At 61.5% G+C, this 227,003-nt stretch carries 208 protein-coding genes, 6 tRNA genes and 7 pseudogenes (2 of these 221 only partly in view); 139 read left to right on the top strand and 82 right to left on the bottom strand.

The annotated features are described in order from the left end of the window. Both AB7M33_RS18690 and AB7M33_RS18685 read right to left on the bottom strand, forming a co-directional pair. On the bottom strand, positions 1-333 hold the 5' portion of the coding sequence (locus tag AB7M33_RS18690) for a GTP pyrophosphokinase (protein ID WP_027596108.1). It extends 93 nt beyond the left edge of the window; 333 of the gene's 426 nt are visible here — the first part of the coding sequence; it begins with the start codon at positions 331-333; its stop codon lies beyond the left edge, outside the window. A gap of 177 nt (positions 334-510) precedes the next feature. Continuing rightward, positions 511-1,080 (bottom strand): SPOR domain-containing protein, encoded by a 570-nt coding sequence (locus AB7M33_RS18685; protein WP_027596107.1) that lies wholly within the window; start codon positions 1,078-1,080, stop codon positions 511-513. 341 nt (positions 1,081-1,421) lie between these two features. Here AB7M33_RS18685 and AB7M33_RS18680 point away from each other — a divergent pair, with 341 nt between their 5' ends. From AB7M33_RS18680 to AB7M33_RS18660, 5 genes are all read left to right on the top strand, one after another. Next, positions 1,422-1,940 carry a TRAP transporter small permease gene (locus tag AB7M33_RS18680; RefSeq protein ID WP_027596106.1) on the top strand — a complete coding sequence of 173 codons (519 nt, stop codon included), beginning with the start codon at positions 1,422-1,424 and terminating at the stop codon, positions 1,938-1,940. Continuing rightward, positions 1,940-3,223: a TRAP transporter large permease subunit gene (locus AB7M33_RS18675; protein ID WP_027596105.1), complete on the top strand. Its 1,284-nt coding sequence runs from the start codon at positions 1,940-1,942 to the stop codon at positions 3,221-3,223. Before AB7M33_RS18680 ends, AB7M33_RS18675 begins: the two co-directional genes overlap by 1 nt. 27 nt (positions 3,224-3,250) lie before the next feature. Further along, complete coding sequence (locus AB7M33_RS18670; RefSeq protein ID WP_454243269.1) at positions 3,251-4,246, top strand: TRAP transporter substrate-binding protein; 996 nt, start codon at positions 3,251-3,253, stop codon at positions 4,244-4,246. A 50-nt stretch (positions 4,247-4,296) separates the two neighbouring features. Next, positions 4,297-5,100 carry a carbon-nitrogen hydrolase family protein gene (locus AB7M33_RS18665; protein ID WP_099428864.1) on the top strand — a complete coding sequence of 268 codons (804 nt, stop codon included), beginning with the start codon at positions 4,297-4,299 and terminating at the stop codon, positions 5,098-5,100. A 64-nt stretch (positions 5,101-5,164) separates the two neighbouring features. Further along, a complete protein-coding gene (locus AB7M33_RS18660) occupies positions 5,165-5,926 on the top strand; it encodes an HpcH/HpaI aldolase family protein (RefSeq protein WP_454243268.1) in 762 nt (253 codons plus the stop codon). A 248-nt stretch (positions 5,927-6,174) separates the two neighbouring features. On the opposite strand, the gene AB7M33_RS18655 is transcribed toward AB7M33_RS18660, so the two are convergent. Further along, a complete protein-coding gene (locus tag AB7M33_RS18655) occupies positions 6,175-7,074 on the bottom strand; it encodes a LysR family transcriptional regulator (protein WP_252824981.1) in 900 nt (299 codons plus the stop codon). Between the two features lie 112 nt (positions 7,075-7,186). On the opposite strand from AB7M33_RS18655, the gene AB7M33_RS18650 reads away from it, so the two are divergent. Genes AB7M33_RS18650 through AB7M33_RS18635 form a run of 4 tightly spaced genes read left to right on the top strand, consistent with a single transcriptional unit; the run spans position 7,187 to position 10,876 of the window. Further along, the gene (locus AB7M33_RS18650) at positions 7,187-7,855 is read left to right on the top strand and encodes an RraA family protein (RefSeq protein ID WP_027596100.1); all 669 of its coding nucleotides are present in this window, start codon (positions 7,187-7,189) and stop codon (positions 7,853-7,855) included. A 47-nt stretch (positions 7,856-7,902) separates the two neighbouring features. Beyond that, positions 7,903-8,970: a TRAP transporter substrate-binding protein gene (locus tag AB7M33_RS18645; protein WP_454243267.1), complete on the top strand. Its 1,068-nt coding sequence runs from the start codon at positions 7,903-7,905 to the stop codon at positions 8,968-8,970. Next, positions 8,967-9,602, top strand: coding sequence for a TRAP transporter small permease subunit (locus AB7M33_RS18640; RefSeq protein WP_454243266.1), 636 nt, complete (start codon positions 8,967-8,969; stop codon positions 9,600-9,602). Before AB7M33_RS18645 ends, AB7M33_RS18640 begins: the two co-directional genes overlap by 4 nt. Next, complete coding sequence (locus AB7M33_RS18635; protein WP_027596097.1) at positions 9,596-10,876, top strand: TRAP transporter large permease; 1,281 nt, start codon at positions 9,596-9,598, stop codon at positions 10,874-10,876. The genes AB7M33_RS18640 and AB7M33_RS18635 overlap by 7 nt, the downstream gene beginning before the upstream one ends. Before the next feature lie 46 nt (positions 10,877-10,922). Here AB7M33_RS18635 and AB7M33_RS18630 read toward each other — a convergent pair. Further along, positions 10,923-10,999 (bottom strand) — tRNA-Val (locus tag AB7M33_RS18630). Between the two features lie 248 nt (positions 11,000-11,247). Next, positions 11,248-11,324: transfer RNA gene (locus AB7M33_RS18625), tRNA-Val, on the bottom strand. 201 nt (positions 11,325-11,525) lie between these two features. Between AB7M33_RS18625 and AB7M33_RS18620 the strand changes: the two genes are divergently transcribed. After that, a complete protein-coding gene (locus AB7M33_RS18620; protein ID WP_027592660.1) occupies positions 11,526-12,809 on the top strand; it encodes an NAD(P)/FAD-dependent oxidoreductase in 1,284 nt (427 codons plus the stop codon). Positions 12,810-12,871: 62 nt separating this feature from the next. On the opposite strand, the gene AB7M33_RS18615 is transcribed toward AB7M33_RS18620, so the two are convergent. Continuing rightward, on the bottom strand, positions 12,872-13,615 hold the full coding sequence (locus AB7M33_RS18615; protein WP_454243265.1) for a peptidase C39 family protein: 744 nt from the start codon (positions 13,613-13,615) through the stop codon (positions 12,872-12,874). Positions 13,616-13,781: 166 nt separating this feature from the next. On the opposite strand from AB7M33_RS18615, the gene AB7M33_RS18610 reads away from it, so the two are divergent. Beyond that, positions 13,782-13,958, top strand: a complete 177-nt coding sequence (locus AB7M33_RS18610) for a hypothetical protein (protein ID WP_238217316.1) — start codon at positions 13,782-13,784, stop codon at positions 13,956-13,958. Positions 13,959-14,086: 128 nt separating this feature from the next. Here the strand turns inward: AB7M33_RS18610 and AB7M33_RS18605 are convergent, their stop codons facing one another. Further along, the gene (locus AB7M33_RS18605) at positions 14,087-14,839 is read right to left on the bottom strand and encodes a TerC family protein (RefSeq protein WP_027592662.1); all 753 of its coding nucleotides are present in this window, start codon (positions 14,837-14,839) and stop codon (positions 14,087-14,089) included. Between the two features lie 28 nt (positions 14,840-14,867). Continuing rightward, positions 14,868-15,107 carry a hypothetical protein gene (locus AB7M33_RS18600; protein WP_027592663.1) on the bottom strand — a complete coding sequence of 80 codons (240 nt, stop codon included), beginning with the start codon at positions 15,105-15,107 and terminating at the stop codon, positions 14,868-14,870. Between the two features lie 134 nt (positions 15,108-15,241). Here AB7M33_RS18600 and nhaR point away from each other — a divergent pair, with 134 nt between their 5' ends. The 3 genes from nhaR to AB7M33_RS18585 all read left to right on the top strand — a co-directional run bounded on the left by nhaR (position 15,242) and on the right by AB7M33_RS18585 (position 18,211). Then, the gene (gene nhaR / locus AB7M33_RS18595) at positions 15,242-16,135 is read left to right on the top strand and encodes a transcriptional activator NhaR (protein ID WP_085273080.1); all 894 of its coding nucleotides are present in this window, start codon (positions 15,242-15,244) and stop codon (positions 16,133-16,135) included. Positions 16,136-16,217: 82 nt separating this feature from the next. After that, the gene (gene sstT, locus AB7M33_RS18590; RefSeq protein WP_099428857.1) at positions 16,218-17,429 is read left to right on the top strand and encodes a serine/threonine transporter SstT; all 1,212 of its coding nucleotides are present in this window, start codon (positions 16,218-16,220) and stop codon (positions 17,427-17,429) included. A 134-nt stretch (positions 17,430-17,563) separates the two neighbouring features. Continuing rightward, the gene (locus tag AB7M33_RS18585) at positions 17,564-18,211 is read left to right on the top strand and encodes a YceH family protein (protein WP_099428856.1); all 648 of its coding nucleotides are present in this window, start codon (positions 17,564-17,566) and stop codon (positions 18,209-18,211) included. A gap of 5 nt (positions 18,212-18,216) precedes the next feature. Here the strand turns inward: AB7M33_RS18585 and AB7M33_RS18580 are convergent, their stop codons facing one another. The 9 genes from AB7M33_RS18580 to AB7M33_RS18540 all read right to left on the bottom strand — a co-directional run bounded on the left by AB7M33_RS18580 (position 18,217) and on the right by AB7M33_RS18540 (position 26,894). Further along, a complete protein-coding gene (locus AB7M33_RS18580; protein WP_027592667.1) occupies positions 18,217-18,405 on the bottom strand; it encodes a hypothetical protein in 189 nt (62 codons plus the stop codon). 59 nt (positions 18,406-18,464) lie between these two features. Next, a complete protein-coding gene (gene ahpF / locus AB7M33_RS18575) occupies positions 18,465-20,027 on the bottom strand; it encodes an alkyl hydroperoxide reductase subunit F (protein ID WP_454243264.1) in 1,563 nt (520 codons plus the stop codon). Positions 20,028-20,151: 124 nt separating this feature from the next. Next, complete coding sequence (gene ahpC / locus AB7M33_RS18570) at positions 20,152-20,715, bottom strand: alkyl hydroperoxide reductase subunit C (protein ID WP_027592669.1); 564 nt, start codon at positions 20,713-20,715, stop codon at positions 20,152-20,154. Between the two features lie 284 nt (positions 20,716-20,999). After that, positions 21,000-22,355, bottom strand: coding sequence for a glutathione-disulfide reductase (gene gorA, locus AB7M33_RS18565; RefSeq protein WP_265967877.1), 1,356 nt, complete (start codon positions 22,353-22,355; stop codon positions 21,000-21,002). 97 nt (positions 22,356-22,452) lie between these two features. Beyond that, positions 22,453-23,292 carry a UTP--glucose-1-phosphate uridylyltransferase GalU gene (gene galU / locus AB7M33_RS18560; protein WP_027592671.1) on the bottom strand — a complete coding sequence of 280 codons (840 nt, stop codon included), beginning with the start codon at positions 23,290-23,292 and terminating at the stop codon, positions 22,453-22,455. A 47-nt stretch (positions 23,293-23,339) separates the two neighbouring features. Continuing rightward, entirely contained in the window at positions 23,340-24,701 is a 1,362-nt protein-coding gene (locus AB7M33_RS18555) for a UDP-glucose dehydrogenase family protein (RefSeq protein ID WP_454243263.1), read from the bottom strand. Positions 24,702-24,827: 126 nt separating this feature from the next. Next, positions 24,828-25,742 carry a c-type cytochrome gene (locus AB7M33_RS18550; protein WP_454243262.1) on the bottom strand — a complete coding sequence of 305 codons (915 nt, stop codon included), beginning with the start codon at positions 25,740-25,742 and terminating at the stop codon, positions 24,828-24,830. Beyond that, positions 25,739-26,389 carry a c-type cytochrome gene (locus AB7M33_RS18545; protein WP_186681141.1) on the bottom strand — a complete coding sequence of 217 codons (651 nt, stop codon included), beginning with the start codon at positions 26,387-26,389 and terminating at the stop codon, positions 25,739-25,741. Before AB7M33_RS18545 ends, AB7M33_RS18550 begins: the two co-directional genes overlap by 4 nt. A gap of 145 nt (positions 26,390-26,534) precedes the next feature. Next, positions 26,535-26,894 (bottom strand): hypothetical protein, encoded by a 360-nt coding sequence (locus AB7M33_RS18540; protein ID WP_027592675.1) that lies wholly within the window; start codon positions 26,892-26,894, stop codon positions 26,535-26,537. Positions 26,895-27,054: 160 nt separating this feature from the next. On the opposite strand from AB7M33_RS18540, the gene AB7M33_RS18535 reads away from it, so the two are divergent. From AB7M33_RS18535 to csrA, 8 genes are all read left to right on the top strand, one after another. After that, the gene (locus tag AB7M33_RS18535) at positions 27,055-27,357 is read left to right on the top strand and encodes a DUF1883 domain-containing protein (RefSeq protein WP_027592676.1); all 303 of its coding nucleotides are present in this window, start codon (positions 27,055-27,057) and stop codon (positions 27,355-27,357) included. A 7-nt stretch (positions 27,358-27,364) separates the two neighbouring features. Then, complete coding sequence (locus AB7M33_RS18530) at positions 27,365-27,535, top strand: hypothetical protein (RefSeq protein WP_265967880.1); 171 nt, start codon at positions 27,365-27,367, stop codon at positions 27,533-27,535. 51 nt (positions 27,536-27,586) lie between these two features. Beyond that, positions 27,587-28,663 (top strand): NAD(P)H-dependent flavin oxidoreductase, encoded by a 1,077-nt coding sequence (locus AB7M33_RS18525; protein WP_454243261.1) that lies wholly within the window; start codon positions 27,587-27,589, stop codon positions 28,661-28,663. 106 nt (positions 28,664-28,769) lie between these two features. Next, positions 28,770-29,528, top strand: coding sequence for a molybdate ABC transporter substrate-binding protein (gene modA, locus AB7M33_RS18520; protein ID WP_099428849.1), 759 nt, complete (start codon positions 28,770-28,772; stop codon positions 29,526-29,528). Further along, a complete protein-coding gene (gene modB / locus AB7M33_RS18515; protein ID WP_027592679.1) occupies positions 29,528-30,208 on the top strand; it encodes a molybdate ABC transporter permease subunit in 681 nt (226 codons plus the stop codon). The genes modA and modB overlap by 1 nt, the downstream gene beginning before the upstream one ends. 1 nt (position 30,209) lies before the next feature. Beyond that, positions 30,210-31,301 (top strand): molybdenum ABC transporter ATP-binding protein, encoded by a 1,092-nt coding sequence (gene modC / locus AB7M33_RS18510; protein WP_454243260.1) that lies wholly within the window; start codon positions 30,210-30,212, stop codon positions 31,299-31,301. A 57-nt stretch (positions 31,302-31,358) separates the two neighbouring features. Continuing rightward, on the top strand, positions 31,359-32,381 hold the full coding sequence (locus AB7M33_RS18505; RefSeq protein ID WP_027592681.1) for a DNA topoisomerase IB: 1,023 nt from the start codon (positions 31,359-31,361) through the stop codon (positions 32,379-32,381). A gap of 253 nt (positions 32,382-32,634) precedes the next feature. After that, positions 32,635-32,832: a carbon storage regulator CsrA gene (gene csrA / locus AB7M33_RS18500; RefSeq protein ID WP_023381281.1), complete on the top strand. Its 198-nt coding sequence runs from the start codon at positions 32,635-32,637 to the stop codon at positions 32,830-32,832. A gap of 46 nt (positions 32,833-32,878) precedes the next feature. Here csrA and AB7M33_RS18495 read toward each other — a convergent pair whose 3' ends face one another. From AB7M33_RS18495 to AB7M33_RS18485, 3 genes are read right to left on the bottom strand one after another with little or no spacing between them, the layout of a single operon-like run. Next, positions 32,879-33,232, bottom strand: a complete 354-nt coding sequence (locus AB7M33_RS18495) for a response regulator (RefSeq protein WP_027592682.1) — start codon at positions 33,230-33,232, stop codon at positions 32,879-32,881. A gap of 11 nt (positions 33,233-33,243) precedes the next feature. Beyond that, the gene (locus AB7M33_RS18490; RefSeq protein ID WP_454243259.1) at positions 33,244-34,689 is read right to left on the bottom strand and encodes an ATPase domain-containing protein; all 1,446 of its coding nucleotides are present in this window, start codon (positions 34,687-34,689) and stop codon (positions 33,244-33,246) included. A gap of 28 nt (positions 34,690-34,717) precedes the next feature. Then, the gene (locus tag AB7M33_RS18485; RefSeq protein ID WP_454243258.1) at positions 34,718-35,854 is read right to left on the bottom strand and encodes a two-component system sensor histidine kinase NtrB; all 1,137 of its coding nucleotides are present in this window, start codon (positions 35,852-35,854) and stop codon (positions 34,718-34,720) included. Positions 35,855-36,117: 263 nt separating this feature from the next. Between AB7M33_RS18485 and AB7M33_RS18480 the strand changes: the two genes are divergently transcribed. After that, positions 36,118-36,202, top strand: a tRNA-Leu gene (locus AB7M33_RS18480). 104 nt (positions 36,203-36,306) lie between these two features. Continuing rightward, the gene (locus AB7M33_RS18475; protein WP_085273069.1) at positions 36,307-36,720 is read left to right on the top strand and encodes a DoxX family protein; all 414 of its coding nucleotides are present in this window, start codon (positions 36,307-36,309) and stop codon (positions 36,718-36,720) included. A 1-nt stretch (position 36,721) separates the two neighbouring features. Here the strand turns inward: AB7M33_RS18475 and AB7M33_RS18470 are convergent, their stop codons facing one another. Then, positions 36,722-36,919, bottom strand: a complete 198-nt coding sequence (locus AB7M33_RS18470; protein ID WP_085273068.1) for a hypothetical protein — start codon at positions 36,917-36,919, stop codon at positions 36,722-36,724. A 765-nt stretch (positions 36,920-37,684) separates the two neighbouring features. On the opposite strand from AB7M33_RS18470, the gene AB7M33_RS18465 reads away from it, so the two are divergent. Further along, positions 37,685-37,936, top strand: coding sequence for a hypothetical protein (locus AB7M33_RS18465; protein ID WP_454243257.1), 252 nt, complete (start codon positions 37,685-37,687; stop codon positions 37,934-37,936). 45 nt (positions 37,937-37,981) lie between these two features. On the opposite strand, the gene AB7M33_RS18460 is transcribed toward AB7M33_RS18465, so the two are convergent. The 4 genes from AB7M33_RS18460 to sohB form a co-directional block, all read right to left on the bottom strand. Beyond that, entirely contained in the window at positions 37,982-38,161 is a 180-nt protein-coding gene (locus tag AB7M33_RS18460; protein WP_369124820.1) for a hypothetical protein, read from the bottom strand. Positions 38,162-38,272: 111 nt separating this feature from the next. Further along, positions 38,273-38,497, bottom strand: coding sequence for a hypothetical protein (locus AB7M33_RS18455; RefSeq protein WP_027592688.1), 225 nt, complete (start codon positions 38,495-38,497; stop codon positions 38,273-38,275). A gap of 445 nt (positions 38,498-38,942) precedes the next feature. After that, positions 38,943-39,016, bottom strand: a tRNA-Cys gene (locus tag AB7M33_RS18450). A gap of 153 nt (positions 39,017-39,169) precedes the next feature. Beyond that, a complete protein-coding gene (gene sohB, locus AB7M33_RS18445; protein ID WP_085273210.1) occupies positions 39,170-40,189 on the bottom strand; it encodes a protease SohB in 1,020 nt (339 codons plus the stop codon). A 198-nt stretch (positions 40,190-40,387) separates the two neighbouring features. Here sohB and AB7M33_RS18440 point away from each other — a divergent pair, with 198 nt between their 5' ends. The 4 genes from AB7M33_RS18440 to AB7M33_RS18425 all read left to right on the top strand — a co-directional run bounded on the left by AB7M33_RS18440 (position 40,388) and on the right by AB7M33_RS18425 (position 43,520). Further along, entirely contained in the window at positions 40,388-41,101 is a 714-nt protein-coding gene (locus AB7M33_RS18440) for a histidine phosphatase family protein (protein ID WP_265967888.1), read from the top strand. A 54-nt stretch (positions 41,102-41,155) separates the two neighbouring features. After that, on the top strand, positions 41,156-41,473 hold the full coding sequence (locus AB7M33_RS18435; RefSeq protein WP_085273065.1) for an SCP2 sterol-binding domain-containing protein: 318 nt from the start codon (positions 41,156-41,158) through the stop codon (positions 41,471-41,473). A 188-nt stretch (positions 41,474-41,661) separates the two neighbouring features. Then, positions 41,662-42,729, top strand: a complete 1,068-nt coding sequence (locus tag AB7M33_RS18430; RefSeq protein WP_454243256.1) for a phosphotransferase family protein — start codon at positions 41,662-41,664, stop codon at positions 42,727-42,729. A gap of 23 nt (positions 42,730-42,752) precedes the next feature. Continuing rightward, entirely contained in the window at positions 42,753-43,520 is a 768-nt protein-coding gene (locus tag AB7M33_RS18425; protein WP_454243255.1) for an SDR family oxidoreductase, read from the top strand. On the opposite strand, the gene AB7M33_RS18420 is transcribed toward AB7M33_RS18425, so the two are convergent. After that, the gene (locus AB7M33_RS18420) at positions 43,521-44,342 is read right to left on the bottom strand and encodes a class I SAM-dependent methyltransferase (RefSeq protein ID WP_238217283.1); all 822 of its coding nucleotides are present in this window, start codon (positions 44,340-44,342) and stop codon (positions 43,521-43,523) included. 32 nt (positions 44,343-44,374) lie between these two features. Further along, positions 44,375-44,725, bottom strand: coding sequence for a hypothetical protein (locus AB7M33_RS18415; RefSeq protein WP_027592695.1), 351 nt, complete (start codon positions 44,723-44,725; stop codon positions 44,375-44,377). 113 nt (positions 44,726-44,838) lie between these two features. On the opposite strand from AB7M33_RS18415, the gene AB7M33_RS18410 reads away from it, so the two are divergent. Further along, positions 44,839-45,141 (top strand): RcnB family protein, encoded by a 303-nt coding sequence (locus AB7M33_RS18410; RefSeq protein WP_265967890.1) that lies wholly within the window; start codon positions 44,839-44,841, stop codon positions 45,139-45,141. A gap of 1 nt (position 45,142) precedes the next feature. Here AB7M33_RS18410 and AB7M33_RS18405 read toward each other — a convergent pair whose 3' ends face one another. Continuing rightward, the gene (locus AB7M33_RS18405; protein ID WP_454243254.1) at positions 45,143-46,303 is read right to left on the bottom strand and encodes a GGDEF domain-containing protein; all 1,161 of its coding nucleotides are present in this window, start codon (positions 46,301-46,303) and stop codon (positions 45,143-45,145) included. A gap of 224 nt (positions 46,304-46,527) precedes the next feature. Here AB7M33_RS18405 and AB7M33_RS18400 point away from each other — a divergent pair, with 224 nt between their 5' ends. The 4 genes from AB7M33_RS18400 to AB7M33_RS18385 all read left to right on the top strand — a co-directional run bounded on the left by AB7M33_RS18400 (position 46,528) and on the right by AB7M33_RS18385 (position 50,706). Continuing rightward, positions 46,528-46,713: a hypothetical protein gene (locus AB7M33_RS18400; RefSeq protein WP_027592698.1), complete on the top strand. Its 186-nt coding sequence runs from the start codon at positions 46,528-46,530 to the stop codon at positions 46,711-46,713. Between the two features lie 74 nt (positions 46,714-46,787). Then, on the top strand, positions 46,788-47,174 hold the full coding sequence (locus tag AB7M33_RS18395; RefSeq protein WP_027592699.1) for a glycine zipper domain-containing protein: 387 nt from the start codon (positions 46,788-46,790) through the stop codon (positions 47,172-47,174). Positions 47,175-47,313: 139 nt separating this feature from the next. After that, on the top strand, positions 47,314-49,143 hold the full coding sequence (locus tag AB7M33_RS18390; RefSeq protein ID WP_454243253.1) for an SLC13 family permease: 1,830 nt from the start codon (positions 47,314-47,316) through the stop codon (positions 49,141-49,143). A 138-nt stretch (positions 49,144-49,281) separates the two neighbouring features. Then, positions 49,282-50,706: a GGDEF domain-containing protein gene (locus tag AB7M33_RS18385; protein ID WP_265967892.1), complete on the top strand. Its 1,425-nt coding sequence runs from the start codon at positions 49,282-49,284 to the stop codon at positions 50,704-50,706. A gap of 1 nt (position 50,707) precedes the next feature. On the opposite strand, the gene AB7M33_RS18380 is transcribed toward AB7M33_RS18385, so the two are convergent. After that, positions 50,708-51,469, bottom strand: a complete 762-nt coding sequence (locus AB7M33_RS18380) for a sulfite exporter TauE/SafE family protein (RefSeq protein ID WP_454243252.1) — start codon at positions 51,467-51,469, stop codon at positions 50,708-50,710. Positions 51,470-51,567: 98 nt separating this feature from the next. Here AB7M33_RS18380 and AB7M33_RS18375 point away from each other — a divergent pair, with 98 nt between their 5' ends. Further along, positions 51,568-52,473, top strand: a complete 906-nt coding sequence (locus AB7M33_RS18375; protein WP_265967893.1) for a LysR family transcriptional regulator — start codon at positions 51,568-51,570, stop codon at positions 52,471-52,473. A 132-nt stretch (positions 52,474-52,605) separates the two neighbouring features. Here AB7M33_RS18375 and AB7M33_RS18370 read toward each other — a convergent pair whose 3' ends face one another. Together AB7M33_RS18370 and AB7M33_RS18365 are read right to left on the bottom strand one after the other, a co-directional pair. Next, positions 52,606-52,800: a hypothetical protein gene (locus tag AB7M33_RS18370; protein WP_027592704.1), complete on the bottom strand. Its 195-nt coding sequence runs from the start codon at positions 52,798-52,800 to the stop codon at positions 52,606-52,608. Positions 52,801-53,217: 417 nt separating this feature from the next. Beyond that, complete coding sequence (locus AB7M33_RS18365; protein WP_085273059.1) at positions 53,218-53,571, bottom strand: SH3 domain-containing protein; 354 nt, start codon at positions 53,569-53,571, stop codon at positions 53,218-53,220. A 210-nt stretch (positions 53,572-53,781) separates the two neighbouring features. On the opposite strand from AB7M33_RS18365, the gene AB7M33_RS18360 reads away from it, so the two are divergent. The 13 genes from AB7M33_RS18360 (at position 53,782) to AB7M33_RS18300 (ending at position 61,191) form a co-directional block, all read left to right on the top strand. Beyond that, on the top strand, positions 53,782-54,828 hold the full coding sequence (locus tag AB7M33_RS18360) for an alpha/beta fold hydrolase (protein ID WP_454243251.1): 1,047 nt from the start codon (positions 53,782-53,784) through the stop codon (positions 54,826-54,828). Positions 54,829-55,163: 335 nt separating this feature from the next. Then, on the top strand, positions 55,164-55,349 hold the full coding sequence (locus tag AB7M33_RS18355; protein ID WP_252825025.1) for a hypothetical protein: 186 nt from the start codon (positions 55,164-55,166) through the stop codon (positions 55,347-55,349). Between the two features lie 90 nt (positions 55,350-55,439). Beyond that, a complete protein-coding gene (locus AB7M33_RS18350; protein WP_027592708.1) occupies positions 55,440-55,646 on the top strand; it encodes a DUF6434 domain-containing protein in 207 nt (68 codons plus the stop codon). A 168-nt stretch (positions 55,647-55,814) separates the two neighbouring features. Next, on the top strand, positions 55,815-56,423 hold the full coding sequence (locus AB7M33_RS18345; protein WP_454243250.1) for a class I SAM-dependent methyltransferase: 609 nt from the start codon (positions 55,815-55,817) through the stop codon (positions 56,421-56,423). A 54-nt stretch (positions 56,424-56,477) separates the two neighbouring features. Further along, positions 56,478-56,651: a hypothetical protein gene (locus tag AB7M33_RS18340; RefSeq protein ID WP_172960347.1), complete on the top strand. Its 174-nt coding sequence runs from the start codon at positions 56,478-56,480 to the stop codon at positions 56,649-56,651. A gap of 194 nt (positions 56,652-56,845) precedes the next feature. Further along, on the top strand, positions 56,846-57,202 hold the full coding sequence (tnpB, locus tag AB7M33_RS18335) for an IS66 family insertion sequence element accessory protein TnpB (RefSeq protein ID WP_454243249.1): 357 nt from the start codon (positions 56,846-56,848) through the stop codon (positions 57,200-57,202). 81 nt (positions 57,203-57,283) lie between these two features. Next, positions 57,284-58,753, top strand: coding sequence for an IS66 family transposase (gene tnpC / locus AB7M33_RS18330; RefSeq protein ID WP_454243248.1), 1,470 nt, complete (start codon positions 57,284-57,286; stop codon positions 58,751-58,753). 58 nt (positions 58,754-58,811) lie between these two features. Continuing rightward, on the top strand, positions 58,812-59,072 hold the full coding sequence (locus AB7M33_RS18325; protein ID WP_454243247.1) for a DUF6429 family protein: 261 nt from the start codon (positions 58,812-58,814) through the stop codon (positions 59,070-59,072). 241 nt (positions 59,073-59,313) lie between these two features. Further along, complete coding sequence (locus AB7M33_RS18320) at positions 59,314-59,499, top strand: phage virion morphogenesis protein (RefSeq protein WP_454243246.1); 186 nt, start codon at positions 59,314-59,316, stop codon at positions 59,497-59,499. 28 nt (positions 59,500-59,527) lie between these two features. After that, complete coding sequence (locus AB7M33_RS18315; protein WP_454243245.1) at positions 59,528-59,713, top strand: hypothetical protein; 186 nt, start codon at positions 59,528-59,530, stop codon at positions 59,711-59,713. 170 nt (positions 59,714-59,883) lie between these two features. Beyond that, positions 59,884-60,099 (top strand): hypothetical protein, encoded by a 216-nt coding sequence (locus tag AB7M33_RS18310; protein ID WP_454243244.1) that lies wholly within the window; start codon positions 59,884-59,886, stop codon positions 60,097-60,099. 8 nt (positions 60,100-60,107) lie between these two features. Continuing rightward, on the top strand, positions 60,108-60,965 hold the full coding sequence (locus AB7M33_RS18305) for a hypothetical protein (RefSeq protein ID WP_454243243.1): 858 nt from the start codon (positions 60,108-60,110) through the stop codon (positions 60,963-60,965). Between the two features lie 61 nt (positions 60,966-61,026). Then, the gene (locus AB7M33_RS18300; RefSeq protein ID WP_454243242.1) at positions 61,027-61,191 is read left to right on the top strand and encodes a hypothetical protein; all 165 of its coding nucleotides are present in this window, start codon (positions 61,027-61,029) and stop codon (positions 61,189-61,191) included. Between the two features lie 923 nt (positions 61,192-62,114). Here the strand turns inward: AB7M33_RS18300 and AB7M33_RS18295 are convergent. Next, positions 62,115-62,202: transfer RNA gene (locus AB7M33_RS18295), tRNA-Ser, on the bottom strand. 133 nt (positions 62,203-62,335) lie between these two features. Between AB7M33_RS18295 and AB7M33_RS18290 the strand changes: the two genes are divergently transcribed. The 8 genes from AB7M33_RS18290 to AB7M33_RS18255 all read left to right on the top strand — a co-directional run bounded on the left by AB7M33_RS18290 (position 62,336) and on the right by AB7M33_RS18255 (position 68,121). Next, positions 62,336-63,007, top strand: coding sequence for a Bax inhibitor-1/YccA family protein (locus AB7M33_RS18290; protein WP_003251184.1), 672 nt, complete (start codon positions 62,336-62,338; stop codon positions 63,005-63,007). Between the two features lie 179 nt (positions 63,008-63,186). Beyond that, a complete protein-coding gene (locus AB7M33_RS18285) occupies positions 63,187-64,566 on the top strand; it encodes a nucleobase:cation symporter-2 family protein (RefSeq protein ID WP_085273009.1) in 1,380 nt (459 codons plus the stop codon). A 118-nt stretch (positions 64,567-64,684) separates the two neighbouring features. Next, positions 64,685-65,077, top strand: coding sequence for a sulfurtransferase complex subunit TusD (tusD, locus tag AB7M33_RS18280; RefSeq protein WP_454243241.1), 393 nt, complete (start codon positions 64,685-64,687; stop codon positions 65,075-65,077). Position 65,078: 1 nt separating this feature from the next. Beyond that, positions 65,079-65,438, top strand: a complete 360-nt coding sequence (tusC, locus tag AB7M33_RS18275; RefSeq protein ID WP_027592722.1) for a sulfurtransferase complex subunit TusC — start codon at positions 65,079-65,081, stop codon at positions 65,436-65,438. Beyond that, positions 65,438-65,734 carry a sulfurtransferase complex subunit TusB gene (gene tusB, locus AB7M33_RS18270; protein WP_265967904.1) on the top strand — a complete coding sequence of 99 codons (297 nt, stop codon included), beginning with the start codon at positions 65,438-65,440 and terminating at the stop codon, positions 65,732-65,734. Before tusC ends, tusB begins: the two co-directional genes overlap by 1 nt. Continuing rightward, positions 65,731-66,066: a TusE/DsrC/DsvC family sulfur relay protein gene (locus AB7M33_RS18265; RefSeq protein ID WP_027592724.1), complete on the top strand. Its 336-nt coding sequence runs from the start codon at positions 65,731-65,733 to the stop codon at positions 66,064-66,066. The genes tusB and AB7M33_RS18265 overlap by 4 nt, the downstream gene beginning before the upstream one ends. Further along, on the top strand, positions 66,063-67,064 hold the full coding sequence (locus AB7M33_RS18260) for a glycosyl transferase family protein (RefSeq protein WP_454243240.1): 1,002 nt from the start codon (positions 66,063-66,065) through the stop codon (positions 67,062-67,064). The genes AB7M33_RS18265 and AB7M33_RS18260 overlap by 4 nt, the downstream gene beginning before the upstream one ends. A 94-nt stretch (positions 67,065-67,158) precedes the next feature. After that, entirely contained in the window at positions 67,159-68,121 is a 963-nt protein-coding gene (locus AB7M33_RS18255) for a glutathione S-transferase family protein (protein ID WP_454243239.1), read from the top strand. Positions 68,122-68,238: 117 nt separating this feature from the next. Here the strand turns inward: AB7M33_RS18255 and cysG are convergent, their stop codons facing one another. From cysG to AB7M33_RS18225, 6 genes are all read right to left on the bottom strand, one after another. Continuing rightward, on the bottom strand, positions 68,239-69,630 hold the full coding sequence (gene cysG, locus AB7M33_RS18250; protein ID WP_027592727.1) for a siroheme synthase CysG: 1,392 nt from the start codon (positions 69,628-69,630) through the stop codon (positions 68,239-68,241). Further along, positions 69,631-70,911 carry a serine--tRNA ligase gene (gene serS, locus AB7M33_RS18245; RefSeq protein WP_085273003.1) on the bottom strand — a complete coding sequence of 427 codons (1,281 nt, stop codon included), beginning with the start codon at positions 70,909-70,911 and terminating at the stop codon, positions 69,631-69,633. It lies immediately after the preceding gene. A 30-nt stretch (positions 70,912-70,941) separates the two neighbouring features. Next, complete coding sequence (crcB, locus tag AB7M33_RS18240; RefSeq protein ID WP_027592729.1) at positions 70,942-71,316, bottom strand: fluoride efflux transporter CrcB; 375 nt, start codon at positions 71,314-71,316, stop codon at positions 70,942-70,944. Next, positions 71,313-72,638, bottom strand: coding sequence for a replication-associated recombination protein A (locus tag AB7M33_RS18235; RefSeq protein ID WP_085273001.1), 1,326 nt, complete (start codon positions 72,636-72,638; stop codon positions 71,313-71,315). Before AB7M33_RS18235 ends, crcB begins: the two co-directional genes overlap by 4 nt. Positions 72,639-72,650: 12 nt before the next feature. Then, positions 72,651-73,274, bottom strand: coding sequence for an outer membrane lipoprotein chaperone LolA (lolA, locus tag AB7M33_RS18230; protein WP_027592731.1), 624 nt, complete (start codon positions 73,272-73,274; stop codon positions 72,651-72,653). A 61-nt stretch (positions 73,275-73,335) separates the two neighbouring features. Then, on the bottom strand, positions 73,336-75,747 hold the full coding sequence (locus AB7M33_RS18225) for a DNA translocase FtsK (RefSeq protein WP_177323873.1): 2,412 nt from the start codon (positions 75,745-75,747) through the stop codon (positions 73,336-73,338). 403 nt (positions 75,748-76,150) lie between these two features. On the opposite strand from AB7M33_RS18225, the gene aat reads away from it, so the two are divergent. The 3 genes from aat (at position 76,151) to infA (ending at position 77,916) form a co-directional block, all read left to right on the top strand. After that, positions 76,151-76,831: a leucyl/phenylalanyl-tRNA--protein transferase gene (aat, locus tag AB7M33_RS18220; protein ID WP_085272999.1), complete on the top strand. Its 681-nt coding sequence runs from the start codon at positions 76,151-76,153 to the stop codon at positions 76,829-76,831. A gap of 56 nt (positions 76,832-76,887) precedes the next feature. Then, complete coding sequence (locus AB7M33_RS18215; protein WP_027592734.1) at positions 76,888-77,595, top strand: arginyltransferase; 708 nt, start codon at positions 76,888-76,890, stop codon at positions 77,593-77,595. A gap of 102 nt (positions 77,596-77,697) precedes the next feature. Beyond that, a complete protein-coding gene (gene infA / locus AB7M33_RS18210) occupies positions 77,698-77,916 on the top strand; it encodes a translation initiation factor IF-1 (RefSeq protein WP_002553999.1) in 219 nt (72 codons plus the stop codon). 169 nt (positions 77,917-78,085) lie between these two features. Here infA and clpA read toward each other — a convergent pair whose 3' ends face one another. Next, the gene (gene clpA, locus AB7M33_RS18205; protein WP_027592735.1) at positions 78,086-80,356 is read right to left on the bottom strand and encodes an ATP-dependent Clp protease ATP-binding subunit ClpA; all 2,271 of its coding nucleotides are present in this window, start codon (positions 80,354-80,356) and stop codon (positions 78,086-78,088) included. 30 nt (positions 80,357-80,386) lie between these two features. Continuing rightward, on the bottom strand, positions 80,387-80,749 hold the full coding sequence (gene clpS / locus AB7M33_RS18200) for an ATP-dependent Clp protease adapter ClpS (protein WP_003251220.1): 363 nt from the start codon (positions 80,747-80,749) through the stop codon (positions 80,387-80,389). A 230-nt stretch (positions 80,750-80,979) separates the two neighbouring features. Here clpS and cspD point away from each other — a divergent pair. After that, positions 80,980-81,238 (top strand): annotated as a pseudogene (cspD, locus tag AB7M33_RS18195) (cold shock domain-containing protein CspD); the annotation flags it as partial. Positions 81,239-81,309: 71 nt separating this feature from the next. Here cspD and icd read toward each other — a convergent pair. After that, entirely contained in the window at positions 81,310-82,566 is a 1,257-nt protein-coding gene (gene icd / locus AB7M33_RS18190) for an NADP-dependent isocitrate dehydrogenase (RefSeq protein ID WP_027592737.1), read from the bottom strand. Positions 82,567-82,980: 414 nt separating this feature from the next. Between icd and AB7M33_RS18185 the strand changes: the two genes are divergently transcribed. From AB7M33_RS18185 to AB7M33_RS18120, 14 genes and pseudogenes are all read left to right on the top strand, one after another. Next, positions 82,981-85,206, top strand: coding sequence for an NADP-dependent isocitrate dehydrogenase (locus AB7M33_RS18185; RefSeq protein ID WP_454243238.1), 2,226 nt, complete (start codon positions 82,981-82,983; stop codon positions 85,204-85,206). Between the two features lie 220 nt (positions 85,207-85,426). Further along, positions 85,427-85,867: an NUDIX hydrolase gene (locus AB7M33_RS18180; RefSeq protein ID WP_027592739.1), complete on the top strand. Its 441-nt coding sequence runs from the start codon at positions 85,427-85,429 to the stop codon at positions 85,865-85,867. Positions 85,868-85,926: 59 nt separating this feature from the next. Continuing rightward, on the top strand, positions 85,927-87,051 hold the full coding sequence (gene mnmA, locus AB7M33_RS18175) for a tRNA 2-thiouridine(34) synthase MnmA (RefSeq protein WP_454243237.1): 1,125 nt from the start codon (positions 85,927-85,929) through the stop codon (positions 87,049-87,051). Continuing rightward, positions 87,048-87,674 (top strand): high frequency lysogenization protein HflD, encoded by a 627-nt coding sequence (hflD, locus tag AB7M33_RS18170; RefSeq protein WP_027592741.1) that lies wholly within the window; start codon positions 87,048-87,050, stop codon positions 87,672-87,674. Before mnmA ends, hflD begins: the two co-directional genes overlap by 4 nt. Before the next feature lie 236 nt (positions 87,675-87,910). Next, complete coding sequence (gene purB / locus AB7M33_RS18165; protein ID WP_027592742.1) at positions 87,911-89,281, top strand: adenylosuccinate lyase; 1,371 nt, start codon at positions 87,911-87,913, stop codon at positions 89,279-89,281. Between the two features lie 81 nt (positions 89,282-89,362). Next, positions 89,363-90,529, top strand: a complete 1,167-nt coding sequence (locus AB7M33_RS18160) for a ribosomal protein uL16 3-hydroxylase (protein ID WP_027592743.1) — start codon at positions 89,363-89,365, stop codon at positions 90,527-90,529. Further along, on the top strand, positions 90,522-90,950 hold the full coding sequence (locus AB7M33_RS18155) for a GNAT family N-acetyltransferase (RefSeq protein ID WP_027592744.1): 429 nt from the start codon (positions 90,522-90,524) through the stop codon (positions 90,948-90,950). Before AB7M33_RS18160 ends, AB7M33_RS18155 begins: the two co-directional genes overlap by 8 nt. Positions 90,951-91,185: 235 nt before the next feature. Then, positions 91,186-93,144, top strand: coding sequence for a DNA topoisomerase III (locus AB7M33_RS18150; protein ID WP_454244234.1), 1,959 nt, complete (start codon positions 91,186-91,188; stop codon positions 93,142-93,144). Positions 93,145-93,306: 162 nt separating this feature from the next. Then, the gene (locus AB7M33_RS18145; protein WP_454243236.1) at positions 93,307-94,596 is read left to right on the top strand and encodes an NAD(P)/FAD-dependent oxidoreductase; all 1,290 of its coding nucleotides are present in this window, start codon (positions 93,307-93,309) and stop codon (positions 94,594-94,596) included. Further along, on the top strand, positions 94,589-95,140 hold the full coding sequence (locus AB7M33_RS18140; RefSeq protein ID WP_099428809.1) for a helix-turn-helix domain-containing protein: 552 nt from the start codon (positions 94,589-94,591) through the stop codon (positions 95,138-95,140). The genes AB7M33_RS18145 and AB7M33_RS18140 overlap by 8 nt, the downstream gene beginning before the upstream one ends. Before the next feature lie 15 nt (positions 95,141-95,155). After that, positions 95,156-96,502: a glutamine synthetase family protein gene (locus AB7M33_RS18135; RefSeq protein WP_454244233.1), complete on the top strand. Its 1,347-nt coding sequence runs from the start codon at positions 95,156-95,158 to the stop codon at positions 96,500-96,502. A gap of 189 nt (positions 96,503-96,691) precedes the next feature. Continuing rightward, positions 96,692-97,522, top strand: a complete 831-nt coding sequence (locus tag AB7M33_RS18130; protein WP_454243235.1) for an alpha/beta fold hydrolase — start codon at positions 96,692-96,694, stop codon at positions 97,520-97,522. A 455-nt stretch (positions 97,523-97,977) separates the two neighbouring features. Beyond that, positions 97,978-98,628, top strand: a pseudogene (locus AB7M33_RS18125) (RHS repeat-associated core domain-containing protein); the annotation flags it as partial. A gap of 164 nt (positions 98,629-98,792) precedes the next feature. Next, positions 98,793-99,572 (top strand): TSUP family transporter, encoded by a 780-nt coding sequence (locus AB7M33_RS18120; protein WP_027592751.1) that lies wholly within the window; start codon positions 98,793-98,795, stop codon positions 99,570-99,572. Here AB7M33_RS18120 and nudC read toward each other — a convergent pair. Further along, positions 99,540-100,370 carry an NAD(+) diphosphatase gene (nudC, locus tag AB7M33_RS18115; protein WP_454243234.1) on the bottom strand — a complete coding sequence of 277 codons (831 nt, stop codon included), beginning with the start codon at positions 100,368-100,370 and terminating at the stop codon, positions 99,540-99,542. The two genes, AB7M33_RS18120 and nudC, sit on opposite strands and share 33 nt — an antisense overlap. 34 nt (positions 100,371-100,404) lie before the next feature. Continuing rightward, positions 100,405-101,217 carry a crotonase/enoyl-CoA hydratase family protein gene (locus tag AB7M33_RS18110; protein ID WP_099428805.1) on the bottom strand — a complete coding sequence of 271 codons (813 nt, stop codon included), beginning with the start codon at positions 101,215-101,217 and terminating at the stop codon, positions 100,405-100,407. Positions 101,218-101,367: 150 nt separating this feature from the next. On the opposite strand from AB7M33_RS18110, the gene nhaB reads away from it, so the two are divergent. The 5 genes and pseudogenes from nhaB (at position 101,368) to AB7M33_RS18085 (ending at position 105,314) form a co-directional block, all read left to right on the top strand. Further along, positions 101,368-102,870: a sodium/proton antiporter NhaB gene (gene nhaB, locus AB7M33_RS18105; RefSeq protein WP_454243233.1), complete on the top strand. Its 1,503-nt coding sequence runs from the start codon at positions 101,368-101,370 to the stop codon at positions 102,868-102,870. Positions 102,871-102,962: 92 nt separating this feature from the next. Next, the gene (locus tag AB7M33_RS18100) at positions 102,963-103,514 is read left to right on the top strand and encodes a lipocalin family protein (protein ID WP_454243232.1); all 552 of its coding nucleotides are present in this window, start codon (positions 102,963-102,965) and stop codon (positions 103,512-103,514) included. An 82-nt stretch (positions 103,515-103,596) separates the two neighbouring features. Beyond that, positions 103,597-103,896 (top strand): annotated as a pseudogene (locus tag AB7M33_RS18095) (NIPSNAP family protein); the annotation flags it as partial. Beyond that, entirely contained in the window at positions 103,891-104,337 is a 447-nt protein-coding gene (locus AB7M33_RS18090; RefSeq protein WP_172961402.1) for an NUDIX hydrolase, read from the top strand. The pseudogene AB7M33_RS18095 and the gene AB7M33_RS18090, both read left to right, overlap by 6 nt. A 17-nt stretch (positions 104,338-104,354) precedes the next feature. After that, entirely contained in the window at positions 104,355-105,314 is a 960-nt protein-coding gene (locus AB7M33_RS18085) for an MBL fold metallo-hydrolase (protein ID WP_454243231.1), read from the top strand. A 340-nt stretch (positions 105,315-105,654) separates the two neighbouring features. Here AB7M33_RS18085 and AB7M33_RS18080 read toward each other — a convergent pair whose 3' ends face one another. Together AB7M33_RS18080 and AB7M33_RS18075 are read right to left on the bottom strand one after the other, a co-directional pair. Further along, the gene (locus AB7M33_RS18080; protein ID WP_454243230.1) at positions 105,655-106,938 is read right to left on the bottom strand and encodes a Zn-dependent hydrolase; all 1,284 of its coding nucleotides are present in this window, start codon (positions 106,936-106,938) and stop codon (positions 105,655-105,657) included. Between the two features lie 121 nt (positions 106,939-107,059). Then, positions 107,060-108,550, bottom strand: coding sequence for an NCS1 family nucleobase:cation symporter-1 (locus AB7M33_RS18075; RefSeq protein WP_099428800.1), 1,491 nt, complete (start codon positions 108,548-108,550; stop codon positions 107,060-107,062). A 625-nt stretch (positions 108,551-109,175) separates the two neighbouring features. Here AB7M33_RS18075 and hydA point away from each other — a divergent pair. The 3 genes from hydA (at position 109,176) to preA (ending at position 113,365) form a co-directional block, all read left to right on the top strand. Continuing rightward, on the top strand, positions 109,176-110,615 hold the full coding sequence (gene hydA / locus AB7M33_RS18070; RefSeq protein WP_265967913.1) for a dihydropyrimidinase: 1,440 nt from the start codon (positions 109,176-109,178) through the stop codon (positions 110,613-110,615). A 107-nt stretch (positions 110,616-110,722) separates the two neighbouring features. Next, a complete protein-coding gene (locus AB7M33_RS18065; RefSeq protein WP_085272990.1) occupies positions 110,723-112,090 on the top strand; it encodes an NAD(P)-dependent oxidoreductase in 1,368 nt (455 codons plus the stop codon). Continuing rightward, a complete protein-coding gene (gene preA / locus AB7M33_RS18060) occupies positions 112,091-113,365 on the top strand; it encodes an NAD-dependent dihydropyrimidine dehydrogenase subunit PreA (RefSeq protein WP_099454752.1) in 1,275 nt (424 codons plus the stop codon). 141 nt (positions 113,366-113,506) lie between these two features. Here preA and AB7M33_RS18055 read toward each other — a convergent pair whose 3' ends face one another. From AB7M33_RS18055 to gnd, 8 genes and pseudogenes are all read right to left on the bottom strand, one after another. Next, positions 113,507-113,902: a DUF4440 domain-containing protein gene (locus AB7M33_RS18055; RefSeq protein WP_454243229.1), complete on the bottom strand. Its 396-nt coding sequence runs from the start codon at positions 113,900-113,902 to the stop codon at positions 113,507-113,509. Positions 113,903-113,904: 2 nt separating this feature from the next. Beyond that, positions 113,905-114,525, bottom strand: a complete 621-nt coding sequence (locus tag AB7M33_RS18050) for a TetR/AcrR family transcriptional regulator (RefSeq protein WP_027592763.1) — start codon at positions 114,523-114,525, stop codon at positions 113,905-113,907. Continuing rightward, positions 114,525-114,881, bottom strand: coding sequence for a VOC family protein (locus AB7M33_RS18045; RefSeq protein ID WP_252825086.1), 357 nt, complete (start codon positions 114,879-114,881; stop codon positions 114,525-114,527). Before AB7M33_RS18045 ends, AB7M33_RS18050 begins: the two co-directional genes overlap by 1 nt. A 62-nt stretch (positions 114,882-114,943) precedes the next feature. Further along, positions 114,944-115,231 carry a HigA family addiction module antitoxin gene (locus AB7M33_RS18040; RefSeq protein ID WP_454243228.1) on the bottom strand — a complete coding sequence of 96 codons (288 nt, stop codon included), beginning with the start codon at positions 115,229-115,231 and terminating at the stop codon, positions 114,944-114,946. A gap of 15 nt (positions 115,232-115,246) precedes the next feature. Next, positions 115,247-115,333: pseudogene (locus AB7M33_RS18035) on the bottom strand (type II toxin-antitoxin system RelE/ParE family toxin); the annotation flags it as partial. Between the two features lie 138 nt (positions 115,334-115,471). Next, complete coding sequence (locus tag AB7M33_RS18030) at positions 115,472-117,268, bottom strand: glycoside hydrolase family 15 protein (RefSeq protein WP_454243227.1); 1,797 nt, start codon at positions 117,266-117,268, stop codon at positions 115,472-115,474. A gap of 147 nt (positions 117,269-117,415) precedes the next feature. After that, entirely contained in the window at positions 117,416-118,921 is a 1,506-nt protein-coding gene (gene zwf, locus AB7M33_RS18025) for a glucose-6-phosphate dehydrogenase (protein WP_027592766.1), read from the bottom strand. Next, positions 118,918-119,901 carry a phosphogluconate dehydrogenase (NAD(+)-dependent, decarboxylating) gene (gnd, locus tag AB7M33_RS18020; protein WP_099428794.1) on the bottom strand — a complete coding sequence of 328 codons (984 nt, stop codon included), beginning with the start codon at positions 119,899-119,901 and terminating at the stop codon, positions 118,918-118,920. The genes zwf and gnd overlap by 4 nt, the downstream gene beginning before the upstream one ends. A 201-nt stretch (positions 119,902-120,102) precedes the next feature. On the opposite strand from gnd, the gene AB7M33_RS18015 reads away from it, so the two are divergent. The 10 genes and pseudogenes from AB7M33_RS18015 to AB7M33_RS17970 all read left to right on the top strand — a co-directional run bounded on the left by AB7M33_RS18015 (position 120,103) and on the right by AB7M33_RS17970 (position 133,679). Then, on the top strand, positions 120,103-120,270 hold the full coding sequence (locus tag AB7M33_RS18015) for a DUF6026 family protein (protein ID WP_177323874.1): 168 nt from the start codon (positions 120,103-120,105) through the stop codon (positions 120,268-120,270). Positions 120,271-120,364: 94 nt separating this feature from the next. Further along, positions 120,365-120,838: an SgcJ/EcaC family oxidoreductase gene (locus AB7M33_RS18010; RefSeq protein ID WP_454243226.1), complete on the top strand. Its 474-nt coding sequence runs from the start codon at positions 120,365-120,367 to the stop codon at positions 120,836-120,838. Between the two features lie 510 nt (positions 120,839-121,348). Further along, complete coding sequence (glgA, locus tag AB7M33_RS18005; RefSeq protein ID WP_099428793.1) at positions 121,349-122,908, top strand: glycogen synthase GlgA; 1,560 nt, start codon at positions 121,349-121,351, stop codon at positions 122,906-122,908. Positions 122,909-122,922: 14 nt separating this feature from the next. Next, positions 122,923-124,665: a malto-oligosyltrehalose trehalohydrolase gene (gene treZ, locus AB7M33_RS18000; RefSeq protein ID WP_454243225.1), complete on the top strand. Its 1,743-nt coding sequence runs from the start codon at positions 122,923-122,925 to the stop codon at positions 124,663-124,665. Continuing rightward, positions 124,662-126,732, top strand: a pseudogene (gene malQ / locus AB7M33_RS17995) (4-alpha-glucanotransferase). The gene treZ and the pseudogene malQ overlap by 4 nt, the downstream one beginning before the upstream one ends. Continuing rightward, positions 126,729-129,503 (top strand): malto-oligosyltrehalose synthase, encoded by a 2,775-nt coding sequence (locus AB7M33_RS17990; protein ID WP_454243224.1) that lies wholly within the window; start codon positions 126,729-126,731, stop codon positions 129,501-129,503. Before malQ ends, AB7M33_RS17990 begins: the two are co-directional and overlap by 4 nt. Positions 129,504-129,517: 14 nt before the next feature. Next, positions 129,518-129,766, top strand: a complete 249-nt coding sequence (locus tag AB7M33_RS17985; protein ID WP_099428789.1) for a DUF2934 domain-containing protein — start codon at positions 129,518-129,520, stop codon at positions 129,764-129,766. A 153-nt stretch (positions 129,767-129,919) separates the two neighbouring features. Further along, positions 129,920-132,073, top strand: coding sequence for a glycogen debranching protein GlgX (glgX, locus tag AB7M33_RS17980; protein ID WP_085272612.1), 2,154 nt, complete (start codon positions 129,920-129,922; stop codon positions 132,071-132,073). A 49-nt stretch (positions 132,074-132,122) separates the two neighbouring features. Continuing rightward, positions 132,123-132,211: pseudogene (locus AB7M33_RS17975) on the top strand (endonuclease/exonuclease/phosphatase family protein); the annotation flags it as partial. A gap of 391 nt (positions 132,212-132,602) precedes the next feature. After that, on the top strand, positions 132,603-133,679 hold the full coding sequence (locus AB7M33_RS17970) for an autotransporter domain-containing protein (protein ID WP_085272610.1): 1,077 nt from the start codon (positions 132,603-132,605) through the stop codon (positions 133,677-133,679). A 128-nt stretch (positions 133,680-133,807) separates the two neighbouring features. Here AB7M33_RS17970 and glgB read toward each other — a convergent pair whose 3' ends face one another. The 3 genes from glgB to AB7M33_RS17955 all read right to left on the bottom strand — a co-directional run bounded on the left by glgB (position 133,808) and on the right by AB7M33_RS17955 (position 141,551). Continuing rightward, a complete protein-coding gene (gene glgB, locus AB7M33_RS17965) occupies positions 133,808-136,018 on the bottom strand; it encodes a 1,4-alpha-glucan branching protein GlgB (RefSeq protein ID WP_099454766.1) in 2,211 nt (736 codons plus the stop codon). Beyond that, complete coding sequence (gene treS, locus AB7M33_RS17960; protein ID WP_454243223.1) at positions 136,019-139,336, bottom strand: maltose alpha-D-glucosyltransferase; 3,318 nt, start codon at positions 139,334-139,336, stop codon at positions 136,019-136,021. It abuts the gene before it with no gap. 196 nt (positions 139,337-139,532) lie between these two features. Next, positions 139,533-141,551 carry an alpha-1,4-glucan--maltose-1-phosphate maltosyltransferase gene (locus tag AB7M33_RS17955; protein WP_454243222.1) on the bottom strand — a complete coding sequence of 673 codons (2,019 nt, stop codon included), beginning with the start codon at positions 141,549-141,551 and terminating at the stop codon, positions 139,533-139,535. Between the two features lie 141 nt (positions 141,552-141,692). Here AB7M33_RS17955 and AB7M33_RS17950 point away from each other — a divergent pair, with 141 nt between their 5' ends. The 4 genes from AB7M33_RS17950 (at position 141,693) to AB7M33_RS17935 (ending at position 150,511) form a co-directional block, all read left to right on the top strand. After that, positions 141,693-141,854: a hypothetical protein gene (locus AB7M33_RS17950; protein ID WP_003251307.1), complete on the top strand. Its 162-nt coding sequence runs from the start codon at positions 141,693-141,695 to the stop codon at positions 141,852-141,854. Positions 141,855-141,945: 91 nt separating this feature from the next. Then, entirely contained in the window at positions 141,946-142,221 is a 276-nt protein-coding gene (locus AB7M33_RS17945) for a hypothetical protein (protein ID WP_454243221.1), read from the top strand. Between the two features lie 378 nt (positions 142,222-142,599). Then, positions 142,600-150,210 carry a Tc toxin subunit A-related protein gene (locus AB7M33_RS17940; RefSeq protein WP_454243220.1) on the top strand — a complete coding sequence of 2,537 codons (7,611 nt, stop codon included), beginning with the start codon at positions 142,600-142,602 and terminating at the stop codon, positions 150,208-150,210. Positions 150,211-150,280: 70 nt separating this feature from the next. Beyond that, on the top strand, positions 150,281-150,511 hold the full coding sequence (locus AB7M33_RS17935; RefSeq protein WP_454243219.1) for a hypothetical protein: 231 nt from the start codon (positions 150,281-150,283) through the stop codon (positions 150,509-150,511). Between the two features lie 125 nt (positions 150,512-150,636). Here AB7M33_RS17935 and AB7M33_RS17930 read toward each other — a convergent pair whose 3' ends face one another. Continuing rightward, positions 150,637-152,310 carry an AMP-binding protein gene (locus AB7M33_RS17930; protein ID WP_454243218.1) on the bottom strand — a complete coding sequence of 558 codons (1,674 nt, stop codon included), beginning with the start codon at positions 152,308-152,310 and terminating at the stop codon, positions 150,637-150,639. 322 nt (positions 152,311-152,632) lie between these two features. Here AB7M33_RS17930 and AB7M33_RS17925 point away from each other — a divergent pair, with 322 nt between their 5' ends. From AB7M33_RS17925 to AB7M33_RS17910, 4 genes are read left to right on the top strand one after another with little or no spacing between them, the layout of a single operon-like run. Continuing rightward, entirely contained in the window at positions 152,633-153,796 is a 1,164-nt protein-coding gene (locus tag AB7M33_RS17925) for an isovaleryl-CoA dehydrogenase (protein WP_027592784.1), read from the top strand. A gap of 19 nt (positions 153,797-153,815) precedes the next feature. Continuing rightward, entirely contained in the window at positions 153,816-155,423 is a 1,608-nt protein-coding gene (locus AB7M33_RS17920) for a carboxyl transferase domain-containing protein (protein WP_027592785.1), read from the top strand. A 3-nt stretch (positions 155,424-155,426) separates the two neighbouring features. Further along, the gene (locus AB7M33_RS17915; protein WP_027592786.1) at positions 155,427-156,242 is read left to right on the top strand and encodes a gamma-carboxygeranoyl-CoA hydratase; all 816 of its coding nucleotides are present in this window, start codon (positions 155,427-155,429) and stop codon (positions 156,240-156,242) included. After that, positions 156,239-158,191, top strand: coding sequence for an acetyl/propionyl/methylcrotonyl-CoA carboxylase subunit alpha (locus AB7M33_RS17910; RefSeq protein ID WP_454243217.1), 1,953 nt, complete (start codon positions 156,239-156,241; stop codon positions 158,189-158,191). Before AB7M33_RS17915 ends, AB7M33_RS17910 begins: the two co-directional genes overlap by 4 nt. A gap of 191 nt (positions 158,192-158,382) precedes the next feature. On the opposite strand, the gene AB7M33_RS17905 is transcribed toward AB7M33_RS17910, so the two are convergent. Further along, positions 158,383-159,081, bottom strand: a complete 699-nt coding sequence (locus AB7M33_RS17905) for a LexA family transcriptional regulator (RefSeq protein WP_265968036.1) — start codon at positions 159,079-159,081, stop codon at positions 158,383-158,385. An 88-nt stretch (positions 159,082-159,169) separates the two neighbouring features. On the opposite strand from AB7M33_RS17905, the gene AB7M33_RS17900 reads away from it, so the two are divergent. Together AB7M33_RS17900 and AB7M33_RS17895 are read left to right on the top strand one after the other, a co-directional pair. Continuing rightward, the gene (locus AB7M33_RS17900; protein ID WP_027592789.1) at positions 159,170-159,481 is read left to right on the top strand and encodes a DUF6124 family protein; all 312 of its coding nucleotides are present in this window, start codon (positions 159,170-159,172) and stop codon (positions 159,479-159,481) included. A gap of 435 nt (positions 159,482-159,916) precedes the next feature. Further along, positions 159,917-160,432, top strand: a complete 516-nt coding sequence (locus AB7M33_RS17895; protein WP_099428776.1) for a DUF4880 domain-containing protein — start codon at positions 159,917-159,919, stop codon at positions 160,430-160,432. 38 nt (positions 160,433-160,470) lie between these two features. Here the strand turns inward: AB7M33_RS17895 and AB7M33_RS17890 are convergent, their stop codons facing one another. The 4 genes from AB7M33_RS17890 to vasI all read right to left on the bottom strand — a co-directional run bounded on the left by AB7M33_RS17890 (position 160,471) and on the right by vasI (position 167,029). Then, positions 160,471-161,325 carry a DMT family transporter gene (locus tag AB7M33_RS17890; protein WP_454244232.1) on the bottom strand — a complete coding sequence of 285 codons (855 nt, stop codon included), beginning with the start codon at positions 161,323-161,325 and terminating at the stop codon, positions 160,471-160,473. A gap of 75 nt (positions 161,326-161,400) precedes the next feature. Next, positions 161,401-165,024, bottom strand: coding sequence for a type VI secretion system membrane subunit TssM (gene tssM / locus AB7M33_RS17885; protein WP_454243216.1), 3,624 nt, complete (start codon positions 165,022-165,024; stop codon positions 161,401-161,403). An 8-nt stretch (positions 165,025-165,032) separates the two neighbouring features. Beyond that, positions 165,033-166,487, bottom strand: coding sequence for a type VI secretion system protein TssA (tssA, locus tag AB7M33_RS17880; RefSeq protein WP_454243215.1), 1,455 nt, complete (start codon positions 166,485-166,487; stop codon positions 165,033-165,035). Beyond that, on the bottom strand, positions 166,475-167,029 hold the full coding sequence (gene vasI, locus AB7M33_RS17875) for a type VI secretion system-associated protein VasI (protein ID WP_454243214.1): 555 nt from the start codon (positions 167,027-167,029) through the stop codon (positions 166,475-166,477). Before vasI ends, tssA begins: the two co-directional genes overlap by 13 nt. Positions 167,030-167,477: 448 nt before the next feature. On the opposite strand from vasI, the gene tssB reads away from it, so the two are divergent. From tssB to imm45, 13 genes and pseudogenes are all read left to right on the top strand, one after another. After that, on the top strand, positions 167,478-167,981 hold the full coding sequence (gene tssB, locus AB7M33_RS17870; protein ID WP_265968030.1) for a type VI secretion system contractile sheath small subunit: 504 nt from the start codon (positions 167,478-167,480) through the stop codon (positions 167,979-167,981). A 17-nt stretch (positions 167,982-167,998) separates the two neighbouring features. Then, complete coding sequence (gene tssC / locus AB7M33_RS17865) at positions 167,999-169,489, top strand: type VI secretion system contractile sheath large subunit (RefSeq protein WP_454243213.1); 1,491 nt, start codon at positions 167,999-168,001, stop codon at positions 169,487-169,489. Next, entirely contained in the window at positions 169,486-169,896 is a 411-nt protein-coding gene (gene tssE, locus AB7M33_RS17860) for a type VI secretion system baseplate subunit TssE (protein ID WP_265968027.1), read from the top strand. Before tssC ends, tssE begins: the two co-directional genes overlap by 4 nt. Before the next feature lie 3 nt (positions 169,897-169,899). Next, a complete protein-coding gene (gene tssF / locus AB7M33_RS17855; RefSeq protein WP_265968026.1) occupies positions 169,900-171,666 on the top strand; it encodes a type VI secretion system baseplate subunit TssF in 1,767 nt (588 codons plus the stop codon). Continuing rightward, positions 171,630-172,646: a type VI secretion system baseplate subunit TssG gene (gene tssG / locus AB7M33_RS17850; RefSeq protein ID WP_265968025.1), complete on the top strand. Its 1,017-nt coding sequence runs from the start codon at positions 171,630-171,632 to the stop codon at positions 172,644-172,646. Before tssF ends, tssG begins: the two co-directional genes overlap by 37 nt. Then, positions 172,643-173,209 carry an FHA domain-containing protein gene (locus AB7M33_RS17845; RefSeq protein ID WP_265968023.1) on the top strand — a complete coding sequence of 189 codons (567 nt, stop codon included), beginning with the start codon at positions 172,643-172,645 and terminating at the stop codon, positions 173,207-173,209. The genes tssG and AB7M33_RS17845 overlap by 4 nt, the downstream gene beginning before the upstream one ends. After that, entirely contained in the window at positions 173,206-174,000 is a 795-nt protein-coding gene (gene tssJ, locus AB7M33_RS17840) for a type VI secretion system lipoprotein TssJ (protein WP_454243212.1), read from the top strand. The genes AB7M33_RS17845 and tssJ overlap by 4 nt, the downstream gene beginning before the upstream one ends. Before the next feature lie 55 nt (positions 174,001-174,055). Further along, a complete protein-coding gene (tssK, locus tag AB7M33_RS17835) occupies positions 174,056-175,399 on the top strand; it encodes a type VI secretion system baseplate subunit TssK (RefSeq protein ID WP_454243211.1) in 1,344 nt (447 codons plus the stop codon). Continuing rightward, entirely contained in the window at positions 175,396-176,202 is an 807-nt protein-coding gene (icmH, locus tag AB7M33_RS17830; RefSeq protein WP_265968020.1) for a type IVB secretion system protein IcmH/DotU, read from the top strand. Before tssK ends, icmH begins: the two co-directional genes overlap by 4 nt. 132 nt (positions 176,203-176,334) lie before the next feature. Then, positions 176,335-176,850: an Hcp family type VI secretion system effector gene (locus AB7M33_RS17825; protein ID WP_265968019.1), complete on the top strand. Its 516-nt coding sequence runs from the start codon at positions 176,335-176,337 to the stop codon at positions 176,848-176,850. Positions 176,851-176,923: 73 nt separating this feature from the next. After that, a pseudogene (locus tag AB7M33_RS17820) lies at positions 176,924-177,997 on the top strand (type VI secretion system Vgr family protein); the annotation flags it as partial. A 4-nt stretch (positions 177,998-178,001) separates the two neighbouring features. Further along, positions 178,002-182,390 (top strand): RHS repeat-associated core domain-containing protein, encoded by a 4,389-nt coding sequence (locus tag AB7M33_RS17815; RefSeq protein WP_454243210.1) that lies wholly within the window; start codon positions 178,002-178,004, stop codon positions 182,388-182,390. Then, positions 182,391-182,711, top strand: a complete 321-nt coding sequence (imm45, locus tag AB7M33_RS17810) for an Imm45 family immunity protein (protein ID WP_454243209.1) — start codon at positions 182,391-182,393, stop codon at positions 182,709-182,711. A gap of 233 nt (positions 182,712-182,944) precedes the next feature. Here imm45 and AB7M33_RS17805 read toward each other — a convergent pair whose 3' ends face one another. The 8 genes from AB7M33_RS17805 to AB7M33_RS17770 all read right to left on the bottom strand — a co-directional run bounded on the left by AB7M33_RS17805 (position 182,945) and on the right by AB7M33_RS17770 (position 188,198). Next, positions 182,945-183,298 carry a transposase gene (locus AB7M33_RS17805; protein ID WP_454243208.1) on the bottom strand — a complete coding sequence of 118 codons (354 nt, stop codon included), beginning with the start codon at positions 183,296-183,298 and terminating at the stop codon, positions 182,945-182,947. A gap of 293 nt (positions 183,299-183,591) precedes the next feature. Continuing rightward, positions 183,592-183,667, bottom strand: a tRNA-Gly gene (locus AB7M33_RS17800). A gap of 63 nt (positions 183,668-183,730) precedes the next feature. After that, on the bottom strand, positions 183,731-184,291 hold the full coding sequence (pgsA, locus tag AB7M33_RS17795) for a CDP-diacylglycerol--glycerol-3-phosphate 3-phosphatidyltransferase (protein ID WP_027592792.1): 561 nt from the start codon (positions 184,289-184,291) through the stop codon (positions 183,731-183,733). A gap of 33 nt (positions 184,292-184,324) precedes the next feature. Next, a complete protein-coding gene (uvrC, locus tag AB7M33_RS17790; RefSeq protein ID WP_027592793.1) occupies positions 184,325-186,148 on the bottom strand; it encodes an excinuclease ABC subunit UvrC in 1,824 nt (607 codons plus the stop codon). A 5-nt stretch (positions 186,149-186,153) separates the two neighbouring features. Next, entirely contained in the window at positions 186,154-186,792 is a 639-nt protein-coding gene (gene gacA, locus AB7M33_RS17785; RefSeq protein ID WP_027592794.1) for a response regulator transcription factor GacA, read from the bottom strand. A gap of 63 nt (positions 186,793-186,855) precedes the next feature. Further along, a complete protein-coding gene (locus AB7M33_RS17780; RefSeq protein WP_454243207.1) occupies positions 186,856-187,245 on the bottom strand; it encodes a helix-turn-helix domain-containing protein in 390 nt (129 codons plus the stop codon). 121 nt (positions 187,246-187,366) lie between these two features. Beyond that, positions 187,367-187,798 carry a GNAT family N-acetyltransferase gene (locus tag AB7M33_RS17775; protein ID WP_265968012.1) on the bottom strand — a complete coding sequence of 144 codons (432 nt, stop codon included), beginning with the start codon at positions 187,796-187,798 and terminating at the stop codon, positions 187,367-187,369. Positions 187,799-187,811: 13 nt separating this feature from the next. Continuing rightward, complete coding sequence (locus AB7M33_RS17770) at positions 187,812-188,198, bottom strand: DUF488 domain-containing protein (protein WP_454243206.1); 387 nt, start codon at positions 188,196-188,198, stop codon at positions 187,812-187,814. Between the two features lie 128 nt (positions 188,199-188,326). Here AB7M33_RS17770 and AB7M33_RS17765 point away from each other — a divergent pair, with 128 nt between their 5' ends. Beyond that, positions 188,327-189,943: an inorganic phosphate transporter gene (locus AB7M33_RS17765; protein WP_252825145.1), complete on the top strand. Its 1,617-nt coding sequence runs from the start codon at positions 188,327-188,329 to the stop codon at positions 189,941-189,943. Between the two features lie 105 nt (positions 189,944-190,048). Here the strand turns inward: AB7M33_RS17765 and AB7M33_RS17760 are convergent, their stop codons facing one another. Further along, positions 190,049-190,744: a glutathione S-transferase N-terminal domain-containing protein gene (locus AB7M33_RS17760; protein WP_454243205.1), complete on the bottom strand. Its 696-nt coding sequence runs from the start codon at positions 190,742-190,744 to the stop codon at positions 190,049-190,051. A 196-nt stretch (positions 190,745-190,940) separates the two neighbouring features. On the opposite strand from AB7M33_RS17760, the gene AB7M33_RS17755 reads away from it, so the two are divergent. Beyond that, on the top strand, positions 190,941-191,402 hold the full coding sequence (locus tag AB7M33_RS17755; RefSeq protein WP_454243204.1) for a hypothetical protein: 462 nt from the start codon (positions 190,941-190,943) through the stop codon (positions 191,400-191,402). Between the two features lie 24 nt (positions 191,403-191,426). Here AB7M33_RS17755 and AB7M33_RS17750 read toward each other — a convergent pair whose 3' ends face one another. Next, complete coding sequence (locus tag AB7M33_RS17750; RefSeq protein ID WP_265968002.1) at positions 191,427-191,924, bottom strand: PaaI family thioesterase; 498 nt, start codon at positions 191,922-191,924, stop codon at positions 191,427-191,429. A 104-nt stretch (positions 191,925-192,028) separates the two neighbouring features. Further along, positions 192,029-193,411, bottom strand: coding sequence for an amino acid permease (locus AB7M33_RS17745; protein ID WP_027592801.1), 1,383 nt, complete (start codon positions 193,409-193,411; stop codon positions 192,029-192,031). 255 nt (positions 193,412-193,666) lie between these two features. Between AB7M33_RS17745 and gcvA the strand changes: the two genes are divergently transcribed. Then, a complete protein-coding gene (gene gcvA / locus AB7M33_RS17740) occupies positions 193,667-194,563 on the top strand; it encodes a transcriptional regulator GcvA (RefSeq protein ID WP_027592802.1) in 897 nt (298 codons plus the stop codon). 132 nt (positions 194,564-194,695) lie between these two features. Further along, entirely contained in the window at positions 194,696-195,940 is a 1,245-nt protein-coding gene (locus AB7M33_RS17735; RefSeq protein ID WP_027592803.1) for a 2-aminoadipate transaminase, read from the top strand. A gap of 3 nt (positions 195,941-195,943) precedes the next feature. Here the strand turns inward: AB7M33_RS17735 and AB7M33_RS17730 are convergent, their stop codons facing one another. After that, positions 195,944-196,246 carry a hypothetical protein gene (locus AB7M33_RS17730; RefSeq protein ID WP_027592804.1) on the bottom strand — a complete coding sequence of 101 codons (303 nt, stop codon included), beginning with the start codon at positions 196,244-196,246 and terminating at the stop codon, positions 195,944-195,946. 220 nt (positions 196,247-196,466) lie between these two features. On the opposite strand from AB7M33_RS17730, the gene AB7M33_RS17725 reads away from it, so the two are divergent. Further along, positions 196,467-196,892, top strand: coding sequence for a hypothetical protein (locus AB7M33_RS17725; RefSeq protein WP_265967998.1), 426 nt, complete (start codon positions 196,467-196,469; stop codon positions 196,890-196,892). A gap of 73 nt (positions 196,893-196,965) precedes the next feature. Continuing rightward, complete coding sequence (fusA, locus tag AB7M33_RS17720; protein ID WP_099428753.1) at positions 196,966-199,077, top strand: elongation factor G; 2,112 nt, start codon at positions 196,966-196,968, stop codon at positions 199,075-199,077. A gap of 204 nt (positions 199,078-199,281) precedes the next feature. Here fusA and AB7M33_RS17715 read toward each other — a convergent pair whose 3' ends face one another. Continuing rightward, positions 199,282-200,724, bottom strand: a complete 1,443-nt coding sequence (locus AB7M33_RS17715) for a SulP family inorganic anion transporter (protein ID WP_454243203.1) — start codon at positions 200,722-200,724, stop codon at positions 199,282-199,284. 176 nt (positions 200,725-200,900) lie between these two features. On the opposite strand from AB7M33_RS17715, the gene AB7M33_RS17710 reads away from it, so the two are divergent. The 15 genes from AB7M33_RS17710 (at position 200,901) to nuoN (ending at position 219,331) form a co-directional block, all read left to right on the top strand. Then, positions 200,901-201,635 carry a secretin N-terminal domain-containing protein gene (locus AB7M33_RS17710; RefSeq protein WP_454244231.1) on the top strand — a complete coding sequence of 245 codons (735 nt, stop codon included), beginning with the start codon at positions 200,901-200,903 and terminating at the stop codon, positions 201,633-201,635. Positions 201,636-202,125: 490 nt separating this feature from the next. Further along, positions 202,126-203,451, top strand: coding sequence for an isocitrate lyase (gene aceA / locus AB7M33_RS17705; protein WP_012273289.1), 1,326 nt, complete (start codon positions 202,126-202,128; stop codon positions 203,449-203,451). A gap of 907 nt (positions 203,452-204,358) precedes the next feature. Further along, positions 204,359-204,772: an NADH-quinone oxidoreductase subunit A gene (locus AB7M33_RS17700; protein WP_003251427.1), complete on the top strand. Its 414-nt coding sequence runs from the start codon at positions 204,359-204,361 to the stop codon at positions 204,770-204,772. 10 nt (positions 204,773-204,782) lie between these two features. Next, positions 204,783-205,460: a NuoB/complex I 20 kDa subunit family protein gene (locus tag AB7M33_RS17695; protein WP_012313769.1), complete on the top strand. Its 678-nt coding sequence runs from the start codon at positions 204,783-204,785 to the stop codon at positions 205,458-205,460. A gap of 79 nt (positions 205,461-205,539) precedes the next feature. Continuing rightward, the gene (gene nuoC / locus AB7M33_RS17690; RefSeq protein WP_027592809.1) at positions 205,540-207,321 is read left to right on the top strand and encodes an NADH-quinone oxidoreductase subunit C/D; all 1,782 of its coding nucleotides are present in this window, start codon (positions 205,540-205,542) and stop codon (positions 207,319-207,321) included. Between the two features lie 2 nt (positions 207,322-207,323). After that, positions 207,324-207,821 (top strand): NADH-quinone oxidoreductase subunit NuoE, encoded by a 498-nt coding sequence (gene nuoE, locus AB7M33_RS17685; protein ID WP_003251433.1) that lies wholly within the window; start codon positions 207,324-207,326, stop codon positions 207,819-207,821. Next, complete coding sequence (gene nuoF / locus AB7M33_RS17680; RefSeq protein WP_027592811.1) at positions 207,818-209,197, top strand: NADH-quinone oxidoreductase subunit NuoF; 1,380 nt, start codon at positions 207,818-207,820, stop codon at positions 209,195-209,197. The genes nuoE and nuoF overlap by 4 nt, the downstream gene beginning before the upstream one ends. Positions 209,198-209,329: 132 nt before the next feature. Then, positions 209,330-212,044, top strand: coding sequence for an NADH-quinone oxidoreductase subunit NuoG (nuoG, locus tag AB7M33_RS17675; RefSeq protein WP_412765352.1), 2,715 nt, complete (start codon positions 209,330-209,332; stop codon positions 212,042-212,044). Beyond that, positions 212,041-213,048 (top strand): NADH-quinone oxidoreductase subunit NuoH, encoded by a 1,008-nt coding sequence (nuoH, locus tag AB7M33_RS17670; RefSeq protein ID WP_027592813.1) that lies wholly within the window; start codon positions 212,041-212,043, stop codon positions 213,046-213,048. The genes nuoG and nuoH overlap by 4 nt, the downstream gene beginning before the upstream one ends. An 11-nt stretch (positions 213,049-213,059) precedes the next feature. Next, the gene (nuoI, locus tag AB7M33_RS17665) at positions 213,060-213,608 is read left to right on the top strand and encodes an NADH-quinone oxidoreductase subunit NuoI (RefSeq protein WP_027592814.1); all 549 of its coding nucleotides are present in this window, start codon (positions 213,060-213,062) and stop codon (positions 213,606-213,608) included. Between the two features lie 10 nt (positions 213,609-213,618). Next, positions 213,619-214,119 (top strand): NADH-quinone oxidoreductase subunit J, encoded by a 501-nt coding sequence (nuoJ, locus tag AB7M33_RS17660; protein WP_027592815.1) that lies wholly within the window; start codon positions 213,619-213,621, stop codon positions 214,117-214,119. Between the two features lie 3 nt (positions 214,120-214,122). Beyond that, positions 214,123-214,431 (top strand): NADH-quinone oxidoreductase subunit NuoK, encoded by a 309-nt coding sequence (nuoK, locus tag AB7M33_RS17655; RefSeq protein ID WP_008096201.1) that lies wholly within the window; start codon positions 214,123-214,125, stop codon positions 214,429-214,431. Beyond that, positions 214,428-216,281 carry an NADH-quinone oxidoreductase subunit L gene (gene nuoL, locus AB7M33_RS17650; RefSeq protein WP_027592816.1) on the top strand — a complete coding sequence of 618 codons (1,854 nt, stop codon included), beginning with the start codon at positions 214,428-214,430 and terminating at the stop codon, positions 216,279-216,281. Before nuoK ends, nuoL begins: the two co-directional genes overlap by 4 nt. A gap of 40 nt (positions 216,282-216,321) precedes the next feature. Next, positions 216,322-217,854 (top strand): NADH-quinone oxidoreductase subunit M, encoded by a 1,533-nt coding sequence (gene nuoM / locus AB7M33_RS17645; protein WP_085272594.1) that lies wholly within the window; start codon positions 216,322-216,324, stop codon positions 217,852-217,854. 7 nt (positions 217,855-217,861) lie between these two features. Further along, positions 217,862-219,331 (top strand): NADH-quinone oxidoreductase subunit NuoN, encoded by a 1,470-nt coding sequence (gene nuoN / locus AB7M33_RS17640; protein WP_085272593.1) that lies wholly within the window; start codon positions 217,862-217,864, stop codon positions 219,329-219,331. Positions 219,332-219,396: 65 nt separating this feature from the next. On the opposite strand, the gene AB7M33_RS17635 is transcribed toward nuoN, so the two are convergent. Next, positions 219,397-219,645: an ogr/Delta-like zinc finger family protein gene (locus AB7M33_RS17635; protein WP_081717454.1), complete on the bottom strand. Its 249-nt coding sequence runs from the start codon at positions 219,643-219,645 to the stop codon at positions 219,397-219,399. A 200-nt stretch (positions 219,646-219,845) separates the two neighbouring features. Between AB7M33_RS17635 and AB7M33_RS17630 the strand changes: the two genes are divergently transcribed. Then, positions 219,846-220,235: a helix-turn-helix domain-containing protein gene (locus tag AB7M33_RS17630; RefSeq protein ID WP_454243202.1), complete on the top strand. Its 390-nt coding sequence runs from the start codon at positions 219,846-219,848 to the stop codon at positions 220,233-220,235. Here AB7M33_RS17630 and AB7M33_RS17625 read toward each other — a convergent pair. Genes AB7M33_RS17625 through AB7M33_RS17615 form a run of 3 tightly spaced genes read right to left on the bottom strand, consistent with a single transcriptional unit; the run spans position 220,232 to position 221,219 of the window. Continuing rightward, positions 220,232-220,594: a hypothetical protein gene (locus AB7M33_RS17625; protein WP_454243201.1), complete on the bottom strand. Its 363-nt coding sequence runs from the start codon at positions 220,592-220,594 to the stop codon at positions 220,232-220,234. The genes AB7M33_RS17630 and AB7M33_RS17625 overlap by 4 nt on opposite strands. Then, the gene (locus tag AB7M33_RS17620; RefSeq protein ID WP_454244230.1) at positions 220,587-220,958 is read right to left on the bottom strand and encodes a head completion/stabilization protein; all 372 of its coding nucleotides are present in this window, start codon (positions 220,956-220,958) and stop codon (positions 220,587-220,589) included. The genes AB7M33_RS17625 and AB7M33_RS17620 overlap by 8 nt, the downstream gene beginning before the upstream one ends. 12 nt (positions 220,959-220,970) lie before the next feature. After that, positions 220,971-221,219 carry a helix-turn-helix domain-containing protein gene (locus tag AB7M33_RS17615; RefSeq protein ID WP_027592821.1) on the bottom strand — a complete coding sequence of 83 codons (249 nt, stop codon included), beginning with the start codon at positions 221,217-221,219 and terminating at the stop codon, positions 220,971-220,973. 219 nt (positions 221,220-221,438) lie between these two features. Between AB7M33_RS17615 and AB7M33_RS17610 the strand changes: the two genes are divergently transcribed. Next, positions 221,439-223,505, top strand: coding sequence for a TonB-dependent receptor family protein (locus tag AB7M33_RS17610; RefSeq protein WP_454243200.1), 2,067 nt, complete (start codon positions 221,439-221,441; stop codon positions 223,503-223,505). A gap of 40 nt (positions 223,506-223,545) precedes the next feature. Here AB7M33_RS17610 and chrR read toward each other — a convergent pair whose 3' ends face one another. After that, the gene (chrR, locus tag AB7M33_RS17605) at positions 223,546-224,103 is read right to left on the bottom strand and encodes a class I chromate reductase ChrR (RefSeq protein WP_454243199.1); all 558 of its coding nucleotides are present in this window, start codon (positions 224,101-224,103) and stop codon (positions 223,546-223,548) included. 157 nt (positions 224,104-224,260) lie between these two features. On the opposite strand from chrR, the gene AB7M33_RS17600 reads away from it, so the two are divergent. After that, a complete protein-coding gene (locus tag AB7M33_RS17600) occupies positions 224,261-224,479 on the top strand; it encodes a hypothetical protein (RefSeq protein WP_027592824.1) in 219 nt (72 codons plus the stop codon). Here AB7M33_RS17600 and AB7M33_RS17595 read toward each other — a convergent pair. Together AB7M33_RS17595 and dnaQ are read right to left on the bottom strand one after the other, a co-directional pair. Beyond that, complete coding sequence (locus tag AB7M33_RS17595) at positions 224,463-226,712, bottom strand: Orn/Lys/Arg family decarboxylase (RefSeq protein ID WP_265967983.1); 2,250 nt, start codon at positions 226,710-226,712, stop codon at positions 224,463-224,465. The genes AB7M33_RS17600 and AB7M33_RS17595 overlap by 17 nt on opposite strands. Positions 226,713-226,783: 71 nt before the next feature. Next, positions 226,784-227,003 carry the 3' end of a DNA polymerase III subunit epsilon gene (gene dnaQ, locus AB7M33_RS17590; RefSeq protein ID WP_454243198.1) on the bottom strand. The gene runs 536 nt beyond the window's last position, so only the last 220 of its 756 coding nucleotides appear in the window; its start codon lies off the right edge, out of view — the gene reads right to left on this strand; its stop codon occupies positions 226,784-226,786.

Raw genomic sequence — 227,003 nt, 5'->3', positions numbered from 1 at the left:
GCTGTTATCGGCCAGGTCGGCCAGTTTGACGGTGCGCGCCAACGGGTCGCCACCAAGGCGCTGGACGAAGTCTTGGTAAGATTCGCCATCACGCCGGCTCAGCGCCAGCAGCGCGGCAAGAATTTTCAGTGCAAAGCCTTCACGCGCCAAGTCGGACAGGGTCATCGGCGTGTCTTCAATTACATCATGAAGCACTGCGACGATCCGCTGCTCGGGCGTGGAAACCCGCATCATCACACGTAGCGGGTGCAGGATATAGGCCGCCCCACCCTTGTCGTATTGCCCTTCATGCGCCCTGGCAGCCACGGCAATGGCCCGCTCCAGTGTAGACATGAGGCCCTCCCCGTTCAGCTCTCCCAGTGCAAGCATAGCCCGCACGGGCATATACGCCCAGCCTTTGTAGGCGCAGCCTTGTGCTGCGAAGAGGCCGGTGCAGACGCCCTGTATTCAGGTGGCTGCACCGGCCGCTTCACAGCACAAGGCTGCGCCTACACGGTGTGGGTTGCGGGGTTAGCGCTGGGCGCCATGCTGGATGACCACCGAATCGGTGCCCAGCTTGGCCATCACCTCGGCCTTGCGCGCCTCGGCTTCTTCCTTGGTCGGGAATGGCCCCATCAGCACCACCGGCTTGCCGTTGCGGTATTCGACCGAAGACGGGATGCCCTTCTCGATCAGGCGCGCCGTCATGTCGCTCAAAGCGCCCATGTTCGCCCCCTGCACCACTTCGACATCCCAACCTTCTGGGGCCGGCTCACCGGCCAGCGCCTCGGCGCGGCGCTGCAAGTCGGCACCACCGCACAGCTCGCGGATACGCAGGTTGTTGCCGCTGTCGTCGACGATGATCTCGTATTGGCCATCACGCTTGATCGCCACGTAGCTGCGGTAGGCTTCGTACTGCCCGGCGTCGTCCTTGCCGCGGACTTGGCCGCAGATGGTGCCATGAGTGTCGATCCGCACGTTGCCGAACTTGGCAGTCTTGGGGTTGTGCAGGTGCTCGGCCACCTGTTTGTGCACGCCTTCGACTTCGTTCTCACAGCCCGCCAGGGCGAGCACTGCCATTACCACAGCCAGTTTGCGCACGCGTGTACCTCCAGATTCGAAGGGGCGGATTCTAGCATGCCGCTCCCGGGCAAGGACCGCGACCATACGTTACACCCTGCTACCGCGATGCGCCGACCACGGGCCCCTGCGCAGCCACGGCCCGGGCACTGATCGCCATTTCTTATCCCCCTGATAAAAAACTTGAGGCAGCCGAAACCGGGCGTTTCAGACAACAATCCAGGCAGTCGTACGACGACGTATGTCCAATAATAAAAAGGTGACCCCATGCCCCGCTCACACCTACAGGTGGATGTTGCTGTCCGCGCTCTCGCACCAAGCGCTTTCGGCGCTCCCTGGGCAGCTCTGCTCCAGGAGGCGCCATGAAAACACTGATCGATAGTTACTTTCTGGTTCTGAAAACGCTGGTGATCGCCTGCCTTGTGGCCATCACCTGCCTGATTTTCACCAATGTCGTGCTGCGCTATGGCTTCAACTCGGGCCTGTTCTTCAGCGAAGAGATCTCCCGCCTGGCATTCGTATGGCTGGTGTTTGCCGGCGCCCAACTGATGCTTCACGAAAACGGCCACATCGGTGTCGACATCGTCACCCGCCGGGTTTCGCCTGGTGTGGCCAGGTGCCTGTTGGCACTGACGCAACTACTCATGCTCTACGTGACCTGGCTGTTCCTTGACGGCAGCTGGAAGCAGACCGTGATCAACCTGCATGTCGGCGCCCCCTCCACCGGCATTTCCATGGCCTTGTTCCATGGGGCGGGCCTGGTCTTTTGCATCCTCAGCGGGCTACTGATCTTCACCCAACTGGTCAGAAACCTGATGGGCACCCTTCCCGCGCACACCCCGGCCGAGCCCTCGGCAGCCGAACACGGAGCAGTCGAATAATGGCCCTGTCAGTCTTCGTCGGCGTGCTGATGGCCGCCATCTTGATCGGCGCCCCCATCGCCTACGCCCTGATCCTCTGCGGCGTGGCCCTGATGTGGCTGCTGGGCCTGTTCGATGGCCAGATCATCGCGCAAAACATCATCAATTCGGCAGGCAGCTTCCCCCTGTTGGCCATTCCGTTATTCATCATCGCTGGCGAGGTCATGAACAGCGGTGGCCTGTCCAAGCGCATCATCAAGCTGGCTATCACCCTGGTCGGCCACCTGCGCGGCGGGCTCGGCTACGTCACCATCTTCGCCGGCGTGCTGCTGTCCAGCCTGTCCGGTTCGGCACTGGCCGACGCCGCCTCGTTAACCGCCCTGCTGCTGCCGATGATGGTCCTCGCCGGCTACAACCGCGACCGCTCCGGCGGCCTGATCGCCTCGGTATCGGTGCTTGGCTCAATCATCCCGCCCAGTATCGGGTTCGTCGTGCTGGGCGTCGCGTCCGGCCTGTCGATCACCAAGCTGTTCCTGGCCGGCATCGCCCCCGGGCTGATGATCGCCGCCGCGCTGGTCGTGGCATGGTGGCTGATGTCGCGGCGCAACACCGACGTCGAACTGAGCCCGAAGGCCAGCGGCAAAGAGCGCCTCAAGGCTTTGGTCGACAGCTTCTGGGCATTGATGCTGCCGGTGATCATCGTGGTCGGCCTGCGCTTTGGCGTGGTCACCCCCACCGAGGCCGGCGCGGTGGCCAGCGTCTATGCACTGCTGGTGTCGTCGTGCATCTACCGCGAACTGAGCCTCAAGTCGCTCAATGACCTGCTGCTGCGCGCCGGCAAGACCACCGCCGCCGTGATGTTCCTGGTCGCCGCCGCCTCGATACCGGCCTGGATGATCACCATCGCCGATATCCCCGGGCAGATCATCGACCTGATCCAGCCGGTGATGGACAACCCGCGCCTGCTGATCGTGGTGCTGATGCTGTTGATCCTGGTGATCTCGATGGTCATGGACCTGACCCCGACCGTGCTACTGCTCGCCCCCATCCTGGTACCGGTGGTGACCGCAGCGAACATCGACCCGATCTACTTCGGCGTGCTGTTCATGATCAATTGCTCGATTGGCCTGATCACCCCGCCCGTGGGCACAGTGCTCAACGTGGTCTGTGGCATCGGCAGGATGCGCTACGAAGCGTTGCTCAAGGGCACGTTCCCGTTCCTGATCGCCGAAGTCATCGTGCTGTTCCTGCTGGTCATCTTCCCCGAACTGGTCACCGTCCCTGCCCAGTGGTTTGGCCACTGATCCCCACAACAATAAAAGGTACACAGCATGAAGAAGCTCGCCGTCATCGCCGCCCTGTTGCTTTCCAGCAGCCTGAGCATGGCCGCCGACTACAACGCGCGCGTGATCAAATTCGCCGCCACCAGCCCCAAGGGCACGCCACCGGCCATCGGCATGGAGCTGTTCGCCAAGAAAGTGCAAGAACGCAGCAATGGCAAGATCAAGGTGCGCACCTTCCCCAATGGCGTGCTGGGTGGCGACGTGCAGGTGCTGTCGTCGCTGCAAGGTGGCGTAGTGGAAATGATGACCTGGAACGCCGGGCTGATGATCAACCACGTCACCGACTTCGGCATCCTCGATTTCCCGTTCCTGTACACCGACACCGCCAAGGTGGATGCCATGCTCGATGGCGAAGTGGGCAAGATGCTCACCGATCAGTTGCCGGAGAAAAACCTGGTAGGTCTGGCGTTCTGGGAGCTCGGCGTGCGCAACCTGACCAACAACGTGCGCCCGGTGCAGAACCTTGAAGACATCGCGGGCCTGAAGATCCGTGCCCAGCAATCGCCGTTGTTCCTCGACGTGTGGGCGGCGTTGGGCGCCAACCCCACCCCGCTGCCCTTCACCGAGGTGCACACGGCGCTGGAAACCGGCACGGTGGATGGCCAGGAAAACCCGGCGGCGTTGATCCTCGCCTCGCGCTTCAACGAGGTGCAGAAGTACCTGAGCCTGACCCGGCACAACTACAACCCGCAGATCGTGCTGATCAGCAAAACCTTCTGGGACACCCTCAACCGCGACGAGCAGCAACTGCTTACCGAGGTCGCCCAGGAAGTGCGCCTGGAGCAGCGCCGGATCTCTCGCGAGGCCGACATCAAGGCTATCGCCGACCTGCGCAGCGATGGCATGCAGGTTAACGACCTGCCGGCCGAAGAGCTCGCACGCATCCAGGCCAAGATCCGCCCTGTGGTCGACAAGTACGCCGCCCAGATCAACCCCGAATTGGTCAGCAAGGTCTACCAGGCCATGGGCTACCAGGCGCAGTGACGCTACCCGCGCCGCCCCCGCGGCGCCCTCTATTGCCAATAAGGAACAGCATGAAAATCTCCGTCGCCCAGATTCACCCGGTGGCCGGCAACCCGGCGCGCACCCTTGAAAAAGTCGCCGAACTGGCACGCCAGACCGCCGCCGAAGGTTCACGCCTGATCGCCTTCGCAGAATGCCTGATCACCGGTGGCGCCTTCGACAGCCGCGAAGACCTCGAGCGCGGCGCCATCACCCTCGACGCCCTGGCGCCATTGCTGCAGGTATCGGCACAGAGCGGCATCCTGATCGTGGTCGGGTTTTACGAACGGCATGAGGCCTCGGTCTACAACACCGCCGCGCTGATCGGCCCGCAGGGCATCGTCGGCCTGCACCGCAAGCGCCATTTGCCATTCATGATCGGTGACCGCTTCACCGACCGCCCCAGCGAGTGGACACCGCCGGTATTCGACACCGAGATCGGCCGTATCGGCTTGGCCATCTGCTATGAAATCCGCTTCCCCGAGGTAGTGCGCACGCTGGCGCTCGAAGGCGCCGACATTGTCGTGCTGCCCGCCGCGTGGCCCGAGCAGGCGCGCATGCTGCCGGACATTTTCAGCACCGTCCGCGCGGCAGAGAACATGGTCTATTTCGTCGCCCCCAACCGCAACGACATGGATGAAGGCATGCAGTTCATCGGCACCAGCCACATCATCGAACCTTCCGGCAAGACCTTGGTACGCGCAGGGCTCGAAGACGGTGTGTACAGCGTCGAGATCGACCTGGCCAAGGCCCGCAACAAATCGCTGATCCGCGACCCTGGCGTGTTCGAAGTGCACCCGTTCCGCGACCGGCTGCCCGAAACCTACCGCATCTGATACCCGCCAAAGGCAGACCTCAAGCATGAACCCAAACACCCCAAACACATCGCTGAAGGCCCGCATGGCACGCGGTACCACCTTTGGCATGAACATCTACAGCACAGCCTGCATGGCCATCGAAGTGGCCGGCAACTGGGGGCTGGACTTTGTCTTCATCGACGCCGAGCACACTGCGCTGGGTGTCGACAGCCATATGGAAAAACTCTTGCTGGCCGCCAACAGCGCCGCCATCCCCGGCCTGGTGCGGGTGCGTGGCACGCTGGAGTGGGACATTCGCAAGGCGCTGGAAATGGGCGCGGCGGGCGTGATCGTGCCGCAGGTGCATACCGCGGCGCAGATGCGCGAGATCATCCGCTACAGCAAGTTCCCCCCGCTGGGGCGCCGCGGCGGTGACAGCTCGGTGCGCTCGGCAGGCTACGCCGGGCCTGGCTTCGACTGGGCCACGTATACCCAGGCAGAGAACACCCGCAGCGTGATCGTGCCGATGGCCGAGAGCTACGAGTTCTTTGACAACATCGATGAAATACTCGATGTGGAGGGGATCGACGCCGTTCACTTCGGCCCTGCCGACTACTCCCTGTCGCGACAACTGCCGGTCGACTACCGCCTGGGCAACCCGGAAGTGCTGCAACGCTTGCAGTTGCTGATCGCGAAATGCCACGCCCGCTCGATCCAGGTGATGGTGCCGTGCTTCCCCGCAGACCAGGCCACGGCGCAACGCTTGATCGAAATGGGCAGCGACATGCTGTTGATGGGCAGTGACCTGTCCTGGCTGAACCAGGCCGGGCAACAGATAGCGGCCGTGAAACACGCATTGGCTTAAATGCCGGCCGGCCAGGGTGCATGTGCCCGGCCGGCCCTATTGCTGCCTTATAAAAGCGACTAACAAGGTTTTATACGAAAAGTATGGTCATCCATCATTGTGGGAGCGGGCTTGCCCCGCGATCTGCCGCAACGCGGCAGCAAAGCCTGAATTCGCGGCGACTTTGACGCTAGTCGATATCGGGTATGGGAGCGCTTCGCACTCCATCGCGGGGCAAGCCCGCTCCCACAAAACTTTTCGTACAGAGCCTAATCAACCAGAAAATTCTGTTTGACCAAGGTCGCGCGAATAATCGACACCAAGGTGTCGAGTTGCATATCCGGGCGTTCGGTCAAATACGACAGGCAGAACTTGGCTGGCGGAATCGGCGGATCGCACGGCAAGGTCTTCAACATATCCACGGCCAACATGTCGCGAATCAATGGCACCGGCAAAATACCAATGGCATGCCCCGCCGAGACCATCTTGGCAATAAAGGCCAGCGAATTGCTTGAATGAAAGGCATGGCTGACCGAGCCACTTTCTTTCAGCCAGCGGTCCACCACTGAATACAGTGTCGAGGGCGCACTGTGGGTCACGATCGAATATTGCCGGGCATGCTCCGCCAAAAAAGGCCCCTGGGCCACGTCCAGGTGCCGCGCGGCCACCCACTGGAATGTCATCCAGCCGAGAAACACATCGGTCACATCCTCACGCGTGGCCGGGTTGGTCAGCAGCGCGATGTCGAGTTCGTGATCGTTCAGCTTGCGGTTGAGCACGGCGCCGACGTCGATGGAAATCTCCAGGGTGATCTCCGGGAAGTGCGCCTTTATATCGCTGATTACCGCGGTCAGCCCGACCATGGCCGAGCACTCGTCCGCGCCCAGGCGCAAACGCCGGTGCTTTTTTTGCTGCGCGGCAAATTGCTCGAGTTGGGTGCTGTTGTTAAGCACCTGTTCGGCATGGCGCAAGGCGGTATGGCCGTCTGCGGTGAGGCTCATGCGCTGCTTGCTGCGGTCGAACAACTTGACGCTGAGCAGCGATTCCATTTCCTTGATCCGCGCCGACACCGCAGGTTGGGTCAGGTGAAGATGGCGGGAGGCCGCGTGAACACCCCCAAGGCGGGCGGTCCAGTAGAACGCCTCGATCTGCATCAGCGTAATACGCATGATAAAAACTGCTCCGGTAACTGCTTACGGATTTTTATTATCGACCGTTCGGCGTGCTTGTTAGGATGACCGAAACCCTTCGAAAAAGCATCCGGCATAACAAGAACTTCCTATGTATATTATCGAAGCACTGCCCGCCCCGATCAGCGCCACCGAACTTGAAGTACTGATCAACGCCGAACCGGCAACGATCGGCCACTTCATTACCCACGGTATTGCCAACCCCCACATCAAGGCCCACTTTCAGAATGTGCGGGCCGTCGGTACTGCGGTCACCGTGAGGATGCCCGGCAACGATGGCGGGATTTTGCACTACGCCATGGGCTGCGTGCGCCCAGGCGACTTCCTGGTGGTAGACCGCTGCGGCGAGCGCATAACCGCCGCACTGGGCGGCGCCATGGCGTACGCCGCCAAGCAGGCTGGCGTGGCCGGGATCATCGTCGATGGCTATGTCACCGACCTGGGCGAAATCCGCGAGCATGGCGTGCCTGTGTGGTCTCGCGGCGCCAGCGCGATCACCACCCGCGTGATCGGCCAGGAGGGCGAGTTCTGCACGGCCATCCAATGTGGGGGGGTGATTGTCCACCCCGGCGATGCGGTGGTGGCCGACGAAAACGGCATGGTGTTTCTGCGCCCGGGCCAGGTCATCGAACTGGCTCAGCGTGCCATCGACTTCCAGCGCAACGAAAAGCACACACTGGCGCGGTTGGCCAAGGGTGAGAAGTTCCCTGATATCGTCGGCTCGCGGTCGACCATCGAGGCTGCGTCCCGCCCACGCTGACTCAACATCGCCTGAAGTAGCTCCCGAACAAGAACAAGAGGACTACCGTGAAGTTCAGCCCCCTGCTCATCCCCCTGGCGCTCGGCGCGCTGCTCAGTAACTCGCCTGCGTTTGCGGACACGCCTGCGCCGCAACAAGCGCCACCTGTGATCCGCTTCAACGTGGTCGGCGGTGGCAGCCACAACTACACGTTCCGCGCGGTTGAACAGCCGTTCTGGAACCAGACGTTGCCAGCACAATCGCAAGGCAAGGTCACCGCGCAGTTGCTGGGGTTGTCGGAGAGCGGCCTGAAGGGCCCGGAGATCATTCGCCTGATGCGTTTTGGCGCAGTCGATATCGGCATGGGCGTGTTCGCCTTCGTGGCCGGCGACGATGCCACCTTCGAGGGCGTGGACCTGCCCGGCCTGGCCGATACTATCGACACTGCCCACACCATCGCCGACGCCTACAAGCCGGTGCTGGAACAACGCATGGCCGAGCGCCACGGCATCAAGCTGCTGGCCACCGTGCCGTATACCGCGCAGGTGTTCTTCTGCCGCGACGCCGTGCACGCGCTGGCCGACCTGCAGGGCCGTAAAATCCGCACACGCGGGCGCAACATGGCCGAACTGGTCAAGGCTATCGGTGCCGCGCCGGTCACTCTGCCCTTTGCCGAAGTGGTGACCGCCATGCAGACCGGCGTCATCGACTGCGCCATCACCGGTATTGGCTCTGGCAATGCCGCCAAGTGGTACGACGTTGCAGGCTACCTCTACAACCTGCCCGTCGATTGGTCGATCGGCTTTTATGGCATCGGCCTGAAGCGCTGGCAGCAACTGCCGCCCGAGGTGCAGCAATTGCTGCAGGCGCAATCGCAGGTGCTGGAGGATACCTTGTGGCGCGAGACCGCCAATGAAAACCGCTATGCCGAAGCCTGCAATGTCGGCAGCCCTGATTGCCAGATTCACCACCCCGCGCACATGACCGCCTCGGCCCCGACCGCCAGCGAAAAACAGGCGCTGCGCCAGGCTGCGCTGCACATCGCCAATGACTGGGGCAAACGCTGCGGCGGCCCTTGCGTGGCGCGCTGGAATGCCACCGTGGGCGATGCCATCGGCATGCGCCTCGCCCCATGAGCTACCTTGCCCCGGAGACTACCGACATGCACACCGCCCGCTCAGGCATGGGTGTCATCAACACCATTGCCAAAGCCAGCACCTGGGTCGGCGGCTTCGCCCTGCTCGCCTGTGCGTTGCTGATCAGCATCGACTTGATCTTGCGCAAGGCCCTGGGTGTTTCCCTGGGCGGCGCCGATGAAATGGCCGGGTACGTGCTGGCGATCACCAGCGCCTGGGCGTTTCCGGTCACCTTGCTGAAACGCGCGCACATACGCGTGGACATTCTCTACACGCGCCTAGGCCTACGGCCCAGGGTGGCACTCGACCTGTTCGCCCTCACCTGCATGGCGCTGCTGGTCAGCACCTTGGCCTACCACGCAGGGAACGTGCTGTGGGACTCCATCGAATACCGCTCGGTATCGAACACGCCCTTGCAGGTACCACAATGGATACCCCAGTCGCTGTGGTTCGCCGGCTACCTGTTCTTTGCCCTGACCCTGGCGAGCCTGGCGATCACCTGCCTGGGCCACTTGCTGAAGGGCCGCTGGCACGCTATCAGCACACTGATCGGCATCAACTCGGTGGAACAGGACATCCAGGCAGAACGTTACCCAGACAGCACCACGGGCAAGGAGCGCACGCCATGCTGAGCCTTACCCTGTTCATGCTGCTGGCGCTATTGGCGTTGAGCGTTGCCGCCGCCGTCAGTGTCGGCCTGCTGGGAATGTCGCTGTCGCAGCTGTTCTCGACGCTGCCGTTGAGTAGCGCCATGGGCGAGATCGCCTGGAACACCAGCAGCGAATTCCTGCTGGTGGCGATCCCTTTGTACATCCTGATGGGTGAGCTGCTGGTGTGTTCAGGCGTCGCCGGGCGCATGTACCAGGCCGTCGAGAAGTGGCTGTCGTGGTTGCCGGGTGGCCTGATGAATTCGAACATCGGCGCCAGCGCACTGTTCGCCACCACCAGCGGCTCCAGCGTGGCGACCGCTGCTACCATTTCGACCCTGGCCATCCCCGAACAGGAACGCAAAGGCTACAACGCGCCGCTGTTTCTAGGCTCGATTGCCGCCGGCGGCACGCTGGGCATCCTGATTCCGCCCTCGATCAACATGATCCTGTTTGCCTTGATCGCCAACGTGTCAGTGCCCAAGCTGTACCTGGCCGCGACGCTTCCCAGCATCATCCTGAGTATGCTGTTCATCGCACTGATCGTGGTGGCGTGCCTGATTCGGCCACAGTTGGGCGGCCGCAAGGAGACTACCCGCTGGGCCGAGCGCCTGGCCTGCCTGCCTGACCTGCTGCCGCCGCTGGCCATCTTCGCCCTGGTGATTGGTTCGATCTACAGCGGTTTCGCCACGGCCAGCGAATCAGCCGCGCTGGGGGTGCTGAGTGCCTTTGGCCTGGGCCTGTGGCGCCGGGCATTCACCTGGCAAAGCCTGGGCCAGGCGTTCGAGGCTACCCTGCGCACCACCGGCATGATTATTTTCATCACCCTGTCGGCGTTCTTTCTCAACTTTGTGCTGGCATCCATCGGACTGACCACCACACTGGTCAATTTTGTCACCGACCTGAACCTGTCGCCGATGGCCACACTGCTGGCGATCATCCTCTTCTACATCGTACTGGGCTGTTTCATGGACACACTGGCCATGCTGATCACCACCGCGCCACTGATCGTGCCGATTGTCGTCGCCTTGGGCTTCGATCCGCTATGGTTTGGAGTGGTGTTGATCGTGTTGTGCGAGATGGGCCAGATTACGCCGCCGTTCGGCATGAACCTGTTTGTGGTGCAGAGCATTCGTGGGCGGGGCAACTTCATGGACGTGGTGTACGGCGCGCTGCCGTTTTGCCTGGCGTTACTGGTGCTGATCGCGCTGTTGATCGCTTTCCCGCAACTGGCACTGTGGTTGCCGGCGGCTTTCTAGCAGGCAATAAAAAAGGGCGATCTGTGTAGATCGCCCTTTTTCGATTTGGTAGGCACAATTGGACTCGAACCAACGACCCCCACCATGTCAAGGTGGTGCTCTAACCAACTGAGCTATGTGCCTGTCGTGTGGTGCGCATATTAGACATCGAATGCGTACCTGTAAAGCGTTTTTTTCAGAAAAATCAAAAACTTTCAGCTTTGCTGCGCTACCGGGTTTTGTAGGAGCAGCCTTGTGCTGCGAAAGGGCCCGAGTGGTCACCGCAGATCAATGTCAGCGGGATTGGCCTCTTCGCAGCACAAGGCTGCTCCTGCAGTAAAACGCGTGCGCAATAAAAAAGGGTGATCCTTGCGGATCACCCCTTTTCGATTTGGTAGGCACAATTGGACTCGAACCAACGACCCCCACCATGTCAAGGTGGTGCTCTAACCAACTGAGCTATGTGCCTGTCGTGTGGTGCGCATTCTACGCAATCCAAAAACCCTGTCAACACTTTTTTTCGCGCTAACTCACTGAATCTTAACCTCTTTATAGAAAGGCTTCGGCGACAGCCGGGTAAAGGATTTTTAACGGACGACTAGCGGGTGTTTATTATTATTGATAGCATCGCTACATTCGTTAAAAATATAAAACACGAGGTTCCTCGAGCATGGCCAACACCCCCTACCCCCAGTCCTACTACGCCGCCTCGGCTAACCCGGTGCCGCCACGTCCGGCGCTGCAGGGTGAGGTGGAAACCGATGTGTGCATCATCGGCGCCGGCTACACCGGCCTGTCCAGCGCCCTGTTCCTGCTGGAAAACGGTTTCAAGGTCAGCATCGTCGAAGCGGCCAAGGTCGGCTTCGGCGCATCCGGCCGCAACGGTGGCCAGATCGTCAACAGCTATAGCCGTGACATCGACGTGATCGAACGCACCGTCGGCCCCAAGCAGGCACAACTGCTGGGCCAGATGGCGTTCGAAGGTGGCCGCATCATTCGTGAGCGCGTCGCCAAGTACAACATCCAGTGCGACCTTAAAGACGGTGGCGTATTCGCTGCCCTCACCTCCAAGCAGATGGGCCACCTGGAGTCGCAAAAGCGCCTGTGGGAACGTTTTGGCCACAATCAGCTGGAGCTGATGGACCAGAAGCGCATCCGTGAAGTCGTCGCCTGCGACAGCTACATCGGCGGCATGCTGGACATGAGCGGCGGCCACATCCACCCGCTGAACCTGGCCCTGGGCGAAGCTGCCGCGGTCGAATCGCTGGGCGGCATCATTTATGAGCAGACCCCGGCCGTTCGCATCGAGCGTGGCGCCAACCCGGTCGTTCATACCCCACAGGGTAAAGTGCGCGCCAAGTTCATCATCGTCGCCGGTAACGCCTACCTGGGCAACCTGGTGCCAGAACTGGCCTCCAAGTCCATGCCGTGCGGTACTCAGGTGATCACCACCGAGCCCTTGGACGCAGACCTGGCACGTACCCTGCTGCCGCAGGACTACTGTGTCGAAGACTGCAACTACCTGCTCGACTACTACCGACTGACCAGCGACAAGCGCCTGATCTTCGGTGGTGGCGTGGTCTACGGCGCACGCGACCCAGCAAACATCGAGGCGATCATCCGTCCGAAGATGCTCAAGGCCTTCCCGCAGCTGCAGAACGTGAAGATCGACTACGCCTGGACCGGCAACTTCCTGCTGACCCTGTCGCGCCTGCCTCAGGTCGGCCGCATTGGCGACAACATCTATTACTCCCAGGGCTGCTCGGGCCACGGTGTGACCTACACGCACCTGGCAGGCAAGGTGCTGGCCGAGGCGCTGCGTGGTCAGGCCGAACGTTTCGACGCGTTCGCCGGCCTGCCGCACTACCCGTTCCCGGGTGGCCAGATGCTGCGTGTACCGTTCAGCGCCATTGGTGCCTGGTACTACAGCCTGCGCGACCGCCTGGGCTTCTGATCCCTCTGTAACATCGCACCGGCCGCTTTGCGGGTAAGCCCGCGAAGCGGCCGGTGCGCGGCTTACCGCCCCAGGCTGTTCACCGCCTGTTTGGCGGCGACTTCCTGCCCTGCGCGGGCCAGCTCGTCGGCAGCCTGCAACCAGCGTTGCCGGTCAACCTGGGCGGGCAGTTGCCGCGGCGGTTGCAGCAGCACCGCCCAACTCCCCTGCTTGGCCCAGGCCGAGGCAAAGTCATCAAAGGCCATCAGTTGCCGACGGTGCATGCCTGAGCGCAACAGTACGCGTTGCTTGTAGCGGTCATAACCGATCAGCACGGCGTAGCGTGGCTCGCTCCACCAGGCCGAACCCTCCTCGTAACGCAGCAACACCGGGTTGCCCGCCGCCACTTGTGTGAGCAAGGCGTCCAGTTGTTTGTCCAGCGCATACACCACCATGCCATAGTCCCGTGCGACACGGGGGATACTGGTATCCAGCGTTTCGGCGCCTTGAGGCAGGTTCAAAGGTTTGTCCAGCAGCCCGGGCGTGATCGGCGCGCCCTGTTGCGAAAGCAGCGCCGCCAGGGCCATGGCCCCGCTGTGGTTGGCGTTACCCCGGTAGAACGGCACGCTGCTGATTTCGACCCGCTGCGGCAGGCCTTTGAGGCTGGCGGGCGGTGCGCTGGCGCAACCGGCCAGGCTGACTGCCACCAGGCCAGCCAGCAGCAACCGGCGTGGGACTGAAGCCAGCGATTTGAAGGAAACTTGCTCCATGGGCACTCGCTTGTTCCTATGCCAGGCAGGCAGCGCCCGGCTCTGGGCACCGATCATAGGGCCCACAGGTGCGCGGGTATAGTCCGACACCGGCTTGTAGCGAATCGGCCTCAGCAATAGACCTAAGGTCAATGGAACGTCACAAGGGGCAGGCTAGACTAATGAAGTGTCTGTAAGGCGAGCCCTGGCTGACAGCGCGCTGGCCCGAGAGAAGGAGGCACACATGAGCCTGACCCTGGCAATCCTCATGCTGGTAGGTATGTGGCTGAGCGTCGCAGCCGCCATGCTGTGGGGTGTACTGCGTATCGTACGGCGTCATTCCCATCATCACCTGCCACCGCAGGGTGTGGCCGAACCTCAGGCTGTGCGCCGGGCGCGGCGGCAGGTTGAGGCACATTAAACGCACGTATTTGATGTATACCTGTGGGAGCGGGCGTGACCCGCGAATGGGGCCACGCGGTGGTTGGCACCGGCTTCGCCGGTGTTCGCGGGGCAAGCCCGCTCCCACATGGCCCCGCTGTTTCTAGATCAACCCTCAGCCGCTTCGCGCTTCATCCGCGCCCGACGGGCCATGATGTTGAGGATCTCGATCAAGGTCGAGAACGCCATCGCCGCATACACATACCCTTTCGGCACGTGAGCGCCCATGCCTTCGGCAATCAGGGTCATGCCGATCATGATCAGGAAGCCCAAGGCCAGCATCACCACGGTCGGGTTGTCATTGATGAACTTGGCCAGCGGGTCGGCCGCCACCAACATCACGATCACAGCAGCGATCACGGCAATGATCATGATCGGCAGGTGTTCGGTCATGCCCACGGCGGTAATGATGCTGTCGATCGAGAAGACGATATCCAGCAACAGGATCTGGCCAATGGCCGCAGCGAAGCCCAAGGTGATGGTGGAACCGGCCTTGGATTCTTCCTTGGCGCCGTGCGGGTCGACGTTCTCGTGAATTTCCTTGGTCGCCTTCCACAGCAGGAACAGGCCACCCGCGATCAGGATCATGTCCTTCCACGAGAAACTATGGCCGAACACATCGACCACAGGCTCGGTCAGCTGGACGATCCAGGCCACGGTGCTGAGCAGCGCCAGGCGCATGACCAAGGCCATGCTGATACCAATGCGCCGCGCCTTGGAGCGGTACTCCAGGGGCAGTTTGTTGGTGAGGATGGAGATGAAGATCAGGTTGTCGATACCCAGCACGATCTCCATGGCCACCAGCGTGGCGAGGGCGACCCAGGCGGTCGGGCTTGCGGCGAGTTCCAGCAAATATTCCATTTAATCAATCCTGCATCGGGTCTTGGGGTCAGATGTCCTGGGTCTTTTCTTGCTTTTCAACGTCTTTTGGCGGCTGGCCTTCGCTGCCGATGGCATCGCTCAGGGCCTGCTGCGCCGCTTCGTTGGTCTTGTCGATGGCCTGCTTGGCCGACTGGGCGGCCTGGTCGAGCATCTGCTGGGCGGATTTCTCGGCCTGATCGCAGCCGGCCAGGGTGAACAGGGCCAGGGCCAACACCAAAGGCGTGCCAATGGATTTAAGCTGCAACATGGGTTCCTCGCTTGTCGATATTCCGGCGGCGCACGCAGCGCCTGATGGAGTCGCATTCTAAAGAGGCCAATACATCAGGAAAATTCGTATTTTCAGCGGTTATACTTCGGTTTTTACGAATCGAGAAAAACCTGATGCTCAACTACCGCCAATTGCACTACTTCTGGGCCGTGGCCAAGACCGGCAGCATTGCGCGGGCCAGTGAGCAATTGAACCTGACCCCCCAGACCATCAGCGGGCAGATCAGCCTGTTCGAGCAGACCTATGGCCTGGAGCTATTTCAACGGGTCGGGCGGCAACTGGAGTTGACCGAGACCGGCCGCCAGACGCTGGTGTATGCCGAGCAGATGTTCCAGATCGGCGGCGAGCTCGAAGCCCTGCTGCGTGCCGGCCCACAGGAACAGATCCTGTTCCGTGTGGGCGTGGCCGACGTGGTCCCCAAATCCATCGTCTATCGCCTGCTGGCGCCGACCATGGAGCTGGACGAGGTGCTGCGCATCAACTGCCGCGAAGACAAGCTCGAGCGGCTGCTGGCAGACCTGGCGATCCAGCGCCTGGACCTGGTCATCTCCGACAGCCCGATGCCCAGCCACCTAGACATCAAGGGCTACAGCCAGAAGCTGGGCGAGTGCGGCCTGAGTTTCTTCGCCACCCAGGCCTTGGCACAACGCCATGCCGGCCCCTTCCCGGCCTGCCTGCAAGATGCGCCGCTGTTGATTCCAGGCCAGGAAACCGTGGTGCGCAGCCGCTTGCTCCGTTGGCTGGGCGAGCAACAGGTGCAGCCGCGCATCGTTGGCGAGTTCGACGACAGCGCCTTGATGCAGGCATTCGGGCAATCGGGCAGCGGCATTTTCGTCGCGCCCAGCGTCATCGCCGAGGAGGTGTGCCGCCAGTATGGCGTGCAGTTGATCGGGCAGACCGAGGCGGTGCATGAGTCGTTCTATGCCATCTCAGTGGAGCGCAAGGTCAAGCACCCGGGCATCGTGGCCATTACCGAGGGGGCGCGGCGGGAGCTGTTCCACTGGTAATTTTTCCCACTTCATTGCCGGCAAGCCCTACAGCGGTCTGTGGTAAAGTCCCGCCCTTTCAAAAACCGAGACTGCGCTGCACATGACCCCTGTCTTCCGCCTCCTCAACCGCACCAGCCTGGTGACGCAGATCGTCATCGGCCTGCTCGCGGGCATCGCCCTGGCACTGCTGGCGCCCGACGTCGCCCGCAACCTGGCCTTCCTCGGCAAGGTGTTCGTCAGCGCCCTCAAGGCCGTGGCGCCGATCCTGGTGTTCATCCTGGTCATGGCCTCGATCGCCAACCACCGCCATGGCCAGGAAACCCACATCCGCCCGATCCTGTGGCTGTACCTGCTGGGTACCTTTGCCGCAGCCGTGGTGGCCGTGGTCGCCAGCATGCTGTTCCCATCGCACCTGGCACTGAGCGCCGGCGACGCCGCCCTGAGTGCGCCGGGCGGCATCACGGAAGTGCTGCAGAACCTGCTGCTGAGCGCCGTCGACAACCCGGTCAACGCCTTGCTCAACGCTAACTTCATCGGCGTGCTGACCTGGGCGATCGGCCTGGGCGTGGCGCTGCGCCATGCCGGCGAAACCACCCGCACTGTGGTCGAGGACCTGTCCAACGGCGTGACCCTGATCGTGCGCGTGGTCATCCGCTTCGCCCCGCTGGGCATCTTCGGCCTGGTCAGCGCGACCCTGGCACAGTCGGGCTTGAGCGCCCTGCTCGGCTACTTGCACCTGCTGGCCGTGCTGATTGGCTGCATGCTGTTCGTGGCCCTGGTGATGAACCCGCTGATCGTGTTCTGGAAGATTCGCCGCAACCCGTACCCACTGACGTTGTTGTGCCTGCGCGAAAGCGGTATCACGGCGTTCTTCACCCGCAGCTCGGCCGCCAACATTCCGGTCAACCTGGCACTGTCGGAGCGCCTTGGCCTGCATGAAGACACCTATTCGGTGTCGATCCCCCTGGGCGCGACCATCAATATGGCCGGCGCCGCGATCACCATCACCGTGCTGACCCTGGCGGCCGTGCACACCCTGGGTATCCCGGTCGACTTACCGACTGCGGTGTTGCTGAGTGTGGTGGCAGCGGTCTGCGCGTGCGGCGCTTCGGGCGTGGCTGGTGGTTCGCTGCTGTTGATTCCGCTGGCTTGCAGCCTGTTTGGCATCCCCAGCGAGATCGCCATGCAGGTGGTTGCCGTGGGCTTCATCATTGGCGTGCTGCAGGATTCGGCCGAGACTGCGCTGAATTCATCGACCGACGTGCTGTTCACGGCAGCGGCGTGCCAGGCAGAAGAGCGGCGCGGGGCTTAAGCGTGTTGGGGCCGCTTTGCGGCCCTTTCGACCAGCCCGGAGCCCCGGCAAGGCCGTTCAACAAGCGCTGCCAATTGCCTAATGCAGCGGCTTTACCTACGCTAGTGGCCTTTTCCTCGCAATGAGACTGGGCCATGTCAGAACACGAAACCGCAGGTGAAGGCCGTTTCAACAGCACCGAGATCCGCATTCTCGGCTCGCTGATCGAAAAACAGGCCACCAGCCCGGAAAGCTACCCACTGACCCTCAATGCCCTGGTCCTGGCCTGTAACCAGAAGACCAGCCGCGAGCCGGTGATGAACCTCACCCAAGGCCAGGTCGGCCAGGCCTTGCGCGCACTTGAAGGCCAGGGCATGACACGCTTGCAGATGGGCAGCCGCGCCGACCGCTGGGAGCAACGCGTGGACAAGGCCCTGGAGCTGGTGCCGGCGCAGCTGGTGCTGATGGGCCTGATGTTCCTGCGCGGGCCGCAAACCCTCAACGAGCTGCTCAGCCGCAGCAACCGCCTGCACGACTTCGACGACACTGAACAAATCCAGCACCAGCTGGAGCGCCTGATTTCACGGAATTTGGCTTTGCACCTGCCGCGCCAGGCAGGCCAACGCGAAGACCGCTATACCCATGCGCTGGGTGACCCGGCAGAAATTGAGGCGATTTTGGCCGCGCGCCAGCAGGAAGGGGGCGCCCGCAGCAGTGGCGGCAGTGTTTCGGAGGAGCGCATAGAGGCCTTGGAAGCCCGGATTGCAGCACTGGAGGCGCGCCTGGCCGAGCTCGAAGGCTAAGCCCTTCAGTGCTCGGGGTCGGGGAAGTTGCGGCAGCTTTTGCGCTCGGCCAGTTCTTTATCGCTGGGGCGCTGGTCGACGAACACAGTGCGGCCGTCGGCGTAGATTTCCAGATAGCCCCAGTGCAGGTCCTGCTCCTTTTGCCCGGGCTTGGGTGGCACTAGCCACCAGGGTTCGCGGCTGATCAGGGTCATGGGTGAGATTCCTGAGGGTGTCTGGGGTAATCATAGACACCCTCAGGCTTGCGCTTGGCTTACGCCGGCGCCGAGGTGCGGATCAGGTGATCGAAGGCTGCCAGCGAAGCCTTGGCGCCCTCGCCTACTGCGATGACGATCTGCTTGTACGGCACTGTGGTCACGTCACCGGCGGCAAACACGCCTGGGATGTTGGTCGCGCCCTTGGCATCGACAATGATCTCGCCACGCGGCGACAGCTCGACCGTACCTTTCAGCCAGTCAGTGTTCGGCAGCAGACCGATCTGTACGAAGATGCCCTCCAGCGCCAGGTCATGCAGCTCATCGGTGGTGCGATCCTTGTAGCGCAAACCGGACACTTTCTCACCATTGCCCAGCACTTCGGTGGTCAGCGCACTGGTGATCACCTTCACGTTCGGCAAGCTGTGCAGCTTGCGTTGCAACACGGCGTCAGCACGCAGTTGGCTGTCGAACTCGATCAGCGTCACCTGGGCGACAATGCCGGCCAGGTCGATGGCCGCTTCCACACCAGAGTTGCCGCCGCCGATCACCGCCACACGCTTGCCCTTGAACAGCGGGCCGTCACAGTGCGGGCAGTAGGCCACGCCGCGACCGCGGTATTCCTGTTCACCCGGCACGTTCATTTCGCGCCAGCGGGCACCGGTGGCCAGGATCACGGTCTTGGCCTTGAGCGAGGCACCACCGGCCAGGCGTACTTCGTGCAGGCCGCCGTCGGTGGCAGGGATCAACGCCTCGCCGCGCTGCAGGTTCATGATGTCGACGTCGTACTGCTTGACGTGTTCTTCCAGCGCGGTGGCCAGCTTCGGCCCTTCGGTTTCCTGCACTGAAACGAAGTTTTCGATGGCCAGGGTGTCGAGCACCTGCCCACCAAAGCGCTCGGCGGCAACACCGGTGCGGATGCCTTTACGCGCGGCATAGATCGCCGCCGCGGCGCCAGCAGGGCCACCACCGACTACCAATACGTCGAATGCGTCCTTGGCGTTGATCTTCTCGGCCTGGCGGGTGCCGGCACTGGTGTCGATCTTGCCCAGAATCTCTTCCAGGCCCATGCGGCCCTGGCCAAACACTTCGCCGTTCAGGTAAACGCTCGGCACCGCCATGATCTTGCGCGCTTCGACTTCGTCCTGGAACAGCGCGCCATCAATGGCCACATGGCGCACGTTGGGGTTGAGCACCGCCATCAGGTTCAGCGCCTGGACCACGTCCGGGCAGTTCTGGCACGACAGCGAGAAGTAGGTTTCGAAGGTGAATTCGCCTTGCAGCCCTTGGATCTGCTCGATCACGTCGGCGCTGGCCTTGGACGGGTGGCCGCCGACTTGCAGCAGCGCCAGCACCAGGGAGGTGAATTCGTGGCCCATGGGGATGCCGGCGAAACGCAGGCTGATGTCAGCCCCCGGGCGGTTGAGCGAGAACGAAGGACGACGGGCGTCGCTTCCGTCCGCGCGCAGGGTAATCAGGTTCGACAGGCCGGCGATTTCCACCAGCAGGTCGTGCAATTCGCGGGACTTCGCGCCGTCGTCGAGGGAGGCAACGATCTCGATCGGCTGGGTGACCCGCTCCAGGTAGGTTTTCAGTTGCGATTTAAGCGTGGCGTCCAACATACGGGCGATTCCTTTTTCAATCTTCAGATACAAAAACGCCCAGGCAGTAGCGCCCGGGCGTTTGGCGGGGCGGTAGGTACTTCAGCTTTGGCGGCTGCTTACCGCCCGCGACTGGCGCACGACCTTAGATCTTGCCAACCAGGTCCAGCGACGGTGCCAGGGTGGCTTCGCCTTCTTTCCACTTGGCCGGGCAGACTTCGCCTGGGTGAGCGGCAACGTACTGGGCAGCCTTGACCTTGCGCAGCAGCTCGCTGGCGTCACGGCCTACACCACCGTCGTTGAGTTCGACGATCTTGATTTGGCCTTCTGGGTTGATCACGAAGGTACCGCGATCGGCCAGGCCGGCTTCTTCGATCAGTACGTCGAAGTTGCGCGAGATGATGTGAGTCGGGTCACCGATCAGCGGGTATTCGATCTTGCCGATGGTGTCCGAAGTGTCGTGCCAGGCTTTGTGGGTGAAGTGGGTGTCGGTGGACACGCCGTAGATCTCGACGCCCAGCTTCTGGAACTCGGCGTAGTTGTCAGCGAGGTCACCCAGTTCGGTTGGGCAGACGAAGGTGAAGTCGGCCGGGTAGAAGAACACGACAGACCACTTGCCTTTCAGGTCGGCTTCGCTGACCTGGACGAACTCGCCTTTGTGGTAGGCAGTGGCGTTGAACGGTTTGACTTGGCTGTTGATGATAGGCATGAGAGACGCTCCTTCATGGGGTTGGAATCAGTTGATGGAGAGAATCCTAACCGTTCATCCCATTGAAGGCTCATTGGCAAAGCTGATGCTGGTGATTGGTTTTGGCTATAACCAAGGTTTATTAATAGAAGAGATTGCGCTGAACAACGCAGCTGCTGCTTGTGCAGCAGAACCCTGTGGGAGCGGGTTTACCCGCGAACACCGGCAAAGCCGGTGCCATACACCGCGTTGTATTCTTCGCGGGTAAACCCGCTCCCACAGGGTGGTGTCGTCACACGCGATTATCAGCGGGTAACGGTACGCATGGTCACGAACTCTTCGGCCGCCGTCGGGTGCACACCGATGGTCTCGTCGAACTGCTGCTTGGTCGCCCCGGCCTTCAGCGCAATCCCCAGGCCCTGGACGATCTCACCGGCATCCGGCCCAACCATGTGGCAACCCAGGACCTTGTCGGTCTCGGCATCGACCACCAGCTTCATCAGGGTCTTTTCCTGGATGTCGGTAAGGGTCAGCTTCATGGCTCGGAAACGGCTCTCGAAAATCTGCACCTTATGCCCGGCTTCCAGCGCCTGCTCTTCGGTCAGGCCGACGGTACCGATCGGCGGCTGGCTGAACACTGCGGTGGGGATGTTCTGGTAGTCCACCGGGCGGTACTGCTCGGGCTTGAACAACCGCCGTGCAACGGCCATGCCCTCGGCCAGGGCCACGGGGGTAAGCTGCACCCGGCCGATCACATCGCCGATGGCGAGGATCGATGGCGCGGTGGTCTGGTACTGGTCGTCGACGCGAATGTAGCCGCGGGCATCCAGCTCGACGCCGGTGTTTTCCAGGCCCAGGTTGTCCAGCATCGGCCGGCGACCGGTGGCGTAGAACACGCAGTCGGCAACCAGCTCGCGGCCGTCCTTGAGGGTGGCCTTGAGGCTGCCGTCATCCAGCTTGTCGATACGCTGGATGTCCGCATTGAACTGCAGATCGAGGCCGCGTTTTTCCAGCTCTTCTTTCAGGTGCGTGCGCACCGAGCCGTCGAAGCCACGCAGGAACAGGTCGCCGCGGTACAGCAAGGTGGTGGCGGCACCCAGGCCCTGGAAGATGCCGGCAAACTCGACGGCAATGTAGCCACCGCCCACCACCAACACACGGCGTGGCAGTGCCTTGAGGTAGAACGCCTCGTTGGAGGTGATGGCCAGTTCCTTGCCTGGGATGTCTGGCACCTGCGGCCAGCCACCAGTGGCGATGAGGATGTGCTCGGCCGTGTAGCGCTGGCCGTCGACGTCCACTTCGTTGGCGCCGGTGAGCCGTGCATGGCCTTGCAACAAGGTCACCCCGCTGTTGACCAGCAGGTTGCGGTAGATGCCGTTGAGGCGCTCGATTTCCCGGTTCTTGTTGGCAATCAAGGTGCCCCAGTCGAAATGCCCTTCTTCCAGGGTCCAGCCGAAGCCTGCGGCTTGTTCCAGCTCGTCAGCGACGTGCGCGCCATACACCAGCAGCTTTTTCGGCACGCAGCCGACGTTGACGCAGGTACCGCCCAGGTAGCGGCTCTCGGCCACTGCCACTTTCGCGCCAAAGCCCGCGGCAAAGCGCGCAGCGCGCACACCGCCGGACCCGGCACCAATCACGAACAGATCAAAATCGTAGGCCATTTATTCAGTCTCCTAGGCTGGCGCCCAGCATACCGCCGTTGGCCGCCGCAAACAAAAAAGCCACCCCGAAGGGTGGCTCTCAGACCTGCCAGGCTTATCAGTAAGCCTTGCCCGTCTTGTAGTAGTTCTCGAAGCAGAAGTTGGTCGCGTCGATGTAGCCTTCGGCGCCACCGCAGTCGAAACGCTTGCCCTTGAACTTGTAGGCGATCACGCAGCCATCTTTGGCCTGCTGCAGCAGGGCGTCGGTGATCTGGATTTCACCGCCTTTGCCCGGCTTGGTGTTGGCGATGATATCGAAGATATCCGGGGTCAGGATGTAGCGACCAATGATCGCCAGGTTCGATGGCGCGTCCTCAGGGGCCGGTTTTTCGACCATGTCGGTGACGCGGAAGATGTCATCGCGGATCATCTCGCCGGCGATCACACCGTACTTGTTGGTTTCCTGCGGGTCGACTTCCTGGATGGCAACGATCGAGCAGCGGTACTGCTTGTACAGTTTGACCATCTGGGTCAGAACACCGTCACCTTCCGGGTTGACGCACAGGTCGTCGGCCAGGACGACGGCGAACGGTTCGTCGCCGATCAGCGGGCGGCCGGTGAGGATCGCGTGGCCCAGGCCCTTCATTTCGGTCTGACGGGTGTAGGAGAAAGAGCACTCGTTGAGCAGACGACGGATGCCGACCAGGTATTTTTCCTTGTCGGTGCCCTTGATCTGGTTTTCCAGCTCGTAGCTGATGTCGAAGTGGTCTTCCAAGGCACGCTTGCCACGGCCAGTCACGATGGAGATCTCGTTCAGCCCGGCATCCAGCGCTTCCTCAACGCCATACTGGATCAGCGGCTTGTTGACCACCGGCAGCATTTCCTTGGGCATGGCTTTGGTAGCGGGCAGGAAGCGGGTGCCGTAGCCGGCGGCCGGGAACAAGCATTTTTTGATCATATACGTCCTTAACGAAGGCTAGGCCTGTGGAATTCGGCGCAGTCTAATCAGGCGGCAGTCACCTTACAATGCCCCACCTGAGGCCGACCGATGCCATGATAGAGATAACCCAGTGTAGATAGTTCCTGAGCATCGTAAATATTGCGACCATCGAATACCACTGGCATGCGCATAAGCCCCCGCACCCGTAGGAAATCCGGCTGCCTGAATTGCTTCCATTCGGTCACCAGTACCAGGGCGTCCGCGCCTTCGACGCAGGCGTAAGGGTCTTCGCTCAGGCGCAGTTGGCCAGTGGCCAAGGCGTGCGGGTAGCGCCCTGCCATGCCGCCCAGCGCCACCGGGTCGCAGGCCTGTACCCGCGCACCGGCCGCCAGCAAGGCGTCGATCAGTACCAGGCTGGGCGCCTCGCGCAGGTCGTCGGTACCGGGTTTGAAGGCCAACCCCCACAGCGCGACGCTACGCCCACGCATGAAGCCGCCAAAATGCTGGTGCAGCGCCTTGAACAGCAAGGTCTTCTGCGCTTCGTTACGGGCTTGCACTGCCTGCAGGATACCCGCCGGGTAGCCAAGCTGCTCGGCGGTGCGGATCAGCGCCCGGACATCCTTGGGGAAGCATGAGCCGCCATAGCCACACCCGGCATAGATGAAATGGCTGCCGATGCGCCGGTCGCTGCCAATGCCTCGTCGCACCTGCTCGATATCCACGTCCAGCTGCGCGCAAAGCCCGGCCAGCTCGTTGATGAAGGAGATCTTGGTGGCCAGAAAGGCATTGGCGGCGTATTTGCTGAATTCGGCGGCGCGCGGCGCCATCAACAGGATGCGTTCACGGTTACGCACAAACGGCGCATACAGCCTCTGCAGGCACTGGCTGGCGGCTGCGCTGTCGGTGCCGATGAGGATGCGGTCCGGGCGCATGAAGTCTTCCAGGGCGCTACCCTCCTTGAGAAACTCGGGGTTGCTCGCCACCTCGACAACAAAGGCTGCGCCACGCTCGCGCAGGCCAAGCGCAATGTGCCGGGCTACGCGTTCCGCGGTGCCTACGGGAACAGTCGACTTGTTCACCACCAGGCACGGGTGGGTCAGGTGTCGCCCCAAGCTGTCGGCCACGGCCAGCACATGCTGCAGGTCGGCTGAGCCGTCTTCCTGGCTCGGTGTGCCCACTGCGATGAACACCACCTCGGCGGCGGCCAGGGCTTGCTGCCAGTCATCGCTGAAGGCCAGCCGGCCCGCCTGCATGGCGCTGTGCAACAGCGCCTGCAGGCCTGGCTCGTGGATCGGGCAGTGGCCTTGGCGCAGTTGCATCAGGCGCTGCGGGTCGCGTTCCAGGCAGACCACGCGATTGCCCATTTCGGCAAAACAGGCCGCCGTCACCAAACCAACATACCCCGCCCCGATCACACAGAGTTCCATGGCCGCGCTCCTTGAGGATGATGGCGGCCATTGCAACCCGGCAGTGGTTGCAGGGCGGTGACGGGTAGATGACAAAAACGGTTGTTGCCTGTGCTGGCCCGCGAAGAGGCCAGCACAGCAACCCTATCAGCTACCGGTTCCCTGACCGATCAGCACCCCCTCGACCTTCTGCCCATACAGGTTCACCCCGTCATTGGCATGAAACTTCAGCCGCGTCTTCTCGATAGAGCCCTCCACCAACCGCGGGTCCTGCGGCCGCTCATGGCGGTTGATCCATGCCGCCACATCCCAGGCCTGTTCATCGCTCAGGCTGCCAGGCTTGCCCAGCGGCATGTTGTATTTGATGAAGGACGCCGCCGTGTTGATACGGTGCATCCCAGCACCCCAGTTGTAGGAATCCTTGCCCCACAACGGCGGCATTACATACTCGCCGGCCACCTGCTGCCCTTCGCCATTGTCGCCGTGGCAAATCGCACACTGGTCACGGTAGACCTGCTGGCCACGCTTGAAGTCGTAGCCACCCTTGGGCTGAGGGACATCCGGGTAGCCGCGCCCGGCGATCTCCACGCCTGTCGGCGCCTTGGTCGACAACCAGTAGGCATACACCGACAACGCCGTCATCTGCGGGCTGTCAGCCGCCGGTGGCTTGCCATTCATGCTGAACTGGAAACACCCCTGAATGCGCTCGGCGTAGGTGTTGACCTTGTCGTTTTTCTTGCGATACGCCGGGTACATCGGATACGCACCCCACATCGGCGCAGAGTGGGCCAGGCGCCCCTGATCAAGGTGGCAGTTGCTGCAGTTCATGCCGTTGCCCACGGCTTCGGGCATCAGCCGCCGGGTATCGACAAACAGCGCATGGCCCTGGCGGACCATCTTGCCAAAGGCATTGTCCGGCAACTCGCTCTCGGCTGGCGGCACGAACTGGGGCGCGGCCTGCACGCCCGGCACTTTCAACTGCGACTGGTCTTCCATGGCGATCGGGGCTGCCTGGGCACTGCCCATGGCCAACAGCAGCACGGCTGGAATCATCGGCTTCATGGCGTGACCTCCGGGTGGGCGGGACGGGCGAAGAACGCGGCAATCGCCTTGACCTCGTCATCGGTCATGGCCTTGGCCACGCCGACCATCAGTTGGTTGGGGTCATTGCTGCGGCTGCCGTCGCGCCAGGCATTCAGTTGGGCTACCAGGTAAGCCGCAGGCTGGCCTGCCAGCGGTGGGAAATGCTCACCCACGCCGCTGCCGCCTGGGCCGTGGCATTGCACACACCCCGGAATCTGCCGCCCCCAGTCGCCATACAGTGCCAGGCGCGTGGTGGGGTCATCGGCTATCTGCTGGCGGCGCAGATCGGCTGCTGGCTCAGCCGGGAGGCTGGCCAGGTAGGCACTGACGGCTTTGATTTCGTCGTCGCTCAGGGCCTTGGCAAGCGGTTCCATGACCGGCTGCTTGCGGGTGCCATTGCGCCAATCCTGCAATTGCTTGCTGAGGTAACCGGCCGGCAGGCCGGCCAAGCGAGGGAACCCGGCAGCGGCAATGCCCTTGCCGTCTGGGCCATGGCAACCTATACAGGCCATGGCGGCGGGGTTCGCCCCACCCTGGGTGAAGATCTTCTGGCCATCGGCGGCATGCGCCGTGGGCCAGGCCAGGATCAGCAGGCTGCCGATCACGACTCGACTCAACGGGGTCATCACGAATCTCCATTTCTTTTGTTATAAGCTTAGGCTTAAAAAACATAAGCAAATGGATACTAGACCCGTAGGGCAAGTCGCAACAACGCCAACACCGACCAGGTGACAGCGATTGGCCGTTTAACCGCGCATCAGTTGCGCCAGATCAATGGCCAGAAATGCATTGCGTCGCTGCGGTGCGCACATCACCCAGGCGCAACGGGAAGTTGTTCAACCGTTCATGCAATTTAATGCTGCTGCCGCTGCCACGCGAGTCGATATCGACCAGTGCCGCCGGCCCAGCCCCGGCCGTGAGCTTTTGCGGGACGATCAGGCGCAAGCCATCACCGCGTTGCTCCTCGACCAACGGATCACGGGTATCGGCCAGCTTCTGCTTGACGCAATCGGCGTATTCACGCGGTGTCTTGCCAGACATCACATCCAGCGTTTCGTGCGACTGCTCAAGCTCCGAAACGCTGACACAGCCCCCGAGCCCCAGGAACAACGCCGCCACCATCCACTTCATTTGCAGCACCTCTGCCATCAAGAATCCAGTTCGACCACAGCCAGGCCTGTTTGCTCCCTGCTTTGGCAGAATTATCTACGCCTGGCCATCGAGCGCGGCAGCTTAGCGTGACATCGTGGTATCTTTCGCCTTTGCAGATCCAAACCTTGCGGAGCATCACATGAAATTCGTACACCAGCGCGAGCACCTCAACGAGGACGATATCGTCGTCATCGAGTGCTCCCAGCGCTGCAACATCCGCCTGATGAACGACGCCAACTTCCGCAGCTTCAAAAATGGCGGTCGACACACCTACCATGGTGGTGCCTTCGACAAGTTCCCGGCCAAGATCACCGTTCCAAGTACCGGTTTCTGGAACATCACCCTCGATACCGTGACCACGCGCCCGATCTCGGTAACGCGCAAGCCGACCTTGACCCACAAGATCAAGATCATCCGTCGCTCGTCGTCGAAACTCAGATAAGACCGCCATGACCCAGACCATCAAGTACGTCATCAAATACAAAATCGACGGCGAGCGCCGTTGGGATTTCGCACTCATGAGCGATGCTTCCCAGGAGCAGGCGCTGCAAGCGCTGCGCAAGATCCACGGCGAAGACGCCGAAAAGATCAGCGACATCCAGGTCAGCAAGGCCCTGTAAACGCCCCGCAGGTACTGCCGCACCGATCACGCCGCCCGCAAGGAGACCCGCATGAGCCCTTGGCCCGACCGCCGTATTCTCGATCTGCTGGGCATTGAAGTGCCTATTCTGCAGGCCCCGATGGCAGGTGCGACGGGCTCGGCCATGGCCATTGCCGTGGGCGCTGCGGGCGGCCTTGGCGCACTGCCCTGCGCCATGTTGAGCAGTGACCAGGTACGTGATGAGATCGAAGCGTTCCGCGCCGGCTGCCCTGGGCGGCCGCTGAACCTGAACTTCTTCTGCCACCAACCACCACCGCCCGACGCGATCCGCGAGGCGCGCTGGAAGCAGGTACTCAAGCCTTACTACAGCGAGGTGGGTGCCGATTTCGACGCCCCTACGCCGGTCTCCAACCGCGCGCCGTTCGATGAGCAAAGCTGCCAGCTGGTCGAGCAGTTGCGCCCTGAAGTGGTGAGCTTTCACTTCGGCCTGCCCGAGCCCCACCTGCTGCAACGGGTCAAGGCCAGTGGCGCCAAGGTGCTGTCCAGTGCTACCACGCTGGCAGAAGCGCTGTGGCTGGAGCGCAACGGCTGTGACGCGATCATTGCCATGGGCTATGAAGCGGGCGGCCATCGCGGCATGTTCCTCAGCGAAGACATCACCAGCCAGATTGGCACCTTCGCCCTGGTGCCACAGATCGTCGACGCGGTCACGGTGCCGGTGATTGCAGCCGGGGGCATCGCCGACCACCGTGGCCTGGTCGCGGCCCTTGCGTTGGGCGCATCGGCCGTGCAGATCGGCACGGCCTACCTGTTCTGCCCCGAGGCCAAGGTGTCTGCGGCCCACCGCCGCGCGCTGGACACGGCGCCCGCCAGCGACACGGCCCTGACCAACCTGTTCACCGGCCGCCCAGCGCGGGGCATCAACAACCGCATCATGCGTGAGCTGGGGCCGATGAGCGACCTGGCACCGCGCTTCCCGCTGGCAGGTGGCGCGCTGATGCCACTGCGTGCAATCACCGACCCGCAAGGCAACAGCGACTTCAGCAACCTGTGGTCGGGCCAGGCGCTGCGCTTAGGCAGGCACATGCCGGCAGCTGAGCTGACCCAGGAAATTGCCAGCAAGGCACTGCAAACTTTATCGCGTTGAACAGCACTTGCAGGCCATTACCGCCGTCGTCGTCCAGCCCCCTTCCCGGCCAATGGCCTATCGCTATATAGTTCACGCTATAACGATAACCCAAGGAGCTGTCTTCATGCGTATCCGCCCATTCCACTTGGCCGCCACTGCACTGGCCAGCCTGATCTGCCTTAACACAGCCTGGGCCGACGAAGTCCAGGTCGCGGTCGCAGCGAACTTCACAGCCCCCATCCAGGCCATAGCCAAAGACTTTGAAAAGGACACCGGCCACACGCTGGTCGCCGCCTATGGTGCTACCGGGCAGTTCTACGCCCAGATCAAGAATGGCGCGCCGTTCGAAGTGTTCCTCGCCGCCGACGACAGCACCCCGGCCAAGCTCGAGCAGGAAAAGGAAATCGTCCCAGGCTCGCGTTTCACCTACGCCATCGGCACCCTGGCCCTGTGGTCGGCGAAAGAAGGTTACGTGGATGCCAAGGGGGACGTGCTGAAGCAGAACACGTACAAGCACCTGTCCATCGCCAACCCTAAAGCCGCCCCCTACGGCCTGGCCGCGACCCAGGTGCTCGACAAGCTGAAACTGACCGAGGCCACCAAGGGCAAGATCGTCGAAGGGCAGAACATCACCCAGGCCTTCCAGTTCGTGTCCACCGGCAATGCCGAGCTCGGCTTCGTCGCGCTGTCGCAGATCTACAAGGACGGCAAAGTCACCAGCGGCTCAGCCTGGATCGTGCCATCCAACCTGCACGACCCGATCCGCCAGGACGCTGTGATCCTCAACAAAGGCAAGGACAGTGCCGCTGCCAAGGCGCTGGTCGAGTACCTGAAAGGCCCGAAAGCCGCCGCGGTAATCAAATCCTACGGTTATGAGCTCTGATGCCACTAGACGCCAGTGACCTGGGTGCCATCTGGCTGACCATCAAACTGGCCAGCCTGACCACCTTGATCCTGCTGATCGTCGGCACGCCCATCGCCTGGTGGCTGGCGCGCACGCGCTCTTGGCTGCGCGGGCCGGTGGGCGCGGTGGTGGCCCTGCCGCTGGTGCTGCCACCGACGGTCATCGGCTTTTACCTGCTGATCGCACTCGGGCCCCATGGCTGGCTTGGCCAGGCCACCCAGGCATTGGGCCTGGGCAGCGTGGTATTCAGCTTCAGCGGCTTAGTGATCGGCTCGGTGATTTACTCCATGCCCTTTGTGGTGCAGCCCTTGCAAAACGCCTTTGGCGCGATCGGCCAACGGCCGCTGGAAGTCGCTGCCACCCTGCGCGCCAGCCCATGGGACACCTTCGTCCATGTGGTGCTGCCGCTGGCCCGCCCCGGGTTCATCACCGCCAGCATTCTGGGCTTTGCCCATACCGTCGGCGAGTTCGGCGTGGTGCTGATGATCGGTGGCAACATCCCCGACAAAACCCGCGTGGTTTCGGTGCAGATCTTCGATCACGTCGAGGCCATGGAATATGCGCAAGCCCACTGGCTGGCCGGTGCCATGCTGGTGTTCTCGTTCCTGGTGCTGCTCCTGCTGTACGCGGGGCGCCGCGGCAAAGCTGGCTGGAGCTGATATGACTGCATCGATTGTGGCGCGCCTGAAACTGGCGCGCGACGACTTTACCCTGGATGTCGACCTGCAACTGCCAGGGCGCGGGATCAGCGCGCTGTTCGGCCATTCCGGGTCTGGTAAAACCTCCTGCCTGCGCTGCCTGGCGGGGCTGGAGCACGCCGCCAGCGCCTACATCGAAGTAAACGGCGAGGTCTGGGAGGACAGCAGCCGCGGCTATTTTCAAGCGCCTCACCTGCGCCCGGTGGGCTATGTATTCCAGGAAGCCAGCCTGTTCCCGCACTTGTCGGTGCGCGGCAACCTGGAGTTTGGCTGGCGCCGGGTCGCGCCCAGCGAGCGCAAGGTCAGCCTTGAGCAGGCCTGCCAGTTGCTGGGCATCGGCCACCTGCTCGCACGTCGGCCCGCCACGTTGTCCGGCGGTGAGGCGCAGCGCGTCGGTATCGCCCGCGCGCTGCTGAGCAGCCCACGGCTGTTGTTGATGGACGAGCCGTTGGCTGCCCTCGATGGGCCGCGCAAGCGCGAAATCCTGCCGTACCTGGAGCGCCTGCATGACGAGCTGGATATTCCGCTGGTGTATGTCAGCCATGCCCAGGACGAAGTAGCGCGCCTTGCCGACCACCTGGTGCTGCTGGAGCAAGGCCAGGCCGTGGCCAGCGGCCCGATTGGCAAAACGCTTGCACGCCTGGACCTGTCGCTGGCCCAGGGCGAAGATGCCGGGGTGGTGTTCGAAGGCTTGGTAGTCGGGCATGACCCCTATTACGACCTGCTCGACCTGCGCCTGCCCGGCAGCGGCGCGCCGATACTGCGCATCGCCCACCCCGCTCACGTCATGGGCAGCACCCTGCGGGTAAAGGTGCAGGCGCGCGACGTGAGCCTGGCCCTGACGGCGGACAGCGCCTCCAGCATTCTCAACCGGCTGCCGGTGCAGGTGCGCGAAACCCGCCCGGCAGACAATCCGGCCCATGTGCTGGTGAGCCTGGATGCCGGGGGCAATGCCTTGCTGGCGCGCATCACCCGCTTCTCGGCAGACCAGCTTGGCCTACACCCAGGCCAGGCCCTGGTCGCCCAGATCAAGTCGGTGGCTTTATTGGGCTGAGCAACCCTGACGCGGCCGTTGTCCATTGATCTGAGACCTGATCGAGGCCTGCCGCCAATGCTCGACTGCCCCCTGCCCCGCACCCTGCATTACGTTGACGACAGCCAACCGGGCCTGAGCCGACGGCGCTGGCGCGACCGCTTCATCTACTTGGACACCGAGGGGCAGCGGGTTCGCGACGCCGACACCCTCGCACGCATTGCCGCACTGGTGATCCCTCCGGCCTATAGCGATGTGTGGATCTGCGCTGACCCGCAAGGCCATCTGCAAGCCACCGGCCGCGACGCCCGTGGCCGCAAGCAGTACCGCTACCATGAGCAATGGCGCGAACTGCGCGACCAGCACAAATACGGGCGCATGTTGGCATTTGCCCAGGCACTGCCGAAATTGCGCTCGCAACTGGAGACCCACCTGGCCAGACCGGGCCTGGACCGGGAAAAGGTGATGGCACTGGTCGTCAGCCTGCTGGACCACACCCTGATCCGCATCGGCAACCAGCGTTACCTGCGTGACAACCAGTCATACGGGTTGACCACGCTGCGCAACCGTCACGTCAAGGTGCAAGGCGGCACCATCCGCTTCCAGTTCCGTGGCAAGCGCGGCGTCGAGCACGATGTCACCTTGCACGACAGGCGCCTGGCCAACCTGCTCAAGCGCTGCATGGAGCTGCCGGGCCAAGCGCTGTTCCAGTACCTCGACGAAGAGGGGCAACGCCACAGCATCGGTTCCAGCGATATCAACCAGTTCTTGCAGGCGCTTACTGGCGCTGACTTTACCGCCAAAGACTACCGCACCTGGGCTGGCAGCAGCCTTGCGCTGAACCTGCTCAGGCCGCTGGCCTGGGAGCCGGAAACCGAAGCGAAACGCCAGGTCGCTGCCATCGTCAAGCAGGTCGCCACGCGCCTGGGCAATACCCCGGCGGTATGCCGGCGCTGCTACATCCACCCAGCCGTGCTGGAACACTTTGCCCTCGGCCGCCTGGCCAGCTTGCCCCGCAAACGTAATCGCAAAGGCCTGGATCCAGAAGAAGTGGCGCTGTTGTTATTTCTACAGGCGCTGGAGGAACAGGACGATCATTGACACTGTCTATTTAGGCCATGATGCAGAGAAATTTCCCATCCGGGCTGAACCCCCCTATTCTTGCCACCGAGCACCTTCGCCGGGACACCGCTTGCGGCAGTTACCGGCGCCTGCACCTGAAGATACGCAACAGAATTTGTCTGTCGGGGAATTCCTATCCGCCGAAAGCGTCTTTAATGAGAAGGAAGAGGGACTGGCTCCCACCGCCGCGGCAATTAGCCCGACGGATTTCAACATTACCAAGGAGAACTACATGCTGATACTCACCCGTAAGGTTGGCGAAAGCATCGTCATCAACGATGACATCAAAGTCACCATTCTGGGCGTCAAAGGGATGCAGGTGAGGATTGGCATCGATGCACCGAAAGATGTTCAGGTGCACCGCGAAGAGATCTTCAAGCGTATCCAGGCTGGCAACCCAGCCCCGGAAAAACACGACGACTCGCACTGAGCAGCACTGCCTCAAGCCGCACGGACGCGCTTGATCGACCTGCGCCTCAGGTGCCCAGCAGTTCGCGCACCTTGGCGATCATCCTGTCCATATCGAAGGGCTTGTCGAACACCGCGGCGAACAGCTCCGGGCATCCTTGGCTGGCCTGCGCGCCGCTCATGAGGATGACCGGCAAGTCGCTTAGCTGCAGCTCATCGCGCATCCTGCGTGCCAGCTCTTCACCATTGAGCAATGGCATCATGTAGTCGGTGATCACCAGCTCGACGCGTTTTTCCTTCAGTGCTTCCAGCGCCTTCAGGCCATTGCTCGCCTTTTCCACCAGATAACCTTCATCCTCCAGGGCAAAGCCGAGGATGTCGGCGATCAGGTATTCGTCATCGACGATCAGAATGGTGTTCATCAGCCGCCCCGTCACCCGCCGCCTTGCTGCACTGGCGTCCCCGAGAGCACGCCGCTGGCGCCCTCGAAGGCCTTGCGCAAGGTAATGCCCTGCGGGCCGAGCAACAGCTCGTGCAGCGCGGGGTCATGGTGGCTGTCACGCACCTTGAGAATCGACAGCATGCGCCGCAGCTGGGAATCCAGTTCGACGAAACGCATCAGCATCAAGTTGTCGACGATGCTCGACAGATCCGGTGCCGGGGCCATGATTTCCGACCCGAACATGTCACGCATCTCCCAGGTCAGCAGCACACTGACGTCTCGCGCCCGCAACTCGCCGGTCAAGGCGCGGAAAAACGCGTTGAGCCGAGTCGGGTCGATTGCCAGACGGCTGAAGGCGCCCAAGCTGTCGATCACCACACGCTTGCTGCCTTGTGCCTCGATATGCTCAAGCAAGCGCGCACCAACCTGGTCCAGCAAACCCTCCGTGGTGGGCTGCCAGCACAGCTGCAGCGCACCTTCGCGTTCCAGTGCGGCAAAATCGTAGCCCAGCGATGCCGCCTTGAGGCGCAGGCGTTCTGGCGTTTCGTAGAAGCCGAAATGCACACCAGGGGCTTCTTTCGTGCACGCGCTAAGGAAGGCCAGGCCCAGGGACGTCTTGCCGATACCGGAGGGCCCCATGATGAGGCTGACCGAGCCTGTGGCCAGCCCGCCGTCGAGCATTGCATCCAGGCTCGGAATACCCGAAGAAACACGGCTCAGGCTGGCGTTACCCAAGTGGCTGGGGTGGCTGAACAGCGATTCCAGACGTGGAAAAACATGCATGCCCACTTCATCGATCAAGCACTCATGGCGCCCCGACAGGGCTGCGCTACCACGCGTCTTGCGCAGTTGAATATGGCGCACGGCACGGCTGCCCACCAGTTGCTCACCCAGCTCGATCACGCCATCGACCATGGTATGCTCCGGGCTGCCCTCGTCCAGCCGGGCGCTGGTCAACAACAGCAGGGTGCAGCCGGCAAAGGCCGCGTGGCCTTGCAGTTCCGAGACGAATTTCTTGGTGTCCAGGGTCGTTTCGGCGCGCACGCGGGCATTGAGCACCCCATCAACGATCAGCAGGCTGGCCTGCTGACGGTTGATTTCCTGGCGCAGCAGCTTGACCACGGCATCGAGCCCTTCCTGCTCCAGGGTATCGAAGGCACTGACAAACTGGATCTGGTCGCCCACCAGGGTCGGATCAAAAAACGCCAGCGTCCCAAGGTATTGGAACAGCCGCTCGTGCGATTCACTGAGCAACGTCGCCACCAACACCCTGCCGCCACCCTGTACGTGGCCACAGGCCAACTGATTGGCGAGGATGGTTTTGCCCGCGCCAGGCGGGCCTTGAATGATGTAGGACGCGCCCGCGACCAGCCCGCCCTTGAGCAGGGCATCGAGCCCTTCGATCCCCGTCACCAGCCGCTTGAGTGCTTGTGCCATGGTGTGTACCTGTAGGTTGGCGATCCGCTTATGGGTCACACGCGGGCAAATAGAGACGCATGCACGTGCCTTGGCCAGGCACGCTGTCGACACTGATGGCGCCATTGCTCTGCTTGGCAAAGCCATAGACCTGGCTGAGGCCAAGGCCGGTGCCCTTGCCGAAGGCCTTGGTGGTGAAAAACGGCTCGAAGATGCGTGGCAGTACGTCGGGAGCAATCCCGCTGCCGCTGTCCTGCACCTCGAAGCACACATAACGGCCCCGCAACCCTTCCACATCCCCGGCCAGTTCAACAACATCGACCGCCAGGCCAATGCTGCCTTTACCCTCGATGGCATCACGGGCGTTGAACAGCAAATTGAGCAGCACCATCTGCAACTGCCCGGCATCCACTTCGATGGCGGGCAGACTCGCGGGCAAATGGTGTTGCAGGTCGATTTCACTTGTCAGCGAATGCTCGAGCAAGCCACGCGTGGCAGCGATCAATTCCAGGGGCGCGATGCGCGTGACATCCAGTTTGCGGTGGCGGGCAAAGCTGAGCAGTTGCTGGGTCAGCTCGGTGCCCCGCTCGCCGGCCTCGAGGATGTGATGCAACAGGCGCTGGACGCGCTCCGGGTCATGGGAGGTGAGGGCCAGCCGGGCGGAACTCAGGATGATCGTGAGCATGTTGTTGAAATCATGCGCCAGCCCACCCGTCAGCTGGCCGAGCGCTTCGAGCTTCTGCGCCTGGAACAGCTGCGCACGCACAGCGTCGAGCTGCAGTGCCGATTCGCGCCGGTCGGTAATGTCCCGGGTGACCTTGGCCAGCCCAATGATCTGCCCAAGGTCATCGCGAATCACATCCAGCGCAGCCAGCGCCCAGAATTGCGAGCCGTCCTTGCGCACGCGCCACCCCTCATCCTGCGCCACGCCTTGCTCGAGTGCCTGGCGCAGCAAGCGTTCGGGGCGCCCTTGCGCACAATCCTGGGGGGTGAAGAACAACGAGAAATGCTGGCCGATCACTTCATCGGCCCGGTAGCCCTTGATACGTTCGGCGCCAGCGTTCCACGACACCACATGCCCCGTCGGGTCGAGCATGTAGATGGCGTAGTCCACCACCGACTGAACCAGCTGTTCGTAGCGGTGCGCGGGCATGACAGGGTGTTCGAGACAGTCAGCTGAAACCATGCAAACTCCACAGGCACAGCGGGGAGGAATTGGGCGTGATCAGGAGTGTCCTCTGCAGCCGCCCTTGTGGCAACTGATTGTCAGCGTTCTCGGTCGACGAGTACAGGCATTGCGGCCACGGGTGAGGGCTGTCTTCCCTTGATCATAGGTGCTGCGGTTGACGCAACTATAACAATGGGTTATAAAGCGCGCTTGAATGCAACGCGCTTTCTACTTAGATACATCTGCTTAGAAGCCCGTCGGTCGTCAAGGCCCATTCAAGTGCGAGTGTGGTGGAATTGGTATACACAGCAGACTTAAAATCTGTCGGCGTGAGCCTTGCGGGTTCGAGTCCCGCCACTCGCACCAAATTCCTTCGAAAAGGCGCCCTGGTGGCGCCTTTTTGCTGCCCAGCGGAAATCCCCGGTGCAACTGCTAGAGTGGAGCTTGTCCCCGTCCACTGGTATGCCGCCATGCGCTACTCCCTGTTCGATGGTCAACGCGACTTCATCATCCTGGTTGCCCGCATTCTGCTGATGATTCTGTTTGTTGTGTCCGGGTGGGCCAAGTTGACCGGCTTTGAAGGCACGGTCAGCTACATGACCTCCCTCGGCGCCCCTGCCCCTACGATCGCCGCGGCCGTTGCGGTGATCATGGAGTTTTTCGTCGGCATCGTGCTGATTCTGGGGTTCTACACGCGCCCGCTGGCCTTCCTGTTTGCACTGTTCGTGCTGGGCACCGCACTGATCGGCCACCCGTTCTGGAACATGGTCGACCCCGAGCGCAGCGCCAACATGACCCAGTTCCTGAAAAACCTGAGCATCATTGGCGGCTTGCTGTTGCTGGCCGTGAGTGGCCCCGGCCGCTTCTCACTGGACCGTCGCTGACTCACGCGTCTTCGCAGTCGTCGAACCAGGCTGGATGATCACGTTCCTCGTCATCGAGGTCATCCAGCGTTTCCTCATCCTCCTCGACAGGGTCTTCCGCGCCTTGGGCGTCTGCCTCGGGGTCGATGCCGTCGTAAAGGAATTCGTGGTCGAGCAGGTGGTCATGCTCGGGCTCGTGCAGATCGTCTTCGTCGCGCATGCGGGGCGGGCTCCTGGAATGGCGGGAGGCCTGTATAGGCTGAACAGGGGGCGAGGTCAATGGGTTGCGGCTTAATGCTGAGTTAACGGAGCGGGCGCAATCTGCAGGCTCTCCCTTCAAACGTTATTTGCCCGCCTTTTCATGGCGGGCTTTTTTTGGGCGGTGATTTTTTGATAGCGGGGCGAAGGGCCTGGCTTGAGATTTTTAGCGCGTTTGAAATCGAGCGCCGCCCGCGCGGCGCTTCGCAGCACAAGGCTGCTCCTACATCTGTTTCGGGCCAGTTATTCCTGGGGCATTGGCGCGCGGCTCCTTGGCGCATGGCGCGATATCGGGTCGGGCAACCAAGGCAGATGCCATAGGCGTGACTGGCCCGAAACAGATGTAGGAGCAGCCTTGTGCTGCGAAGCGCCGCGCGGGCGGCGCTCGATCTTATAAGCGCAGAAACGCCAACGCCTTACACTTCGCAGCCCACATACGCCCCCTACCCACACCAAAACAACAGCCTCATGACCCCCGCTTCACGTATTGCCGACAATAGGGGCGGCACACTGACCTTGCTCCGTACGTTCTTTTAGCCCGCCCCTTGTAGGCGGGCTTTTCTTTTCTATTGCATCGCCCGACCGGCTGACCAACGAGCGCAACCTTCAAAACGCACTAAGCTCCACTATCCAATACTTGGGTATTCGGTTTTTTCCACACATTGCCCATCGTCGCTCTGGCGATCCACACCGACGTGCCGATTTTCGGCACAAAGAGGGTGCTCCAATGGCGACAATCGAGACAAAAGCGTTCGCTCGCGGGTTGCTCAAAGTAGAGAACTGCTGGCAGGCCTACATGCTGTCACGCCAATCCACCCAGGGGCTTGCCGGCCACGAACTCACGGCCGCGCAAGAAGCGTGCGACCGCGACTACATTCGGTTTCAGAACCAAAGCCAGCAGTTTTACGCCGAAGTGCGCAAGCGGGTAGGCGACGCTGAAAAGCTGGAAGCGGACTTGGCACGCTACCCACCTCAATAACGCTTCTTCAGCCGTCATTGGGGTCGCTGTGCGACCCCATTCGCCTTATCTGACGACTTTGGAGCTGGGCCACCTCGCCGATGGCAGCTTGGGGCCGACACGATCAGATGCACCAATGCCAGACGCCACTTCCTGGATGGCTCCGCCTTTTGAAAGGAATGCTTTGATCTGCTCGTCTAGCCGCAGGTGGGCTTTGTGCGTGGGGGACTGATGGGAGGCATTCATGACTGAACCTCGATAGAGGAGTCACTGAAATGCAGCAACTCGTTTGTCACTATACGCTGCATCGGCCACAGAATGGGCGAAATCCCCTGCCCTTGCCACCAGAGCCTACGTTTACAGGGCCTCCACTCGCCGGTCACCGGCCGGCGGCGCCGCTTTCAAGATGTGGGTAAAGCTCCCGGTCAGGCCGAACCGAAGCTCTTTGGGCATCAAGAATGTGAAGTGGATGAGCCATGACCCATCGCCGAGCAACAACGTCTCGCTTCTGTACCGAATGACTTCCGCTTCGCTAATGCCGATCGCCACAGCGACTTCCTGATTGCTTGGCTTGCGATCCATTGAGGTGACTCCCTCCGACATTGCGCCGGGAAGCCATCAATACTCCTCCAGGGTCGGAAGCGCTACTTATAAATTTGTACCCTGACATACCGCTTCATGCTGCTGTAGCCCGATCAGTATGAAACGCCATCAAAAGGCAATGAGGTAAGCAGCAACGCCCTTAGCTAAACGCCAGGGTTTCCAAAAGGAAAGGTGGTCGAACAATCGGCTGGAATGGCCCGCGACACCTGCAACAGCGAGGTAGACGAACCACTTTCGCAGCGCTCTGGAGAGTTTCTTTTTTGTGAATCGCAACAGTCGGTACACCTTGAAAATAACCCTGTCGCTAAAAACGGAAAAGCCCAAGACCATGCTGAGCTTAGGCGTCACGCCCCAAGGGGATTCTGTATTTTCCGCCCCACAAAGAAAAACCCCGCAGACGTTAATCTGCGGGGCTTTCGAATAATGGAGGCCGAGGTCGGAATCGAACCGGCGTAGACGGATTTGCAATCCGGAGCATAACCACTTTGCTACTCGGCCTCAAAGTCGGATCTAGCTGCTTGCGCTTTGCTATCTCCTTGAAACACTGAACCTTTTTCAAAGTTCGCTGCGTTTCGATGGGCGCCATTATGTCTTCAATCATCGAACCTTGCAACCCCCTGAACATAAAAAAATTTCAAGGGGTTCAAGGTGTTAGCGCAAGCGGCCGAGTTTGCTCCAAAGCCCCACCACGGTGTTCTCCACCGTGCCGCTGGCAGCCATGCCGATACGCTCCTGCAGGCTCTTGCGTTCGGCGTAATGCAGGTGGAACAGGTTGGCGTTGCGGGCGCGGTCGCTGAGGTACTCGTCGCTGGTCTGCAGCTCGTCAACCAGCTTGCGGTTGAGAGCCGCCACGCCCAGCCAGACTTCGCCGGTGGCCACTTCGTCGATGTGCAACTGCGGGCGATAGCGCGAGACAAAGTCTTTGAACAGCTGGTGGGTGATGTCCAGGTCTTCCTGGAACTTCTCCCTGCCCTTCTCGGTGTTTTCGCCGAACACGGTGAGGGTGCGCTTGTATTCGCCCGCTGTGAGCACTTCGAAATCGATGTCATGCTTCTTCAACAGGCGATTGACGTTAGGCAGTTGCGCCACCACACCAATCGAACCCAGCACGGCAAATGGCGCGCTTACGATCTTCTCGCCAATGCAGGCCATCATGTAGCCGCCGCTGGCCGCCACCTTGTCGATGCACACGGTCAACGGGATGCCCGCCTGGCGAATACGCGCCAGCTGCGAAGCCGCTAGGCCGTAGCTGTGTACCAGGCCGCCGCCACTCTCCAGGCGCAGCACCACTTCGTCCTGCGGGGTGGCGAGGGTCAGCAGCGCGGTGATTTCGTTGCGCAGGCTCTCAGTGGCCGAGGCCTTGATGTCGCCATCGAAATCGAGCACGAAAACTCGGCCCTTTTCTTCGGCCTTGCCTTTTTTCTGCTGTTTTTCCGCCTTGGCCTGCTGCTTGCGCAGGGCCTTCAGCTGGGCCTTGTCGAGCAGGCCCGACTCCAAGCGCTCACGCAGCTCTTTATAGAACTCATTGAGGCGGGTGACCTGCAATTGCCCGCCCGGTTTGCGCCGCCCTTTACCGCGCAAACCGGCGATGGCCGACAGCACTACCAGGATGGCAATCACCAAGGTGGCGGTTTTGGCGAGAAAGCTTGCGTATTCGGCAAGAAACTCCACGTTGACTCCTTCATAGACCAGCGCCAGTTCGGCGCGTAACTGCTGCAAGCATACCGGTGCGCCTGAGGCGCTGCCAGCCGGTGTAAACGCTGGCAACACAGTTCAAACAACCTTTTCAAACGCTTGTATGTTTTTTCGTTGACAGCCTGTGTGGCACATCCTAACCTCGCAGCAACCTCCAACAGGCCGGATACCTCCGTGGGCAACCTCTACCTGATCCGACATGGCCAAGCCTCCTTCGGTGCCGAGGACTACGACGTCCTCTCGACCATCGGTGTGCGTCAGAGCCAAGCCCTGGGTGAACACCTGGCACTGCTCGATGTGCAGCTGGATCGTTGCGTGGCCGGCGACCTGCGCCGCCAGCAGGATACCGCACGCCTGGCCCTGGAGGCCTTGCACGCCACAGGCTGCCCGGTTCCGGCTGTTGAGACCGATGCGGCATTCAATGAGTTCGATGCCGATGGCGTGATCCGTGCCCTGCTGCCCGGCCTGCTGGCGCAAGAACCCGATGCCCTGCACATCCTGCGCAATGGCGCGCAGCATCGCAGCGAATTCCAGCGCCTGTTCGCGCTGATGGTGCAGCGCTGGCACGCGGGCGATCATCCTGCCGACGATGGCCTGGAGACCTGGCAGGCCTTCACCGCGCGCGTCCAGCGTGGCCTGCAACGTGTGCTCGAAGGCGCGGGCAGTGGCGACAACATCGCCATCTTCACCTCAGGCGGCACCATTGCGGCCCTGCTCCATCTGGTTACCGGCATTACCCCCAGCCAAGCCTTCGCGCTGAACTGGCAGATCATCAACACGTCGCTCAGCCAACTGAAGTTTCGGGGCCGCGACGTGGCACTGGCCTCCTTCAACAGCCAAGCCCACGTGCAGCTGTTGAGGGCGCCGGAGCTTGTCACCTACCGATGAGCCCGGCTTGTTGTGTCCCTGCGGACGCGAATATAACTTAATAAGGATTACGCCATGAGCGATGTAGCTAAAGCCGTCGAAGCGATGAAAGCAAAGTTCAATCCAGCCGCTGCCGCAGGCCTGGACCTGGTGTTCGGCTTCGACATCACCGACGAAGACAAAAAGTACGCCCTAATCATCAAGGACGGTACGTGTGACATCCAAGAAGGCGAAAACCCAGACGCCAACTGCACCCTGGTGCTGGACAGCGAGACCCTCAAGGGTATCGTCAGTGGCGAGACCGACGGCATGCAGGCCTTCATGGGCGGCAAGCTGCGCGTCGAGGGCGACATGATGCTGTCGATGAAGCTCAGCGAGCTGTTCCCGTCCTGAGTGATGGGCACGCCGATTGATCAAAAAACCGAAGCCTGACCGGCTTCGGTTTTTTTTTGCCCGATCACATCAAGGCGATTGATCCATCAGCAACACCCTCACCTATATGACGGCTGGCACGCTTGTTCCAACGCCGGCAGGCCATTAGATTAGCCAATAGTTGTTGCGAACGAAAATAAGGAAAACGCATGACGCTCACCGATCAGTCCACCCAGGTCCGCCCCGGCGAAGAACTCGACGCGGCCGTCATCGACCCTTATCTCAAGGCCCATATTCCCGGCCTCGAAGGCTCGCCGAGCATCAGCCAGTTCCCTGGCGGGGCCTCCAACCTCACCTACCTGGTCACCTACCCGGGCCGAGAGTTCGTGCTGCGCCGCCCGCCATTCGGGCAGAAGGCCAAGTCGGCCCACGACATGGGCCGTGAATTTCGCATCCTTAATCAGCTCAACAGTGGCTTCCCTTACTGCCCCAAGGCGTACGTGCACTGCACCGACGAGACCCTGATCGGCGGCGAGTTCTATGTGATGGAGCGGGTCAACGGCATCATCCTGCGCTCGGACATCCCGGCTGAACTCAATCTCGACGCAGCCAGCACCGAAGCCTTGTGCAAAAGCTTCATCGACCGCCTGGTCGAGCTGCATCAGGTCGACTACCAAGCCTGCGGCCTGGCCGACCTGGGCAAGCCGGAAGGCTATGTGCAACGCCAGATCGAGGGGTGGACCAGCCGCTACGCCAAAGCCATCACCGATGATGCCCCGCGCTGGGAGCACGTGATTGCCTGGTTGCACGACAAGATGCCCGCCGACCATCCACGCCCCGGCATCGTCCACAACGACTACCGCTTCGATAACGTGATACTCGATGCCGACAACCCGATGCGCATCATCGGTGTGCTGGATTGGGAGATGGCCACCCTCGGTGACCCACTGATGGACCTGGGCAACAGCCTGGCCTACTGGATCGAGGCAGCAGACCCGGCGCCCGTGCAACTGATGCGCCGCCAACCCAGTAACGCGCCCGGTATGCTCACCCGCAGGCAGTTCGTTGACTACTACGCCGAGCGCGCCGGCATTCGCCTCGACAACTTCGATTACTACTATTGCTATGGCCTGTTCCGCCTCGCCGGCATCGTCCAGCAGATCTACTACCGCTACTACCACGGCCAAACCCAGGACAAACGCTTCGCTCAGTTCATCCACATGAACCGGCTGCTGGAGAAGATGGCCTTGCAGGTGACCCGCACCTCCACGCTCTGACGACAGATAACAAGGAAAACAGCATGTCCAAGACCCACTTGTTCGACCTTGACGGCAAGATCGCCTTCGTTTCCGGCGCCAGCCGCGGCATCGGCGAGGCCATTGCCCATCTGCTGGCGCAGCAGGGCGCCCATGTCATTGTCTCCAGCCGCAAACTGGACGGCTGCCAGCACGTTGCCGACGCGATCATCGCCGCCGGGGGCAAGGCCACCGCAGTGGCCTGCCATATCGGCGAAATGGAGCAGATCCAGCAGGTGTTCGCGGGGATACGCGAACAGTTCGGGCGCCTGGATATCCTGGTCAACAACGCGGCCACCAATCCGCAGTTCGGCAACGTGCTGGACACCGACCTGCTCGCCTTCCAGAAGACCGTCGACGTCAATATCCGCGGCTACTTTTTCATGTCGGTGGAAGCCGGCAAGCTGATGCGCGAACACGGCGGCGGCAGCATCATCAACGTGGCGTCGATCAACGGTGTTTCGCCTGGGCACTTCCAAGGCATCTATTCGGTGACCAAGGCTGCGGTGATCAACATGACCAAGGTCTTCGCCAAGGAATGCGCGCCATTCGGCATCCGCTGCAATGCCCTGCTACCCGGCCTGACCGATACCAAGTTCGCCTCGGCGCTGGTGAACAACGAGGCCATCCTCAACGCCGCCCTGCAGCAAATCCCGCTCAAGCGCGTGGCCGACCCCAAGGAAATGGCCGGCGCGGTGCTGTACCTGGCCAGCGACGCCTCCAGCTACACCACCGGCACTGCACTCAACGTCGACGGTGGTTACTTGTCCTGATCAGGCCTTGATCGCCTGCAAGGTGTAGCTCAAGGGCAGGCGTGACGGCTGGTGGCGCAAACGCCACTCGCCGTCGGCGCCCTTGTCCATCTGCCCAGGCAGCGCTTCCCAAGGGATGCTCGGGTGCTCGACCAGACCTGTCAGTTGCAGCCCGTGCGCCAGCAAGGCACTGATAACCTCGCCCAGGCCGTGGTTCCACTCATGGGTCTCGGTATGGACGAGGCGCTGGTCGGTTTCGACGTACGTCTGGTCGGTGTGCCACACCGTCGGGGTTTCGTGCTCGAAGTACGGATACTCGATCAACAGGCGGTCCTGGTGGTCTTCGTTGACGGCCATCAGCATCGGGTGGCCATCACGCAGGAACAGCCGCCCACCCGGTTTCAACAAGGCCGCCACAGCGCGCGCCCACGGCTCGATGCGGGGCAGCCAGCAGAGCGCGCCGATGCCGGTGTAGACCAGGTCGAACGTGCCCGCTGGCAGCACCTGGTCGGCGGCGTAGACATCTGACTCCACATACGCGATTGGCGCTGCGCAGCGTTCGGCCAACGCCCGCGCCTGCGCCAGCGAAGCCGCGGAAAAATCCAGACCACAAACCTGCGCGCCAAGGCGCGCGAGCGACAGGGTATCGGTGCCGATGTGGCACTGCAGGTGAACGGCGTTGAGCCCGTGGATATCGCCCAGCAGCGGCAAGTCGAAACGAACGGTTTCGGAAAGATGCGCGGGGCGTTCGACCAGCAGCTCGACCTCATAGTCTTTCGAGGCAGCATGCAAAGGTGCGCGCTCGTCCCAGCTGGTGCGGTTGAGTTGCAGCGATCGGTCCATGGTTGACGTCCTTGTCTGCTCGTACTGTTTTATTACAGGCACGTCGCCGCAGCAGCACGCCGCTGCAGCGCCACGCCGTCATTTTTTTGCGCGTAGTAATCGACCCGCGCCCCACCCGCCTGCGGATAAACGTCCACGAACGCCTCGGCCTCGCGGGTATACACGGTGAAACCACCCTGTTTGCGCGGCTCCAGGTAGCCACTGGCATCGTCCCCGAACACCGCCTCTTCCTGCCAGCTGAACTGAATGCATTGGGCAACCAGTTCTGGCGCCTTGTGCGAATCGAGCTGCGCGGTCGGCTTGCCGCCACGTGCCGTTTCCATGGTCGCGGAAGCGCAACCGACCAGCATCAGTACCGCGGCCATCGGCAGAATCGCTCGCATGTTCAATCCTCAGGGCAAAAAAGAAGGCGACTCTAGCATTGGCTGCACCGCGAGTGAATTGTCGGGCGCATGCTGCTGTCGCAGTAGGAACATGCCGTCACAAGGAAACCGCGATGAAAAAGCATCACCTGATACCCGCCTTGCTGCTCGCCGCACTGCCCTGCCTGCCATTGGCCGCTTCTGCCGCCCCGTCCGCCGAAGAAAGCATTACTGGGCCAGAAACCCACAACCGTGAACTCAAGGTAGGTGACAAGGCCCCCGACCAATACAAGCGCGATGATGAGACGGTAAAAGACTGGAAGGCCAAAGGCCTGCCCACCCCAGAAAAGGAAAGCCATTGGGTACGCATGGGCGAGCACTACGTGCTGGTGCAGATCACCAATGGGGTAGTGTTGGCGATCCACCCGGCCAGCTGAATCAAATGACCTGCACCAAGGCCGCCATGTGCACGGTGTTGCGCCCGGCGGCCTTGGCCTGATAAAGCGCTGCATCCGCCTGCGCCAGCAGGCTGGAGGTGCTGTCCCTGGGCCCCGGCACACCGCACCACAGCCCGACGCTAAAACGCAGCTCGATCTCATCACCGGCAAAACGCGCGGGGCTGTTGGCAATCGCTTCCCGCAAACCCTGCAGCGCGGCCATCGCCCCGCTTCTGTCGGTACCTGGCAACAGCAGCAGGAATTCCTCCCCGCCATAGCGCCCAAGGCTGTCCCCCTGGCGCAAACGCTGCTGCAACTGACGCACGCAATGGCACAACACCTCGTCACCCGCCAAGTGCCCATACAGGTCGTTGATCCGCTTGAAGTGATCGATATCGATCATGGCCACGGCCAGGCTGCTCTGCGCCTCGCGGGCGCGGTCCAACTCGACGCCGAAGCGTTCGAGGATCGCCCGGCGGTTGTAGGTGCCGGTCAACACATCGCGCAAGGCCAAGTGCTGTAGACGCGATTCGCTACGCTCCTTGGCCATCAACACCAAGCCGATCGAATACATCATCACCGTGACCGTGCCGATCGCCACCGAAATGCTCTGTTTGAGGTTGCTGGTGTCATAGCGCATTTCCACCGCCGTGCCATTGGCCACCGCCACGGCCCGCATGCCCAAGCCGACCAGGCTGATCAGCGCACCGATCTGCAGCAGCAGGTGCGCCCTGCCTGGCCGCTCGACGTACCGCCTGGCCCAGTACAGGATCATCGAGCACTGCAGCATCAGCACCAGCGTCGCCAGCAGCATGCGTGGTTCGAGGGTGTCGAGCAGCAGCATCAGCCCGACCAGCATGCACGCCGGGATGATGAAGATCAGCCGCCACGGGATCACTTGCTCACGCACCCGGAACAAGCTGGCCGAATAAAACGCCAGGGCCAGTGACAGCAAGCTGTTGCCCAGGCCATAGCTGAGCCACAGCGGCGCTTGCGCGTAAACGGTGTAGCAGACATACGCCAAGGCATGCACCAGCAGCCCGCAGCCGGTAAGCAGCAGGTTGTCGCGGCGGTTGCTGCGGCCGACCAGCAGCAGGCAGAAAGCCAGAATGGTCGCTACCAGGGCGACCGCGGCGAACAGCGTGGGGGTGTGGGCGATCATCGTGATTCACCGTGTGGCAGTTTGCCGTCTTGGCTGCGGCTTACCGTGCAGTCTAGGTGTCGACGGCCGGCTCGGCCATGACCCAGCGAGACAGAACAGCAGCCGGCAAGCACGCCACTCATCGCTGGCAGGACAATTTTTTGCCCGCCCAGGAAACCAAATGGATCGATCCCAGTCTCAGGAAGTGTCCCGTAAACCTTTGCGGATCAAGGACCTATATCGTGATGACCCGCCTTGCAAGCTTTTCGCTGATTGCCGCCATCCTGCTGACTGCTGGCTGCCACAGCCATCGCTACCATGACGACGACGATGGCTGGCGTGATCGCGACCGTGGCCATGGCCACCATCATCGGCATGACCGTGACGATGACGACGACCGTCAATACCGCGGTGACCGCTACTACCGCTGAAGCGTCTTTGCAACCCTGACCCGCCGCCCGCTGCGCGGCACCTTAACCTGATGATTCCTTTTGAGGTTCGTACCATGCGTCTGACTCTGCCTTCCCTTGCCCTCGGCCTGCTGCTGTGCCAGGGCGCTTTCGCCGGTGACGGTACCGCCGCCATTGGCGGTGGCCTGGGTGGTGTACTGGGTAACGTTGTCGGCCAACAGATCGGCGGCAGCACAGGCGCTGCCATCGGCGCCGGTGTCGGCGGCGCTGCCGGCAGTGCGGTAGGCGCTCGCAAGGGCAACCGCACCGAGGCTGCCATCGGCGGTGGCCTGGGTTCTGCGGGCGGTTCGCTGCTCGGTGGCAAAGTCGGCGGTTCTGCCGGCTCCACCATTGGTGCCGGCCTGGGTGGCGCGGCCGGTGGTGCCATCGGTAACCACATGGGCGACAACAACGGCAAGAAGCACCACCGTCACCGTCACTGATCCGGCGATAAACAGGGGCCGCATAGCGGCCCCTTTTGCGTCTTAAACCCTGCAACACATCAACACACCCTTCATCCCAAGCTGGCACACTGGCTGCTAATGTCTACCGTGCCCCTGTGTGAAGGAACACCCCCTCCCCATGAACCACGAGCTGCTCTGGGTCCTCGGCCTGCTGGCCATCGTCGTCGTCCTCTTCATCATCAACCGCCCGCGCATGGACGTGGTCGCCCTCATGGTGATCCTCGCCCTGCCGTTATCGGGCATCCTCACGGTGGAGCAGGCGCTGGCCGGTTTCAGCGACCCCAACGTGGTACTGATCGCTGCCCTGTTCGTGATCGGCGAAGGCCTGGTACGCACCGGCATTGCCTACCGCATCGGCGAATGGATGAGCGAACGCGCCGGCAACAGTGAGGCGCGCTTGCTGATACTGCTGATGGTGGCGGTGGCGGGCCTGGGGTCGGTGATGAGTTCTACGGGAGTGGTGGCGATCTTCATCCCGGTGGTGCTGAGCATCGCCGCACGCCTCAAGCTCTCACCCAGCCGCCTGATGATGCCGCTGAGCTTTGCTGGCCTGATCAGCGGTATGCTCAGCCTGGTGGCCACGCCGCCCAACGTGGTGGTGCACAGCGAACTGGTGCGCCATGGCGAACAGGGCTTCAACTTCTTCAGCTTTACCCCGTTCGGCCTGGTGGTGCTGGTGCTGGGCATCGGCTACATGCTGCTCACCCGCCACTGGCTCAACGGCGAAGTGCGCAAGGACGGCCGGGTGGAAACCCGCCGCACGTTGCTTGACCTGGTACTGGATTACAAGCTCAGCGGTCGCGAGCGGCGCCTGCGCATCCGCCCGCACTCACCGCTGATTGGCCACACCCTGGGCGAGTTGGAGCTGCGTACAAAGCATGGCGCCAACGTGATCGGCATCGAGCGCCAGCACAAATTCAGCACACGGGTGATCACCGCCGACTCCAATACCGTGCTGCACCAGGGCGACGTGCTGCTGCTCGACCTGTTCGCCAACCGCGACGACCTGCGCAGCCTGTGCCAGACCATGCAACTGGAGCCCCTGCATTTCAAGGCGGCCTACTTCATCGATCAGTCGCAGGAACTGGGCATGGCCGAAGTGTCGCTGCCACCCGGCTCGCAGCTGATCGGCAAGAGCATCCTCGAGCTGGCGTTCCGCACCCGTTTCGACCTCAACGTGGTCGGCTTGCGCCGCGATCAGGTGGCCATCGAAGAGCAACTGGTGGAAGAAAAGCTGCGCCTGGGCGATACCCTGCTGGTGGTCGGGCCATGGAAAGCCGTGCGTCAACTGCAGAGCAAACCGCACGATTTTCTGGTGTTGAGCTTGCCCGCCGAGATCGACCAGGTCGCCCCGGCCCGCACGCGCGCGCCGCAGGCCTTGTTGAGCCTAGCGGTGATGGTCGGGCTGATGGTCAGCGGCGCGGTGCCCAATGTGATCGCCGCGCTGATCGGCTGCCTGCTGATGGGCGCAGGCCGGTGCATCGACATGAACAGCGCCTACCGGGCAATCCATTGGCAGAGCCTGGTACTGATCGTCGGCATGCTGCCGTTCGCCCAGGCCCTGCAAAAAACCGGCGGCATCGACTTGGCCGTGACCGGGCTGGTCAGTGTGCTGGGCGGGGCCGGCCCCAGTGCCATTCTTGCCTGCCTGTTTGCCGTGACGGCGGTGATCGGCCTGTTCATTTCCAACACCGCCACTGCCGTGCTGATGGCGCCGGTGGCAATCAGCACGGCCACGCAACTGGGCATGTCGCCCTACCCCTTCGCCATGACCGTGGCCCTCGCCGCATCGGCTGCGTTCATGACGCCCGTCTCGTCACCGGTCAACACCCTGGTGCTGGGCCCGGGGCAATACCGGTTCGGTGATTTCGTCAAAGTCGGCGTGCCATTCACCTTGCTGGTGATGCTGGTGACTGTGGTGATGGTCCCGTGGTTCTTTGGCTTGTAAGGAAATCGACTGGGGATAGCGGCAATTTGGCATTATCTTGCAGGATCGCGGCAGATTGACATCAAGTACCCTGTCGAAACACACTGACACGTAATTGCCCCAGGTGCTTCAAGCCGTTGTCCTGGATTTCGTTTCCGCTTGCCGGTCGAGTTCATGGTTTTTCCAGCCCAATCGCGCTTGTTGCCCTATGTCGCGCTGCTTTGCCTCACGTTTGCCCTGACCCTCGGCGGCATCCTGGCACGTCCCATCGAGTCCCTCTCCCTGTTCTGGCCGGTGAATGCGGTATTGGTCGGCGTGCTGTTGCGCTACCCCCGCCAGGCCAACGCCCTCGGCTTCATGCTGGTGTGGCTGGCCATGGTGCTGGCAGACCTGCTGTGCGGCAGCGCCTGGAAGCCGGCGTTGTGGTTCAACCTGTGCAACCTCGGCATGGTGTTCACCGTGTGGCAGTTGTTGTCACGCGTGCCGCGCCTGCACCGACGCATGCGCAGCCCGCATGGCGTACTCAGTGTGTTTGCCGCATGCGCCGCTGGCGCGATGGTTGCCGCGAGCATGGCCTCGGTGATGGCCGCACCGTGGTTCGAGCAATCGCTGCAGGCCACCTGGCTGGCCTGGTTCAGTGAACAATTCTCGACCAGTATACTGGTGCTGCCGGTGCTGCTGACGGCGCCCTCGGTGCGGGCAATGGTGCGCAGTGGCGCCCAGGCAGTGCGTTTGCCGCCGCTGCTGGTGCTGCTTGGCTCGCTGGCCTTCAGCATCGCCTTCGGTGGGCCGGGGGCGATTGCCTTCCCGATCGCCGCCCTGCTGTGGTGTGCCTGGACCTACCCGCCGTTTCTGGTCTCGATGCTGACGCTCACCGCCGGCAGCACCCTCATCGTCGCAGTCGCGCAAAACCTCATGCACTTCAGCGTGCCGCAGAGCGAACCCGGGGTCACCACCCTGATGTCGGCGCGCTTGGGCATCGCCATGCTGGTGCTCGGGCCGCTGGTGGTGGCCTGCGTCAGCCAGGCCAATCGCAGCCTCATGGCACGCCTGGCGCACCAGGCCACCATCGACCACCTGACCGGGGTGCTGACCCGCAGCGCGTTCACCCGCCGCGCCAATGCACTGCTCGATAGCCGCCAGCAACATGCCCAAGCGCTGCCGCTGACGTTGATGATGCTGGATATCGATCACTTCAAGGCGATCAACGACGCGCATGGCCACGCAATCGGTGACCAGGTACTGCGCCAGTTCGCCCGCACCCTGCAAGACCAGTTGCACGAAGGCGAGCTGTTCGCGCGCATGGGCGGCGAGGAGTTCGTCGTGATCCTCCCAGGCCTTGCGCCAGATCGCGCCAAATTCACTGCCGAACGCCTGCGCCGGGCCGTACAGGACCTGCACGTGGTGCACGCCGACCATCGCCTGCAGATCACCGTGAGCATCGGCCTGGACGGCTGCGCCGCCGACACCCCGGCGCCGAGCCTGGACGAGCTACTGGCGCGCGCTGACCAGGCGCTGTACCGGGCCAAGGCGCATGGCCGCAACCGCGTCGAACAGGCCGAGGCACAGCGCCAGGTGGTCTGACTCAACCGGCCAGCAAATCCCAGGACAACTTGGCAATCAGTACGCACAGCAAAATCAGGAACAGCCCGCGCACGAAACCTGCGCCCTTGCGCACCGCCAGCCAGGTGCCGGTCAACGCACCGAGGATGTTGCAGGCCGCCATGGGCAAGGCGATGGCATACAGCACGTTGCCCGACGGCACGAAGAACACCAGCGCCGCCAAGTTGGTGGCGATGTTCACCACCTTGGCCGAAGCCGAGGCGTGCAGGAAGTCCAAGGCAAAAAAACGAATGAACAGAAAGATCAGGAAGCTGCCGGTCCCTGGCCCGAACAGGCCGTCGTAAAAACCGATGGCCCCGCCGATCAACACCGCCAGGCATTGCTCCTTGCGGCCGATCTGCGTGGGCTTGTGCAACGTGCCGAAGTCCTTTTTGCAGAACGTGTAGATCGCCATCAGCACGATCATCACCAGCACGGCCGGGCGCATCACGCTGGGCGGCACCAGCGATACCGTGGCGGCGCCGACAAACGACATGACAAAGGCGCCGAGCGCTGCCGGCACGATCAGCCCCCAGTCCAATGTGACCTTGCGGATGAACGAGCGGGCCGCAAAGGCAGTGCCGCACACCGAGGCCAGTTTGTTGGTGCCCAGCAAGGCCGCCGGTTGCGCGGTGGGCAGCACGTTGAACAGCGCCGGGATCTGAATAAGCCCGCCACCGCCTACGGCGGCATCGATCAAACCGGCGGCAAAGGCGAACACAGAAAGTACAGCGATATCCATCATGACGCGGCTCCAGGCAGTAAGACAGGCTGCAAGGCTAATCAAAGTGCCGCGCTTGTGTTGAAATGCCACATTGCGAAAACTGCAATGAGGAGCAGGCAATGGCCTTGGACATGCTGCGGGAGATTCAGGCGTTCGTCAGTGTCGCCCACAAGCGCAGCTTCGTCGCTGCGGCACGCGCCCTAGGGCGTTCACCCAGCGCGGTAACCCGAGCGGTGCAAACGCTGGAGGACAACGCCGGCAGTAAACTGCTCAACCGCAACGCCAACGCGGTGACCCTGACCGAAGCTGGCGAGCGCCTGCTCCCCCATGCCGAACGCTTGCTGGATGTGCAACGTGATGCCGTCGACGAGTTGGCCGCGCTAAGCGGTAGCGCCCAAGGCTGGATCCGTTTCGCCGTGCCGCAATTGCTGGGTGAGCATGTGTTGCCCCGGGTGCTCGCTGAGTTTTCCCAGCGTCATCCACAGGTGACCCTGGACGTGCAGTACAGCGATGCCGCCCTGGACCCGCTGCTGGACAAGTTTGACTTCGTGGTACGCGGTGCCTTTCCGCAATCCAGCGAACTGATCGGCTATCCGCTGTGGGGTTACCAGCGCCATCTTTATGCAAGCCCGGCTTACCTGGCCAGGGCCGGCAACCCGCAACACCCAGAAGACCTGGAACACCACGCACTGATTCTGCATACCGCCCCACGCATACTCAAAGCCTGGCATTTTTGCCGAGATGGCCTGATCACCAACATGCGCCCGACGCCACGGCTTCGGCTGGATTCCGGCGATGCGGTGTACCACAGCACACTGGCCGGGGCCGGTATCGCCCGCCTGGCGGCCTGGGTGGGCGAAACTCAGGTCAAGGCCGGGCGCCTGGTACGGGTGTGCCCGCAATACCGCCTGACCTCAAGCACCGGCCAAGACCCTCAAATGCACGCGCTGTACCCGGCCGGCGAGTTGCCCGCGCGGGTTCGTGAACTGCTGCAGGCCCTGCGCCGCGCCGGCCTGTCGGCCTAACGGCGACGGCTCAAAAGGACTGTTCAAATTCTGCTCAATTTAACAGAGCCCGCTTCCGGCTTGGCTTGCAGCATTTTATCCACAGACCTACCCACGTTTTTTGTGGACAGATTTCCCAGCGCAAAGAACGACTTATCGCACATGCAGCAACGCTGTATTGGCCAGCCTGACCAACTCGATCCACTCAAGCGTGCTGATCTCACCCGCCTGTTCCAATACGCCCGCGCTGCGCAGTGCCTCGTCGTACGCGTCCTCATCGAGCGTGCCTTCAGCGAGAAAACGGCTACGCCACTCCAGCATGGCTGAAGTGCCTTTCTTGCATTCCATGTGTGTTTCGACTCCAAGGCAAAAGACCGGCCCATCAACGTGGGCCGCAGGACGGCGGCGGGAGATTACACGAGCCATTCGCACTTGAGAATTACTTGCAGGTACCACTGATCAGTCATGGTGAATGAACGGAGTAGCCGAGGGCGCAGGCGGGTGGGCCCATCTGGCGAATCAGACGGGCCGCGAAGGGAGGAGTCGGGTGAAAGTCAGCTTGGCGGAATGGTGCCCAAAATACCTATCAGAATGGTCAGGAGCAGAAAACCACCCAGGAACAGCGTCAGCTTGCCCATCGGAACCTCTACAGTGTGATGCGGGGATGGGCCTATTGTCGGTCCATGGCTGATACGGTTACAGATGCAGGTTTGTAGAAAAAAAGCGGATCAGATGCCAGTGATCAGCACAGGGGCGCGACCCACCTCAACTCAATTGCTCCAGTTTTGCCAGCGGCAACCAACCGAACTCATCATCGTCATGGCGCCGACACCACATCCAGCCATTGAGCGAGCGCACCTTCTGCACCAGTTGCCCGGGGTCGGCATCCAGCTCATGGGCCGAGTAGTGATCAAGCGCCCTGCCTTTCTCCACACTGAACCGCTCGATCAACTGCGCCGGTACCCACCCCGGCTCCTGCCCAGGGCATGAACACAGGTACCAGTCCTGCCAGCCCGGCTCGCCTTCATAACGCGGGCCGATATCCAGCAGCGTGCCTTTGGCAAAACGAATCGGCCTTGGGTATTCGCTGCGGTGGCGCTCGATCACGACATAATGCATAGGGCCTCTCCTTGGCCTGGGGGAAATTATCGATCGTAGCAGAAGCGGTCTGACACGCTGCGACGGCACGGTTGTATCTTTATGTGTACAAACTGAGACCTGATACACAAGAACGTTTCCTACAGTTAAATCGGACATACCCTCGATACAGAGGTCCTCTTTACTGGCTTGCATCAACCCATACCTATGGCCTTGCCAAGGAGATGCCCGATGCTTGCCAACCCCTCGACACCTTCACGCCACCCAACACGCCGCATCCGCCACCTCCTCGCCTGTGCCCTTATTCCCCTTGGCCTCATGGCGACTGCCGCCTGTTCGGCTGCGTCAGCACCGGCTCAGGCAACGGCCACCCCAGCGGAGCGCTTCGGCCCACTCAAGCACGTTGAAGCTGGCGTTCTCGATGTGGCCTATGTCGAGCAAGGCCCAGCCGATGGCCCTGTGGTCATCTTGCTGCATGGGTGGCCCTACGACATTCACAGTTTCGAGGCGGTGGCACCGAAGCTCGCCGCAAAAGGCTACCGCGTGCTCGTGCCGTACGTACGGGGCTATGGGCAGACCCGCTTCCTTTCAGCGCAGACCCTACGCAATGCCCAGCCCTCGGCCCTGGCCAGCGACGTCATCGCCTTCATGGACGCCCTTCACATCCAGCACGCCGTACTCGCCGGTTTCGACTGGGGCGCCCGTACTGCCGACATCGTCTCGGCCCTGTGGCCCGAGCGGGTCAAAGCACTGGTGTCAGTCAGTGGCTACCTGATCAGCAGCCAGGAAGCCGCCAAGGCGCCGCTCCCGCCCAGTGCCGAACTGCAATGGTGGTACCAGTACTACTTCGCCACCGAGCGCGGCCAAGCCGGTTATGACAAGAACCGCCATGCGTTCGCCAAGCTGATCTGGCAAACCGCCTCACCCAAGTGGGCCTTCGATGACACCACCTTCGAGCGCAGTGCCAAGGCGCTGGACAACCCCGATCAGGTTGCTATCACCGTGCACAACTACCGCTGGCGCTTGGGGCTGGCACAAGGCGAGGCCCGCTACGCCCCGCTGGAAGCGAAACTGGCCACTTTCCCCAGCATCAGTGTGCCGACCATCACCTTGGAAGGTGATGCCAACGGAGCACCGCACCCACCGGCAGAAAGCTATGCACAACGCTTTACCGGCAAGTACGCGTACCGCCTGATCAGTGGCGGCATTGGCCACAACCTGCCCCAGGAAGCCCCCGATGCGTTCGCTCAAGCAGTGATCGACGCGGACCACCTGTAGTCACCGACGTGTTTCCCGCGTCAGCAGCCCCTACTTCAGGGGCTGTAATTGCTACATAAGGTTTCACAACGTTCGGTGACCTTGCTTTACACCGCTGCGGGCGACGGCGCGACCGAAATTGCTCAAAACCCTTGAGCCTGGGGCGTTGAGGACCTTCTGCAGCACACGATTTGAAACGGTCAGATGCGAAGTTTGTAGGATCTTTACCCGTGCATCGTAGGAGAAATCCAAGCAGTGGCATTTCCCTGTATGAAACATCAGTTTCATCGGCAAAATCGAGCTGCTACGGTCCCATTTTCCTACAACGGCACGGATGCCCACCGCATGAGAAAAGCATGGACCCGTTCGATGCCTCGGCCCTGAAACTGCAAAAGAACCTGCTCACCCTGCGCCAGTCGCGTGATCGATTTAGAAAGGAGGGCTATGACAAGGAAGCCGATGACCTTGAGAAGTCGATCGCGCGAATAGAGGCGGTGTTGAGCAAGATGGCGGGCACGGTCAAACCACCGACCTTGCAGTAGCCCCTGTTCAGCCAGCGGCCAGCGCATCAGTGATTTCTAGCGTCTGCGCGGGTAAGCTCTTTGCTCATGCCTTCGTACGGGAATAGGGAAATGAGCGTTGACTGGCACGCAGGGCCGATCACCAGAAGCACCCCGCTGGACAAACACTACCGGAGCACGCAAAAAGTTCGACGGTTCCTGACGGATGAGTGCGGAAGCGCATTCAAGTTTGATCGCGCCTTCATGGCCTGGATCAAGAGCGGCGAGCCGTTGACGATGGGCGACGTGGCTGACGGGTGGATACGTACCCATCTTTGAATTTGGCGCGCTGAGGGTGAGGGGTTAACTCAAGCTAGATGTACTCGGTAACGTGCGGTAATACACCGAACCCAGGCGGGGTGAGTTACCGAGATAATATCCATCGATGATGCAGGGCCACTCCCTCAATGGCCTGATGAACAATGGACTGGTCAGGACGCTTTATCGATGACGAGCTGGAACGCTTTCTATGCGCGCACGGACAAACGTGCCCCCTCCCCACTGCTCAGTTACGCGATTGACCACGTCAAAGATCAATACCCCCGTCACGCAGTCGACCTGGGGTGCGGCGCCGGTAATGAGGCGTGGCAGCTCATCCAGGCAGGCTGGCAGGTTCTGGCAATCGACAAAGAACCTGAAGCCATCGCCAGGACGATCCGCAAGTGCTCATTGAGCGACGCCCGCATGCTCGACGCGAAAGTCGCAGACTTTGAGCACCTCAACGAGTTGCCTGCCTCGAACTTGATCCACGCCGGCCTTTCACTGCCTTTTTGCCACCCTGGCCGATTCGATTACCTCTGGAGCCAGGTGCGCGATGCACTACTGCCAGGTGGCGTCTTCGTGGGCCATTTCTTCGGCCTGAGGCACAGCTGGGCGAGCCAAGTGCAGATGTCATTTCAAAGCGTGGAAGACGTTCAGCGGCTTTCAGAAGGGCTTGAGGTTATCCTGTTGCGTGAAACGGAATCCCCTATGATCATCGATTCTGAATCCGTGAATTGGCATCGGATCGATGTGATCGTGCGCAAGATGCACTCCGCCAAGGCTGACCAAGTCTAATGACCCGAACCGTATGCCCTTTACGCCTTTTGTCGTTCTCTGCTGGAAGCCCTAATGAATAAATTGATCCTGCCTGTCGCCATCTTCTTTAGCGTACTCATCGCTGGGAAGGCCTCCGAGCATTTCGGGCTGGAGGGCAGCTGGAAAATCGGCCTGCTTTGCGTCGTAGCGGCTGCCGTGCAGATCGCCGTGACCCGTTTCCAGCGCCGGCAACAGCAAAAAGTATAACGCTCGCCCTCTGACGGAACCGCCCTAGCCCGCCTTGGCGGGCTTTGTTTTGCCCGTTGAAATCAGAATCGATATCCCCGGTTCGCGAGAGCAAACAAAAGGGAATGTAAGCGCTCCATGAACCCCACATTCAAAGCGCTTACCTGATCCCCGATGCTGTGCTCCCGATTTCTTTCTGGAGCTCGCTGACCATTATGCGACCCGACGCCAAAGTCGAAAAAGTGTACCTCTACCCCAAGCCCGTCGACTTTCGAAAATCCATTGATGACCTGGCCGCACTGGTCGAACTCGATATCAAGGTGGCGGTGTTCGACCCGGTGCTTTTCGTCTTCCTCAACAAGCCGCGCAACCGCGTGAAGATCCTGTATTGGGAGCGCAACGGCTTCTGCCTCTGGCTCAAACGCTTGGAGTCCGAACGTTTCAAAACCTCGCCCGATGTCACCGACGAAGCCATTGTCTTGACCGTCCAGGAACTGAACTGGCTACTCGACGGCTTCGACCTCTGGCGTAACCGTCCGCATCAGGTCTTGACCCCTCGTTTCGTCGCCTGATTCGGTATAATCCGCGGCATGATTTCCATGCCCGAAAACCTCCCTGACGATCCTGTTCTGCTCTAGCAACTGCTTGAGCAGATGATCAACGAGCGCGCGTCCGACAAGGGCAAGATCGTTCATCTCGAAGAGGAGGTTGCGCTGTTGCGCCAGCGCCTGTTCGGGCGCAAGACCGAGCAGACAGGCGATGTGGCGACGCCACAATTGCCGCTCTTCGACGAAGCGGAAAGCCTGGCAGAACCCTTGGATGAAGCTGACGACGAAGAAGTCGTTGCGCCGACCAAGCGCCGTGGCAAACGCAAGTCGCTGCCGGCTGACTTGCCGCGTATCGAAGTTGTCCACGAACTGCCCGAGCATGAACTGACTTGCGCTTGCGGCTGCCGCAAACATGCCATCGATGAAGAAGTCAGCGAACAGCTTGAAATCGCCCCGATGCAGATTCGCGTCATCAAGCATGTTCGCAAGGTGTACGGTTGCCGCGACTGTGAATCAGCGCCCGTAACGGCGGACAAACCCGCCCAGATGATCGAGAAAAGCATGGCCAGCCCGAGTGTGCTGGCCATGCTGCTGACCACCAAGTACGTAGACGGCTTGCCGCTTCACCGCTTCGAAAAAGTGCTGGGGCGCCACGGTATCGATATCCCGCGCCAAACCCTGGCACGCTGGGTGATTCAGTGCAGCGAGCACTTGCAACCGCTGCTGAATCTGATGCGCGAAAGCCTGTTGAGCAGTCGGATCATCCACTGTGATGAAACCCGTGTGCAGGTGTTGAAAGAGCCTGGTCGTGAGCCCAGCAGCCAATCCTGGATGTGGGTGCAAACCGGCGGCCCACCCGATCGCCCGGTGATCCTTTTCGACTCCACCACCAGCCGAGCGCAGGAGGTACCCGTGCGCCTGCTGGATGGCTATCGCGGCTATGTCATGACCGATGACTACGCCGGTTACAACGCGCTGGCCGCACAGGACGGCGTGGAGCGATTGGGCTGCTGGGCGCATGCACGGCGCAAGTTCGTTGAAGCACAGAAAGTGCAACCCAAGGGCAAAACCGGGCGGGCAGACATAGCACTGAATTTGATCAACAAGCTCTATGGCATCGAGCGCGATCTTAAGGAAGGCAGCGATGAAGATCGCAAGCTAGCCCGCCAGGCACGCAGTCAACCGGTGCTGGCCCAGTTGAATAGCTGGATAGAGAAGACGCAGCCACAGGTCACGAGTCAGAATGCGTTGGGTAAAGCCATCGGTTATCTGGCCAGCAACTGGAGCAAGTTGGAACGCTACGTCGAGCAGGGAGATTTGCCGATCGACAATAACGCCGCCGAGCGCGCGATCCGCCCGTTTGTCATCGGCAGAAAGAACTGGTTGTTCAGTGACACGCCCAGAGGGGCGATGGCCAGTGCGCAACTTTACAGCCTGGTCGAGACGGTCAAAGCCAACGGCCAGGAGCCCTATGCGTGGCTGCGCCACGCACTGGAGCACCTGCCGCTCGCGTCCTCAGTGGAGGACTACGAAGCGCTGCTGCCGTGGAATTGCACGCCTAAAATACATAGCTGAGTGCTCTGCCCATCGCGGGTGAGCTGGAGCCTTGAAGAACAAGAGCGGAGTAACGACCATGGAATACGACGATAGGCTGATTGAAGACGCAGTGCTTGCCCTGTTGGCAGCCTATAGCTCCAACAAAGGTAACGCGTGGAAAGGATTCGACTTCGAGGTCATGAATCGACTGCATGAACAGGGTTTCATCAGTGATCCTGTTAACAGAAACAAATCCATTTGGTTGACTGCGGAGGGACTGGAGCGAGGCCGTCAGCTAGCTGACCAATTGTTCGGGTTAAGGACTCAAGCGGGGCGGGCGCCCGACTCGAATACCTGATTTCCCCGTCCGTCATGTAACGGGTGGGGTTTATGGATCGCTTACGACGAAGTGGGTTGTCGTGAAGCGCATGGACGACGGACTTTCGACGTATCTCACCCTGGTGAACCAGAGCACGAGCCCTACGAGGACCTTAGCGAAATCACCCTCTACGCTGGCGGTGAACGGCTCGCCAGCTGGCAGCCGCCGGTAGCGCCGGACGGCATGTCCCTGACCATGCCTCATCTGAAAAAACCGCAGCATGGCTGACCTGAATGCCTTGGAGGAATGGATTGACACACTCCTGCAGCACCTCAAGCCATCTGAACGGACAAAACTCACCCGGTCAGTTGGCCAGCAACTGCGCCGCAGTCAACAGCAGCGCATCATCGCCCAGCGCAACCCCAATGGCTCCCCCCGTATGATCCGGGCAAGCAACGGCTCTTAAGGGGCAAGAAGGTCGTGTACATGGCAAGGTGAGAATTTTCCTGAAACTGCGCACGGCGGTCTATCTCAAAGCGAGAAGCGACGCGTCAGCTGCAATAGTTGGTATCTCCGGCAGGATCGCCAGAATTGCGTGCACCCACCAACCGGGCCTGACTGATGAAGCCGCTCCCTGCGCACCGTCTATCACCTACAGCGTCCCGAATTGCTGGGACTGACAGAGCCAGACCTCGAAATGATCCGAAACATCCTCGCCAGCCATCTGTCTATTTAGGTGCAAGGTGTGCGGTATGCTAGTCTTCGCACCCGGTTTAGCACCGCTTCATCATTCTGCTGCTAATCTAGGGGTATGTGTTCAGGCCCTGCCTGCAACAAAGGAGTTACGACTGTGAGCGACAAAAAAATTTGGGAATCCATCCTGCAGTGGGTTTCCCCACCCTCCGAAGAGTCGATGGCCATCGCCAGACAACTCAATACGGTCGCGGAACAGGTTCAGGTCAGTGATCATGGCGCCGTTTCCATTTCGGCCTCGACCATCCTGCATGATGCTGAGTTTGCGAAAGCCTGTGAGGCTGCCAAGACAGCAATTTCGAAGTCTCACTAGGTATTGCAATGGGTTTTCTGCTCGTTTTACCAATCTTGATCTGCGGCTTCATTTACTGCAAATACAACTTCTACGACAAAACTCTCATCGCCAAGTATGAAGGACAGTCACTGTACCTTCACATAGCGATGAGGGGGCTGATTGTGACCCTGCCCTGGCTGATCGTAATTTTTCTGCTCGAATGGTTTACCGACGGATTCCTCGGACTTGCGAGCCTTATGGCAAAACGAGGACTCACCAAAGACGACGAAAAACACCTGTTCACAACGCTTGTCGTCGCCATCCTCAGCGCACCGCTATTTGCCTATGCTGCCGCTAAAGTACGCTTCAAGGTTACCCAGTACAGGCATGGGCTGAAGAACGACTACCTGACGCGCTCTTTCATCCTGAAAACTATGCTGCCCACCAGCACGCATCAAGCCCTCCTGTTGGATTCGCTGTTCAACAAACGCTTGTACATGTTCAGCATGGAAGATCGAAAGGTTTATATCGGTTGGGTAAAGAACTTTGGGAACCTCCAGGATCACGACTCTAACAACGATGAGGGCTTCTCCATCATCCCCATCTATAGCGGTTTCCGAGACAAGGACCGGCTCACGGTAGAGTTCACAACCCCTTACGAAAAGGTATACGAGGCCATCAAGGCAGAACGCGCCTCGAGCGCCGGCATCGGTGACGGTACGGAAGACCGCTGTATCGGCAAAGGAAGCCAACCGGATGAAATCGGTAGCTTGTTCAGCATCAGCCTTTTACAAAAGCATATCGTGTCAATGACATTCTTCGACGGCGAAGTCTGGCAAGAATTCAAGAAAAACGAGGTTCCAGTTCCAAAAAAGGGAAGCCACCAAGGCCTGACCTCCCTATAGGCCCACTGCCGACAATAGCAAAATGCTGAAAGTGGTCGCGTACCGCGCAACCATCAGCATCATGACTGATTACGCAACGTTTCATCGCATCCTGGAAAACCTGATTCGCTTCGGCACCATCGCCGAGATGCAGCACGAACCGCCCAGAGTCAACGTACAAACCGGCAGCATCCTGACAACCTGGTTGCCCTGGATGGCCTGGCGTGCCGGTGCAGACCAGGAATAGGACCCACCCACCCACCCACCCACCGTAGACGAGAATGCAGGCTGACCGGATCGACCAGCTGAACATTCAGCACTGGGTCCAGTCCCTGTTGATACCCAAACCGCACAACCAAACCACGTGAGAGATCGTCAGCCACCTGCGGCAGATCTTCCGGCTGTACCGCACGCGGAACCGTTCAGCTTTCGATCCCACAGATGGCATCACCATCTCACTGCCGGATGCTGATGATCCCGACCCATTCACCCGGGAAGAAATCGACGCAATCCTCACGCAGCCGACCGATCGGCAGCAAGAGATCAACCTGCCGCAGTACATGATCTGGTCCGGCCCGCGGGTAAGCGAGGCGATTGCCTTGGCCTGGAGGACGTCGACCTGGCCGCCGATACCGTGGAGATCCGCCGCGCTCGGGTCGCCGGGCAATACAAGGTGCCCAAACCAGGCAAATGCCTGCAGAACTGTTCCAGGTCGTAGAGCGTGACAACCGGATGGTTCGTGAGCAGCGTGTGCGGTTTGTCTTCCACAACACCGCCACAGGTGAACCGTATCGGTCTTCGGACGTATTGCGGCACGGGTGGTGGATCACTCACCTGGAGAAAGCCGGCGTCCCCAGCGGAGGCTGAACACCTGCAGGCATACGTTCGCCAGCCAGATGCTGAGCAGCAGGCTGGCCACGCCGGAGTGGATTGCGGATCAGATGGAGCACACCTCGACGGCCATGATTTTCAGGCACTACGCGAAGTGGATCAGCCAGGATTGGCCGGATGTGGTGGGGTTGTTGAATCAGGCGCTCAGGTTGAGCTGAACGCATATAAAAAGGGGCCAAAAAGGCCCCTTCTTTTTGCCTGCCATTCCCAATGTGTTCCCAAAACGTTCCCTTTTGAGGGGAAGCCTAAGAGAAACATCAATAAAAACAGACACTTGTATGGCGGAAGCGTAGAGATTCGAACTCTAGGATAGTTGCCCATCGACGGTTTTCAAGACCGTTGCCTTAAACCACTCGGCCACGCTTCCAGCTCGTTTTGCGGCCGCCATAATACCGTAATGAAACACGCTGTCAAACTCTCTGTGTCGCGGGTTGCAGGACGTCTGATAGACTCCTAGCATCTGAACGTCTGAAACCACAGGTTTACCAAGGAGCCTCGCCATGCGCGAACAGGATTACGCCGTACACCACGGCCAGCAGGTCGAGCAGCAGGAGATCAGCAAAGTCCTGCGCAACACGTACAGCCTGCTGGCACTCACCCTCGCCTTCAGCGGTGTCATGGCCTTCGTGGCCCAGCAGATGCGCGTCGGCTACCCGAACGTGTTCGTGGTGCTGATCGGCTTCTACGGGTTGTTCTTCCTCACCAACAAACTGCGTGATTCGGCCTGGGGCCTGGTGTCCACCTTCGCCCTCACTGGCTTCATGGGCTTCATCCTCGGCCCTATTCTCAACCGTTACCTGGGCATGGCCGGTGGCGCTGAAGTGGTCAGCTCGGCATTCGCCATGACCGCACTGGTGTTCGGTGGCCTGTCGGCCTATGTGCTGATCACCCGCAAGGACATGAGCTTCCTCAGCGGCTTCATCACGGCAGGCTTCTTCGTGCTGCTGGGTGCGGTGGTTGCCAGCTTCTTCTTCCAGATCAGCGGCCTGCAACTGGCGATCAGCGCTGGCTTCGTGCTGTTCTCGTCGGTCTGCATTCTGTTCCAGACCAGCGCGATCATCCATGGCGGCGAGCGCAACTACATCATGGCGACCATCAGCCTGTATGTATCGATCTACAACCTGTTCGTCAGCCTGCTGCAGCTGTTCGGCATCATGGGCCGCGACGACTGATACTGCGCCTCATGGAAAAGCCCGCTTCGGCGGGCTTTTTTGTGCGCCAAAGACTGACTTAAAAGTCAGCTTATTGAGCGAACAGACACCGATCATGCCGCCATCGTGCTTGCCCCTACCCCAATTGCGCTTCAGCCCGTAGAATGCGCTCCTTTTTTCTTCCGGGGCGGCTTTCTGCAATGAGCTCACACGAACACAGCCCAGGCGCATCGGCGCCTGCCAATGAACTGGTGCTGGGTCTTGAGGACAAGCCACGGCTGCTGATCGGCCTGCTGGCGGCGCTGCAGCACCTGCTGGCGATCATCGTGCCGATCGTGACACCTGGCCTGCTGATTTGTCAGGCGCTGGGTGTTTCGGCGCGGGACACCAACCTGATCGTATCCATGTCGCTGGTGATCTCCGGCATCGCCACCTTCGTTCAGTGCAAGCGCTTCGGGCCGTTTGGCGCGGGGCTGCTGATTGTTCAGGGCACCAGCTTCAACTTCGTCGGGCCGTTGATTGCTGGCGGTGCGCTGATGGTCAAGCAAGGCACGCCGGTAGAAGGCGTGATGGCCGCCATTTTTGGCGTGGTGATCGCAGGCTCGTTCGTGGAGATGGGCGTGTCGCGCATCCTGCCGTTCGTCAAACGCCTAATCACGCCACTGGTGACCGGCATCGTCGTGCTGATGATTGGCCTGACCCTGATCAAGGTCGGCCTGATCAGCATGGGCGGCGGCTTTGGCGCGATGGCCAACGGCACCTTCGCCAATGGCGAAAACCTGCTGCTGTCGGGCGTGGTGCTGGCGATCATCGTCATTCTCAACCGCATCCCGGTGGTATGGATGCGCAGCTGCGCTATCGTCATCGCATTGGCGGTGGGCTATGCGCTGGCCGGCTACCTGGGCCGCCTGGACTTCACCGGCATGCACGAGGCTGCGCTGTTCCAGGTGCCCACGCCGCTGCACTTTGGCCTTAGCTTCTCGTGGGCGCTGTTCATCCCGATGTTGGTGATCTACCTGGTGACGTCGCTGGAAGCCATTGGTGACGTCACCGCCACCAGCAAGGTCTCGCGCCAACCGGTCGAAGGCCCGGTGTGGATGCAGCGGATCAAAGGCGGCGTGCTGGTCAACGGCGCCAATTCGCTGCTGGCCGGCTTGTTCAACACCTTCCCCAGCTCGATCTTCGCCCAGAACAACGGCGTTATTCAGCTGACCGGCATCGCCAGCCGCCATATCGGCATCTGGATCGCTGTGATGCTGGTGCTGTTGGGCCTGTTCCCGACGGTCGCTGGAGTGATCCAGGCGGTACCGGAGCCGGTACTGGGTGGCGCGGCTATGGTGATGTTCGGCGCGGTAGCGGCCTCGGGTATCAACATCCTGGCCAGCACGCAGCTGGACCGTCGCGCCCTGCTGATCATTGCCGTGTCGCTGGCCTTGGGCCTGGGCGTGGCCCAGGTGCCTGAGTTCCTGGCCCACATGCCCGCGGCAATCCGCAATGTGCTGGAGTCGGGCGTCGCCACCGGCGGTATTTGCGCCCTGGTGCTGAACTGGTTCCTGCCAGAGAGCAAAGAGCGCGCCTGACCCTTCAACGCCTCGCTGAAAAGCCCCCCCCCCTCTGCACAAGGCTACGAGGTCCTTGTATGAGCGGGGTTGGGCTTTTTTGCTTTATCATGGCGGCATTCCTTTGCATGAGTTGTCCATGAAATTCGCTATCGCGGTTTTTTCCCCGGCCCATGCGCCCTCCTCGCGCCGCGCCCTGCGCTTTGCCGAGGCGGTGCTGGCCGGCGGGCATGAGATTGCCCGGTTGTTCTTCTATCAGGACGGGGTACACAGTGCCTCGGCCAACGTGGTCACGCCTCAGGATGAGCTGGATGTCGCCGCCCAATGGCGCACCTTCATCGACCAGCACCAGTTGGACGCGGTGGTGTGCATTGCCGCTGCGTTGCGCCGTGGCGTGCTCGACGAGGCCGAAGCCAGCCGCTATCAACGGCCAGCCGCGAACCTGCCCAAGCCTTGGGAGCTGTCTGGGCTCGGCCAACTGCACGAGGCGGCGCAGAGTGCCGATCGGCTGATCTGCTTCGGAGGCGATTGAAATGGCAAAGTCCTTGTTGATCATCAGCCGCCAGGCACCCTGGAACGGCCCATCGGCCCGTGAGGCCCTGGACATTGCACTGGCCGGTGGCGCTTTCGACCTGCCGCTGGGCATGCTGTTTCTGGACGATGGCGTGTTCCAGCTCGCCCCAGGCCAGCAGCCCGCAGCCCTGCAACAGAAGAACCTGGCGGCCAACCTGCAGGCCTTGCCGATGTTCGGCGTCGAAGCGCTCTTCGCCTGCAGCCATAGCCTGCGCCAGCGCGGCCTTGCCGCCGACACCCTGGCGCTACCGGTGCAGGTGTTGGACGACGCGGCACTGACCGCATTGATCGCCCGTTTTGACCAGGTGGTAACGCTGTGATGACAACCCTGCATGTAATTGCCCACTCGCCCTTCGGCGACGACCGCCTGGCCAGTTGCCTGCGCCTGCTCGGTGCCGACGATGCACTGCTGCTGTGCGGTGATGCGGTCTATGCACTGCACGCCGGCAGCGAGCCCCAGCGCCTGCTGCAAGCCGCCGCGCTCGAGCAGCGCTTGTTCGCCCTCGAAGAAGACCTGCACGCCCGCGCGGTCGCCAACGACCTGGCCAAGCCTGTGGACTATGCTGCATTCGTCGAGCTGTCGCTGCATTACGACAAGGTCAACAGCTGGCTATGAGTACGCTGAACGTTGGCGATCAAACGATTGCCCTGGACAAGGACGGCTTCCTGGTCGACCTGCACGACTGGTCCCCTGCCGTCGCCGATGCCCTCGCCACACGTGAAGGCATCCCGCTGACCGCTGACCACTGGGAAATCCTCGAGCTGCTGCGCCAGTTCTACCAGGAATTCCAGCTTTCGCCGGCCACACGCCCGCTAATCAAGTACACCGCGCTGAAGCTGGGCCCTGAAAAGGGCAACAGCCCGCACCTGAACCGCCTGTTCAACGGCACTCCTGCCAAACTTGCCGCCAAGCTGGCGGGCCTGCCCAAGCCGACCAACTGCATATGATCGAACCACGCCCGCTCACCCTGGAAACACCCGCCGAACACCCGTTCGCCGAATTCGTGCGCATCCTTGGCAAAGGCAAGCGCGGCGCGCGCGGCCTGACCCGCGAAGAAGCCCGCGCGGCCATGACCTTGCTGCTGGAAGGCAAAGTCGAGGACACCCAGCTCGGCGCCTTCCTCATGCTGCTGCGGCACAAGGAAGAAAGCGCCGATGAACTGGCCGGTTTCACCGAGGCCCTGCGCGCTCACTTGCAAGCGCCGCACATTGCCGTGGACCTGGACTGGCCCACGTACGCGGGCAAGAAGCGCCACCTGCCCTGGTACCTGCTGGCGGCTAAGTGCCTGGCCAACAACGGGGTGCGCATCCTGATGCATGGCGGCGGCGCCCACACCGCCGGGCGCATGTTCACTGAACAACTGCTCGAACAGCTGCAGATTCCGCTGTGCCGCGACTGGGCGGCTGTCAGCACCGCGCTCGACCAGCAGCGGCTGGCGTTTTTCCCGTTGCAGGACTGGGCACCCCAGTTGCAACGCATGATTGACCTGCGCAACACCTTGGGCCTGCGCTCGCCAATTCACTCCTTGGCTCGGGTACTGAACCCGCTGGGTGCGCGCTGCGGCCTGCAGAGCATCTTCCACCCTGGCTACCAGGCGGTGCACCGTGAAGCTAGCCGTCTGCTCGGCGACCATGCCGTGGTGATCAAGGGCGATGGCGGCGAGATCGAGGTCAATCCCGATGTCATCAGCCATCTCTATGGCACTACAGCGGGTGAGGCCTGGGATGAAGAGTGGCCAGCCCTGAGCGAACGCCGCCATGTCAAACCACCGAGCCTGCAACCGCAGCAACTGCTCGCCGTGTGGCAGGGCGAAGCCGAAGACAGCTACGGCGAAATGGCCGTGGTCGCCACCATGGCCCTGGCCTTGCGCGGGCTGGGGCAGCACCGTGACGACGCCTTCGCCACAGCGCATCGCTACTGGAGCGAACGCAACGCATCGATTTAATCGATTGAAGACCCCGAGTCTTTGCGCTATTTATTCGAACGATATTCCCTAGACTGGGCTCCAACGACAAACAACTTTGTTCCAGGAGCTCAACATGGGCCTTTTGATCGATGGCCGCTGGCACGACCAGTGGTATGAAACCGGCAAAGACGGGGCCTTCAAACGCGAAAACGCCCAGCGCCGCAACGCGTTGCCCGCACCCGAGGCCGGCCGTTATCACCTGTACGTGTCACTGGCTTGCCCATGGGCGCACCGCACCCTGATTTTCCGTGCCCTCAAGGACCTGTCGCCGCTCATCGATGTGTCGGTTGTGAGCTGGCTGATGCAAGAGAATGGCTGGACCTTCGACCAGCAGCAGGGCTCCACCGGCGACCACCTCGATGCACTCGAATTCCTGCACCAACGCTACACCCAGGATGACCCGCACTACACCGGGCGCGTTACCGTGCCGGTGCTGTGGGACAAAAAAGAGAAGCGTATCGTCAACAACGAATCGGCCGAGATCATCCGCATCTTCAACAGCGCCTTCGACGAGCTGACCGGCAACCGCCTGGACCTCTACCCCGAGCCCTTGCGCCCGGCGATCGAAGCGCTGAACGAACGGATCTACCCCGCGGTGAACAATGGCGTCTACCGCGCAGGCTTCGCCACCACGCAAGAGGCCTACGAGGCCGCGTTTGACGACGTGTTCAATGAGCTGGATTACCTGGAAGACGTGCTGAGCCGCAATCGCTACCTTGCTGGCGAGTACCTCACCGAGGCGGATGTACGACTGTTCACTACGTTGGTGCGCTTTGATGCGGTGTACCACGGGCACTTCAAGTGCAACCTGCGACGCCTGAGCGACTACCACAACCTGTCAAACTGGCTGCGCGAAGTGTACCAGTGGCCGGGGGTGGCGCTGACGGTGGATATGGAGCATATCCAGAAGCATTACTACATGAGCCACAAGACCATTAACCCGAATGGGATCGTGCCTAAAGGGCCATTGCAGGACTTTGGTGTGGCGCATGATCGGGAGCGGTTGGCGGGCCAGGGGATCTGGGTTAAACGGTGACACAGCGGGGGCTGCTTTGCAGCGCTTCGCAGCACAAGGCTGCTCCTACACAGGCGAGCACCAAACGTGTAGAAGCAGCCTTGTGCTGCGAAGGGCCGCAAAGCGGCCCCACCCGTTTCAGCTATGTTGCGAACCTTCAAACCACGCCAGCTTCTCACGCAACTGCACCACTTCCCCAACAATCACCAGGGTCGGCGCATGCACTTCATGCTGGGCGACAAGCGCCGGCAAATCCGCCAGGGTGCCCGTAAACACCCGTTGATTGCGCGTAGTGCCTTGCTGCACCAGCGCTGCTGGCGTACTGGCCGCACGCCCATGACGAATCAGTTCGGCGCAAATGGTCGGCAAGCCTACCAACCCCATGTAGAACACCAGGGTTTGCGCCGGTGCCACCAGGTCATCCCAAGGCAAATTGCTGGTGCCATCCTTGAGGTGCCCGGTCACGAAGCGCACCGATTGGGCGTAGTCGCGGTGGGTCAGCGGGATGCCGCCATAGGCTGAGCAACCACTGGCCGCGGTAATGCCGGGCACCACCTGGAAGGGGATGCCCTGCTCGGCCAGCTGTTCGATCTCCTCGCCACCACGGCCAAAGATGAACGGATCGCCACCCTTGAGGCGCAGCACGCGCTTGCCCTGCTTGGCCAAGTCGACCAGCAGGCGGTTGATCTGGTCCTGCGGCACGGCATGGTCAGCGCGGCGCTTGCCGACATAGATACGCTCGGCATCACGCCGGCACATGTCGATGATGGCCGGGGCCACCAGGCGGTCGTACAGCACCACATCGGCCTGCTGCATCAGGCGCAAGGCGCGGAAGGTCAACAAGTCCGGATCGCCCGGCCCTGCCCCCACCAGATACACCTCACCGCCCTGCTGCACCGGCGCGCCATCGACCATGGCCTGCAACAGGCGTTCGGCCTCGGCACCCTGCCCGGCCAGCTGACGCTCGGCAATCGGGCCCTGGAAGACATTTTCCCAAAAGCCGCGACGCTGGTTGACGTCTGGGTACAGGCGTTTGACCTGGTGCCGGAACCGCGCCGCCAGCCCGGCCAGTTCGCCGTAGGCCGAAGGGATCCACGCCTCCAGCTTGGCGCGAATCAAACGCGCCAGCACGGGCGCATCACCCCCACTGGAGACTGCCACCACCAACGGCGAGCGGTCGACAATTGCCGGGAAGATCACCGTGCACAGGGCCGGCGCGTCCACCACGTTGACCGGCAGGTTGAGCGCCTGGGCATCGGCCGACACCTGGGCGTTCAGCCCAGCGTCATCAGTGGCCGCGATCACCAGCCGGCAACCGACCAGGTCGGGCGCCTGATAGCCGCGCACCAAGACCTCACCGCCACCTTCCCGGGCCAGTGCGGCCAGTTGGCCGTCAACCTCGGGCGCCACCACGCGCAGCGCGGCGCCGGCATCCGCCAGCAGGCGCGCTTTGCGCAAGGCAATTTCACCGCCGCCGACGACCAGTACCCGGCCGCCCTGCAGCTTGTGGAACAGTGGCAGGTAATCCATTTAGCGGATGACCTCGACACCACCCATGTACGGCTTGAGCACCTCAGGCACACGGATCGAACCGTCGGCCTGTTGGTAGTTCTCCAATACCGCCACCAGGGTGCGGCCTACTGCCAGGCCAGAACCGTTGAGGGTATGCACCAGCTCTGGTTTGCCGGTTTCCGGGTTGCGCCAGCGGGCTTGCATGCGACGCGCCTGGAAATCACCGCAGTTGGAGCAGGAGCTGATCTCGCGGTACTTGTCCTGGCTCGGTACCCACACTTCCAGGTCGTAGGTTTTCACCGCACCGAAGCCCATGTCGCCGGTGCACAGCGCCAGTACCCGGTAGGGCAGTTCCAACAGCTGCAGCACGCGCTCGGCATTGCCGGTCAGGCCTTCGAGGGCTTCCATCGACTTGGATGGCTCGACCACCTGGACCATTTCGACCTTGTCGAACTGGTGCTGGCGGATCATGCCACGGGTGTCACGGCCCGATGCGCCGGCTTCACTGCGGAAGCAAGGCGTGTGGGCGACCAGCTTGAGCGGCAGTTGCTTGGCATCGAGGATTTCACCGGCAACCAGGTTGGTCAGCGAAACCTCGGCGGTTGGGATCAGGTAGAAGTCAGCCTCGCCTTCGCGGCTGATCTTGAACAGGTCTTCCTCGAACTTCGGCAGCTGGCCGGTGCCCTGCAGGGCCGGCGCTTGTACCAGGTACGGGGTGTAGTGCTCTTCGTAGCCGTGCTCACCGGTGTGCAGGTTGATCATGAACTGCGCCAGGGCGCGGTGCAGACGGGCAATCGGGCCACGCAGCACGGCAAAGCGGGCACCAGACAGCTTGGCTGCCGCTTCGAAGTCCAGACCACCACTGATTTCGCCCAGGGCGACGTGGTCTTTGATTTCAAAGTCGAAGGCCTTAGGGGTGCCCCAGCGGCGGACTTCAACGTTGTCGTCTTCGCTGGCACCAACCGGCACGCTGGCGTCCGGCAGGTTAGGAATGGTCAGCAGGATGCCATCCAGTTCAGCCTGGATGCCGTCCAGCTCGACTTTGCCTGCGGCCAACTCGTTGGCCATGCGCTCGACGTCGGCCATCAGCGGCGCGATATCTTCGCCCTTGGCCTTGGCCTGGCCGATGGACTTGGAACGGGCGTTACGCTCGGCCTGCAGTTGCTCGGTGCGCGTCTGCACGGCCTTGCGGCGCTCTTCCAGTGATTCGATGCGCGCGACATCCAGGCTGAAGCCACGGGAGGCCAGGCGATCCGCCACTTCCTGAAGTTGGCCGCGTAACAGTTTGGAATCGAGCATATCGTTCTCTCGTTATGTGTAGGTGTTGGTTCAGAATCGGGTCAAGGACAGGCCAGCCCAAGTCGCGAGCAGCCCGCCCACCACGCTGATACCGGTATAGCCCAAAGCCAGGGGCATCTGCCCGCTTTCCATGAGGCGTACGGTATCGAGCGAAAAGGAGGAAAACGTGGTTAAGCCGCCCAGGAAACCGACGATCAGGCCCGCGCGCAGCTCGACCGGGACCAGGGGCTTGTGCAAAAACAGGCCATACAGCAGGCCGATCAACAGGCAGCCGATCAAATTGACCGCCAGCGTACCGAGATAGAAGTGCCGTGGCCAGTGGGCGACCACCCAGTTGGTGGTCGCAAAGCGCAGCAAAGTACCCGCGATACCGCCTGCACTGACAGCAGCGATCAGTGCAATCATGGTTTTCTCCGTTGACGGGGGCTGCTGCGATCCAGCTCGGCCAGGTGCCGCAGCTTCTCGCCGATTTTCAGCTCCAGGCCACGGGGTACGGGCTGGTAATACTGGCGGGGCTCAAGCTGATCGGGGAAGTAATCCTCGCCGGCAGCGTAGGCATCGGGCTCGTCATGGGCATAGCGGTATTCGTCGCCGTAGCCCAATTGCTTCATCAACTTGGTCGGGGCGTTACGCAGGTGCAGCGGCACTTCCAGCGAACCATGCTCGGCCGCCTCGCGCAGGGCAGTCTTGAAGCCCATGTACACCGCATTGCTCTTTGGCGCACAGGCGATATAGGTGATGGCCTGGGCAACGGCCAGCTCACCCTCGGGGCTGCCCAGGCGCTCTTGCACGTCCCACGCCGACAGGCACAGGCTCAGGGCACGCGGGTCGGCGTTGCCGATGTCTTCGCTGGCCATGCGCACCACGCGGCGGGCGATGTACAGCGGGTCGCACCCCCCATCGAGCATACGCGCGAACCAGTACAGCGCGGCATCGGGGTTGGAGCCACGCACCGATTTGTGCAACGCCGAGATCTGGTCATAGAACGCCTCGCCGCCCTTATCGAAGCGCCGACGGCTGTCACCGAGCAGGCTTTGCAGCAGCTCGACGCCAATTTCGCTGCCATCTTCAGCCAGGTCCGAGGCGTTTTCCAGAAAGTTGAGCATGCGCCGGCCATCGCCGTCGGCGGCCGCCATGAGCATCTTGAAGGCCTCGTCGCCCACCTGCAGGTTGTGCTTGCCCAGGCCGCGCTCTTCGCTCAAGGCACGGTCGACGAGCTTGCGCAGCGCCGGCTCGTCCAAGCTCTTGAGCACGTACACCCGCGCGCGCGAAAGCAACGCATTGTTGAGCTCGAAGGACGGGTTTTCGGTGGTGGCGCCAATGAAGATCAGCGTGCCGTCTTCCACGTAGGGCAAAAAGGCGTCCTGCTGCGACTTGTTGAAGCGGTGCACTTCGTCGACGAACAGGATGGTCCGTCGGCCATACTGGGCCGCCTGCTGCTTGGCCACCTCGACCGCCTGGCGAATCTCTTTGACCCCTGCCAGTACCGCCGAGACCGTTTCGAAGTGCGCGTCACAGAACTGCGCCAGCAGCCGCGCCAGGGTGGTCTTGCCCACCCCGGGCGGCCCCCAGAAGATCATCGAGTGCAACGCCCCCTGCTCCAGCGCCTCGCGCAGCGGCTTGCCGCGCGCCAGCAGGTGCTCCTGGCCAACGTACTCGTCCAGGTTGGACGGGCGCAGGCGAGCAGCCAGGGGCTGGGCGACGGGTTCGCTTCGAAACAGGTCCATCACGGGCTCCGGTTACTCCTGGATGATATCCGCGCCTTTCGGGACATCGAACTTGAACTTGCTGTCAGGCACTGCCTGGTTGGCCTTCACCCCGCTGAACAGGATGTTGGTCCGCTGGCCGACACTGTCGATCAGCTGCATGTCATTGATCAGGCCCTTGCGGAACGACACGCGCAGGGAGTCGAACAAGGTGTCCTTGGTTTTCGGCTTCAAGGTGAAATCCATGACTTCGCCCTGCTCCTTGGACGCGATGTCGAAGCTTTGGCTGATCTTCGACACGTCACCGGACAGCAGCAGCGCCGGGGTCTGGTTCAGGCGTACATCAAGCTTCTTGATGGTGGCCTGCTCAAGGTCCGGGTCCCACAGGGTGACCATCTTGCCATCAGACACCACCACCTGCTCCTGCGGGGCATCGGTGTGCCAGTAGAACAGGCCCGGGCGCTTGACGGTCATCTGGCCCTTGGTCTCCTGCAGGCTGGTGCCATCGGCACCCAGCGTCAGCTGAGAGAAATTGGCATCGATCGTCTGCGACTTTTCCAGCAACTGGGTCAGGCGCTTCACGTCCAACTCGCCGGCATGGGCCGACACAGAGCCCATGGCCAGGGCAGAAACCAACAGCATGCGAATCGCGCGCATGGAAATCCTCGTAGGACAGTAAATGAGCCAGGCGCCCAGCAGGCGCCCGGCAAGGTGTTCATCAATCGCGCGGGCCGCCTGGGGCTATCACTTCCCGCGAGCCGTTGCTGTTCATCGGGGTGACCACGCCGGCCATCTCCATTGCCTCGATCATGCGTGCGGCACGGTTGTAGCCGATCTTCAGCTTGCGCTGCACAGCGGAAATGGAGGCACGGCGGCTCTCGAGCACGAACTGCACGGCTTCATCATACAGTGCATCGCTTTCCGAATCGTCGCCGTCACCACCACCGCCGCCACCTTCGAAGCCGCTGCCGGCCTCTTCGACGCCGTTGAGGATGTCATCGTTGTAGTCCGGCGCGCCACGCAGCTTCCAGGCTTCCACTACGCGGTGCACTTCGTCATCGGAAACGAACGCACCGTGCACGCGGATCGGCAGACTGGTGCCGGGTGGCATGTACAGCATGTCACCGTGACCGAGCAACTGCTCGGCGCCACCCTGGTCGATGATGGTGCGGGAGTCGATCTTGCTCGACACCTGGAACGCCATGCGCGTCGGGATGTTGGCCTTGATCAGGCCGGTGATCACGTCAACCGACGGGCGCTGGGTGGCGAGGATCAGGTGAATACCGGCGGCCCGCGCTTTCTGGGCGATACGGGCGATCAGTTCTTCGACCTTTTTGCCGACGATCATCATCATGTCGGCGAATTCGTCGACCACCACCACGATGGTCGGCAGGGTCTTCAGCGCGGGTGGCTCGTCGTCCATGCTCTCGCGACGGTACAGCGGGTCGTGGATGACCTCGCCGGCCTCCTGAGCGTCTTTGATCTTGCGGTTGAAGCCGCCCAGGTTACGCACGCCCATCGCGGCCATCAGCTTGTAGCGGCGCTCCATCTCGGCGACGCTCCAGCGCAGCGCGTTGGCGGCGTCCTTCATGTCGGTGACCACCGGGCACAACAGGTGCGGGATGCCTTCGTAGATCGACAGTTCGAGCATCTTCGGGTCGATCATGATCAGCCGCGCGTCTTCCGGGCCGGACTTGAACAGGATCGACAGGATCATCGCGTTCACACCCACCGACTTACCAGAACCGGTGGTACCGGCCACCAGCAGGTGCGGCATCTTGGCCAGGTCGGTGATCACCGGTTTGCCACCGATGTCATGGCCCAAGGCCAACGCAACCGGCGACTTGGACTCGTCGAACTGCGGCGACGACAGCACTTCAGAGAAGCGCACCATCTGCCGGTTTTCGTTAGGGATCTCGATACCCACGGTGGTCTTGCCCGGGATCACCTCGACCACGCGCACGCTGGTCACCGCCAGCGAGCGCGCCAGGTCCTTGGCCAGGTTGGCGATACGGCTGACCTTGACCCCTGCCGCGGGCTGGATTTCGTAGCGGGTAATGACCGGGCCTGGGTGGATGGAGTCCACCGAGACTTCCACGCCGAATTCCTTGAGCTTGATTTCCAGCAACTGGCCAACACCGGCCAGGGATTCTGGCGAGTACTCGATCTTTTTCTGCTCGGCCGGATCGAGAATGGAGATCGACGGCAACGTGCCTTCCACAGCGCTGTCGACGAACAGCGGGGTCTGTTTTTCCTTCATCACCCGCTTGCTCGGCTCCGGCGCCTTGGCCGGGGCTGGCGGGATGATCACTGGCGCCGCAGGTTGCTCGCGGGGCACCACTGTCTCGCGCGCCACCACGGGTTCGCGCGGTGGGGCAGGCCGGGCGGGCGCCTCTTCGCGCTCGACGCTACGCTCACGCAGCTGAGGCTTGACCGGCTCGCGCTTCTGCGCAGCCGCTGGCGCGGTGTTGAAACTCGGTTCATCCACCTCACGCAATTGCGCCTCCAGGCGCTTGCGCTCGTTGCGGGCTTCCCACCAGCGGTTGGCGGCGCCTTGCACCAGCTCGAACAGGTCGAGGGTGATCTTGCCGGTAAGGTCCATCACTTTGAACCAGGACAGGTCGGTGAACACCGTCAGGCCAAACAGGAACAGGGCAATGAACATCAACGTGCTGCCCTGCACGTTCAACAGGCTGCGCGCCAGTTCGCCCAGGCTTTCGCCGAGGGCACCGCCCGCGGAGAACGGAATGCTCGCCGGCGGGTGGAAATGGATATGCGCCAGGGCTGCGCCCGACAGCACCAGGAACACCAGCCCGATCAGGCGCCAGGAGAACAGCCAGCCGCTCCACTCCCAGGGTTGGTGGCGCTCGCGGAAGATCTGCCAGGTCTTGATCGCCAGCAACAGCGGGAAGATGTAGGCGAAATAGCCCAGCACCATGAACAGGATGTCGGCGAAGTAGGCCCCTGCTCGCCCGGCGGCGTTTTGCACCTGGTCAATGTTGCTGGTGTGGCTGAAGCCAGGGTCGGAAGTGTCGTACGTCAGCAGCGCCATCCACAGGTACAGGCACAGGGCGCCGACAGCGATCAACGCACCTTCCTTGAGACGATAGTGCAGCTGCTGCCGCCACATAGGCACTGGCAAGGGAGCTGGAGTTGCGGTGGATTTCTTCAAAACGCGTCTATTCCTGCGCGTGCTGCGCGTCCAATAGTGATCGGCCGGTGTCTGGCCAATGAACCACTACTTTTAACATTACTGCCCGCCAGCCGCCATGGCGGCGCGCCGCACATGGGCTTGAGGGGGCTGCTTTCACTTAGCTGCAATTTGAGCATGCATTTTCTTTTGTGACAAAGGCTTATGCTGTGTTTTTGCACAGGTGTGACAGCAAATGTCCCGGATGGTGCCTGAGGCCTCATGAATGTGTAGGAAAATGCCTAAAGGGCTGCCTGCGCTACGGCGAATGAACCGCAGTGATTGACCCTGCTTTTCAGCCACGCCATGCTGACCACTCCCCTCCCCCACCGCACGATAGACCATGCTTACCTGGCTGACCCGCGACTCGCTGACCTTTCCACCCCTGGAAAAGGCCCTGCACGAACCCAACGGCTTGCTCGCCGCCGGCGGCGACCTGAGCCCCGAGCGCCTGGTGCAGGCCTATCGCCACGGCTGCTTCCCCTGGTACCAGGACGGCCAGCCGATCCTCTGGTGGTCGCCCAACCCTCGCACCGTGCTGCTGCCAGACGAACTGCACGTCTCGCGCTCGCTGGCCAAGTTCATGCGCCAGGGCCACTACCAGGTCAGTTTCGACACCGACTTCGCCGGCGTGATCGCCGCCTGCGCCGCGCCGCGTGACTACGCCGACGGCACCTGGATCACCGACACCCTGCGCGCGGCCTACTGCGAGCTGCACCGGCTCGGCTACGCCCATTCGGTGGAGGTGCGCCAGGACGGTGAGCTGGTCGGCGGCCTGTACGGCCTGGCCATGGGCCGCCTGTTCTTCGGCGAATCGATGTTCAGCCGCGCCGACAATGCCTCCAAGGTCGGCTTCGTGACGCTGGTCGCACACCTGCGCCAGGCCGGTTTTGTGCTGATCGACTGCCAGATGCCGACCAACCACCTGCACAGCCTTGGCGCGCGCGCCATCAGCCGCGCCGACTTTGCCGACTACCTGGCACGCTACCTCGACCAGCCCAACAGCGCCACCTGGGTTCCCTAGGCGAGTTCTCAGAGCTGGCTTACACTTAAGGCAAAGTCTCACCGAAGGGGTTGATCATGACAGAGTTGGCGCGGTTGAAGTTTTATGCCACTCAACCCCACTCCTGCAGCTACCTGCCCGAGGAGCAGGCAACCACGCTGTTTCTCGACCCCAGCCAGCCAATGGACGTGAACGTGTACGCCGACCTGTCGGAGATGGGTTTTCGGCGCAGTGGCGATCACCTGTACCGCCCCCATTGCCAAAACTGCAACGCCTGTGTGCCAGCACGCATTCCGGCGGCGCGCTTCATCCCCAACCGCCAGCAACGGCGCATTCTCAAGCGCAACGCCGACTTGACCGTGACCGCCGCACGCCCGGCGTTCAAGGAAGAGTATTTCGACCTGTACCGGCGCTACATCGAAACCCGTCATGCCGACGGCGACATGTACCCGCCCAGCCGTGATCAGTTTTCCACCTTCCTGGTACGTGACCTGCCCTTCTGCTGGTTCTACGAGTTCCGCCTGGCAGGGCGCCTGCTGGCGGTGGCGGTATGCGACCTGCTGCCCAACGGCTTGTCGGCGGTCTACACCTTCTACGAGCCCGACGAAGAGCGCCGCAGCCTGGGCCGTTTCGCCATCCTCTGGCAGATCACCGAAGCCCTTCGGCAGAACCTGGAGGCGGTTTACCTCGGGTACTGGATCAAGAACTGCAAGAAGATGAACTACAAGACCCAGTATCGCCCCATCGAGCTGCTGATCAACCAGCGCTGGGTCACCCTCAACTGAAAGCATTGGCTTGAAATACTATTTTCCGGCATAATCCACGCCACTTTTTTGCCCGGTGCGGTTATGCGTCGGGCCAACACTGGACACCGAGGGCTCAACTGCATGTCGAAAGAAGACAGCTTCGAAATGGAAGGTACTGTCGTCGACACCCTGCCCAACACCATGTTCCGCGTGGAGTTGGAAAACGGGCACGTCGTAACCGCGCACATCTCCGGAAAGATGCGCAAGAACTACATCCGTATTCTCACTGGCGACAAGGTCCGCGTCGAACTGACACCTTACGACCTGAGCAAAGGCCGCATCACGTATCGTGCGCGCTAAGCCTAAGCCATGAAAAAGCCCGGCCAAGTGCCGGGCTTTTTTGTGCCTTCAAGAATGGCTGGGGCTGCTTTGCAGCCCATTCGCAGCGCAAGGCTGCTCCTACCTGGGAATGTGACACCCTGTAGGAGCAGCCTTGCGCTGCGAATGGGCCGCAAAGCGGCCCCCGCCATCACGCCACCTCAGCCGTGGTCTCGAAGTCAAACACCAACTCGCCATCGCGCAAGTCGACGTGCACCACGCCGCCATGCTCGGCCAGCTCACCGAACAGGATCTCTTCAGCCAGCGGCCGCTTGATCTTGTCCTGGATCAGCCGCGCCATCGGCCGTGCACCCATCTGCACATCGTAGCCCGACGCCGCCAGCCAGCCGCGTGCTTCATCACTGACCTCCAACAGCACACGTTTATCTTCCAGCTGCGCCTGCAGTTCGATAAGGAACTTGTCGACGATGCTCTTGATGGTTTCGTGGCTCAGGCGGCCAAACTGGATGATGGTGTCCAGGCGGTTGCGGAACTCCGGCGTGAAGCTCTTGCGAATGACTTCCATGGCATCGGACGCATGGTCCTGATGGGTAAACCCGATCGAAGCCCGCGCCGCAGTCTCTGCCCCGGCGTTGGTGGTCATGATCAGGATCACGTTACGGAAGTCTGCCTTACGCCCGTTGTTGTCGGTCAGCGTGCCGTGGTCCATCACCTGCAGCAGCAGGTTGAAGACTTCAGGGTGCGCCTTCTCGATTTCGTCCAGCAGCAACACGCAATGCGGCTGCTTAGTGATTGCCTCGGTCAACAGGCCACCCTGGTCGAACCCGACGTAGCCTGGCGGTGCACCAATCAAGCGCGAAACCGTATGCCGCTCCATGTACTCGGACATGTCGAAGCGCACCAGTTCCACACCCAGCGCCTTGGCCAACTGCCGCGCCGCTTCGGTCTTGCCGACACCGGTAGGCCCGGCGAACAGGAACGAACCCACCGGCTTGTCGGGCGCCTTGAGCCCCGCACGGGACAGCTTGATCGCCGTCGCCAGCGAGTCGATGGCCGCGTCCTGCCCGAACACGGTCAGCTTCAGGTCACGCTCAAGGTTGCGCAGCAGCTCCTTGTCGGAACTGGTGACATGCTTTGGCGGAATCCGCGCGATCTTGGCGACAATGTCTTCGACTTGTGGCACTTCAATACGCTTGACTCGGTTTGCCTCAGGCTGCAGGCGCTGGTAGGCACCCGCCTCGTCGATCACGTCGATGGCCTTGTCCGGCATGTGCCGGTCGTTGATGTAGCGCGAGGCCAGTTCTGCAGCGGCGCGCAGGGCTTCATCGCTGTACTCGATGTTGTGGTGGCTCTCGAACCGGCCCTTGAGCCCGCGCAGGATCCCCACGGTGTCTTCCACCGAAGGCTCGCTGACATCGACCTTCTGGAAACGCCGTGCCAGGGCACGGTCCTTCTCGAAGATGCCGCGGAATTCCTGGAAGGTGGTCGAACCGATGCAGCGAATGTCGCCAGACGACAGCAGCGGCTTGAGCAGGTTGGACGCATCCATGACCCCACCGGAAGCCGCACCGGCGCCGATGATGGTGTGGATCTCGTCAATAAACAGGATCGCCTGCGGGCGTTTGCGCAGTTCGCCGAGCAGCGCCTTGAAGCGCTTCTCGAAGTCGCCGCGGTACTTGGTACCGGCCAGCAGTGCACCCAGGTCGAGGGAATACACCACGCTCTGGGCCAGCAGGTCAGGCACCTGGCCGTCGACGATACGCTTGGCCAGGCCTTCTGCGATGGCCGTCTTGCCCACCCCGGCCTCACCAACCAGCAGCGGGTTGTTTTTGCGCCGGCGCGCCAGGATCTGCGCAACACGCTCGACTTCCTGCTCACGACCCACCAGCGGGTCGATGCGCCCGGCACGTGCCAGTTCGTTCAGGTTGCTGGCATAGGCATCCAGCGGGTTGCTCGACGATGACGTTTCGCCACCGTCCTCGTCCTGCATCTCCTGGTCGCCTTCGGTGTTGGGGCCATGGCCCGGCACCTTGGAAATACCGTGAGCGATGTAGTTGACCACGTCGATACGGGCCACGCTCTGCTGCTTGAGCAGAAACACGGCCTGGCTTTCCTGTTCGCTGAAGATCGCCACCAGCACATTGGCGCCGGTCACTTCGCGCTTGCCGGAGCTCTGCACATGGAACACGGCACGCTGCAGCACACGCTGGAAGCCCAGGGTAGGCTGGGTTTCGCGGTCTTCGTCGTTGACCGGAATCAGGGGTGTGGTGGAATCGATGAACTCTTGCAGGTCGTGCTTGAGTTTGTCGAGATTGGCGCCACAGGCGCGCAGAACGGTCGCAGCAGCCTCATTGTCAAGGAGTGCCAGCAGCAGATGTTCGACGGTCATGAACTCATGACGCTTCGAACGAGCCTCCTTGAAGGCCAGATTGAGGGTGACTTCGAGCTCGCGGTTTAACATAGCTTCACCTCATACCCAAGTGGTCGGCGATTAACCGTCCTTCTCGATTTCACAGAGTAGCGGATGCTGGCTTTCCCTGGCGTATTGGTTGACCTGCATGGCCTTTGTTTCGGCGATGTCACGGGTAAACAATCCGCACACTGCCCGCCCCTCGGTATGGACGGTCAGCATGATCTTGGTCGCCAGCTCGCGGTTCAGACTGAAGAACGTCTCGAGCACTTCGACGACGAAATCCATTGGTGTGTAGTCATCGTTGAACAAAACCACCTTGTACATCGGTGGCGCCTGCAGGATCGGCTTGGCTTCCTGGACAGCAAGACCTGAGCCGTCGTCCTCATTCGATTGCGGGCGATCCTGATTGAATGTTAGTCGAATCTCACTAGGTGCATGCATGGAAAGAATTTCATCATGATCGACAGGTTAAAGTTGTGGGTTGAGCGCAAAGTCAGCCTCCGGCGCACGCGCCGCATGACCTTGACTATCGGCAAAACGGTGTTACAACCAATAAGAACCCACCGTGGTCGATAAAGATCCGCGCAGTCAACCAGATTTTTCGCATGGTTCGTATGCGGATGAAGTGGATGATACTCCAGTGATGGAGTCCTTTGCAGAGGGACATAGGGATGGCAAGCGGTAAAGTCAAGTGGTTCAACAATGCCAAGGGCTACGGATTCATCAACGAGGAAGGTAAATCCGATGACCTTTTCGCTCATTACTCGGCCATCCAGATGGACGGATACAAGACGCTGAAGGCTGGCCAGTCCGTGGAGTTCGACATCATCCAGGGCCCCAAAGGCCTGCACGCGGTCAACATAAAGGACGCCGCTGCCGCTGCGGCTGCCAAGGCCCAAGGCCAGACCGCAAGCGAAACCGCCAGAGCCTGACCACTGCTCCGTGTGGGTATACGAAAAAACCGGTCGCCTCTTTAGCCAGGCGACCGGTTTTCTCTTGCCTCACATATGCTTGATCATCTCATCGCCAAAGCCCGAGCTGCCCACCAGCGTCGCCCCGTCCATCAGGCGTTCGAAGTCATAGGTCACGGTCTTGGCGGCAATCGCGCCATTGGTGCCCTTGATGATCAGGTCGGCCGCCTCGGTCCAGCCCATGTGGCGCAGCATCATCTCTGCAGACAGAATCACTGACCCCGGGTTGACCTTGTCCTGCCCGGCGTACTTGGGCGCGGTGCCGTGGGTGGCCTCGAACATGGCCACGGTATCGGACAGGTTGGCACCCGGCGCAATGCCAATACCACCCACCTCTGCCGCCAGGGCGTCGGACAGGTAGTCGCCATTGAGGTTGAGGGTGGCGATCACGTCGTATTCAGCTGGGCGCAGCAGGATCTGCTGGAGCATGGCGTCGGCGATGGCATCCTTGACGATGACCTCACGCCCAGTCTTGGGGTTTTTGAACGTCATCCAGGGGCCGCCGTCGAGCAGCTCGGCAGCAAACTCGTCACGGGCCACCTCGTAGCCCCAATCCTTGAAGGCCCCTTCGGTGAACTTCATGATGTTGCCCTTGTGCACCAGGGTCAGCGACTCGCGGTCGTTGTCCACCACGTATTGCAGAGCCTTGCGCACCAAGCGCTTGGTGCCCTCGCGGGAAACGGGTTTGACGCCGATACCGCAGTCCTGGTCGAAACGGATCTTGGTGACGCCCATTTCCTCCTTGAGGAACTTGATCACCTTGTTCGCCTCGGGCGAACCGGCTTTCCATTCGATGCCGGCGTAGATGTCTTCGGAGTTCTCGCGGAAGATCACCATGTCGACATCGCCCGGTTTTTTCACCGGGCTCGGCACGCCCTGGAACCACACCACCGGGCGCAGGCACACGTACAGGTCAAGCTGCTGGCGCAACGCCACGTTCAGCGAGCGGATACCGCCCCCAACCGGCGTGGTCAGCGGGCCCTTGATCGACACCACGTACTCGCGCACTGCATCGAGGGTTTCCTGCGGCAGCCAGGTGTCCTGGTCATAGACCTGGGTGGCCTTCTCGCCCGCGTACACCTCCATCCAGGCAATCTTGCGCTTGCCGCCGTAGGCCTTCTGCACGGCGGCGTCCACGACCTTGATCATCACCGGCGAGACATCGACGCCAATCCCATCGCCTTCGATATAAGGAATGATGGGGTTATCGGGCACATTGAGCGAATGGTCTGCATTGACGGTGATCTTGGTGCCGTCGGTCGGAACCTTGATTTTCTGGTATCCCATGCTTGCACTACTCCGCTTTCGGGTGTGATTGGACATCCTGCAATCCAATGAGCCTAAACCACATCTGCTGACCTGCAAGGGCTGCGACATCGCGCCACATTGCCCCTACGTCTTTGGTCTTATAAATGGCGCCGATGTCACTTGGCCTTGCTGATTAGCCCAAAGGGTTTGATATACTCCGCCGCGACCGAAGGGTCATTGGGGCGATCCCTAGGAAAATGCGGCTCGCCCTTGGCCAAGAACGGCCACAAAGCCTGGGCTGTTACCGCAGCTCAGCACTTGACGCTCGACTGATGCATCCACCATCACCGCTCGCAGCCTCTCGACTTTCCGCTCATGGCGTCGCCAGGGCGAAGCGCCTACCCTGCGCACCTCGAGACTCGAGTACGCTCAGCACATAGAGAGTTAACCCGCATGCCCACCCGTTCCAAGATCATCTATACCTTCACCGACGAAGCCCCCGCCCTCGCCACCTACTCGCTGCTGCCGATCGTCGAAGCCTTCACCGCTTCCGCTGACATCGCCGTCGAAACTCGCGACATCTCCCTGGCCGGCCGTATCCTCGCGGCATTCCCGGAGCAACTGGGCGCCGAGAAGCAAGTAGGCGATCACCTGGCGGAACTGGGCCAACTGGCTACCACGCCTGAAGCGAACATCATCAAGCTGCCGAACATCAGCGCCTCGGTACCGCAGCTCAAGGCCGCGATCAAGGAACTGCAAGGCAAGGGCTTCAACATCCCTGACTACGCCGACGAGCCGTCCACCGAGGCCGAAAAAGAATCTCGCGCCCGTTACGACCGCATCAAAGGCAGCGCCGTTAACCCGGTACTGCGCGAAGGCAACTCTGACCGCCGCGCGCCGCTGTCGGTCAAGAACTACGCACGCAAGCACCCGCACAAGATGGGCGCCTGGGCTTCCGACTCGCAGTCGCACGTTGCCCACATGACCCAAGGCGACTTCTACGGCAGCGAAAAGGCCGCCCTGATCGAGGCTGACGACAGCCTGCGCATCGAGCTGGTCGCCAAAGACGGCACCACCACCGTCCTGAAAGCCAAGACCGCGGTCAAGGCTGCCGAAATCGTCGACTGCGCGACCATGAGCCGCAAAGCCCTGAAAGCCTTCATCGCCGAGCAGATCGCCGATGCCAAGGCCTCCGGCGTGCTGCTGTCGGTGCACCTGAAAGCCACCATGATGAAGGTCTCCGACCCGATCATGTTCGGCGTCATCGTCGAAGAGTTTTATAACGACGTGCTGGCCAAGCACGCCGCTGCACTGGCTGAAGTGGGCTTCAACGCCAACAACGGCATCGGCGACCTGTACGCCCGCATCAAGGACCTGCCAGCTGACAAGCAGGCCGAGATCGAAGCCGACATCCAGGCCCTGTACGCCGTTCGCCCGGCCCTGGCCATGGTCAACTCCGACAAAGGCATCACCAACCTGCACGTGCCGAGCGACGTCATCGTCGACGCCTCGATGCCGGCCATGATCCGTGACTCGGGCAAAATGTGGAACACCGCCGGTGAGCTGCAAGACGCCAAGGCGATCATCCCGGACCGTTGCTACGCCGGCATCTACCAGGCCACCATCGAAGACTGCAAAGTCAACGGTGCCTTCGACCCGACCACCATGGGCAGCGTGCCGAACGTTGGCCTGATGGCGCAGAAAGCCGAAGAGTACGGCTCCCACGACAAGACCTTCCAGATCCAGGCCGATGGCGTGGTTCGTGTGGTCGATGGCAAAGGCCAGGTCGTGCTGCAGCAGAACGTCGAAGCTGGTGACATCTTCCGCATGTGCCAGACCAAAGACGCGCCGATCCAAGACTGGGTCAAGCTGGCCGTCAACCGTGCCCGCCTGAGCAACACCCCGGCGGTGTTCTGGCTGGACCCGGCTCGCGCCCACGACGGCGTGATGATCGAGAAAGTCCAGAAGTACCTGAAGGATCACGACACCGCTGGCCTGGACATCCGTGTCCTGGCACCGGTCGATGCCATCAAGTTCTCCCTGGCTCGCATCCGCGAAGGCAAGGACACCATCTCGGTGACCGGCAACGTGCTGCGCGACTACCTGACCGACCTGTTCCCGATCATGGAGCTGGGCACCAGCGCCAAGATGCTGTCGATCGTCCCGCTGATGAACGGCGGTGGCCTGTTCGAAACCGGCGCTGGCGGTTCGGCACCGAAGCACGTGCAGCAGCTGGTTGAAGAGAACTTCCTGCGTTGGGACTCGCTGGGTGAATTCCTGGCCCTGGCCGCTTCCCTGGAGCACCTGGGCAACACCTACGACAACCCGCGCGCCAAAGTCCTGGCCAATACCCTGGACCAGGCCACCGGCAAGTTCCTCGACACCAACAAGTCGCCTTCGCGCAAAGTCGGTGGTATCGACAACCGCGGCAGCCACTTCTACCTGACCCTGTACTGGGCCGAGGCCCTGGCTGCTCAGGCTGACGACGCCGCCCTGCAGGCGCGCTTCGCACCGCTGGCAAAAGCCCTGGCCGAGAACGAAGCGACCATCGTCGCCGAGCTCAACGCCGTTCAAGGCAAGCCGGCCGACATCGGTGGCTACTACGCCCCGAATGCCGAGCTGACCGCCAAGGTGATGCGCCCAAGCCAGACCTTCAACAGCGCCATTGCCGCCCTGTAAGGTCCGCTTGAAGTAACCCCACAAACCCCGGCCACGCACCGGGGTTTGTGCTTTCTGGAATTCCTGTTTGCCCCCTTGGGGCTGCTTTGCAGCCCTTTCGCGACACAAGGCCGCTCCCACAGGGGATGTGCTCGACTGAAGGCTGCACCACACCGGTGGGAGCGGCCTTGTGTCGCGAAAGGACCGCGCAGCGGTCCCAAGATTTTAAAGGACACTATCAATGACCTGGCAACCCCACATCACCGTCGCCACCCTCGTCGAGCACGAAGGTAAATTCCTGTTCGTCGAAGAATTCAAAGCCGGCCAGCACGTCTTCAACCAACCCGCCGGCCACCTCGAACCCAACGAAACCCTGCCCCAGGCCGCCCTGCGCGAAACCCTCGAAGAAACCGCCTGGGAAGTCGAACTGACCGGCGTGGTCGGCATCTACCTGTACACCGCCCCCAGCAATGGCGTGACTTATCAGCGCATCTGCTTCGCCGCCCGCCCCGTGCGCCACCATGCCGACCTGGCACTGGACAGCGACATCGTCCGCGCCGTCTGGCTGACCCGCGACGAGCTGCTGGCCGACCCCACCCGCTGGCGCAGCGAGCTGGTGCCGCGCTGCCTCGACGACTACCTCGCCGGCCCGCTGCACAGCCTCACGCTGCTGCGCGACTGACGTGCAGCCTCGGGTTTGATAGAATCGGCGTTTTTCCCCTCTGATACACATCGGTAGCCATGACCAGCCCAGCACTCAAAGACCCCGCCAAGACCCGCGTCATCGTCGGCATGTCCGGCGGCGTGGACTCCTCCGTCTCCGCCCTTCTGCTCATGGAGCAGGGCTACCAGGTGGAAGGGCTGTTCATGAAGAACTGGGAAGAGGACGACGGCACCGAATACTGCACCGCCCGCGAAGACCTGGCCGACGCCCGGGCCGTGTGCGACCGCATCGGCATCAAGCTGCACACCGCCAACTTCGCCGCCGAGTACTGGGACCACGTCTTTGAGCACTTCCTCGAAGAGTACAAAGCCGGCCGCACGCCTAACCCGGACATCCTCTGCAACCGCGAAATCAAGTTCAAGGCGTTCCTTGACTACGCCCTGTCGCTGGGCGCCGACCTGATCGCCACCGGCCACTACGTGCGCCGACGCGACACCGGCGCGCTCACCGAACTGCTCAAGGGGCTGGACCCGAACAAGGACCAGAGCTACTTCCTGCATGCGGTTGGCGGCAAAGAAATCGCCCGCACCCTGTTCCCGGTCGGCGAGCTGGAAAAGCCAGAGGTGCGCGCCATTGCCGAAAAGCATGGCCTGGCCACCGCCAAGAAGAAAGACTCCACCGGTATCTGCTTCATCGGCGAGCGCCGCTTCAGCGACTTCCTCAAGCAGTACCTCCCAGCCCAGCCCGGTGAAATCCAGACCACCGACGGCGAAGTCATCGGCCGCCACCATGGCCTGATGTACCACACCATCGGCCAGCGCCAGGGCCTGGGTATCGGCGGCCTGAAGGACGCTGGCGACGAGCCGTGGTACGTGCTGCACAAGGACCTGGCCCGCAATGTGTTGGTGGTCGGCCAGGGCAATGAACACCCTTGGCTGTTCTCCCGCGCCCTGCTCGCCTCGGAAATCTACTGGGTCAACCCGATCGACCTCAGCAGCCCGCGCAAGCTCACCGCCAAGGTGCGCTACCGCCAGAGCGACCAGCACTGCACCCTGGAACTGACCGAGAGCGGTTACCGCGCCGTGTTCGACGAACCGCAACGCGCGGTCACCCCAGGCCAGTCGGTGGTGTTCTATGACGGTGAGGTGTGCCTGGGCGGCGGCGTGATCGAGACTGCCGAGCCCTGGAGCCCGCGCGCATGAGCAACCTGCAGGAGCAATTGATTGCCCTGGGCGGCGTGTTCCAGGCCGCCGTGCTGGTCGACCGCATCGCCCGCACCGGCCAGGCCAGCGAGGCCAACATCGGCTGCATGCTGGGTAGCCTGCTGGTGCGCGACCCCAAGGACACCCTGGAGGTGTTCGGCGGTGACGACCTCAACCTGCGGGACGGCTACCGCGCCCTGGTCGGCGCCCTGGAGCGCGACCCCAGCAGCCTGCAGCGCGAGCCCCTGCGCTATGCCCTGTCCATGTTGGGCCTGGAACGCCAACTGGCCAAGCGCGGCGACCTGCTCGACACCATCGGCAACCGCCTGCCGCAGATCCAGTCACAGGCCGACCATTTTGGCCTGGTTCATGAAAACGTCATCGCCTCCAGTGGCGCCTTGTACCAGGACACCCTGAGCACCTTGCGCCAGCGTATCCAGGTACACGGCGACATGCGCTTCCTGCAGCAGGCCAGCAATGCCTCCAAAATCCGCGCCCTGCTGCTGGCCGGCATCCGCGCCGCGCGCCTGTGGCGCCAGCTGGGTGGCCATCGCTGGCAGCTGGTGTTCAGCCGTCGCAAGCTGCTGAACGAACTGTACGACATGATGCGTACGCCTTCCTGAAGGCAACGCCGACCCTTGTAGGAGCAGCCTTGTGCTGCGAATGGGCTGCACAGCAGCCCCAGCCTCTCAAACATTGCCGGGGCTGCTGCGCAACCCTTTCGCGACACAAGGCCGCTCCCACAAAGGCACTGCGAGATGTTTTTATAGGCCCGACCTTTGGTCAGCCACCCGACCCGGGCGCTTTTTTCATGTATGATATGCGCCCTTCCAAAAGCCTGACTGTCCGAGAACACCCCATGCAGCTTTCCTCGCTCACTGCGGTTTCCCCTGTAGACGGCCGTTATGCCGGCAAAACCCAGGCCTTGCGCCCCATTTTCAGCGAATACGGCCTGATCCGTTTCCGCGCCCTGGTCGAAGTGCGCTGGTTGCAGCGCCTGGCCGCCCACCCGCAGATCGGCGAAGTGCCGGCGTTCTCCGCCGAAGCCAACGCCCTGCTGGACACCCTGGCCACCGACTTCAAGCTCGAGCATGCCGAACGCGTCAAGGAAATCGAGCGCACCACCAACCACGACGTCAAGGCCATCGAGTACCTGCTCAAAGAGCAGGCTGCCCAACTGCCTGAGCTGGCCAAGGTTAGCGAGTTCATCCACTTCGCCTGCACCAGCGAGGACATCAACAACCTGTCCCACGCCCTGATGCTGCGCGCTGGCCGCGACGACGTGCTGCTGCCGCTGATGCGCCAGATCGCCGACGCCATCCGCGCCCAGGCCCACGCCTTGGCCGACGTGCCGATGCTGTCGCGCACCCACGGCCAACCGGCTTCGCCGACCACCCTGGGTAAAGAGCTGGCCAACGTCGTGTACCGCCTGGAGCGCCAGATCGCTCAGGTAGCCGCCGTGCCACTGCTGGGCAAGATCAACGGCGCCGTGGGCAACTACAACGCCCACCTGTCGGCCTACTCGCAGATCGACTGGGAAGCCAACGCCCGCGCCTTCATCGAAGACGAGCTGGGCCTGCAGTTCAACCCGTACACCACGCAGATCGAGCCGCACGACTACATCGCCGAGCTGTTCGACGCGATCGCCCGCTTCAACACCATCCTCATCGACTTCGACCGCGACGTCTGGGGCTACATCTCCCTGGGCTACTTCAAGCAGAAGACCGTCGCCGGTGAAATCGGCTCGTCGACCATGCCGCACAAGGTCAACCCGATCGACTTCGAGAACTCCGAAGGCAACCTGGGTATCGCCAATGCGCTGTTCCAGCACCTGGCCAGCAAGCTGCCGATCTCGCGCTGGCAGCGCGACCTGACCGACTCCACCGTGCTGCGCAACCTGGGCGTGGGCTTCGCTCACAGCGTCATCGCCTACGAAGCCAGCCTGAAGGGCATCGGCAAGCTGGAAGTCAACACCGCACGTATCGCCGCCGACCTGGACGCCTGCTGGGAAGTCCTGGCCGAGCCGATCCAGACCGTCATGCGCCGCTTCAACATCGAGAACCCGTACGAGAAGCTCAAAGAGCTGACCCGTGGCAAGGGCATCACCCCTGAGGCGCTGCTGACCTTCATCGACGGCCTGGACATGCCAGCCGACGCCAAGGCCGAGCTCAAGCAGCTGACCCCTGCCACTTACATCGGTAACGCGGCAGCGCAGGCCAAACGCATCTAAGCTGACCGACGCGTTCAACGCCCGGCTTAGCCGGGCGTTTTTATTCCCGTACGAAAATTACGTTTTTTCAATAGGTTGAACATGAATCCTGATACTCCACTGCAGCTGCTGGGCGGCATCTCGGCCCGCGAATTCATGCGCGACTACTGGCAGAAGAAGCCCCTGCTGGTACGCCAGGCCTTCCCCGACTTCATCAGCCCGATCGAGCCCGACGAACTGGCCGGCCTGGCGCTTGAAGAAGAAGTCGAATCGCGCCTGGTGCTCGAACACGGCGAGCGCCCGTGGGAGCTGCGCCGCGGCCCGTTCGAAGAAGAAGTCTTCGCCACCCTGCCCGAGCGTGACTGGACCTTGCTGGTACAGGCCGTGGACCAGTTCGTACCGGAAGTGGCCGAACTGCTGGAAGAATTCCGCTTCCTGCCCAGCTGGCGCATCGACGACGTGATGGTCAGCTTCGCCGCCCCGGGTGGCAGCGTCGGCCCGCACTTCGACAACTACGACGTGTTCCTGCTGCAAGGCCACGGCAAGCGCAACTGGAAGATCGGCCAGATGTGCAACAGCGACAGCCCGCTGATCGAGCACGCCGACCTGCGCATCCTCGCAGACTTCGAACAGAGCGGTGAGTGGACCCTGGAACCTGGCGACATGCTCTACCTGCCGCCGCGCCTGGCCCACTACGGCGTAGCCGAAGACGACTGCCTGACCTACTCGGTCGGCTTCCGCGCGCCAAGCGCTGCCGAAGTGCTGACCCACTTCACCGACTTCCTCGGCCAGTTCCTGCCGGACGAAGAGCGCTACAGCGACGCCGACGCCCAGCCGGTCAGCGACCCGCACCAGATCCAGCACGACGCCCTCGACCGCCTCAAAGGCCTGCTCGACAAGCACATGGGTGACAAAGACCTGCTGCTGACCTGGTTCGGCCAGTTCATGACCGAGCCGCGCTACCCGGAGCAGGTCGTGGGTGAAGAGCTCACTGAGGAACAGCTGATCGAAGCGCTGGAAGATGGCGCCATCCTGATCCGCAACCCAAGCGCGCGCATGGCCTGGTCCGAACTCAACGACGACCTGATGCTGTTCGCCAGCGGCCGCAGCTGCCCATTGCCGGCCAAACTGCGTGAGCTGCTGAAGCTGGTCTGTGCTGCCGATGCGTTACACATCGAAAACCTTGCAGAGTGGCTGCAGGATGAAGATGGCCTTATGCTGGTACAGCAGCTGATCAAACAAGGAAGCCTGGGATTCGCCAATGAATAAGATTCGTGTGCGCCTCGCCGACTGGCATAAGGACAACGCAGACATCCGCCGCATCCGTGAGGCGGTGTTCATTGCCGAACAGCACGTACCACCGGAGCTTGAGTGGGATTCGGACGATCCGACCGCGGTGCACTTCCTGGCCCTGGAGGGTGACTACCCGATCGGTACCGCCCGCCTGCTGCCTGACGGCACCATTGGCCGGGTCTCGGTGCTCAAGGACTGGCGCGGCCTGAAGGTTGGCGATGCACTGATGAATGCGGTCATCGTCGAGGCCCAGAACAGCGACCTGAAGCAGCAGATGCTCAGTGCCCAGGTACACGCCACGCCGTTCTACGAGCGCTTGGGCTTTCGCGTAGTCAGCGAAGAGTTCCTTGAAGCCGGCATCCCGCATGTGGACATGGTGCGCGACTCGCGCGCCTGATCCATAAGCAGTGGTTTCACTGACCCCTTCGCGGGGCAAGCCCGCTCCCACAAGTCTTGCACTGATCCTGAATGCAGTGGAGGGCTTGTGGGAGCGGGCTTGCCCCGCGAAGAGGCCAGCAAAGACAATACATCTCCACTGACAAAAACCTGTACATCCATCCAGATAAAACTTGCCTCTGCGCCCCTGCTTGCGCATCCTAGTGCCCATCACCCCCGATGAAGCGTGCTCGGCCATGCGCCTGTTCCTCTGCGAAAAACCCTCCCAGGCAAAAGACATCGCCAAAGTGCTCGGCGCCAACCGCAAGGCCGACGGCTGCTGGCAAGGCACCGACGTCTGCGTCACCTGGTGCATCGGCCACCTGCTCGAAACCGCCCCGCCCGACAGTTATGACGAACGCTACAAGCGCTGGAACCTCGCCGACCTGCCGATCATTCCCGAAAAATGGAAGATGCTGGTCAAGCCTAAGACCGCCAGCCAGTTCAAGGCCGTCAAACGCCTACTAGGCGAGGCGCGCGAGCTGGTCATCGCCACCGACGCCGACCGCGAAGGCGAAATGATCGCCCGCGAACTGGTCGAGCACTGCCGTTACCGCGGGCCGATCCAGCGCCTGTGGCTGTCGGCCCTTGATGACGCCTCCATCCGCAAGGCCCTGGCACGCCTGCTGCCGGGCCAGGAAACCTTCAGCCTTTATCACTCGGCGCTGGGCCGCTCCCGCGCCGACTGGCTGATCGGCATGAACATGAGCCGGCTGTTCACCTTGCTCGGGCGCCAATCCGGCTACCAGGGTGTACTGCCGGTTGGCCGGGTACAGACCCCGACCCTGCGCCTGGTGGTGGACCGTGATCGCAGCATCGCCGACTTCGTCCCGGTACCGTTCTGGGCCATCGACGTGCAACTCGAACAGGCTGGCCAGGGCTTCAACGCTCAGTGGCGGGCCCCGGAAGATGCCTGTGACGACCAGGGCCGGTGCCTCAACCAGGCGCTGGCGCAACAGGCTGCCGCCGACATGGGCAATGCGGGCACTGCCCGCGTGGCCAAGGTGGCGACTGAACGCGTACGCGAAGCCGCCCCCCTGCCCTTCGACCTGGGCACCCTGCAGGAGCTGTGCTCAAAGAAGTTCGGCTTAGGCGCCCAGGAAACCCTCGACATCGCCCAGGCCCTGTACGAAACCCACAAACTGATCACTTACCCGCGTAGCGACTGTGGTTACCTGCCGCTGAGCCAGCACGCCGAGGCCCCCGCCATCCTTGCCGCTCTGCAGCGCGCCGATGGCAGCCTAGCGCCGCTGCAGGCTCACCTGGAGCCCCAGCGACGCTCCCGCGCCTGGAATGACGCCAAGGTCAGTGCCCACCACGGCATCATCCCCACTGCCGCGGCCAGCGACCCCTCGCGCCTGCCCGCCAAGTACAAGGCGGTCTATACCCTCATCCGTGCCCGTTACCTGGCGCAGTTCCTGCCCAACCACGAGTACGACCGCACCCAGGCCGATTTCGACTGTGCAGGCCATGCCTTGCGTGCCGTGGGTAAGCAAATCGTCGAGCCTGGCTGGCGCCGTGCCTTGCCCGAGGCGCTGGCCCCGGCCAAAGGCCGCGAGGCGCCGCCGGCCCAGGTTCTGCCAGCCCTGCGCGAAGGCCAGGACTGCAACGTGCAAGGGCTGCAACTCAAGGACATGTGGACCCAGCCACCCAAGCCCTTTACCGAAGGCGACCTGATCAAGGCCATGAAAAACGTCGCCAAACTGGTGGATGACCCGCGGTTGAAGCAGAAGCTCAAGGAAACCACCGGCATCGGCACCGAAGCGACACGGGCCAGCATCATCCAGGGCTTGCTCGACCGTGGTTATCTGGTCAAGAACGGCAAGGCCTTGTCCGCGACGCCCGCAGCCTTCAGCCTCATCGACGCCGTACCCAGGGCCATTGCCGACCCCGGGACCACGGCCATCTGGGAGCAGGCACTGGACATGGTGCAGAGCGGTGAAATGAGCCTGGAAGAGTTCGTCGCCCGGCAGTCAGCCTGGATGGGCAAGCTGGTCGAACGCTGCAGCGGCATGCGCATGACCATTACCGCGCCTGCGGCCGGCGCCGCACCACCTTGGAAAAAGAAGCGCCGGGGCGGCAGCAAAAGTAAAGCCACCGGAAGCAAACCAGCAGCAGGCAAGCCAAGGCAACCTCGTAAAAAGGCAGCGACCTGAAGCCTGCACAGTACCTGTGTGCGGGCTTGCCCGCGAAGAGGCCGTCACAGGCAGCAGCAAAACACAGCAAAAGCACAAAACCCGACCAGCGAACTGGCGCCGTGAAATTTACCTGCTAAATTTTCATGAAAATAATCACAATAATTTTCATGAGGCACCGGCATGTTCAAGCAATCCGCGCAACACATCGCCAGCTATTACGCCCAGACCTACCCCACCCGCATACCCCTGCGCCCCACCCTGCAAAGCCGCCACGACACCGACATCCTCATTGTCGGCGCAGGTTTCAGCGGCCTGCACACCGCCCTGAGACTGACCATGGCCGGCAAGCGTGTCACGCTGCTGGAAGCCAGCCGTGTGGCGTGGGCCGCTTCCGGGCGCAACGGCGGCCAGGCGTTGCTGGGCTGGTCGTGCGACATGCCACCGCTGGAGAAGGCCCTTGGCGTAGAACGCACCCGGCGCCTGTGGGACAGCATGTGCTGGGCCGCCGATGAAATGCGTGAGCTGCCACAGCGCCATGGCTTCGATATCGACTACCGGCTTGGCAGCTTATGGACAGCCGTGCTGCCGCGCCGCGTAAAAATGCTTGAAGAAGCCCTGCACGACGCCGAAACCAAATGGGGTTATGACGCCCTGCGCCTGATAGGGCCCGACGAGCTGCCCCAGTGGATCGACAGCCCACGCTACCAAGCCGCGCTGTATGACGCCAAAGGCGCCCACCTCAACCCCCTCAAGCTCGCCCAAGGCCTTGCCAGCAATATCGAGACAGCCGGTGGCCACATTTTCGAGCAAAGCCAGGTGCTCGGCTACCAGCAGACCGGCAACGGTTATGTGACCCGCACTGAGCATGGCGAGGTACACAGCCAAATCCTGGTACTGGCCTGCAACGCGTACATCGACCGCCTCGACCCGGCCCTGTCGCGCCGCTTGCTGCCCGTCGGCTCCTACCAGGTCGCCACCGCGCCCCTGGAAGCTGACGTCGCCAAGTCATTGTTGCCGCGCAACAGCTGCGTGATCGACAACCAGTTCGTACCCGACTATTTCCGCCTTACCCCCGACAACCGCCTACTGTTCGGGGGCGGCTGCACCTACCTGGGCGGCATCCCCAAGGATGTGGCCAGCGCCACCCGCCCCTACCTTGAACGGGTGTTCCCGCAGTTGGCCGGCGTGGCCATCGACTATGCCTGGGGCGGCCACATCGACTGCAGCATCCAGCGCACCCCCGACATCGGCCGGGACGGCGAGCGCTATTGGTTACAAGGCTTCTCGGGCCACGGCGTGCTGCCGACCCTGGCCGGGGCGCGGGCGGTCAGCGATGCGATCCTTGGCAACGATGACCTGCTGACGCTGTACCAGGGTATCGATAATGGCCGCTTCCCAGGCGGCGACTTGATGGCCGCACCGCTGGAAGCTGCAGCCAAGGCCTGGTACAGGTTGCGCGACCATGTCTGATGAAGTTCAAACACTGGCGCTGCTGATTCGCGACCTGCGCAAGCACCGCGGGCTGACGCTCGACGAGCTGGCCAGCAAGGTCAAGCGCTCACTGGGGTTTCTGTCCCAGGTCGAGCGCGGTTTGTCACGGCCAACCGTGGCCGACCTGACCGCAATCAGCGAAGCGCTGCACGTACCGACCACCTACTTCTACCAGGCCGGCCAACCCCGGCCGCTGGACTGGGTTACCCGACCAGGTGAGCGGCGCACCATTTACTACGCCGAAGGCATCAGCGACGTGCTGGTGTCGCCTACCTTGAATGGCGGCTTTTCCATGCTCGAAAGCCACTTGGCGCCCGGCGCCAGCAGTGGCGAGGGGCACCTGAACGACAGTTCCGAGCAAGGCGGTTTCGTCCTGGAAGGTGAGCTGACGCTGTGGCGCGATGGCCACGCCGAGGCCGTCACACTCCGGCGCAACGACAGTTTTCAGCTGCCGCCGCACAGCCAGTTCCGCTACGCCAACCTGACCGACCAGACGACCCGGGTTCTCTGGGTCTTCCGATGAGAGCACAGCATGACCATCACAACAGGTTTTCCCGATCTGCTCAGTGAAGTACGCGCCTTCCGTGCCCGCTACCCCGAAGTACGCCATGTCGACCTGCTGAGCCTGGACATCCCCGGGCATTTCTACGGCAAGCGCTACCCCGTCGACATGCTGGAAAAGGTCGCCGCCGGCAGCCCGCTGAAACTACCGCAGAACTGCGTGTTGCTAGGGGTACAGGGCGGGCTGTTCCCGATTGGTGACTACTGTTTCAGCGACGGCGACCCGGATGCCGTGCGGCGCCTGATCCCCGGCACCCTCAAACCAGTCACCTGGGAGCGCGAGCCACTGGGGCAGATGCTGATCAGCTCCGACGGCACCGCCGCCCCCATCGAGTTCGAGCCCCGGGAAGTGCTCGCCCGCGTACTGCAACGCCTGGCACGGCGTGGCATTCGCCCGGTGGTGGCGTTCGAGCTGGAGTTTTACCTGTTCGAGCGGGCACTGAAGGAAGGGCTGCCGCAGTTCCCCCGCGACCCGTTCAGCGATGACCCGGACGATCAGCCCAACATGCACATCGAGCGCCTGTCACGCTTCAGCGACGTGCTGCGCGACATGGTCGAAACAGCCAACGCGCAAGGGGTGGATGCCAACGTCATCACGGCCGAGCTGGGGCCGGGCCAGTTCGAGATCAATTTCGGCCACTGCGACGACGGCCTGCGCGCCGCCGACTGGGCTGCCCTGTTCTGCCGCAGCACCCGTGGCGTGGCGCTCAAGCACGGGCTGCGTGCTTCGTTCATGAGCAAACCCTACCTGCACGCCCCTGGTAGCGGCATGCATGTACACGTCAGCCTGTACGACAACGACGGCAACAACCTGCTGGCTGCCGATGGGCAACGCCCGCTGCGCCATGCGGTGGCGGGCTGCCTGGCGGTCCTGCCGCACTGCATGCCGATCTTTGCAGCCAACCACAATGCGTTCCGTCGCTACGGCGCCATGGTCAACGCCGCCAGCCGTGCGAGTTGGGGCTATGAAGACCGCGATGCGTGCATACGCATTCCCGAGTCCGATGTACGCAACTTGCGCATTGAGCATCGTCTGGCTGGCGCGGATGCCAACCCCTACCTGGTGCTGGCGGCGATCCTGTGCGGGATGGAGCATGGGCTGGATGCGGCGCAGGAGCCGATCACACCGCTGAACGAAGACCGCGGCAGCGGCATCGACTTCCCCAAGGACATGCTCAGCGCAGTCACCGCGATGCGCAGCCACCTCGCAGTGAATGAGGGGCTGGGGGAAGAATTCGTGATGGTGTATTGCGAGAACAAGCGGCAAGACCACTTGGCATTCATGCAAGAAGTCAGCGCCAGGGAGTACCGCTGGTTCCTGTAATGGCTTGATTGCCAATGCCGACCCTTTCGCGGGGCAAGCCCGCTCCCACAGGTTTACTACCAGGTTAGAGACGGTGGTATACCTGTGGGAGCGGGCTTGCCCCGCGAAGAGGCCGGTACTGACAACACAGAAATCTCTCCTATTCTCAATAGCTCACTTGGCAATCCCCTGCACAGAGGAGACGCGACCATGAGCTACGTAACCACGAAGGATGGCGTTCAGATCTTCTACAAAGACTGGGGCCCGCGCGACGCGCCGGTCATTCACTTCCACCATGGCTGGCCCCTTAGTGCCGATGACTGGGATGCCCAGTTGCTGTTCTTCCTGGCCCAGGGTTTTCGCGTAGTCGCCCACGACCGCCGCGGCCATGGGCGCTCCAGCCAGGTGTGGGATGGCCATGACATGGACCACTACGCCGATGACGTAGCCGCCGTGGTCGACCACCTGGGCATCCAGGGCGCCGTGCATGTCGGCCATTCCACGGGTGGCGGCGAAGTGGTGCGCTACATGGCACGCTACCCCGGCGACAAGGTGGCCAAGGCAGTACTGATTGCAGCAGTGCCACCGCTGATGGTGCAGACACCGGCCAACCCAGGCGGCCTGCCCAAGTCGGTCTTCGACGGCTTCCAGGCCCAGGTCGCGAGTAACCGGGCGCAGTTCTACCGCGACGTGCCCACGGGGCCTTTCTACGGTTACAACCGACCCGGGGCCAAACCGTCGGAAGGCATCATCGGCAACTGGTGGCGCCAAGGCATGATCGGCAGTGCCAAGGCGCACTACGACGGCATCGTGGCGTTTTCGCAGACCGACTTCACCGAAGACCTCAAGCGCATCACCCAGCCGGTGCTGGTCATGCACGGTGACGATGACCAGATCGTGCCTTACGAGAACGCGGGCCCGTTGTCGGCCAAGTTGCTGCCTAATGCCACGTTGAAGACCTACAAAGGGTATCCGCACGGCATGCCGACCACCCATGCCGATGTGATCAATGCGGATTTGCTGGCGTTTATACGGAGTTGATGTAATCCCCTGTAGCGGCCCTTTCGCGGGCAAGCCCGCTCCCACACGACTTTCACTGCCTTCGAACCGGTGAAAACCTGTGGGAGCGGGCTTGCCCGCGAAAGGGCTAACACTGTCGGCACACCTATCTTGCGCCTGTAGGCAACTGGCATTTCTACCAGTTGCGCGCCAGCCCACTTTACCTGAGGGTAGCCTCAATTAATTACGCTCCGTGCCGCAGGCTGACCATGTTTCAGAACAGAAAGCAGCATTTATTCTACAAGAATGGTCAACTGGCTTCGCAAATTGCCAGTGATCATGCAGTGACGGTGCTTTCAGTTTCAAACACACCCTTGGCCGAGCGACGCTCAGAGGGACGCTCGGACAGCACTTCATTATTGGCCGTGGACTTACAAACTTCGGTATTGAATAATTAAAATCGCGACAGTACTCACACGCTCGCCTATACCGCCTACGGGCACAGCAAGACCCTCCACAGCACTGCCCCTCTTATGGGATTTACCGGGCAGCGCTACGATGATTTTACGAACTGCTATCTGCTGGGTAACGGCTATCGCGCTTATAATCCAAGGCTATCGCGATTTTTATCAGCAGATAGTCTGAGTCCGTTTATGACACGCACACAAAACGCCTATGCCTATTGCTTGGGTGATCCAGTGAATCGCCACGATCCTTCGGGGCATATGTTTAGTCGTATCCAACAGAGTTGGAAAGAGGTCAAGGCTATGCTTTCGAAACCGAGAATCCACTACATCCATAAAGCCAGAGATGCAATCGTAGAGCATCCTGAGCTCAAAAAGTATTCCGCTCTCGTTGATGCTGATCACGTCACCATTGGCACCCTCAAAGCGATCTACAAAAAACCGAAGCTTGAGCTAATGCGTAACGACTACCAAGCGGCAGCCGAAGAAAACTGGCGCAAGCAAAAAGGTGGCGAACAAGGCCCATTGAACGGGCCCATCAATTACGACTTTGACTATTCTAAGCATCTGGAGATTGAAGAAGAAATTCATTATGCAGGGATAGTGTCAATGCTCGACAAGTTCGAACGCAAGCTTGACCGCTTAACGCTTCTACATACTGCAAGGTCAGAGATACGGAATTAGATAGGCACACCCACCTCAGTGAGCTCTCTGTTCCTCCGAAGCTAGGTTTGGACTTGAAGTAAGGACGCAAATTCAAAGACTGACAGCCACAGGTACCCGGGATTATCATGTCCGTTTTATCAGATCACTTGTCTCAACCCTGCCCTTCACCTTGAAAGCCTCCCATGCCCTTCGAACTCACCGTAGAACCCCTCACCCTACTCATCCTGGCCCTGGTCGCCTTCGTCGCCGGTTTCATCGACGCCATCGCTGGTGGCGGCGGCCTGCTCACTACCCCGGCCCTGCTCACCGCCGGCATGCCGCCACACCTGGTGCTGGGCACCAACAAGCTCAGTTCCACCTTCGGCTCGGCCACGGCCGGCTTCACTTACTACAAGCGCAAACTGTTCCACCCCGCGCAGTGGCGCCCGGCGTTGTTCGCCACCCTGGTAGGCGCCTCGCTGGGCGCGGTGATCGCCCACTACCTGCCCGCCGAATGGCTGAACAAAATGCTCCCGGTGGTGGTCTTCGCCTGCGGCGTCTACCTGCTGTTCGGCGGCACGCCCAAGGCGCCGCTGGATGCCGACGCACCGATCAAGAAGAAATGGCAGGTCCCCCAAGGCTTCACCCTGGGTTTCTACGATGGCGTGGCAGGCCCCGGCACTGGCGCGTTCTGGACCGTGAGCACCCTGCTGCTGTACCCGATCGACCTGGTGCGCGCCAGCGGTGTGGCGCGCAGCATGAACTTCGTCAGCAACATCGCGGCGCTGACGGTGTTCATCATTTCCGGGCAGGTGGATTATGTCGTCGGCCTGTGCATGGGCCTGTCGGTGATGGTGGGTGCGTTCTTCGGCGCACGCACGGCGATCAGCGGCGGCAGCAAGTTCATCCGCCCAGTCTTCATCACCGTGGTGCTGGCACTTACAGTGCGCCTAGCGTGGCAGCACTGGTTCGGGCAGGCCTAAGCGTTCAGCCACGTACAAATCGATCAGGTACCGGGCGATGGAACGCCCGGCCGGCAGCGGCGGCAGGTCATGCACGCTGAACCACTGGGCATCCTCGATCTCGTCGGGCTGCATGACGATCTCGCCGCCCGCGTACTCGGCATGGAACCCCAGCATCATCGAATGCGGGAACGGCCAGCACTGGCTGCCGACGTAACGGATGTTCTGTACCTCGACCGCCACCTCTTCGCGCACTTCGCGCACCAGGCAATCCTCGGCCGACTCGCCGGGTTCGGCAAAGCCCGCCAAGGTGCTGTAGACACCGGTGACGAAACGCGGCGAGCGCGCCAGCAGAATCTCGTCACCGCGGGTGACCAGCACGATCATGCTCGGCGAAATGCGCGGGTAGCTGCGCAGGTCGCACGGCTGGCAGTACATCGCCCGCTCCCAGCGGATTTGCGTCATCGCCTGGCCGCAGCTGCCGCAAAAACGGTGCTCGCGTGCCCAGGTACCGATCTGCGCGGCATAACCCAGCACCTTGTACAGGTCGAAATCGCCTTCGAGCATGAACGCGCGCAGGCCACGCCAGCTGCAACCCGCCAGGTCGGTGGCGCTGCGCAGCTCAAGCAGGAACACCGGCTCGCCATCGAAATGCCCGATACCATGCTCGCACAGCACGTCCAGGTCCTGGCGCTTGAGCCATTCGCGGGGGAACAGCGCGCCATTGTCGTCCACCAGGAACCCTTCCGGGCTGCGGGCGACGGCCAAGCCCCCGGTGATCTGCGGGTCGAGTACTGCGGTAGTCCAGCGTGCTGACATGTCGGGGTTCCTTGCTGCGCGCCCCCCGACCCAGTCAGTCGGCGAACGTCGGTTTCTGTTTGCTCATGTGCGCCGCCACGGCCACGCGCAGGTCTTCGGACTGCAGCATCGCGGCGTTCCAGGTGGCGATGTATTCCAGGCCATCGTCAATGCGATGGTCACGCATATAGCTGAGCATTTCCTTGGTGCCGGCCACGGCGATCGGCGATTTTGCGGCAATCTCACGGGCGATGGCAAAGACCCCGTCAAGCAGCGCGGCCTGATCATCATAGACCCGGTTGACCAGGCCGATACGCAGCGCCTCATCGGCCTCGACGTTGCGCCCGGTGAATGCCAGCTCGCGCATGATGCCGTCGCCAATGATACGTGGCAAACGTTGCAGCGTGCCGACATCGGCGGCCATGCCCATGTCGATTTCCTTGATCGAGAACTGCGCATCTTGGCTGCAGTAGCGCATGTCGCACGCCGAGATGAGGTCGATGGCGCCCCCAATGCAGTAGCCCTGGACTGCCGCCAGCACCGGCTTGCGGCATTTGTCGACGGCATTGAACGACGCCTGCAGGCGCAGGATGGTGCTGCGCAGCAAGCGCGCATTACGGCCAACGTCCTTGCCCAACTGGCCGGCCAGCGAGGCTAGCATCATCAGGTCGATGCCGGCAGAGAAATGCTTGCCCGCACCGCTGATGACAACGGCGCGCACCGCATCGGTGTCGTCGACCCACTGGAAGATGTCGATGATCTCCTCCCAGAAGGCAGCATTCATCGCGTTGACTTTCTCGGGGCGGTTGATCTGGACGTGGGCGATGCTATCAGTCAGTTCAACCTTGAACGCGCTGTACTCGGTCACGGGCGGCACTCCTGCTGGGAAAGGGTCATAACGCAGGATGTTAACCCAGCCAGGAGGCCGCACTTGTGCCAAAAGCAGGACGGCAAATCTTGCCTAAGTCGGCACGATCCGGCACCGTGCGCCATCGCTGAATCATAAGGATACATATTCATGCCCCGCTCCCTGCCCGGTGCGCTCGCCCACAACTTCCTGGGCCAGTCACCGCTTTGGTACAAGGCTGTCATCGGCCTGTTCCTGGTGCTCAACCCATTGCTGCTGCTGACTGCAGGCCCGGTCACGGCGGGCTGGGTGCTGGTGATCGAATTCATCTTTACCTTGGGCATGGCGCTGAAGTGCTACCCGTTGATGCCGGGTGGCTTGTTGCTGGTCGAAGCACTGCTGCTCGAAATGACCACCCCGCAGGCCCTGTACGAAGAGCTGCTGCACAACTTTCCGGTGATTCTGCTGTTGATGTTCATGGTCGCCGGCATTCACTTCATGAAAGAGCTGCTGCTGTTCCTGTTCTCGCGGATCTTGCTCGGTGTGCGCTCGAAGGCGGCCCTGTCGCTGCTGTTCTGCGTGCTGTCAGCGTTCCTCTCGGCCTTTCTCGATGCGCTGACAGTCACGGCGGTGATCATCAGCGCTGCAGTAGGCTTCTACGCGGTCTTTCACCGCGTTGCCTCGGGCGCCAACCCGCGTGAAGAAAGCGCGCTCGACAGCGACCAACATATCCCGCAACTGCACCGTGAAGACCTCGACCAGTTCCGCGCCTTCCTGCGCAGCCTGTTGATGCACGGTGCGGTCGGCACTGCATTGGGCGGCGTGTGCACGCTGGTGGGCGAACCACAGAACCTGCTGATCGGCCATGAGATGGGCTGGCACTTCGCCGACTTCTTCCTCAAGGTCGCCCCGGTGTCGTTGCCGGTGCTCGGCGCCGGGCTGCTGACCTGCGTAGCGCTGGAAAAACTGCGCCTGTTCGGCTACGGCACACTGATGCCTGAACGCGTGCGCCAGGTGCTGGCCGCCTACGCCGCCGAAGATGACGCCGCGCGTACGCCGGCCCAGCGTGCCGCGCTGTGGGTACAAGGCAGCGCCGCGCTGATCCTGATCATCTGCCTGGGCCTGCACATTGCCGAAGTGGGCCTGATCGGCCTGCTGGTGATCGTGCTGATCACTGCGTTCACCGGCATCACCGACGAACACCGCCTGGGCCGCGCCTTCCAGGATGCCATGCCGTTCACCGCGCTGTTGGTGGTGTTCTTCGCCGTGGTCGCGGTGATCCATCAGCAGCAGTTGTTCAGCCCGCTGATTGCCTGGGTACTGGCGCTGCCCGCCGAACAACAACCGGGCATGCTGTACCTGGCCAACGGTTTGCTGTCGGCGATCAGCGACAACGTGTTCGTCGCCACCATCTACATTACCGAGGTCAAGCAGGCCTTCATGAACGGCGGCATGAGCCGCGAGCATTTCGAGATGCTGGCGGTGGCGATCAATACCGGCACCAACCTGCCAAGCGTGGCGACGCCGAATGGGCAGGCGGCGTTCCTGTTCCTGCTGACCTCGGCGATTGCACCGCTGATTCGCCTGTCGTATGGGCGCATGGTGTGGATGGCGCTGCCCTATACCGTGGTCATGGGTGGCCTGGGCTGGTGGGCGGTGACTTACTGGCTGTAAAACCTGGCGGCGTGGGGATATTCGATACAACTTTTCCCGCACGCCCGCATCGAAGCAAAGGTAAATCCCCATCCGCTTCAAGGAGGTTCGCTATGGCGATGCGCACGGCACTGATGCTTTCCTGCATGACCCTGGCCCTGGTCGGCTGCGCGGGTTCGAACGATGAACACCGCACGCCGCCGTCCACCCAGCAGGTCGACCTGCAACGCTACCAGGGCACCTGGTATGAGCTGGCGCGCTTGCCGATGTTCTTCCAGCGCAACTGCGTGCAATCCGAAGCGCGTTACGGCCTGCGTGAGGACGGGCGCATCGACGTCAACAACCGCTGCAAGGAAAAGGACGGCCAGTGGAACGAGGCCAAGGGCATCGCCGAAGCCCAGCAACCGGGCAAGACCGACAAGCTCTGGGTGCAGTTCGACAACTGGTTCAGCCGGCTGGCTCCGGGCCTGACCAAGGGTGAGTACTGGGTGCTTTACCACGACAAGGACTACCGCGTGGCCCTGGTCGGGCACCCCAACCGCGAGTACCTGTGGTTGCTCTCACGCACGCCTGCAATCACCGACCAGGAACGCGAGCAACTGCTGTCGATTGCCCGCAAGCAAGGCTACGACACCAGCAAGCTGATCTGGCGCCAGGAAGGCTAGCCCGCTGCACGGCTGGCACGTCGACGACGCGGGGCAATCAGGCTAAGGTGTGCGCCCCGCCTCCCCTCGAAGGAACGAGCCGTTGATCACCTGCCACGTCAAATACACCGTCGACCCTTACCAGCTGCCGGCCTTCGAGGCCTATTCGCGCCTGTGGATGCGCCTGGTCACGCGCATGGGCGGCAAGCACCATGGCTATTTCCTGCCTGCCGAAGGTGCCAACAACATCGCCTACTGCCTGTTCAGTTTTTCCAGCCTGGCCGCCTACGAGCAGTACCGCAAGCAGGCAGAGACCGACCCGGAATGCATCGCTGCAGTCGCCCTGGCCACTGAGCAACGGTTCATCCTCAGCTATGAACGCAGCTTCCTCAAGCCGCTGCTTGAACCGCGCATTCGCTCGCTGGCGCTGTGCGTTTTCCATCACCAAGGGAAGATTCTGGTCAACGTCTTCGACGACCCGGTGACGCAGCAGACGCTGTGCCGCCCACTCGGGGGTGGCATCGAGTTTGGTGAGCGGGGCCGTGACGCCATCGCCCGGGAAATCGAAGAAGAACTGGGGCAGTCGATCAGCGATGTGCGGTTGCTCGGCACGCTGGAGAGCCTGTTCCACTATGCCGATACGCCGGGGCATGAGATTGTGCAGGTATTCGATGCACGCTTCGACGACGCCAGCCTTTACCAGCAGCCCTGGGTAGAAGGCCGCGAGTCCGACGGCAGCCCCTTCCGCGCCCGGTGGTGCGACAGCGCCGACTTCGCGCGCATCGGCCCGCTTGTGCCGCAGGGCCTGCAAGCGTTGTTGCGCGACCTGTCGCTGCTGGGCTGAAGCAAAGGAGCCTGATCATGGACCTGCTGTTTCTAGGCACCAGCGCCGGGGTGCCGACCAAGGCACGCAACGTCAGTGCCACGGCCCTCATCGAGGCCAGCGGCAGCCACTGGTACCTGATCGATTGCGGCGAAGGCACGCAGCATCGGCTGCTGCAGACGCCGCTGTCGATACGCGACCTGCGCGGCATCTTCATCACTCATGTACACGGCGACCATTGCTTCGGCCTGCCCGGCCTGCTGGCCAGCGCCGGGATGAGCGGGCGTACCCAGCCGCTGGATATCATCCTGCCCGCCGCCCTGCATGGCTGGGTGCGCCTGGGCTTGACCGCCAGCGACACTTACCTGCCTTTCGAGGTGCGCCTGCTGGCCGTTGAAAGCCTGACTGACTGGCGTAGCGAGACGCTGCAGGTCAGTACCGTGCAGCTGTCGCACCGGGTGCCGAGCGTGGGCTTCGTGTTCACCGAGCTCAACCCTGAACCGCGCCTGGACGTGCAGCGCCTGGATGCCGAAGGCATTCCACGCGGGCCGTTGTGGGGCGACCTGGCCAAAGGGCTGTCGGTCGAGCATGAGGGGCGGACCCTGCACGGCCAGGACTACCTGCGCGCATCGCGGCCGGCGCGACGGGTGATCGTGTGCGGTGACAACGACAGCCCCGAGCTGTTGGCGGAGGCGGCCGAGGGCGCGGATGTGATGGTGCACGAAGCGACCTTTACCCAGGCGGTCGTCGAGCGCACGGGGGCTACCTTCGGCCACAGCACAGCAGCGCAAGTGGCACGGTTTGCCGAGGCGGCGGGTGTGCGCAACCTGGTGCTCACGCATTTCAGTGCACGCTACCAGGGCGATCCGCGGCGCAGCCCGTGCATCGACGATGTACGTGTGGAGGCCCTGGCGCATTACAGCGGGCATCTGACCTTGGCGCAGGACCTGCAGCGGTATCACATTGGGCGGGATGGGTGTCTTGTGGTGGTGGGGTAGATAGGGTTGCGGCTGATAGGTGCATGCCGTTAGGGCTGTGGCGCCTATGAGATCGAGCGCCGCCCGCGCGTCGCTTCGCAGCACAAGGCTGCTCCCACATTTGTTTCGGGCCAGTTATTCCTGAGGCATGGGCGCCCGGCCCCTTGGTGCCCACCTTGATATCGAGTCGGACCAACCAGGCGGTCGCGCGCAGACTTCACAGGCCTCACTGGCCCGAAACAAATGTGGGAGCAGCCTTGTGCTGCGAAGCGCCGCGCGGGCGGCGCTCGATCTCATAGGCGATGAAAACCTCCCGCCAGGCACCTGTCAGCCGCCCCCCCTCCCTCAAGACATACCGCCCCTACGCCGCCAACCGCCCACTGGCAATCGCCTCCGACGCCGCCAGCATCGCCCGCAACAACACCGCACACCCCGCCGCCAGGTCCTCCGGTGTGGCGTTCTCGATCTCGTTGTGGCTGATGCCATTCTCGCAAGGCACGAAGATCATCCCCGCTGGCCCCAATTCGGCCAGGAAGATCGCGTCATGCCCGGCTCCACTGACGATATCCATGTGCGGCAGGCCCAGCGCACCTGCCGAATCGCGCACGGCATCGACGCAGGCCTTGTCGAAATACAGGGCCGGGAAATCCGCCGTAGGGATCAGCTCATGCTCAAGACCATGCTTGGCGCAGGTGCTTTCGATCACCCCGCGCACTTCGGCAATCATCGCGTCCAGTTGCTCGCCTTCAAGGTGACGGAAGTCCAGGGTCATGCGCACCTCACCCGGGATCACGTTGCGTGACCCTGGGTAGGCCTGCAGGCAACCCACCGTGCCACAGGCATGTGGCTGGTGCCCAAGGGCCGTACGGTTGACTGCCTCGACCACGGCGGCAGCGCCCACCAAGGCATCCTTGCGCAAGTGCATGGGCGTTGGGCCGGCATGGGCTTCGACCCCGCGCAAGGTCAGGTCGAACCACTTCTGGCCCAGCGCACCCAACACCACGCCGATGGTCTTGGCCTGGTCTTCAAGGATCGGCCCCTGCTCGATATGCGCTTCGAAATAAGCCCCCACCGGGTGGCCGAGTACCGCGCGCTGGCCGGCGAAGCCGATGGCATCGAGCGCCTCGCCAACACTCACCCCCTGTGCATCACGCTTGGCCAGCGTCTCTTCCAGCGTGAACTTACCGGCGAACACCCCAGAGCCCATCATGCAGGGGGCAAAGCGCGAGCCCTCCTCGTTGGTCCACACCACCACTTCCAACGGCGCTTCGGTTTCAACGCCGAGGTCGTTGAGGGTGCGGATCACCTCCAGCCCGGCCATCACCCCATAGCAGCCATCAAACTTGCCCCCGGTGGGCTGGGTATCGATATGGCTGCCGGTCATCACCGGTGGCAGCTTGGGATTGCGCCCCGGGCGGCGGGCGAAAATATTGCCGACCGCGTCGACACTGACCGTACAACCGGCCGCTTCGCACCACTCGACGAAGAGGTCGCGGGCCTGGCGGTCGAGGTCGGTCAGCGCCAGCCGGCAGACTCCGCCTTTGGCTGTGGCGCCGAGGCGGGCAAGGTCCATCAGCGATTGCCACAGGCGTGCGCTGTCGACGTGGCGGGCGGTGGTCTTGAGGATATCGTGGACTGGAGTCATGGGTTTTCCCCTCAGGCTTTTTTGTTGTTTATCAGGGCCTCTTCGCGGTCAAGCCCGCTCCCACATTGAACGTGCGGTGACCTGTGGGAGCGGGCTTGCCCGCGAAGAGGCAAACTCGGTATCACGGCAACGGCTTGGCCAACCGCGCCGGGCTGCGCGCCGCCAAGCCACCGAGGACGTAATACAACGCCCCACCCAGCAGCGAGCCGGTGAACCAGCCATAGTCGTAGAACCAGCTGAAGCTGCTGTTGCCGATCGACATCACGGTCAGCGCCACCGGGACGCCGAAGGCGGCGAACCCAGCCCAGTTCCAGGCCGGATACACGTCATCGCGGTACAACCCGGCCAAGTCCAGGCGCTGGCGACGGATCAGGAAATAGTCCACCACCATGATCCCGGCAATCGGCCCGAGCAGGCTCGAGTAACCCAGCAACCAGTTCGAATAAACGCTTTCCAGGCTCAGGTCCGAGACGATCCAGCCCAGCTTCTTGAGCAGTTCATGGCCCATCAGCGCCAAGCCGATAAACCCGGTCAGCCACACTGCGCGGCTACGCCCGATCAGGCGTGGCGCGATGTTCTGAAAGTCATTGGTGGGCGAGACGATGTTCGCCGCCGTGTTGGTCGACAACGTGGCGATCACGATCAACGCCATCGCCAGCGCCACCCAGCCCGGGCTTTGGATCTTGCCGATCAGGCTGACCGGGTCAGACACCGTTTCACCCACCAGCGACGCGGACGCTGCGGTCAGCACTACGCCCAATGCCGCGAACAGGAACATGGTCAGCGGCAGGCCGAAGATCTGCCCCAGTATCTGGTCCTTCTGGCTTTTGGCGTACCGGCTGAAGTCGGGAATGTTCAGCGAGAGCGTGGCCCAGAAACCGACCATGGCGGTGAGCCCGGCACAGAAGTAGCTGACCACGCTGGCGCCCTCTGGCCGCTTGGGCGGCTGCGCCAGCAACTCGGTCATCGACATGTGCGGCAGTGCCCAGACCAGCAGACCCACGCCCACCGCCACCAGCAACGGCGCCGAAAGCGTTTCGAGCCACTTGATCGACTCCGCCCCGCGCAACACCACCCACAAGTTGAGGGCCCAGAAAATCATGAAGCCGATCACCTCCCCGGTACCCTCCAGGGCCTTCCAGCCATCGAACATCGAGCCGAGGAACAGGTGAATGGCCAGGCCGCCGAACATCGTCTGGATACCGAACCAGCCGCAGGCCACCACCGCGCGAATCAAGCACGGCACGTTCGAGCCGAGGATGCCAAACGAGGAACGCAACAGCACCGGAAACGGGATGCCGTACTTGGTGCCAGGGAACGCGTTGAGGGTCAGCGGGATCAGCACAATGAGGTTGGCCAGCAGGATCGCCAGCAGCGCCTCGCCCACGCTCAGGCCAAAGTAGGCCGTGAGCACGCCGCCGAGGGTGTAGGTGGGCACGCAGATGGACATACCCACCCACAGGGCGGTGATGTGCCATTTGTTCCAGGTGCGTTGGTGCACCTTGGTGGGTGCGATGTCGTGGTTGTAGCGCGAGCTGTCGAGCACGTCAGTGCCTGCCTCCAGCTCGAACAGGCCATCCTGCTCGATCACTTGCGATCTGCTCTGTTGCATGGGGCCTTCTCCAGGTTTTTCTAATTGTTTGCTCATCGGGCTAAAGCGATGGCCGGAGTACACACACCACCAGTACTGCTCCTCCGGTCCGGCCTGGCGGTTGTGGCCGTACTCAAATTACGTGCCGGGTTGGCCTGAGCCGTCCCGGGTGGCCGCCGCCGACCGGAGGTAATCAACTGAACTGCAAGGCATTTATCGACGCAAAGCGAACGCACGGTTATCCCTTCGCCTGCCTGTTGCGCCCGCTCAAGCCAGGCTTGCGCCCGGCGCGTGTTTCAAACCGGTGCAGCCTGTTTTTTCAACCGCGCGGCAGGCGTCTTCTGGCCCGCTATCAAGCAGCTGATTTTGCATGGAAAATCTTGACCAATTTGGCTTCTTGTCAAGTGCGTCAAAATGGTGAAAGGCCTCACCATTTTGGTGATTAAAACAATAATTACTTAAATATCAATAAGTTATGAAAGTTATAAGGTCATAAATTATTTTCTTGAACAATCTCAAATCACCATCTAGATTCCATTCTTGTCAGGTCTGACAGGATTGTAGGCTACCCTTCGATCACCGGCAGTCACTGGCGTATAACAATTCAAGAACCGGCCCAGACCGGTCAGCCTGCGAGGAAGACGGCATGTCCCTGTTGATCCGTGGTGCCACCGTGATCACCCACGAAGAGCGTTACACCGCCGATGTCCTGTGTGTCGATGGCCTGATAGCGGCCATAGGCGCAAACCTCGAACCGCCCACCGACTGCGAAATCCTCGACGGCAGTGGCCAGTACCTGATGCCCGGCGGCATCGACCCGCACACCCACATGCAGCTGCCCTTCATGGGCACCGTGGCCAGCGAAGACTTCTTCAGCGGCACCGCCGCCGGCCTGGCCGGTGGTACCACCTCGATCATCGACTTCGTCATCCCCAACCCGCAGCAGTCATTGCTGGAGGCCTTTCACACCTGGCGTGGCTGGGCGCAAAAGAGTGCCTGCGACTACGGCTTCCACGTCGCCATTACCTGGTGGAGCGAGCAGGTCGCAGAAGAGATGGGCGAACTGGTCGCCAACCACGGGGTGAACAGCTTCAAGCACTTCATGGCATACAAGAACGCCATTATGGCGGCCGACGATACCTTGGTGGCCAGCTTCGAGCGCTGCCTGCAACTGGGCGCGGTGCCAACCGTGCATGCCGAGAACGGCGAGCTGGTCTACCACCTGCAGAAAAAGCTGCTGGCCCAAGGCCTGACCGGGCCAGAGGCACACCCGCTGTCGCGCCCTTCGCAGGTCGAAGGCGAGGCGGCCAGCCGGGCTATCCGTATTGCCGAAACCATCGGTACGCCACTGTATGTGGTGCACATCTCGAGCCGCGAAGCCCTGGACGAGATCACCTACGCCCGGGCCAAAGGCCAGCCGGTGTACGGTGAGGTACTGCCAGGCCACCTGCTGCTCGACGACAGCGTCTATCGCAATCCGGATTGGGCCACGGCCGCAGGCTATGTGATGAGCCCGCCCTTCCGCCCGCGGGAACACCAGGAAGCCCTGTGGCGCGGCCTGCAGTCGGGCAACCTGCACACCACCGCCACCGACCACTGCTGCTTCTGCGCCGAACAAAAGGCCATGGGCCGCGACGACTTCAGCCGCATCCCCAATGGCACCGCCGGTATCGAAGACCGCATGGCGGTGCTGTGGGATGCGGGGGTCAACAGTGGGCGCCTGTCGATGCAGGAGTTCGTCGCGCTGACCTCCACCAACACGGCCAAGATCTTCAACCTGTTCCCGCGCAAGGGCGCGATCCGCGTCGGTGCCGACGCTGACCTGGTGCTGTGGGACCCGCAGGGCACGCGCACGATCTCGGCGCAAACCCACCACCAGCGCGTGGACTTCAACATTTTCGAAGGCCGCACCGTTCGCGGCATCCCCAGCCACACCATCAGCCAGGGCCGTGTGCTGTGGGCCGATGGCGACTTGCGCGCCGAACCTGGCGCCGGTCGTTACGTGGAGCGCCCGGCCTACCCCTCGGTGTACGAGGTGTTGGGCCGCCGCGCCGAGCAACAGCGCCCGACACCCGTTCAGCGCTGAGCATTACCCGCACTGCACCTGCACTGCCGTACCGGCCCTGAAGAGGCCGGGCGGCGCCGTATTGCCGTTGACTGCCACATCCAAAAAAGAAAAGAGAGGCTACAACCGTGATCGATGCCCTGAACCACTTGCCGCGCCCCCGGGCCGGCGCCGACCAGCTGGCCGAGCGCTTCGGCGATCTCGCCCCTCCCCTCACCGCCCGCCAGGCCGCCGTGGAGAGCGCACGCTGCCTGTATTGCTACGACGCGCCCTGCGTCAATGCGTGCCCCAGCGAAATCGACATTCCCTCGTTCATCCACCGCATCAGTGATGAGAACCTGCAAGGCGCCGCCGAACGCATTCTCTCGGCCAATATTCTCGGCGGCAGTTGCGCCCGTGTCTGCCCGACCGAAATCCTCTGCCAACAGGCCTGCGTACGCAACAACGCCCAAGAATGCGCACCGGTGCTGATCGGCCAGTTGCAACGCTATGCGCTGGACAACGCGCACTTCACCGAGCACCCCTTCACCCGCTCCCCCGCTACCGGCAAGCGCATCGCCGTGGTCGGCGCCGGCCCTGCGGGGTTGTCCTGCGCGCACCGGCTGGCCATGCATGGGCATGACGTGGTGGTGTTCGAAGCCTGCGAAAAAGCCGGTGGCCTCAACGAATACGGCATCGCCCGCTACAAACTGGTAGACGACTACGCCCAGCGCGAAGTGGAATTCCTGCTGGGCATCGGTGGCATAGAAATCCGCCACGGCCAACGCCTGGGGGACAACCTTGGCCTGGGCGAGCTGCGCGATCAATACGACGCGGTGTTCCTGGGCCTGGGCTTGAATGCGGTGCGCCAGCTCGGCTTGGCCGATGAAGAGGCACCTGGGGTGCTCGCCGCCACGCAGTACATCCGCGAACTGCGCCAGGCCGATGACCTGAGCCAACTGCCGCTGGCCGACCGCTGCCTGGTGATCGGTGCCGGCAACACCGCCATCGACATGGCCGTGCAGATGAGCCGCCTGGGCGCCCGGGACGTCAACCTGGTGTACCGCCGCGGCCACGCCGACATGGGCGCCACCGACCACGAGCAAGACATCGCCAAGGCCAACCAAGTGCGCCTGCACACCTGGGCGCGCCCCGAGGCGGTACTGCTGGACGATGCCGGCCAGGTGCGCGGCATGCGCTTCGCCCGCACCGAGCTTGCCGACGGGCGCCTGCGCGACACCGGCGAAACCTTCGAGCTGGCCGCCGATGCGATCTTCAAGGCCATCGGCCAACGCTTCGATGACGCCAGCCTCGCCGACCCCGTGGCGGCGCAACTGGCCCGCGAGGGTGAACGCATCCGCGTCGATGCGCACATGCGCACCAGCCTGGCGGGGGTCTACGCGGGCGGCGACTGTACCGCCCTGGGCCAGGACCTCACCGTCCAGGCTGTGCAGCACGGCAAGCTGGCCGCTGAAGCCATCCATGCCCAACTCATGCTCAACGTGGAGGCAGCGTAAATGGCCGACTTGTCTATCGAATTTGCCGGCATCAAGGCACCCAACCCGTTCTGGCTGGCCTCGGCGCCCCCCACCGACAAGGCCTACAACGTGGTCCGCGCCTTCGAGGCTGGCTGGGGCGGTGTGGTCTGGAAAACCCTGGGCGAAGACCCGGCGGCGGTCAACGTGTCGTCGCGCTACTCGGCGCACTACGGCCCCAACCGCCAGGTGCAGGGGATCAACAACATCGAACTGATCACCGACCGCTCGCTGGAAATCAACCTGCGCGAGATCACCCAGGTGAAGAAGGACTGGCCCGACCGTGCGCTGATCGTGTCGTTGATGGTGCCGTGCGAGGAAGAATCCTGGAAGTTCATCTTGCCCCTGGTGGAGGCCACGGGCGCGGATGGTATCGAGCTGAACTTCGGCTGCCCCCACGGCATGCCTGAGCGCGGCATGGGCGCGGCAGTCGGCCAGGTGCCGGAGTATGTGGAAATGGTCACCCGCTGGTGCAAGACCTATTGCGCCCTCCCGGTGATCGTAAAGCTCACACCCAACATCACCGACATTCGCCAGTCGGCCCGCGCCGCTCACCGTGGCGGGGCGGATGCGGTGTCGTTGATCAACACCATCAACTCGATCACCAGCGTGGACCTGGACCGCATGGTGGCCCACCCCATTGTCGGCGACCAGAGCACCCATGGCGGCTATTGCGGTTCGGCGGTCAAGCCGATCGCGCTGAACATGGTCGCGGAAATCGCCCGCGACCCGCAAACACGCGGCTTGCCCATCTGTGGCATCGGCGGCATCGGCAACTGGCGAGACGCTGCCGAGTTCATTGCCCTGGGCAGTGGCGCCGTGCAGGTATGCACGGCAGCGATGCTGCACGGCTTCCGCATTGTCGAAGACATGAAAGATGGCCTGGCGCGCTGGATGGACCAGCATGGGCACCGCAACCTGGAAGCGTTCAGAGGCCAGGCGGTGGGGCACACCACCGACTGGAAGTACCTGGACATCAACTACAAGTCAGTGGCGCACATTGACCAGGACGCCTGCATTGGGTGCGGTCGCTGCCATATCGCCTGCGAAGACACCTCGCACCAGGCCATTGCCAGCACGGCCAAGGCCGACGGCACCCACGTCTACAGCGTGATCGAGGAGGAATGCGTGGGCTGCAACCTGTGCCAGATCACCTGCCCGGTGGAAAACTGCATCGACATGGTGGCGCAGGATACCGGCAAGCCTTACCTGAACTGGACACAGGATCCGCGTAACCCCTATCGCGAGGCGAGCTGAGGCTGAAAAGGCCGGGGCCGCTGCGCGGCCCTTCGCGGGGCAAGCCCGCTCCCACAGGCGTTGTGTGTTTTTTCAGGCAGGCAGAAATCCTGTGGGAGCGGGCTTGCCCCGCGAAGGGCTGCGAAGCGGCCCCAACTCTGGTCAAACCACCGCCGTCTCATGCAGGTACACCCACCCCACCCGCTGCTCGCCACACTCAACAATCGCCAACGAATACCGCGCAGTCTCCTGCCCCTGCAACCGGTGGGTCTCCTTGTAGCGCACCGCCACACTCGCACCCGCCTGCCAGACTACCTGCACGTCACTGACCTCGATTTCCAGCCCTGGCCGAGCGCCGCCCCCCCGCTCGAACAACTGCCCCACCTGCTGGCGATTAACAATCGCGCCCGCCGTGGTGACCATACTGAAGTTGTCGGCAAACACCGCCATCAACTCGCTGCGAAGCGCCTCGGTCTGCGCAGCGGGCCGGGTGAATACCGCATGGATCAGATCATGTACATCGTGGATGCTGCGTACAGCCCGTTCACTCAAGCTCATATTCAAGGTTCCAACCCAATGCCGCGCAGGATGACGCTGGTCACCGTCTGCACCGCGTTTTCAAACGCCCTGTCCGACAATGCCTCGCCGCCATTGAGCAACGCCACCTGATAACCGAAGTCCGCATAATGCTGGGTCGATGCCCAGATCATGTACAGCAGTGCAGACGGCTCCACCGGCAGGATGCGGCCCTCTTCCACCCAACGGCGGATCTTGGCCTCCTTCAGCTTTGCCCACGGCACGAGGCTTTCATCCAGGCTCACGCCCAGCACAGGCGCCCCGTGCAGCATTTCTTCAGCCCAGATCTTGGAACCCAGCGAGCGAGAGCGCGAGTGGCCCATCTTGGCCCGGATGTAACTGGTGAGCACCACCCGTGGGTCATCGAAATTTTCGAAGCACAGCGCGTCCTGCTTCCACACGTCCAGCAGGTCCTGCAGTACCGCGCGGAACAGTTCGTCCTTGGTGCTGAAGTAGTAATGCAGGTTAGAGCGCGGCAATTCAGCCTGTTCGGCGATATCACCCATAGAAGTAGCGCCGTAGCCTTTTTCGGCGAACACCTTTTCCGCCGCCTGAAGAATTTTCTCGATATTGCGCCGACGGATCTCGATTTTGTGGTTGGCCATTAAGGTTGGGCCGTCCACACCGCCAGCTCATAGCCGTCCGGGTCCACGAAATGGAACCGGCGCCCCCCCGGGAACGCAAACGTCGCCCGGCTGATCACCGCCCCCGCCGCCTCGATCCGCTGCTGCGTTGCCTGCAGATCGTCCGCATACAGGATGACCAGCGGGCCACCCGGGCGCACCGGCTCACCCGTGGTAAAGCCCCCGGTCAGGCGACCATCGCTGAACTCCGTGTAACTGGGCCCGTAATCGGTGAAACGCCAGCCAAACACGCTGCCGTAAAAAGCCTTGCTCCGTGCGATATCGCCGACGTTGAATTCGATGTTGTCGATCTGCCGATCGTGGCCACGAACGCTCATGCATAGTCCTTGCTGAGAGAGGTAATTGCCCCAGTCTACTCCGGTCGTTTCGCCCAATCGAATCAGGCAGTCTGGAACAATCGCGTGACCACGGGCTGCTGACGGTGACGCGCTTGCCAAATGTCGTAATCGGCCTGGATGGCAAGCCAGAGCCTGGCCGTACTGATACCGGCCATTTCCAGGCGTAATGCGAGGTCTGGAGACATTGCGGCACGACCATGCAACACCCGAGAAAGCGCTTCACGCGAGAACCCCAGGTGCGACGCAAAGGCTTTCACCGTCAGGCCCAACGCCGGCAGAACGTCCTCACGCAAGGTTTCGCCGGGGTGTGGCGGATTGTGCAAAGGCATGATCAGCCCTCCTGTTCAGTGATAATCAAGGTAATCAACCAGTTCGACATCCGAACCCACAAAACGAAAAATCAGCCGCCAGTTACCCGAAACACTGACTGACTGATGATCATGGGTAGCTCGCCGCGTCCATTTGGGAGACAGGCATAGCGTGACCCCATGCATCACACATGGCAAAGTATCATATGTGACGCCATGCGTCACACACTGATTGAGACCAGCACACATGCAGGTAGCACACTATCCACACCGCGCCCGGTCCCGCGCCGGGCACTGCGCACGGTGCAGGTTCAGTGCCGTGTTGATGATGCCGATATGGCTGAACGCCTGTGGGAAGTTGCCCAACATTCGCTTGCCGGCCGGGTCGTACTGTTCGGCCAGCAAACCCAGGTCGTTGCACAGGCCGCTCAGCCGTTCGTACAAGGCTTGCGCCTGCGCTTGCCGGCCCAGCAGGACATAGACGTCGGCGAGCCAGAACGAACACACCAGGAAGGTGCCCTCGCCCGGGGTCAGGCCATCACTGCAGCTGTCGGTGTCATAGCGCAACAGCAGGCCATTTTTCAGCAGACGCTGCTCGATTTCCTGCAGGGTACGCAGAAAACGAGGGTCATCCGCTGGCAAAAAACCGGTCAAGGCGATGTGCAGCAGGCTGGCGTCCAACTCGTTGGCGCCATAGGCCTGCACGAAAAATGTGCCGCTGGGGTCCAGCCCGTTCTCACACACTTCCCGATGGATCTCATCCGCCACCTGGCGGTAATGCCGCCCGCGCGCGCGGTCTTCTTCGGTGGTGTCGGCCAACCCTGCGGCGCGGTCGAATGCCACCCAGGCCATCACCTTGGAGTGCACGAAATGCTGCCTGCCGCCGCGCACTTCCCAGATACCTTCATCGGGCTCGCGCCAGATACGCTCGACATACGGCAGGATCAACCGGGCAATCGCGGCGCTGCGTGGGTGGCGGGGCAAACCGCCTTTGATTGCCTGGCTCATGGCATCGGCCAGTTCGCCGTAGATATCCAGCTGCCGCTGCCCAGACGCCGCGTTGCCCACCCGCACCGGCTGCGAGTGCTCGTAACCGGCCAACCACGGCAAGGTGTATTCCTGCAGGTCGCGCTCGCCGGCTAGGCCGTACATGATCTGCATCTGCTCGGGGTTGCCGGCGACTGAACGCAGCAGCCATTCACGCCAGGCCTGGGCCTCGTCGAAGTAGCCAAGGTTCATGAACGCCAACAAGGTCATGGTGGCGTCGCGCAGCCAGCAGAAGCGGTAGTCCCAGTTGCGTTCACCGCCGATACGTTCGGGCAGCGACGTGGTAACCGCGGCAATGATCCCGCCGGTGGGCGCGTAGGTCATCGCCTTGAGCGTGAGTAGCGAACGACGCACCAGGGCGGTATAGGGGCCGACCTCCGGGCAGCGGGCGGCAAAGGCCTGCCATTGGTCGATGGTTTGCCCCAGCGCGGTGTCGACATCGCAATCGGGCTGAACAGGCAGGTGCGAGGGCTGGTGGCGCAGGCTGAAGACCTGGCGTTCACCGGCACGCACGCGAAAACGAGCGACGGTGTGGTGGTCGCGGGCATGCGGGGGCACGGTGCTGCTGAGGATCAGCCGGTCTGGGCCGGCGACGGCGCTGAGGGTCAAGGGGTCGAGCCGTTCCACCCACGGCACGCTGCGGCCGTAGTCGAAACGCATCACCAGGTCCATTTCGAAGTTGGTTTCGCCAGCAAGCCCCTCGACGATGCGGATGACCGAGTTGACCTCGCCCAAAGGCATCAAGTCCAGCACGCGGGCCCGGCCTGAGGCGGTGACCCAGGTGGTTTCCAGCACCAGGGTGTCGTCCAGGTATTGCCGGCTGGTGTGTTCGACCGGGTCGCAGGGGGCCAGGCGCCAACGGCCGTTTTCATCGTTGCCCAGCAGCGCTGCGAATACCGCCGGGGCGTCGAAGCGCGGCAGGCACAACCAGTCGAGCGAGCCATCCCGGCTGACCAGGGCGGCGCTGCGGCAATTGCCGAGCAGGGCGTAGTCTTCGATAGCTGCGGGCATTGGATCTCCTTCAATTGAGCCGGGTCTGTTGCCTGTACTGGCCTCTTCGCGGGCAAGCCCGCTCCTACAGGTTCTGCACAGTGCTCAAGACTGTGGGAGCGGGCTTGCCCGCGAAGAGGCCGGCACAGGCAACACCGCTTGATCAGGTCACCCCAGGCGGTGCCATTCCCGCTTGTCCCGGGTCAGCAGTTCATTGCCTGCCTCGGGCCCATCCTCACCCGCCGGGTATTCATGCACCTCCCCTTCCTTGGCCCAGGCATCGAGAAACGGCTGCACCGCGCGCCAGCCGTTCTCGATGTTGTCGGCGCGCTGGAACAACGTCTGATCGCCGGTCAGGCAGTCGTAGATCAGCGTCTCGTAGCCCGTCGCCGGGGTCATCTTGAAGAAGTCTTTGTAGGCAAAACCCAGCTCGACATTCTCCATCACCAGCTCCGGCCCTGGGCGCTTGGCCTGCAAGTCGAACCACATGCCCTCATTGGGCTGGATCTGGATTTTCAGGTAGTTGGGCTTGGGCCGTTCCAGCTCCGACTCGCGAAACTGCGCATACGGCGCAGGCTTGAAGCAGATGGCGATCTCGGTGTCGCGTACGCTCATGCGCTTGCCGGTACGCAGGTAGAACGGCACGCCGGCCCAGCGCCAGTTGTCGATCATCACCTTCAGCGCCACGTAGGTTTCGGTCTGGCTGTTTTCCGCTACGTTGGCCTCCTGACGGTAACCGGCCAAGCGCTTGCGCCCCTGCTTGCCAGCGCTGTACTGACCACGCACGGAGTTCTTCAGCGCCATCTTCGTCGACCACGGGCGAATGGCACCGATCACCTTGGCCTTTTCACCACGTACCGCATCGGCGCCAAAGGCGGCCGGCGGCTCCATGGCGACCATCGCCAGCAACTGGAACAAGTGGTTGGGGACCATATCGCGCAGGGCCCCGGTGTTGTCATAGAACGCACCCCGGGTCTCGACGCCAACGGTCTCGGCGGCGGTAATTTGCACATGATCGATGTAGTGGTTGTTCCAGAACGACTCGAACAGGCCGTTGGAGAAGCGGCTGACCAGGATGTTCTGCACCGTCTCTTTACCCAGGTAATGGTCGATGCGGTAGATCTGCCGCTCGCCCATCACCTTCAGCAAACAGGCGTTGAGTGCCTCGGCGCTGGCAAGGTCGGTCCCGAAAGGTTTCTCCACCACGACCCGACGGAAGCCCCCGCCGGACTCATCGAGCAAGCCAGCCTGGCCCAGGCGTTGGGCCACTTCGGGGAAGAAGCGTGGTGATGTTGCCAGGTAGAAAATCGCGTTGCCATGCCGGGTCGCGTCGATGCGCTTGGCGATGGCCTGGTAAGTGGCCGGGTCCAGGAAGTCGCCGGTCTGGTAGTCGAGCTGTTTGGCCAGGCGCGCCCAGAGCTTTTCGTCCAGGCACTTGGCGCCCCCCTCACTGCCCTTGTCCCGCTCCAGCATGAACGCGTGCAGGCGGTCGGCGAACGCTTCGGCAGTGGCCGCATTGTGGTCGACGCCGACAATGCGCAGGTTGCGGTCCAGCAACCCGTCGCGGCTAAGGTTGTACAGCGCCGGCATCAGCAGGCGCTTGACCAGGTCGCCATTGGCGCCAAACAGGAACAAGGTACAAGGCGGTGCAGCAGGGATCGTCTGTTTAGTCATTCGCCTTTCTTCTCGACATGGCCACCGAAGCCCAGGCGCATGGCCGAGAGGATCTTGTCACCGTAAGTACCCTGCTGCTGGCGCGAGCGGAAGCGGGCGAACAGCGCGCTAGACAGCACTGGCACTGGCACGGCTTGCTCAACGGCGGCGTCGATGGTCCAGCGGCCTTCGCCACTGTCCGACACCGAACCACTGAACTGCGCCAACTGCGGGTCGGCCACCAAGGCGTCAGCGGTGAGGTCGAGCAGCCACGAGGTCACCACACTGCCACGACGCCAGACTTCAGCGATTTCGGCCACGTTGAGGTCGAAACGTTGTTCTTCCGGCAGCTCGTTGCCGCCTTTGCTGCGCAGCAAATCGAAGCCTTCGGCGTAGGCCTGCATCAGGCCGTATTCGATGCCGTTGTGGACCATTTTCACGTAGTGACCGGCGCCGGGCGGGCCTGCGTGAATGTAGCCATGCTCGGCGCGCTGGTGCTCGCCTTCGCGGCCATGGGTGCGCGGGATGTCGCCGACGCCAGGTGCCAACGCCTTGAACAGCGGCTCCAGGCGTTCAAAAACGTCCTTTTCGCCACCGATCATCATGCAGTAGCCACGGTCCAGCCCCCACACACCACCTGAGGTACCGACGTCCAGGTAATGCAGGCCACGTTTGGCCAGTTCGCCCGCACGGCGCATGTCGTCTTTATAGAAAGTGTTGCCACCGTCGATGATCGCATCGCCCGGTTCCAGTAGTTCGGCCAGTTGCGCGATGGTCTGCTCGGTAGGCTCCCCGGCCGGCAGCATCACCCACACCGCGCGCGGTGCCTTGAGTTTCTGTACCAGTGCACCGAGGTCGTGCGCACCTTGGGCTCCCTCGCCCTCCAGCCCCACGATAGCGTCACGGTTGCGGTCGTGCACCACGGTGCGGTGGCCGGCGCGCATCAGGCGCCTTGCAATATTGCCGCCCATGCGGCCCAGCCCGACGATTCCCAGTTGCATGAGCCGATGCTCCCCTTGCGAAATAGATGACGACTACAGTTCAGCGTTTCAGATTAGTCCAGCGTACCGCCGAAGGGTTCAGCGACGAACGGCAAGACCACGATAAACAAAAAAGTTCCCACGGGCGGTGAAAGAATTCAGAATGCGCCCCGCATGAAGCGACTACGCTTGAAAATGTCTCCACCAATTGCGAGGTGTGCAATGGGTACTTTGATGCCAGCGACTCCCATCCAGACACTCTACGTCTCAGTGCGCCGTGATGAACTGGCCCGCCTGAAGCAAGAACGCGATCAACTGCAGCAACGTGTCGCGCAACTCAGCCAAATGCTGGAACAAGCCAATATTGGCGAAAAATCCGTCAGCCGCTGACGAACTTTCTACTCGTTGACGGGGGCACGCCCTCCTTACCGTAGCATCCGCCGCAGGCCCGCTCCGGAGCCTGCATCCGCCGATGGATACGCGTATGTCCCCCGTTGCCTATTTGCTCCCTGCCGCCCTGCTCATCGCCTGCCTGCCGGCGCAGGCGAGCACGCCACAAACAAACCCGCCACAACAATGCCAGACGCTGACTGAGGCCGAGTCCCGCGCCTTGTTCGAGCAATGGAATGCCAGCCTGCAGACTGGCGATGCGGCGGCCGTCGCCAAACTGTACAGCGACGATGCGGTATTGCTGCCCACGGTGTCGAAGGTGCCTCGGCTGACCCCCGACGCGCGAATCGACTACTTTCAGCACTTTCTTGCTGATCGGCCAAGTGGCACGCTGGACACGCTTCACCTGACCCCTGGTTGCAACAAGATGACCCTGGCAGGGCTGTACACCTTCGACTTTGCCGCCAACGGCAAGCAGGTACCAGCGCGCTACACCTTCACCTACCGCTGGGACGGCCAGGCCTGGCTGATCAGCCACCACCATTCCTCACTGTTGCCACAACGCTGAGGTCGCGTTAGCAAGACACCTGCAACGTGCGTGTTTTACCCGCCCCATTAGAGGGCGAAAAAACACGCACCCGCCCCATGATGACGCGCCGCCCTCCCCGCCTGCCCCACCCTCGACCACTCTGTTCACATCCAGTCACATTCGCCAACGTTTGCGTCTAAATCAGCCATAACGAAAGTGACCAGTGGGTCACCTTTTTTACTTCTTCTCTCCTACACTCAGCTTTCGGCCCGCCATTTGCTCAGAGGAAGAGTGACGTAGAAAAGTCGAACTTTCACAAACGGCGGTGGGTCAGGAATTAAGTAGGGCACGTGCAAAGGGGGCTTCCCCAGCCAGGGCCCGCCAACCCCAATCAGTCCAATCGCCGTCGGCCGGAATGCTGATCGCGTTGAGCCTGTGCGCACGACTCAGGGGCATGGATAGCACTACACAGTTTTGTATTAGAGAGAACCAACACGAGATAACACCACGGGTGCCAGCACCCGGCCAAGCATAGGGACGGAGAGAAGTATGATCAGTGCCGCTGTCGAGCCTCACGTAGATTCATTCAACCCGGACAACCGCGAGCCGCTTACCCCGGATTTCGCCACGACAGGCAAGGCACCCGGCGCCCAGCGCCAGCACAACCCGAACAAACGCAAGATTCTGTTCGTCACCTCGGAGATCGCCGACCTGGTCAAGACCGGCGGCCTGGGCGATGTCTCCGCCGCCCTGCCCCGCGCCTTGGCGCATTTGCATGATGTACGGGTACTGATCCCCGGCTACCGCCAGGTGATGGAAAGCGACAACCCGATTCACATTGTCGGCGAACTGGGCGGCCATGCGGCGCTGCCGCCGTGCAAGATCGGGCGCATGGACCTGGCTGACGGCCTGGTCATCTATGTGTTGATCTGCCCTGAGTTGTACCAGCGTGACGGCACTCCCTATGGTGCCAACAATGGTCGCGACTGGCCCGATAACCACATCCGCTTCGCCCGCCTGGGCTTGGCCGCCGCCGAAATTGCCGCAGGCGAAGGCATGATCCACTGGAAGCCCGAAGTGGTGCACGCCCACGACTGGCCCGCCGGCCTGGCCCCGGCCTACATGCATTGGCGCGGGCTGAACACGCCGACGTTGTTCACCATTCACAACCTGGCCTACCAGGGCGTCTATAGCCGTGGCTGCAGCCCGGAACTGGCGATCCCCGAGCATGCCATGCAGCAAGAAGGCATGGAGTTCTACGGCAAGCTGTCGTTCCTCAAGGCGGGCCTGGCCTACTCCAGCCATATCACCACGGTCAGCGCCACCTATGCCCGGGAAATCACCACGCCGGAGTTTGGCTGCGGCCTGGATGGTTTCCTCTCGGCCAAGGCCCAGCAAGGCCTGCTGGGTGGCATCCCCAACGGCATCGACGAAAGCTGGGATTCGGCCACCGACAAACACCTGCAACACAACTTCAGCATCAACGACTGGGCCGGCAAGGCGCGTAACACCGAAGCGGTGCGCCAGTTGTTCGAGCTGGAACCTTCCGAAGGGCCGTTGTTTGCCGTGGTCTCGCGCCTGGTCTACCAGAAAGGCCTGGACCTGACCCTGGGCGTGGCCGACTACATCGTCGAGCAAGGCGGGCAGATCGCGATCATCGGCCGTGGCGAACCGGAAGAAGAACAGGCCATGCGCGAACTGGCGCTGCGTCACCCAGGCCGCATCGGCGTGCGCATCGGCTTCAACGAAACCGATGCCCGGCGCATGTTCGCCGGCAGTGATTTCCTGCTGATGCCCTCGCGCTATGAGCCGTGCGGCCTCAGCCAGATGTACGCGCAGCGCTTCGGTTCGCTGCCGGTGGCGCGTAATACCGGTGGCCTGGCCGACACCATCGAGTGCGGTGTCACCGGCTTCCTGTTCAACGAATCGACCGTCGAGAGCTACCGCGAGGCGCTCAGCCGCGCCTTCTATGTCTACGGCAAGAAAGACCTGCTCAACGCCATGCGCTGCCTGTCGATGACCCAGCCGTTCAACTGGTGCCAGGCGGTGGAACCCTACGCCCGCCTTTACGAGGACTTGGTCAAGCAGGCACAGGTCAGCCATTACTGAGCGGAGAACCGAAGATGCACAGGCATGGCGCACACTTGCTGGACGCCACGTCGGCGCGCTTCGCCCTCTGGGCGCCGGATGCGCGCAGCGTGAGCGTGGAACTGGAGCAGCAGCCTGCTGTAGCACTGCTGCCCGACAATGATGGCTGGTACACGGGCGTTGCCCCGTGTCAGGCCGGTGATCGGTATCGTTACCGGGTGGACGGCACATTGCTGGTCGCCGACCCCGCGTCGCGCTACCAGCCTGAAGGGGTGAAAGGGCCCAGTGAGGTGGTGGATGTTACCAGCTATGCCTGGCAGCACCCCTGGCAGGGACGGCCGTGGCATGAGGCGGTCATCCAGGAATTGCACGTCGGCGTGCTGGACGGTTACACCGGGGTTGCCCGGCAGTTGCCGCGCCTGGCCGAAATCGGCATCAGCGCTATCGAGCTGATGCCGTTGGGGCAGTTCCCAGGCGAACGCAATTGGGGTTACGACGGCGTGCTGCCGTTCGCGCCACAAAACACTTACGGCACCCCGCAGCAACTGTGCGCGCTGGTCGACCAGGCGCACGGCGAAGGGTTGATGGTGTTGGTGGACGTGGTCTACAACCACTTTGGCCCGGATGGCAATTACCTGCACCAGTACGCCAGCCCGTTCTTTCGCGAAGACCGGCAAACGCCGTGGGGCGCGGCGATCGACTTCCGCCGCGCAGAAGTGCGTGAGTTTTTCATCCAGAACGCCTTGATGTGGCTGTGCGACTACCGCTGCGACGGCCTGCGCCTGGATGCGGTGCATGCCATCGACCAGCCGGACTTTCTGGTCGAGCTGGCGCAACGGGTGCGTGCTGCCGTGGCGCCCGGCCGGCATATCTGGCTGGTGCTGGAAAACGAGCACAACCAAGCCTTTTTGCTGGAACAGGGTTTCGATGCCCAGTGGAACGACGATGGCCACAACGCCCTGCACGTGCTGCTCACCGGAGAGACCGAAGGCTACTACGCCGACTACAAACAGCGCCCCATCGACCAGTTGGCCCGCTGCCTGTCGGAAGGCTTCGTGTTCCAGGGCCAGGCCAACCGCCATGGCACACCGCGTGGCGAGCCAAGCGGGCATCTCGAGCCCAGCGCATTCGTGCTGTTCTTGCAAAACCACGACCAGATCGGCAATCGCGCACTGGGTGAGCGCCTGACCCGCCTCTGCCCGCCGCAGGCTTTGCGGGCAGCCACCGGCCTGTTGCTGCTGGCGCCGATGATCCCGTTGTTGTTCATGGGTGAGGATGATGGCAGTTGCAGCCCCTTCCTGTTCTTTACCGACTTCCATGACGAATTGGCCGATGCGGTGCGCGAAGGCCGGCGGGGCGAATTCGCCCACTTCGCCGCCTTCGCCGACCCCGAGCAGCGTGAACGCATCCCCGACCCCAATGCCGCACAGACCTTCGCCTCGTCACGGCCGCAAAACAAGGACGTCATTGCCGGTTGGCATGGCCTCTATCATCAGTTGCTCGACCTGCGCCGCCGCCACGTTATCCCGTACTTGCCGGGCAGCCGTGCGCTGGGCGCTGACGTGCACGGCGACAAAGCGCTGACCGCACGTTGGCAGTTAGGCGACGGCAACACCTTGCGCATTGACCTCAACCTGTCCGCAAGCCCCCAAGCCGTCGTGCTGCCGCCCGCCGAAAGCCGGCTGTTCGACAGCAGTGACACCCGCCACCCCGATACGTCCCTGGCCGCGTACAGCTGCGTGGTCAGCCTGCTTCCCCCTGGCCAGGAGCGCCCATGAGCGAAACCGCCCTGCACCGTTTGGCGGCCCGCGTCGGGCTTAGCCGCGACTGGATCGATGCCAATGCCCGGCCGCAGCAAGTCAGCGATGACGTACTGCGCAATGTCCTCGAAGGCCTCGGCCACCCCGCCGCTGACGAAAACGCCATCCAAGCCAGCCTGCGCGCCGTGGAGGCCGCCGAAGACAGCGAACACCTGCCGCCCTTGTTGACCGTCGAGCTTGGCCAACCCCTGGCGCTGGGCCGCTACTTCAGCGCCAACAGCACCGTGCGTTGCACCTTGGAAGACAACAGCCAGCGCACCCTCACCCTGGACAACCAGGGGCGCCTGCCTGCCGAGCTGCCCCTCGGCTACCACGCACTGGAAATCGACGGCCGCACCTGCACCGTGGCCGTGGCGCCTTCACGCTGCTACAGCCTGGCCGACAGCGTGGCCCAACCGCCCCCACGCTGTTGGGGCCTGGCCGTGCAACTGTACAGCCTGCGGCGCACTGGCGATGGTGGCTATGGCGACTGCCTGGCACTGGAACAACTCGCGCGCACCGCCGCCGAGCGCGGCGCCGATGCCTTGGCGATCAGCCCGATTCACGCGCTGTCGGCCATCGACCAGGAGCACTACAGCCCCTACTCGCCATCCAGCCGCCTGTTGCTCAATACCCTCTATGCCAGCCCAGCCGCCCTGTTCGGCGAGCGCGCCGTGCGCATGGCGATCGAAGCCTGCGGCTTGGAACAGGTGCTCGAAGACCTAGAGCAGCAGCCGCTGGTCGACTGGCCGCGCGCCGCTGCTGCTCGCCTGCGCCTGCTCGAAGCCCTGTACCAGGACTTCAGCCAGGGCGACCACCCGCTGCGCAAGGACTTCGACAGCTACCGCACGGCCGCTGGCCAAGCCCTGGAACACCATTGCCGCTTCGAAGTGTTGCAAGCGCAAGCGGTGGAGCATGGCCTGGGCGCTGACTGGCGCAATTGGCCCCGCGCCTGGCACGACCCCTACCACCCCGAAGTCGAGGCCTTCGCCAACGCCTACCCGGCCAAGGTCGAGTTCCACGCCTTTTGCCAGTGGCTGACCGAACGTAGCCTGCAGCGCGCCCAGGAGGCCGCACGTGGCAATGGCATGTCGGTCGGCCTGATCGCCGACTTGGCGGTGGGTGCCGACGGCGCCGGCAGCCAGGCCTGGAGCCGCCAGGACGAGTTGCTGGCCAACCTCAAGGTCGGCGCGCCGCCCGACATTCTCAACCGTTCGGGGCAGGACTGGGGAATTTGCGCCTTCTCGCCCGAAGGCCTCAAACGCAACGGCTACCGCGCGTTCATCGAGATGCTGCGGGCCAACCTCGCCCACGCCGGTGGCCTGCGCATCGACCACGTCATGGGCCTGCGCCGGCTGTGGTTGATCCCGCGTGGCGCCAAACCCAGCGAAGGCGCTTACCTGAATTACCCGCTCGACGACCTGCTGCGCCTGCTGGCGCTGGAATCGGTTCGGCACCAGGCGGTCATCCTCGGCGAAGACCTCGGCACCGTGCCCGAAGGCCTGCGCGAACAGCTGGCCGACAAGGCCGTGCTGGGCATGCGCGTGCTGCCTTTCGAACAGACCCAACCTGGCCACTTCAAGCCCATTCTCGACTGGCCCGACAGCGCCCTGGCCACCACCGGCACCCATGACCTGGCGCCGCTGGCCGGCTGGCTGGAAAACCCGCGACATCGACTGGTTCCATCGCCTGCACTTGATCGATGCCGCCACCGAATTGCAGTGGCGTCACGACCGCCAAAAAGAACACAACGGCCTGCGCCGTACCCTGGAGACCAACTACGGCCCGCTACCCGATAACGACGCCGTGATCGACGCCGCCATCCGCTACGTCGGCCACACCCGCGCCCCGCTGGTGCTGGTGCCCCTCGAAGACCTGCTGGGCTGCGACGAGCAACCCAACCTGCCTGGCACCACTGCAGGCCACCCCAACTGGCGCCGGCGCTTTGCCCTGCCGGTGCGCGAACTGCTCGACGACGAAGACGCCGCACGGCGTCTGGAACTGCTGGCCCAGGCCCGCGAACAAGCCTGGGAGCGTGACCGATGAAACCCCTGACCGCGACCTTACGCCTGCAATTTCACAGCGACTTCACCCTCGACCACGCGGTGCCGCTGGTGCCGTACTTCGCCCAGTTGGGCATCAGCCACCTGTATGCCTCGCCGATCCTCAAAGCCCGCGCCGGCTCACGCCACGGCTACGACGTGGTCGACCCGACCCAGGTCAACCCGGAGCTCGGCGGCGAGGCGGCGCTGCAGCGCCTGGTCGCCGCCCTGCGCCAGCACGGCATGGGGCTGATCCTCGACACCGTGTCCAACCACATGGCCGTGGGCGGTGCCGACAACCCCTGGTGGCAAAGCCTGCTGGCCTGGGGCCGGCGCAGCCCGTATGCGGAGTTTTTCGACATTCAGTGGCACTCCAGCGACCCGCTGCTGGCCGGCCAGTTACTGCTGCCCTTCCTCGGCAGCGACTACGGCGCAGCCCTGAAGCAAGGCGAGATCCCGCTGACCTTCGACAAGCAGCACGGCGTGCTGGAAGTTGCCCATTACGACCATCGCTTCCCGATCTGCCCAATCGACTATGGCTGGATCCTTGCGCAAAGCCCTGAGCCCGCCTTGCAGGCGTTGGCCGCGCACTTCACCGCGCTGAGCGACAGTGCCCAACCGCTGAACGATGCCCTGCCCTTGCAGGCTGAGCTGGCACGCCTGGTAAACGACGGCGCCGACCTCGAATCGGCGCTGATCGCGTTCGATAGCCGCAGCGAGGCCGGCCTCAAACGCCTGCACCTGCTGCTTGAACGCCAGACCTATCGCCTGGCCAGCTGGCGCACTGCCGCCGACGACATCAACTGGCGGCGCTTCTTCGACATCAACGAGCTGGGCGGACTGCGGGTCGAGCGCGCAGCGGTGTTCGAGGCCACCCACGCCAAGCTGTTCGAGCTGATCGAGCGCGGCCTGGTGGATGGCCTGCGCATCGACCATATCGACGGCCTGGCCGACCCCCGCGGCTATTGCCGCAAACTGCGTCGACGGGTCGACGGCCTGTTAGCGCGGCGGCCGCTGAACGCGGCGCTGGAACACTTCCCCCTCTACGTGGAAAAAATCCTCGGCGCTGACGAGCACCTGCACCAGGACTGGCATACCGACGGCACCACCGGCTACGAGTTCATGAACCAGGTCTCGCTGTTGCAACACGACCCGGCCGGCGAGGCGCCGTTAACCGAATTGTGGGCCAACGTCAGCGAGCGCCCAGACTTCCCCGAGGAAGTACGCTTGGCACGCCACCTGGTGCTCAATGCCAGCCTGGCCGGTGACTGCGAATCGGTGGCCCAGGCCCTGCTGCAGGTGGCCCGCGACGACCTGATGACCCGCGACCTGACCCTAGGCGCAATCCGCCGGGCGTTGCAGGCGCTGGTCGCGCACTACCCGGTGTACCGCACCTACTTCAACGCCTGCGGCCGCCCTGCAGAAGATGAAGCCTTCTTCCAGCAAGCCTTGGCCAATGCCCGCCAAGACCTCAGCGAAGCGGACTGGCCGCTGCTCGACCAGCTCGAACAATGGCTCGGTGGCCAGCCCTGGCGCCGCCTGCCACCGGGCCGGCCACGCAAGCACTTGCGCCATGCCTGTGTGCGCTTCCAGCAACTGACCGCGCCCAGCGCCGCCAAGGCCGTGGAAGACACGGCGTTCTACCGCAGCGCCCGGTTGCTGTCGCGCAACGATGTGGGCTTCGAGGCCGAGCGTTTCAGCGCAGGCAGCGAAGTGTTCCATAACGAAGCTCAGCGGCGCCTGCGCGACTTCCCCGACAGCCTGCTGGCCACCGCCACCCACGACCACAAGCGCGGCGAAGACACCCGCGCCCGCCTGGCCGTGCTCAGCGAACGCGGCCCGTGGCTGGCCAGCCGGGTGGAGCATTGGCGCGAGTTGGCGGCGCCGCTGCGGGCGCAACTGGACGACGGCCTGGCCCCCAGCCCTGGCGATGAGCTGATGCTGCTGCAGACGCTGCTGGGCAGTTGGCCGCTGAACCTCGACCCGCACGATGACGGCGCCCTGCGCCAGTACGCCGAGCGCCTGCGGCAATGGCAACAGAAGGCCCTGCGTGAAGCCAAGTTGCGCAGCAGCTGGAATGCCCCGAACGAGGCCTACGAGGCCGCCTGCGCCAGCTACATCGACGGCCTGCTGCTGGATGACGAGAACCAGCAGTTGCGCAAGTCCATGGCCGATGCCGCCCAGCTCATCGCCTGCCCTGGCGCACTCAATGGGTTGGTCCAGACGCTATTGCGCATGACCGTGCCCGGCGTGCCCGACCTGTACCAGGGTAACGAATACTGGGACTTCAGCCTGGTCGACCCGGACAACCGCCGCCCCGTCGATTACGCGCTCAGGCGCCGCACCCTGGACGACGCCACTACCCCCGCCGAGTTGCTGGCGCACTGGCGCGACGGCCGCATCAAGCAGGCCTTGATCGCGCGGGTGCTGGACTGCCGCCAGGCGCATGCCGAGCTGTTCCGGCGTGGCGCTTACCTGCCGCTGACCGTGCAGGGTCGGCATGCCGACAAGGTGCTGGCGTTTGCCCGCCTGGGTGACGACGAACGCGCCATTGTCATTGCGCCACGCCTGGCCAGCAGCCTGCTCGGCGGCGCCCCTACACCGTTGATCCCGGCCCATAACTGGGACGACACCCGGCTGATACTGCCGTTTGCCTTGTCGCCTGCCAACTCGACGGGACTTTTCCCCAGTGCTGCGGTCAGCCCTACAAAGGAGCTGCTGTTGAGCGCCGTACTGTCGGAATTTCCGGTCAATGTGTTGATACAACAATCTTGAGCATCAGGAGCGTCATGATGAGTGTCGATGAGAAACGTATCCGTGAATTTGCCTACCAGATCTGGGAATCGGAAGGTAAGCCTGTGGGTGAGGAGGAACGCCACTGGGAGATGGCGCGCAAGCTTGCCGAAGCTGAAGCACTTGCACCCAAGGCAGCACCGCGCAAGAAAGCCGCGGCCAAGCCGAAGGTAGCGGCAGAACCGGTTGCAAAACCTGCAGCTGTGAAGAAGCCACGCGCGGTGAAAAAGCCCGCCGCCGGTTAAACCTGAACGGGCCCCTTCGCGGGGCAAGCCCGCTCCCACAGGATCATCACCATGCTTGAGGCAGTGGGGGCTCTGTGGGAGCGGGCTTGCCCCGCGAAGAGGCCCGGTCAGGCCTACATATCCCCCTTCCACCACGGTCACTCGAGGACTGCCATGAGCCCCCGTACCCCGAAGAAAACCCGCTCGGTCGCCCCCTCGCGCATTCGCGAAGGCATGCCCTTCCCCCTCGGCGCCACCTGGGACGGGCTTGGGGTCAACTTCGCCCTGTTCTCGGCCAACGCCACCAAGGTCGAGCTGTGCCTGTTCGACTCCACCGGCGAGCAGGAAATCGAACGCATCGAGCTGCCGGAATACACCGACGAGATCTACCACGGCTACCTGCCCGACGCGCACCCGGGGCTGGTCTACGGCTACCGCGTCTACGGCCCTTACGAGCCCGAGAACGGCCACCGTTTCAACCCCAACAAACTGCTGATCGACCCGTACGCCAAACAACTGGTCGGCAGCCTGAAATGGTCCGAGGCACTGTTCGGCTACACCATCGGCCACCCCGACGGTGACCTGTCGTTCGATGAACGCGACAGCGCGCCCTTCGTGCCCAAATGCAAAGTCATCGACCCGGCCTTCACCTGGGGCCGCGATCAGCGTGTGCAGGTGCCCTGGGAGCGCACCATCCTCTACGAAGCCCACACCCGCGGCATCAGCATGCGCCACCCGGCGGTGCCCGAAGAACTGCGCGGGACCTTCGCTGGCCTGGCCAACGACGAGCTGCTCAAGCACATCAAAGAGCTGGGCGTTTCCAGTATCGAGCTGCTGCCGATCCATGCCTTCGTCAACGACCAGCACCTGCTGGACAAAGGCCTGAACAATTACTGGGGCTACAACAGCATCGCCTTCTTCGCACCACACCCCCGTTACCTCGCCAGCGGCAAGATCGCCGAGTTCAAGGAGATGGTCGCGCACCTGCATGACGCCGGGCTGGAGGTGATCCTGGATGTGGTCTACAACCACACCGCCGAGGGCAACGAGCGAGGCCCGACGCTGTCCATGCGCGGCATCGACAACGCCTCCTACTACCGGCTGATGCCCGACGACAAGCGTTACTACATCAACGACTCCGGCACCGGCAATACCCTCGACCTGAGCCACCCGTGCGTGCTGCAGCTGGTCACCGACTCGCTGCGCTACTGGGCCGGCGAGATGCATGTGGATGGCTTCCGCTTCGACCTGGCCACCATCCTCGGCCGCTACCACGACGGCTACAGCGAACGCCACGGCTTCCTCGTCGCGTGCCGCCAGGACCCGATGCTGAGCCAGGTCAAACTGATTGCCGAACCTTGGGACTGCGGCCCTGGCGGCTATCAGGTGGGTAACTTCGCGCCGGGCTGGGCAGAGTGGAACGACCGCTTCCGCGACACCGTGCGGGCATTCTGGAAAGGTGACGAAGGCCAGTTGGCCGACTTCGCCTCGCGCATGACCGCGTCAGGGGACATGTTCAACAACCGTGGTCGGCGCCCCTATGCCTCGGTCAATTTCGTCACCGCCCACGATGGCTTCACCTTGCGCGACCTGGTGTCGTACAACGGCAAGCACAACGAGGACAACGACGAGAATAACCAGGACGGCACCGACAACAACCTGTCCTGGAACTGCGGCGCCGAAGGGCCTACCGAAGACCCTGAAATCAACGCCCTGCGCATGCGCCAGATGCGCAACTTCTTCGCCACCCTGCTGTTCGCCCAGGGCACGCCGATGATTGTCGCTGGCGACGAGTTCAGCCGCACCCAGCATGGCAACAACAACGCCTATTGCCAGGACAGCGAGATCGGCTGGGTCAACTGGGACCTGGACGAAGACGGCACCGCGCTGCTGGCCTTCGTCAAGCGCCTGACCCGGCTGCGCCTGGCCTACCCGGTGCTGCGCCGCTCACGCTTTTTGGTCGGCGATTACAACGAGGCGATCGGGGTCAAGGATGTCACCTGGCTGGCGCCGGATGGCAGCGAGATGAGCGTCGAGCAGTGGGAAGACCCCCATGGCCGCTGCCTGGGCATGCTGATCGACGGGCGTGCACAGGTCAGCGGCATCGCCCGGCCCGGCGCCGAGGCGACGGTGCTGCTGATCGTCAATGCCCACCACGATACCGTGCCGTTCCAGCTGCCGGCGGTGCCCGAAGGGGACTACTGGAGCTGCCTGGTCGACACGGATCGGCCAGAGCTGCGCAAGGGGCAGCACTTGCAGTTCGAGAGTACCTTCGAGGTGAAGGGGCGCTCGATGCTGTTGATGGTGTTGCAGCACGAGGAAGAGTGAACCTCAGGGGCCCGGTTTCGCCACTGTTGACCAGGCCCCAGCCGTTCACCGGCTGTGGGTCCTGACGGTCAACACCCACAAGGGTTTCACGGCTCCAACCGGCGCTTCATCCTGCCGGAACTGGGCGAAGCGGTGCGCCGCAAATTCTGGGGCACAAACCCTGGACGCACCTCTCCGACCATCTGCCGCTGTCGGTCGAGGTCAAGCTGTAGCAATCATTCTTCATAGCCAGGCAGCGGCAAATAGCGAACCTTGCTATACCCGACTATTTAACTCAACAAATCAGCCACTTGAACCAAATCATGTGCAATGAACACAACCTTCACGCTTTCTTGACGCAAGCCGCTCCCTCTCCTTAGCTGAACATTATCTAGTCGTAAAGATCTCGCGCCGGGCCTCTAGCTCGCGCCTTCGTGCGCGTTTGCGAAAGCAGGCGTGCTGGTTTGGGTCGCCCACTGTTTTTGCCGTACAGCTCGTGACAACAGGCCAGGTCCTTGGGCTGTACCACAAAAATAAACGGAGATCCGCCATGAAAAGAACCTCGAATCCCTTGCGCTTCGACAGCATTTTCTACGCGGTTTCCACGTCGCTGCTTCTGGCAACCCCAGTGGAAACTTTCGCATTCGAACTGCAGGACGACCCAACCTCCCCCAGCTTCCTGCAGCAACCGGCGATGCCGCAGCTATCGCTCGACCCGGTCAGCGCCAGCGGCGTGAGCCTCGGCACATTGAACGCGTTCTCGGAAAAAATGACCGAACGCCACGGGCAGGCGGCACCGGACCTGGTCGCCAGCCAGTGGTCGCAGTTTTTCCCCGGTGCCACGCGCACCGGTGCACAACCGCCTGACCAACTCGAAGCCCCCAGCCAGCAACTGCTGGTCGGCCCAGACCTGTTCCTGCGCGAGACCGGCGCAGGCAATGTGCACCGCGCGGGTATTTTTGTCGGCCACAACAACCTGCAAAGCAGCTTCAACGGTATTCGCCCGCTGCTGGGCGACAAGCAACGCAATGCGGTGAACCTGAGTGGCGAGAGCCTGGGGGTGTACTGGAGCATGACCCATGAACGGGGTTGGCACCTGGATGCCGTGGCCATGGGTTCGCGCATCGACATCAATGGCCGTGGCGAAAGCGGCCAGCGCCTGGACGACAGCGGCCATGCCATGACCTTCTCCCTGGAAGGCGGCTTCCCGATCGGCTTGGGCGGCGGTTGGGTGATCGAGCCACAGGCTCAGTTGATCAACCAACAGTTTTTCCCCGGCAGCCGCGTGCAGGAAGAGACATTGCAGGCGTTCGACAGCCAGCCCAGCTGGAGCGGCCGGGTCGGTGCCAAATTGTCCGGGCGCTACGAAGTGCGCGGCATGCCCATCGAACCCTATGTACGCACCAACGTCTGGTATGACTTCAGCAATGCTGAAGAGGTGAAGCTGGACCAGGTCGACAAGATCTCCAGCTCGCGGTACTCGACCACCGTGGAATTAGGGTTGGGCCTGGTGGCCCGGGTGACGCCGAATGTGGCGCTGTTCGTGAGTGCGGATTACAGCAGCGATGTGGATGACAATGACCTCAATGGGCTGATCGGCAGCCTTGGGGTGCGGATGCGGTGGTGAAGGCTTAATGCGGCGGTGCCCTCTTCGCGGGTAAACCCGCTCCCACAGGTATATCACTGGTCCTGAGGGCAGTGAAGTACCTGTGGGAGCGGGTTTACCCGCGAAAAGGCCGTATCAGGCAAACCCTATCAGGCAGGCTTGAGGATCAACACGCCCAGCGGCGGCAGGTTGAGCGCCAGCGACAACGGCTGCCCATGGCTGGTGACGGCTTCACTTACCACTGCCCCCAGGTTACCCACGTTGGACCCGGCATACAGTTCGGCATCGCTGTTGAGCAGCTCTTCCCAACGCTCGCCAAACGGCACGCCAATGCGATACCCCTCGCGCGGCACCGGGGTGAAGTTAGCCACCACCAGCAACGGCTCGCCATTGCTGCTCCAGCGCAGCCAGGCATACACGCTGTTTTGCGCGTCATCACCGATCAGCCACTGGAAGCCCTGGGGCTGGCAGTCCTGCTCATGCAGCGCAGGCACCTCGCGGTACAGGCGGTTAAGGTCGCCGACCAGGCGCTGCACGCCCTTGTGCTCAGGGTACTGCAGCAGGTACCAGTCCAGCTCGCTGTCATGGTTCCACTCGCGCCACTGGCCAAATTCACAGCCCATGAACAACAGCTTCTTGCCCGGGTGCGCCCACATGAACGTGAGGTAGGCACGCAGGTTGGCGAACTTCTGCCAGCGGTCGCCTGGCATCTTGTCGATCAGCGAGTGCTTGCCGTGCACCACCTCATCGTGGGAAATCGGCAGGATGAAGTGCTCGGAATAGGCATAGATCAGCCCGAAACTCATCTCGTTGTGATGATAAGTGCGGTGAATCGGGTCGTTCTGGATGTAGTGCAAGGTGTCGTGCATCCAGCCCATGTTCCACTTGTAGGCAAAGCCCAGGCCGCCCTGCTGGATCGGCTGGCTGACGCCGGGCCAGGCGGTGGATTCTTCGGCGATGATCAACGCGCCAGGGGCTTCGTGCGCCGCGACGCCATTGAGGTGGCGGATGAAATCGATGGCCTCCAGGTTCTCGCGCCCACCATGGCGGTTAGGCACCCATTCGCCGGCCTTGCGCGAGTAGTCGCGGTACAGCATCGACGCCACCGCATCAACACGCAGGCCGTCGATGTGGAACTGCTTGAGCCAGAGCAATGCCGAGGCCAGCATGAAGCCACGCACCTCATTGCGCCCAAGGTTGTAGATCAGCGTGTTCCAGTCCTGGTGGTAGCCCTCCAGGGGGTTTTCGTATTCGTACAGGGCCGTGCCGTCGAAGCGTGCCAGGCCGTGCTCGTCGGTAGGGAAATGCGCCGGCACCCAATCGAGGATCACGCCGATGCCGCCTTGGTGGCAGGCATCGATGAAGGCCGCGAAGTCTTCGGCACTGCCGTAGCGTGAGGTGGGCGCGAACATCGACAGGGGCTGATAGCCCCAGGAGCCGCCGAACGGGTGCTCCATGATCGGCATCAGTTCGATGTGGGTAAAGCCCAGCGCCTGCACATAGGGCACCAGGCGCTCGGCCAGCTCGCGCCAGTTGTAATAACGCGCCACCTCGCCCAGGTCATCCAGCTCGCACTGCCACGAGCCGACATGCAATTCGTAGATCGACAGGGGTGCGTTGTAGGCGTGACGTTGTGCACGCTGCGCCATCCAGTCGTGGTCTTGCCAGGGGTGGCTGAGCGCACCTGCGACCTTCGACGCGGTGCTCGGCGGCAGCTCGGTGGCGCGGGCCAGCGGGTCGGCTTTCAGCGGCAGTACGCCCTCTTTGCCCAACACTTCGAACTTGTAGGTTTCACCCACGCCAAGCCGCGGCACGAACAGCTCCCACACCCCGGCACTGTGGCGCAGGCGCATGGGGTGGCGGCGGCCATCCCAATTGTTGAAGTCACCCACCACCGACACCCGCCGCGCATTCGGCGCCCACACCGAGAAGCACACGCCGTCGATGCCATCGGCCTGCATCGGCTGGGCACCAAAACGCCCGGACAGGTCGCGGTGGTTGCCTTCGGCGAACAGGTAGAGGTCCATGTCACCCAACTGCGGGCCAAAGCTGTACGGGTCTTCGGTCACCTGCTCACCACCGGCCCAGCCGATTTGCAACAGGTAAGGCTGTGCGTCATCAAGGTGCGCGGTAAACAGCCCAGGCAAGCTGGCCTGCACCATTTCGGCGAGCACGCGGCCGTCGTGGCGCGACAGCACGCGCGCATTCAGGGCATTAGGCAGGAAGGCGCGGACCCACTGCCCGCCGGCGCCGTCGCCATGGGGGCCAAGTACCGCAAATGGATCGGCGTGCTCGGCGCGGGCCAGGGCGTCGAGGTCCCGTTGCCGAAGACCGCCGGTATCACGCGTGGTTGCATTCATCTATGACTCTCCCCAGGTACTGATCAGTCCATGCAAGCCATGCAAAGGCACGGCCAGCCAATTCGGTCGATTTTCAGCTTCGTATGTAATTTCGTACGCGGCCTTTTCCAGGCAGAACAATTCCAGCGCGGCGCGCTCGCCTTCGGCCTGTTGCCAGGCGTGGGGCATGGCAGCGGTAGCCAAGCCATAAGCCTCGACAAACGCATGGCGGGATTGGTGCAGGTAGTGCCTGGCAACCCGTTGCCGAGCCTTGCGCGCCGGGTCGGAAAGGTCCACCGCAGAGGCGTTGCGCAGAATCATCGCAGCAGCATAGTCGAAGGATCGCAGCACGCCGCTGACATCTTTGTAGGGGCTGTGACGCGCCCGGCGTTCTTCCAGTGGGCGCGCCGGTTCGCCCTCAAAATCGATCAGGTAAGCATCGCCCTGCACCACCAGTACCTGGCCCAGGTGCAGGTCGCCATGCACGCGCATCAACAGGCCGCCTTGGGCCTGGCGGGCGAGGTTGTCGATGTGCTGGGTCAGGCCGTCGCGCTGTTGCTGCAGGTCGTCGACCAACGCCTGGCTGTCGCTGTCCAGGCTGTCGCGGTGCTGGGCCAGCAGGTCGAGGGCGTGGGTCAGCTCGGCAGTGATCTGGGTGCTCCAGCGCTCGCTGTCCTGGGCATCGCTTGTGCGCGGCTGAAAGGCCGCATCTTCGGTTGGTGCTGCCAACAACACGTGCATCTCGCCCAGACGCTGGCCCAACAAGGCAGCAAAGCCATCGAGTTCGGCCAAAGCATCGGTGTGGGCTTCGCTGGCCGAACTGGTCGGTTCCATCTCGTCGCGGATGGCCCGTTCCAGGGTGTTCTGGGTCCAGGCCCAGGCATCGCCCTGATTGCTCAGGTAGCCCTGGGCGATCATCAACAAGTGCGGGGTGGCGTGCTCGTCCACGCGGCTGACCCACCCCAGCAGCGGCGAAATATTGGTAAAGCCCGCCGCAGTCAGGTAGGCGCTCATCTCAAGTTCTGGATGAATGCCTGGGTTGACCCGGCGAATCAGCTTGAGCACCACCCGATCGGCAACCACCACCGAGCTGTTGGACTGCTCGGCGCTGAGGTAGCGCACAGGGCTCTCTTCGGTGAGCCCCAGCTTGGCAAGCTGTTCGGTGCATTCGAAACGCAGCTCGCCCAAGCCATTGCCGCAGGGCAGCCGGTGGCGTTCCTGGCAGGCCCGCAGCACGGCGCGGATAAATGGCTCAAGGACGAAGGCGTCGGTGATCAAACCAACCTGTCGGCCACGGCGCACGCGCGACAATGCCAGCTGCTGGGGCAAGGCGCTGTTGATCTGCTCTTCGGGCAACAGGCCGAACGGCAGTTGGTAGTGGTTGGCGACGCCATCGCTGAGCACTTCCAGTTCGCCGAGCAATACCGGCGTGGTGGCCGTGCCAAAACGCACGCCATAACGCAGGCGAACCTGGTCGATGGGCCCTTCCTTGCCGGCGAACCAGCGCCGTTTGGGCAGGTATTGCGGCAGGATCGAGCTTTCCAACATATCGCTGGAAGGCGCCTCGAGCAGCTCTTCCAGGCGCTTGCGCAGCACCAGTGTGGTCAATTCGGGTAACCCCTCGGTGGCCTGGATATGCCAGCTGGGCATGCGGTCGTGCGACGCCAGCAGGAACCAGTAAAAAGCATAGGGCGGCAATGTCAGCAAAAACGGCAGCTGGCCGATCGGGGGAAAGGCGCTGCCGCCCAGCATCTCCACCGGTACTTTATCGGCGTATTGCGACAGCTCGAGTTCTGCGGCCTGGGCGGCGCGGGACACGTTGGCCACGCAAAGAATCACTTCGCTGTTGCCCTCTTGGTCGGTGTATTCGCGGATGTACGCGAGGATGCGCCGGTTGCTCGGTGTGAGCATGCGGATGCTGCCACGGCCAAACGCCTTCTGCTGGTTGCGCACCGCCAGCAGGCGGCGGTTCCAGTTGAGCAGCGAATGCGGGTCGTGGGACTGGGCCTCGACGTTGACTGTCTGGTAGCCGTACAGCGGGTCCATGATCGGTGGCAGCACCAGGCGCTGCGGGTCGGCGCGAGAGAACCCGCCGTTGCGGTCCGGCGACCATTGCATGGGGGTGCGCACGCCGTCGCGGTCGCCCAGGTAGATGTTATCGCCCATGCCCAGTTCATCGCCGTAGTACAAGGTCGGTGTGCCGGGCATCGACAGCAGCAGGCTGGTCAGCAGTTCGATGCGCCGTCGGTCACGTTGCAACAGCGGCGCCAGGCGGCGGCGGATGCCAAGGTTGATGCGGGCGCGGCGGTCTTCGGCGTAGTAGTTCCACAGGTAGTCGCGTTCGCGGTCGGTGACCATCTCCAGGGTCAGCTCATCGTGGTTGCGCAGGAAAATCGCCCACTGGCTGTTGGCGGGGATTTCCGGAGTTTGGCGCAGGATGTCGGTGATCGGGAAGCGGTCCTCCATGGCCAGGGCCATGTACATGCGCGGCATCAGCGGGAAGTGAAAGGCCATGTGGCATTCGTCGCCATCGCCCTCGCCAAAGTACGGGCGGGTGTCTTCGGGCCATTGATTGGCTTCGGCCAGCAGCATGCGGTCGGGGTAGTTGGCGTCGATCTCGGCACGGATCGCCTTGAGCACCCGGTGGGTCTCGGGGAGGTTTTCGTTGTTGGTGCCGTCGCGCTCGATCAGGTAGGGGATGGCGTCCAGGCGCAGGCCGTCAACACCCAGGTCGAGCCAGAAGCGCATCACCCCGATCACCGCCTTCAGCACCTGCGGGTTGTCGAAGTTCAGGTCTGGCTGGTGCGAATAGAAGCGGTGCCAGAAGTACTGGCCGGCGACTGGGTCCCAGGTCCAGTTGGACTTCTCGGTGTCGAGGAAGATGATGCGCGTGCCGTCGTACTTCTGGTCGTCATCCGACCACACGTAGAAGTCGCGTGCCTTGCTGCCCCGCTTGGCCAGGCGGGCGCGCTGGAACCACGGGTGCTGGTCGGAGGTGTGGTTGATGACCAGTTCGGTAATCACCCGCAGGCCGCGCTTGTGCGCCTCTGCGATGAAGCGCCGCGCATCGGCCATGCTGCCGTAGTCGGGGTGCACGGCTTTGTATTCGGCGATGTCGTAGCCGTCATCGCGCCGTGGCGAGGGGTAGAACGGCAGCAGCCAGAGCGTGTTGACGCCCAGTTCGGCGATGTAGTCGAGCTTGCTGATCAAGCCTGCGAAATCGCCGATGCCGTCGTTGTTGGCGTCGAAGAACGACTTGATGTGCAGCTGATAAATCACCGCGTCCTTGTACCACAGCGGGTCATCGATGAAGGCTGCTGGTCGGGAACGCTTGGCCATGGGTGACTCCTTTCAGTTCTGCAAGACCGGATAGTCTTCGTGGGGCTGCGTTGCAGCCCATTCGCGGGACAAGCCCGCTCCCACAGGATGTGTGTGGACCTTGTAAACTGTCTTGCTCACAACCCCAGGGCTTGCACTGCCCGTGTGCGTGTGTGGGAGCGGGCTTGTCCCGCGAATGGGGCGCGCAGCGCCCCCCCTAAATGGATTTCTCGATACGCCAGATACCAAACGGCTGATGCCAGGGCTCGATGCGCATCCATTGGGTCTTGCCATGCCAGGTCCAGCGGTGGCCGTTCATCAGGTCTTCGCCAACAGTGTCGGCGCTGTCGTCCAGGCCCAACTCCCACAGCGGCAGCTCGAAGCTGGCTTCCTGGGCGTTGTGCGGGTCGAGGCTGATCGCCACCAAAATGAAGTTGTCGCGCTCGGGCGTACGCTTGGCGAAGTACAGGATGTTGTCGTTCCAGCAATTGAAAAACGCCACCCCAAGGTGAGTCTGCAAGGCGCGGTTCTGTCGGCGGATACGGTTGAGCTGGGCGATTTCGGCAATGATGTTGCCGGGTTGGGTGAAATCACGCGGGCGGATTTCGTACTTCTCCGAGTCCAAGTATTCCTCTTTACCCGGCAGCGGCGTGGCTTCGCACAGTTCGAAGCCCGAATACATGCCCCACAACCCCGAACCCATGGTCGCCAAGGCCGCGCGAATAAGAAAACCCGCCCGCCCCGAGGTGTGCAGGAAAAACGGGTTGATATCTGGCGTGTTGACGAAGAAGTTGGGCCGGTAGCACAGGCTCCACGGCGGCTGGTTGAGCTCTTCGTAAAACTCGCGCAGCTCCTGCTTGCTGTTGCGCCAGGTGAAATAGGTGTAGCTCTGGGTGTAACCGACCTTGCCCAAGCGCGCCATCATCGCCGGCTTGGTGAAGGCCTCGGCCAGAAAAATCACGTCCGGGTGCTGGCTGCGCACATTGGCGATCAGCCATTGCCAGAACGGCAACGGTTTGGTGTGCGGGTTATCGACGCGGAAGGTCTTCACGCCCTCCTCGACCCAACCAACCACGACGTCGCGCAGCGCCAACCACAGCGAAGGCACGGCCTCTGGGGCATAGAAGTCGACGTTGACGATGTCCTGGTACTTTTTCGGCGGGTTTTCCGCATAGCGGATGGTGCCGTCGGGGCGCCAGCTGAACCAGCCGGGGTGTTCTTTGAGCCAAGGGTGGTCTTGCGAGCACTGGATGGCGAAGTCCAGGGCGATTTCCAGGCCATGCTCAGCGGCGGCGGCCACCAGGCGGCGGAAGTCTTCGCGGGTGCCCAGCGCTGGGTGAATGGCGTCGTGCCCGCCTTCGGGGCTGCCGATGGCGTAAGGGCTGCCTGGGTCATTGGGCTCTGCCTGCAAGGCATTGTTGCGGCCCTTGCGGTGTTTTTTGCCAATCGGGTGAATGGGCGGGAAGTACAGCACGTCAAAGCCCATGTCGCGGATCATCGGCAGGCGTTCGTGCACGTCGTTGAAGGTGCCATGGCGCTCGGGGCTGTCGGTGATCGAGCGCGGGAACAATTCATACCAGCTGGCGAACTGCGCCGCCGGGCGGTCGACGTCGACCGGGAATTCGCTGCTGCGGGTAAGGTAGCTGCGGTGCTCGGCTTCGGTCATCAGCCGTGTGGCTTCGGGGCCCAGCAACAGCGCCACCTGGTCATCCTCAGGCAGTGTCGGCAGCCGGGCCTGCAAGGCTTCGATCTGTTCACGCAAGAAGCCCTCGCTGCGCTCTGCGCCTTTGCCCAACAGAAGACGGCCTTCCTCAAGCTCCAGCTTGACCTCGACGCCAGCGTGGTACTTCTTCTCCAGGTCGTGGCAATAGGTGGCGAACGGGTCGATCCACGCCTCGATGCTGAACAGGTGCGGGCCCAGCTCAGTTGGGGTGAACTCGCCCAGCCACAGGTCATTGCCGGGTGAATGCATAGGCACGCAGTGCCAGCGTCGGCTGTGGGCCTGGCGCCAGTTGAGCATCACAGCGAGGCGGTCATGGCCGTCGCTGTAAACCTTGCTGCTGACCGCGACCGCCTGGCCGCTGATGGCCTTGGTGGCGAACATGCCGCCGTCGAGCGCAGGTTGCGTGCTTTCGATCACGATACGCGGCGCCAGCAGCGCCTGGGCCAGGCTGATGGCCTGGTCTGGGTGATCGTTCGCCATGGGCACGCTTTCGAAGGGCTCGTTTCGTGACATCGGACCTTGCTCCCTTAGGCTGGTGGCGGTAAGGGTTCAGAGCCGGGCGCGGGCGTAGGGGTTCAAATAAATTGAGCGAACGGCAGCCCCTGACAGTCAGAGCCTGCAGCACCTCTTCATTCACCCACGCGAGGTCAGGCCATGAACATTCCCATTCCACCGGAAACCCCCGATCCGAACATCGACGACCCCAGCTTGCCGCCACCCGTGCCGGAGGAGGACCCGGACGAGCTGCCGATCAAGCCGACCGTGCCGCCGACGGTGGGCGACCCGCCGAGCCAGGAGCCACCGGTGAAGGCTTAAGGGTAGACCACCGCTACTGATATTTTTGCCAGTAGCGGTGTCTGCACGTTGCTTCGATGATGAGACTCCCAACCAGAACAGGAGACTCCCCATGGAAGCAGATGTCATCTCTCCCGCTGAGCGGGCAGAGTATGAGGCCTACGTTCTGGAAAGCCTTCGGGATGCCAAGGCCGACGCGGCTCTGCTTGTCTCATCCACTGTGCTTGAAAAGTTTGATGATGACATCCTTGAAGATGCGGGTAGGGAGCTGCGCCATGCCTTTGAAACCAGTTTCAGCCAAAACTCAAATATGACCGTTGGTTTGTTGGCAGAAGCGCTGTGGTCGGCAGTGACAAAAAGGCAATTACACTGCCCCCTTGACGGGTAAACCCGCTCCCACAAGTACATCACAGCCCATGTAAGCGGTGATGTACCTGTGGGAGCGGGTTTACCCGCGAAAAGGCCAGTTCGGCCAACCTTTCAACCCGCAGATAGAGCTGAGATCTCCGCCACACTGATCTCCCGCATCCTGAACTTCTGCACCTTCCCGTCAGCGTCACCGGATACTCATCAACAAAACGCTAATACCACGGCACCCTCAAGTGGGATATGCGCGCCCAGAAAGCCAAGCCCCTGAAAGCCGTTATGGCCTTCGAATGCGCCATCAAAACTAGCATTTTTGCCAGGTGTGCACGTTCTCGACCGCGAGTAGATTCGGGTCATCGGTCCTGTCCGGACCTCTGCACGGAACGTCAAGGTCACTGCCATGAACGACATCACCTCGGCAAGCAGCAACTCAGCCCCCGCTAAACGTCCTGACGCCACTACCTACATGGGCCTGTTCACGGATGACCAGACCCGCTGTGCCCCCGGAGCACTGATGGCCAACAACAGCCGGCTGGCCTATCTAGTCCATCTCAAGGAATTGATCCTGGCGTTCGAGGTGCGGGCGAAGGCCAGCGCGTCGATCACCCTGTTGAAGCGGCGCCCCGACCTGCTGGCGCTAACACTCGACGACAAGACCACCCGTAAAATCCTGCCCAAGGTACGTCTTGTGTTGGGCCTGCTGGAAAGCCGTGCTCAAGAGGCCCTGACTGCGAAGCAATCGCTGCAGCCGACGGTTGCCAAGGGGGTGTACAACGCCAACGTGCCCTTCCACTATGCCTGGGAGTCGATCAAGGCCACCCTGGCAGCCAAAAACCTACTGATCTTGGACGTGCTAAGCAGCCCCGATGCAGGCCACCCCGCCTTCATCTTCGACAACCTCGCCCTCGCCGCCCTGCGCTCCGCCACCTTGCTGAGCAACGGCTTCGCATCACAACTGCAGGCGCTCTTGCTGAGCAAAAAAAGTCAGGACGACCTGACACTGGCGTCCACCGATACCACACAAAAGTTAACCAAAGCGCTAGGGCTTACCCGGCGGGAGTTGCGCAAGCTGTTGGCCGTCAACGCTGTCGGTAAGGGTAATACCAGCGTGAACCGCAGCGCCTATGTTGCCTCGGCAGCCGTGGCATCGAGCGCGGTGCACGGCGCGACATTCATCAACAATGCAGGCACACCGCTGTACCTCAGCGAGTCGCCGTCGGCGGAGAAGACCGTGGCGATCACCGGCCTCACGGAGGCCCACCTCGACCGCATGCTTCGCATCCTGCGCGTACAGCGTGCCCTGGGCCTGAACGCCGCAGAGTGCGATGGGCTGGTCATGGCCGCGCTACGCGCAGAGGGTCAGCAGGCAGACTACCAGCTGACTGAAAACACCCTGCGCGCCCTGGGCCAGTTCCGCCATTTGCAACAGAAATACCAGGTCACCCCCTGGCAATATGCCGCGCTTATCGATGCCATCTCGCCCTACGCTACTGACCGACAGGCGTCGTTCTACGACCAGTTGTTCGCACCGGCCAACAGTGACGAGACCAAGCCCGCAGCGCCTGTATTGTCCCTCGACGACAGTGCGTTCGATCCCCTGGCCACCAGCGGTGACGACGGGCTGACCGTGAAGCAGCTCAGCCTGGCGCTGAACCTGGACGACGCCTTGCTGCGTGTAATCCTCGGCTGGGTCACCACCGCCCAGGGCCTGGCGAAGCCAACACGGTCATTGGCGGTGGTTTCGGCCTGCTACCGGATCGTTGCCCTGGCACGCGTGTTCGGCACCTCCACCCAGCAAGGGCTGTGCCTGCTTGAGCTGTTGATGGACGAACAACCCATCTACCGCCAGCAACTGGCCGGCAAGCCGAGCTTGCTGGCGAAAACCGGCCAGGCGGACATCGTCGACGTGATCACCGGCGTGACCCAGGCCATGGAGTGGGTGCAGCAGCAAGGGATGGATACCCAGCGGCTGGCCAGGCTGCTGAGTCAACAGGTTCCCTACCTTTCGAACGCATGGGAAAACGCATTCAAGCCCAACACTACCCAGAGCCTCGACACCCTGCACGAGGCACTGCGCAACGCGCTGGGGCTTGAGGCCAAGAACCTTGTAGAGCCCCTGCTGCGTTGGGCAAAAATCGACCCCCAAACACTGACAGACAGCATCAAAGCCATTGCCCTGCAACGCGCCAAGGGCTCCACTGCACTCAGTTGCTTCACGGCCAGCGACTATCTGCAGTGGTCCACGCTGCAGCGCCACAGCGACGTGGTGAAGCTGTTCAACCTCAGCGCTAAGATGCTCATGCAAGTCTCGCTGACCCCTGGCCGGTTCGCCCTCAAAGGCAAGACGAAGAACACCTGCCGCCCCCTCGACCTCACCACCGTCTATCAATTCAGTTGCTACAAAGCTCTGCTGGCCGGGCTGGCACCGGGTCAGGGGGAGCCCGATGTATTGAAATACCTGGCCGAGTTTGACACTGAGGCCGGCGGCCCGCAGGAGGGCACCCAGGGCAATAACGCCTGGAGCGCGCTCGAACGGCTGCTCGGCCAACCCAGCGGCGCGCTCACCGCCTTGGCAGGCACGGCGCCGCCCTCGACGCTGCAGGAACTTGATCGGCTACTGCGCCTACTGGAACAGGCGAAAAAGCACAACCTTGCGGTAGACACCCTGCTCGAACTGGGCACACTTCCCAAGGCCAAGGACTACGCGCCTTTCGAGCAAGCTGCCATCGCCCTTCGCAAGGGCTGTTCCAACAAGCAGCGCAAGGCACTCGACGCACAACTGAGCATCGCCTGGCGTGACGCGCTGATGCAATGGATGATCGTCCATTGGGCGCCCAAGGACGTCGCGCGTGACTGGGTCATCAGCCCGCAGACCCTAGCCGACTACCTACTGATCGACCTGCAGGTGTCCCACGAACCGCTCACTACTCGCACACTTTCGGCCACCGCCAGCCTGCAGCGCTACCTGCATCAGATTCACTCGCACCTGGAAAACGGCTACCGCAACACCGAGATCACCAGAGAAGAACATGACGAGTGGGAAAATTTCAGCAGCAGTTACGAACGCTGGAAGCTGCGCAAGGACGCGCAAAACGAACCGCAAAACTTCATCGACCCCACCCGTCGACAGCGCAAGACCACCGCGTTCAAAGACCTGGAAACCGCACTCTCCCAGGGCAAGTGCACGGAGGATGACGTCAATATTGCGATGCTGGATTACCTCAGTTCCTTTGAGAAGGTCAGCAATATTCAGCCGATTTCGGTGTATGCCAACGGCACTTCACCGTTGAAGGATATCTATCACTTCATCGGCAAGACCAACGTCGAGCCTACCGAGTATTACTGGCGAACATTGGATATGTCCGAACGCGACAAGAAGGACGCCCCAAGTGCGCCAAGCATGCTGGCGTGGAGCGAGTGGGAAAAGATCACACTTACGGTCAACGGGCAGATGGCAGTAACCCCACTTCCCGAAGCTAAGAAATATGTCAAAGGAAATGGCACTGTTGAGGAAGAGAAGGCTAAAGAGCGAGCGTCTGACGCCGTGCAAAAACGGATTGCGGAGGACAAGCGTGATTATATCGACCTGGTCCGCCCGGTCGTTATCGCCGGGCGTCGCTATGCCGTTTGGGTGGAGCGCGATACCACCGCAATCCCGGATAAGGACAATAAACCTAGCCGCTACTACGCCCTGCGGGTCTGTTTCAGCTACCAGCAGACAGACGGTATGTGGACCCCTACCAATGAACTGTTGTGCCTGGACGGGCATGATGACAAGGGAAAATTCGAATTCGAATTATCGAAAAACAAATATCTAAAGACCAAAGAATTCAAACCTGGCTTGATGGTCATGGTTAACATTGAAGGTGATCGACTGGATGACCCCTGGTTGACCGTACTATTATTCGATGCCTCCTCGCGTACCATAACAGATGAAAAATATTTCTTTGTGATGAAGGACCTATTGTTACTGGAAAGCAAATCGCTCGACATTGACAACGAAAAAAAACCCATCCAAGAAAATTTAGCAAAAAATTGGTTTGACTTGTTCCAGGACCCACGAACGGTTCAGCACCCGTACACAGGCCCACTTATCGAGCTGCAACCGAAGGAGAATACCAAGAACCAACTGTCGTGGCTCACCGCCACGAAACAGGACACCCTGACCAAGAAATATGGTATTCCATCCTTAGGAACAATAGACATTAAAGCGCCGTTAACCAACGACCAGAAATACATCAACATTTCGGCCGAAATGCAGGATACATGGTTACCTGCAAAACTCTTTATCTCAGCCCCCTTTACAGTCATCAGATACGACTATAAAGATCTCTATGATAAGGGTGAAAAAATTGCAACTATCACAATCGAACTCCACGAAATAGCTGGCAACACGGAGCAGTACAAACTTATCGCAAAGGCAACTTTCCTATCAAAAAGCTGCTATAAATCCAATAAAATAATCCTTTCCATTTCTAACCCACCAACAGACACAACACATCCAACATATCCAACTACACTAATTGCGTTTTCACTTGAAAGCACTCTAGCTCAACAAGAGTTCCACAAAACCATAGATAAAAAAATCGCTCAAAAACTTCATACGATCAATTACTTAGAATACGATATATATGGGCCTGCCATAAATAATTCCGTACATAGCCGTGCAGAACTTATAACAAAATCATACAAACAAACTGTTTTCTCACGTCTAAGGTCGAAACTAACCATTTCACCCTCCAACGCAACCCATGCAACCTGGACCCTACCTAAAGAAGAGTTGCAACGGCTCAAGACCCCTGCTCTTAGCCAACTCAACACTCTCCCCAGCCAAGACCCAACTCTCTTCAATTCTTTAAAGCAAGCACTATTAAAAACCCGCTACACGACGCTGTCCGAATACCACTCACAACTCGGCACCTCCGAAAGCACCAATGACCAAGGCCGCTTGGCTTATGGCGAAGCCATTGCCCGGGCTCGAAAATCAACGCTCAGCAGTGCGGCCGACGCTATCACCGCTTTTATCAACAAAGAAGTCGAGGAAATAAAGCAGGCAGACAGTACCTTGCCAGAAGACCTGTTAAATGCTGCACTTCGGCTGCGGCACTTCCACCCTGAAAGCTGTCTAAAAATACTGCTTTACCTCGACCCTACGCACATCATGGTCTTCGAGGACGTGCTGCTTAAAAATGACCAATCTCAGGCCCTTTGCCAATACCCAATTAATCGGGATATCACTGAACTCACGCTCAAACTTGAAGTCTTTGATGAAGCGTTCGACGACGAATCGCTCGCCTCTGTGCAAGAAGTTTACACCTTGATAAGCGAACGGGATGATTCTGTGCCCAGCGTGTTCATCAGGCGTAACGACCAGCAGGCACTGTATCTTGACCTGTCTGAAGCCAATCAGAAAGCAGTCACAGAGGACAAACTGAGCGTCCAAAGCCTGCGCCTCAACACCTTGTTCGGTAAACAACTGGTAGCCTTGGCCACCCAGTCGTTTCAGCAGGCCCTGTCGTGGAAAGCCCAGCATCTGACAGAGCCACGCCTGGAACCCGGTAGCTCGGCCACCACGGTCGACTTCCGCAGCGCCAATGGCCTCTACTTCTGGGAACTGTTCTTCCACGTCCCGTTCCTGCTTGCTTGGCTGCAACGCCAGAACCGCGAATACCGCCTGGCTTGGCATTCGTGCACCCGCCACCTGTTCGACCCGTACCGCACCTGGGCACCCGACGATGATAACCCACCACGGCACTGGCTCACCGAACCACTGCTCGACCTCAACACCTATGCAACCGCCGACAAATTAAACGACCCCTACCGGCTGGCCTACGCCGAACCGGAGAGATACCGGAAGGCACTGCACCTGTTCGTGGTGGAAAACTGGCAACGCCAGGGTGACGACCAGTACCGCATGCTCAACCCCGATTCACTGGTCGAGGCTGCCCTGTGTTACGACAAAGCCCTGCGCTTAATCGGCGTGCTGCCGGAGAACCTATCGAGCGCACCCACTCAAGCACCCTCGCTGGCCGATGCCTGCACAAACGCCTTCACACCACCGCTCAACAACAAACTCGTCGAGCTACGCAATTTGCTGCGCAATCGCCTCTTCAACCTGCGCCACGGCCTGACCCTGGATGGCAAGCCGGCCTCGATCATGCTCGACCCCAACGTCATCGGCCTGCTCGCCTTAGGCCATGGCAACGCAGAGCAGGACCAAAGCAGCACGGTGACCGTTGCCCGGGTGGTGCCACCCTGCCGTTACGAGGAAGTACGCAAATGCGCAGGAGAGGCCGTGTTGCAGTTGATCGAGCTGGGGCAGACACAGCTGCGGCTCTATGAAAGTGAGGCGGCACAAAAACTCGCCCTGGCCAGCAAGAAACATATCATCAAGCTGCTGGAATTCCCCTGCCGCCTGCAAGAGCAGGCGCTGGAACTGGCCAAGCGCGAGCGGGATACCGTAATGGCGAGTCAGCAGATGGTGCTGAAAAAGCAAGCCTACTACCAAGGGCTGGTGAATGAAGGCATCACCGATCTGGAAACCGCGTCCATGGCACTCGGCGGTATAGCCCAAGGATGCTATGCAACCTCGATTCCATTCCAGACCACGGCCGGTATCCTAGACACGATTCCCAAAATCTTCGGCATGGCGTTCGGCAAAGCCGAGCCTAATCAAGGGACGGCCAGGATAGCGATAACTTTCGAAATGCTGGGCAAGATATCGGAATTGGTGGGCGACGACTTGCGCTTGCGCGCCGAATACCAACTGCGCTCTCAGCAATGGCAGTTCGAAGCTGAACAGGCGTCGTTCGAGCTGAAGGTCATCGACAAGCAATTACGAGAGGGTGACATCCGTGTCCGCGCCGCGTCCATCGCCATGGAAGAGGCCCGCACCCGCCTAGCGGCTCACCGCACCGAACATGAAATTATGACTTCCGTATTCACCAGCTACCCGACGTATCTCTGGCTGATCGGGCGCATGGCGGATATCTACAGCAGCGCCTACGATGCCACCCTCTCGTTGTGCCTGCTGGCCGAAACGTGCCTGCAGTACGAACTGGGCGAGTTCAGCAAAACCTGGATCAGAACCGATAGCTGGCTCGACAACTGGCGTGGGATGCTCGCCGGCGAGGCACTGGAGCGCGATCTGATGGAGATGGACTTGGCCGCCATTCGTGAGAACCATCGGCCACTTAATATTCACGCTGAGCTCTCCCTGGTGAAGGACCTCGGTTACAGCGAGGAGACACTTCAAAAGGCACTGAAAACGGACGTGATTCTTTTCGACTTGGCCTCCCGCCATTTCGACAATCACTACCCCGGCCATTATATGCGCAGGATAGAGCGTATATGGCTGACGTTCTCATACAATGGAGTCAGTAAACCCATTTCGCCGTCGGGCATGCTCTACCAGACCTCCAACAAGGTTTTGCTAAAGGATGATCTCGACGGCGCGGAGCACCTTTACGACACCAACAAAGGCGACCCAAAAAAAGTAAAGCTAGACCTGCGCCCCAACCAGAAGGTTGCAATCTGGTCACATAAAGAAGAATTCACCAACTATGACCTGCAACCCTCAATGCCCGATGAGTCTCGCTACCAGCCGTTCGAAGGTACCGGATTGCTTTCCAGCTGGAAGCTTGAATTTCCGGATGGTGCAAAAAACAACCCCAGTTTTTTTGTCGGTGACGACTGTAAGCTCGAGGATATTAACGTGCATGTCATCTACTCCGCGCTGGACGGCTCGGCCGACTTTCGTAAGGATGTGAAGAAATTACTGCAGGAAACCTTCCCCGCCTCGACTAAAAATCCATCGGGAACGAAGATTGCGTACCTGGAAAAAAATATGAACAAGGAAATCAGAATCACCCGATGGACAGGGAACGGCAACGCCTATTACGACCGTGGCACCCTGATCAATATCGACAAAAAAAATAATACGTTCACATTAAAAAGCGAGGTCTATGACGAAAGCTACACATTCCCCATAACAGATGCGCCACTTAATTGAGAACCCATCACGCTCAACGGCCCCGGGCCGTAAACAGGTTATGCATTTAAACCAACGCGAGGACACAACAATGAGTACAGAAAAAACAACACTTGAGGCATTCAAGATATTCTTAGACAATCAGCTAGCCTATACAGGCGAAATCGACGAGACCACATCGCTCTTGGACATTAACGGAAATGGTAAACGCTGGATCATAGCCCTGCTTAGTGAGTTCAATGAGCTCGACATTTCCGTTAGCGAACTGTCCGAACTTGAGACCGTTGGTAAATTGCTGAATAAGATAAACGGGACTGAATAGCCCCCGTGCACCAGGCTGCGTACACACTGAGTGATTCTCAGTGTGTACGCAGCCTGGTGCACGGAGGGTCAGCGTCGGTTCATGTTCGCATTAGCTGTTATGAACAAGAAGGGTGCTTTGAATCATCAGGTCCTGTTGATTTCCGAAACGCTGATCTCCCGCATCCTGAACTTCTGCACCTTCCCCGTCACCGTCATCGGGAACTCGTCAACGAAGCGGATATGCCGCGGCACCTTGTAATGCGCGATGCGTGCCTTGCACCAGCCCTGCAGCTCATCGACCGTGGCGCTGTGCCCGGGGTGCAGTTTGATCCAGGCCACGATTTCTTCGCCGTAACGGTTGCACGGTATGCCGATCACCTGGGCATCCGCGATTGCCGGGTGGGTATAGAAAAACTCCTCCAGCTCGCGCGGATAGATGTTCTCGCCGCCGCGGATGATCATGTCCTTGTTGCGCCCGACGATACGCACATACCCCTGTTCGTCCATGACCGCCAAGTCGCCCGAGTGCATCCAGCCAGCGGGGTCGATGGCATCCGCCGTGGCCTGCGGGTTGTCCCAATACCCGAGCATCACGCTGTAGCCCCGCGTGCACAGCTCGCCGATTTCGCCCCTGGCAACAATGCAGCCGTCGGCGTCCACCAGCTTGTTCTCCAACTGCGGCTGGGTGCGCCCGACCGTGGCCACACGCAGCTCAAGCTCGTCGTCCGGGCCGGTTTGCAGGGACACCGGGCTGGTCTCGGTCATGCCATAGGCAATTTGCACTTCGGCCATGTGCATCTGGTCGATAACCCGGCGCATCACTTCGATCGGGCAGGTGGCACCGGCCATGATGCCGCTGCGCAGGCTCGAGAGGTCCATGGCCTGACGGGCCGGGTGGTCGAGCATGGCGATGAACATGGTGGGCACGCCATAGAGGATGCTGGCGCGTTCTTCGGCCACGGCGCGCAGGGTGAGTTCGGCGTCGAAGGCGTCGTTGGGGTAGACCATGGTGCTGCCGTGGGTGATGCAACCGAGGTTGGCCATGACCATGCCGAAGCAGTGGTACAGCGGCACCGGGATCACCATGCGGTCGGCCGAGGTCAGGCCCAGGCTTTCGCCGACCATCAAGCCATTGTTGAGGATGTTGTAGTGGCTGAGGGTGGCGCCCTTGGGCGCGCCGGTGGTGCCGGAGGTGTACTGGATGTTCACCGGCTGGTCGAACTGCAGGCTTTGCTGGCGGGCCGTGAAGGCCTCGAGCGTGGTCTGCCCTGCCCGCTCGGCCAGCGCCTGCCACGGCAAAAAGCCCTGCGGCGGCTGGGCAGCCAGGCTGATCACCCCGCGCAGCTCGGGCAGGCCTTCACTGGCCAATTCACCGGGGGCAACGCTGGCCAGCTCCGGCACCAGGCCCTGGACCATGGCGTGGTAATCCGACGTTTTGAAGGCATCGGCGCACACCAGCCAGCGGCAACCGGACTGGCGCAGCACGTATTCCAGCTCGCCGACGCGATACGCCGGGTTGATGTTGACCAGGATCGCGCCAACCTTGGCGCTGGCCAGTTGCAGGATGCACCACTGGGCGCAGTTGGGCGACCAGATGCCCACGCGGTCGCCGGTGTTCACGCCCAGGGCCATCAAGGCACGGGCGTGCACATCGACCTGTTCGGCCAACTGCCGCCAGCTGTAGCGCAGGCCCTGGTGGCGCGCCACCAACGCTTCGCCATCGGCGCAGCGGGCCACGGTGGCATCGAAGGCCTGGCCGATGGTTTGGGTCAGCAAGGGCCGGTCCTGGCGACCGCGGGTATAGCTCGGTTGACTCATGGGTGTCCCTTCTTGTGGTTGTTCTGGGCACGACTGAAGCAAGCGGGAGATACTCTGGCGCAGATTTACGTTTACGTAAAGGTGATGAGGCGATTGACAGTGGCTGAAGGCAGGTTTACGTTAACGTAAAGGTTATGAACGACACCGGCCATCAGGCAAGAGTCGACCCCTGTGGGAGCGGGCTTGCCCGCGAATGCGATCACTCAGGCAATGACGGTGGTCCTGCTGACGCATTCGCGGGCAAGCCCGCTCCCACAGGGGTCGGCGGCGAATCCATGAGCTACGGTGTTACCCAATTTCAAGAACAAGAAGGTGCCCCCGCATGCATTACCCCTCCCTGAACTTCGCCCTGGGCGAAACCATCGACATGCTCCGCGACCAGGTCAGCACCTTCGTCGCCGCCGAACTGGCGCCGCGCGCCGCGCAGATCGACCACGACAACCTGTTCCCCGCCGACATGTGGCGCAAGTTCGGTGACATGGGCCTGCTGGGCATCACCGTGTCGGAAGAGTACGGCGGCGCCGGCCTGGGCTACCTGGCCCACGTGGTGTCGATGGAAGAAATCAGCCGCGCCTCGGCCTCGGTCGCCCTGTCCTACGGCGCCCACTCCAACCTCTGCGTCAACCAGATCAACCGCAACGGCACCCATGAGCAAAAGCTCAAGTACCTGCCCAAGCTGATCAGCGGCGAGCACATCGGCGCCCTGGCCATGAGCGAACCCAACGCCGGCTCCGACGTGGTGTCGATGAAGCTGCGCGCCGAAAAACGCGGCGACCGCTATGTGCTCAACGGCAGCAAGACCTGGATCACCAACGGTCCCGACGCCAACACCTACGTGATCTACGCCAAGACCGACCTGGACAAGGGCGCGCACGGTATTACCGCGTTCATCGTCGAACGCGACTGGAAAGGCTTCAGCCGCAGCAACAAGTTCGACAAGCTGGGCATGCGCGGCTCCAACACCTGCGAGCTGTTCTTCGATGACGTCGAAGTACCGGAAGAAAACATCCTCGGCCAACTCAACGGCGGCGTGCGCGTGCTGATGAGCGGCCTGGACTACGAACGCGTGGTGCTGTCCGGCGGCCCGACCGGCATCATGCAAAGCTGCATGGACCTGGTGGTGCCCTACATCCATGACCGCAAGCAGTTTGGCCAAAGCATCGGCGAGTTCCAGCTGATCCAAGGCAAGATCGCCGACATGTACACCCAGCTCAACGCCAGCCGCGCCTACCTGTACGCCGTGGCCCAGGCCTGCGACCGCGGTGAGACCACCCGCAAGGACGCCGCCGGGGTCATCCTGTACACCGCCGAACGCGCCACGCAAATGGCCCTGGAAGCGATCCAGATTCTGGGCGGCAACGGCTACATCAACGAGTTCCCTGCGGGCCGCCTGCTGCGCGACGCCAAACTGTACGAAATCGGCGCTGGCACCAGCGAAATCCGCCGGATGTTGATCGGCCGCGAATTGTTCAACGAAACCCGCTGAGCACAAGGGACGGGCGCACATGGCTACCTTGCATACCCAGATCAACCCGCGTTCGGCGGAATTCGCCGGCAACAGCGCGGCCATGCTCGAACAGGTCCAGGCCCTGCGTGGCCTGCTTGCGCACATTGCACAGGGCGGCGGCCCCAAGGCCCAGGAACGGCACACCTCACGCGGCAAACTGCTGCCGCGTGAACGCATCGACCGCCTGCTGGACGCAGGCTCCCCCTTCCTCGAAATCGGCCAACTGGCGGCCCACGAGGTGTATGGCGAAGACGTGCCGGCCGCCGGCGTGATTGCTGGCATTGGCCGGGTAGAAGGCGTGGAATGCATGATCGTGGCCAACGACGCCACGGTCAAAGGCGGCTCGTACTACCCGCTGACCGTCAAAAAGCACCTGCGCGCGCAGACCATCGCCCTGCAGAACCGCCTGCCGTGCATCTACCTGGTGGACTCCGGCGGCGCCAACCTGCCCCGCCAGGACGAAGTGTTCCCCGACCGCGAGCACTTCGGGCGGATTTTCTTCAACCAGGCCAACATGAGCGCGCTGGGCATCCCGCAGCTCGCCGTGGTCATGGGCTCGTGCACCGCCGGTGGCGCCTATGTGCCCGCCATGGCCGACGAAGCGATCATGGTGCGCCAGCAGGCCACCATCTTCCTGGCTGGCCCGCCGCTGGTGAAGGCCGCGACCGGTGAAGTGGTGAGTGCCGAAGACCTCGGCGGCGCCGACGTGCACTGCCGCATCAGCGGCGTGGCCGACCACTACGCCGACAATGACGAACATGCCCTGGCCCTGGCCCGGCGCAGCGTGGCCAACCTCAACTGGCACAAGCTGGGCAAACTGCAGTGCCAGGCGCCCATCGCCCCGCTGTACGCTGCCGATGAGCTGTACGGCGTGGTGCCGGCCGACGCCAAGCAACCGTTCGATGTGCGCGAGGTCATCGCCCGGCTGGTCGATGGCTCGGTGTTCGACGAGTTCAAGGCACTGTTCGGCACCACCTTGGTGTGCGGCTTCGCCCACCTGCACGGCTACCCGATCGCGATCCTGGCCAACAACGGCATTCTGTTTGCCGAAGCCGCGCAAAAAGGCGCGCACTTCATCGAGCTGGCGTGCCAGCGCGGCATCCCGCTGCTGTTCCTGCAGAACATCACCGGCTTCATGGTCGGCAAAAAGTACGAAGAAGGCGGCATCGCCAAGCACGGCGCCAAGCTGGTAACCGCAGTGGCCTGTGCCCAGGTGCCGAAATTCACCGTGATCATCGGTGGCAGCTTCGGTGCCGGCAACTATGGCATGTGCGGCCGCGCTTACGACCCCCGCTTCCTGTGGATGTGGCCCAACGCACGCATCGGCGTGATGGGTGCCGAGCAGGCCGCTGGCGTGCTGGCCCAGGTCAAGCGCGAACAAAGCGAGCGCAGCGGCCAGCCGTTCAGCGCCGAAGACGAAGCCAAGCTCAAGCAGCCGATCCTCGACCAGTACGAACACCAGGGCCACCCTTACTACTCCAGCGCCCGGCTGTGGGACGACGGCGTTATCGACCCGGCGCAAACCCGCGACGTGCTCGGCCTGGCGTTGTCTGCTGCGCTGAACGCCCCGATCGAACAGAGCCGCTTCGGCATTTTCCGGATGTGACCCATGAACGATTTCAGCACCCTAGAAGTGGTCAAGGACCCTCGCGGCTTCGCCACCCTGTGGCTCAGCCGCGAAGACAAAAACAACGCCTTCAACGCACAGATGATCCGCGAACTGATCGTCGCCCTCGGCCAGATCGCCGAAGACAGCAGCCTGCGTTTTCTGCTGCTGCGTGGCCGTGGCCGGCACTTCAGCGCCGGCGCCGACCTGGCCTGGATGCAGCAGTCTGCGCAACTGGACTTCAACACCAACCTCGATGACGCCCACGAGCTCGGCGAGCTGATGTACGCCCTGCACCGGCTCAAGGCGCCGACCCTGGCCGTGGTGCAAGGCGCGGCCTTTGGCGGCGCCCTGGGCCTGATCAGTTGCTGCGACATGGCCATCGGCGCCGAAGACGCCCAACTGTGCCTGTCGGAAGTGCGCATCGGCCTGGCCCCGGCCGTGATCAGCCCATTCGTGGTCAAGGCCATCGGCGAACGCGCTACCCGCCGCTACGCCCTCACCGCCGAGCGCTTCAGCGGCGTGCGGGCCCGTGAACTGGGCCTGCTGGCCGAGGTGTACCCCGCCCACGAGCTGGATGCCCACGTCGAGGCCTGGGTCGCCAACCTGCTGCTCAACAGCCCGCAAGCCCTGCGCGCCAGCAAAGACCTGCTACGCGAGGTCGACGACGGCGAGCTGAGCCCTGCCCTGCGCCGCTACTGCGAAAATACTATCGCCCGCATCCGCGTCAGCGCCGAAGGCCAGGAGGGCCTACGCGCCTTCCTCGAAAAGCGCCGCCCTGCCTGGCAAACCGACGACAACAAGGAGCCGCGCCCATGAGCCGCACCCCGTTGACCACCCTGCTGGTCGCCAACCGCGGTGAAATCGCCTGCCGGGTGATGCGCACCGCCAAGGCCATGGGCCTGACCACCGTCGCCGTGCACAGCGCCACCGACCGTGACGCCCGGCACAGCCGCGAAGCCGATATCCGCGTCGACCTCGGCGGCACCAAGGCCGCCGAAAGCTACCTGCAGGTCGACAAACTGCTGGCCGCCGCCAAAGCCAGCGGCGCCCAGGCCATCCACCCCGGCTATGGCTTTCTTTCAGAAAACGCAGGCTTTGCCCGCGCCATCGAACACGCCGGGCTGATCTTCCTCGGCCCACCGGCCAGCGCCATCGACGCGATGGGCAGCAAGTCAGCGGCCAAAGCACTGATGGAAGCTGCCGGCGTGCCCCTGGTACCGGGCTACCATGGCGAAGCTCAAGATTTGGAAACCTTCCGCGCCGCCGCCGAGCGCATCGGCTACCCGGTACTGCTGAAGGCCAGCGCCGGTGGCGGTGGCAAGGGCATGAAAGTGGTCGAGGACGAAAGCCAACTGGCCGATGCCCTGGCCTCGGCGCAGCGTGAGGCGCAATCGTCGTTCGGCGATGCCCGCATGCTGGTTGAAAAGTACGTACTCAAGCCCCGCCACGTAGAAATCCAGGTGTTCGCCGACCAGCACGGCAACTGCCTTTACCTCAACGAACGTGACTGCTCGATCCAGCGCCGCCACCAGAAGGTGGTCGAAGAAGCCCCCGCCCCCGGCTTGTCGCCCGAGCTGCGCCGGGCCATGGGCGAGGCCGCGGTGCGCGCCGCCCAGGCCATCGGCTATGTGGGTGCGGGCACGGTGGAATTCCTGCTCGATGCCCGTGGCGAGTTCTTCTTCATGGAGATGAACACCCGCCTGCAGGTCGAGCACCCGGTCACTGAGGCCATCACCGGCCTCGACCTGGTGGCCTGGCAGATCCGCGTCGCCTGTGGCGAGGCGTTGCCGATCACGCAGGACCAGGTACCGCTGATTGGCCACGCCATCGAGGTGCGCCTGTATGCCGAGGACCCAGCCAACGAGTTTCTGCCCGCCACTGGCACGCTGACGTTCTACCGCGAGTCGGCGCCGGGCGAAGGGCGCCGGGTCGACAGCGGGGTCAGCGAGGGGGACGTGGTGTCGCCGTTTTACGACCCGATGCTGGGCAAGCTGATTGCCTGGGGTGAAGACCGCGAGCAGGCACGCCTGCGCCTGCTGGCGATGCTCGATGAGTTTGCCATCGGCGGGTTGAAGACCAACATCGCCTTCCTGCGGCGCATCCTCGCGCACCCAGCGTTTGCCGACGCCGAGCTCGACACCGGGTTTATCCCACGTCACCAGGACGTTCTGCTGCCCGCCCCTCAAGCGCTGCCGGCGCCCTTCTGGGAAGCCGCCGCAGAAGCTTGGCTGCAAGGCCAGGCCGGCCAGCAACGGGACGACGACAACCGCTCGCCGTGGGCTGAACGCAATGGCCTGCGCCTGGGCCTGCCCGCGCGCAGCAGCCTGCACCTGACCAGCGCCGGGCAAGACCAGGCGGTGGCACTGGAACGTAGCGCGACATCCACCTGGCAACTCAACGGCGAGCAACTGGTGCACGACCAGGCGGGCGTGCGCCGCCAGCACCTGGCGATACGCCGCGGAGGCACGTTGTACCTGCGTTGGGACGGTGAAATGCATGCCATCGAAGCCTTCGACCCCATCGCCGAAGCCGAGGCCAGCCACAGCCACCAAGGCGGCCTGGGCGCGCCCATGAACGGCAGCATCGTGCGGGTATTGGTCGAGCCGGGCCAAGTGGTAGAAGCCGGCACAGCGCTGGTGGTGCTGGAGGCCATGAAGATGGAGCACAGCATTCGTGCGCCGCATGCCGGCACGGTGAAGGCGCTATTCTGCCAGGAAGGGGATATGGTCAGCGAAGGGACCGTGCTGGTCGAGCTGGTGGAGTAAACCAAGGGGCCGCGCGCCCATACCACAGGAATAATTGGCCCGAAACACCTGTAGGAGCAGCCTTGTGCTGCGAAGCGCCGCGCGGGCGGCGCTCGATCTCCAGGCGCCACGACAACCCAGCCGTGCATCCAATAGCGGCCTTGCCAGGGCGCCGGGCCGGTCGGAAAGGGCTGCAAAGCAGCCCCAGTACGCTAGAAGCTGCCATGCACCCGCACAACCACCCCCAAAAACTCACAGCCCTCTTCGCACAACAGCGTTGGGTAATTGCTGTTCAATGCCTTCAGATACCGCTGCCCACCTTCCTCAGCCAGCTCACGGAAAATCGCCGGTTTGCCCGGCTGCCGAGCGATAACCAAACGCCCCGGCTCAACCTCCACCCCAGGGTCTACCAGCATCCGCATCCCTTGCGGCACACTGCGGCCACTGGCGGCGCTCATCGCTTCATTCTCAACGGTCAGCCAGAACGCCTTGCCCTTGGCCAGGTAATCCGTCTGCTCGAATACGCTCGCCTCTGCCCCCTCTAGCTCATCCCAGCCCAGCACCGGGTAGCGGAAGCACACGATGTATTGCATGAGGTCCAGGTCATCGTCGGTGTCATCCATGTCATAGCTGCCGCGGTCCTCGCCTACCTGGCCCACAATGCGCAGTTGCAAGCTGACGTTGTAGTGGGGCATGCCAATCTCGACGAACGTGCGGTTCATCGACTCGATCTTCGGCTGGCGCCGTTTGTTCACCCAATGCCCCACGCTGCCTTGAGACACGCCAACGCGTTCAGCAAGCTGTTCTTGGGTGAGCCCAAGCTCCTCCATCCGGTCACGGACGAGGGCAATCCATTTATCCATATTCATCGCTGGCACGATACGGACTGCCTTCAAGCGCTCAATAAACATCCTGTATTATTTATCAGAAAGCATGAAAATACTTAAGGTATTAGTATCGACCTGAACCTTTTCCCTATTGGCATTTGCAGGTATCAGGATGAAACCACCGAAAAACGAAGAAACAGATCTCGACAGCGAAGCGGCCCGCCGCGCCCTCGACTACTACCTCAACCCCAACCCGCCACGCCCCACCATCGAGAACAAAATCTGGACCCTGCACGAAGGCGTAACCGGTGACCAAGCCCAGGAGCACGCCATCGCCCTGCTCCGCTGCGCCGCCGCCACCGCCCAAGAAACCGCCGTGCACCAGCATGGCACGCAGCGCGAGCTGACCTTCGCCTTGATGCACATGATGGACATGGCACGCGCACTGCTGGAGCACAAACGCACCGTGCAGACGGGTCTGTAGGTAAAAAAAGGAAGGGAGAGACGTGATGGCCGGGTAACGGCAATGGCCCCGATTGCCGGGACAAGGAAGCGCATCGGTAAAACTTTTTTACCGAATTAGCGAAATATCATTTGACTGGCAAATGATAACGATTATTATTGCACTCAGCTGATCGCGAGATCTGCTGGATAACCTGGAGCTTAGGTCGCTCTCAGATTATCTCCTCATCAGGCTAATCACGGTTTTTGACCCGGCTTTTTGCCGGGTCTTTTTTTTGGCTCTTCAGGCTAATGAAGATCGTGAATGGCCGGCATGATAGCAAAAGTGTGTCAGACCGTGAACGCTCATTACAAAACTTTGCGGAATCAGCACTTGAGAATCAATCTCGTTTCCACTACGCTGATTACGCATCAAGGAAGATGCCCCCATCCCTCCCCTTTGAGCAAGGAGCTGTCCATGACCCGTCTGCTGCTGCCCCTTGAGCACGAATCCCCAACCACAGAGCACGATGCCGACAATGAACTGTTGCACGCCTTGAAACGGCTGCCTCGGCGTGTCCAGCAAGTGTTCCTGCTCAACCGCCTCGACCAACTGGACTTTGCCAGCATCGCTGCCCGGCTCGATTTGCCCTTGGCGAGCATCGAGCGGCATATGGACCAGGCATTGCAAGCAGGCCGCTCCCGCCGCGATGTGTTGGCGAGTGTTGCCGGGCAATGGTATGTGCGCTTGCAAAGCCCTCAGGTGACCGCCTGCGAGCGAATCGACTTTCGCCGTTGGCTGGATGCGGACCAGGCTAACTTGCAGGCGTTTCACGATACAGAGCTGCGCTGGCGCAGCCTGCTGGCCCCAGCACGGCAGTTGGGGCATGACGGTTGGTACCGGCAAGGCCGGGCGGCACTGTCGTTGGGCGGGTGTTCGATTGCGGTTGGGCTGGGTGTTGCGGCGTTGGTGCTGTTTGGCTTTTGGGCCTGATGACGCTACGACACTCACATTCATTGGCTCGCGCTAACTCAGGCTACGAAGTGCAGCACCACCGCGCCCAGTAAAACGAGACAGACGCCTGCAATCTGCATCAGCGTTAACCTGTCTTTATAGAACAGATAACCCAGAATGGCCGCTATTCCGCCCGACATCGTACTTATCACAGTGACGATAGCTACAGCGCCACTCAACGCACCGTACGAAAACGCCGTAAAACCCGCCAAGTTAAACAGGCTTGCGCAACAGAGCGCACAATAGCCCTTTAGGCCCGGTGAATCCGCAGGTTTGAGTTTGAACATGATAGGCGACAGAAACACCACTCCCACCAGATAGCTGATCCAAAGCATATTGACCGGGCCGATAGCAGGCAACGTGTATTGGCCTTGAACCCAGAAGCTAGTCCCGTACAACGCGGCAGCAACCAGCGCAAAAACGTTCGCCGTCCCCGCCGACCTGTATTGCCTGCGGTCATTATTACCAGAGCCGCGCCCCACTATCGCAACACCGCTGGCGCATATCAGCAATCCCACCCACTGTATGGCAGTGATGTGTTCACCACCCATCCAGGCCAGCAACGTTGTAAACATGCCATAGGAGGTGACCAGTGGCGCGACCACGGCAGTCTTCCCTTGCGCAAACGCTCGCGAGAGAGCGACCGCCCCCATTACAGTCAGGAGTGCGGCTGCGATACAGGTCAGCAGCAACTGCCATTTCACTTCATACAGAAGGTCGATTTGCCGGCCGAGAACCAACAGCAGGGTACTGAGTAGAATCAGGCCCAGCAGTTGCCCGAGGAATACCGAGCGCTGGACACCAAAGAGCCTTGCGTTCAGGCCGACCAGAAAGTCTGTAGCGCCCCAGCACAGGGCTGCTACGACACCCATCAATATGTCCAAGATCAATTCCTTTTTAGTTCTTATTGTCGAATTGCCTCTCGCTCCGTAAAGCGTGGGCTAGCACTACAGGACCGTAGGTACTTCGGCCACTCCCCCCCTTGACGCTGGCTGCTCAAGCAAACCTCGCGGTAACGTGAAACCTTTGAAGGGCTGCTGGGTAATGGGGTTGAATGCTTTTTCGGCGTTTAGCCGATAACGCATCACGCCGTCTCCCGCTCTAAAGCTCAAGTCCACACTGGTGGCTGTACGGCCATTAAGCGACCCTCGGCTGAGCAGGCGGAACATCGACCAAGGGCCGCGATACTCCAAACTACTGCTATTGCCGTTCTGCCGGAGCAAGGTGAGGTTGCTGCGCACTTGCTGCCCCAACGTATTGGGCCAGACAACGCCGACAATCTGGGTGGGCCCATGCGTGTAGGAAATCAGCTGGCCATCCAGATCCAGCAAGCTGGTGCGCTGGTTCGCACTCAGTCCCAAGGGCTCGATACTGAACTGCACGCTCAGGTTGCCGCGCTGATCGAAGAAGGTTTCGCGAATGCGATCCGCCAGTTCCAACTGCTCGATCACATCGCTGCGGATTAACGACTGCCCCTGTCGACTGGCCTGCAAGGCTTCGAGATTGTCCTTGAGGAAGACTTTGAGGTATTGGTCATGAAACTGCTGCAGGCGCCCTTTCGGCCCGAAGAACGCCTCGAAGTCATCCAAAGAAGCATCGGGCGCTCGCACCACGAAGGGGTAACGCCCTGCCAAGCGCTGCTGGAAGAAGCTGTACACCTCGGCATCCCAACGTCGTTCCAGCTCACGGAGCGCTTCAACGTTCAGCACTCGCGCTGTCTGGTCCGCAACTTTCTTGACCTGTTGATTGATCGGTTCCGGCAAACCGGTAGCGACCCGCTGCAACGTGCCAATCGGGTCGTGCCCGGTCATGGAGAAACGTTGAAGCACGGCGTGCAACGCGGCCTTGCCGCGCTCAGGGCTGTCTTGCACGGCTTTGGCGTACTCATGAACAGCGGCAATGGCGGCGACCGTTTCATCGTAGTAGCTCGGCTTTTCTCCCGTTGCCTGCAGCATGGCATTCAGGCCAGCGAACGCACGCTGGATGGCCACGGCTTGTAGCTGCTCGGGCTTGCTGTTGGTAGGCCGCAGGCCAGTTGTCTCGTCGGGCACCTCGATAGCCACCGAAGAAGACAGCGAAGTATTGTCTTTCACTGTTTCCAGCAATCTGTGCAGCGGCGCCGCAGGACCGGTCAGTTGCTCCAGAATATCGACACCATGGTCTAGATCACTGAAGTCAGCGACTGAAAAGGCATTCAAGGCACGTCGCCAGCTGTCGATGTAGTCCGCGCTGTAGAGGTTACGTACGCGCTCGCTCAATGCATTGCGGTCGACGTCCGAATAGTCGAGTTGAGCGCGCTCACCCAATGCCCACTGATCGATCATCGCCATCTCGGCGAACCGCTGGCTACGAGGCTCAAAATAGTCCCTAAACCCTTTGGCCGTCAGCATGGGTGCAAGCAGGACGCCATCATCGCCCAGCTTCGACCCGGAAGAAGATGTGTAAACGATATCGAAGGCTGGCCCTACCTGGTGACGCAGGTCCAAGCCGGCGTGCAGCTGTTCTTGGGCCTGCTGCTTGAGGCTTGCGTACACGCGCTGTGGCATAGGCACTTTACGTAATATCTGCTGCACTTCGCTGACCCGCTGCTTGTATTGCGGCAGGTCGGTATCGGCATAGGCCAGGGCGTACTTCAGATGCTGCATGAGGTCGCGCTGCAATTGTCCCTGCCCTGGGAAGGCCTGTTGCCACTGCTGGGCCATCCAGTCTTCGACCCACTCGGGCCGGCGACTCTGGCGGTCCTCGATCATGCGGTAAACCCTAAGCGAGGCCATCTGCTGTTCACTGCCGGGCGGTGCCGCATTCATGGCATCAATCACGCCGCTGGCCAACGCCGGCAAGAAACGCCTGGAGAGCAGGCTCAAGTAAGCTTCGTCGACCCGAGGCCCGATGGCGCGCCCTTGATACAGGCCGAAATCAGCCACACCCGGCCAGGCGGCGCGATAGTCACCGAATACCGATACTGCATCACGGATTTGATCCAGTGGTTGCAGCAGGTTACGCCCTGTCGGGTCCAGGCGTTGGTCCACTTCGTAGTTGCTGAATTCTCGACTTTTCGCAAGCACGCTGGCTGCTTTGGCACCATTGACATCGAAGTAGCGCTGCCAACTGGCAATGGCAACACACAAAGCAAGCACACCTACACCAGAGCCCACCCAGAGCAATCGCCGCTTGCTACGCGCCACTCTGACGTTATCTCCAGCAAGCCCGGCTTCCTGGTAGATGACACGACCGAAAGCCTGCTGGATGAAGTAGACCAACGCTTTGCCGTGCGGCTTGCCTTCGCGCAGTGGGGGCTTGGTTTTGAATGGCTGCGCCGCCTCACGCACGAATGCATTGAGCATGTCGCCTTGCTGCTCGACCGACGACCAATACACCCCACGCACCAGGGCAGGCGTGGTGAAACGATCACTTGCCAAGGTCTCACGCAAGAAGCCCAGTAAAATCGGGCGCAATCCAACCAACTGGGCATGCAGCGAGAACAAGCGCGATCGATGCGGTGCGCTGCCCAGCCCATCAATCTGGTCCACGACCTGCTCGAACAACAGCCTGATCAAGCGATCATAGAAGTCGCTGTACTCCTCCAACCAAGCGTCGAACGAATCGACTGCATCCAGCTTGAACGTAAAGCCCAGCAGGTTCTCTCGCTTAGCCGCTGAGAGCTTGCTGTAAAGCGCGTCAAAGCCATCGAGCAGATCGAACTTGGATAACACCACATACAAGGGCAGGCGCGAACCCAGCTGACTGCTGACTTCATACAGCCGTGTACGCAATACATGAGCCAGTGCGACACGTTGCTCGGGCGTACCCTGCAACAGCGCAGGCAGATCAATAACCAGCAACAGGCCATTGAGTGCCCGCTGGCTGCGATTGCGCAGCAACCAACTCAGCAGGTGGTGCCATAACCTGGCCTGGGTTCCGGGAGGTATGGAAGGTTCAGACTCATTGGCGTTCCCGGACACCGCGCCAGCCGAAGACGCTTGGCTGATGAAAGCACCGGGCGGGTCGATGATTACCGCGTCATCACTGACCCACCAGCCGACCGGATATGCGAGAGGTTGCGCTTGTCGGCCACGTGCCTGGGCCTTGTCGATGCGGGTCAAGGAAAAGCTTTGGTCAGTGCGATCAATGAAGCTGGTTTTGCCAGCCTGTTCGTCACCCAGCACCAGATACCATGGCAATCGGTACAGCGCCCTTCGCCCACCCGCGTTGTCGAGGTAACGCGAAAGCGCCTGGTTCAACGCCTTCTCTTGTGTGCGAACCAACGGCAACACACGATCCAGTTCGGCGGCCACTGCATCCTTGTGCTCCGCTTGCAGGCGGTGAAAGCGCGTGCGCAACACAATAAGCCAGCACAGCAGTGGCATCAGTACGAGCACCATACTGGCCACAGCGCGGTGCGCCACGCTGGCGAGGGGTTGGTGCTCTCGCCAGGTCCATTGCGGGCCGAGCCACCAAATGGCGATCAACATCAGTACAGCACCGAGCCCAAGCAACAGCGGCATCGCCAGGCCGATGCGCGAAATCAACGGTATGCCCCATCGTTTGAGTTGTTTCCATAGTGGGTTCATGAGGGCTCCTAAACCTTGTTCTGATCAGCTAACGCTGGAGAGGTGGCGTACTGCTGGAGCCGCTGGAATACCTCGGGCTCCCAGGCATCGGCGGTCGTTCGCTGCATCGTCTGGGCAACACCGGCGCACAGGTCCTGGGCTAACCAGGACACGCCGCGTGCGGCCAACAAGTCGGCGGCAATTATTGTGGTGTGGCAGCGCTCACGCGGCGTACGGAGCTCCGCTTGCAGGCTTTGCAAGCGGAGGAGGACTGGCTCTACACCTGCCGTGTCCAGCTGACTCACCAGTTCTTCACGCAGGCTGCTGAACTCAGCGGTGGATGCTCCATGATCGCCCTGCCCTTGCGCCCCCTTGAGCCAGGCCATGCAGGCGTCATCGATGAACCCTGTGCCGTCGCTGAAGCACAACTGCTGCAGTGCTGGCATGCGCTGCACAAAACGCGCAGTCGCGCAGCGAATAGCCTCCGCGACCTCGCCCATCGCCAGCCGCGTGGCAACGTTTGCGGCTAAAAAACTGCCTCGAATCCAGTAAGGGCAGGCTGCGACACTTTTTTCGATACGCTGGAGTAACGCGGGGTCAATTGCCGTTCCGGCGATGGCATCGTCATAGCTTCCGGAAATATCCACCGGCACCGCCATCAACTCCGTGCGGTTGCCTTGCCTCGCTTGAGGCGCCGTTTGAATGTGCGCCCACAAGCCAAAGCGACGTAGTTGGTAGCCGGTAGGGTCATAGGGATCCTGTTGGTTGATGAACTCGGCCATGCTCAACACCGCTCGCCGTGTCTCGCGCTCATTGCCAATGGATACACGGGGGATGGGTGCGGCCATGACATCGGCCAATGGCACAGGCTTGATGTTTGCCGCAGGCGCCTGGGGCGCTGCGACTGCGCTGACACCCGCGCCAAGTTCTGCATACTTGCGCAGAAGGCGCTCAAGTTCATGGATGACGGCCGCGTCCAGTTGCGCAACGGCCTGCTGCTGTTGCAAGCGAGTTAAAGCTTGCTGTGCTGCAGTTGCATGAGTCGGGGTATAGGTGAAGCGGTCAAGGCGCGGCAACGCATCAGTCAAGCGATTGAGGACCAGGCCAACCAGCTTACGCTTGCCAAGGAAACCCTTGGGCCCTGGCTTGGGATGAGAAGACTCCCAGTAGGATTCGACCATGCCGGCTAACAACGCCAGGGTGAACCCCCAACGCTCCCAGCAGCCGCTACGCAGCCACGCGACACTCAAGTGCGCGACGATCCGCAGGTGCTTGCACTGCTGGCCCAAATACTGCCGGGACGCCTCTTCGATGTAGGTCCAGTCGATTGAAGACGCCTGCAAACCACCCAGTTTGACCATCTCCTGGTCAATGGCCTGGTAGGTTTCATCCTCAATGTCGAACAGCCCGGCCGGAACCGCTGGCTCAATCGGCATGAGCAGCCGACTGACTTCATCCCCTGATACCCGCACTACCACCGGCATGTGCTCCGCGCCTGACTGATCAGCGGGTCTAGACCTTGGGCATCGAACGTCAGCCCATCGACCTCGCTGTGATTGCTCGTCACTTCTATCCGATGGGCCCCAATCAACTTTTTGATCTGCTCGATGGCAGGGAGGCCTCGTCCTGCGTCGAGTACCTGCCCGTTCTCCATCACCTTCCAGGGGGTCTCATTCGTAGAACCGCCGTCCCCTTTCAGGCGTACCGTGACCCAGCCCGTATCGATGTGTTTATGGGTGATCAACTGGAGCCGGGAGATGTTCTGGATGCAGCTGATGACCAGGTAAGAACGTTGGTCACCGGATGCAATGGCGGGTGCGGAAATGACCAGTTCAGTAACGTCACTGCCCTCGCTTCGTTCCCCGCTGCGAAACGTCAGGTCATCCGCCCTGCGTGCGGCCTCGTTGGCCATCACGCGCAACACACTGGGCGCCTCGTGCTCCGGGGCGGACCATGGCTTTTGGGTCGTATGCGCAGGTGTTCCTGCCGCCTGATCGAAACACGCCAGACGCTCGATGTTAGACACGATCCCAGGACAGTTCTGGGCATGACTGGCCAATGCTGGCTGCAAGCAAAACAGTAGCCAAACACCAGCGCCATATGCGCAGCGAATAATCATTGAATACTCACTCTTTGCCAAACAACACGAACACTCATATGCGTCAATAAGTAAATTTTCCTACAACAATATTCCATTAACTCCTCGCCACACCCACACCACCAAGAAGTGTTTCGCCACGAGCCTAGTACACACAATCAACTGCACACAAATAAATATTTACTTACATTTTTTAACTCGACCAAAAGTCCTTGCCACATGCATGGTTTTTATAGCGATAGGGAACTAACCCTCTCAATCGGCGATATGTAGGAAATTTCCCACAACTCATAAACCAGAACAACCACAACGTTTAAACACGCAGTAAAAAACCCTACTACGCAACACCAAATCCACACCATGGAGTTATGGATTGATGTCTAAGAACATTGGCTCCGTTGCGCCAAAAGAGCGCATCAACATCAAGTACGTCCCTGCCACCGGCGATGAGCAGGCCGAAATAGAGCTGCCACACAAGATGTTGGTACTGGGAGATTTCGGTTTGGAGGACAGCCGCGCACTGGAAGACCGCCCGGTCATGCGCATCGATAAACACAGTTTCAACAACGTGTTGCATGACGCTGATGTGAGCTTGGACATGTCCGTGCCTTCACTGCTCAGCGCAACTCCAGACGCCGAACTCGCCGTCAACCTGCAGTTCAAGTCCATCAACGATTTCGGGCCAGACCAGATCGCCCAACAGGTACCGGAGCTGAACAAGCTACTGGAGCTGCGTGAAGCGCTGGTCGCCCTTAAAGGCCCACTCGGCAACGTGCCGACATTTCGCAAGCAGCTGCAGCACCTGTTGAACAACGAGCAGGCCCGCAAGCAGCTCGCCGAAGAACTGGACCTGGTGCTTGAGGCGCCAAAAGAAGATTGAGACCACGGAGCGTCCCCATGCCAAAGCAGAACAGCACCACTGTCGCCGTCGACACAACTACCGAGACATTGAGCAAGGCCACGCTGCTGGATCAGATCATGGCGGAAACCAAACTGGTGCCGGCTCAAGAGGGCTATCAAGTCGCCAGGCAAGGTGTATCTGCCTTTATTGCCGAGATCCTCAAGAGCAATGATCCAGATCAACTCATCAACAAGCACCGTGTCGATCAAATGATTGCGGAGCTGGATCGGGTGCTCGGCAAGCAGATGGATGCCATTCTGCACCAACCTGAGTTCCAGCAACTTGAGTCGGCCTGGCGTAGCCTCAAACTTCTTGTCGAACGAACGGACTTCCGCGAGAACATCAAGCTTGAAGTATTGCATGTCAGCAAGGAAGAATTGCTCGATGACTTCGAGAATGCCGCCGACATCACCTGCAGCGGACTTTACAAACATGTTTATACAGCAGGTTATGGACAGTTCGGGGGTGAGCCGGTTGCTGCGATGGTCGGCAACTACAACTTCGGGCCTTCTTCCCCCGATATCAAGCTCTTGAGTTACATGGCCTCTGTCGGCGCCATGTCCCACGCGCCCTTCCTGGCCGCACCGGCCCCTGAATTCTTCAACCTGAGCACCTTCGAAGACTTGCCCAACCTCAAGGAGATCAAGGACATCTTTGCCGGCCCCCGTCATGCCAAATGGCGGGCTTTCCGTGAAAGCGAGGATGCTCGCCACGCCGCCCTGACCGGACCACGCTTCATGCTTCGCTCCGCTTACCATCATCAGGACCAGCCGTGCAGAAGCTTCAACTACGATGAGAATATCAACGGTCGGCATGATAACTACCTGTGGGGCAACTCTGCCTTCCTGTTGGCCAGTTGCATCAACGAAAGCTTTGCCCGCTACCGCTGGTGCCCGAACATCATCGGCCCGCAATCGGGGGGAGCCGTCGAAGACCTGCCGGTTCATCTGTACGAATCGCTGGGCCAACTGCAGGCCAAGATCCCTACCGAAGTGCTGATCTCCGACCGCAAGGAGTTCGAGTTGGCTGAAGAGGGCTTCATCACCCTGACCATGCGCAAGGACAGCGACAACGCGGCGTTCTTCTCTGCCAATTCAGTGCAGAAACCTAAGAACTTCCCTAAGACCCCCGAAGGCTTGCAAGCTCAGACCAACTACAAGCTCGGCACCCAGTTGCCCTATCTGTTCATCGTCAACCGCCTGGCTCACTACATCAAAGTGCTACAGCGCGAACAGATCGGCAGCTGGAAGGAGCGACGCGACCTTGAATCCGAGCTCAACAAATGGATCAAGCAATACGTCGCCGACCAGGAAAACCCCTCGGCCGATGTTCGCAGCCGTCGCCCGCTGCGTGCTGCCAGAGTTGAGGTCTCTGACGTTGCCGGCGATCCAGGCTGGTACCAGGTCTCGCTCTCCGTTCGCCCGCATTTCAAATACATGGGTGCGAACTTCGAGATCTCGCTGGTTGGGCGGCTCGACACGCAATGACCGGTTTCTTTGATCGCTTGATGGCGGATCAGTCCATCTGCCGGCAAACATCCCGGCAGGAGAGTGCGCCCCAAAAATTCGCCGCCATCAAACGCCACCTCGAAACCCTGCTCAACGCTCGCCAGGGGTGCTCCCAGAGCAGCCCTGAGCTGGGCCTGCGCGACTTCAACGGGCATGACGTAAGCAGCGGCGACTTGCTCGCACAAGTGAGTGCGGATATCCGCCGCACCCTTCAGCGCTTTGAGCCACGAATCAAGGTACGTGCACTTAAGGCAGTGCCCGATTGTCACGCTCCGCTCGAGTTGCATTTCAGGCTGGACTGCCATGTGCAGGTCAACAACCAAGCGGAACAGTTGCAATTGGAGTTGTTGGTCAACGGGCACAACCGCCACACCCGAGTAAGGTGACCCATGTCATTGAAGGACCGATTCAGCGAAGAGCTGCGCTACTTGCGTGAGCTGGGAAATGACTTCGCCAAGGACAATCCACAGCTTGCCCGGTTTCTTGGAAGCAGTGGTAGCGACCCCGATGTCGAGCGACTGATGGAAGGCTTTGCGTTCCTGACGGCCAAGCTGCGGCTCAAGCTGGAGGATGACCTGCCGGAACTGACGCACCCCATGCTGCAGTTGCTGTGGCCGAACTACCTGCGGCCGCTGCCAAGCGCGACGATTATCCAATTCACGCCACGCAAGCAGTCGCTGAGTCAATCGCAGAGTATCCCAAAAGGCTCGCGTCTCTTTTCCAAGCTCGTAGACGGTATCGCCTGCGAGTATCGCACTTGCACGGAAGTGAAGGTGCACCCTTTTACGATATGCAGTGTGGGCTCCACACAGACACTGGACAACTCGATTGTACGCATCGACCTCGAAACGTTGGTCGAACGCCCACTGAATACCCTGGGCTGTACACGACTGGACTTTCACCTGAGTGGGGACGATCTCGCTGCGCGTACGCTGTACCTGTGGCTCTCGCAATACCTCAAGCATGTCAGCGTGACCATCAATGACGAGGTTCGCCGACTACCCGCCAGCTGTATCGCATTTCCTGGGTTCAGCCCTGAAGAGGCCTTGCTGCCCTATCCGCAGAATGTCTTCGATGGCTATCGAATCCTGCAGGAATACTTCGTCTTCCCTCAACGGTTCCATTTCTTCAGCATCACCGACCTGCAAAAACTATGGCCGGCACAACAAAGCCCGCAGGTAGTCATCGAATTCCAGTTCTCGCGTCCGTTGCCGGAAACGCTGCGTGTTGGAAAGAGCGACTTCAACCTGTTCTGTACCCCCGCGGTCAACTTGTTCAAGCACAGTGCCGAGCCCATTGACCTGTCCTGTAATGCCGCCCATGTGCAGCTGAAACCTAAAGGCACAGAACAATACGCTTACGAGATTTTCAGTGTCGATCAGGTCATCAGCACCCGAACGACGTCCGATGGCAGTACCCGTGAGCACTTACGGACCTTTCGTCCTTTCGACTCATTTGCACATGAAATCGAACATGTTCAAGGGCGCACGGCCCTGTACTACCGCTACCAGCTCGAAGAGTCCCTGCGTGGCGATGGCGTCACCCACAGCATCGCTTTCGTCCGCGCCGATGCCAGCCACTACATCGGCGAGCTGGAAACGGCGTCCATTGACCTGACCTGCACCAACAGAGATTTGCCACAGGCGCTGGGTGCCGATGACATCAACGTTGTAACCGAGTTTACGCCGCCTCTGGCGACCTACTCCAACATCCGTCCCCCCACCCGTGCCTATCGGCCGGTGCTGGACGGCGAGTTGCAGTGGGCCTTGATCTCAAACATGTCGCTCAACTACCTGTCGCTGCTCTCGGCCGACCCGCTGAAAGAGATCATCCGCGCTTACGACTTCGCCGCCCTGCATGACATCCAGCAAACACGCACCACCCGCAAGCGCCTCGACGGCATCCGCGAGATCCACACAGAACCCATGGATTGGCTGATCAAAGGGCAACCCATTCGCGGCTTGCGCAGCCGCCTGAAATTGGATCAGGCCGCCTTTCTTTGCGAGGGCGACTTGTACCTCTTCAGCTGTGTGCTGGCGCACTTCTTTGCCCTGTACGCCAGCATCAATTCCTTCCATCAACTGGAAGTGATCAATATCACCAACAACGAGCACTACACATGGCCAATCCAGACCGGCAAACAACCGCTGATCTAGCCGACAAGCTGCTCGCCGACGCGCACCGCTACAACTACTTCCAGTTGCTGGAGCGCTTGCATGGCTTGCACGGAGATGACCTGGAGCCCCGTTGGCCAAACGAGGCCACCCGGCTGCGCGTGCGGCTGGCCTGCGACCCGCGGCTGACCTTTCCGGTCTCGGATGTCTACAAAGCCGAGCGTATGCCCGATGAGGAGCAACGCTACCGTGTCTGCACCACCTTCATGGGATTGCACGGCACAGATTCGCCTTTGCCCACCTATTACCTGGAGCAGGTGGCTTATGAGCATGCGCAGGGTATCGGTGTGCGTCCGGCCTTTTTCGACTTCTTCAACCACTACCTGCTGAGCCTGTTGCATCGCGGTTGGCGCAAGTACCGCTACTACATCCGTTTTCAGCCAGGCGCCAAAGATGGATTCTCACAGTACGTCTTTGCCCTGCTCGGGCTGAATGACAAACAGCTGCGAGGTGACACGGCATTGCCCTGGAGCCGGCTGCTCAGCTTTGCTGGCGTGATCGCCAGCCGCAGCCGGGCGCCCGGCACCGTCGCCGGCATCATTGGCCATTGCTTCGATCTGAAGCATGTGCAAATCCGCGAATTTGAAACGCGCTCGGTGCCTACCACAGGTAGGCAGCTTGTCAGCCTTGGGCGTAGCAATGGCCAGTTAGGGAGTACGTTTACCGTCGGTAACCGTTCGCGCACCCGCAGCAGCAAATTCACCATCGTCATCAGCGAGCTCGATCAAACGCAACTGCGCCAGTTGCTGCCCAGCGGCGTCAACTTTAGCCGTTTACGCGCATTGATCGATTTCCTCTTGCGGGACGGCATGGCCTACGACTTGGAATTGCGTCTCAAGCAGAACGCGCTGTCACCGTTCTGCCTGCACCGCAGTCAGGGCGCCTACTTGGGTTGGACCAGTTTCATCGATGACCGACATGGCGAAATCAGCCCTGTCGTTCGTTTCCGGGGGCGCTCATGAGCACGTTGATGATGAGCATCACCAACCTCGACCAGTTACAGCCTGACGTCATCGTTCGACACACGTTCGATTGCAAAGGCGGCACCATCGGCAGTGAAGGTGCGAGTTGGCTGATGAATGATCGAAATCACAGCGTTGCGCCGATCCACTGCGAGATTCGCTGGATCGAAGACAGCTTCTGCGTGATCGACCGCTGCGCACGCACCTATCTAAACGACAGCATCAACAGCCTCGGGGCACTTTCGCCCCGGCGTCTGCTTGAAGGCGATCAGCTCCGTATTGGCGCTTACCGATTGCTGGTTCAGCACTCGCAAGAGCATGCCAACGCACGCTCGCTGGAAGACCTGCTCAACCCTGATGCAAGCGTACTTGATCGCCTGATCGCCGATCCGCCCGCCAACGGTGGTCGCAGCAGCACAACCACCCAAGCCATCACCGAGATTTGCTCGGCCTTTGAAACGCACAAAGGCAATGACCCTTTGCTAGCACTGAACGCCGTGGGAGATACAAATGCGTCACTAGAAGACCCACTGCAACGCTTGATTGCAGGAGCACGCCCATGACGCGCGATCTGTTCACAGCCGCCCTGCTGACCGCGCTGATCGGGCTTTCAGGTTGCACCTACCTGAGCAGAGTGAGCCAAGTGGCCATGGACCCCTCGTTGCCCATTGGGTCACCCAAAGATCATCCGACCCAGGTTGCATTCAGCATCAATGCCAGCCCTACCCTCAATGGCAACCCGAACAGCCTCGACATTTCGGCCGATCATGAAAACGCTCTGGAGCCAAGCCCCTACGCGGTCAGCCTGAGTGCCGGCGACCCTCACGCATTGACAGAAAAAGTCGGAAGCCTGTTCGCGTTCCTGCAAGAGCAATTTCCAGCGATGTCCCCTGTCGTGATCATCGAAGACGACGAAGATGAGCCGCAACGCTCCTCCCTGGAAGAAAGCACACCTGGCAGCTACGACGACCCAACGGTAGTGCTGACCTTACCGCGCACCCCAACCGTGACCACAGAGCCTGTCGCTACCCCCATCGCCATCAAGATCCTGCAACTGCGCGACGACTCATTGCTGCGCAACAGCGTGTATCAACTGCTGGATGAGGATCCAGCCAAGGTCCTGCGCAGCACCTACATCCGCGATGACGATTACCTGCTGCACCCCGGCCAGTTCAAGTTCATCCCCTTCGTGCCCATCGACCCCGAGACCCGCTTCGTTGCGGTGATCGGCGATTACCGAAACCAGGAGAACGCCACCTGGCAGCAAGTACTGCGCACTCCCCCGCGTGGGCGCCAGATCATTCTTTCGGTGCTGGTCAACGACACGCAGATCCTGCTCAAGGAGGAAGACTGATGGCGCGGCCACAGCGCTTGTCCTTTTCGCTTACTCACGCTGACACGGAGCGCTCATGAGTTCACGTAATCCCGTCCTGTGGCCTGAAGGCCTGTTCGTCAAACCACAGCATTTCCAACAGGCGGCCCGGGCGAGCGAAGCGGCCCTGCATCAGCGCCTCGGCAGCCTCAACGCAGCCTTCTACGGCTTCAGCGAACTTCAGTTGAGCGACGAGTACCTGAGCCTGGGCAAGATCGCCATCACCCGCGCGCGCGGCATCATGCCCGACGGCACGGTGTTCGATATTCCTGCAGACCTGCCACCACCGCCGCCGCTGGAAATAGACGATGACGGCGCCAATGACAGCGAAGTTTACCTGTGCCTACCGCTGCGCACCGAGGGCGGACGCGAGGTGAGCTGGCCCGACAATACTGCCAACTTCCGCTACATCGCCCAGGCGCACGAGATCAAGGATACCCACACCGCCGACGGTGACCTGGTCCAAGTCGACCTTGCCGTACCCAACCTGCAGCTCAAGCGCAAGGCAGAAGACAGCAGCGCCTTCACCCGCCTGGCACTGGCACGCATTATGGAGCGGCGCCCCGACGGTAGCCTGCAACTGGATGAGGCCTTCTACCCCACCAGCGTTTCGGTGCGGGCGGTACCGGCGCTGCAGCGGTTTCTTGAAGAAATTACCAATACCCTGCGCGAACGGGCACGCAACCTCGCCGCCCGCATTGGCGGCGCTGGCCAGTCGGGTATCGCCGACATTCGCGACTTCAACCTGCTGCAAGCCATGAACCGCTGGTGGCCCTGCTTTCAGCACTTGGCCAGGCAGGCGCAGACGCACCCTGAGCAGCTCTACCTGTGCATGAGCCAGGCCTGTGGCGAGTTCGTGACCTTTACCGACGAGAGCAGGCTGCCGCAGGAATACCCCGCGTATCACCACACAGCGCTGCGTACCTCCTTCAAGCCGTTGGAAGACACCCTGCGCCGCTGCCTCAGCACCGTCCTGCAACCGCGCGCAGTATCGCTACCGATCGAAGCGCTGGATTACGGCGTAATGACGACCACCTTGGAAGATCGCCGGCTAATCGACGAAGCCGATTTCATTCTCGCCGTGCGGGCTAACTTGCCGCCACAGGTGTTGCGGCAGATGTTCGTGCAGAAAGCCAAGGTCACGTCACTGGAATCCCTCAATGACCTGGTGCCCTTGCAACTGCCAGGTATCCCCTTGAACCCATTGCCGGTAGCACCTCGCGACCTGCCCTTCCATGCAGGTTTCAGCTATTTCGAGCTGGACCGACGTGACCCTGCGTGGGCGTGCATGAAAACAGCCAATGGCTTCGGAATTCATATTGCGGGGGACTTCCCTGGGCTAGAGCTGCAGTTCTGGGCGATCAGGGGAGAACTGAAATGACAAGGCATTTCAGCAATGAGGACGATGTCAGCCAGCGCTTAGTGGCGTCGATTCAGGAAGCTAACAAAGAAAGGGATGAGTCGCCAGGGTATGCGGCAGACCCAGACTTTCAACTGCGCGGTGGCTACGCAAACCTGATGCTGGATGCTGCCGCTCCCCTGTTCGGCTTGGTCATACGCCTACGCACCTTGGACGCATTACCCAACATCAAGGACGTGCACCAGCAAGTGCGCAATCAGGTCGACAACATCCGCGAAGAGATACGCCAGCACGGGTATGAACCTGCCCAGTTGCTGGCGTACTCGTATGCCCTCTGCCTTTTCATCGATGAAGCCGTCATGGAAAGGCCCTGGGGCAAAAACAGTTGCTGGAGCCATGAACCACTGCTCAGCATCTTTCACGATGAAACCTGGGGTGGGGAAAAGTTTTTCACCGTGCTCTCCCGCCTGATGCAAGAACCCCAGCGTTATCAGGACGTGCTGGAGTTCATGTACTTCGCGCTGTGCCTTGGACTGCAAGGAAAGTACGCCATTGCCCCGAAAGGTGAAGTAACGCTCAACACCCTCATTCACCAACTCCACGGGATCATCCGCGAACTTCGCGGCCCCGCGCCGGAAGAAGTGTGCGACCCCTATACCAACGTGGCCCCGCGCAATTTCCGCATGAATCGGCAATGGCCGTGGTGGAGCCCGCTGGCTATCTCCGCCCTCGTCATGGCGGTGGCCTACGGCATCTACAGCTACCGACTGCACCTGATTACCACCGAGGTGCTGGAGTCGCTAAACGGCATTTTGCAGCAGTAGCAAGCCGGTATACGGCGCAACTGATTTCAACGAATTAGCGAGGCGTTTGCTTCGTTGACAAGCCCATCGCTCCCGATGGCCACGCCACCCTGAGTGCGCGTGCTTATCCACATGGACGCAGGAGAGACTGCCATGCCAACACCCGCCTACATCACAATCACTGGCCAAACTCAAGGCCTCATCACTGCTGGCGCATTCACCGCTGACTCCGTCGGCAATGTTTACCAGCAAGGCCATGAAGATAAAATCATGGTTCAGGAAATCAAGCACCAAGTTACCGTGCCCACAGACCCGCAAAGCGGCCAGCCCGCCGGCCAGCGCGTGCACAAGCCGTTCATCTTCACCAGCTCGCTGAACAAGGCGACACCACTTATGTACCAGGCGTTGGCCAGCGGTGAAATGCTGCCGACCGTGGAGATCAACTGGTACCGCACCTCGGTGGAAGGCAAGCAAGAGCACTTCTTCACCACCAAGCTGGAAGACGCCACGATTGTCGACATCAATACCACTCTGCCCCATGCACAAAACAAGGAGAACGCTGATTTCACCCAATTGATCGAGGTATCAATGGCGTACCGCAAGATTACATGGTCCCACGTAACCGCAGGTACCGAAGGCTCCGACGACTGGCGCAAACCGATCGTCTGACCCGGCTGAACATCCCTGGCAGGCAAGCCTGCCAGGGACTTTCGAATTTTCAGACGGCGGACAAGGATTGCTTATGCCTAGCCAATCTGACTTGCGTTACAGCTTCCAGCCTCTGGTTGGCAACGCTGAATTCGAAGTGGTGTCGTTCGAACTCCGAGAAGGGATCAGCACGCCCTTCGAGCTGGAGCTGAAACTGATCAGCTTCGAAAACGATATCGACTTCGGCCACCTGCTCGACAAACCCGTGCTCTTCACCATCTGGGAAGAGGAGCGCCCGGTACGGTATGTGCATGGACTCGTCAGCCGTTTCAGCCAGGCTGAAAGCGGCTCCTACCGCACCTACTATCACGCGCTGGTCGAGCCCCAGCTGGCCCGTGCCAATCTTCGCTCGAACTGGCGCATCTTCCAGCAGAAGACCGTCCCGCAGATTCTTGAGCTGATGCTCCAGCGCCAGGGCATCAACCAGTACGAACTGCGCGCCAGCATGGACCATCAGGTCCGCGAATTCTGCGTTCAGGCCGGTGAGACGGACCTGGCGTTTATCGCCCGCATCGCTGCGGAAGAGGGCTTCGTCTACCGCTTCGCACACAGTGAAAAGCTGCACAAGCTGATCATCACCGATCGCCTGCAATCCCTTGGCTTGATCAGCCATGGCGCCATCAAAACCGAGGATGAAGACGAGCCTGTACACCCCAACATCGTCTTGTACCACGCCAACAGCGGTGGCGATCAAGCCATACCCTGCCTTCGTCGCTTGCGCTACAGCGAGCAGGTGCGCACCGCTCGCCAGGTTCAGCGCGACCACACCTTTACCAACCCAGCCTACCGCCAGGAACACAGAGCTGCAGGGCCCTTCCTGGAGCATCAGTCCAAGGAGTACGAGTACTTTGATTACCCGGGCCGCTATAAACGCGATGCCGTGGGCAAGCCGTTCACCGAAAACCGCATCACCGCGCTTCGCCATGATGTACGCACTGCCGAAGTCGAAGGTGACGATGTTCGCCTGCAACCGGGCCTGAGCTTCACCCTGACTGGGCACCCTCGTGACAATCTCAATGAGCATTGGCGGGTGAACACCGTTACCCATAAAGGCAGCCAACTCACCAGCCTGCATCGTCATCGGAATCGTCGCAGGGGCGGCAGTCGGTGCAGTGAGCACCCTCTCGGTTGGTGAAAACCAGACCATCGGCGATGCGATATCCAGCTTTTGCGACAACCTTGGCAACAGCGTCGCCGCTCCCGAGCCTTTCGGAAAGATCGAAAGCGGGTCAGGCAATGTGTTTATCAACAGCAAGCCGGCCGCACGGGCAGCTGGAATCACTGGGCCACCAGGCGGGGGAGCGGCCGATGCCGAGCAAGCGGAACCCTCGATTCTGGAGAACGTGGGTTCGATGGCCATGGCGGCGACGTCCTTGCTGATGCCTGTGGTGGGTTTGGCCATGGCGATCCGCGATGTCTTCAACCCGCCCATCACCACACCAAAGGACCCCGGCGCGCAAGACAAGAGCAAGGATGAGATCTCATGTAGCCGCCATCCCCCGATGCCCGAAACCTATATTGCGCAAGGGTCGGACAAGGTCTTCATCAACGACCAGCCTGCAGCGCGATCGGGTGACAAGACCACCTGCGACGCCACGATCGATGTGAATGAAAACGTCTCACCGAATGTACGCATTGGTGGCGGCACAGCGACGGTACGCGATATTCGCAATGGCAAGAGCAAGATTGCGATGTTTACGGGGATCATCGCGGGCATACTGCTGTCAAGACGCATCAGAGTACCGCGGCGGCGCGCTGCGAACATCGCGGTACCGAAACCTAAATCGCAAACCTGCTCCTACAAGGGCAGTCCCGTACTTGTATCTGCTGGCAGCAAGGTACTCTTTGGCCCTGAAGATGTTGACTTCAACCTGCCAGGCTTGATCGGCATTGATTGGGCGAGAGGGTACGATAGCAATGACAAACGTTCCAATGGCCTCTTTGGAATGGGCTGGAGTGTTCCTTATGAGGTGGAACTTGTCCGTGTTCCTCATCCTGAAGGCGGCGAGTTGTCAATCTATGTCGATGAGGAAAGCAATCGACTGGAACTAGGACGCCTGAACGCCGGCGATGCATTCGTCAGTGTCGTTGACGGCTTGGCGTTCTTCCAGTTAGAGGATGGCCAAACGGTTGTCGAAGATACGCACGAGGGCCGCTACAAAGTTTTTGATGTCGACCCGCTCGACCCTACTCGTTCAAGACTGGTTCGCCTGGGTGACCGCAATCTCAATGTCATCGACTTGATGTACGACGACCGCGGCAGGCTGCAGGTAATTTACGACAAATATGGCAAAACGGTGGTGCAGCTTCACTATGAAGCCAGGCACCCTCAGCGCGTCTGCAAAATTTCGCAAGTATTCCTGAAGGGCGGCGAAACACCGGCCATCGAACGCAACGAGTTACTGGTCAGCTACCAATACACGGGAAGCGGACAGTTATACGAAGTGCTAGACGCGACAGGCCAGCTGGTGCGCCGCTTCACCTACACCGCTGAGGGCTATCTGAATAGCCATCAACTTGCCAGCGGCGCAGTTCGTCAATACGAGTGGGCAAAATTCCTCGTTCCCGCCAAGCGTCCCATCCCTCAGCGTGCTGACGGCACGCCTTACAGGTTGCCGCCCCTGCTGGAGCCACAACCCGATCACGAATGGAGAGTGGTCCGCCACTGGGGCAGCGACGGAGAGGAATACCGATTCGAGTACAACCTCGAAGACGGCGAAACCGTGGTTACAGACAGCCTTGGACGCAAAGATCACTACTATTGGGGCCCGCTCTACGAGGTATACAAACACGTCGATCCCCTCGGGCAGTGCTGGCAGGAGGAGATCATCGCTGGCCAACTGATCAGGAGCATTAACCCACAAGGCGGTGAGTGGCGTTATAGCTACGACGACATTGGCCGTTTGATTGAAACATGTGACCCTCTGGGTCGCAGCGAACAAATCCAGTATCTGCGTCACTGGGCCTTGCCGGTCCAGATCACAAGCACGGCTGGGCGCACCCAACGCTACGGCTACGATACTCATGGCAATATGCTGTGGGAACAGGACCCACTGGGACGCAGCACCCAGTATCAATACAACCCGGAAGGTCGCGTTACCCGCATTCCCGATGCCCTAGAAAAAACCAAACATCTGGCGTGGAACACCCGTGGCCAGTTGCTCAGCTACCGCGACTGCAGCAACAACCAGACGCTGTACCACTACAACCTCCGTGGCCGTCTTAGCGAAAGCATCAATGCCCGCGGAGAAATGACCCACTTTAGGTATGACGCTCGCGGCTACCTCGTAGAAAGCCAACGACCCGATGGTCGACTCGACCGCTATGAAGTTGATATCGCCGGCCAACTGACACGTTACATCGATCCTGCGCAAAAAAAACTGCAATGTCGCTACGACCGCAGCGGCCGCTTGATCGAGCGCACCGATGCCATGGGCTACAGCGTGAAGTTCAGCTACGACGCCTATGGCCGGCTGCTGCAACTGACCAATGAGAACAACGAGTCCTACAGATTTGGCTGGGACAAACTGGACCGACTGGTCGCGCAACAGGATTTGGATGGCAGTGGCCGGCTCTATGAATACAGCGTCCTGGATGAAGTCACCAGCCTCACCCATGTGCCCTCTTCCTACGCACAACCACCGCTGTCCGATAACGCCCCACCGACACGAACAACCCCGATCCGACATGACTTCGAGCGTGATGCGGTTGGCCGCCTCAAACGCAAACACACCGAGGATGGCACCACGGACTATAGCTACGACGCTGCCGACAATCTGCTGTCCATTGCCTTCACGGACAACCAAGGCGCGAAACAACAGCTTGATTACACCTACGATACGACCGGAAAGTTGCTCAGCGAAACCAACAGCGCCGGTTTGTTGCAGTACCGTTATGACGAACTCGGCAACCTGCAGACGTTGACCCTGCCTGATCAGCGAACGCTGAACTACCTGTACTACGGCAGCGGGCACCTTCACCAGATCAACTTGAATGGCCGCGTCATCAGCGACTTCGAACGTGACGCGCTACATGACGAAGTGCTGCGTACCCAAGGAAGCTTGGTCACACGCACACGCTATGACCAGAGCGGTCGGCTGGGCAGCAAGGCCATTCACTATCGCGATGTCCCTGCAGAAGTGCTGCCGTTGCTGGAGAAGTGCTATCGCTACGACGCTAGTGACAACATGGTTGCTGAGGTGTTAACCCAGACTCGGCGTCGTGGCATTGGTAGCACTGCTACTGATGGCACCGCCCAGCCAGAACAGATCATTGGCCACTTTCATCATTCGCCTCACTCCGGCAAGAGCTACACCGGGAGCAACCGTTACGGCTATGACGCAAGCGAACAAATGCAGACCACCCACCAATCACGCCCCAACTGGCAGGCAACACAGGTCGAGGATTTCAAGTATGACAAGGCCGGTAACCTGTTCGACGGGCCCAAGCTCAACGGCCTGATCAAACACAACCGTGTGCTGGTCTATCAGGACAAACGCTACCGTTACGACCGCTTCGGTCGCCTGTGCGAAAAGCGCATTGGCAGCCATTGGGTGCAGTACTTCGAGTATGACGCCGAGCACCGGTTGATCTGCGTCGACCAGTGCAAGAGCTTGCTGCGCGAGCGCGTGGTGTTCGGCTACGACCCGCTAGGCAGGCGCATCAGCAAGGAGATTTATCAGGAAGAACACCCCGAGCCAACCCGACGCACGTTGTTTCACTGGCAAGGGCTACGGCTATTGCAGGAAGTGCAGCGAGGCCTGTCGAGCGTCTATGTTTACGCCAGTCCGGACAACTACGAACCCCTGGCAAGGATCGACGGGAAGCCGGGGCAAGAGGACCTTCAGTACTTCCATACCAACCTTGCGGGGCTGCCCGAGCAACTGACGGATGCGGACGGAGAGACGCTCTGGCGCAGTGATCATCGGGGATGGGGTACATCGCGGGACGAGTGGCACAGCCAGCGGCAGGCGCGGGAGCAGAATCTGCGGTATCAGGGACAGTACCTTGACCGGGAAACTTGCCTGCACTACAACACATTCAGATATCTTGATCCGCAGATCGGACGATTTACACAGTGCGATCCGATTAGCCTAAAAGGCGGGATTAATCTTTACCTATACGCACCAAACCCCCTATTGTGGATTGATCCTTTCGGATGGTCACCTTGCAACTTACTGCCGAATGGAACTCAAGTACTCGAATTTGAAAGAGCCCTTTCTAAACTCCCTGCGAATGAGCGAGTAGCACTGATTAGGGAGATGGCCAGCAGTGTTGCTAGCGCGCGCAACTGGAAGAGAGCAACCAAGATTGAGAGATTCAACCGAGGCAGAACGATTTACACGGATGGAAAACACTACTACTCCATAGATACTCAGCATGGACGATTCGAGCAGTCTAGCTTAAAAAATGGCAAGCATGTGGGTGAAGTTGACATGAGTCTAAAGCCCATATTAAATTCCCTTGACCCTAGTGGCGGACATGACCTGAGAGTAAAATAAATGAACAAATTGATTGAGCACCCTGAAGGCATTGTATCAAATGGCACCATCTTACGCTTCCCTGCTAAATGGCCATATGAAGACACCGTAGATTTAATGCTTACCAGCATACCCGATGATGAGTCCGAATTCGGACTTGTCGTGACCACAGGGCAAAAGGCGGGACTAATTTTAGTTAGACTCCCTGCTGAATGCGAGTCACAGTTAGGGCGAGGTGTTCGCCTTGAGTGGCTGATAGCTAACTGGGAGAAATGGATATATCCAGAATGTAATGTTTCTGAAGTGCGCCTACTGGAACACTATCCTGCTGCAAGCATATGAACACGACCCAGACCCGAAGCCAAGCTGCTTCGTGACATAGAGGATCCTATGCGGCGTAAGCTTGATCGCCAGCGCATCTCACGGCAGCGTCCATAGCTTGGTCAACTGGTGCGGTGTTTCAGAAATACCACTGAAAATTAACTGCTCAAAACTCGTGCCGCGCGGGTGACTGAGGCAAGGATGTCCTCGGCCTTTTTATGCCACCGATATGGCTTCGGGCTTTGGTTGTAGGTTTACAGGTAGTGCTCGATCGACGCTTCAAGCTCCTTGACGCTGACATGGGCCTGGCGCTTGATCCACCTCTCGCTCAGCGTTGAGAAAAATCGCTCAACCAAATTAAGCCATGACGCCGAAGTCGGCGTGAAGTAGATGTTGTAGCGCGGCCTCCCCGCAAGCCATGCCCTGACCTTTTCGATTTTGTGTGTTGGGTAGTTATCCATGATCAGGTGAATCGGCATCTCAGCAGGAACTGATGCGTCGATTTCCCTCAGGACGCGAGGAATTCGGTGCTTCGATGCTGGCGCGATGACTTCACCGATTGGGGCAGCGATGGCGATGAACAGCGGCTCCCCAAGACTACGACTCACACAACCTCTGTCGTTTTGATTGAGGGTAACCTGGCTTGACCGAGCGAACAGGGGCAGCCCGCCCTCGGCTTCAGTGGGCAGAAAAAATCCTGATTAGGCATGAAGCCATGCACACTTGAAATACACTTGAACCGCGTTACGGCCCACTACCACAGTCCGGCGCCCGAGCAAGCCAGCACCTACTAGCACAGGACAAACCCCACAGCGCGCACCAAACGCCAAATCCCAGGCACAAAAAAAGAGGCCCTAAGGCCTCTTCTTTGTGATCCCAGCGACGCACTGAGGATCGAATTTGGAGCGGGAAACGAGACTCGAACTCGCGACCCCGACCTTGGCAAGGTCGTGCTCTACCAACTGAGCTATTCCCGCGTCGTGATGGGTGCCATTCTAGCGATATCTAAAACGGCGTCAACCCCTTGATTCAAAAAAGTTTTATTTTTGTTCCGAGCCTTCGCGCAAGTGCGGCCAGGCGGCCAGCAGGTAATGCGCCATCGACCACAACGTCAGCCCTGCCGCTACCAGAAGCAGGCCGTAACCCAGAATCACCCACATCGTCACCGCAGGTGGGTTGCCCAGCAGAATGACCAGCGCCAGCATCTGTGCGGCGGTCTTCCACTTGCCGAGGTTGGACACCGCCACGTGCGCCCTCGCCCCCAGTTCGGCCATCCACTCGCGCAGCGCCGAAACGACGATCTCGCGGCCGATGATCACCGCTGCGGGCAAGGTCAGCCAGAAGTTGGCGTGTACCTGCACCAGCAGCACCAGCGCCACGGCGACCATCAGTTTGTCTGCCACTGGGTCCAGGAAGGCACCGAACGGCGTGCTCTGCTGCAGGCGACGCGCCAGGTAGCCGTCCAGCCAGTCGGTGGCGGCGGCAACGGCAAACACACTGCTGGCGGCCATATAGCTCCAGTGATAGGGCATATAGAACAGCAGGATGAAGATCGGGATGAGCAGGACGCGTAGAACGGTGAGCAGGTTTGGAATATTCATCGGTACGACTGGCTGCGGGTTGAGCCCGGCATTCTACTCGCTATGCAGGCTGGCATAAATCGACTCGGCAAGCTTTTTACTGATGCCGGGGGCTTTGGCGATCTCATCGATACTGGCGCGGTTGAGCTCTTGCAGGCCGCCGAAGTGTTTCAGCAGGTCGCGCCGGCGCTTGGGGCCGACCCCGGCCACGTCTTCCAGGCTGGACACGCGACGGGCCTTGCCGCGGCGGGCACGGTGGCCGGTGATGGCGAAGCGGTGGGCTTCGTCGCGGATCTGCTGGATAAGGTGCAGCGCCGGTGAGTCGCCCTTGAGGGTGAACTCGTGGTGCACGTCGTTGAGGTACAGGGTTTCGAAACCGGCCTTGCGGGTCACGCCTTTGGCCACGCCGAGCAGGGTCAGGTCGGTGAAGGCCAGCTCCTGCATCACGTCGCGGGCCATGTTCAACTGGCCTTTGCCGCCGTCCACCAGCAAGACGTCGGGCAACTTGCCCTCGCCGTCCTTGATGCGCCCGTAGCGGCGGGTCAGGGCCTGGTGCATGGCGGCGTAGTCGTCACCGGCGGTGACGCCTTCGATGTTGAAGCGGCGGTAGTCGGACTTGATCGGGCCTTCGGGGCCGAACACCACGCAGCTGGCCACGGTGGCTTCGCCGCTGGAGTGGCTGATGTCGTAGCACTCCAGGCGCTGCGGCACTTCGTCCAGGCCCAGCACCTGGGCCAGGGCCTCGAAGCGCGCGGCCATGTGCTGGCGGTTGGCCAGGCGGGCGTTGAGGGCCTGTTCGGCGTTGGTCACGGCCAATTGCTGCCAGCGGGCCCGAGTGCCGCGCACCCGGTGGGTGATGGTCAGCTCGCGGCCGCGTAGGGTCTGCAGTGCTTCGCTGATGGCTTCGAAGTCTTCGTGCACCACGTTGACGATGAGTTCGCCTGGCAGCTCACGCTCGGCGTTGCCCACGTAGTACTGGGACAGGAACGCGGCCATGACTTCAGCCACCTCCTCCTCGATGCCCACCTGTGGGAAGAAGTTTTTGCTGCCCAGCACCCGCCCGCCGCGCACGCTGATCAGGTGCACGCAGGCGCCACCGGGGTTGACGAAGGCCGCGATGACGTCGACGTCGCCGGTACCGCCTTCGATGTACTGCTGGTCCTGCACGCGGCGCAACAGGGCGATCTGGTCGCGCAGTTCGGCGGCCTTCTCGAAATTGAGGGCCATGGCGGCCTTCTCCATTTCGGCATTGAGCTCGTTGCCCAACTGTTGGCTGCGGCCTTCGAGGAACATCACCGAGTGGCGGATATCGTCGGCGTACTCATCTTTATCGACTAAGCCGACACACGGCCCTTTGCAGCGTTTGATCTGGTACTGCAAGCAGGGCCGGGTGCGGTTGGCGTAGTAGCTGTCTTCGCACTGGCGCACCGAAAAGGCCTTTTGCAACAGGCTGAGGCTTTCGCGAATGGCGCCGGCGCTGGGGTACGGTCCGAAGTAACGGCCCTTGGCTTTTTTTGCACCGCGGTGGATGCCCAGGCGCGGGAAGTCGCCGTCAGACAGGAAGACATAAGGGTACGACTTGTCGTCGCGCAACAGGATGTTGTACGGCGGCCGCCATTCCTTGATCAGGTTCTGCTCCAGCAGCAGCGCCTCGGTCTCGTTGGCGGTGATGGTGGTCTCGACCTGGGCGATACGGCCCACCAGCGCGGCGGTCTTGGGCGCCAGGCCGGTTTTACGGAAATAGCTGGCCAGACGCTTCTTGAGGTTTTTGGCCTTGCCCACGTAGAGCAGCCGCGCCTCGGCGTCGAACATACGGTAAACGCCCGGGCGACCGCTGCAGGTCGCCAGGAACGCGCTGGCATCAAAAGCTTGGGGCATGAGGTTTACAGGCTTGCGTCAACCATACCGTGGCGAACGGCCAGCAAGGTCAGTTCGACGTCGCTGGTGACCGAGAGTTTTTCAAAGATCCGATAACGGTAAGTATTGACGGTCTTGGGCGAGAGGCACAACTTGTCCGAGATGATCTGCACCTTCTGGCAGCCGACGATCATCAAGGCGATCTGGATTTCCCGCTCGGACAAAGCATCAAACGGCGAGCCTTGCGGCTGGAACGACTTCAGCGCCAATTGCTGGGCGATTTGCGGGCTGATGTAGCGCTGGCCGGCAAAGGCCAGGCGAATGGCCTGGACCATTTCGTCGAGCCCGGCACCCTTGGTCAGGTAACCGGCCGCGCCGGCTTGCAGCAGGCGCGTGGGGAATGGGTCTTCCTCGCACACGGTGACCGCGACCACCTTGATGTCGGGGTGGCTGCGCAACAGTTTACGGGTAGCCTCCAAGCCGCCGATGCCCGGCATTTTCACGTCCATCAGGACGACGTCCGGCTTCAGTTCCCGGGCCAGCTTCAGCGCCGCCTCCCCTGAATCCCCCTCACCCACCACCTGCAAGCCGTCGATGTCGGCCAGCATGCGTGTAATACCGGTTCGTACCAGATCGTGATCATCGACCACTAAGACCCTAATCAAGCACACACCTCGTCTACAGGGCGATTGGATCCCGCCACCTTAACAAAATTTTTCATGGCGGGCCTAACGCAAAACTTCTGTCAGATAGGCCTGACGGCCAAGTGTGAAAGGCCTCACTGTTTCGCGGCTTTTAACCTCACCTGACAAACGCCCCAGCAAGTGCCAGAGCGCTGCTTGATCGGCGAGCGGCAATTGCCGAAAGGCCCCCAGCAATTCGGCCTCATCCTGGGTCATGTTTTCCAACGGCACCGGGGTGCGCACACCGCTGAGCACGTAGAGGGCATCCACGCCATGGGCGGCCACTGCGGCCAGGTAATCGGCACGCGGCGTGCGTTCGCCACTTTCGTATTTACCCTGGGCATTGGGCTCGACCCCGCCAATGTCACCAAACACCCGCTGGGTCATCCCCAACCGCTCACGTTCTTCCCGCAGTCGCGGACCGAATCCATTCATAGGGTGCATCTCCTTAGTCCCTAGACACCATCCAACGCCGCTCATCTTCCTGTAAGCAGCTGTAAATTCCTGGGTCCACTATGCCCATGGTCACCGGCCACGACAAGCCATCACTGAGCTATCAGTCGATTGCGCGCTGCATGCGCACGAAGCACTCATCCTCGCCCATTTCGACAAAGCCCCTGCGCCGATACAACTGCCTGGCCGGGTTGCTGCGGAACACCATCAAACGCAGCAGTGGCACGCGCCGCTGCTTGGCCCAACCGGCGAGCGCCTCCAAAACCCAACTGCCGATACCGCGCCCGCGGTGCTGGGGCAGCAGGTGCAACTCGCGAATGAACAGTGCCTGGCGGTCTTGGCTGAGGCTGCAGTAGCCCAGCACCGTGTCACCTTCCATCACCAGCCATTGCTCGCGCCAGCCCCAGGCCTGATCGAAGGCGTCTTCGAGCCACAACAGGTCGAACTCACGGTAGTACGGCAGCATGGCCCGGCGCGTAAGGTCGCGGGCAAAGCTGCGGTAGGCGTCGGTGGCAGGTACGAGGTTCATGGCCATTATTGTGCACTGCTCAGGTGGCGTAGCACACCGGCGAGCTGCCTGGGCCACGGCGTTCCAGCTCATCCTCCAGCCACTCGGCGAGTACCTGGGCATTGTTGTGCTCGGTGTTTTTGGCGGCATACAGCAAGGTCAGCGGCCCTTTGGCCGCCAGGTCCAGCAGTGGGTACCAGTGCTCGGGGTGGGCGGCCAGCTGTTGCTGGTAGCGCTGGGTGAAACCGGCAAAATCCACTTCACCCTGGTGAAACGCCCTGCGCAATTCGTCCGAAGGTGCCACCTCGCGCAACCATTGGCCCTGCAGGTCTTCCTTGCGTTTGTTGCGCGGCCACAGGCGGTCGACCAGCACGCGCTGGCCATCTTCGCCGGCGGCTGCTTCGTAGACACGTTTGCAGCGGATCATGGCTTTCTCCCGCATTTACCGTCTGTCTTGAGCCTAGTGAATTCATTGACCGAGGTCACGGACCGGTCACGAATTGCTCCTAAGCTCACAGCCTTCGGCACCTTCGCCCGACGCCAACCGGAGCCCCCATGGCAACCCCGTCCCTGGCCAGCCAGCCGCCACTGGCCCAACGCGATTCCCGCCCGCAGCTGTCCCACAAGCCCGGGCGTGCCACCCTGGTTTTGTTCTTCGGCCTGCTACTGGCAGGCATCGCCTACACCGCCTGGAGCCTGAAACAGGACGTCAGCGCCAGCGGCACGGTGATCACCACCGTTACCCCCTTCCTGTTGTTGGGCCTGGCGCTGCTGATTGCCCTGGGCTTCGAGTTCGTCAACGGCTTCCATGACACCGCCAACGCCGTCGCCACGGTTATTTACACCCACTCTTTGCCGGCACCGGTGGCTGTGGTCTGGTCGGGGTTGTGCAACTTCCTGGGGGTGCTGCTTTCCAGCGGCGCGGTGGCCTTTGGCATCATTGCCTTGTTGCCGGTCGAGCTGATTTTGCAGGTAGGTTCTTCGGCCGGTTTCGCCATGGTCTTCGCCCTGCTGCTGGCCGCGATCATCTGGAACCTGGGCACCTGGTGGCTGGGCTTGCCGGCGTCCTCCTCGCACACGCTGATTGGCTCGATCATCGGCGTAGGCGTGGCCAATGCGCTGATGCATGGGCGCGACGGCACCAGCGGCGTGGATTGGACCCAAGCCAGCAAGGTGGGGTATGCCCTGCTGTTTTCGCCACTGATCGGCTTTGCCTGCGCGGCCCTGTTGCTGCTGGCGCTGCGCGCGCTGGTCAAGCGCAAAGAGCTGTACCAGGCGCCGGAAGGCCAGACGCCGCCACCGTGGTGGATCCGCGGCGTACTGATCCTGACCTGCACCGGGGTATCGTTTGCCCACGGCTCCAACGATGGGCAAAAAGGCATGGGGCTGATCATGCTGATTCTTGTCGGCACGCTGCCGATGGCGTATGCACTGAACAAGACCATGCCCAGCGAGCAGGCCCTGCAGTTTTCGGCCGTGGCCGAAGTGACGCGCCAGGCCCTGGTGCGCCATGACCCGCAAGCAGCGCCCGCAGACCCGCGTCAAACGCTGACCGCGTTCATCGCCGAACCCAAGCCCAACCCGCAACTGGTACCTGCCCTGGCCGCCCTCACCGGCATGATCGGCGAAGAGGTGAAGGGTTACGGTTCGCTCAAGCGCGTGCCGGCCGAAGCCATGGCCAACGTACGCAATGACATGTACCTGACCAGCGAAGCCATCCGCTTGCTCGACAAGCACCAGCTGACAAACTTCGATGCCGACACCCGCAGCCATGTGCAACTGTTCAAGACACAGCTGGACGATGCCACGCGCTACATTCCCCTGTGGGTCAAGGTGGCCGTGGCCATCGCGCTGGGGCTTGGGACCATGGTCGGCTGGCGGCGCATCGTAGTGACAGTGGGCGAGAAGATCGGCAAGACCCACCTGAGCTATGCCCAAGGCGCATCGGCGGAGGTGGTTGCGATGTGCACCATCGGGGCGGCCGACATGTTCGGGCTGCCGGTCTCGACTACCCACGTGCTGAGCTCGGGTGTGGCCGGGACCATGGTCGCCAACGGCTCGGGGATTCAGAAGCGTACGTTGATCAACTTACTGATGGCATGGGTGCTGACCCTGCCCGCGGCAATGCTGCTGGCAGGTAGCCTGTACTGGCTTCTTAACCAGATTTTCTAGGCTGCAATAAAGAACCTGTGGGAGCGGGCTTGCCCGCGAATGTGATGGTGGACCTACCACAGCATTCGCGGGCAAGCCCGCCCCCACAGGTTCAGGGATGCCCGATCATGCAGGGATTTTCAGGCCACGCTGAACCGCCGGCCGCTCCAAAAACGTCGCCAGCACCCGCTGCACTTCCTTGAACGCATCGAACCCGACCAGCTCACGGGCGTTGTAGCGCTCCACGAGGTTGCGCACCCAAGGGAAAATGGCGATGTCAGCGATGCTGTATGCGTCGACCATCCACTCACGGCCTTGCAGGTGGCGGTCCAGCACACCCAGCAAGCGCTTCGATTCGTTGACGTAGCGATCCCGCGGGCGTTTGTCTTCGTATTCCTTGCCCGCAAAGAAATGGAAGAACCCGACCTGGCCGAACATCGGCCCGATGCCGCCCATCTGGAACATCAACCACTGCAGGGTCTGGTAACGGGTGGCGGGGTCCTGGCTGAGCAACTGCCCGCTTTTTTCCGCGAGGTACTGCAGGATCGCGCCCGACTCGAACAACGGAAGCGGCTGGCCGCCAGGGCCGTTCGGGTCGAGGATGGCGGGGATCTTGTTGTTGGCGCTGAGGGAGATGAACTCCGGGCTCAACTGGTCATCGTTGTCGAAGCTGACTTTGTGCGGCTCGTACGCCAGGCCGATCTCTTCGAGCATGATCGACACCTTGACCCCATTCGGCGTCGGCAACGAATACAGCTGCAAGCGCTCGGGGTGCTGGGCGGGCCATTTGCGGGTGATGGGGAATGCACTCAGATCGGTCATGGTCAACCTTGCCTGGGGAATGGAGCTGTTACTTTAGTGACATCCCGCGCGGCTGGCCATCACCGGCCTTTCGCCAAGCCACTTTACATGTGCGCTTTCCAAGGTGGCTACCTCGCATATCTACGAGTAGTTCATCCTGGCTATCGCTCCTAAAATTCGCCTCGCAGTTCCCTCTCCCTTAAGACAGGTATAAACCATGATCGATATAAAAGAAATCGCTGCAAAATCATTGGCAAAAGAGACCCGCGACGGGCGCATCAAACTTGAAGTAGTAAACCTTGATACCGGCCGCACTCTCTGCTTCGAAAATTATTCCACCTTATGGCTGACCAGGTATTTGTTGGGGGGCTTCATCATGGCCCCACAAAACCAACTCGTTCATCATTTCTATGTAGAACTGCAAGACCAGTACCTCGCAAAAGGCGAATTCATAATCGCACCAGGAACTTTGCACACCGCCGGCTACTCTGATGCCTTTACCTCCCTCAGTAATGAGAATGGGACGGGCAGGCTAATTGTTACAGCACTGGACAATTCGCCAAACCCGGAACAGCCACCCACCTACCTAAATGCAACTGTCGAATTGCAGCTTTCATCTCCAACAGCACGCCTCAGGGTGTCTGGAGAAATCGAGTTTGGCACCTCCGCTGCACAATAAACATCAAACATCGCCAACCTTCGCTTAAACCTGGCCGTGGGCCTTACGCTTGAGCTTTTCGGTGTCGACCCGAACGAACACCGAGTCCGCCGTCACCGTGAGTACATCGTCTGCCCAGACCTCGCAGATAACCCGGCTCTTGCGCCCGACGTCGCCTTCAACGCGGGCCTTGAGCAGCAACTCGACACCCATGGGGGTCGGTTTCAGGTAGCTGAGGTTGAGTGTGCCCGTGACGCAGTCGATACGCGGCAGGCTGCCCGGTTCGCGGCCTTCGTTGCGGTAGTGGTAGGCCATGGCGGTCCAGTTGGAGTGGCAATCGACCAGCATGGCCAGCAAGCCGCCATAAACCAGGCCGGGCCAGCCGATGAAGGTGCTGTCCGGCGCGTGGCGGCACAGCAGGTGGATGCCGTCGGCGTCCCAATGGCTTTGCAGGTGCAGGCCGCTAGGGTGGGAGCAGCCGCAGCCGTAGCAGGTGCCTTCCGGTGCAGCCAACTGCTGGAGGGAAAGGGTGTGCTCGTTCATACGCTTCCTGTGCTTGTTGGAATGGGAAGTGAGGCAAGCGTCGATGGTAGCGCCGCGCTGGGCCAGCGCCAATGAGAAAGGGGCGCCAAGCGCCCCCCTCTGGATCAAGCAGTCTGTGCGACCACCTTGCCGCGCCGCTGGGTCAGCGACACCAGCAGGATGAACAGCGTCACCCCGGCAGTCATCAGCGTCTCGTAGCGGTAGGCATCGCTGAACAGCATGTAGCCCAGGACCATGACGATGGTGCCGATCACCAGCCAGGTCAGATAAGGGAACAGCCACATCTTAAGCTCTAGCGGCGTGCCCTCACGGTCTGCACGGGCTCGCATGCGCAGCTGGGACACGGCGATCACCAGGTACACCAGCAAGGCAATGGCACCGGTGGTAGACAGCAGGAAACCGAACACCTTGCCGGGGAACACATAGTTGACGAAGCAACCGGCAAAGCCTGCCAGGGTCGAGAAGATGACCGCTACCGTTGGCACGCCAGCACCCGAAATGCGCTTGGTCATGCTCAGCGCCTGGCCACGGGCACCCAGGGAGTAGAGCATCCGCGAGGCCGTGTACAGGCCGGAGTTCATGCAGCTGGTGACCGCCACCAGCACCACCAGGTCGACCAGCAGCTTGGCGCCCGGCACATTGAGCACTTCCAGCACCCGCTGGAACGAGCCCACGGCTTTCAGGGCCGGGTCATTCCAGGCCACCAGCGACACCACCAGGAAGATCGAGGCCAGGTAGAAGATGGCGATGCGGTACACCACCAGGTTGGTGGCACGGCGGATCTTGTCTTTCGGGTTGGCTGTTTCGTCAGCGGCAATGGTGACGATCTCGGCGCCGAAGAACGAGAAGATGGTGATCAGCACGCCACCCAGCACAGTGCCAAAGCCATTGGGCATGAAGCCGCCGTTGTCCCACAGCCGGCTCACGCCCGAGACCTCGGCCAACGGCCAGAAGCCGAACACGGCCAGGCTGCAGACGATGATGAAGGCAACGATGGCAACCACCTTGACCAGCGCGAACCAGTACTCGAAGGCACCGAAGTTCTTCACGCTGATCAGGTTGGTACCCGACAGCACGACCATGATCAGGAAGGCGAACAACCACGATGGCACGCCGGGGAAGTAGGCATGCAGGATGTCTGCGCCAGCAATCGCCTCGACCGGGATGATCAGCACCCAGAACCACCAGTACAACCAACCGATGGTGAAGCCTGCCCAAGGGCCGATGGCCTCGGAGGCGTAAGTGGAGAACGAGCCGCTGTTGGGGTTGGCGATGGCCATTTCGCCCAGCATACGCATCACCAGCAGCACCAGCAGGCCGGTCATGGCGTAGGAGATGAGGATGGCCGGGCCGGCGGTGGCAATGGCGTTGGAGGAACCGATGAACAGGCCGGCGCCGATGATGCCGGCGATGGAGATCATGGAAACCTGACGGGACGTCAGGCCGTGCTGCAAGGACCGCTGTTTCTTGTTTTCTAGCGAAGCCATGGAGAACCCTCGAATGGGTCGCCGTCGTGGGACGGCTAAAAAATGGAGCAGAATTCTTATTAATTTCTGGTGTGCGTTTTTTGTTGTTTTGTAGATGCCGGCGGTGGCTACTTCCCTCCTCTTCGCACGACCGGTTGTAATCGTTGATCCAGGTCAGTATTAATCTATAGGCCTGGGTCAACAAACGACCTTTTCGAAGCACATGATTCCAATTCGGAATGAACTTTTTCCTTTTTTGCTCGGTACGCGCCTGTCATGTCCAAACGCCTGATGCCCTCGACCACCGCCCTCCAGTGCTTCGAAGCGGCTGCCCGCCACCTGAGCTTCACCCGCGCGGCGCAAGAGCTGCACCTGACCCAGAGCGCGGTCAGCAAACAGGTCGCGCAACTGGAGGACATGCTGTCGCACTCGCTGTTCCAGCGCATTCGCCGGCGCCTGCACCTGACCCCGGCCGGTGCGCTGTACCTGACCGAGGTGAACAAGATCCTCACCCAGATCGACATCTCCAGCCGCTACATCCTCAGCTATGGCGATGAGACCGAAGTGCTTCGCATCGCCACCCAGCCGACCTTCGGCGCGCGCTGGCTGGTGCCCAGGCTAAAGGGGTTTGGTGATCGCTATCCGCGTATTCACCTGGATATCCGTAACGAACTAGAACCCTTCGACCTGGTGCAGTCCAAGGCCGACATCGCGTTCTTCTTCGGCCAGGGCACCTGGCCTGGGGCGACGTGTATCGAGCTGTTCAGCGAAGAAGTGGTGCCGGTGTGCGCCCCAGAGCTGCTCGCCAACCACCGTTTCACCAGCGCCGAGGCGCTGACCGAGCACCGCCTGCTGCAGTGTGTATCGCGCCCGGAGGCCTGGCATGAATGGTTTTTGGGGCTGGGGTTGCACAGCCAGAACAGCTACCACGGGCCGCGCTTCGACACGTTCTACCTGTGCATCCGGGCTGCAATCGCCGGCTGTGGCATTGCCCTGATTCCGCGGTACCTGGTGGCGGAGGAGTTGAACGAAGGCAAGCTGGTGGTGGCCTGGGACCACCCGGTGCCGAGCAATGGCAGGCACTTCATCGCCCATGCCGAGCATGCGGCGGAGGTGCCGAAGGTCAGGGCCTTCGTGCAGTGGATTCGCGAGCGAGTGGCTGAAGGGGATTGAGCCCAGTGCAGGTAACACAAAATCTTACAAGATCACGAATCCAAGGAATGATCGCAATCAAATAATTCGTTTGCGCAATACAGCCCCGGCACGCTTCGATAGTGGGAAACTCGAACAAGGTCCGCGTGCACCATGAATCAGGAAAGTATCAGCCAGTCCATTGCCATCGTTCACCCAATTACACTTTCCCACGGCAAGAATGCGGAAGTCTGGGACACCGACGGCAAACGTTATATCGACTTCGTCGGCGGTATCGGCGTACTCAACCTGGGCCATTGCAACCCAGCCGTGGTCGAGGCAATTCAGGCCCAGGCCACCCGCCTCACCCACTATGCCTTCAACGCCGCCCCCCACGGCCCGTACCTTGCCCTGATGGAGCGCCTCAGCGAGTTTGTCCCGGTCAGCTACCCGCTGGCCGGCATGCTTACCAACAGTGGCGCGGAAGCGGCGGAAAACGCCCTGAAAGTGGCCCGTGGCGCCACCGGCAAGCGCGCGATGATTGCTTTCGACGGTGGCTTCCATGGCCGCACCCTGGCAACCCTGAACCTCAATGGCAAGGTCGCCCCCTACAAACAACGCGTCGGCGATCTGCCGGGCCCGGTCTACCACCTGCCCTACCCCAGTGCCGACACCGGCGTCACCTGCGAACAGGCACTCAAGGCCATGGACCGGCTGTTCAGCGTCGAGCTGGCGGTTGAAGACGTGGCGGCTTTCATCCTCGAACCGGTCCAGGGTGAAGGCGGCTTCCTCGCCCTCGACCCAGCATTCGCCCAGGCACTGCGCCGCTTCTGCGACGAGCACGGGATTTTGATCATCATCGACGAGATCCAGTCGGGCTTTGGCCGTACCGGCCAGCGCTTTGCCTTCCCGCGCCTGGGCATCGAGCCCGACCTGCTGCTGCTGGCCAAAAGCATCGCGGGCGGCATGCCACTGGGTGCGGTCGTGGGCCGTAAAGAACTGATGGCATCGCTGCCCAAGGGTGGCCTGGGCGGGACCTATTCGGGCAACCCGATTGCCTGCGCAGCGGCGCTGGCGAGCCTGGCGCAGATGACCGACGAGAACGTCGCCACCTGGGGCGAACGCCAGGAACAGGCGATTGTCAGCCGCGTCGAGCGCTGGAAAGCCCAGTACCCGTTCATCGGGCGGCTGACCGGTGTCGGCGCGATGCGCGGCATCGAATTCGTCAACGCCGATGGCAGCCCGGCACCGGCCCAGCTGGCCAAGGTCATGGAAGCAGCGCGCGCCAAAGGCCTGTTGCTGATGCCCAGCGGCAAGGCGCGGCATATCATCCGCCTGCTTGCACCACTGACCATCGAAGCCGAGGTGCTCGAAGAAGGCTTGGATATCCTCGAGCAGTGCCTGGCAGAGTTGAACTAAGGCTTACAGGCCCAGCTCTTCAGGGGTGAGCATGTCGGACTCGAAGGCAATCCAGCCCCCTTCGAGTTCGGCGTGGCCGTTGACGATCGGGCCGTAGTAGGTCAGGCCGTTTTCCAGGGTAACGCAGATGTGCGTGGCCGGCTTTTCGGGAGCTGCGAGCGTACCGACGAAATGCACCTTCTTCAGGGTTTCGGTCACCGCTTCAAGGCCCACGCGCATGCTGGGGTTTTCCGAGGCCTCGATGTCGCCCCCGCGGTCTTCAGCGCTGATGGTCACGGTGGCGGTGTACGGGAACTTGCTGCTCAAGCGGGGTTACCTCAATTAGATGTGTAGGCGTTTTGGCGCGTAGAGTACGGCAGCCTTTGTCTGTTGTCTCTACTGGCCTCTTCGCGGGTGAACCCGCTCCCACAGGTACAGCGTCATGCCTGGCACCTGGGTGGCCGCCATCAACAGATCAAAATGGCCTCCCCCGCCCCGATCTGTTAGGGTGCCCGCCGATGCACGCCACACCACACGAGGATCCCGAGTGAGCGCCGAAGAACCCCTGATCGCCGACCTGTTCGAGGTCGACAAACGCCTGTCCCTCAAGCCCGTCGTGGACTTCAACACTTACCTGCGCAACGCGTTCGCCGAAGGCCCGTGCCAGTGCCATCGCTGCCGTGACGGTGGCGACCAGAGCAGCTACAGCCACGCGCACAACTTCACCCTCGAAGGCCGCCCGCTCAGCCGCCGCTTCGCCAACACCGCAGGCAGTGACGTGCTGCTGGTGCTGAAAAAAGCCTGGCTGTCGTACCACAAAGAAGACCTCAACCTGGTCGGCGCGCTGGACATGGCCAAGCTCAAGACCTTCACCGACGGCGCCCTGCACGAGCGCTTGCTGGCCCTGCTGCCTGCTAGCGGCCTGGCCCGTGAAGTGGACGGCCAATGGCTGCTGCAGGCTCAGGCCGACTGACGGCCCGGCGGTAAAGCAGGATTCTTCCGGTCTGCTAACGTGGGAGAATCCGCCCATCCGCAGGTAGTCCGCCATGGCCCGTACAACGCCCATCGAGCTGTATCGCAATATCGGCATCGTCGCCCACGTGGATGCCGGCAAGACCACCACCACCGAGCGCATCCTGTTTTACACCGGGGTCAATCACAAGATGGGCGAGGTGCACGATGGCGCCGCGACCATGGACTGGATGGCCCAGGAACAGGAGCGCGGCATCACCATCACCTCGGCAGCCACCACGGCCTTCTGGCAGGGCTCGACCAAGCAGTTCCCCGACAAGTACCGCTTCAACATCATCGATACCCCTGGCCACGTCGACTTCACCATCGAGGTAGAACGCTCGCTGCGTGTGCTCGACGGCGCGGTGGTGGTGTTCAGCGGCGCCGACGGGGTCGAACCGCAATCGGAAACCGTGTGGCGCCAGGCCAACAAGTACCACGTGCCGCGCCTGGCCTACATCAACAAGATGGACCGCCAGGGTGCCGACTTCCTGCGCGTGGTCAAGCAGATCGACAAGCGCCTGGGGCATCACCCGGTGCCGATCCAGCTGGCCATCGGCAGCGAAGAGCACTTTATCGGCCAGATCGACCTGGTGAAGATGAAGGCCATCTACTGGAACGATGCCGACAACGGCACCACCTACCGCGAAGAAGCGATCCCCACCGAGCTCCAGGCGCTCGCCGACGAATGGCGCGCGCACATGATCGAAGCCGCGGCAGAGGCCAACGATGAACTGACCATGAAGTTTCTCGATGGCGAGGAGCTCAGCATCGACGAGATCAAGGCCGCCCTGCGCCAGCGCACCATTGCCAACGAAATCGTGCCGACCATCCTTGGCTCGTCGTTCAAGAACAAGGGCGTGCCGCTGATGCTCGATGCCGTCATCGACTACCTGCCCGCCCCCTCCGAAATCCCGGCGATCAAAGGCACCGACCCCGACGACGAAGAAAAGCACCTGGAGCGCCACGCCGACGACAAAGAGCCCTTCTCGGCCCTGGCCTTCAAGATCGCCACCGACCCCTTCGTCGGCACCCTCACCTTTGCCCGGGTGTATTCCGGCGTGCTCAGTTCCGGCCATGCGGTGCTGAATTCGGTCAAGGGCAAAAAAGAACGCATCGGCCGCATGGTGCAGATGCACGCCAACCAACGCGCCGAAATCAAGGACGTGTGCGCCGGCGATATTGCTGCCTTGATCGGCATGAAGGACGTGACCACGGGCGATACCCTGTGCGACATCAACAACCCCATCATTCTCGAACGCATGGACTTCCCCGACCCGGTGATCTCCGTGGCCGTGGAGCCTAAGACCAAGGCCGACCAAGAAAAAATGGGCATAGCCCTGGGCAAGCTGGCCCAGGAGGACCCGTCGTTCCGCGTGCGCACCGATGAGGAAACCGGCCAGACCATCATCTCCGGCATGGGCGAGTTGCACCTGGACATCATCGTCGACCGCATGCGCCGCGAGTTCAACGTCGAGGCCAATATCGGCAAGCCGCAGGTGGCCTATCGCGAGAAGATCCGCAACACCTGCGAGATCGAAGGCCGCTTCGTTCGCCAATCCGGCGGGCGCGGCCAATACGGCCACTGCTGGATCCGCTTCGCCCCGGGCGACGAAGGCAAGGAAGGCCTGGAATTCATCAACGAGATCGTCGGTGGCGTGGTACCCCGCGAGTACATCCCGGCCATCCAGAAAGGTATCGAAGAACAGATGAAGAATGGCGTGCTCGCCGGCTACCCACTGATCAACTTGAAGGCTGCCGTGTTCGACGGCTCCTACCACGACGTCGACTCCAACGAAATGGCCTACAAGATAGCCGCGTCCATGGCCACCAAGCAGCTCTCGCAAAAAGGCGGGGCAGTGCTGCTAGAGCCGGTGATGAAGGTCGAGGTGGTGACCCCCGAGGAATACCAGGGCGACATCATGGGCGACCTGAGCCGGCGCCGCGGGATGATCCAGGATGGCGACGAGACGCCAGCCGGCAAGGTGATACGCGCCGAAGTGCCGCTGGGCGAAATGTTCGGCTATGCCACTTCCATGCGCTCGATGACCCAGGGCCGCGCCAGCTACACGATGGAGTTCATCCGCTATGCCGAGGCACCGGCCAGCATTGCTGACGGGATCGTGAAGAAGAACCGCGGGGAATAATTCATTCACCTGTGCCGGCCCCTTCGCGGGCAAGCCCGCTCCCACAGGAACTCCATTCGCCTTGAATCCGGTGGCATACCTGTGGGATCAGTGCAGGCAATAACCCTTCTCAAAGCTCACAGGGCCTCCATCCGCCTTGAATCCGCTCCATACCTGTGGGAGCGGGCTTGCCCGCGAAGGGGCCGGTGCAGGCAATAACCCTTCTCAGAGCTGCTCGCCAGCCCGCTTCAACAGCTTCTTGCACCGCTCCGACAAGTGCACCACGCGTAGATGCTTGCCCGCCTTGGTATACCGCTCACGCAAGGTTTTCAGCGCCGCAACTGCCGAATAATCGACAAAGCTCAAATGCTGGCAGTCCAGCGTAACCTGCGCCGGATCCTTCGCCGTATCGAACTGGTTGAGGAACGAGGCGGTCGAGGCAAAGAACAACGTGCCATGTACCTGATAAAGCTTGCCGCCGCCCGCTTCCTCATGGCTGTCGGCATACAGCTCCCGCGCATGCTGCCAGGCAAAGTTCACCGCCGCGATGACAATACCAAACAGTACCGCTACGGCCAGGTCGGTGAACACCGTGACGATGGTCACCGCAATGATTGCCAGCACATCGTTCACCGGCACCTTGTGCAACACGCGCAACGAAGCCCAGGCGAAGGTCTGCTGGGCAACCACGAACATCACCCCCACCAGGGCAGCCAGCGGAATACGCTCGATCAGCGGCGACAAGAACAACACGAACAGCAGGATCATCACCCCGGCAACCACGCCCGATAGCCGGCCGCGGCCATTGGAGCTGAGGTTGATCACCGTCTGCCCGATCATCGCGCAGCCGCCCATGCCACCGCACAGGCCCGAAACCATGTTGGCGGCGCCCAGGGCCACGCACTCACGGTCTGGGAAGCCACGGCTTTCGGTGATTTCGTCGGTGAGGTTGAGCGTCAGCAGGGTCTCCAGCAGGCCGACCATGGCCATCAGCACCGCGTAGGGTGCGATGATCTTGAGCGTTTCCAGGTTCCATGGCACATCTGGCAGCGTCACTTGCGGCAGGCCACCGGCGATATGCGCCATGTCGCCGAGGGTGCGGGTCGGCAAACCCAGCAGGTACACCAATAGGCCTACCCCCAGGATGGCCACCAGCGCGGGCGGTACGGCGCGAGTCAGCTTGGGCAGTATGTAGACCACCAGCATGGTCAGCGCCACCAGGCCGACCATCAGGTACAGCGGCGAACCGCTGAGCCACTGGCCGCCCTGCTTGAAGTGCTCCAACTGAGCCAGGGCGATGACGATCGCCAGGCCGTTGACGAAGCCCAGCATCACTGGGTAAGGCACCAGGCGCACCAGCTTGCCCAGGCGCAGCAGGCCAAACAAGATCATCACCACCCCGCCAAGCAGCACCGTGGCCAGCAAGTATTGCACCCCGTGTTGCACCACCAGCGCGATGATCACCACCGCCATCGATCCGGCAGCACCAGAAATCATGCCCGGACGGCCGCCGAACAGTGCAGTCAGGGTACAAATGATGAAAGCGCCATACAGGCCCATCAGCGGGTTGAGGTGCGCCACTAAGGCGAAGGCGATGCACTCAGGCACCAGGGCGAACGAAGTGGTCAGGCCGGCGAGCAGGTCGGCGCGCAGTCGTACGGGTTTCATGAAGTTCCTGTGAGGCGGTCCAGGCGGAGGGGCTGGCAATCGAGGGGCGCGATGTTACGGAATTTGTCTGACAGCGGCCACCGCTCAAAAGTGCAGGATGCCGCCCCTTGATGCATAACCTGCACAACCTGGGCAAATTTGCCATCATGTTGATACCCACTGCGGAGATCATGGACATGCCGCTACGCCCGCTTTTCACTTCCTTGCTGCTGGCTGCCACCCTCAGCGCTCACGCCGCCACCGAAGTCCTCCCCTTGCAGTACCGCAGCAGCGCCGAACTGCTGCCCGCTGCACAATCGTTCATCGGCAAGGACGGCACCGTCAACGCCTTCGAGAACAAGCTGATCGTCAATGCCAGCCCGGAGCGCATCGACGACCTGCGCAGCCTGCTGCAACAGTTGGACACCGCGCCCAAGCGCCTACTGATCAGCGTCGACAACAACGACAGCAACTTCCAGGACACCCGCGGCAACGCTCACGTCATCCGCTACGGCACCAGCAACCGCGAAGGCGGCATGCAGCAGGTTCAGGCCAGCGAAGGCCAGGCCGCGCTGATCCAGGTTGGCCAGAGCATCCCGGTCACCAGCACCAGTACCGACGGTTATGGGCGCATTCAAAGCAACACCGAATACCGCAATGTGACCCAAGGTTTCTACGTTACCCCCAGCCTGAGCGGCGAAACGGTTCGTCTGCAAATAAGCACCAATAATGATCGCATCAGCCAGGAACGTGCAGATGTAGTGAACGTGCAAAGCACCGACACGACAGTCACCGGCAAGCTCGGGGAATGGATCACCTTGGCGGGGTTCAACCAGCAGAGCCAGTCCGATCGTAGCGCGTCAAACCACACTTACAGTACCCAGCGCGGAGAAAACATGACTTTACGTGTAAAAGTCGACCTTCTGGACTGATCCCAGGCAATTCAAGGCCTCGACCAATGGCCTAGAAACTGACTGCCGAGTCGTATTAGACCAAAGATGTAGTAAGTGAAAAAAGTCACTACAAAACATTTGACAGGTACTTTTTCTCAAGGGCATGATGGCCTCGCTCCCGCTAATCAGGGGCCCTGGCAAGGGCCTTCGAGGCGTGCTCCTCCCACCCCTGGAGGCGCCTCGTGTCTATACGGCCCACAAGGCGGTTCGACGGGATTGCGACTGCAACGAAGAAGTTGTCCCGAGGGACGGAAGCGCATCACCGCAGTTCTGGCAATCGCGTAGCACCGCAGCAAGGCAACCACGAGCCGACCTGCAGCGCACACCTTCGCCTGGCCTGTACCCCCTTCCCCTTCGAGCCTTCGCGTTCGCCGCCGCACGCCCCCGAACAGGACAGCCGCCAGGCCTCTGATCTGCACCCGAGCATCAGCACAATTACCCCAAGATCGATGCGACGAGGTTTATTTCCATGGCACTGACACGCGAACAGCAAATTGCAGCCCTCGAGAAAGACTGGGCCGAAAACCCGCGCTGGAAAGGCGTGACCCGTACCTATACCGCCGCTGATGTCGTTCGCCTGCGTGGCTCCCTGCAGCCGGAGCACACCCTGGCCCGCCAGGGCGCAGAAAAACTGTGGAAGCTGGTCACCCAGGGTGCCCACCCGTCCTTCCGCCCAGAAAAAGATTTCGTCAACTGCATGGGCGCCCTGACCGGCGGCCAGGCAGTACAACAGGTCAAAGCCGGCATCCAGGCTATCTACCTGTCCGGCTGGCAAGTTGCCGCCGACAACAACTCGGCCGAGTCCATGTACCCCGACCAGTCGCTGTATCCAGTCGACTCGGTACCGACCGTGGTCAAGCGCATCAACAACTCGTTCCGCCGCGCCGACCAGATCCAGTGGAAAGCTGGCAAGAACCCGGGCGACGAAGGCTACATCGACTACTTCGCGCCAATCGTAGCTGACGCCGAAGCCGGTTTCGGCGGCGTACTGAACGCCTACGAGCTGATGAAGAACATGATCGAAGCGGGTGCCGCCGGCGTGCACTTCGAAGACCAGCTGGCCTCGGTGAAAAAATGCGGCCACATGGGTGGCAAGGTACTGGTACCCACCCAGGAAGCTGTACAGAAGCTGGTTGCCGCGCGCCTGGCAGCTGACGTTTCGGGCGTGCCGACCATCATTCTGGCCCGTACCGACGCCAACGCCGCCGACCTGCTGACCAGCGACTGCGACCCGTACGACCAGCCGTTCGTGATCGGCGAGCGCACCCGTGAAGGCTTCTACAAAGTGCGTGCAGGCCTCGACCAGGCAATCTCCCGCGGCCTGGCCTACGCACCGTATGCCGACCTGATCTGGTGCGAAACCGCCAAGCCGGACCTGGACGAAGCCCGCCGCTTCGCTGAAGCGATCAAGAAGGAATACCCGGACCAGATCCTGTCGTACAACTGCTCGCCTTCCTTCAACTGGAAGAAAAACCTGGACGACGCGACCATCGCCAAGTTCCAGCGCGAGCTGTCGGCCATGGGCTACAAACACCAGTTCATCACCCTGGCTGGCATTCACAACATGTGGCACGGCATGTTCAACCTGGCGCACGACTACGCCCGCAACGACATGACTGCCTACGTGAAGCTGCAGGAGCAGGAATTCGCTGATGCCAGCAAAGGCTACACCTTCGTTGCGCACCAGCAGGAAGTGGGCACTGGCTACTTCGATGACATGACCACCGTGATTCAAGGTGGGGCTTCGTCGGTGACTGCGCTGACCGGTTCGACTGAGGAAGAGCAGTTCCACTGATAACAGCGGGCTGTTGAAGGAAGGCCCAGGGTTCGTGAGGACCCTGGGCTTTTTTTTGAAGTGATCGTCACGAAAAATTCAGCGCGTATGAGATCGAGCGCCGCCCGCGCGGCGCTTCGCAGCACAAGGCTGCTCCTACATCTGTTTCGGGCCAATCAATCCTGTGGAATGGGCGCGCGCGCCCCTTTGCGCATGGCACGATATTGTGTCGGGCAAACAAGGCGGTCGCGCGCAAATGCCACATGCCCACTGGCCCGAAACAAATGTAGGAGCAGCCTTGTGCTGCGAAGCGCCGCGCGGGCGGCGCTCGATTTGCGCATCACCAATAATCTCAAGACCTGCGCTTGGCAACCTCACTCACTTTCCGCTGGAGGCAAAGCAGGCCCCAGTATCCGGACTATGCTTGTGGCAACCCAACAGCAACCCACCCTCCACAACCTGAGCGACATCCACCGCTTCATGGGCCGCCACGGCTTAACCGATAAAGTATTGACCCAGAGCGGTGCGCAAGGCGCTGGAAGCTGTTAGAACGAGCCTTTTTCGCATTTGCAAGTAGCCAACCCGCCCGGGCAACTTTGCAAGCCTCACAAGAGGAGAATTTCACCGCACCAATCTCAATGCGATTAATTATCATTACATAATTAGGAATTCGTTACATCGCGCAAGAAACATAATTAACAAAAACGCGCGCAATGCCCGAAATTCAAGGCTTTCAGCCAGTTACGAAAGATTTTTGTTCTTAATCCTACGAATAAATTGCCACAGAAATTTTACTTGCACCGGGTTTACCCATAAAATCAGCGCGATTGATTCAGCTGCGACATTTGGTCACTGCATGTGCGACACCAGGTCGCCGCTCTACTTATTTCAGACTGCAGAGCTGGGTCTCTGTATAAGGATCTCTAGCATGTCCGATTCGGCAGGACTCATCGCCCACAACTGGGGCTTTGCCATCTTCCTTTTGGGTGTCGTCGGCCTGTGTGCCTTCATGCTCGGTCTGTCCAGCCTGCTCGGTAGCAAGGCCTGGGGCCGCGCCAAGAACGAACCCTTCGAATCCGGCATGCTGCCCGTCGGCAGCGCCCGCCTGCGCCTGTCCGCCAAATTCTATCTGGTCGCGATGCTGTTCGTGATCTTCGATATCGAAGCCCTCTTCCTCTTTGCATGGTCTGTGTCCGTCCGCGAAAGCGGCTGGACCGGGTTCGTCGAAGCACTCGTTTTCATAGCAATTCTGTTGGCAGGTCTTGTCTACCTTTGGCGCGTCGGTGCTCTTGATTGGGCTCCCGAAGGTCGCCGCAAGCGGCAAGCGAAGCTGAAACAATGAGGCTTTGGCAATGCAATACAATCTCACCAGAATCGATCCGGATGCGCCCAACGAGCAGTACCCGGTAGGTGAACGGGAAACCGTCACCGACCAACTGCTCGAGGACCAGGTCCACAAGAACATCTACATGGGGAAACTCGAAGATGTGCTGCGTGGCGCGGTCAACTGGGGTCGCAAGAACTCCCTCTGGCCGTATAACTTCGGCCTGTCCTGCTGCTACGTGGAAATGACCACGGCCTTCACGGCGCCCCACGACATCGCCCGCTTCGGCGCCGAAGTCATCCGGGCCTCGCCGCGTCAGGCCGACTTCATGGTCATCGCCGGTACCTGCTTCATCAAGATGGCGCCGATCATTCAGCGCCTGTACGAGCAGATGCTCGAGCCGAAGTGGGTCATCTCCATGGGTTCGTGCGCCAACTCCGGTGGCATGTACGACATTTACTCGGTCGTTCAGGGGGTCGACAAGTTCCTCCCCGTGGATGTTTACGTGCCTGGCTGCCCGCCTCGCCCTGAAGCGTTCCTGCAAGGCTTGATGCTGCTGCAGGAGTCGATTGGCCAGGAGCGACGCCCGCTTTCCTGGGTTGTTGGTGATCAAGGCATTTACCGTGCCGAGATGCCTGCCCAGAAAGACCTGCGTCGTGAACAGCGTATCGCGGTAACCAACCTGCGCAGCCCCGACGAAGTCTGATCCAGCGACCTGCCGCCCGCTCCCCAAGGAGCCGGCGGCCTGGCTTCATTCTCTACGTTGACTCAAAGCGACCGAGACCATGACAGCGGACACCGCTATTTATATTCCGCCTTACAAGGCTGACGACCAGGATGTGGTCGTCGAATTGCACAACCGTTTTGGTGCCGACGCATTCGTCGCCCAGGAAACCCGCACCGGCATGCCGGTGCTGTGGGTAAAACGTGCACAGCTCAAAGAAGTACTCAGCTTCCTGCGCAACGTCGCCAAGCCGTACAGCATGCTGTACGACCTGCATGGCGTCGACGAGCGCCTGCGCACCCAGCGCCGCGGCCTGCCCGCCGCCGATTTCAGCGTGTTCTACCACCTGCTGTCGGTCGAGCGTAACAGCGACGTGATGATCAAGGTGTCGCTCAGCGAAGGCGACCTGAACCTGCCGACCGTGACCGGCATCTGGCCCAACGCCAACTGGTACGAGCGCGAAGTCTGGGACATGTTCGGCATCGACTTTGCCGGCCACCCGCACCTGAGCCGCATCATGATGCCGCCCACCTGGGAAGGCCACCCGCTGCGCAAGGACTACCCTGCCCGCGCCACCGAGTTCGACCCCTACAGCCTGACCCTGGCCAAGCAGCAGCTTGAAGAGGAATCGGCACGTTTCAACCCGGAAGCCTGGGGTATGAAGCGCCAGGGCGCCAACGAGGACTACATGTTCCTCAACCTCGGCCCCAACCACCCCTCTGCCCACGGTGCGTTCCGTATCGTCCTGCAGCTGGACGGTGAAGAGATCGTCGACTGCGTCCCGGACATCGGCTACCACCACCGTGGCGCCGAGAAGATGGCCGAGCGCCAGTCCTGGCACAGTTTCATCCCCTACACCGACCGTATCGACTACCTCGGCGGGGTGATGAACAACCTGCCGTACGTACTGGCGGTAGAGAAGCTGGCCGGCATCAAGGTGCCGCAGAAGGTCGACGTGATTCGCATCATGCTCGCCGAGTTCTTCCGCATCACCAGCCACCTGCTGTTCCTGGGTACCTACATCCAGGACGTCGGCGCCATGACCCCGGTGTTCTTCACCTTCACCGACCGCCAGCGCGCCTACACCGTGATCGAAGCAATCACTGGTTTCCGCCTGCACCCGGCCTGGTACCGCATCGGTGGCGTCGCCCACGACCTGCCGCGCGGCTGGGACAAGCTGGTCAAGGACTTCGTCGACTGGCTGCCTAAGCGCCTCGACGAATACACCAAGGCCGCCCTGCAGAACAGCATCCTCAAGGGCCGTACCGTCGGCGTCGCCGCGTACAACACCAAGGAAGCGCTGGAATGGGGCACCACCGGTGCCGGCCTGCGTTCCACTGGTTGCGACTTCGACCTGCGTAAAGCGCGCCCGTATTCTGGCTACGAAAACTTCGAGTTCGAAGTACCGCTGGCCCACAACGGCGATGCCTACGATCGCTGCATGGTCCGTGTTGAGGAGATGCGTCAGAGTATCCGCATCATCGACCAGTGCCTGCGCAACATGCCGGAAGGCCCGTACAAGGCGGATCACCCGCTGACCACGCCGCCGCCGAAAGAGCGCACCCTGCAGCACATCGAAACCTTGATCACGCACTTCCTGCAAGTCTCGTGGGGCCCGGTCATGCCGGCCAACGAGTCGTTCCAGATGATCGAAGCGACCAAGGGCATCAACAGTTACTACCTGACGAGCGATGGCGGCACCATGAGCTACCGCACCCGGATCCGTACCCCGAGCTACCCGCACCTGCAGCAGATCCCTTCGGTGATCAAAGGCAGCATGGTCGCCGACCTCATTGCGTACCTGGGCAGTATCGACTTCGTTATGGCTGACGTGGACCGCTAAGCATGAACAGCACGCTTATCCAGACAGACCGTTTCGCCCTGAGCGAAACCGAGCGCTCGGCCATCGAGCACGAGATGCATCACTACGAGGACCCGCGCGCGGCGTCCATCGAAGCCTTGAAGATTGTCCAAAAGGAACGTGGCTGGGTGCCGGACGGCGCCATTCACGCCATCGGCGAAGTGCTGGGCATCCCGGCCAGTGACGTCGAGGGCGTGGCTACGTTCTACAGCCAGATCTTCCGTCAGCCGGTCGGCCGCCACATTATCCGCGTGTGCGACAGCATGGTCTGCTACATCGGTGGCCACGAGTCGGTGGTCAGCCAGATCCAAAGCGAACTGGGCATCGGCCTCGGCCAGACCACCGCCGACGGGCGCTTCACCCTGCTGCCGGTCTGCTGCCTGGGCAACTGCGACAAGGCCCCGGCCCTGATGATCGACGATGACACCTTTGGCGACGTGCAGCCTGCTGGCGTTTCCAAACTGCTGGAGGGTTACGTATGACCATTACTTCCTTCGGCCCGGCCAACCGCATCGCGCGTTCGGCCGAAACCCACCCACTGACCTGGCGTCTGCGTGACGACGGCGAGCCGGTCTGGCTTGCCGAGTACCAGGCCAAGAACGGCTACGCTGCTGCCCGCAAGGCACTGAGCGAGATGTCGCAAGACGACATCGTGCAGAACGTCAAAGACTCCGGCCTCAAGGGCCGCGGCGGCGCAGGCTTCCCCACGGGTGTGAAGTGGGGCCTGATGCCTAAAGACGAATCCATGAACATCCGCTACCTGCTGTGCAACGCGGACGAAATGGAGCCGAACACCTGGAAGGACCGCATGCTGATGGAGCAACAGCCCCATCTGCTGGTCGAGGGCATGCTGATCAGCGCCCGCGCCCTGAAGGCCTACCGTGGCTACATCTTCCTGCGTGGCGAGTACACCACCGCAGCGAAAAACCTAAACCGCGCCATCGACGAAGCCAAGGCCGCTGGCCTCCTGGGCAAGAACATCCTGGGCTCGGGCTTTGACTTCGAGCTGTTCGTGCACACCGGTGCCGGCCGCTACATCTGCGGTGAAGAAACCGCACTGATCAACTCGCTGGAAGGCCGTCGCGCCAACCCACGTTCCAAGCCGCCCTTCCCTGCCGCCGTTGGCGTATGGGGCAAGCCGACCTGCGTGAACAACGTCGAGACCCTGTGCAACGTGCCGGCCATCGTCGCCAACGGCAACGACTGGTACAAGTCGCTGGCCCGCGAAGGCAGCGAAGACCACGGCACCAAGCTGATGGGCTTCTCCGGCAAGGTGAAAAACCCTGGCCTGTGGGAACTGCCATTCGGCGTCACCGCCCGTGAGCTGTTCGAAGACTACGCCGGCGGCATGCGCGATGGCTTCAAGCTCAAGTGCTGGCAGCCAGGTGGCGCCGGTACCGGCTTCCTGCTGCCCGAGCACCTCGACGCACAGATGTACGCCGGCGGCATCGCCAAGGTTGGCACCCGGATGGGTACTGGCCTGGCCATGGCGGTCGACGACAGCATCAACATGGTCTCGCTGCTGCGCAACATGGAAGAGTTCTTCGCCCGCGAATCGTGCGGCTGGTGCACCCCATGCCGTGACGGCCTGCCGTGGAGCGTGAAAATGCTGCGCTCGCTGGAGCAAGGCCAAGGCCGCGCCGAAGACATCGAGACCCTGCTGGGCCTGGTCAACTTCCTCGGCCCAGGCCGTACCTTCTGTGCTCACGCACCAGGTGCCGTCGAGCCGTTGGGCAGTGCCATCAAATACTTCCGCTCCGAATTCGAGGCCGGTGTCGCCCCAGCCAGTGCTGCCGATGCCCTGCGCCCGAACCTGGCCAAGCCAGTACCGAGCGGGCCGATCGTGGTCGGCGCATAACAAGATGAGCTGCGGGTGGTCCGTGCCACCCGCCAGCCTGCAGGCCGGCCCGAACGATTCGCGGCGGGCCGCAGGCATACAGATTTCCATTAGCCACGCCCGCTCACGCGGGCCAACGAAGAACTTTGAACAATGGCCACTATCCACGTAGACGGCAAAGCGCTCGAAGTCAACGGTGCAGACAACCTGTTACAGGCGTGTCTGTCGCTCGGCCTCGACATCCCTTATTTCTGCTGGCACCCCGCGCTTGGTAGCGTTGGCGCCTGCCGGCAGTGCGCGGTCAAGCAGTACACCGACGAAAACGACACCCGTGGTCGTATCGTCATGTCCTGCATGACCCCTGCCTCCGACGGCACCTGGATCTCCATCGAAGATGAAGAGTCCAAGGCGTTTCGCGCCAGCGTCGTCGAATGGCTGATGACCAACCACCCGCACGACTGCCCAGTGTGCGAGGAAGGCGGTCACTGCCACCTGCAGGACATGACGGTAATGACCGGCCACAACGAGCGCCGCTACCGTTTCACCAAGCGTACCCACCAGAACCAGGACCTCGGCCCGTTCATCGCACACGAGATGAACCGCTGCATCGCCTGCTACCGCTGCGTGCGCTACTACAAGGACTACGCAGGCGGTACCGACCTGGGTGTCTATGGCGCCCACGACAACGTGTACTTCGGCCGCGTTGAAGACGGCGTGCTGGAAAGCGAGTTCTCCGGCAACCTGACCGAGGTCTGCCCGACCGGCGTGTTCACCGACAAGACCCACTCCGAGCGCTACAACCGCAAGTGGGACATGCAGTTCGCACCGAGCATCTGCCACGGCTGCTCCAGTGGCTGCAACATCAGCCCCGGCGAGCGCTACGGTGAACTGCGTCGCATCGAAAACCGCTTCAACGGCTCGGTCAACCAGTACTTCCTGTGCGACCGCGGCCGCTTCGGTTATGGCTACGTCAACCGCACCGACCGCCCACGCCAGCCACGCCTGGCCGATGGCACCAAGCTGAGCCTGGACGCCGCACTGGACAAAGCCGCCGACCTGCTGCGCGGCCGCACCATCGTCGGTATCGGCTCGCCGCGCGCCAGCCTCGAAAGCAACTACGGCCTGCGTGAGCTGGTCGGCGCCGACTACTTCTATTCGGGCATGGAAGCGGGCGAACTGGCCCGTGTGCGCCTGGCCCTGAACGTGCTGAACAACAGCCCGCTGCCGGTGCCGACCCTGCGCGACATCGAAGACCACGACGCTGTGTTCGTGCTTGGCGAAGACCTGACCCAGACCGCCGCCCGCGTTGCCCTGTCCGTACGCCAGGCCACCAAAGGCAAGGCCGAAGCCATGGCCGAGGCGATGAAAGTGCAGCCTTGGCTGGACGCCGCGGTGAAAAACATCGGCCAGCACGCGCTGTACCCGCTGTTCATCGCCAGCCTGGCTGAAACCAAGCTGGATGACGTCGCTGAAGAATGCGTACACGCAGCCCCGGCTGACCTGGCCCGCATCGGCTTCGCCGTGGCCCATGCCATCGACCCGAGCGCCCCGGCCGTTGCAGGCCTGGACGAAGAAGCCAAGGCCCTGGCCCAGCGCATCGCCGACGCCCTGGTTGCGGCCAAGCGCCCATTGGTGGTTGCCGGTACCTCGCTGGCCGACCCGGCGCTGATCGAAGCCGCCGCCAACATCGCCAAGGCCCTGAAGCTGCGCGAGAAAAACGGTTCGCTTAGCCTGGTCGTGCCTGAAGCCAACAGCTTCGGCCTGGCGATGCTGGGCGGTGAGTCCGTCGATGCCGCGCTGGACGCGGTCATCAGCGGCAAAGCCGACGCCATCGTGGTCCTGGAAAACGACCTGTACACCCGCGTCTCGGCCGCCAAGGTCGATGCCGCCCTGGCTGCAGCCAAAGTCGTGATCGTTGCCGACCACTCCAACACCGCCACCCTGGAGCGCGCTCACCTGGTACTGCCGGCAGCCTCGTTCGCCGAAGGCGACGGCACCCTGGTCAGCCAGGAAGGCCGCGCCCAGCGCTTCTTCCAGGTGTTCGACCCGCAATACCTGGACAGCAGCATCCTGGTCCACGAAGGCTGGCGCTGGATGCACGCCCTGCGTGCGACCCTGCTGAACAAGCCGGTCGACTGGACCCAACTGGACCACGTCACCAGCGCCTGTGCCGAAGCCGCCCCACAACTGGCTGGCATCGTCAATGCAGCGCCTTCCGCCGCGTTCCGCATCAAGGGCATGAAACTGGCCCGTGAGCCGCTGCGCTACTCCGGCCGTACCGCCATGCGCGCCAACATCAGCGTGCACGAACCGCGCACCCCGCAAGACAAGGACACCGCGTTCGCCTTCTCGATGGAAGGTTACTCGGGCTCCGTCGAACCGCGCCAACAAGTGCCGTTCGCCTGGTCGCCGGGCTGGAACTCGCCGCAAGCCTGGAACAAGTTCCAGGACGAGGTCGGTGGCCATCTGCGTGCCGGTGACCCGGGCGTGCGCCTGATCGAATCGCAAGGCGACCGCCTGAATTGGTTCAACGCCATTCCGGGCGCGTTCAACCCGGCCCGTGGCACCTGGACCGCCGTGCCGTTCTTCCACCTGTTCGGCAGCGAAGAAAGCTCCTCGCGCGCCGCCCCGGTGCAAGAGCGCATTCAGCCTGCCTACGTGGCCCTGGCCAAGTCCGAAGCGGACCGCCTGGGCGTCAACGAGGGTGCCCTGCTGAGCCTGAACGTCGCCGGTGTGGCCCTGCGCCTGCCGCTGCGCATCAATGAAGAGCTGGGCGCTGGCCTGGTCGCGCTGCCGAAAGGCCTGGCCGGTATTCCGCCTGCCATCTTCGGTGCATCCGTCGAAGGCCTGCAGGAGGCAGCACAATGAGCTGGTTCACCCCCGAAGTGATCGATGTGATCATCCAGGTCGTCAAGGCTATCGTGGTGCTGCTCGCAGTGGTGGTCTGCGGCGCCCTGCTCAGCTTCGTCGAGCGCCGCCTGCTGGGCTGGTGGCAGGACCGCTACGGTCCGAACCGGGTCGGCCCGTTCGGCATGTTCCAGATCGCCGCCGACATGCTGAAGATGTTCTTCAAGGAAGACTGGAACCCGCCCTTCGTCGACAAGATGATCTTCACCCTGGCGCCGGTCGTAGCCATGAGCGCCCTGCTGATCGGCTTCTCGATCATCCCGATCACACCGGGCTGGGGCGTCGCCGACCTGAACATCGGCCTGCTGTTCTTCTTCGCCATGGCCGGCCTGTCGGTGTACGCCGTGCTGTTCGCCGGTTGGTCGTCGAACAACAAGTACGCGTTGCTGGGCAGCTTGCGGGCATCGGCACAGACCGTCTCGTACGAGGTGTTCCTGGGCCTGGCGCTGATGGGCGTGGTGGTGCAGGTGGGTTCGTTCAACATGCGCGACATCGTTGAATACCAGGCCCAGAACCTGTGGTTCATCATTCCGCAGTTCTTCGGCTTCTGCACCTTCTTCATCGCTGGCGTCGCTGTGACTCACCGTCACCCGTTCGACCAGCCGGAAGCGGAACAGGAACTGGCCGACGGCTACCACATCGAGTATGCCGGCATGAAATGGGGCATGTTCTTCGTCGGTGAGTACATCGGCATCATCCTCATCTCGGCGCTGCTGGTGACCCTGTTCTTCGGCGGCTGGCACGGTCCGTTCGACCTGCTGCCTCAGGTGCCGTTCCTGTGGTTCGCGCTGAAAACCGCGTTCTTCATCATGCTGTTCATCCTGCTGCGCGCCTCGATCCCGCGCCCACGCTATGACCAGGTGATGGACTTCAGCTGGAAGTTCTGCCTGCCGCTGACCCTGATCAATTTGCTGGTGACCGCTGCGATCGTGCTTTACAACACGCCAGCCGTCGCGGCCCAGTGAGGATTTGACCCATGTTCAAGTATATCGGCGACATCGTTAAGGGCACTGGCACTCAGCTGCGCAGCCTGGCCATGGTGTTCTCCCACGGGTTCCGCAAGCGCGACACCCTGCAGTACCCCGAAGAAGCGGTGTACCTGCCGCCGCGCTACCGCGGCCGCATTGTCCTCACCCGCGACCCCGACGGCGAGGAGCGCTGCGTAGCGTGCAACCTCTGCGCGGTGGCCTGCCCGGTCGGCTGCATTTCGCTGCAGAAGGCCGAGACCGAGGACGGTCGTTGGTACCCCGAGTTCTTCCGCATCAACTTCTCGCGCTGCATCTTCTGCGGCCTGTGCGAAGAGGCGTGCCCGACCACCGCGATCCAGCTGACTCCGGATTTCGAAATGGCCGAGTTCAAGCGTCAGGACCTGGTGTACGAGAAAGAAGATCTGCTGATCTCCGGCCCCGGCAAGAACCCTGACTACAACTTCTACCGTGTTGCGGGTATGGCGATCGCTGGCAAGCCGAAAGGCTCTGCACAGAACGAAGCCGAGCCGATCAACGTGAAGAGCTTGCTCCCATAAGGACAGAAAGATGGAATTCGCTTTCTACTTCGCATCCGGGATCGCCGTGGTCTCCACCCTTCGGGTGGTGACCGGCACCAACCCCGTGCACGCCCTGCTCTACCTGATCATTTCGCTGATTTCCGTGGCAATGATCTTCTTCGCCCTGGGTGCGCCGTTCGCCGGCGCCCTGGAAGTGATCGCCTACGCCGGCGCCATCATGGTGCTGTTCGTCTTCGTGGTAATGATGCTCAACCTGGGGCCGGCGTCGGTCGCCCAGGAGCGCGGCTGGCTCAAGCCTGGCATATGGGCCGGGCCGGTGATCCTCGCCGCCCTGCTGCTGCTCGAGCTGCTGTACGTGCTGTTCGTCACCCCAAGCGGCGCAGCCATCAGCGGTACCACCGTGGACGCCAAGGCCGTGGGCATCAGCCTGTTCGGCCCGTACCTGCTGGTGGTCGAACTGGCCTCGATGCTGCTGCTCGCCGCAGCCGTCACCGCCTTCCACCTGGGCCGCAACGAGGCGAAGGAGTAAATCATGGGTGCTATCCCTCTCGAGCATGGTCTGGCGGTCGCCGGCATCCTGTTCTGCTTAGGTCTGGTTGGCCTGATGGTCCGCCGCAACATCCTCTTCGTGCTCATGAGCCTGGAAGTCATGATGAACGCCTCTGCGCTGGCGTTCATCGTCGCCGGTGCCCGTTGGGTCCAACCCGACGGCCAGGTGATGTTCATTCTGGTGATCAGCCTGGCAGCCGCCGAGGCCAGTATTGGCCTGGCTATCCTGCTGCAGCTGTATCGCCGCTTCCACACTCTCGACATCGATGCTGCCAGTGAGATGCGCGGATGAACCTTATCTTCCTGACTTTCGTCTTCCCCCTGATCGGCTTCTTGCTGCTGTCGTTCTCGCGCGGGCGGTTCTCGGAGAACCTGTCCGCCCTGATCGGCGTCGGCTCGGTGGGCCTCTCGGCCGCAACAGCCGCCTACGTGATCTGGCAGTTCAACGTCGCCCCGCCTGAAGGCGGTGCGTACAGCCAGCTGCTGTGGCAGTGGATGTCGGTGGACGGCTTTGCGCCGAACTTCACCCTGTACGTGGACGGCCTGTCGGTCACCATGCTCGGCGTGGTCACCGGCGTAGGCTTCCTGATCCACCTGTTCGCGTCCTGGTACATGCGTGGCGAAGCCGGTTACTCGCGCTTCTTCTCGTACACCAACCTGTTCATCGCCAGCATGCTGTTCCTGGTGCTGGGCGATAACCTGCTGTTCATCTACTTCGGCTGGGAAGGCGTGGGCCTGTGCTCGTACCTGTTGATCGGTTTCTACTACAGCAACCGCAACAACGGTAATGCAGCACTCAAGGCCTTCATCGTCACCCGTATCGGCGACGTGTTCATGGCCATCGGCCTGTTCATCCTGTTCGCCCAGCTGGGTACCCTGAACGTGCAGGAACTGCTGGTGCTGGCACCGCAGAAGTTCCAGGCGGGTGACACCTGGATGGTCCTGGCTACCCTGATGCTGCTGGGTGGCGCGGTCGGTAAATCGGCCCAGCTGCCGCTGCAGACCTGGCTGGCCGACGCAATGGCGGGCCCGACCCCAGTTTCGGCACTGATCCACGCCGCAACCATGGTGACCGCGGGCGTATACCTGATCGCCCGTACCAACGGCCTGTTCCTGCTGGCGCCGGACGTCCTGCACCTGGTCGGCGTAGTCGGCGGTGTGACCCTGGTACTGGCCGGCTTCGCCGCGCTGGTTCAGACCGACATCAAGCGTATCCTCGCCTACTCGACCATGAGCCAGATCGGCTACATGTTCCTGGCCCTGGGCGTTGGCGCCTGGGACGCGGCGATCTTCCACCTGATGACCCACGCCTTCTTCAAGGCCCTGCTGTTCCTTGCCTCCGGTGCGGTGATCGTTGCCTGCCACCACGAGCAGAACATCTTCAAGATGGGCGGCCTGTGGAAGAAACTGCCGCTGGCCTACGCCAGCTTCGTGGTCGGTGGTGCTGCCCTGGCTGCCCTGCCAATCGTCACCGTGGGCTTCTATTCCAAGGACGAGATCCTCTGGGAAGCCTTCGCCAGCGGCAACACCGGTTTGCTGTACGCCGGCCTGGTCGGTGCGTTCATGACCTCGCTGTACACCTTCCGCCTGATCTTCATCGCCTTCCACGGCGAAGCCAAGACCGAAGCCCACGCGGGCCACGGCATCAGCCACTGGCTGCCGCTGGGCGTGCTGATCGTGCTGTCGACCTTCGTCGGCGCCTGGATCACCCCGCCACTGGCCGGTGTACTGCCTGAAAGCGCCGGCCATGCCGGTGGCGACGCCAAGCACTCGCTGGAGATCGCCTCGGGTGCCATCGCCATCGCCGGTATCCTGCTGTCGGCCCTGCTGTTCCTGGGCAAGCGTCGTTTCGTCAGCGCCGTCGCCAACAGCAGCATCGGCCGCGTCCTGTCGGCCTGGTGGTTCGCTGCCTGGGGCTTCGACTGGATCTACGACAAGCTCTTCGTCAAACCTTACCTGCTGATCAGCCACATCCTGCGCAAGGACCCGGTTGACCGCAGCATTGGCCTGATCCCTCGGATGGCCCGTGGCGGCCACGTCGCCATGAGCAAGACCGAGACCGGCCAGCTGCGTTGGTACACCGCCTCGATCGCCGTCGGCGCCGTGCTGGTACTCGGTGCTGTGGTAGTGGCCGCGGTATGACTATGAATCTTGCGACTTTGCCAAAGGAAACCAACCCGTCATGATTTTGCCTTGGCTGATCCTGATCCCCTTCATCGGCGGCTTCCTGTGCTGGCTGGGTGAGCGCTTCGGCGCCACCCTGCCGCGCTGGATCGCGCTGCTGACCATGTCCCTGCTGCTCGGCATCGGCCTGTACCTGTGGGGCACCGGCGACTACACCCTGGCCCCTGCTCCGGGCGCCGAACCTGCCTGGGCACTCGAATACAAAGTCGAGTGGATCAAGCGCTTCGGCATCAGCATCCACCTGGCCCTCGACGGCCTGTCGCTGCTGATGATCCTGCTGACCGGCCTGCTCGGTGTGCTGTCGGTACTGTGCTCCTGGAAAGAGATCCAGCGCCACGTCGGCTTCTTCCACCTCAACCTGATGTGGATTCTGGGCGGTGTGGTCGGTGTGTTCCTGGCCCTGGACCTGTTCCTGTTCTTCTTCTTCTGGGAAATGATGCTGGTGCCGATGTATTTCCTCATCGCGCTCTGGGGTCACAGCTCTGCAGACGGCAAGAAGACCCGGATCTACGCTGCAACCAAGTTCTTCATCTTCACCCAGGCCAGCGGCCTGATCATGTTGGTGGCGATCCTTGGCCTGGTGCTGGTCAACTACAACACCACCGGCGTACTCACCTTCAACTACAGCGACCTGCTCAAGGCCGAACTGCCGGCCGGTGTCGAGTACGTGCTGATGCTGGGCTTCTTCATCGCCTTCGCGGTCAAGCTGCCGGTGGTGCCGTTCCACTCCTGGCTGCCTGATGCGCACGCCCAGGCACCGACTGCAGGCTCCGTGGACCTGGCGGGTATCTTGCTGAAGACAGCGGCCTACGGCTTGCTGCGCTTCGCACTGCCGCTGTTCCCGAACGCCTCGGCCGAGTTTGCACCGATCGCCATGACCCTGGGCCTGATCGGTATCTTCTACGGTGCCTTCCTGGCCTTCGCGCAAACCGACATCAAGCGCCTGATCGCCTTCTCCAGCGTTTCGCACATGGGCTTCGTGCTGATCGGTATCTACTCCGGCAGCCAGCAAGCCCTGCAAGGCGCGGTGATCCAGATGCTGGCCCACGGCCTGTCGGCTGCTGCGCTGTTCATCCTGTCCGGCCAGCTGTACGAGCGCCTGCATACCCGTGACATGCGTCAAATGGGTGGCCTGTGGCACCGCATCGCCTACCTGCCTGCGATCAGCCTGTTCTTCGCCGCCGCATCGCTGGGCCTGCCAGGCACCGGCAACTTCGTCGGCGAGTTCCTGATCCTGATCGGCAGCTTCGCCAGCGTGCCGTGGATCACCGTGATCGCCACCACCGGCCTGGTCTTCGGCTCGGTCTACTCGCTGATCATGATCCACCGCGCCTACTTCGGCCCAAGCAAAAGCGACACCGTGCTGGCCGGCATGGACGGCCGCGAGCTGATCATGGTGCTGGGCCTGGCAGTGCTGCTGATCGTGCTTGGTGTGTACCCGCAGCCGTTCCTCGACACTTCTGCCGCCACCATGAGCGGTGTGCAGCAGTGGCTTGGTTCCGCTTTCACTCAACTCGCTTCGGCCCGGTAAGAGCGCTATGGAATTCACCACTCAACACTTCATCGCATTGGCGCCGATGCTGATCACCACCATCACCACGGTGGTGGTGATGCTGGCGATCGCCTGGAAGCGCAACCACTCGCAGACCTTCCTGCTGTCCACCGTGGGCCTGAACCTGGCCTTGCTGTCGATCTTGCCAGCACTGAAGGTCGCGCCCCTGGCGGTCACTTCGCTGATCACCATCGACAAGTTCGCCTGCTTGTACATGGCGATCATCCTGGTGGCCACGCTGGCCTGTGTCACGCTGGCCCACGCTTACCTGGGCGAAGGCGCCAAAGGCTTCCCGGGCAACCGTGAAGAACTCTACCTGCTGCTGCTGATGTCGGCACTGGGTGGCCTGGTGCTGGTCAGTGCCAACCACCTGGCCGGCCTGTTCATCGGCCTGGAGCTGCTGTCGGTACCGGTCTATGGCCTGGTGGCGTATGCCTTCTTCAACAAGCGTTCGCTGGAAGCCGGCATCAAGTACATGGTGCTGTCGGCTGCAGGTTCTGCCTTCCTGCTGTTCGGCATGGCACTGCTGTACGCTGATGCCGGTAGCCTGAGCTTCGACCAGATCGGTAAAGCCCTGGCAGCCACCAACATGCCAAGCCTGGTCGCACAACTGGGCCTGGGCATGATGCTGGTCGGCCTGGCCTTCAAGCTGTCGCTGGTGCCGTTCCACCTGTGGACCCCGGACGTGTACGAAGGTGCTCCGGCGCCGGTCGCTGCGTTCCTGGCCACCGCCAGCAAGGTTGCGGTATTCGCCGTGGTCGTGCGCCTGTTCATGCTCTCCCCTGCTGCCAGTAGCGGCGTGCTGAGCACCGTTCTGGCGGTGATCGCGGTGGCTTCGATCCTGGTCGGTAACCTGTTGGCACTGACCCAGAGCAACCTCAAGCGTCTGCTGGGTTACTCGTCGATCGCCCACTTCGGTTACCTGGTCATCGCCCTGGTCGCCAGCAAGGGCCTGGCCCTGGAAGCCATGGGCGTGTACCTGGTCACCTACGTGATCACCAGCCTGGGTGCCTTCGGCGTCATCACGTTGATGTCCTCGCCGTACGGCGGCCGTGATGCTGACGCCCTGTACGAGTACCGTGGCCTGTTCTGGCGCCGTCCGTACCTGACTGCCGTGCTCACCGTGATGATGCTGTCGCTGGCCGGCATCCCGCTGACTGCAGGCTTCATCGGCAAGTTCTACATCATCGCCACCGGCGTCGAGTCGCACCTGTGGTGGCTGGTCGGCGCCTTGGTGATCGGTAGCGCCATCGGTGTTTACTACTACCTGCGCGTCATGGTCACCCTGTACCTGGTCGAGCCAAACCTGCGTCGTCACGATGCCCCGCTGAAGTGGGAACAGCGCACCGGCGGCGTCATGCTGCTGGCCATCGCTATCCTGGCCTTCGTGCTCGGTGTCTACCCGCAACCGCTGCTGGAAATGGTTCAGCAGGCCGGCCTGCAACTGATCGGCTGATCAGCCCTGCAATACAAAACACCCCGCTCATGCGGGGTGTTTTTTTTTCTGCGCCAATGGGCTGCCTACTCGACCGCTTCAGGCAATGCGGCCCTGCGCAGGTCGCCATTGGCCGATGGCAAGTGGACTTCAGGGTTGGGCATCCCGCTGGGAGAAAGTTCATGGGTCATTTCAAACTCGGCTCGCACTGACCAGCCACAGGCCTCGGTGGTGCATTGCAGGTAGGCGACCCGAAGAAATATATGGCGCCCCTCACTGGTACGTATGCGCATACGGCTGTTGCAATGCGGGCAGACCAGCTTATACGTACTCACGGCAGGCACCTGCAGGCATTAAACACGCCGCCGATCTGTGAGAATGATCGTTTAGTTTTGTCAGTATTTACTGCGGAAGTGAATGTATTCTTCAGTTTGATGCTTCTCATTGCAGAAATGCTCCTTAAAACGCAGGGCTGTATTCATAACGAGTAGTTTAAGCCCATGGAATATCATTAAACCAGACATGGATAATTGTTATGAGTACTCACTTGCTATCGCCTGTACTTGCGCGCCTGAAGCTTTTGATGGGCTGCGAGACGGATGCTGAGCTATCCAGAGCGCTGGCCATCAGCCCACAGACGTTGAGCAGCTGGAAGGTTCGCGACAGCATCCCATACTCAATATGCATAGAAATCGCCAGGCAGCATGCGTGCTCCCTCGACTGGCTGCTGCTGGGTGAACCCGTACAAAATCGCAACGCTGACAAGGATGACTGGGAGTGGGACATGCTCGAGCGGCTACGCACGCTGTCTGCAGACGACCGCCAGGCGGTGCTCCTGCTCATCCAGGACAAACAACGTATCCAACAACTGCAACAACAGCTGAGCGAGCTTGCCAAATACATGCCTGACACCATCAGCAATTAACCTCTGCGGCGCCAACGCTGGATGATTTCCTTCGGGTCCAGCGCATCCAGCGAAGCCATGACCTTTAGGCTGATCGGGATTACCACCACTGATGCCACGAAGGCGGCCATGCCTCGGGTAAGCATGGGTGCCAGGGACGTCACCAAGGGCTCGAACAGGTGGCCCACACCTACGGTCACGAACACCAACAGCCCTTTCTTGCAGATCGTAAGCCGCCTGGATGTATTGGTGATCAAGCGGTCTCGGGCCGCGCTGACCAACAGGGCCCCCAGCAACGCGCTGAACAGGACTGTGCCATCCATGCCCACTAGCTCCAGAGCGGCCACGAACAGGCCCTCGAACAATGTGCATTCACGCATAAGCACCCCCCCTGCGCGACGCCTTCCGGTGGGGAACTGCGCGCAGATCTCGCAAGATCGAGGCCTCTACAAAGCGCGTGTAACAAACCAGCAGTGCCCGCCCATGATCGTGCCCGGACACATCCTCCAGGCGTTTATAGCCCCGCTCACGCAGTGCCGCGCGCCAACGTGCGAACTCTCGCGCTGCATCGATAGCGGCGCATTGTACTGCAACCTCGAAATGCGCCTGGCTGGTATCCGGCTGAAGCTGCAAGCGCTCACGCAATGCTGCCAGCTCCAGGCGCGGCCAGAACGGGTCATGGCAGTCCGGGAACCGGGGCCCTACGGCAGTAGGTTCAAGATGAGTTGCTGTTCGCTGATTCATGTTCATCCCCCCTCACTGCTCGGCCAGCATGCCGTAGCGAATCGCCCTGATGACGGCCGCCACGCGTGTAGGCACATCGAACTTGCGCAAGATATTGGCAACGTGAAAGTTCACCGTTGACTCCTTGCACTCCAAGATCTGGCCAATTTCCCACGAGCTCTTGCCGTAGGCACACCACAGCAATACCTGCCGCTCACGCGGCGTCAGGTGGATGGGTGAATCCGAGAGGGATTCGGGCGAGTGTCGTGCGTTGTCATTCATCGTTGAACTCCACGAGTGTTTGAGAGAGGCATCACTGCCGATCTGCAAACACCTTACGAAGCCCCCCGCACCCTCTCCAGCCAAGCAACTTGTAAAGAACTTGCCTACAAAACCGTCTGACGAAGGTTGCGCAAGATTTACTGCAGTTCTTCGTGCTCCAAGCGCCGTTTCGCTCGTCTCAACGCCGTTGTCCATTCGCCTTTCGCCTGGAGTCGTACGATGCGTTCCGTTTTACCCCTCTCGTCTTGCCTTGGCCTGCTGGCTGCCATCACCGCCACGCCACCGGCCCTGGCCGCACAATCGGTCGAGTTGGGCCAGGTGCTGATCACCGACGAGGAGCAAAGCGAACTGACGGCCGCCAGCGAGCGTTTGCGCGAAATCCCAGGCGCCAGCAACCTGGTGGACATGCAGCGTGTGGGGCAAGGCCGGGTCGCCAGTAACCAGGATGTACTCGCCTACCAGCCTGGCGTGTTCGCCCAGTCGGCGGGCAATGACGGTATCAAGCTGTCGATCCGTGGGTCGGGCATCAACCGGGCACCTGGGGCGCACGGTTCCGGTGTCTACACGATGTTCGACGGTTTGCCGCTCACCGGCCCAGGCGGTACCCCATACGAGCTGTTCGAGCCGCTGTGGCTGAGCCGTGCCGAGGTTTTGCGCGGGGCCAATGGCTTCGATCAAGGCGCCCTGGCCCTGGGTGGCGCCATCAACTACGTGACCCATACCGGCTACGATGCTGCGCCCTTGCAGGTGCGATACGAGGTCGGCAGCCGCGGCTACCAGCATCGGCACATCAGCTCGGGCCAGGTGCTGGGCAACCTCGATTACTACGTGGCGCTGACCGACTCGGAATACGACGGCTATCAGGCGCACAGCAGTGGCAGTGCCAAAGGTATTGCCGCGAACGTCGGCTACCGTTTCAACCCGAACCTGGAAACGCGTTTCTACCTGCGTTACCGGGAAACCGAGAACGACCTGGCCGGGCGCCTGACCAAAGACCAGATCAAGCATGACCCGCGTGCCGCCAACGCGGCGTACCTGGCGCGCGACGACAGCCGCCCGCAACCGGGCAGCACCTGGGTGGCCAACAAGACCACCTTCTACCTCGAGGACGATGCCCGGGTGGAAGCCGGGCTGGTCTATCACGACTTCCCAATGGACCTGCGCGAAGGCCCGATGCGCCTGAAAGTGGCTTACACCGATGTCAGCGGCACCCTGAACTACTTCCGCCGCGACACCCTGCTGGGCCGCGAGAGCAAGACCACCCTAGGCTGGCGAACCACCAAACACCTGCCCAACAGTGGCGCCTCGCAATTTGCCCGTACCAGCGGCGATAACTTCGGCGCACGCAGCCGCGACTTCAGCTACCAGGGCTCGGACACCGTGTTGCATGCAGGCAACGATCTGGAGCTAATCCCGGACCTGTGGCTGACCACCGGCCTGGCGATGATCTACACCCGCCGCGAAAGCGACGTCAGCTACCCGCTCACGGGTGGCAAGGTCAGCCAGCATGACTGGGACTACGCGCCGCGCCTGGGCCTGCGCTACGACATCAGCCCGCAACTGCAGGTTTACGGCAACCTGAGCCGCTCGGTCGAGCCGCCACACCCCTGGTCGCTGATCTGGAGCTCACCGGTAGCGACGCAGCCGATCGACCTGCAAAATCAGACAGCCACCACGCTGGAGCTCGGCGCGCGCGGCGACTCGGCGTTGGGGCGTTGGGACCTGGCCTGGTATTACTCGCAAGTGCGCCACGAACTGTTGGCCGTGGAAATCGTGCCAGGCCTGCCGGCCAAAGAGTTCAATGCCAGCGCCACCGTGCACCAGGGTGTCGAGGCAGGCCTGGACACTACGCTGTGGGAGCAAGCAGGTACAGGCAAGCTGAGCCTGCGCCAGGCCTACACCTTCAGTGACTTCCACTACCGTGACGACGAGCAGTTCGGCGACAACCGCCTGCCGGGCATCCCCATGCACTACTACCAGGGTGAGCTGCGCTATGACTGGCCCAGCGGCTTCTATGCCGGGGTCAACACGCAGATGGCGTCGAAGGTGCAGGTGGATTATGCCAACAGCTATCACGCCGACGCCTATGCCTTGCTGGGCGCGCGCCTGGGCTGGGACTCACCGAAACAGGACTGGCAGACCTGGCTGGACCTGCGCAACCTGACCAACAAACGTTACGCCGCGACAGTAACGCCAGGCTACAACGACGCCGGGCAGGACATTGCCCGCTCGACGCCGGGTGAAGGGTTTGGGGTTTATGCGGGGGTTTCCTACAGCTTCCGATAAACGCCGAGGCCGCCCTGCGCCCCCGCACCTGAACAGGGCTTCAGACCGCCCTGTTCAATTTGACCCACGCAGCGAACTTGTCGACAAACCCCTGCAGAAACGGCCGCGTCTTATCGTTGAGTTTGCCGGATTCCTCGAACAGGTTCGCCGCGCCCCCTAGGTACGCCTCAGGCATCTGCATGCAAGGCATGTCGAGAAACACCAGCGACTGGCGCACGGCATGGTTGGCACCAAAGCCGCCAATGGCCCCCGGCGACACACTCACCACTGCCGTCGGCTTGCCGCTCCAAGCGCTTTCGCCATAAGGCCGTGAGCCAACATCAATTGCGTTCTTCAGGCAACCCGGCACCGAACGGTTGTACTCCGGCGTGACGAACAGCACTGCGTCACTGCGGCGAATCTCGTCACGAAAGCGCTTCCAGGACTCCGGCGCGGTGGCCTCGACGTCTTCGTTGTACAGGGGCAGATCGCCAATCTCGACAATCTTCAAGGCAAGGCTGGACGGCGCCAGCTCCGAAAGTGCGCGGGCTACCTTGCGGTTGTAGGAATCCTTGCGCAAGCTGCCGACGACGACCGCTACCGAATACACCTGGCTCATGGCGATTTCCAACCTTTGCTGGCTAAGAGGACGTTGTAGTTATAGATGACCGTTTCTCGGCGCTTTGGTTTTTTTTCCACCCGGCGAAAACTTCCGGGTATCTTGTACGGTCTATGTTTCCAGACATTTCTTACGTAATTCAGAGGTTTTCACCCAAATGGCAGCAGTAATGGTCGGCCAATTCCACGCCCGTGACGCCGAAGGCCGCATCTACCCCGTCCACGAGTTCCAAGAGTCGACCCTCCAAGTCGACGGCAGCACATTGGGCGCGCCAATCACCACCTATCGCCTGGCCATCGGCGATCGGGTCAACCACCTGGGCGAAAACCGTTTCGAGCTGGCACAGACCGGCGTCGAGATCATTCGTATTCCTTGATGCAATCCACGGTGTAGCGACCGTTTTCGTTCTGCAGGCCATGCACGTCGGCGACGAATCCGGGGAAGCCATCGTTGAACGCCCGGGCAAATGCCAGGTAGTCGAGTATCGAGCGGGTCGCTTCGGTGAACCGCTCTCCCGGCATGATCAACGGAATGCCCGGCGGATACGGCACCAGCATCACGGCCGCCACCCGTCCCAGCAGGGCCTCGATCGGCACGGCCTCCACTTCGCCGCGCACCATCTGGTCATACGCCCGGGCCGGGCTGACAGCCACCTCCGGCAAACGCGTGAACAGCCGCTTGAGCTGCTTGGCCGTGGCATTGGCGCGGTAGCATTCGTGCAACTGGTCACACAGGTCGCGCAGCCCTATCCCCTGATAACGTGAGGCATCGGCTGCCACCACACTGGGCAGGCAGGCGCTCAACCGCGTGTTGCCATCGTAGTGGCGCTTGAACTCCAGCAACTCGGTCAGCAAGGTGCTCCATTTGCCCTTGGTGATGCCCATGGAGAACAGCACCAGGAAGCTGTACAGGCCGGTCTTTTCCACCACCAGCCCACGCTCCCAGAGAAATTTGCTGACCACCGCTGCCGGAATACCCTGCTCGCCCAGCACACCGCCTGCGCTCAAACCGGGCATGACCAAGGTCACCTTCAGCGGGTCGAGCAGCACGTAGTTGCCCGCCACCTCCCCAAAACCATGCCACTCTGCCCCTGGCTGCAGCAGCCAGTCCTGCGCGGCCAGGTGCTGGATGCCTTCTGCCGTCGGCGGCTGCCAGATGCTGAACCACCAGTCGGTGGCAGCGATGTGCGTGCGCAGATTGGCCAGCGCGCGGCGAAAGCTCAGTGCCTCGTCGAACATTTCTTGCAACAGCGAGCGCCCGGCCGGCCCTTCCATCATGGTCGAGGCCACGTCCAGCGACGCCAGGATGCTGTACTGCGGCGAGGTCGAGATGTGCATCATGAACGCTTCATTGAAGCGGTCCCGGTCCAGCTGGCGCCTGGCGCCGTCCTGCACATGAATCATCGACGCCTGGCTGAACGCTGCCAGCAACTTGTGTGTGGAATGGGTGCTGAACACCAACGGGCTGTCGGCCGCGCAGGCCGTGCCCATGGCGTAGCGCCCCTCGAAGAACTCATGAAACGCTGCGTAAGCGAACCAGGCCTCGTCAAAGTGCAGCACCTCGACGCTGGCACCGAGCGTCTGCTTGATCAGCCCGGCGTGATAGCACAGGCCGTCGTAGGTGGAATTGGTCACCACCGCCAGCTTGATGCGCTGCCCGCGGTCACGGGCCAGGGGGTTGGCCTGGATCTTTGCCTGGATCGAAGCTGGGCTGAATTCACTGAGCGGGATCGGGCCGATGATGCCCAGCTCATTGCGTTCCGGGCAAAGATAGATCGGGATGGCCCCGGTCATGATGATCGCGTGGACCACCGACTTGTGGCAGTTGCGGTCCACCAGCACCAGGTCATCACGGCCGACCATGGCGTGCCAGACGATCTTGTTGGCGGTGGAGGTGCCGTTGATCACGAAGAAGGTGTGGTCGGCACCAAAATTACGCGCGGCCCTGGCCTCTGCCTGAGCCAGCGGGCCGGTGTGATCCAGCAACGAACCCAGCTCCGGCACCGAAACTGACAAGTCTGAGCGCAGGGTGTTTTCCCCAAAAAACTGGTGGAAGGCCTGGCCTACAGGGCTCTTGTGATAGGCCACGCCGCCGCCGTGGCCCGGTGTATGCCAGGAGTAATTGGATTGCGCGGTGTGCTGCACCAGGGCTTTGAAAAAGGGCGGCAGCAGGCCGTCGAGGTAGCTGTGGGCAGCGCGGGCCACCTGGCGTGCGAGAAACGGCACGGTGTCTTCGAACAGATACAGAATGCCGCGCAGCTGGTTCAGCTCGCTCATGACCTCGGCGGGGGCGTTTTCCAACGTGACCTGTTCGCCCAGGGCGAAAATCGGCAGGTCTGGCGCGCGCAAGCGGGCCAGGCGAATCAGCTCGGCCATGTTCTGCAGCAGGTGGGTGTTTTCGCCCACGCCTTCGGCTGCTATCAGCATGCAGGCAAGGCCGTGGTGGGTGGCGGCGACCAGTCGCGCTTCGGCGTGGTCCGCTGCGGCCAAAATGGCAAAGCCATCCTGGCTCAACTCTTCGGCAATCCCCCGTATGCGGTCACCGGCGACGCTGTCGGCCTTGATCGCACGGTGGACGATGAGGATGGGGAACTTGAGGTCCTTGTACATCAGGCAACTACCTCTGAAGGACGGGGTGTCCTTTTCAGGGTAGTTGCAGGTGCGGCCTTGTGTGGTGGGGTTTAGCCCGCAGAGGCCTCGGTCAACGCCTGCCACATCGAAGGCGCCCCGGCCGACTTGGCGATTGCCGCCAGCCGCTCGGCATGCGCCTCGAGCTCTTCGGCACTGGCCATGATCACCCGCCCGGGCGCACGGCCGGCAATGCGGCGAATCTCGCTGCCGCCACTGCCCTGCCCTTCGTTATCACCTTCAGCGCCATTGCCAGCCAGCGACAGGCTGGTC

The sequence above is a fragment of the Pseudomonas sp. Y3 TE3536 genome, assembly GCF_053629175.1.
This window is presented reverse-complemented; position numbering and strand designations above follow the sequence as displayed.

What these genes read in the sequence shown, in the direction of transcription:
- AB7M33_RS18680 (WP_027596106.1), top strand. Translation starts at nt 1,422, where the DNA reads ATGAAAACACTGATCGATAGTTACTTTCTGGTTCTGAAAACGCTGGTG.
- AB7M33_RS18675 (WP_027596105.1), top strand. Translation starts at nt 1,940, where the DNA reads ATGGCCCTGTCAGTCTTCGTCGGCGTGCTGATGGCCGCCATCTTGATC.
- AB7M33_RS18670 (WP_454243269.1), top strand. Translation starts at nt 3,251, where the DNA reads ATGAAGAAGCTCGCCGTCATCGCCGCCCTGTTGCTTTCCAGCAGCCTG.
- AB7M33_RS18665 (WP_099428864.1), top strand. Translation starts at nt 4,297, where the DNA reads ATGAAAATCTCCGTCGCCCAGATTCACCCGGTGGCCGGCAACCCGGCG.
- AB7M33_RS18660 (WP_454243268.1), top strand. Translation starts at nt 5,165, where the DNA reads ATGGCACGCGGTACCACCTTTGGCATGAACATCTACAGCACAGCCTGC.
- AB7M33_RS18655 (WP_252824981.1), bottom strand. Translation starts at nt 7,074, where the DNA reads ATGCGTATTACGCTGATGCAGATCGAGGCGTTCTACTGGACCGCCCGC.
- AB7M33_RS18650 (WP_027596100.1), top strand. Translation starts at nt 7,187, where the DNA reads ATGTATATTATCGAAGCACTGCCCGCCCCGATCAGCGCCACCGAACTT.
- AB7M33_RS18640 (WP_454243266.1), top strand. Translation starts at nt 8,967, where the DNA reads ATGAGCTACCTTGCCCCGGAGACTACCGACATGCACACCGCCCGCTCA.
- AB7M33_RS18635 (WP_027596097.1), top strand. Translation starts at nt 9,596, where the DNA reads ATGCTGAGCCTTACCCTGTTCATGCTGCTGGCGCTATTGGCGTTGAGC.
- AB7M33_RS18620 (WP_027592660.1), top strand. Translation starts at nt 11,526, where the DNA reads ATGGCCAACACCCCCTACCCCCAGTCCTACTACGCCGCCTCGGCTAAC.
- AB7M33_RS18615 (WP_454243265.1), bottom strand. Translation starts at nt 13,615, where the DNA reads ATGATCGGTGCCCAGAGCCGGGCGCTGCCTGCCTGGCATAGGAACAAG.
- AB7M33_RS18610 (WP_238217316.1), top strand. Translation starts at nt 13,782, where the DNA reads ATGAGCCTGACCCTGGCAATCCTCATGCTGGTAGGTATGTGGCTGAGC.
- AB7M33_RS18605 (WP_027592662.1), bottom strand. Translation starts at nt 14,839, where the DNA reads ATGGAATATTTGCTGGAACTCGCCGCAAGCCCGACCGCCTGGGTCGCC.
- AB7M33_RS18600 (WP_027592663.1), bottom strand. Translation starts at nt 15,107, where the DNA reads ATGTTGCAGCTTAAATCCATTGGCACGCCTTTGGTGTTGGCCCTGGCC.
- nhaR (WP_085273080.1), top strand. Translation starts at nt 15,242, where the DNA reads ATGCTCAACTACCGCCAATTGCACTACTTCTGGGCCGTGGCCAAGACC.
- sstT (WP_099428857.1), top strand. Translation starts at nt 16,218, where the DNA reads ATGACCCCTGTCTTCCGCCTCCTCAACCGCACCAGCCTGGTGACGCAG.
- AB7M33_RS18585 (WP_099428856.1), top strand. Translation starts at nt 17,564, where the DNA reads ATGTCAGAACACGAAACCGCAGGTGAAGGCCGTTTCAACAGCACCGAG.
- AB7M33_RS18580 (WP_027592667.1), bottom strand. Translation starts at nt 18,405, where the DNA reads ATGACCCTGATCAGCCGCGAACCCTGGTGGCTAGTGCCACCCAAGCCC.
- ahpF (WP_454243264.1), bottom strand. Translation starts at nt 20,027, where the DNA reads ATGTTGGACGCCACGCTTAAATCGCAACTGAAAACCTACCTGGAGCGG.
- ahpC (WP_027592669.1), bottom strand. Translation starts at nt 20,715, where the DNA reads ATGCCTATCATCAACAGCCAAGTCAAACCGTTCAACGCCACTGCCTAC.
- gorA (WP_265967877.1), bottom strand. Translation starts at nt 22,355, where the DNA reads ATGGCCTACGATTTTGATCTGTTCGTGATTGGTGCCGGGTCCGGCGGT.
- galU (WP_027592671.1), bottom strand. Translation starts at nt 23,292, where the DNA reads ATGATCAAAAAATGCTTGTTCCCGGCCGCCGGCTACGGCACCCGCTTC.
- AB7M33_RS18555 (WP_454243263.1), bottom strand. Translation starts at nt 24,701, where the DNA reads ATGGAACTCTGTGTGATCGGGGCGGGGTATGTTGGTTTGGTGACGGCG.
- AB7M33_RS18550 (WP_454243262.1), bottom strand. Translation starts at nt 25,742, where the DNA reads ATGAAGCCGATGATTCCAGCCGTGCTGCTGTTGGCCATGGGCAGTGCC.
- AB7M33_RS18545 (WP_186681141.1), bottom strand. Translation starts at nt 26,389, where the DNA reads ATGACCCCGTTGAGTCGAGTCGTGATCGGCAGCCTGCTGATCCTGGCC.
- AB7M33_RS18540 (WP_027592675.1), bottom strand. Translation starts at nt 26,894, where the DNA reads ATGAAGTGGATGGTGGCGGCGTTGTTCCTGGGGCTCGGGGGCTGTGTC.
- AB7M33_RS18535 (WP_027592676.1), top strand. Translation starts at nt 27,055, where the DNA reads ATGAAATTCGTACACCAGCGCGAGCACCTCAACGAGGACGATATCGTC.
- AB7M33_RS18530 (WP_265967880.1), top strand. Translation starts at nt 27,365, where the DNA reads ATGACCCAGACCATCAAGTACGTCATCAAATACAAAATCGACGGCGAG.
- AB7M33_RS18525 (WP_454243261.1), top strand. Translation starts at nt 27,587, where the DNA reads ATGAGCCCTTGGCCCGACCGCCGTATTCTCGATCTGCTGGGCATTGAA.
- modA (WP_099428849.1), top strand. Translation starts at nt 28,770, where the DNA reads ATGCGTATCCGCCCATTCCACTTGGCCGCCACTGCACTGGCCAGCCTG.
- modB (WP_027592679.1), top strand. Translation starts at nt 29,528, where the DNA reads ATGCCACTAGACGCCAGTGACCTGGGTGCCATCTGGCTGACCATCAAA.
- modC (WP_454243260.1), top strand. Translation starts at nt 30,210, where the DNA reads ATGACTGCATCGATTGTGGCGCGCCTGAAACTGGCGCGCGACGACTTT.
- AB7M33_RS18505 (WP_027592681.1), top strand. Translation starts at nt 31,359, where the DNA reads ATGCTCGACTGCCCCCTGCCCCGCACCCTGCATTACGTTGACGACAGC.
- csrA (WP_023381281.1), top strand. Translation starts at nt 32,635, where the DNA reads ATGCTGATACTCACCCGTAAGGTTGGCGAAAGCATCGTCATCAACGAT.
- AB7M33_RS18495 (WP_027592682.1), bottom strand. Translation starts at nt 33,232, where the DNA reads ATGAACACCATTCTGATCGTCGATGACGAATACCTGATCGCCGACATC.
- AB7M33_RS18490 (WP_454243259.1), bottom strand. Translation starts at nt 34,689, where the DNA reads ATGGCACAAGCACTCAAGCGGCTGGTGACGGGGATCGAAGGGCTCGAT.
- AB7M33_RS18485 (WP_454243258.1), bottom strand. Translation starts at nt 35,854, where the DNA reads ATGGTTTCAGCTGACTGTCTCGAACACCCTGTCATGCCCGCGCACCGC.
- AB7M33_RS18475 (WP_085273069.1), top strand. Translation starts at nt 36,307, where the DNA reads ATGCGCTACTCCCTGTTCGATGGTCAACGCGACTTCATCATCCTGGTT.
- AB7M33_RS18470 (WP_085273068.1), bottom strand. Translation starts at nt 36,919, where the DNA reads ATGCGCGACGAAGACGATCTGCACGAGCCCGAGCATGACCACCTGCTC.
- AB7M33_RS18465 (WP_454243257.1), top strand. Translation starts at nt 37,685, where the DNA reads ATGGCGACAATCGAGACAAAAGCGTTCGCTCGCGGGTTGCTCAAAGTA.
- AB7M33_RS18460 (WP_369124820.1), bottom strand. Translation starts at nt 38,161, where the DNA reads ATGAATGCCTCCCATCAGTCCCCCACGCACAAAGCCCACCTGCGGCTA.
- AB7M33_RS18455 (WP_027592688.1), bottom strand. Translation starts at nt 38,497, where the DNA reads ATGGATCGCAAGCCAAGCAATCAGGAAGTCGCTGTGGCGATCGGCATT.
- AB7M33_RS18435 (WP_085273065.1), top strand. Translation starts at nt 41,156, where the DNA reads ATGAGCGATGTAGCTAAAGCCGTCGAAGCGATGAAAGCAAAGTTCAAT.
- AB7M33_RS18430 (WP_454243256.1), top strand. Translation starts at nt 41,662, where the DNA reads ATGACGCTCACCGATCAGTCCACCCAGGTCCGCCCCGGCGAAGAACTC.
- AB7M33_RS18425 (WP_454243255.1), top strand. Translation starts at nt 42,753, where the DNA reads ATGTCCAAGACCCACTTGTTCGACCTTGACGGCAAGATCGCCTTCGTT.
- AB7M33_RS18420 (WP_238217283.1), bottom strand. Translation starts at nt 44,342, where the DNA reads ATGGACCGATCGCTGCAACTCAACCGCACCAGCTGGGACGAGCGCGCA.
- AB7M33_RS18415 (WP_027592695.1), bottom strand. Translation starts at nt 44,725, where the DNA reads ATGCGAGCGATTCTGCCGATGGCCGCGGTACTGATGCTGGTCGGTTGC.
- AB7M33_RS18410 (WP_265967890.1), top strand. Translation starts at nt 44,839, where the DNA reads ATGAAAAAGCATCACCTGATACCCGCCTTGCTGCTCGCCGCACTGCCC.
- AB7M33_RS18405 (WP_454243254.1), bottom strand. Translation starts at nt 46,303, where the DNA reads ATGATCGCCCACACCCCCACGCTGTTCGCCGCGGTCGCCCTGGTAGCG.
- AB7M33_RS18400 (WP_027592698.1), top strand. Translation starts at nt 46,528, where the DNA reads ATGACCCGCCTTGCAAGCTTTTCGCTGATTGCCGCCATCCTGCTGACT.
- AB7M33_RS18395 (WP_027592699.1), top strand. Translation starts at nt 46,788, where the DNA reads ATGCGTCTGACTCTGCCTTCCCTTGCCCTCGGCCTGCTGCTGTGCCAG.
- AB7M33_RS18390 (WP_454243253.1), top strand. Translation starts at nt 47,314, where the DNA reads ATGAACCACGAGCTGCTCTGGGTCCTCGGCCTGCTGGCCATCGTCGTC.
- AB7M33_RS18380 (WP_454243252.1), bottom strand. Translation starts at nt 51,469, where the DNA reads ATGATGGATATCGCTGTACTTTCTGTGTTCGCCTTTGCCGCCGGTTTG.
- AB7M33_RS18375 (WP_265967893.1), top strand. Translation starts at nt 51,568, where the DNA reads ATGGCCTTGGACATGCTGCGGGAGATTCAGGCGTTCGTCAGTGTCGCC.
- AB7M33_RS18370 (WP_027592704.1), bottom strand. Translation starts at nt 52,800, where the DNA reads ATGGAATGCAAGAAAGGCACTTCAGCCATGCTGGAGTGGCGTAGCCGT.
- AB7M33_RS18365 (WP_085273059.1), bottom strand. Translation starts at nt 53,571, where the DNA reads ATGCATTATGTCGTGATCGAGCGCCACCGCAGCGAATACCCAAGGCCG.
- AB7M33_RS18360 (WP_454243251.1), top strand. Translation starts at nt 53,782, where the DNA reads ATGCTTGCCAACCCCTCGACACCTTCACGCCACCCAACACGCCGCATC.
- AB7M33_RS18355 (WP_252825025.1), top strand. Translation starts at nt 55,164, where the DNA reads ATGGACCCGTTCGATGCCTCGGCCCTGAAACTGCAAAAGAACCTGCTC.
- AB7M33_RS18350 (WP_027592708.1), top strand. Translation starts at nt 55,440, where the DNA reads ATGAGCGTTGACTGGCACGCAGGGCCGATCACCAGAAGCACCCCGCTG.
- AB7M33_RS18345 (WP_454243250.1), top strand. Translation starts at nt 55,815, where the DNA reads ATGACGAGCTGGAACGCTTTCTATGCGCGCACGGACAAACGTGCCCCC.
- AB7M33_RS18340 (WP_172960347.1), top strand. Translation starts at nt 56,478, where the DNA reads ATGAATAAATTGATCCTGCCTGTCGCCATCTTCTTTAGCGTACTCATC.
- tnpB (WP_454243249.1), top strand. Translation starts at nt 56,846, where the DNA reads ATGCGACCCGACGCCAAAGTCGAAAAAGTGTACCTCTACCCCAAGCCC.
- tnpC (WP_454243248.1), top strand. Translation starts at nt 57,284, where the DNA reads ATGATCAACGAGCGCGCGTCCGACAAGGGCAAGATCGTTCATCTCGAA.
- AB7M33_RS18325 (WP_454243247.1), top strand. Translation starts at nt 58,812, where the DNA reads ATGGAATACGACGATAGGCTGATTGAAGACGCAGTGCTTGCCCTGTTG.
- AB7M33_RS18320 (WP_454243246.1), top strand. Translation starts at nt 59,314, where the DNA reads ATGGCTGACCTGAATGCCTTGGAGGAATGGATTGACACACTCCTGCAG.
- AB7M33_RS18305 (WP_454243243.1), top strand. Translation starts at nt 60,108, where the DNA reads ATGGGTTTTCTGCTCGTTTTACCAATCTTGATCTGCGGCTTCATTTAC.
- AB7M33_RS18300 (WP_454243242.1), top strand. Translation starts at nt 61,027, where the DNA reads ATGACTGATTACGCAACGTTTCATCGCATCCTGGAAAACCTGATTCGC.
- AB7M33_RS18290 (WP_003251184.1), top strand. Translation starts at nt 62,336, where the DNA reads ATGCGCGAACAGGATTACGCCGTACACCACGGCCAGCAGGTCGAGCAG.
- AB7M33_RS18285 (WP_085273009.1), top strand. Translation starts at nt 63,187, where the DNA reads ATGAGCTCACACGAACACAGCCCAGGCGCATCGGCGCCTGCCAATGAA.
- tusD (WP_454243241.1), top strand. Translation starts at nt 64,685, where the DNA reads ATGAAATTCGCTATCGCGGTTTTTTCCCCGGCCCATGCGCCCTCCTCG.
- tusC (WP_027592722.1), top strand. Translation starts at nt 65,079, where the DNA reads ATGGCAAAGTCCTTGTTGATCATCAGCCGCCAGGCACCCTGGAACGGC.
- tusB (WP_265967904.1), top strand. Translation starts at nt 65,438, where the DNA reads ATGACAACCCTGCATGTAATTGCCCACTCGCCCTTCGGCGACGACCGC.
- AB7M33_RS18265 (WP_027592724.1), top strand. Translation starts at nt 65,731, where the DNA reads ATGAGTACGCTGAACGTTGGCGATCAAACGATTGCCCTGGACAAGGAC.
- AB7M33_RS18260 (WP_454243240.1), top strand. Translation starts at nt 66,063, where the DNA reads ATGATCGAACCACGCCCGCTCACCCTGGAAACACCCGCCGAACACCCG.
- AB7M33_RS18255 (WP_454243239.1), top strand. Translation starts at nt 67,159, where the DNA reads ATGGGCCTTTTGATCGATGGCCGCTGGCACGACCAGTGGTATGAAACC.
- cysG (WP_027592727.1), bottom strand. Translation starts at nt 69,630, where the DNA reads ATGGATTACCTGCCACTGTTCCACAAGCTGCAGGGCGGCCGGGTACTG.
- serS (WP_085273003.1), bottom strand. Translation starts at nt 70,911, where the DNA reads ATGCTCGATTCCAAACTGTTACGCGGCCAACTTCAGGAAGTGGCGGAT.
- crcB (WP_027592729.1), bottom strand. Translation starts at nt 71,316, where the DNA reads ATGATTGCACTGATCGCTGCTGTCAGTGCAGGCGGTATCGCGGGTACT.
- AB7M33_RS18235 (WP_085273001.1), bottom strand. Translation starts at nt 72,638, where the DNA reads ATGGACCTGTTTCGAAGCGAACCCGTCGCCCAGCCCCTGGCTGCTCGC.
- lolA (WP_027592731.1), bottom strand. Translation starts at nt 73,274, where the DNA reads ATGCGCGCGATTCGCATGCTGTTGGTTTCTGCCCTGGCCATGGGCTCT.
- AB7M33_RS18225 (WP_177323873.1), bottom strand. Translation starts at nt 75,747, where the DNA reads ATGTGGCGGCAGCAGCTGCACTATCGTCTCAAGGAAGGTGCGTTGATC.
- aat (WP_085272999.1), top strand. Translation starts at nt 76,151, where the DNA reads ATGCTTACCTGGCTGACCCGCGACTCGCTGACCTTTCCACCCCTGGAA.
- AB7M33_RS18215 (WP_027592734.1), top strand. Translation starts at nt 76,888, where the DNA reads ATGACAGAGTTGGCGCGGTTGAAGTTTTATGCCACTCAACCCCACTCC.
- infA (WP_002553999.1), top strand. Translation starts at nt 77,698, where the DNA reads ATGTCGAAAGAAGACAGCTTCGAAATGGAAGGTACTGTCGTCGACACC.
- clpA (WP_027592735.1), bottom strand. Translation starts at nt 80,356, where the DNA reads ATGTTAAACCGCGAGCTCGAAGTCACCCTCAATCTGGCCTTCAAGGAG.
- clpS (WP_003251220.1), bottom strand. Translation starts at nt 80,749, where the DNA reads ATGCATGCACCTAGTGAGATTCGACTAACATTCAATCAGGATCGCCCG.
- icd (WP_027592737.1), bottom strand. Translation starts at nt 82,566, where the DNA reads ATGGGATACCAGAAAATCAAGGTTCCGACCGACGGCACCAAGATCACC.
- AB7M33_RS18185 (WP_454243238.1), top strand. Translation starts at nt 82,981, where the DNA reads ATGCCCACCCGTTCCAAGATCATCTATACCTTCACCGACGAAGCCCCC.
- AB7M33_RS18180 (WP_027592739.1), top strand. Translation starts at nt 85,427, where the DNA reads ATGACCTGGCAACCCCACATCACCGTCGCCACCCTCGTCGAGCACGAA.
- mnmA (WP_454243237.1), top strand. Translation starts at nt 85,927, where the DNA reads ATGACCAGCCCAGCACTCAAAGACCCCGCCAAGACCCGCGTCATCGTC.
- hflD (WP_027592741.1), top strand. Translation starts at nt 87,048, where the DNA reads ATGAGCAACCTGCAGGAGCAATTGATTGCCCTGGGCGGCGTGTTCCAG.
- purB (WP_027592742.1), top strand. Translation starts at nt 87,911, where the DNA reads ATGCAGCTTTCCTCGCTCACTGCGGTTTCCCCTGTAGACGGCCGTTAT.
- AB7M33_RS18160 (WP_027592743.1), top strand. Translation starts at nt 89,363, where the DNA reads ATGAATCCTGATACTCCACTGCAGCTGCTGGGCGGCATCTCGGCCCGC.
- AB7M33_RS18155 (WP_027592744.1), top strand. Translation starts at nt 90,522, where the DNA reads ATGAATAAGATTCGTGTGCGCCTCGCCGACTGGCATAAGGACAACGCA.
- AB7M33_RS18150 (WP_454244234.1), top strand. Translation starts at nt 91,186, where the DNA reads ATGCGCCTGTTCCTCTGCGAAAAACCCTCCCAGGCAAAAGACATCGCC.
- AB7M33_RS18145 (WP_454243236.1), top strand. Translation starts at nt 93,307, where the DNA reads ATGTTCAAGCAATCCGCGCAACACATCGCCAGCTATTACGCCCAGACC.
- AB7M33_RS18140 (WP_099428809.1), top strand. Translation starts at nt 94,589, where the DNA reads ATGTCTGATGAAGTTCAAACACTGGCGCTGCTGATTCGCGACCTGCGC.
- AB7M33_RS18130 (WP_454243235.1), top strand. Translation starts at nt 96,692, where the DNA reads ATGAGCTACGTAACCACGAAGGATGGCGTTCAGATCTTCTACAAAGAC.
- AB7M33_RS18120 (WP_027592751.1), top strand. Translation starts at nt 98,793, where the DNA reads ATGCCCTTCGAACTCACCGTAGAACCCCTCACCCTACTCATCCTGGCC.
- nudC (WP_454243234.1), bottom strand. Translation starts at nt 100,370, where the DNA reads ATGTCAGCACGCTGGACTACCGCAGTACTCGACCCGCAGATCACCGGG.
- nhaB (WP_454243233.1), top strand. Translation starts at nt 101,368, where the DNA reads ATGCCCCGCTCCCTGCCCGGTGCGCTCGCCCACAACTTCCTGGGCCAG.
- AB7M33_RS18100 (WP_454243232.1), top strand. Translation starts at nt 102,963, where the DNA reads ATGGCGATGCGCACGGCACTGATGCTTTCCTGCATGACCCTGGCCCTG.
- AB7M33_RS18085 (WP_454243231.1), top strand. Translation starts at nt 104,355, where the DNA reads ATGGACCTGCTGTTTCTAGGCACCAGCGCCGGGGTGCCGACCAAGGCA.
- AB7M33_RS18080 (WP_454243230.1), bottom strand. Translation starts at nt 106,938, where the DNA reads ATGACTCCAGTCCACGATATCCTCAAGACCACCGCCCGCCACGTCGAC.
- AB7M33_RS18075 (WP_099428800.1), bottom strand. Translation starts at nt 108,550, where the DNA reads ATGCAACAGAGCAGATCGCAAGTGATCGAGCAGGATGGCCTGTTCGAG.
- hydA (WP_265967913.1), top strand. Translation starts at nt 109,176, where the DNA reads ATGTCCCTGTTGATCCGTGGTGCCACCGTGATCACCCACGAAGAGCGT.
- preA (WP_099454752.1), top strand. Translation starts at nt 112,091, where the DNA reads ATGGCCGACTTGTCTATCGAATTTGCCGGCATCAAGGCACCCAACCCG.
- AB7M33_RS18055 (WP_454243229.1), bottom strand. Translation starts at nt 113,902, where the DNA reads ATGAGCTTGAGTGAACGGGCTGTACGCAGCATCCACGATGTACATGAT.
- AB7M33_RS18050 (WP_027592763.1), bottom strand. Translation starts at nt 114,525, where the DNA reads ATGGCCAACCACAAAATCGAGATCCGTCGGCGCAATATCGAGAAAATT.
- AB7M33_RS18045 (WP_252825086.1), bottom strand. Translation starts at nt 114,881, where the DNA reads ATGAGCGTTCGTGGCCACGATCGGCAGATCGACAACATCGAATTCAAC.
- AB7M33_RS18040 (WP_454243228.1), bottom strand. Translation starts at nt 115,231, where the DNA reads ATGCCTTTGCACAATCCGCCACACCCCGGCGAAACCTTGCGTGAGGAC.
- AB7M33_RS18030 (WP_454243227.1), bottom strand. Translation starts at nt 117,268, where the DNA reads ATGCCCGCAGCTATCGAAGACTACGCCCTGCTCGGCAATTGCCGCAGC.
- zwf (WP_027592766.1), bottom strand. Translation starts at nt 118,921, where the DNA reads ATGACTAAACAGACGATCCCTGCTGCACCGCCTTGTACCTTGTTCCTG.
- gnd (WP_099428794.1), bottom strand. Translation starts at nt 119,901, where the DNA reads ATGCAACTGGGAATCGTCGGGCTGGGCCGCATGGGCGGCAATATTGCA.
- AB7M33_RS18015 (WP_177323874.1), top strand. Translation starts at nt 120,103, where the DNA reads ATGGGTACTTTGATGCCAGCGACTCCCATCCAGACACTCTACGTCTCA.
- AB7M33_RS18010 (WP_454243226.1), top strand. Translation starts at nt 120,365, where the DNA reads ATGTCCCCCGTTGCCTATTTGCTCCCTGCCGCCCTGCTCATCGCCTGC.
- glgA (WP_099428793.1), top strand. Translation starts at nt 121,349, where the DNA reads ATGATCAGTGCCGCTGTCGAGCCTCACGTAGATTCATTCAACCCGGAC.
- treZ (WP_454243225.1), top strand. Translation starts at nt 122,923, where the DNA reads ATGCACAGGCATGGCGCACACTTGCTGGACGCCACGTCGGCGCGCTTC.
- AB7M33_RS17990 (WP_454243224.1), top strand. Translation starts at nt 126,729, where the DNA reads ATGAAACCCCTGACCGCGACCTTACGCCTGCAATTTCACAGCGACTTC.
- AB7M33_RS17985 (WP_099428789.1), top strand. Translation starts at nt 129,518, where the DNA reads ATGATGAGTGTCGATGAGAAACGTATCCGTGAATTTGCCTACCAGATC.
- glgX (WP_085272612.1), top strand. Translation starts at nt 129,920, where the DNA reads ATGAGCCCCCGTACCCCGAAGAAAACCCGCTCGGTCGCCCCCTCGCGC.
- AB7M33_RS17970 (WP_085272610.1), top strand. Translation starts at nt 132,603, where the DNA reads ATGAAAAGAACCTCGAATCCCTTGCGCTTCGACAGCATTTTCTACGCG.
- glgB (WP_099454766.1), bottom strand. Translation starts at nt 136,018, where the DNA reads ATGAATGCAACCACGCGTGATACCGGCGGTCTTCGGCAACGGGACCTC.
- treS (WP_454243223.1), bottom strand. Translation starts at nt 139,336, where the DNA reads ATGGCCAAGCGTTCCCGACCAGCAGCCTTCATCGATGACCCGCTGTGG.
- AB7M33_RS17955 (WP_454243222.1), bottom strand. Translation starts at nt 141,551, where the DNA reads ATGTCACGAAACGAGCCCTTCGAAAGCGTGCCCATGGCGAACGATCAC.
- AB7M33_RS17950 (WP_003251307.1), top strand. Translation starts at nt 141,693, where the DNA reads ATGAACATTCCCATTCCACCGGAAACCCCCGATCCGAACATCGACGAC.
- AB7M33_RS17945 (WP_454243221.1), top strand. Translation starts at nt 141,946, where the DNA reads ATGGAAGCAGATGTCATCTCTCCCGCTGAGCGGGCAGAGTATGAGGCC.
- AB7M33_RS17940 (WP_454243220.1), top strand. Translation starts at nt 142,600, where the DNA reads ATGAACGACATCACCTCGGCAAGCAGCAACTCAGCCCCCGCTAAACGT.
- AB7M33_RS17935 (WP_454243219.1), top strand. Translation starts at nt 150,281, where the DNA reads ATGAGTACAGAAAAAACAACACTTGAGGCATTCAAGATATTCTTAGAC.
- AB7M33_RS17930 (WP_454243218.1), bottom strand. Translation starts at nt 152,310, where the DNA reads ATGAGTCAACCGAGCTATACCCGCGGTCGCCAGGACCGGCCCTTGCTG.
- AB7M33_RS17925 (WP_027592784.1), top strand. Translation starts at nt 152,633, where the DNA reads ATGCATTACCCCTCCCTGAACTTCGCCCTGGGCGAAACCATCGACATG.
- AB7M33_RS17920 (WP_027592785.1), top strand. Translation starts at nt 153,816, where the DNA reads ATGGCTACCTTGCATACCCAGATCAACCCGCGTTCGGCGGAATTCGCC.
- AB7M33_RS17915 (WP_027592786.1), top strand. Translation starts at nt 155,427, where the DNA reads ATGAACGATTTCAGCACCCTAGAAGTGGTCAAGGACCCTCGCGGCTTC.
- AB7M33_RS17910 (WP_454243217.1), top strand. Translation starts at nt 156,239, where the DNA reads ATGAGCCGCACCCCGTTGACCACCCTGCTGGTCGCCAACCGCGGTGAA.
- AB7M33_RS17905 (WP_265968036.1), bottom strand. Translation starts at nt 159,081, where the DNA reads ATGTTTATTGAGCGCTTGAAGGCAGTCCGTATCGTGCCAGCGATGAAT.
- AB7M33_RS17900 (WP_027592789.1), top strand. Translation starts at nt 159,170, where the DNA reads ATGAAACCACCGAAAAACGAAGAAACAGATCTCGACAGCGAAGCGGCC.
- AB7M33_RS17895 (WP_099428776.1), top strand. Translation starts at nt 159,917, where the DNA reads ATGACCCGTCTGCTGCTGCCCCTTGAGCACGAATCCCCAACCACAGAG.
- AB7M33_RS17890 (WP_454244232.1), bottom strand. Translation starts at nt 161,325, where the DNA reads ATGGGTGTCGTAGCAGCCCTGTGCTGGGGCGCTACAGACTTTCTGGTC.
- tssM (WP_454243216.1), bottom strand. Translation starts at nt 165,024, where the DNA reads ATGAACCCACTATGGAAACAACTCAAACGATGGGGCATACCGTTGATT.
- tssA (WP_454243215.1), bottom strand. Translation starts at nt 166,487, where the DNA reads ATGCCGGTGGTAGTGCGGGTATCAGGGGATGAAGTCAGTCGGCTGCTC.
- tssB (WP_265968030.1), top strand. Translation starts at nt 167,478, where the DNA reads ATGTCTAAGAACATTGGCTCCGTTGCGCCAAAAGAGCGCATCAACATC.
- tssC (WP_454243213.1), top strand. Translation starts at nt 167,999, where the DNA reads ATGCCAAAGCAGAACAGCACCACTGTCGCCGTCGACACAACTACCGAG.
- tssE (WP_265968027.1), top strand. Translation starts at nt 169,486, where the DNA reads ATGACCGGTTTCTTTGATCGCTTGATGGCGGATCAGTCCATCTGCCGG.
- tssF (WP_265968026.1), top strand. Translation starts at nt 169,900, where the DNA reads ATGTCATTGAAGGACCGATTCAGCGAAGAGCTGCGCTACTTGCGTGAG.
- tssG (WP_265968025.1), top strand. Translation starts at nt 171,630, where the DNA reads ATGGCCAATCCAGACCGGCAAACAACCGCTGATCTAGCCGACAAGCTG.
- AB7M33_RS17845 (WP_265968023.1), top strand. Translation starts at nt 172,643, where the DNA reads ATGAGCACGTTGATGATGAGCATCACCAACCTCGACCAGTTACAGCCT.
- tssJ (WP_454243212.1), top strand. Translation starts at nt 173,206, where the DNA reads ATGACGCGCGATCTGTTCACAGCCGCCCTGCTGACCGCGCTGATCGGG.
- tssK (WP_454243211.1), top strand. Translation starts at nt 174,056, where the DNA reads ATGAGTTCACGTAATCCCGTCCTGTGGCCTGAAGGCCTGTTCGTCAAA.
- icmH (WP_265968020.1), top strand. Translation starts at nt 175,396, where the DNA reads ATGACAAGGCATTTCAGCAATGAGGACGATGTCAGCCAGCGCTTAGTG.
- AB7M33_RS17825 (WP_265968019.1), top strand. Translation starts at nt 176,335, where the DNA reads ATGCCAACACCCGCCTACATCACAATCACTGGCCAAACTCAAGGCCTC.
- imm45 (WP_454243209.1), top strand. Translation starts at nt 182,391, where the DNA reads ATGAACAAATTGATTGAGCACCCTGAAGGCATTGTATCAAATGGCACC.
- pgsA (WP_027592792.1), bottom strand. Translation starts at nt 184,291, where the DNA reads ATGAATATTCCAAACCTGCTCACCGTTCTACGCGTCCTGCTCATCCCG.
- uvrC (WP_027592793.1), bottom strand. Translation starts at nt 186,148, where the DNA reads ATGCCCCAAGCTTTTGATGCCAGCGCGTTCCTGGCGACCTGCAGCGGT.
- AB7M33_RS17780 (WP_454243207.1), bottom strand. Translation starts at nt 187,245, where the DNA reads ATGAATGGATTCGGTCCGCGACTGCGGGAAGAACGTGAGCGGTTGGGG.
- AB7M33_RS17775 (WP_265968012.1), bottom strand. Translation starts at nt 187,798, where the DNA reads ATGGCCATGAACCTCGTACCTGCCACCGACGCCTACCGCAGCTTTGCC.
- AB7M33_RS17770 (WP_454243206.1), bottom strand. Translation starts at nt 188,198, where the DNA reads ATGATCCGCTGCAAACGTGTCTACGAAGCAGCCGCCGGCGAAGATGGC.
- AB7M33_RS17765 (WP_252825145.1), top strand. Translation starts at nt 188,327, where the DNA reads ATGGCAACCCCGTCCCTGGCCAGCCAGCCGCCACTGGCCCAACGCGAT.
- AB7M33_RS17760 (WP_454243205.1), bottom strand. Translation starts at nt 190,744, where the DNA reads ATGACCGATCTGAGTGCATTCCCCATCACCCGCAAATGGCCCGCCCAG.
- AB7M33_RS17755 (WP_454243204.1), top strand. Translation starts at nt 190,941, where the DNA reads ATGATCGATATAAAAGAAATCGCTGCAAAATCATTGGCAAAAGAGACC.
- AB7M33_RS17750 (WP_265968002.1), bottom strand. Translation starts at nt 191,924, where the DNA reads ATGAACGAGCACACCCTTTCCCTCCAGCAGTTGGCTGCACCGGAAGGC.
- AB7M33_RS17745 (WP_027592801.1), bottom strand. Translation starts at nt 193,411, where the DNA reads ATGGCTTCGCTAGAAAACAAGAAACAGCGGTCCTTGCAGCACGGCCTG.
- gcvA (WP_027592802.1), top strand. Translation starts at nt 193,667, where the DNA reads ATGTCCAAACGCCTGATGCCCTCGACCACCGCCCTCCAGTGCTTCGAA.
- AB7M33_RS17735 (WP_027592803.1), top strand. Translation starts at nt 194,696, where the DNA reads ATGAATCAGGAAAGTATCAGCCAGTCCATTGCCATCGTTCACCCAATT.
- fusA (WP_099428753.1), top strand. Translation starts at nt 196,966, where the DNA reads ATGGCCCGTACAACGCCCATCGAGCTGTATCGCAATATCGGCATCGTC.
- AB7M33_RS17715 (WP_454243203.1), bottom strand. Translation starts at nt 200,724, where the DNA reads ATGAAACCCGTACGACTGCGCGCCGACCTGCTCGCCGGCCTGACCACT.
- AB7M33_RS17710 (WP_454244231.1), top strand. Translation starts at nt 200,901, where the DNA reads ATGCCGCTACGCCCGCTTTTCACTTCCTTGCTGCTGGCTGCCACCCTC.
- aceA (WP_012273289.1), top strand. Translation starts at nt 202,126, where the DNA reads ATGGCACTGACACGCGAACAGCAAATTGCAGCCCTCGAGAAAGACTGG.
- AB7M33_RS17700 (WP_003251427.1), top strand. Translation starts at nt 204,359, where the DNA reads ATGTCCGATTCGGCAGGACTCATCGCCCACAACTGGGGCTTTGCCATC.
- AB7M33_RS17695 (WP_012313769.1), top strand. Translation starts at nt 204,783, where the DNA reads ATGCAATACAATCTCACCAGAATCGATCCGGATGCGCCCAACGAGCAG.
- nuoC (WP_027592809.1), top strand. Translation starts at nt 205,540, where the DNA reads ATGACAGCGGACACCGCTATTTATATTCCGCCTTACAAGGCTGACGAC.
- nuoE (WP_003251433.1), top strand. Translation starts at nt 207,324, where the DNA reads ATGAACAGCACGCTTATCCAGACAGACCGTTTCGCCCTGAGCGAAACC.
- nuoF (WP_027592811.1), top strand. Translation starts at nt 207,818, where the DNA reads ATGACCATTACTTCCTTCGGCCCGGCCAACCGCATCGCGCGTTCGGCC.
- nuoG (WP_412765352.1), top strand. Translation starts at nt 209,330, where the DNA reads ATGGCCACTATCCACGTAGACGGCAAAGCGCTCGAAGTCAACGGTGCA.
- nuoH (WP_027592813.1), top strand. Translation starts at nt 212,041, where the DNA reads ATGAGCTGGTTCACCCCCGAAGTGATCGATGTGATCATCCAGGTCGTC.
- nuoI (WP_027592814.1), top strand. Translation starts at nt 213,060, where the DNA reads ATGTTCAAGTATATCGGCGACATCGTTAAGGGCACTGGCACTCAGCTG.
- nuoJ (WP_027592815.1), top strand. Translation starts at nt 213,619, where the DNA reads ATGGAATTCGCTTTCTACTTCGCATCCGGGATCGCCGTGGTCTCCACC.
- nuoK (WP_008096201.1), top strand. Translation starts at nt 214,123, where the DNA reads ATGGGTGCTATCCCTCTCGAGCATGGTCTGGCGGTCGCCGGCATCCTG.
- nuoL (WP_027592816.1), top strand. Translation starts at nt 214,428, where the DNA reads ATGAACCTTATCTTCCTGACTTTCGTCTTCCCCCTGATCGGCTTCTTG.
- nuoM (WP_085272594.1), top strand. Translation starts at nt 216,322, where the DNA reads ATGATTTTGCCTTGGCTGATCCTGATCCCCTTCATCGGCGGCTTCCTG.
- nuoN (WP_085272593.1), top strand. Translation starts at nt 217,862, where the DNA reads ATGGAATTCACCACTCAACACTTCATCGCATTGGCGCCGATGCTGATC.
- AB7M33_RS17630 (WP_454243202.1), top strand. Translation starts at nt 219,846, where the DNA reads ATGAGTACTCACTTGCTATCGCCTGTACTTGCGCGCCTGAAGCTTTTG.
- AB7M33_RS17625 (WP_454243201.1), bottom strand. Translation starts at nt 220,594, where the DNA reads ATGCGTGAATGCACATTGTTCGAGGGCCTGTTCGTGGCCGCTCTGGAG.
- AB7M33_RS17620 (WP_454244230.1), bottom strand. Translation starts at nt 220,958, where the DNA reads ATGAATCAGCGAACAGCAACTCATCTTGAACCTACTGCCGTAGGGCCC.
- AB7M33_RS17615 (WP_027592821.1), bottom strand. Translation starts at nt 221,219, where the DNA reads ATGAATGACAACGCACGACACTCGCCCGAATCCCTCTCGGATTCACCC.
- AB7M33_RS17610 (WP_454243200.1), top strand. Translation starts at nt 221,439, where the DNA reads ATGCGTTCCGTTTTACCCCTCTCGTCTTGCCTTGGCCTGCTGGCTGCC.
- chrR (WP_454243199.1), bottom strand. Translation starts at nt 224,103, where the DNA reads ATGAGCCAGGTGTATTCGGTAGCGGTCGTCGTCGGCAGCTTGCGCAAG.
- AB7M33_RS17600 (WP_027592824.1), top strand. Translation starts at nt 224,261, where the DNA reads ATGGCAGCAGTAATGGTCGGCCAATTCCACGCCCGTGACGCCGAAGGC.
- AB7M33_RS17595 (WP_265967983.1), bottom strand. Translation starts at nt 226,712, where the DNA reads ATGTACAAGGACCTCAAGTTCCCCATCCTCATCGTCCACCGTGCGATC.